This is a genomic window from Bacillus sp. FSL R5-0439, assembly GCF_038008805.1.
Taxonomy (GTDB): Bacteria; Bacillota; Bacilli; order Bacillales; family Bacillaceae; genus Bacillus; species Bacillus safensis.
On the sequence record NZ_JBBOZW010000001.1, the window covers coordinates 2,705,749 to 2,935,056 of the forward strand.

Genomic DNA, 229,308 nt, shown 5'->3' on the forward strand with positions numbered 1-229,308 from the left:
GGGAGTGTCAACGGTATTTATCACACACCAAGCAGCAGATACTACTCTAGAACAAAGAATGTAACCAAAATGTTCTGCTCCGTAGAAGAGGCTGAGCGTGCCGGATACAGGGCACCTAAGCAATAGCGATGTTTAATTAAGATTAAAAAGAACCTCCTGAGCGCCCAATCGGGTTTTCAGGAGGTTCTTTTTTAAATTTCTCTTCTTAAAGCTGATAATACATTCGTTTTTGTTGCCTTACGTGCCGGGTTCAGCCCTGAGATGATCGCTACCCCTGCGCTGATCACTGTTGCTGTAATCACAAGGCTAAGCGGAATATAGGAAAAAGTAATCGAGAATTGATCGCTTGATCCTCCCTCAGACATGGACGACAAAATGGCTGGGATGATTAAATTAACGGCGAAACTAATCAAATATGAGATGATAATACCGATGATTGATCCGATGACTCCAATATAAGCACTTTCCATTAAGAACATTCGCTTGATAATGGATGGATTCGCGCCAATGGCTTTCATAATCCCAATCTCTTGTGTTCGCTCTGTTACCGCCATGGTCATCGTATTGAAAATACCGATGGCAGAAATAATGACTGCAATACATCCGACAAAAATAAGTCCAATTTTGAAGACTGTAAAGAACATAGCCATTCCTTCTAGCTGATTCGTCACAGAGATGACTTGGTAGCCTTCATCTGTTAGTTTATCCGTGAGTGCACCGACATTGTCGAATTTATCTGCATAAACAGAGGTCATTTTCTCGACATTTCCTGCTTCAGGAGACAGGTCGAGTATTTGGCCAAATTCTTTTTCATAAGCATTCGGAATCAGAATTTTATGATCCTCCTGCCACTCCAAATTCGGCTTTTTCAAAACACCTACTACACGGAAATCAAATGTTTTTTCTTTGACGACTTCATTTTCTTCATTTAGTTTTGGCACTTTGATTTGAATCACTTTATTTAAAATATCCTTCGTGTAGCCTTTAGGCTCCTTCGGTGTTTCTTCACCATTTGACGTCTGATTTAATTCTTTTTCATAGGCTTCGCGTTCTTTTTTTGTCCACAGGTGCTGCGCCATATGATACCCAACCACAATTTCGTTCGCTGACGTTGGGACTTTTCCTCGGTCTAGTTCAAGCCCTGCTTCTTTTTCTTCTTTCATATCGGTCAAAGCAGCCTGCGTTTCACTTGAACGGTTATCGAGCTCGACGTTAACCGATGGAATGATCGATGTTCTTGAGACAACAGATTTTACATGATCATATTTCTTTAAATCATCAATCTTGACGTCTCCTTTTTCTTTTCCTAACACTTTAATTTCTGTGATGATTTGCTGCTTCATAATTTCATCTTGAGCTGATTTTTGCAAACCAAAACCGACAGACGCTAAAACGATTAAGAAAGAGCATGCCATTGTCGTCGCAAGAATGGTCATAAACACACGCAATCTATTTTTCTTCATGTTTCTTCTTATGAATTTGACCTGATCTCTAAATTTCAATGGATTGTTCCCCTTTCTTTAATACACCATCGTGAAGCTGGAACGTTGTGTCTGCGATTGAAGCGACTTCATCGTCATGTGTAATGATGACGAATGTAATTCCTTTTTCACGATTGAGCTGCTGGATAAAGGCTAGAATTTCTCCTTCAGTTTCTGAATCGAGACTCCCTGTTGGTTCATCCGCTAAAATAATAGATGGATTTAAAATCAAGGCTCTTGCAATACTCACACGCTGCTGCTGTCCGCCTGACAGCTCATTTGGGTAATGTCCTGCGTGATGTTCAAGACCTACTCGTTTCAGCATTTCTTTTACTTTCTCTTTTCGTTCAGACGGCTTCACACCTTTTAAAGTGAGCGGAAGTTCAACATTCTCATACGTTGTTAAGCTCCCAATCAACTGAAAGCTTTGAAAGATAAAGCCAAAGTGGTCTAAGCGAAAGTCTGCCCATTCTTTTTCATTAAAGCCAGTGACATTGGTGCCATCAATGGTAATTTGTCCACTCGTTGGCGTAATATAACCTGATATTAAGTTCAACAAAGTCGATTTCCCTGAACCACTTCGTCCAACAATACAAGCAATATCGCCTCTTTTAATGGACAGGTCAATCCCTTTTAGTACAGGAATTTCATTTTCCCTGCCTTTTTTACCAATTTTAAATACATGATCTAATGCTTGAATCTGAATCATCTCTACTCCCCTGCTCTCTGTTTATCTTTTTCGATAGATTAAGAAATAACTCGTTAGTGCGCCCACAGCTCCACCGATGAGCATGCCAGCAATATAACCAAATATGGAATTATCTGAAGCAAATCCAAACCACCCAAACCCTAGAACACCGAAGACAATGACCATAATCTGAATCGGTCTATCCATATTTGAGTAAAGGAAGAAGCGGCCATTTCTTTCAATTGGATGTTTTATAAAGCTAATTAAGCCAATTAGATAGAACAGAACCATCATGACAATAGGTATAATGAATTCTTCACCCGTGAACCAATAAGGATAATCGGGTTGGAAAGGGTGCGTTGTAATATAAGTAATTGGAGACATAGGCACTAACAAATACGTGAAGCTCTTATCTACCCAACTACCACTTGTCTTGATGATAATATCTAAATGAAGAAGCGGTAATCCGATCACTAAAAAGGGTAAAGTAGCTGTGCTAAACCCAACAATTGCTTGTGAAATGGAACTTCCAGTTAAAGTACCCGCTGCAAAAAATAAACTATAAAACATCAAGGAGGTGACAAGCGAAATGACATAACCGTTATGAAAACCAGATGTTTCCAACGGATTAAGTCCTAAAATAAGTAAATAGGTAAGAATAAAAGAAACGGCATGAACGACTGCAATGATTCCAGCACCTAAGAAAAACTTTGTGTGATAAATTGCACTTCTGCTAAACGGTAAAGATAAGGTAAAGTCCATGTGCCCTTTATTTCTCTCAAATCCCAGCTGAATGACAGCAAAGAAGAGCCCCATTAACCAAGAAAGGGAGAGGAAAGCATCTGTATTAAAGAAATATGAAAAACGCGGTGAATCGACAATACACTCTGTATCGTTTAGACACGTTTGAAAAGAAGAATATTCCATTAAGAATGCGAAGGGTGTCGCAAGCGTAGCAACGAGCATCACTAAAATGAATGTCAGCTCAGACTGCTTCCACTCCTTATATAATAATTGCCGCTTTACCATCTGCGTTTCCCTCCAAACTTCGCAATGAATACTTCTTCTAAATTCACAGGCAGTTCATGCCATACTTTTGGCTTTAGTGACTTCAAGTACTCTTTAGCCTCCACGTCGGTTTTAAGAACAAGCGCTGTATAGAAAACGCCCGCTTGATCCAAAATCGCAACGCCATTTTTACGAATACTTAAGTTCATATCTTCTTCAAAGGCCATTTGGATTTTGACATAGTCATCCTTTAATTCATCTAAATCCATGACACTTGTGAGTTCATTTCCTTCTAAAAATCCGATTCGATTACACATACGCTCAATGTCTTCTAAACGGTGAGATGTAATGAGAATCGATGTTTCACGTTCTGCCACTTCGTCGATCATGAGCTGAAGCACATCATTTCTTGTCACAGCGTCGATTCCATCAGTCGGCTCATCCAATAAAATGACCGCTGGTTTGATCGCAAAGCTTAAAATGAGCGACAGCTGTTTCTTTAATCCTGTCGACAATTCACGATATTTCACTTTTTCCGGGATCTCATACCGGTTCACAAGCTCATTGGCATATGTCACGTCAAACTTTGGATACAGTTGTTTTAAAAGCTTTACAAGCTGTCCATAATTGTACCTGTCAAAGTAAGGATTTACGACCGGCATATATACAATATTTTGCTTGACTAGCGGGTGGTCTTTCACCAGCACGTCTTTGAAATAAATCTCTCCTTCATCCGGAAGAAGAATTTGCTGTATCAATCGGAGAAGCGTTGTTTTTCCAGAGCCATTCCGCCCTAACAGACCGAAGATCTCACCTTTTCCTATTTTGAAGGAAACGTCACTGAGGACTTGGCGTCCATTTAAAGTTTTTGATACATTTCTGACCTCAATCAACTTGTTTTCCTCCTTTAAGACTTGAGCCGATCTCTTCTAGCCATTCCTTCAGTTGATGAATATCAATACCGGCATAATGAGCTTCTATGATGAGTTGTCTTAACTGTTCTTTCATCTCGAGCACCTTCCCTTCATTCAGCTTTAACTGAGCACCTTCTGTTACATACGTACCACGGCCTCTTAGCGTTTCAATAATCCCTTCCCGTTCAAGTTCTTTATACGCTTTGCTGACGGTGTTTGGGTTGGCAATAATAATGGTGGCGAGCTCTCTGACAGAGGGCAGTTTGTCACCTGGCTTCATCACGCCTTTTAAACATAAAATTTTGAGCTGCTCAATGATTTGTTCATATATTGGCGCAGCGCTTCTTGGATCTATTTGGATCATGATGGCTCCCTCTTTCCTCATTCATGCTTTTGCAGTCCTATCGCTTGTTCATGTCCTTGCATTAAAGGGACCGAATTGGGTATCAAATCTTTTTGAACTTCAAAACCAATGAAAACGAGAACGAAAAAAAATGTACATGCTAACGCAACAGCCAGCACCATCCACTTCAAATTGATTGGCTTTTTTTCTTTTTTCATGGTTGAACACCTTTCTTCACTTTTTAAGTGTCTGTAGTGTATTAGTTGATGTAGTACACTTAATACAATATAGACACTTAATTGAAAAGTCAAGAGACTCTAGAAAAAAATAGGCTGTTTTCGTAAAGATTGTTGCTCTCTTGATTATACTGTTAAAAGGTTGTTACAGTGGGCATTCGGGAGGCGTTTAAGTATGTGGGAAAATGTTTATGAAGAGTTCAGCAATTTAACCAAATCAGAGCAATTAGCCTTGTTTAACGTAATGAAACAAGACTTGTTTCCAGACGAACCAGATAAAATGACAAAACTACTTAAAAGCATTCGTGAAGCCAGATTTGCTTCTGGTTTATGGTTGTACCCAAAATTGCTGAACGCCTTAAAATACACATTTCCGCCGCATTTTATTGGAGACATAAAATCTTGAACGCATCAGGCAGTTTCGGATTTAATCAACTTTAAGGTATCGTTGAAAGTGATGAAACTTTCTTTCGTGAGTCTATGAAGGGGCGAGAAATCACCCATAGAAAAGCCAAAAAGCGTGGAGAAAAGGACGAAAAGAGAGGTATTTCTAACCTTAAAATGCTGTTGTCGTAGCACAAGACCGTAATGGAAGTGTAATTGCAAGGCAGGAACAGATCGTGTTAAAGCAGAAGGGTGAGTATATTCACCCTTCTGCTTTGCTATGCACTGAAACAGCAACAAATTATAAAAAGTTCGCAAAGATAACAGGATTACAACATGAACAGTCAATGAGCGTCAAAAACAGCGTGTAAAGAAGTGGATTTACCACATTTAACACGTTAATAATTTTTCATAATCGCCTGTAAAAGTGGATGGAGCGTTCTCAAGGAGTTGCAACAAAATATTTGGACAACTACCTCTACTGGTTCCGATGGCTTGATAAGGAAAAGAATTTAGCATTTGAAAAACGAGTAGAGCAAAGGCTTGTTTTAGCGTGTCAAAAATCTAATTATAGTACAGTTGAGATGTTGAGAAGTGCAATAATAAAAGACCCCAATATTAAGGTCTCTACAAGGTTTTAATTAGATACTATTACTTGGTTTTTGGACTTGCTTTTGAACAGGATTAGCACCCACCATACTAATAAAAATATATAGCCTATAACTGTATAGATAGACCAAACTGCCCCCTGTTGCAATTGACTAAATAAGTGTTCAAATTCATTCATTCCTTCTACTCTACCAATGCTATTTATCAGGCTAATAATCGGAATTGTAACAGTAAATACAATGGTTAGAATGGACAATCCCCTATGTTTATTTTTCACAACACTGAATATTGCAGTTCCAAATGTTGCTAAGAAAAACAAGTAATATAATGCCCAAAACCAATTAGGAAGGGTCTCCAACATTTTTTCTACCCCCTTGATTAAAGATATTTGCAATTTCTTTATATAACATATTTTAACAGAGTAAAAACCAATTACAAATATATATCCAAAAACAACAATCTTTGCGAAAACATCCAAAAAATAAAACAGACCCTTTAAGAAGGATCTGTTCATCAAACATTATCGTAAGAAATTCCTAATATCATTTGGTTTTGCAAGCTCTGAATTTGAACACGCGCCCTGTCTAACCGTTCTCTTTGCTGGTCATTGGCGACATCTTTTAATTTTTCTAATTCGTTGACCGTATTCTCAAGCATGAGCTGTGCTTTAGAAAATTCTTCCTCATTATAATGTTCCTGTCGTGAGCTCAAATCAAATTGCTCACTTGCAAACTCAAGGGTTTCAGTACTTTTTTGGATAAATTCATCGATCGACTGCCTTGTTGCCATCTTACATTCCCTCCATTTCATCATCGCTCCCGCCTATTTTGCCCATGTAAAGCTTTTTCACTAAAGAAAATGTTGGACAGATTCAATTGTCCTCCTTCGTGATTTTTGTTAAACTTTAAGGATGCCTATTATTACGCAAGGAGGTTACTGACTTGGATCAGCATAACCCTTTTTTATATTCAAACAGCGAAAAACGTTATCACACATGGAACTACCATTTGCGTGAACACTTTGGTCATAAAGTATTTAAAGTAGCCTTAGACGGCGGCTTTGACTGCCCAAACCGTGATGGTACCGTAGCCCACGGCGGCTGTACATTTTGCAGTGCCGCTGGTTCTGGTGATTTTGCAGGAAACCGGGCTGATGATCTCATCACTCAATTTAATGAGATCAAAGACCGGATGCATACAAAATGGAAAGACGGAAAATACATGGCGTATTTTCAGGCGTATACAAACACACACGCGCCGCTTCCTGTCCTAAAAGAAAAATATGAAACCGTCATGAACCTGGATGGTGTCGTAGGTCTATCCATTGCAACAAGACCTGACTGTCTGCCGGATGACGTAGTGGAGTATTTAGCCGAATTAAACGAACGCACTTACCTATGGGTAGAGCTCGGTCTTCAAACGGTACACGAACGGACAGCGATGCTCATTAACCGTGCTCATGATTATGAATGCTACGTTGAAGGTGTAGAAAAGCTGAGAAAACACGGAATTCGTGTCTGCTCGCATATTATCAACGGATTGCCTCTTGAAAACCGGGACATGATGATGGAAACAGCAAAAGCTGTTGCGGATTTAGATGTGCAAGGAATTAAAATTCATTTGCTTCACCTTTTAAAAGGGACCCCAATGGTCAAGCAATATGAAAAAGGAAAGCTTGAGTTTTTAAGCCAGGAGGAATATGTTCAGCTTGTTTGTGATCAGCTGGAGATTCTTCCGCCAGAAATGATTATTCATCGTATTACAGGAGACGGCCCAATTGAATTAATGGTTGGTCCAATGTGGAGTGTAAATAAGTGGGAAGTACTAAATGCCATTAATGCTGAGCTTGAAAGACGTAACAGCTACCAAGGGAAACGTTTCGTCAGATTGGAAGAAGCAGCAAAATGATTTTGAAACGCATGCTTCCTTTTAGTAAAGAGCTGTTAGAACGCGCGTGTCAAAAAGGCGACATCGTCATAGATGCAACAATGGGAAACGGCCACGATACACTCTATTTAGCTGACCTTGTAGGAACTGATGGTCAAGTGTTTGCATTCGACGTGCAAGAGGAAGCCTTGCAGCAGACAAGCAAAAGGCTTGGCGATCAATATCCTTACGTTCACCTGATCCATGATGGACATGAAAAACTGGCGGATCATCTGCCGAAGGATGTTTATGGACATATATCTGGTGCAGTGTTTAACCTTGGGTATCTGCCCGGAGGCGATAAAGCCGTTACCACTCAGGCGCATACAACCATTGAAGCGATTAAACAACTCCTCGAATGGCTCAAACCCGGAGGACTGATCGTCCTTGTGATCTACCATGGACATCCCGAAGGTAAAAGAGAAAAAGAAGTGCTTCTCGACTATTGCAGATCACTGTCTCATGAAGAAGTACAAGTTTTATCATATCAATACATGAATATTCAAAACGACCCGCCTTTTGTGGTCGCCATTGAAAAAAGCTAAAATGATGTGCATTTTAGCTTTTTTCTTTTCAACATGATAGAAAACCTTTGCAGACCTGACACCGAACGCGATGGTTTGTCTACACGCTGAAGCTCAAATCTAATGGATTTGAGCTTTTTTATGATGATTTCATCCAAGGCATTTTCTGATAGGTCCGATAGGCTCTTCCGTTAATATAGAAAAAGAACGATGTTTTCCCGCTTGATTTGATCAGCCTTTTTGCCAGCTTGTTCATCTCTTTTTGGGCTGTCACTTTTTCATCGGACAAATAGACCGCCAGTAATCCTCTGTTAATCAATTTGTGAAAGTTCTCATGCGGAATGCCTTTCAGCTGCTCATCCGCTTTTTCGATAAAATGCTGTAGTCTATCCATCATCTCATGATGAGAATCGTAGTATGAGCAAAAGTTCAGATCTCCCCCAAGCCGGTCCTCTTCTTGATCAATTAAATAATCGAGTAATATGTGCAGACCTTGAATATAAGGGAAATAGCTTTCGTAAATTTGCTTCGCCTGCTTTTCTGTAAAATCGGGCTGCAGCGCATACGCCACAAGACAGAATATCCCTAACGTTGATCCCGCACAAGCTGAAAACTCATACCATTCCATCTTCGGCAAATCTTTTTCATATTGGCGGAACCACGACTCTAGCCTTGGCACTCGCTCATGAGGAACAACGTGCTTATGTACTTGCAGATCACTATAGTAATCACACAGCGTATGTAAATATGGCTGAATGATTGGATAATGCTCAACGCGCGTAAGCACGTCTTGACATGTGCGGACAAGCGCATGTAAGTATCCATGATCCTCTTGATCCTCACGGAATTGATAGTATGGCTTGAGCTCAGCATGAATATCAAGCGCATCTCTCATCGCTTGATGCAGCATATGAAAATCCTTTGGATCAAGTGACGTGCTGCGGTCACATAGGTTATCTAAGTAATCACTGATGGTTTGATATGCCACGATGAATTCAATACACGTTTCTTTCTCTTCACCTGCTAGAAGAGATAAAATACCTCCGCCTTCACAGTGAAACGTTTTACTAGATATGCTCGCTAGTGCCTGCGTTCTCAGTTCTTCATTTTCAATCATTTCTGCATGAGCCCGCCACTTTTTCAGCTCCTGATGAACAAGCGGAAAAATATCTTTATACACCTTTGTCATCAGTGCAAAAGGACGCTCTGGTACTGACAAATCACTCCACCCCCAACTTAAAGCTCGCAATCAAATATATTGATCGGTAAAGGCTCTTGCCGCCTTAAATACATCTTCTCTTTCCGGTTCATTAAAAATTTCGTGATACAGCTCTTCCCATTCACGGTATGATTTATTGGTTGATTCTATGCCATTGAACCATTTGATCACCCTTGTTTTATCGACGATCTTATCATCACCCGCCTGCATTAAAAGGAGCGGGATCGATTTAAAGACATTCGTCGGCTGCATCGCCGCATCGATATTTTTGATCAGCTCTCGATACCAGCGAACCGACACCTTTGTCACGTAAAGAGAATCATTCGAGTCTGCCTCAATGACCGCTTGATTTCGTGTCGCTAGTTCAATCGACAGCCCTGACTCCACTTTAAAAGACGGTGCCAGCACATTTAGACCTTTTGACGCAAAATCCATCAGCTTCTTCGGTTTAAATTGCAGACCTAAACAAGGTGATGATAAAATAAGGCCATTCAACTTCGTATGGGTATACTGCTTCATCCACTCAATTGAAATGAGTCCACCCATACTGTGTCCAAGTAAAAATGTAGGAAGCCTGAATGATTTCGCATGTTCGATCCATTCATCGACTGTATCAATGTATTCTTGAAACGAACGAATGTGGCCTCGCGCACGTGTCGATGTGCCTTGCCCAGGCAAGTCACCCATGACGACGTGATAGCCTGCATTCCGCCACATTTCAATTAACCATTTATATCGGCCGTGATATTCACTCGCACCATGTACTATCACAATTGTACCAACTGGTCTTTCAGCATGCCAAGTCCACAAAGTAAACACCCCACAAATGTTGTATTAAGAAAGGAAGTCGAAAAAGTGATTTATCCATATCATCAGTTTACACCTGAGATTCATGAATCGGTCTTTGTCGCAGATAACGCCACCATTACCGGTGATGTCATAATTGGAGAATGTTCGAGCGTGTGGTTCCAAACTGTCATCAGAGGCGATGTCGCACCTGTGAGAATTGGAAAGAACGTCAACATTCAAGATTTATCGTGCCTGCATCAAAGTCCTGGAAAAACACTTCTTATTGAAGATGGTGCTACCATTGGACACCAAGTCACATTACATAGCTCAATCATTCGAAAAAATGCCCTCATTGGCATGGGGTCCATCATTCTCGATGGTGCGGAGATCGGCGAAGGCGCCTTTATCGGTGCAGGAAGTCTTGTCCCTCAAGGAAAGGTCATCCCAAAAGGATCACTCGCTTTTGGCCGTCCAGCCAAAGTCGTTCGGCTCTTAACAGATGAAGATATTCAAGACATGGACCGAATCCGCAGAGAATATGTAGAAAAAGGACAATACTATCGTTCCCTTTTATCTCGTTAACATCATACGTGTATCTTCACTTTATCATGTTTTTTTCAGGATATTAAGCAATAACTATGAACCGCTTGTTATTTTACCCTTTTCCACCGCTTTCTATCATGACAAAAAAGGTTTTCAGCACAAAGCTGAAAACCTTTTTTCATTAACTGAAGATGACTTCTTTTGGTTGATGATTCAATTGCTCTGGATCAATACTGCGCTCCACATAAATGCTGTGCCAAATCATAAAGATCAGAACGGTCCAAATCTTACGGCTATGATCTGCCTTACCAGCACAATGTTCATTTAATAAATCAAGCACATACGCTTTGTTAATATATTCGTCCGTTTGACTGTTTTTAATGATGTCTTTCGCCCAAGCGTTCATCTCATTTTTCAGCCAATGACGAATTGGAACAGGGAAGCCCAGCTTCTTGCGGTTTAACACGTGATCAGGCACAATGCCTTCTGCTGCTTTACGCAATAAATATTTCGTTGTGCCATCTTTTGTTTTCAGCTCTTCTGGAATTTTAGAAGCCGCTTCAAATACGACCTTATCAAGGAATGGAACACGAAGCTCAAGAGAATTCGCCATTGTCATCTTATCTGCTTTCAATAAGATGTCACCGCGCATCCACGTATGAATATCAACATATTGCATTTTGTTAATATCACTGTAGCCTGCACTTTCCTCGAAGTATGTCTTCGTCACATCACGATATGTAATGTTCGGATCATACTGCTTTAAGAGATTTTTCTTTACTGGCTCTTCAAAGATTTTCGCATTACCGATATAACGCTCCTCTAATGGTGTACAGCCGCGGACGATAAAGCTTTTTCCTTTCATTCCTTCTGGCATTAAGCGCGCCAGACGAAGAAGAAGCTTTTTCAGCATAGATGGAACAGATTCAAATGGTTTAAGAGAAAGCGGCTCACGGTAAATATTATATCCACCGAACAGCTCGTCTGCTCCCTCACCAGAAAGAACAACCGTCACTTGTTTCTTCGCTTCCTTTGCCACGAAGTACAATGGAATCGCCGCCGGATCAGCTAAAGGATCATCTAAATGCCAAACAATTTTTGGAAGCTCATTCATATATTCCTCAGGAGAAATCACAGCGCTGAAGTTTTGTAAGCCCAGCTTATCAGCCGTTTCCTTCGCCACATCAACTTCACTAAAGCCATCCTGCTGGAAACCAACAGAAAACGTCTTCAGCTCAGGATGAAATTCCTTTGCGACAGATACGATGAAAGAAGAATCGATACCACCTGATAGGAATGAACCAACAGGAACATCACTTCTCATGTGAATTTTCACAGAATCATAGATTGCATCGCGGACTTCTTCAATCAGCTTTTGTTCTTGTGTTTGTTCAGGCTTGAATTGAACTTTCCAGTAAGTCTTAAATTCAATCTCCTGTCCTGGGCGTAAAGTAAACTGATGACCAGGCTCAACTTTGTGCACCTTTTGATCAAGTGTATTTGGCTCAGGTACGAACTGGAATGACATGTATTGCTGTAAGGATGTCTCATCAAATAAAATGTTCTCGTTCACTGCCATCAAGCTTTTGCGTTCAGACGCAAAGTACACTTGCTCATCCATTTGTGTAAAATAAAGCGGTTTGATGCCAAAAGGATCTCTTGCGCCATATAATAATTGCGCTTCTTTATCCCAAATTAAAAATGCAAACATGCCGCGAAGCTTTGAAGCCGCTTCTTCTTTATAATGACGGTATGTGGCAAGAAGTACTTCCGTATCTGAATCTGTGCTGAATGAATAGCCTTTTTTCACAAGCTCTTCCTTCAGCTCCACATAGTTATAAATTTCTCCGTTGAAAATAATCCAGTACTTTTCATCTTCATAAGAAAGCGGCTGCTTTCCGTGCTCAACATCTATAATACTTAAACGTCTAAATCCAAATCCTACATGCTCATCATGAAAGTAACCCTCATCATCCGGACCGCGATGAACGATGAGACGATTCATTTGTTTAATTAGCTCTTCCTGTTCAGTAGTTTCGGACAATGGACGGTGATTAAATACACCAACAAACCCACACATATTATTGCCTCCACGTTATGTTATTTCTTAAAAGTAGACCTATAATTAGACAGTATTTTGTCCGATTTTGTTTCACATTTTTTCGCTTTTTGCAGATTTTTTTTTAATCAAAAGGAAAACCGCTTAAAATAAGCGGTTTTCTATGTTGTTATTGTCCCAATGCTTCTTTACGAAGTGTTTCGGCTTTATCCGTTTTTTCCCACGGAAGATCTAAGTCGTGACGGCCGAAATGTCCGTATGCAGCTGTTTGTTTGTAGATCGGACGGCGCAGGTCAAGCATTTTAATAATGCCAGCTGGACGAAGATCAAAGTTTGCACGAACCACTTCAATTAATTTTTCTTCAGAAGCTTTTCCTGTTCCGAATGTATCAATTGAAATCGATACAGGCTGTGCAACACCAATTGCATAAGCAAGCTGTACTTCACAAGAATCTGCAAGGCCGGCAGCTACGATGTTTTTCGCTACGTAACGAGCAGCATAAGCCGCAGAACGGTCAACCTTCGTTGCATCCTTACCTGAGAAAGCACCGCCGCCATGACGAGCATATCCGCCATACGTATCAACGATGATTTTACGTCCAGTTAAACCAGCATCCCCTTGAGGTCCACCGATCACGAAACGGCCAGTTGGGTTAATAAAGTATTTTGTCTGTTCATCAATCAGTTCACTTGGAACGACAGGGCTGATGACATGCTCTTTTAAGTCACTTTGGATTTGTTCAAGCGTCACTTCTGGTGCATGCTGCGTAGAAATAACCACTGTGTCAATACGAACTGGTTTGTTTTGCTCATCATATTCAACTGTGACTTGTGTTTTTCCGTCTGGACGAAGGTATGCAAGTGTCTCATTCTTACGTACTTCTGTTAAACGGCGAGATAATTTATGCGCTAGGGAAATCGGCAGCGGCATGAGCTCTTCGGTTTCGTTGTTGGCAAAACCAAACATCAATCCTTGGTCACCTGCACCAATCGCATCAATTTCTTCTTCAGTCATTGTTCCTTCACGTGCTTCAAGCGCTTTGTCAACACCTTGCGCAATATCAGCAGACTGTTCATCAATTGATGTAAGGACCGCACATGTTTCCGCATCAAAACCATATTTCGCACGTGTGTAGCCAATTTCCTTAATTGTGTCACGCACCGTCTTTGGAATATCGACATAAGTAGACGTTGTAATTTCACCGCTTACTAATACGAGACCGGTTGTAACAGAAGTTTCACAGGCAACACGTGCATTTGGATCTTTCTTTAAAATTTCATCCAAAATGCTGTCTGAAATTTGATCACAGATTTTATCCGGATGTCCTTCTGTCACTGATTCTGAAGTAAATAAACGACGATTTTGACTCATAATGGCTATTTCCTCCTGTACAAGACCACATCATCCCAAGATGAGGCCTCCAATATGATACGGAACTCGTTCCCTCTTATATTTAATAACGTTTATATTAGAGATGTTATTGGCAATTTGTTCATATGATATCCCAAAAATAAAAAAACCATTTCCTTCATTGCGAGGAAAGGGTCTGAGATCGCATGCCTTTCACTCTTATCGCTCAAGGTGTTCTTGTACCTTGCATCAGGTTAGCACCTTGGTTTCTCAGCATGTTCATGCCTTTTTCATAAGAAACCGGTTGCTGGGCTTCATCGGGCCTGTCCCTCCACCAACTCGGGATAAGAGTATCCGTTCAATAAGATATCTTATCTTAAACCCTTGCGTCATGTCAATGCTTCATAAGAATTATCTCCCTCTTTTTTCTCCTCATCATTAGCATCACCAAAAAGCATATTTTCATAGCAGAAATGAAAAAACACACACAAAAATTTTTAAATAGTATAGACTATTATTATTAATGTGTTATACTAATCGAAACAAACAAATTCAACGGTAAAGGAAGGGTTTTTTTATGAACTCAGTGGATTTAAAAGAAGATTTGCAGTCATTGCTCTCATTAGAAAATACGCACCAAAATTTATCTGTTCCGAAACTTGTTGAAAAGATTTTGGCACGTAATGAAGGCGTTTTAACATCAACAGGAGCTGTCCGCGCGACAACTGGAGCCTACACAGGACGTTCACCTAAAGATAAATTTATCGTCAAAGAAGAAAGCTCTGAGCATAAAATCGATTGGGGTCAAGTCAACCAGCCGATCTCCAAAGAAGCATTTGACCGTTTATATACAAAGGTTGTGTCATACTTAAAAGAACGTGATGAACTATTCGTCTTTGAAGGGTTTGCAGGCGCTGATGAAAGATATCGTATGCCGATTACAGTTGTAAACGAATTCGCATGGCACAATCTTTTTGCCAAGCAGCTATTTATCAGACCTGACGGGTCAACACCTTCTTCAAACGAAAAACCTTTCACCATCTTATCTGCACCGCACTTCAAAGCAGATCCTGCAACAGATGGCACAAACTCTGAAACGTTTATCATCGTTTCTTTTGAAAAACGCACGATTCTTATCGGTGGAACAGAATATGCAGGAGAAATGAAAAAGTCCATTTTCTCTGTGATGAACTACTTGCTTCCTGAGCAAGATATTTTATCCATGCACTGCTCAGCAAACGTAGGTCAAGAAGGCGATGTAGCCTTATTCTTTGGACTTTCAGGTACTGGGAAAACGACGCTTTCTGCAAGCGCAAGCCGCAAGCTGATCGGAGACGATGAACACGGCTGGTCTGGCACAGGGGTCTTTAATATCGAGGGCGGATGCTATGCGAAATGTGTGAACTTAAGTGAAGAAAAAGAACCACAGATCTACAAAGCGATCAGCTTCGGATCAGTTCTTGAAAACGTTGTGCTTGATGAAGAAACACGTGAAGCGGATTACGATGATACATTCTTTACTGAAAATACACGCGCTGCTTACCCAATCGAAATGATTGATAACATCGTGAAACCAAGTATCGCAGGACATCCATCTGCCATTGTCTTCTTAACAGCTGATGCGTTTGGCGTCTTACCTCCAATCAGCCGTTTAACAAAAGAACAGGCAATGTACCATTTCTTGAGCGGGTACACAAGTAAATTAGCGGGAACTGAGCGCGGTGTCACATCACCAGAAACGACATTCTCTACGTGCTTCGGTTCACCATTCCTCCCGCTTCCAGCTCACGTCTATGCTGAAATGCTCGGCAAAAAGATCGATGAGCACGGTGCTAAAGTATTCCTTGTGAATACAGGCTGGACTGGCGGAGGCTATGGCACAGGCAAACGAATGAATCTCGCTCATACAAGAGCAATGGTTCAGGCAGCGATTGAAGGTGACCTTGACAATGCTGAAATGATTACTGATGACATCTTCGGATTACACATCCCGCTTCATATTCCTGGTGTACCAGATGAAGTGCTTCAACCTGCTAAAACATGGGATGACCAAAAGGCTTATCAAGAAAAAGCACACTTCCTTGCCAATGAATTTAAAAAGAACTTCCAAAAATTCAGCCACGCGGCAAGTGACATTGAAGCCAAAGGCGGACCACTCGTATAACCAAATGAAAAAAGCTGAGGAGATTCAATCCCTCAGCTTTTTAGTTTGTTGAATGCAATGACACAAGACGGTACGTCACCTTCGTGACATTGTCTGTCAGCTCCAGCTTTTCAACATGTGCTGTCCCAGTTTTTTCTCCGTCTTTCGTTTTGCGCACCTCAAGTGGAATATTTAACGGATAAATGCGGTATCCATCCTTCATGAGTTCAAATACATTTTCTTCAATTCTTGTCTCTTTTCCCTTTGTGACAATCATTGTATTAAATTCAACAGGCATTCCCATAATGAAAATCCCCCTACTTTCTATATTTCGTTATAATGCTTATTTTAACACATTTCCGCTTTTTCGGCTGTGCATCCATGTGGTCAGCCTTCTCACAATTTCTCGATTATGCTGCGGCGGAAAGTAGTGGTTGTATCCGTGGAAATACCATGTCTCCACGGACTTCCCGTGCTGGCGCAGCGCATCTTCTAACAAATACGCATGCTCAATCGATACATTTTGATCTTCTTCTCCGTGGATGATCAGGACAGGTGCTTCAATTTTATCCACATCATTTAAAGGGGTTCTGTTCTCATATGCCTCTGGCACCTTATGCGGCGGACCACCAATCACACGCTTCATCATCCGTCTCATATCCACACGCTCTTCATAAGTAAGTTTCATGTCACTGACGCCTCCCCATGTGACAAAGGAAGCCGCCTCCTGTTTCATTTCTACAGCGGTCCAGATGCCCATAATACCGCCTCGCGAAAAACCAAAGATATGAATGCGATCCTTCTTCACTTTTTTGTGCTGCTTTAACAGCTGAAAGGCAGCAAAAGCATCTTTTCGATCTTCTCCGGCAAAATCTTCGTTCCCTTCGCCTCCTTGGTTTCCCCGGTAAAAGGGAGCAAAGACGACAAAACCCTGCGCGGCAAATTGCACAATCCGGCCAGGTCTGACCATCCCCACATTTTTAATGCCGCCTCGTAAGTACAAAAAGCCGTCGTAGAGACCTTCTCCGGCCGGCTCAGCGAGCAGCCCTTTCATCCGAAGTCCATCTGCCTCATAGGTCACTGTATATAAGTGAATATGCGGATGGGGCGACGGAAACCTTCTTTTTTCCACAATCACTCGATTTCTCTCCTTTTCATCTCTGTTTACGTCCATTGCTTCAGCATCGCTTCTGCGACAAGCTGGCCTGATTTTGTCACCATTGGCGTGCCGCCGCCTGGATGACTTGTTCCCCCAACAAACCAAAGTCCTTCAATGTCCTTTGACTGATTATTGATGCGAAAGAACGCCTGTTTGAACGAGTTTGAAGACATGCCATAAATGGCTCCACGATATGCCCCCGTTTTCTGCTGCAGATCGAGCGGGGTTTGAACCGCTTCATATTCGATCAGCTCATCCAAACCAAAAAGACCTTTGTCCATTAATTTGTTTTTTACATGCTGACGATATGTCTCCTTTAGCATGTCCCAATCTTGCTCTTTTGTCACATAAGGTGCATTGGCCAGTACAAACAGGTTGCTTCTTTCCGGTCCTCCGCTTAAAGCTGGTTCTGAATGACCCGAATAGCATATGTAAAGCGTCGGGTCTTGAGGCAGTTGTTTTTTCTGAAAAATATCCTTGAATTCTTGCTCATAATCCTCAGGGAAAAACACATTGTGATGAGCCAGCTGCTCATAGACTTTAGGTACACCTAATAAAAGAACAAAGCCAGACAACGACGGTTCAATACCAGCCAGTTTTTGATTTAAAAAACGAGGACGGTCTTTTTCATCTATAAGATGACGGTATACAGTCAGCGCATCTGCTCCTGCAATGACTTGATCTGCCTCATACATCTGCTGATCCGTCTCCACTCCTTTGATCCGCCGACCCTTCACATGAATCTTGTTTACTTGTTCATTGAGGTGAATCTGAACGCCTAATTCTTTTGCCAGTGTCTCAAATGCCTCAACTAAACGATACGTACCGCCTTGTATTCCATAAATCCCTTTCTCCCCTTCTAAATATGCCATCATGTTAAAAATAGCCGGCGCTTCGTAGGGAGAAGAGCCGATATAAGTGGCATACCGTCCAAACATCGCCAATGTATGGGGATGACGGAAATATTGACGCAGCAGGCGCTGAACGGATGTGAACGGTTTGACAGCGAGAAGTGCTTTCATCAGCTTTAAATCCGCCTTATCCTTCCAGCTCAATAACAAACGATTTAAAAACTGCTCCTCTGCCTTTTGAAAAAGCGTCTTTGATTCCTGTAAAAATGCGCGGTATTGCTTCGCATCTTCAGGACTGAATGCAGCAATTTGTGACTCCATTTGCTCAATATTCGGCGTAAACTCGACCGTATGGCCATCTGAAAAAATATTTTTGGTCAGCGGAGAAATCGGATAAAAGGTCACATAATCCTCCATCCGTCTATGACAGGCCGTAAACACTTCTTCAAAATATGCCTTCATTGTAATAGTACTCGGTCCTAAATCAAAAGAGTAGCCTTCCTCTTGATGGCGCTGCAATTTCCCGCCTAAAGCCGCTTCTTTTTCTAAAATGGTGACCTGAACCCCGCGTGATTGGAGACGGATCGCGGCTGATAATCCGCCAAGTCCGCCGCCGATGATGATCACTTTTTTCATTCGTACCTTCTCCCTTTCCATTCATACCCTTCTTTTTTCAGACCGATTTTCATAGAAGCAAAGCCAATGGCGATCAAGCTTAATATACTGATCGGCAATATAAAAGCCATCGCAGATGTCCGACCATTTTCAGTATCTATTGCCGCTTTAATCGACACACCCAGCCCATAGCAAAGGATCGCTAAGCATATGCTCAAAACATCCAGCTGAAACAATGCGATCATGAAACAAATGACAGGAACCAAATAAAGGAGGGTGTATAAACAAAAGACACTGCTTAACAAAGCAATGCTTCGATTCACACCTGGGAATAAATTTTTCCGGTAACCTTCCCAAACCTCCTGCCCACTCTCATACATTCTCATATACACAAATGGATGAATGCTTGCAAGTGTGAACGGAAAGCCTTTTTCCTTCACCCGTCTAGCCAAGGCCATATCATCAACTAGTGAATCCTTGATCGCTGCATGCCCGCCAATGTCGTGATAACAATTCTTTTCAATGGCAATAAAACCGCCATGTGCTGCGGCAAAAGCGGGGTTCTTAGATTTTCTTACCCATTTCACTGGCAGATGACAGCCAATGGTAAACATCATCATAGGAACCACAAGATGCTCAAAAAATGTACCTGTTTTCTGTTCTGGAAAACCTGACAGCATGCCCGTTTTTTGCATGCATAACTGCTTGTACACTGATTCAACTGCCCCTTTTTTTAACCGGACATCCGCATCTAAAAATAGCAGCCAGTCAGAAGCAGCAGCTTCCGCGAGCTGAGAACAGGCATATGATTTACCAAGCCAGCCGCGCTTTAATGGTTGACCTGACTGGACACGGATCCACGGATATCTTTCTGCAAAGCGTTCCACCATCGCTCTTGTCTGATCTGTCGAGTGATCATCAAGGACGATGAGCTCTTTCGGGTAAAGACGTTGATCAACGATCGACTGAAGACAGGCTTCGATCCGATTTTCCTCATTTCGCGCTGGAATCAGAATTGATAACGAAATCGGTTCACCCAGCGGAAAGGATGCTGGCTTTAAAACAGGAAGCTGCCTCATATTCCATATGGTGAAAATAAACTGACAGAGCAAGAGTACACTGATCACAGTTAGGAAGACCGCCATGTTTTCACCCACTTTTTAAAGGAATCAAACGCATCACTTGTTGACTGACTTGTCCTTGTCATCTGTCTAAATTCTTGATTGTTTGAAAAATCAGGATCTGCGATGACCTGTGCTTGATGTGCGTTTAACTGCGTTTCAAGCAGATCTCTGAGCAGATGCGTCACGTCCTTGCTTCGAAGTGCCCCGCCAGATACTAAGGTATCTTCCCCAAACAAAGCAGATACTGTCGGCTTTTGAAATTGATTAAATGTATAATGCAAGGTCACAGGCTTCACCACGACTTGCTCAAATTGTCTCACTAAAAATGAAGCCCCGCCCTCTAATTCAAGCGGCCGTATGTCCTGATGCATGATTTTCCCCTGTGGAAAAAGCCATACAGCCCCGCCAGCCTGCATGTTCTTTTTTGCCGTCATTAATGCTTGCTTCACACTTTTCAGATTCTCTTTCTGAACCGGAAAAGCACCAAGCTTACGAAAAAAGGCATATTGCTTCAGCTGCTTCTCTTCCATCATCATATAGTGATCGAGTTCGGACGCTTTTTCTGTTAAAAGAAAGAGGATGAGTCCATCCCACCATGAGCTATGATTGGCGAGATAAAGAACAGGCAGCTTCTCGTATGGGTCCACAGCACCTTTCATCATCACGCAGCGGAAATGTTTATGAAGTAAATACCGCTCAAGATAAAGAGAAAATATACGTCTAAACGATCGGCTTTTGTTGCTTTCTTTCAAATTGAACCCTTCCTTCACACAAAATAACAATGATCAGTGCTAAATAAAAAATAACCTCGAGCCCGCCCTTTAATGCCAGCACACCAAAAAAGAACACCATTGCCTGATAAATACGGCTCGTCCAGCTCAGAGCCTTTTGATCAATCTGAACAAGCGGGAAGAGAAAGGAAAGTCCTGCTCCAATCATACCCCAGCTCACAAAATTCTCAAAAGGAATACCATAAAAACCACCGCCGTCATACCACACCCAAAATTTCCGTTCAGCTGCTACTGGGTCTAATATGAGGTCAAGCAAGACAATCCATATCCCCGTTTCGATCGCTCGTTTCCACTTCGACTGCTGACTAGATAAAAAAAGACTGTTTAAAAATACTCCAACCCATGCAAAAGCAATGGTTAAAGGCACCCCTGCCACTAGAAAACCTAATGCCGGATAATAGTCATAAGCCCCGAAAGGAAACCCGGTTGTGATCCCAATCCATTCAACCGTAAATGTCAGCACGCCGACAATGGCTGCCCGTTTGATCACCATTCCCCATGATTCATAAATATTTCGCCCAATCTCTATCACACAGCAGGCATACAGCACAAGGAAAATGCCATTTGCAAATTGAAGCCATGCTGGCACCTCAAAAAAGACCATTAATATGAGCCCTATCAAATACCACCCAAGAAATACCCAACTCACTCTATACACGAAACCGCCCCTTTATTTCTTCCAAATTCAAGAAAGTATTCATGCTTCTAGTATAAAAAAAAAGACACGTTCTATAAATAAACAATGCGCTTCTTATTTTCATCTAGGCACTCACCAAAAATCCCTTTTGACATACTTTAATTAGTGATCTAGAACAAAGGAGGCGAATTACTCTTGAATCGTTCCATCAAAGTCAGACTGGCATTCATCGTCGTTGTCCTGCTCTTTATTCCATTTGTCGCCTGTAAAAAAGAACAAGAGCAGACCGTACAAGTAGCCGAGGTGACCCATTCGGTTTTTTATGCTCCGCTATATGTTGCCTTATCTGAGGACTTCTTCAAAGAAGAAGGGCTAGAGGTTGAATTAAAAACGACTTGGGGCGGCGATAAAACGATGACAGCTCTCTTATCCGGTGGTACAGATATTGCCCTGACCGGTTCTGAATCCTCTATCTATGTAGAGGCTCAAGACTCAAAAGACTCTGTCATCAACTTTGCACAGCTGACACAAACAGACGGTACATTTCTTGTTTCAAGGGAGAAAGTGAGCGAATTCTCTTGGGATCAATTAAAAGGAAAAGACTTTCTTGGACAGCGGAAAGGCGGCATGCCGCAAATGGTCGGTGAATATGTCCTGAAAAAGGAAGGCATTGATGTAAAAAAGGATCTCCGTATGATTCAAAATATTGATTTTGCCAACATTTCAGGTGCTTTCTCCTCTGGAACTGGCGATTTTGTGCAGTTATTCGAACCGACAGCATCCTTAATTGAAAAAGAAGGCAAAGGGTACATCACCGCCTCCTTTGGAGAGGCTTCCGGAAAGGTGCCTTATACCACCTTCATGGCAAAGAAAAGTTACTTAGAGGAAAACAAAGAGACAGCTGAAGCCTTCACTCGTGCCATTTACAAAGCGCAGAAATGGGTGGAAGCCAAGCAGCCGGAGGAGATTGCCAAAACTATTCAATCTCATTTTCCTGACACAGCACTTGATGTCTTATCAACAGCCATTAAACGCTACAAACAGCAGGAATCCTATGCAACAGACCCCCTTCTGAATGAAGAGGAATGGAACAAATTGCAGGAAATTATGAAGGAGAGCGATGAATTGCCGAAATTTATCCCGTACAAACAACTTGTCGATTCATCCATTGCAAAGAAGGTCACAGAACATAAATAGAATAGGAGGTAGCACATGTCTTTCCTTCAAATTGACCATGTGACCCACACGTACTTCTCTTTAAAAGAAAAAACAACGGCCATACAGCACATCAATATGGAGATAGACCAAGGAGAATTTATTTCATTTATTGGTCCCAGCGGGTGCGGAAAAACCACCCTGCTGTCTATCATTGCAGGAATAACGCCACCCTCTGAAGGCCGAATTTTAATCGAAGGAAAAGAACCGAATCAAAAGGAGCATCAAATCGGCTACATGCTCCAGCAGGATTATTTGTTCCCTTGGAAAACCATCAAGGAAAATATCATTCTCGGGTTGAAAATTACCAAACAAGATTCACATGAAGCCACCTCCGCCGCTCTTGGCTTACTGCCTACGCTTGGCCTTCATGATGTAGAGGAAAAATACCCGAAAGAGCTGTCAGGCGGTATGAGGCAGCGTGCGGCTCTCGCCCGAACGCTTGCAGTGAATCCCGGTCTGCTTTTACTAGACGAACCCTTTTCAGCTCTAGACTACCAAACCAAACTAACATTAGAGGATCTCGTCTTTCATACACTCAAAGACTATCAAAAAACAGCGGTCCTTGTGACACATGACATTGGCGAAGCCATTGCGATGAGTGACCGCATTTTCTTATTCTCTAAGCATCCTGGCTCGATTCAGCGGATTTTTACCGTTCCAGAGGATCTGAGGACTCTTTCTCCTTTTGAAGCAAGACAGACCCAGAGTTTCCAAGAGCTCTTTCAAACGATTTGGAAGGAGCTGAAAACCGTTGAAACACAGTGATCTTTTACATGAAGCCTATCGCAAAAAATACCGAATGGAAAAACGCATGACCAGAATCTATCAGTTCATTATTTTCGCCAGCTTCTTTTCGCTTTGGGAGCTTGCCAGTCATTTTCGTCTCATCGATCCACTGATATTTAGTTCACCATCTGCGGTCTGCCAATTGTTTGTACAAAAAATATCCGATGGGTCTTTAGTGAATCATATGAGTATTACATTATTTGAAACGGTGCTCGGATTTCTACTTGGTACCTTTTGCGGTATTTTGCTTGCTGCCGCCTTATGGTGGTCCACCCGCCTGGCAAACGTTCTTGATCCTTATTTAGTCATTTTAAATGCCATGCCAAAAGTTGCCCTCGCCCCGATTTTAATTGTTGCCCTTGGGCCTGGCATGATCAGCATCGTTGCCATGGGCGCAATCATTAGTGTGATCATTACGACGATCGTCATTTATACAGCCTTTCAAGAGGTCGATGAGAATTATTTAAAGGTGATGAAAACCTTTGGTGCGAAAAAAAGCGTCGTCTTTCGCGAGGTCATTTTGCCAGCTAGTATTCCAACGATGATTTCTGCGATCAAAGTCAATGTCGGCCTTTCTTGGGTTGGGGTTATTGTAGGGGAATTTCTTGTTTCCTCAAAAGGGCTCGGCTACATGATCATTTACGGCTTTCAAGTCTTCAACTTTACACTCGTGTTCTTAAGTCTTTTCATTATTGCCGTGTTTGCGACTATCATGTACCAGCTTGTGGAATGGCTCGAACGCCGTTTTCTTCAAAAATAAAAAAGCACAGGGAATGTCTCCCTGCGCTTTTTTTAACGAATCAAACCGTTTTTTTCTAAATAAGCAAGACTTTGTCTTAACACATCATCTTTCATAATAAAACTGAAATTCTTATTTTTTGCGATGGATCTTGGCAAGTCTGCGAAAAGAACGGGTCCTTTCGTTTCAAAATACGTGTCTTGCTTCACTAGCTTTTCAATATCAGCGAAATAAATATTCTTGACAATGACCTTTTCTCTGCCCAGTACCTGATATTGACCAATATACGTTAATTCACGAACAACAGCACCCGTCTCTTCTTGAATCTCCCGTATAGCGGCTTGGTCTGCTTCTTCATCCGGCTCAACTTTCCCTCCTGGAAACTCATAGCCCCGATCCTCATGTTCAGTGAGCAGCCACTTCCCTTGGTAGCGGCAGATGGCCCAAACATGCTTAGGATGACTTGAAAAAGGCTTCCCCTCAAAAGAGAGCTTGACCGTATTATGATAATAGTCTTTAAATACATGCATGTGAAATCCCTCATATCCTGTCCTTGCTTCTTGTAAAACATCATACCACAGATCACATTTATCTGAAGAATTTTTATCAAAAGTGAAACAAACGAGTGGTTCCAACTCGTCTGTATCTAAAATGAGGTATTGTTGCTAAAACCTTTTTATCATCTCCAACTTCACCCAATTTTAATCATGAAACCTTTTATCCCTATATGACGTAAATGAATCAGTGTTTGTCCTATGACAACGAGGAGGAAATCAGCATGAGTATAAAAAATGGGTCAAAACAAGACGCACCCCATGAGGTGATCAAGAAACACCTTCTGAAAGGGCAAAAGTTAGATTTAACAAAAGACAATCCAGCGGTCGACCAAATTCATATCGGGCTTGGCTGGGACCTGGCCGGTCAGCCAATTGATTTAGATACGCAAGTGTTTCTTTTAAATAAAGAGGACAAACTGTTGTCTCCTAAGCATCTGATCTATTATCACCAGCAGCAAAGCTTAGACGGAGCTGTTCGTCATCTTGGCGATCATCAAGTTGGCGGAGGGTATCGAGACAATGAAATGATTATTATGCAATTAAGCAGAGTCTCACCTGATATTCATAAAATTGTCGTCACAGCCACAATACATGATGCACACGAACGCCAGCATCATTTTGGACAAGTCACTAATGCCTATGTGCGCCTTACTGATCAAATCTCGCAGCAAGAGATTTGTACCTTTCAGTTAACAGAAGATTATTCGTATTGTACATCCATTATATGCGCAGAACTCACGAGAGATCAGGAGGAATGGAAAATCACTGCGACCGGGCAAGGGACTACTCTAGATTTACATGATTTATGCCGCATCTATGGATTCACATCTTGACGCAGGAAAGGAGCCGGCACCCATGGGATTTCATTTCATCACAATAGAAGAACTTACCTTACAAGCAGAAGGCAGCGGAATCTTTTTTGCCAAAAAGGGCGCAATGATTGCCGATCAAGGAAGTTTCCAATACCGCAAGCGATTACTTGGAACGAATAAAGGAAATATGGTCAGCCAAGTATTTAACCATATCAGCAGGAAATTCACAGGTGAAAACCTTGAGATGATGGAAGTGAGTGGACAAGGTACTTGCTATCTGGCTGATTCAAGCGAGCATGTAACAGTGATTAATCTTGAGCCAAGCGGTCCTTGGCAGCACGTAAGTGTAGAAAGTGAAGATTTACTTGCCTTTACTGAGGAATGCCATTACGGTGTCACACCAGTAGGCGTTGGTATTTTATCGCAGAAAGGACTGTTTACATCAAAACTCTCTTATCAAGGGCACGGAGCGCAGGTCGCCATCAAAACGAATGGAAATCCGCTCATTTTAAAAGCCCCCTGCCGCGTAGACCCTGACGCAATTGTCGCTTGGACAGGCAAAGCACCAAAGGTCAAATTAGATGTGAACTGGAAAACTTTCATTGGACAAACATCTGGTGAATCCTATTTATTTGAGTTCCAGGAACAAGATCAAATCGTCATTATCCAGCCATCTGAGCGCACATCTGGCTTACGGGTTGGATTAGATGATAATCGCTACAAGCCTCAGAGCCAAAGCTCCTCTCATGAATTCACCAATTCACAGCAAGAAAATAGAGGCGGCGGGATCACTGATCTGATCGGAGGCATTTTACAACCGCGAAAATAAAGCATGTAGAGATTCTCTACATGCTTTTTCAATTCATCAAACCATTTGTCTCAATAAAGCTCCTTGTCTCTTCATTGCCGAGCTCATAAATCATTGTGTAAATCTCTTTTCTTTTTCTATCCATTTCATCATTTGGACTATCATAATGATATTCAAGAAAAGGAACATGTGCCCGAAAGAAGCCTTTCCAATCTGTCATATACTGTTCATCGAAATAGTCTCTCAGCTGCAAAATTTGATCATCATCTGCTTCTATTTGAAATTGCCAAGCCGCTGCGTCTCTATGCTGCGATATCGATCCATCTTGTACGGATACATAGTAGGTGTGTCTCGCCATCTGAATCATCCTTTTTCCTTTAGTATGACCAGATATGAGGAAATTACGGCTTTTTGCGCAATTTATTTTTCAACATGTCCAATACATCAATAAACAACTGTGGAATGGGAACTCCAAGGGCTCTGGCTGTCGAGACGATTTGGTAAGATTCATAAATAATATAAAAGATGAGCGCTAAATCCTTAATCGTCCCATTTGTCTTCAGCATGACATCAAAGAAATGTGCCATCGATATTAAGGAGACTGTCACGATCTTTCGAACAAACCTTGTAAAAAACCGCTTCATTGTGAGCTGTCCAGTCAAAGATTCTCTTAGGCTTGAACAAATTAATTCAATAGCCATCAACGTCACTAAAATCATCAGTAAATATCCTGCTCCACCAAACAGAAAGCCCATCGCCGACAAACTCACTGTAACCAACGAAAAGATGCCTAAATCCTTGCTCACTTGGCATCAACATCCTTTCAAAGTGGAACTCCTTACCTCAATAGTATATGCAGGATTTTCGCAATAGCTTGGACGACAAAAAATAAAGGCGCTGTTATGTACGCAGGGATACGAATGAGACCAAAAAAGCCGCCCCATGAGGCGGCTTCTCTTTTTTAGACTCTAACATCAATAAATGAAGCATCTGAATCCTTTGGCTGAACAGCTTGAGGCTGCTGCTGCACTTGATCCAGCATCACCATAGCTTGTGCTGTATTCGTAGCAAGCTGTGAATTCAACAAACTAATATTGAGTGTCTTTTGAATGCTCGCTACTTGCTGACTCATCATTCCTGCAATAGAAGACATCTTCTCCCCTCCCTTCTCTTTTCTCTTCGGCTGAAAGCCCTATGATTTCAATGGGCTGTCTGTCCCGATTCCAATAAAAAAAGAATGTCGATCGATATATGACCGACATTCTTTTCCTATACGTGTATTATCCTAAATATGCTTTAAGCATCCAGTTGTGTTTTTCAATGGATTGATGAATCGCAAGCAGCATATCACCTGTTGTTTCATCGCCAACCTCTGCAGCCAGCTCCATTCCTTTCTTTAATTCCTCAGCGATATTGGAGAAATCATCATATAGATTTTTCACCATTTGCTCCGCTGATTCTTTGCCTTCTGCTTCTTGAATGCTGGAAATTTCTAAGCACTCTTTCATTGTCGCAACAGGCTGTCCATTTAAAGCAAGCATACGCTCAGCCAAATCATCAATATATGTAGCTGTTTCTGTATATAGTTCCTCAAATTTCTCATGGAGTGTAAAGAAATCTTTCCCCTTTACATACCAATGATAGTTATGTAATTTCACGTAAAGCACAGTCCAATCAGCTACTTGTTTATTGACAACGTTTAATAAATTTTCAGACATGTTTATTCCTCCTTATGTAATTGCGTTTAGTATGAGAATACCCTTTTCTTATTATACTGAAACCTGCCGTCAATTTCTTCTATTTTGACTGCATGAAATATATGTTAATATGGAAATAAGGAGGGAGTTAGATGCTGTTACTTGGGATTATCAGCTTTATCATTATCTCAATCGTTGTCTTTTTATCATTATGGACGACATCGAAGGCTTATGAATATAAGCATAAAGTCGATTCACCACAAGATACTGAACCAAACCAACGTCCTAATCCAAAATGAAACCGCTTTTAATGATGTGAGGTTTCTTCATCTTCAGAAGATGAACTCTCTTTTTTCACCTCACCTACGTGGATGTTCGTTTTCGGCATATTATGCTGCTGTTTAGCTGTCACATGGACTTGTATGATATAAAGGCCATCTTTTTTGAAGGCTGTGTGCAATTCGTATACACCTTTGTTTTCTTTCTTTGGCTGAATCATCTTGCTGTTATCCTTGTCGCCATCTTTCCACACTTCAAATTGAACATCATCTGCATCATCAACAGGCGTATCACCGTATGTGACAGCTGCTTTTACTATAACGCTTTCATTTTTCTCCACTTGCTCAGGTCCTGTAAGCTTTACTTCTAATAACTCAGGCACTTCCCCTTTTCCGCTGTTTGCTGCAGAGTTTCCACATGCACTTAATAACGTGAGCATCAGAATTATTCCCAACATTTTTCGCATCGTGCGTTTCCCCCTTCTTTTACTGACATGTCCATTTTAACAAATATCCCCTATTTTGACATCAATGATGGAATTCAAATAAAAAACCGGACATCTAAATGTCCGGTTCATCATTCTATTAACCAAATACTTTTAAAAGCTCTTCTTGATCCTGAGAAAGCCAGAAACGCATTAAACGTTTTGCTCCTTCAAGATCATGAAGCTTCGCTTGGCCGCATTGCTCTTCGTTTGCAGCAGGAATTTCAGTTACTTCAACTGCATCCTTGAATGTTGCATCAAGAAGTTCAACGATTTCTTTTGGAGTTGGTGCACCACTGACAACTAAATAGTAGCCTGTCTGGCAGCCCATTGGAGAAATATCAATGATATCAAAATGATCATATTTCTCTGAGTGTGTTCTAATATTAAACGCAAGCAAATGCTCTAATGTATGAATCGTATCAGGTTTCATCGCCTGCTTGTTGGGCTGACAAAAACGAATATCAAATTTATTTACTTCCCCATCTGATCCCACTTTATGAACGCCGCAATGACGAACGTATGGCGCTTTTACAGCATTATGATCAAGTTCAAAGCTTTCAACTGAAGGCATAATCACCACTCCTATAATTGCAATTTCCTATATTATAACATATTTCTCCGACCAGTTTAGTTTATAAAACTTTCCTTCCTTGTCCTTTTTTCTTATACTGTGGAAGACAGACAAGGAGGAACCTCTATGAAACAAATTTTTATCGGCATGATACGCTTTTATCAAAAATGTATTTCCCCTCTTACACCGCCAAGCTGCCGGTTTTATCCAACATGCTCAAACTATGGACTAGAGGCGATCAAAACGCATGGCGCGATCAAGGGCGGCTGGCTCACCATAAAACGGATTTTAAAATGTCATCCGCTTCACCCCGGCGGCATCGATCCTGTTCCGCCTAAAAAGGAAAAGTAACTTACTTTTCTTCATATCCGTTGACAACTAAGTCAAGCTTCCCTGTTCCAGGGTCAATGACAAGCCCATGTACAGGTACATCTGATGGAAGAAGCGGGTGATTTTTCACTACAGACACACTGTCCCTCACGCTCTCTTCAACTGAACTAAAGCTTTTGAGCCACTGTTTAAAATCAATTCCTGAGTATTCCAGTACTTCAATACGCTTTTCTGGAATACCACGCTCAACGGCTTTATTTAAAAGTGTCTGGCTGTCAATTTTGCTCATCCCGCAATCATGATGCCCAATGACATATACCTCGTCAGCATTTAATTCATACACAGCAACTAAAATGCTTCGCATAATACTTCCAAATGGATGAGAAACAAGCGCTCCAGCACTTTTGACAATCTTAATATCGCCATTTTTCATGTTCATTGCACGCGGAAGCAGTTCAACAAGTCTTGTATCCATACACGATAGAATGACAGCTTTTTTCTGTGGAAACTTTGTTGTTGTAAATTCTTCGTATTTCTTTTCTTCAATAAATTGTTGATTATATTCGATGATTTCATCTAAAAGTTTCATACGTTTGTCCATTCCTTTATCTTTTTTTAAAAATAAATATAGCACAATGTAAGAAATTTCGTCACGTTTTGCAGCTTATTTTTTTAGAGGAAACATCTGCTGACGAAAATTTTTTATTTTCCCCTTTTCAAATCGTAATTATTACGATACAATAACTCAGGACATTAAATCGTAATCATTTCTATCTATTAGATTGAGAGGAGACATTTACTACATGAAAAAAATCTTTTTTATTTTAACAGCTGCTTTATTCGCGATCGGCCTTGCCGCGTGCTCAAGCAGTGCGGGCACTAATGCTTCAAAAGGAAAGGCAGACGGGAAACTAATCATTTACACCACGATCTTCCCAATTCAAGATTTCACTGAAAAGATAGGCGGCTCTCACGTTCATGCTCAGAGCGTGTATCCTGCCAATGCAGATGCACACAGTTTTGAACCAAGTTCGAAAACGATGGTTGAAATGGCTGAAGGTGATGCCTTTATCTACAGCGGCACAGGGGCTGAAGCATTCGCAGACAAAACTGCTGCCACATTAAAAGACCAAGGTGTGAAAACAGTCAAAGCAGCCGAAGGCATCAAATTGTTATCGACAAATGAAGAACATGCACATGAAGAAGGCGAAGATCACGATCATGAAGGTGAAGACCACGACCATGACGGGCACGATCACGGAGATAAAGACCCTCATGCATGGTTAGACCCAGTTTATGCGCAGCAAATGGCGAAAAACATTAAAGACACACTCGTCTCATTAGATCCAGATCATAAAAAAGAATACACAAAAAACTATGAAAATCTAAAAAAAGATTTACAATCCCTAGATCAAGAATTCAAAACAACGTTATCTAAAGCCAAACATAAAGAAATTCTTGTTTCCCACGCAGCTTATGGTTATTGGGAAAAGCGCTATGGCATTGAGCAAATCAGCGTTTTAGGATTATCTGCTTCCGAAGAGCCTTCACAAAAGCAGCTCGAAAACATTGTACAAAAAGCGGAAAAGCATCACATTCAATACGTTATTTTTGAAAACAACGTCAGCAGCAAAGTATCAGATACGATCCGCAGTGAAATTGGGGCAAAAAGCTTAACCCTTAAAAATCTAGAATCCATTACTGAAGATGATGCCAAAAATGGCGAAAGCTACGTCAGCTTAATGAAACAAAACTTAAAGACCTTAAACACCGCTTTAAATGATTAATGTTTTGAACCCCGGGCTTTATCAGCCGGGGTTTTTTGCTGTAAAAAAGCACACCGTTATCAGGCGTGCTTTTTTGATTACATTTGATATTTTTTCTTAAACAGCTCGGCTCTTCCGCCTTTTTCTCCGAATTTTTGGCGTCCTGTATAAAAAGGATGCGTATCAGAGCTTGTTTCTACTTTAATGACAGGATACGTTTTCCCATCTTCCCACTCTACTGTCTCATTTGATGTCTTTGTTGATTTACTCAAGAAGCGGTAACCGCTGTTTACGTCCATAAATACAACTTCATGTGAGGTTGGATGAATATCTCTTTTCAATGTCAAAACTCCTTTCGTTATCAAAACGTAATGATTACGTTTTATAATTATATTCTACTCCCTCTTATACAACTTGTCAAAAAACAAGCTTTCTTAGTCAGGAAGAATAATCTAAAAATGGTGGAGAATAATAAGCATCATGAAAAAGAGAAGCGATAAGAAAGGCGGAGAAAAAATTGACTGATCTCGTTTTAGCTAGAAGCCTGTTCGGCACAACCATGGGCTTTCATATTATTTATGCCTCGCTTGGCGTTGGCATCCCGCTAATGATTTTGTTAGCTGAACTCATCTTTCAAAAAACGAAGGACCCGCATTATGCCATCATGGCCAAGCGATGGACAAAAGCACAAGCTGTTCTATTAGGGGTCGCCATCCCAACAGGTACTATTGCTGGTACGCAGCTTGCCCTTTTATGGCCAGGTTTTATGGAGGTTATCGGAAAAGTCATGTCACTGCCATTCCAGATTGAAATCTATGCGTTCTTTATAGAAGCATTATTTATGTCTATTTATGTGTACGCAGCGGATCGCCTATCAAATGCAATGCGCATCATTACGGTTATTTTTATCGTCATTGGTGCAGCTGCATCAGCGATTCTGATTACAAACGTACATGCTTTTGAAGGGACACCTGCTGGCTTTCAGATGGTGAATGGTGAAATCACAAATATCGAGCCTTGGAAGGCCTTTTTCAATCCGAGCTTTGCTGTGACTGCTACACATGTTGTGCTGTCTGCTTTTACAACAGGTGCTTTTGTCATTGCTTCCGTTGCAGCTTTTAAAATGCTCAAAACTAAAAAAAACGAGAAGCTCTATTCATTTCATCGAAAAGCCCTTTTTCTTGGACTCATTGTAGGAGGACTTTTCTCTTTTCTCACAGCCTTAAATGGCCACGAATCTGCTCAGCTTCTGTATGAATATCAGCCTGAAAAGCTGGCTGGAGCTGAAGGTTTATTTGAAACTCAATCACATGCGCCTCTTGCAATAGGTGGTTTTACGGATGCTGATGCGCAGGAAATTAAAGGTGCGATCGAAATTCCTTGGGCGCTTAGTTTTCTTGCAGGAAATAGCTTCGATACGGTGGTCAAAGGGTTAAATGATTTTCCCCGTGACGAGTGGCCGCCTTTATTTATACACACATTATTTAACGGCATGGTCATTATTGGATCGGTGCTCATTCTATTTGCGGTATTGGCACTGCTTTACCGTAAAATTTTAAAACGTGAAAAATTTCCGAAGTGGCTTCTTTTTCTTTACTTATTCGGCGGGCCTCTTAGCCTTTTGGCTATTGAATTTGGCTGGATCTTTGCTTGTACAGGCCGTCAGCCATGGGTCATTTATCGAATGCTCAAAACCTCCGAGGTTGTCACATCATCTGGCTCGATCGGGACACTTTTTATCCTTTTTGCCATTGTCTATCTCATCTTAGGCATAGCAACCGTTATTGTGCTGACGTACTACTTTAGGAAACATACGATTGAAGAAGACCTACGGTTAACAGAATCTTAAAAAGGGAGCGATCTTGATGCAAATGGATGTTACAACTGATGCGCTCATTGCAATCACCATCTTATGGGGATTCGTTTTTATCTATGCAGTGATGGCATCAATGGATTTCGGCGCAGGATTTTGGTCGATGATTTATATGAATAGAGAACAAACAAAGGCAGCTAATATCGCGAATAAGTATCTTTCTCCAACTTGGGAAGTGACAAACGTTTTTATTGTGGCCATCGTTGTCGCATTGTTCAGCCTGTTTCCAGGTGCGACCTTTGTACTTGGTACCGTTTTATTAATACCCGGCAGCATCATCTTATTGCTTCTTGCACTACGAAGCGGGTTTCTCGTGTTTTCTCATTCACTGCCTAAGAAATACCGAAAAGCGGTGACTTATATTTCAGGGATCAGCGGCTTTATCATTCCGTCCATCCTGATCATGGTTCTCCCAATTACCCATGGTGGATTTATCTTTCAGGAGAACAACGTCTACTCTTTAGATCTTGGACTGGTTTTTACAAGTGCAAATGTTTATTCTTTTGTCGGCTTTGCCATCTTCAGTACCCTTTTTCTTTCGTCCTTGCTTTTAGCTGATTTCTCTAATGTAGCTAATGAAGATGAAGCTTACAGCATTTATAGAAGAGGGGCGCTCATTACAGGTCCACTTTCACTCATGATGGCCTTTTTTATCATGCTGACATTACGAAGCGAGGCGAATTGGCTGTTCACAAAAATGATGCAGAACATCCCTATTCTTCTTGTATCTCTCCTAATGTTCCTGCTAGCAGGACTAGCTCTATTTTTACCAAACAGCCGTTTTAAGCATCGGAAAGGGAGACCACGCCTTGCCGTCATTGCGATTACCATTCAATATTTCTTAGCAAGCTATGTGTACGGGCGTGCTCACTTGCCTTACATGGCCTATCCAGATATTACAATTATGTCTGGATTTACAGACCCTGTCACATTTAGGGCATTATTTATCACCTATATTGTAGGTTTTATCATCTTATTTCCTGGGTTCTATTTCTTCTGGAAATTATTTATGAAGGATAAGCGCTATATTCGTCAGGAAGATTAACATGAATGGACGAGCTTCATTTCGGTTACATTATAGATGAAAGACATACTCAAAAGGAGGTCATCTGTATGAGTCAAAAAATCCTTTGTGAAGTCAATAACTGTTCCTATTGGAATACTGGAAACCGCTGTGGTGCAGATGCAATCTATGTCGTCAGCCACACAGGAAATACGGCTGAGAAAAGTGAAGAAACGGATTGTAAAACGTTTAAACCACAAGATCTTTAAGTCTCATTAAAGGAGGCGCTTCAATTTGAAACACGATCGGCTGCTTCAAACGTTTTTTGACGAAATTCATGACGCGGATGAAGCCGCATTCCATCAAGCCGCTCACTCCTTTTTAAACCTTTGGGATTATGAATATGGACATGCAGCAAACATGCCCAATGAAATGCATCAGTATATCGGACAGCTTGCTTATGACAGCGAGCTGGTAGAAGAGTAAGAAAGAGCGGTTCACCGCTCTTTCTTTTTGTTCAGACAGGAAGGAAAAACTTTCCCTCACTATACATCCATTCTATTGGATAAGCAAAAGGTGATTTCTTCGTTTTTATCTCACAAAATCATGTTTTGTAAACACGTCGATTTTATCTGAAAACGAACGGAGCGCTTGGTAATCAACTTCCACGCCCATTCCTGGCGAGCGAGGCACCTCAATAAATCCATTTTCAACCTTAATTTCAGGAAAAATGATATCCTGCTCCCAAAATTTTGACGAAGCTGAAATATCACCGGGAATTGTAAATTGAGGAAGTGAAGCAAGTGCCACGTTCTGCGCGCGGGAAATACCTGTTTCAATCATCCCCCCGCACCATAACGGAATTTTATGCTCCTTACTGAACGTATGAATTTTAAGAGCCTCTGTCAGTCCGCCAACTCGTGAAGGCTTCACATTAATAATTTGACAGCTGCCAAGCTCTACAGCTTTTCTGGCATCATCTAAAGAACAAATACTTTCATCTAAACAAATCGGCGTTTTTAAATGCTTTTGCAAATGGCGATGGTCCACAATATCATCTGCAGCTAGAGGCTGTTCAATCATTAATAAGCGAATATCATCGAGCTGTTTAAGCTTGCTAATATCTTTTAATTCATAAGCAGAGTTTGCATCTGCCATTAATGGCAGATCAGGAAAAGACTCTCTGATCTTTTGAAGAAGTCCAATATCTTGTCCTGGTTTAATTTTCACCTTCACCCGCTGATAGCCTTGATCAACAAATTGCTGAATTTGCTCAAGCATATCGTCAATAGGGCCTAACCCCGCCACAACACCAGATGGTATTCTATCTTTTGTGCCGCCTAATACATCGCGTAAAGACTTATTCTCACGCTTCGCATAAATATCCCAAACAGCCGCTTCAATGCCTGCTTTGGCCATCCTATTGCCTTTAAATTGATACAGACTGTCAGGTATTTCTGAAGGATGTGTAAAGGTGCGTGTCAGCACGTTCGGGATAAAGAAAGCCCTCAGCATATGATAGCAAGTCTCAATTGTTTCTTCTGTATACCACGGAGAAGAAAAAGCAGATACCTCTCCCCATCCAGTCAATCCTGTTTGATCTTTTACTTCAACAATAATAAACTCACGCTCTGAAATGGTTCCAAGACTTGTTGTAAATGGTTGTTTAAGCTTCATCGTGACATGATATAAAATTACTCGTTCAATTTGAATCATTTGAAAACCCCTTTGATCTGAGTCTGTGCCTTTGCAATTTATTCGACGCATTTCTTGGGAGCTCATCCACAAAGTGAAAAGCGGCGGGCCATTTATATTTGGCTAAATGCGACTCACATAAAGCATAGAGCTCATTCTCCGGTATCTTATCATCTGTTACAAGGAAAGCAGCCGGTACCTCTCCCCATCTATCATCATACATACCCGTTACTCCGGCTTCCTTTACATGCGAATGTGTTAGCAGCACCGCTTCAATTTCCGCAGGATAAATATTTTCTCCGCCAGAAATAATCAAATCTGAACGACGGTCAAGCACAAATAAGAACCCTTCCTCATCCACATAGCCTATATCACCCGTTTTCAGCCAGCCCTCATGTAAGGCAGCCGCGGTCGCTTCTTCACGGTAAAGGTATCCTTTCATCACATTTGCACCTTTCACCATAATTTCGCCATGCTCAAAAGGACGACAAATGCGATCACCATCTTGAATTTTCAGCTCACACCCAAAAAGAGGTTTTCCCGCTGACCCAAGCTTCTCTACACTAAATTCAGGCGCAAGCGTCACAATTTGTGAACAGGTTTCCGTCATACCGTACGATTGAAAAACAGGAAAGCCCTTCTCTTTGCTTTCTTGAAGCATCGCATATGGCGCAGGTCCTCCGCCTAATAAAAGACAACGCAAAGAAGACGGACATTCTTCTAGTCTGCTTAATAACCGAGATAACATCGTCTGCACAACAGAAATCATCGTAACACGATGCCGTTCAATAGAACCCTTTACTTCATCAACGTCAAACTTCTGATGAAGCACGACTGTCATTCCATAGATTACAGACTTAAATAAGGCAGATAAACCGCTAATATGAAAAAGAGGCAGGGCAATGAGCCAGCGGTCATCCTCTCTGAGACCCAAATTCAATGCAGAGGAAACAGCACTATGAAAATGATTGCCAAACGTTTGCTCTACACCTTTTGGACGTCCTGTTGTCCCAGATGTATACATGATGGTTGCTGTTTCATTCAAATCAAATTCGCTCTCGATCTTTTTTTCATGGCCTTTCCCTGGTTGAGGTAAAGTTTCCATTGTATAAACGGGTAAATCACCCTTATGATCGCTTGCATAAATAGATTCCGTTAATAACGCCGCTGCTTTTGCATCTTCTAGCTGATAGCGCCTTTCAGCTTTTGTCAGCTTATTATTCAATAGCACGATTTTTAATCCTAATAAAAAACACGCATGTACAAGCATCACCATGTGAGGATGATTGTTCATCAAAAGCGCAACTGTTTCCCCTCTTTTCAATGATGCCTGTGCAAGTCTATTTGAAAGCTCGTCCGCTTCTTGAGCTAATTCGTGAAATGTCCACTCTTTCTCTTGATAAATAAGTGCGACTCGATCTGGTGTTAAATAGGCACGGTGCAGCAGCCAATTAGGTTGCTTCATCATGAGACACCTCCTTTTCGTAAAAGAAAACAGCTTAGTCTGATGCACTAAGCTGTTGTTCATTAATATCATTGAATCAAGGGAAACGCGGGAACTGACCGAAGTCCGGCTTGCGTTTTTCCTTAAAGGAATCGCGTCCTTCTTTTGCTTCATCTGTTGTGTAATAAAGAAGTGTCGCATCTCCTGCAAATTGCTGAATTCCAGCTAATCCATCCGTATCTGCGTTAAATGCAGCCTTCAAGAATCGTAAAGCAGTCGGGCTCTTTTCTAGCATTTCCTCACACCACTTTACTGTTTCCTCTTCAAGCTGATCTAATGGGACAACTGTGTTAACAAGTCCCATATCAAGCGCTTCTTGTGCATTGTATTGACGGCATAAGTACCAAATTTCTCTTGCTTTCTTATGACCTACAATACGTGCAAGGTAGCCTGAACCGTAACCGGCATCAAAGCTGCCTACTTTTGGACCTGTTTGTCCAAAAATCGCATTATCTGCTGCAATTGTCAGATCACATACTATGTGGAGAACGTGTCCGCCTCCGATTGCATAACCTGCAACCATCGCAACAACCGGTTTTGGAATCACACGAATCAAACGCTGTAAGTCTAATACATTTAGACGTGGAATTTGATCGTCTCCTACATAACCGCCATGGCCGCGGACTTTTTGGTCTCCACCAGAACAGAATGCTTTTCCGCCAGCACCTGCAAGTACGATCACACCAACTTCTGAATTATCACGAGCTCGTGAAAATGCATCAATTAATTCACTTACAGTCTTTGGGGTAAACGCGTTATGTACGTGTGGACGATTAATCGTAATCTTTGCGATCCCATTATACGTTTCATATAAAATTTCGTCATACTGACGCTCAGTTTGCCATTCAATAGCCATCAATATTTCCTCCTCTAATCTTGCGCTAAAATAAACTCACTTACTATTTTACCAAAAAAATGTGGTTGTTCCACATGAACTGTATGCCCAGCATGCTCAGCCAAAATGAATTGACTTCCTTTCAGCTCCTGCTGCATACGTTTGCCGATATGGCAGAACTTTTCATCAAGCGTTCCGCAAATGAGCAAAACAGGCAAATGAATATGCTTTAATGCCTTCCAAACAGAGGGCTGTGAACCTGTTCCAATTCCTTCTAAGCTGCGAGCAAGCCCAAGAGGATTCGCTTTGAGTCTTCCCTCTCTCAGTTGAGCCTGCTTTTCCGCTGATAAAGCTTTCTGCGAAGCAAACAAAGGAATGCTCTCCCAAAAATCCACAAACTTCACTAAGCCTTCATGCCTGATTTTTTGGGCGAGCTGATGATCATGCTTCAGTCTTGCCATCCGCTCTTTAAAAGTGCGAAGCCCTGGAGACGTACTCTCAAGGATCAATTTATTGACACGATCTGGATAACGAGTGGCAAATGATAAAGCAATACGCCCTCCCATAGAATATCCGAGAATATTCACTTTGTGAAGCTTTAATTGGTTTAAAATCTCTGCAAGATCTGCCAGCTGCTGAGACATCGCATATCTTCTCACACTTTCTGGCGAGTCCGTACGCCCATGTCCGAGCAAGCTGACCTGAATCAGTCTTGTATTCTCCAAATTAGCATTCAAGAACGTCCAAGACGCTGCACTTCCAGTGAAGCCGTGTAAGCATAATGTGGCATTTGCTGCCGATGGGTTCTGATCCACCACTTCGTACGCAACCCCATCACGCATTCTTATGATGAGAGAAGGCATTCTTTTTTCACTTCTTCCAATATGTCATCCATCATTTGACGATGCTTGTCTACACGGGAATGACGATCTGTTTCAATTTCAATTAAATGAAGCCCAGGTTCATCGATATGCGCCATATACACATCATGCAACTCTTGTTTCGTTGCGGGTTTCGAATAGGTTCCCCCATATAACCTCGATGCATACTCAAAATTCAGTCCTGTCGGCGTTCCAAAGAGCTTTTCATAATACGGTTCATCAGACGCCTGCGGAAGGAAAGAAAAGATACCTCCCCCATCATTGTTTATCAAAACAACTGTCAAAGGAATGTCCATCAGCTTAGCTGCAAGCAGACCGTTCATATCATGGTAAAATGATAAATCTCCAATGACCAAAGTGACAGGCTGCTTCAAAGCTGCATACGTGCCAAGTGCTGTAGACACAACGCCGTCAATGCCATTTGCTCCGCGATTCGCCATCATTCGAAAAGGCTTGGACTGAGTTTCAAAAAATGTATCTACATCACGAATCGGCATACTATTTCCGATAAAAAGGACGCTCTCCTTTGGCAAGAGGTGCTGAAGCTGACGGTACACATTCCCTTCAAAGGACAAATCCTCATCTGAATAGCTGGCTGCATTCGTTCTGAATGAAGAATTAGCATTCTGCCATCGGTTTAAGAAACTTGTCTCTTTACGCTGTACTGCTTGCTTTAATACTGCTTCTACAAAAGCAGCCACATGACTTTCTATAACGTATGAAGCACTTAACCCTGGATCACGGAAACCTCCGGCAGCATCTACAACAATCTGCTTCACTTCCGCATGTTTTTCCAGCCACTTGAATAAAGGCTTAGATACAGGCATCGGTCCAAAACGAATGACCATATCCGGCAATAGATGCTGCTGTAATGCTTCATCTTTTAATAAAGAATCATACGCATCGATAATGAGATCTTCATTTTCATGCCCGTTGCGCAAAAGAGAAAGTGGGTCAGCTAAAATAGGTAAATGCAGGGCTTTCGAAAGGCGTAAAACCGCCTCTTTTTCTTCCTGTGTATGAAGTTCACCAGCCACAATCAATCCCTTTTTGGATTGGTTCATGACGGTTACGATTTCAGACATCACCCGATCATTAGGGAAAGCCTGACCTGATGCTAATACCTTTTTCGTATCCTCTTTTTCTCGCGCGAAAGGATCAATAGACAGATCAGGAAGCAATGGCTCTCTCAGAGGTACATTGACCTGAACAGGCCCCTTTGGCTCCTGCATCGACATGTGATTTGCTCTCGCAGCTGCCGTCTGAACATAACGCAGCATCGTTTGACTGTCCTCCGGCAATGCTAAGTCTGTGAACCATTTAACAAACTTACCGAATAAGAATTGCTGATCAATCGCTTGAGGTGCCCCAACTTCCCTCAATTCGTGCGGCCGATCAGCAGTTAAAACAATAAGAGGTACACGAGAATAATGCGCCTCTACAATGGCTGGGTAAAAGTTAGCAGCTGCCGTACCTGATGTACAAATAAGCAGCACTGGTGATTGACTTGCTTTTGCAAGACCAAGCGCATAAAAAGCAGCAGACCGTTCGTCCACTAAAACATGAACATGGATGTCTTGATGAGCAAGGGCCAGCATCGCAAGCGGAGTTGAACGAGAACCAGGACAGACAACTGCCTCTTTCACACCACCTTGGACGAATTCATCCATCAATCTGCCTATATATGTTGTCATGATGTGATTATTCAATAGGATGACCTCCAAGAGCAGACAGCATTGGTCTTAACTTCACTTGTGTTTCTTCATACTCCTGCTTTGCAAGGGAATCCTCTACAATTCCGCAGCCAGCGAACAAACGAACTCGGTCTTCCTCAATAAGACCTGACCGAATGGCTACAGCAAATTCTCCATTATCCTGAGAATCAATCCAGCCTACGGGCGCTGCATACCAGCCGCGCTTGAGCGGTTCGATTTCACGAATCACTTCAACCGCCATTTCCTTTGGATATCCGCCTAGTGCCGGCGTAGGATGGAGCTGCTCAATTAATGAAAAGAGGGAACAGCTGCTTTTAATTTCTCCCACAATCGGTGTAAACAAATGCTGAATGTTTTTTGTTTTATAAAGACTTGGTTGATTTGGTTTATGCACGTGAAGGCAATTCGCTTCAAATGCTTGCTCAATCATATTGACAACAATTTGATGTTCAATCAAATTCTTCTCATCATGCAGCAGTTCCTCGCCTAATGCGTGATCCTCCGCTTCATCTTTTCCGCGAACAATGGAGCCTGCTAAACAGGAGGAAAAGACCTCTCCGCCGCTTTTTTTCACTAAGCGTTCCGGCGTGGCTCCGACAAATGCTTGTCTTCCCTGTTCAACCGCAAATACATAACTCGTTGTTTGATGCTTTAATAATTCCGCTAATAGTGGAGCGAGTTCAATTTGATTTTTATATTGAAGCAAGACTTCTCTTGCTAAAACAACCTTTTCATATTCATTTGCACGAATGTGGTCTGTCGCTTCTTCGATCGCCTTCATCCATTCCTTCACATCCAGCTCTTCCACATGAACAAGTTCAGCTTGTCCACCAGTCCGTACTGGCAATGTCTCGAAACGAGAGGCTTTTTGTTCTAATTCCTGAATAAGCTGATGAACATTCCCGTCCACCTGCTTCCACTCATTGATCGTAAGAAAACTGCCTTCTTTTGAGACAGTCAGCATGATCGATGGCACAAAAAAATGAGCCTCGCCAAATGCTTCCCAATGACGCGCCTTTTCTTCATACGGATCAAACGAGAATCCTCCAAATAAAAGCGGACCAACAGCCGCTTGCTTTAACTCCTTTTCATCATGAAAATGGAACATGTGCTGCTTGAGCTGTTCCCATTCTTGATGGACTATATCGAATCGTTCCTTGCCTTGCTTAGATGATTTAATGACGGCCGCTCTGCCAAGTCCAGAAAATATCATTTGGCTTTCTGGATCAGACCAAAAAAACCGCTCGCCTAAAAAATCCGCTTCGCCGCTTTGGAAAAAGGCAAGAGGATCCAGATCGTCAACTCTTCTGGAGTAGCTTATCAAAACAGCATGGTTGACGTTATTCGCTTCTTCTAATGTCGCAAGCGCTTCCTGCCGGAAAGTACTTTGCACTGTTGTCACCATGATACATTCCTCCAAAATCCATGAATTACATAAAAAATAAAAACATAATGAAAAAATACATGAACATTCGAATATGTCGAATGACCTGCTTTTCTATTATAAACCTTAATAGATGAACTTAGTAAAGAAAACAGCTTCTAAATCCTCGAATCCTTATTATATCACGCTTTCAAGATTTTTTCGCTCTTGCTTATTGAAACGAGAGCATCTAAAGCAAAATGGCAGGACCGTTCTAAAATCAAGCTTTCCTTCGATATGGCAACGATTAGCAAACATCTTTTTCCCGATTCATCGCATCAATATATTGACACCTTTTTGAACTTTGCTAAACTGGAATTTGGACGTGTACGTATTTTTTTATTTAAAGGAGTATATTTTATGCAGCATCAATCGATATCAGATCAGCTTTCACCAATAAAGCCTGATAAAAACTGGCGAATTTGGTGGAATTTACTACGACCGCATACACTAACAGCGGCATTTATTCCCGTTACTTTAGGAACTGTTTTAGCACTTCCAAGTGGTCAAATACATGTTGGGCTATTTTTAGCCATGCTGTTTGCATCTATGTTTATCCAAATCGCAACAAACATGTTTAATGAGTACTTTGATTATGTTCGCGGGCTGGACAACGAGAAATCTGTCGGCATCGGCGGAGCCATTGTAAGAAACGGTGTGAAGCCAAAGACAGTCCTCAGCCTCGCTTATGCACTATTTGCACTTTCTTTATTACTTGGGGTCTATATTTGCATGATGTCTAGTTGGTGGATTGCATTAATAGGACTTATTTGTATGGCAGCAGGCTATTTCTATACTGGCGGCCCTGTACCAATTGCATATACACCGTTTGGAGAACTTGTTTCAGGTGCTTTTATGGGATTAGGGATCATCCTGATTAGTTTCTATATCCAAACAGGCACACTGACGTCTAAAGCGGTTCTCATTTCACTACCAATTTCTATTTTAGTTGGTGCCATCTTACTGTCGAACAATATCCGTGATTTAGACGGGGATAAGGAAAATGGACGAAAAACACTTGCCATCCTTGCTGGACGTAAAGCTGCAGTGAACATTTTACTTTCCATGTTTTTGGTATCATACGTACTCATTTTTGTTTATATCTTCACAGATATCGTCGGTCTTTGGAGTCTTCTTGTTTTACTCAGTGTGCCAAAAGCCTATACAGCCATTAAAGAGTTTAAGCAAAAAGAAAAACCGATTGAATTAATGAATGCCATGAAATCTACAGCTCAAACCAATACATTTTTTGGTTTTCTGCTGACGATCGCTTTGATCTTACAATACTATATCGCGTAACAAAGAACGCCTGCAGCCGCAGGCGTTTTTTTAATTAGGAATTGCTTCAAATTGGAACTAGTCTTACATACAAAATTGCTCATACTAACAATATGTTTGATATGAAAGGATGATCGCTTTGTTGTCAAAAGACGAATTACATCATTTGAAGCAGCGCCTTCTTGATGAAAAGAAAGAACTTGAAGCCAAAAGCCATGACGATGAACAGAAAGTATCCTTTCCTTACGATTCAGTCGGAGAACTGTCTGCCTATGATAACCACCCGGGCGATCAAGGGACAGAGCTGTTCGAGCGTGGGAAAGATATTGCTTTAAACAGCTTGGAACATGAACATATGTTAGATATCGATGAAGCACTTCAAGCCATTGCAGACGGCTCTTATGGACTTTGCAAGGTCTGTAAGGCCCCTATTCCAAAGGAACGCTTAGAAGCCTTGCCTACTGCCGTCACATGCACAGAGCACTCAAAAGAACAGACCGTTTCACAAAACCGTCCGATTGAAGAGGATTTATTAAGTCCGCCAGCTGGACAATTTGAAAATGAAGAAAGTGCTGCGTACGACGGAGAGGATGCCTACCAAGACGTAGAACGCTACGGAAACTCTGATACCCCGTCTGATATGGAATTCCCACCTTTGACATACGATGATGTGTATACACAATCAGAAGATGAAGATTATGTGGAGGACTACGAAGGATTCGCAGCTGCTGATATTGAAGGAAAAGCAAGCAAGGTGTATCCGAACAAAGCACACGAGGCCTATGAAGAAGCATTAGACGAAGAAGGTGTCATGACGGTATTTGGTGACTTGAAACCGTACGAGGAAGAACCTTATACAGAAGAAAATCATTAGTCCCCTCATATTGGGGGCTTTATGTTTATATCATGTAATGATTGGGAAATCACTTTAAGAGTGAATTTGATTGGAGGAGATTCTTGATGGCTAGAAAAAGTATCATTTGGGCGATTGTCGTCTTCTTTATTACATACGCACTATTCTCTATTGCCGGATTTTTGTTCCCCATCGACAGAGAATGGTATGACGCATTAAATAAACCAGAATGGACACCTGGTGGCGGTGTGATTGGTGCTGTGTGGGCTGTCTTATTTGCACTCATCTCATTGTCCGCAGCGATCATTTATGGAAAATATGGATTCCAAAAAATCACTTTACCATTTTGGATTCTTTTCCTTTTAAATTACGTATTCAATCAAGCCTTTAGTTTTTTTCAATTTACACAAAAGGATTTGTTTGTGGCTACGATCGACTGCCTGCTCGTTGCACTGACAGCACTTGCACTTGTCATCGTCTCACGTAAACTAAGCAAAGTCGTTCCAATTTTACTGATCCCTTATGTCTTATGGGGCTTCTTTGCGACATACTTGTCTTATACGATCTATTCCATGAATATGTAAAAAAAGACCGCCATGATAGCGGTCTTTCGTTTTGAAGAAAACAAAAAAGAGATCTTTGACAAGATCTCTTTTAAAAATGACCCGTACGGGATTCGAACCCGTGTTACCGCCGTGAAAGGGCGGTGTCTTAACCGCTTGACCAACGGGCCAGATCAATGGCGGAGAAGGAGGGATTTGAACCCTCGCGCCGCTTACGCGACCTACACCCTTAGCAGGGGCGCCTCTTCAGCCACTTGAGTACTTCTCCATTTGGCTCCGCAGGTAGGATTCGAACCTACGACCGATCGGTTAACAGCCGATAGCTCTACCACTGAGCTACTGCGGAAGATCATGGTGGGCCTGAGTGGACTCGAACCACCGACCTCACGCTTATCAGGCGTGCGCTCTAACCAGCTGAGCTACAGGCCCATGAACAGATATACAAATGGAGCGGGTGATGGGAATCGAACCCACGACATCAGCTTGGAAGGCTGAGGTTTTACCACTAAACTACACCCGCAAAAATATGTATGGGGCGATTGATGGGAATCGAACCCACGAGTGCCAGAGCCACAATCTGGTGCGTTAACCACTTCGCCACAACCGCCATACTATGAATATTTTTATAAAAGTGGCTCGGGACGGAATCGAACCGCCGACACACGGATTTTCAGTCCGTTGCTCTACCAACTGAGCTACCGAGCCAAGTATTCTTTTGAAAAATGGCGGTCCGGACGGGACTCGAACCCGCGACCTCCTGCGTGACAGGCAGGCATTCTAACCAACTGAACTACCGGACCATTTTGGTTGCGGGGGCAGGATTTGAACCTGCGACCTTCGGGTTATGAGCCCGACGAGCTACCGAACTGCTCCACCCCGCGATGATATGGGTTTTAAAAAAATATGGCGGAGGAAGAGGGATTCGAACCCCCGCGGGCTTTGACACCCCTGTCGGTTTTCAAGACCGATCCCTTCAGCCGGACTTGGGTATTCCTCCGTATAGATGGTGGACCTTGTAGGACTCGAACCTACGACCGGACGGTTATGAGCCGTCTGCTCTAACCAACTGAGCTAAAGGTCCTTTATAGCGGCGGAGGGGATCGAACCCCCGACCTCACGGGTATGAACCGTACGCTCTAGCCAGCTGAGCTACACCGCCATGATCAAAATAATCTTTTAAAAAGTGGAGCCTAGCGGGATCGAACCGCTGACCTCCTGCGTGCAAGGCAGGCGCTCTCCCAGCTGAGCTAAGGCCCCATAAAAGATGGTCGGGAAGACAGGATTCGAACCTGCGACCCCTTGGTCCCAAACCAAGTGCTCTACCAAGCTGAGCTACTTCCCGATCTTAATGGCGCGCCCGAGAGGAGTCGAACCCCTAACCTTTTGATCCGTAGTCAAACGCTCTATCCAATTGAGCTACGGGCGCTTATTTATAATGCCGAGGGCCGGACTTGAACCGGCACGGTAGTCACCTACCGCAGGATTTTAAGTCCTGTGTGTCTGCCAATTCCACCACCCCGGCGTGGATGGTATAAGCGGAAGACGGGATTCGAACCCGCGACCCCCACCTTGGCAAGGTGGTGTTCTACCACTGAACTACTTCCGCATTACAGGATTTCTTTATTTTATTTGGCAATGCGGGTGAAGGGACTTGAACCCCCACGTCATAAAGACACTAGATCCTAAGTCTAGCGCGTCTGCCAATTCCGCCACACCCGCATGAAACATGGTGAGCCATGAAGGACTCGAACCTTCGACCCTCTGATTAAAAGTCAGATGCTCTACCAACTGAGCTAATGGCTCGCTTTAAAAGCGACTTGTCTATCTTACCATATGAAAGTGGTGCCGGCAAGAGGACTTGAACCCCCAACCTACTGATTACAAGTCAGTTGCTCTACCAGTTGAGCTACACCGGCTTTATCTATCCTAACATTATGTAAGAATAAATATGGTGGAGGATGACGGGCTCGAACCGCCGACCCTCTGCTTGTAAGGCAGATGCTCTCCCAGCTGAGCTAATCCTCCACTATGTAAGAATCTCTCGATCCGACAAAGATTATTATATACAGGTTTTAATCATTTGTAAAGGCTATATTAAAAAAATTTTATTTCAATTTTCATTGCGTTATTTTTTAACAAAAGATCGTCATATCACCTATTCATACAGCTGCTGTTCAACGTTCAACAGCTGAACTTTTCTCTCCTCTATATTCTCTTTCAAAACGTTCAATTCCTTCAGAAATATTAGCAGTCTCTCATTTTTATACTTTAATGATATAGGTATCTCTTTAGACGTAAAGCATTTATAGAAGTCGAATAGACTTACACATCTTAAATTTAATTAAAGATATATGGAGTGCCCCTATATAAGCTCATACTCTGTCTCTCTATTGTTTTGTATAGATAAGGTTTTATGCCATGAACATCTTTAGGTTCAAGTGTTTCACATGCTACGCTTGGACATAAGAAGGTGCAACGATCTTTCATCAAACAAATGGAATTAGATAAAGTATGATGCATGAACCTCAATCTGCACAAAAAAGACCAGTTCCAAATGGAACTGGTCCTGATAGAAGCTTGGCGGCGTCCTACTCTCACAGGGGGAAACCCCCAACTACCATCGGCGCTGAAGAGCTTAACTTCCGTGTTCGGTATGGGAACGGGTGTGACCTCTTCGCTATCGCCACCAAACCTGATGGAGAGAATGTTCTCTCAAAACTAGATAACAATGTTCATGCTTCACAAATGAATATAGGTTAAGTCCTCGATCTATTAGTATCTGTCAGCTCCACGTGTCACCACGCTTCCACCTCAGACCTATCAACCTGATCATCTTTCAGGGATCTTACTTCCTTGCGGAATGGGAAATCTCATCTTGAGGGGGGCTTCATGCTTAGATGCTTTCAGCACTTATCCCGTCCGCACATAGCTACCCAGCGATGCCCTTGGCAGAACAACTGGTACACCAGCGGTGCGTCCATCCCGGTCCTCTCGTACTAAGGACAGCTCCTCTCAAATTTCCTGCGCCCGCGACGGATAGGGACCGAACTGTCTCACGACGTTCTGAACCCAGCTCGCGTACCGCTTTAATGGGCGAACAGCCCAACCCTTGGGACCGACTACAGCCCCAGGATGCGATGAGCCGACATCGAGGTGCCAAACCTCCCCGTCGATGTGGACTCTTGGGGGAGATAAGCCTGTTATCCCCGGGGTAGCTTTTATCCGTTGAGCGATGGCCCTTCCATGCGGAACCACCGGATCACTAAGCCCGACTTTCGTCCCTGCTCGACTTGTAGGTCTCGCAGTCAAGCTCCCTTGTGCCTTTACACTCTGCGAATGATTTCCAACCATTCTGAGGGAACCTTTGGGCGCCTCCGTTACATTTTAGGAGGCGACCGCCCCAGTCAAACTGCCCACCTGACACTGTCTCCCTGCCCGATAAGGGCAGCGGGTTAGAAGGTCAATACAGCCAGGGTAGTATCCCACCGATGCCTCCACCGAAGCTAGCGCTCCGGTTTCCAAGGCTCCTACCTATCCTGTACAAGCTGTACCAACATTCAATATCAGGCTGCAGTAAAGCTCCACGGGGTCTTTCCGTCCTGTCGCGGGTAACCTGCATCTTCACAGGTACTATAATTTCACCGAGTCTCTCGTTGAGACAGTGCCCAGATCGTTGCGCCTTTCGTGCGGGTCGGAACTTACCCGACAAGGAATTTCGCTACCTTAGGACCGTTATAGTTACGGCCGCCGTTTACTGGGGCTTCAATTCGCACCTTCGCTTACGCTAAGCGCTCCTCTTAACCTTCCAGCACCGGGCAGGCGTCAGCCCCTATACTTCGCCTTACGGCTTCGCAGAGACCTGTGTTTTTGCTAAACAGTCGCCTGGGCCTATTCACTGCGGCTTCTCGGGGCTTTAACACCCTAAGAAGCACCCCTTCTCCCGAAGTTACGGGGTCATTTTGCCGAGTTCCTTAACGAGAGTTCTCTCGATCACCTTAGGATTCTCTCCTCGCCTACCTGTGTCGGTTTGCGGTACGGGCACCTCTCACCTCGCTAGAGGCTTTTCTTGGCAGTGTGGAATCAGGAACTTCGCTACTAAATTTCGCTCGCCATCACAGCTCAGCCTTTATGGGAAACGGATTTGCCTATTTCCCAGCCTAACTGCTTGGACGCGGATATCCAATACCGCGCTTACCCTATCCTCCTGCGTCCCCCCATTGCTCAAATGGTGAGGAGGTGGTACAGGAATATCAACCTGTTGTCCATCGCCTACGCCTTTCGGCCTCGGCTTAGGTCCCGACTAACCCTGAGCGGACGAGCCTTCCTCAGGAAACCTTAGGCATTCGGTGGACGGGATTCTCACCCGTCTTTCGCTACTCATACCGGCATTCTCACTTCTAAGCGCTCCACCAGTCCTTCCGGTCTGGCTTCACAGCCCTTAGAACGCTCTCCTACCACTGTTCGTAAGAACAGTCCGCAGCTTCGGTGATACGTTTAGCCCCGGTACATTTTCGGCGCAGAGTCACTCGACCAGTGAGCTATTACGCACTCTTTAAATGGTGGCTGCTTCTAAGCCAACATCCTGGTTGTCTAAGCAACTCCACATCCTTTTCCACTTAACGTATACTTTGGGACCTTAGCTGGCGGTCTGGGCTGTTTCCCTTTCGACTACGGATCTTATCACTCGCAGTCTGACTCCCAAGGATAAGTCATCGGCATTCGGAGTTTGACTGAATTCGGTAACCCGGTAGGGGCCCCTAGTCCAATCAGTGCTCTACCTCCGAGACTCTTACCTTGAGGCTAGCCCTAAAGCTATTTCGGAGAGAACCAGCTATCTCCAGGTTCGATTGGCATTTCACCCCTACCCACACCTCATCCCCGCACTTTTCAACGTGCGTGGGTTCGGGCCTCCATTCAGTGTTACCTGAACTTCACCCTGGACATGGGTAGATCACCTGGTTTCGGGTCTACGACCACGTACTCATGCGCCCTATTCAGACTCGCTTTCGCTGCGGCTCCGCATCTTCTGCTTAACCTTGCACGGGATCGTAACTCGCCGGTTCATTCTACAAAAGGCACGCCATCACCCGTTAACGGGCTCTGACTACTTGTAGGCACACGGTTTCAGGATCTATTTCACTCCCCTTCCGGGGTGCTTTTCACCTTTCCCTCACGGTACTGGTTCACTATCGGTCACTAGGGAGTATTTAGCCTTGGGAGATGGTCCTCCCGGATTCCGACGGAATTTCACGTGTTCCGCCGTACTCAGGATCCACTCTGGAGAGAACAACATTTCAGTTACAGGGCTGTTACCTTCTTTGGCGGGCCTTTCCAGACCTCTTCGCTTATATCGTTCCTTTGTAACTCCGTATAGAGTGTCCTACAACCCCAAGAGGCAAGCCTCTTGGTTTGGGCTGTTCCCGTTTCGCTCGCCGCTACTCAGGGAATCGCATTTGCTTTCTCTTCCTCCGGGTACTTAGATGTTTCAGTTCCCCGGGTATGCCTTCTCATACTCTATGTATTCAAGTATGGATACTACTCCATTACGAGCAGTGGGTTTCCCCATTCGGAAATCTCCGGATCAAAGCTTGCTTACAGCTCCCCGAAGCATATCGGTGTTCGTCCCGTCCTTCATCGGCTCCTAGTGCCAAGGCATCCACCGTGCGCCCTTTCTAACTTAACCATTTCTTACTTTAGAAAGAATCACTATGTGTGATGAACTTTGCATTGCATTCAATGTGAATGTATTACTTATTGTTATCTAGTTTTCAAAGAACAATCCTGTCTCGCTAGAGACATGTTTTGAAGGAATGATCCTTCAAAACTAAACAAGACGAAAACGTACGCTGCTCCATATATCCTTAGAAAGGAGGTGATCCAGCCGCACCTTCCGATACGGCTACCTTGTTACGACTTCACCCCAATCATCTGCCCCACCTTCGGCGGCTGGCTCCATAAAGGTTACCTCACCGACTTCGGGTGTTGCAAACTCTCGTGGTGTGACGGGCGGTGTGTACAAGGCCCGGGAACGTATTCACCGCGGCATGCTGATCCGCGATTACTAGCGATTCCAGCTTCACGCAGTCGAGTTGCAGACTGCGATCCGAACTGAGAACAGATTTATGGGATTGGCTAAACCTTGCGGTCTTGCAGCCCTTTGTTCTGTCCATTGTAGCACGTGTGTAGCCCAGGTCATAAGGGGCATGATGATTTGACGTCATCCCCACCTTCCTCCGGTTTGTCACCGGCAGTCACCTTAGAGTGCCCAACTGAATGCTGGCAACTAAGATCAAGGGTTGCGCTCGTTGCGGGACTTAACCCAACATCTCACGACACGAGCTGACGACAACCATGCACCACCTGTCACTCTGTCCCCGAAGGGAAAGCCCTATCTCTAGGGTTGTCAGAGGATGTCAAGACCTGGTAAGGTTCTTCGCGTTGCTTCGAATTAAACCACATGCTCCACCGCTTGTGCGGGCCCCCGTCAATTCCTTTGAGTTTCAGTCTTGCGACCGTACTCCCCAGGCGGAGTGCTTAATGCGTTAGCTGCAGCACTAAGGGGCGGAAACCCCCTAACACTTAGCACTCATCGTTTACGGCGTGGACTACCAGGGTATCTAATCCTGTTCGCTCCCCACGCTTTCGCTCCTCAGCGTCAGTTACAGACCAGAGAGTCGCCTTCGCCACTGGTGTTCCTCCACATCTCTACGCATTTCACCGCTACACGTGGAATTCCACTCTCCTCTTCTGCACTCAAGTTTCCCAGTTTCCAATGACCCTCCCCGGTTGAGCCGGGGGCTTTCACATCAGACTTAAGAAACCGCCTGCGAGCCCTTTACGCCCAATAATTCCGGACAACGCTTGCCACCTACGTATTACCGCGGCTGCTGGCACGTAGTTAGCCGTGGCTTTCTGGTTAGGTACCGTCAAGGTGCGAGCAGTTACTCTCGCACTTGTTCTTCCCTAACAACAGAGCTTTACGATCCGAAAACCTTCATCACTCACGCGGCGTTGCTCCGTCAGACTTTCGTCCATTGCGGAAGATTCCCTACTGCTGCCTCCCGTAGGAGTCTGGGCCGTGTCTCAGTCCCAGTGTGGCCGATCACCCTCTCAGGTCGGCTACGCATCGTCGCCTTGGTGAGCCATTACCCCACCAACTAGCTAATGCGCCGCGGGTCCATCTGTAAGTGACAGCCGAAACCGTCTTTCATCCTTGAACCATGCGGTTCAAGGAACTATCCGGTATTAGCTCCGGTTTCCCGGAGTTATCCCAGTCTTACAGGCAGGTTACCCACGTGTTACTCACCCGTCCGCCGCTAACATCCGGGAGCAAGCTCCCTTCTGTCCGCTCGACTTGCATGTATTAGGCACGCCGCCAGCGTTCGTCCTGAGCCAGGATCAAACTCTCCGAGGTATGCAGGATGCATATCACACATGCGTTGCTACTACACGATGTAGTGAACTTAGCATGTAATCATTTCCTGCCTCGTCAGCGTTTGACTGACTACCTATGAAGTATCATAGGATTTTTTTATAAAAACTCGAATTAACAGGTACGTTTTGTCTTGTTTAGTTTTCAAAGATCATCTTCGCCGTCTCTCAGAGGCGACTTTATTAATATAACATTCTATCAAGATAAAGTCAACAACTTTTTTCTTAATGTTATTTATCAACCGCGCTGTTTCAGCGGCGAATACAAATATAACACCTTTTGAAAGAAGAAACAAGTATTTTTTCTAAATAATTTATTTTTCCTTATCTCTTCCTATATATCGATACAAATGCTGCTCATCTCGGGAATTGTCTATTGTTGATCCTGCAGGTCTTTAGTATATTTATATTAGATTGAAACTAAATAACCGCAGGGGGAGCTTTGTGCTGAGAGTGAACATTCGTTGTTCTGACCCTTTGAACCTGTCAGTTAATACTGAAGTAGGAATGTGGAATCACTTGGATACATATGGTGTATTCAAATCGATATGTTTTTCTATGAATAACATACTCATCCTTACACGGTCTCTCCTTGCTCAATTCATGAAAAAGGAGATTTTTTTATGCAGCAATCAAATCAATTGGTACGACTGATGGAAATCGCGATTATGACTTCACTTGCACTTGTATTAGATTACTTATCAGGTCTCTTTTTAAGAATGCCGAATGGCGGATCTCTTGCTCTGATTATGATTCCCGTTATTCTCATGTCTATTAGATGGGGGATATCTACCGGATTTATCATCGGTGTGTTAATCGCAGGTCTTCAGCTGATGAATAGCCCGATCATCGCTACACCTGTTCAAGGATTCCTCGATTACTTCGTTGCATCTGTTGTTATTTCTTTAAGCGGCTTGTTTTCTGGATTGATCAAAAAAGCCATTCAGGATCAAAAGCGAAAGCAGCAATTTTTCTATATTACCTTAGCTGTTTTTGTTGCTAGTTTCTTCAGGCTGCTGACGTTCTTTATTTCTGGCGTCGTTTTCTTTTCTCAATATGCACCGAAAGGAACACCAGGATGGGTCTACTCTTTAATTTATAACAGCACATATATGGTTCCTTCATTTATTATTTGCAGTATTGTTCTTTGTATACTCATTCCAAGTGCATCCCGTTTGGTTTTTCCTCATCAAAAATAACCGGCTGATGACAGCTGGTTATTTTTTTATGCATAATTTGCTGCTCTATGGAATCTATTAATAATAGAAGATTTCATGCTGGAGGTACGACAATGAGCCCTTACTCCATTATGCTTTGCTGTTATATTCTCAGTCTTGCTTATTTTTTGGCAGGCTTCTATGAAGCTTTAAAAATAGCAGGCGTGAAAGGAAAAGTAGAAGCTTCACCGTTTATTTCTTACATGTTGCTTGCTGTACTTTTCACTTTTTTCTCTCATTATTACTGGAAGCTGACGATTTAATTCGTTTTACATGGTTATTCAATCTAGACAACTCCCATCCATACCCTATTTCATTATGGTTCTCGCCAGCCAGCTCGAACTGGCTGGTAACGACAAAACTAGGTTGAAGCTTTTGATAAAATTGTTTCGCCGAATTCTGTTCAAACACCCATAGCAGCATATTCTGATAACCCTTTTCTATTAAATATTCCACTCCTTTTTCCATTAGAGCAATACCCGCCCCTGATTTCTGTTTCTGTTGGAATAAATAGATGGCATATAGCTCTCCATCATATGTAGAATAGCGTTCGTCACGTTGTTTTCCGAAAGTGGCAAAACCAAATACGCCATCCTCATCTTCTGCGACAAACGTGCCTTCAAGCGATCTTTTTCTCCAGCTCTCTTCCCGATCTTCAATGGTTAAACCATCTAAATACTCCTGCGAAATAATCCCTTGATAAGTCGTCTGCCAGCTTTTCACATGAATCTCGGCGATTTTTGGAATATCTTGATGTACAGCATGTCTCACCTTCATCCGCTCCACTCCTTTTAGCTTTTTCCACCTTATCTTCATTATGATAAATTTCTATTACATAGAATTCAATGACTAGCGTTTTGTCAGCACATCTTTCAATGGTTAAACCTTCTTCTATAAAAAAGTGACACCTTCTGGTGGAAGGTGTCATTTGATTTTATTGTTCTATTTGATGATCAGCTTTTTCGATTTTTCTTGGTTGTTTGATTTCATTTGTTAGTTCTTGAATGCTTTGCTTCACATTGCCTTTGCCAGAAAAATTCTCAATAATTTCTTTCACATCAATTCCAGAGGATGCTTTCAGACTCTCTTGAAGACTAGACATGAGATTTGTGGCATAGCCTGTAACTTTATTGGCACCGCTGCCTTCACCGTTACCGCCTGTATCCACAACAGTAATTTTATCAATGTTAGAAAGTGGTGCAGATACTTGCTTCGCATATTCAGGAAGCATCTTGACAATCATATCAAGGATCGCTGCCTGACCATACTGTTCGAATGCTTCCGCAATTTTCTCTTTCGCTTCGGCTTCTGCAAGTCCTTTTAGTCTAATGACTTCTGCTTCTGTTTCCCCTTTCGCACGATCCGCTTCCGCTTTGGCAAGCCCGTCTATACGAACTTTCTCAGCTTCTGCTTTGGCCATTGCTTCAATGCTATATTTCTTCGCATCTGCTTCTGCGAGACGTTTCGCTTTTTCTGCCGCAGCCGACTGCTCAACAGCATAACGGTCCGCATCTGCTTTCTTTTTCACTTCAGAATCGTATTGACGTTCACGACGCTGAATCTCTTTTTCTTCTAATTCAATTTGTTTCTGACGCTCAATGATTTTGACTTGCATTTCTTGTTCAGTTACGTGCTGACGGTTACGAGCGGTTTCTAAATCGTACGCTTGGTCAGCACTTGCTTTCGCTGTATCCTGTTCACGTCTGAATTCTGCTCTTTTCAGTTCATTAATCTTTTCTGCTTCAGCGATTTCAGTAGCACGCTCAAGCTCAGATTTCTTCGCATCTTTATCTGCTTCGGCACGTTTGATCCGTGTTTCTTTATCTGCTTCAGCTGTTGCAATATCTGCATCGCGTTTTACTTGGGCAATTCTTGGTTTACCTAGAGATTCTAAGTAGCCATTTTTATCACGAACATCTTTGATCGTAAACGAGACAATGACTAGACCCATTTTCGCTAAATCTTGAGAAGCAACGCGTTGTACTTCTTGTGAAAATTTTTCTCTGTTTTTATAAATCTCTTCAACTGTCATTGACCCTAAGATGGAACGGAGGTGACCTTCTAATACTTCTCTCGCTTCGTTTTCACGATCTTCTTTTGTTTTACCTAAAAATTGCTCTGCAGCAGTAGCAATTTCTTCAATCGATCCACCAATTTTTATGATGGCCGTTCCATCCGCCATGACCGGTACACCTTGTTCGGTATAGACTTCAGGGGTTGAAACATCTAGCTTGCTAGATAGTAAGCTGAGCGGCTCTGCTTGTTGAAAGACTGGAAGAACAAAGGTACCGCCGCCTCTTACAATCTTAATCTTGTTTCCACCTTCGTCCACGTGGACATTTTTACTTCCTAGATAACTTCCTGTCACGATTAATGCTTCATCTGGACCTGCTGTCCGATATTTAGAAACAAATACACCAATAAGTGCAATAAGAATGACAAGCACAATTCCAATGATCACTAAAATAGTTGTTCCTGGCATAGCATTCCCTCCTAGATTTCTTCATTTGGTATAACAGATAAGACGCCTTTGTTCACTTCGACAACTAGCACACGGGTTCCATATGGAATCTCCTCTTGGTCGAAGCTGACAGCTGGCTTTGAGATTTTCCCGCTGTTACTGATTAACAGCACTTCTCCAAACCCGTCTTTTGGAACAGATACAATGATCTCCCCAGTTCTTCCTTTTAAATCGGCCTCCGTATAAGAGAGAGATTCTTCAGCAGAGGAAAGCGGGACTAATACAAATACATTCAAACAGGTCACAAGGATCACTGCGAGGATGGCAGATAATAGTGCGCCAAGTCCACTTCCTACAATTGCTGTTTTTTCAGAGATAAACCCTCCAGCCGAGAAAAAGGTAAGAAATGCGAGGATCAATGTTGGTTGAAGGAATGGAACAGGGATCGCTTCAAACCATCCATCAAATACATCGCCGAAAAAGACGAAAACAAGTGTCAGGATTCCTGATATCATCAATATGTATAAATACAGCGTCTGAAGAGGCAGCCCAAACACATCCATCTTCCTCACCCTTTCTTCATGAAATGAACATCTGTTGTTTCATTTAGATCATACTCACCTCCAATGTATTCCTTGTAACAGGTAATACGAACCACTTTTGTAAAGGTTTCATATTTCATCACAATTCTTCAAAGGGATTTTCGGATAGCTCAAGAATGATTGTCATGTACCCTTATGTTAAAATTTGATCTTGAGGTGATGAAGAAAATGAGTTTATTACATGAAGCAAGACAAGAATTGTGGCACGAGCTGCAAGGTTTGAGCGAAGAACAATTGAACCAAAAATTATCTGATGATACTTGGAGTATTCAAGAGGTAGCAGATCATTTAAAGAAAATGGACCTAGTTGCAGCAAAACATCTAGCTGCTGAGGGGAAAAAAGCACCGATCAAAGAATATGAACCAAAGCCGGTGGAAATGGCAGAGGATCGTTCGAAAAAAGCCACTGCGCCTAGTATTGTTGCGCCTGAGCACAAGCATGTGACACCTACACATTTAAAGGATGAGCTCGATACAGCTCGTGAGCAGCTCAATCAAATTTTATCAACATTTACTGAGGAAGATTTCAAACGCGTCATTGCACACCCTGTGTTTAAAGAGCTATCCCTTAAGCAATATCTTGATTTTATCGGCGCACATGAAAAACGCCATATTCATCAAATCAAAGAAATTAAAGAACAACTATAAAACATAAAAAGGACTCCCTTTAGGGAGCCTTTTTTCATTGTTACACTGTTTTAGGTGTTAACTCAAAGCAGCGCGCATAAATCCATTTGTACGCTTTTTCGTTTAGATCTCTTGGGTTTCCAACTGTTTGCGGATCTTTCATCGCTTCTTTAGATAAACGGTCAATCATATCTTTTGATACACCTTGTTCTTCTAATGAAGGAATTTCTAAATCTTCTACTAAATCATACATCCAGTTCACGGCTGCTTTGGCTGCTTCCTCTGTTGTCATTCTGCTTGTATCAACCCCAAACGCTTGCGCAATTCGTGCGAATTTTTCCGGATACCCTTTCCAGTTATATTCCATCACTGGTCCCATCATCGCTGCAACACACTGACCGTGCGCGACAGGAATAATGCCTCCGAGTGTTTGGCTCATCGCATGTGCAGCGCCAGCTGATTCACTTCCATAAGAAAGCCCGGCAAGCATCGCAGCTTGTGCCATTCCATATCTGGCTTCCAAGTCCTCACCATCAGCAAAGGCACGGCGAATATAATGAGCTGCATATTCAATGGCCATGAGTGCTACCGCATCTGTAATCGGCTGAGCAAATTTCATCGTATAGCATTCAATCGCGTGAGCAAGCGCGTCAATTCCAGTCATTGCTGTCACATGAGGCGGCATGGATACATGAAGCTCTGGGTCAATCACTGTAAGATGAGCTGCAATAAGAGGACCACCTGTATTGAATTTGAATTCTCTTTCTTCATCAGTAATGACTGCCCATTGCGTCACTTCTGAACCTGTACCAGCTGTTGTCGGAATAGTGGTTAAAGGCGGGATTCTGTTTTCAAGCGGTTTTTTCCCCTCTGCCGCTTCGTAATCAAGAACTGAGCCTTCATGAGTCGCCTCTACTCCAATTGCCTTGGCTGTATCCATTGAGCTGCCGCCGCCTACTGCGACTAATCCATTACAGCCTTCTTTTTCATATAAAGCAGATCCTTCGTTCACTAGACGGACTGGCGGATTTGGCTCTACTTTATTAAATAGAACAACATCAATTTGCGCTTCTTTTAATGAAGCAATTACGGGGTACACCACGCCCGCTTGATAAATGCCGGGGTCTGTTACAAGCAATACCTTTGAAACGCCGTATGCTTTTACTTCTTCCCCGACATGTTTCACTGCACCAATGCCGTGTTTGATGACAGTCGGAATTTCAAATGTATGGAATTTCTGCATGCTTTCAATTTTCATATTTAGTGTCATATAGAATCTCCTCCAAATGCGTAATTTTTATTTAAACCAATGAACTGCTTCAGGTTTTGTATTTCGATATAAATGCTTCAGCTCGGTATATTCCTCAAGTCCCGTGCGTCCTAATTCACGCCCAATGCCTGATTGCTTGTAGCCACCCCACGGTGCTTGAGCAAAATAAGGATGGAAATCATTGATCCAAACCGTGCCTAATCTTAATTGCCGAGCCACTCTTTCGGCTTTGCTGATATCAGAAGACCACACAGCTCCTGCTAATCCATAAATCGTATCATTTGCCAGCTTGATGACTTCTTCCTCTGTATGGAAGGATTCGACTGTCAGGACAGGTCCAAAGACTTCTTCTTGCACAATCCGCATATCTGACGTGCAGCCTGAGAAAATGGTCGGCAAGTAGAAGAACCCATTTTGCAGCTCCTCTGCGTCAGGTCTTTTTCCACCTGTCTCTAACTTAGCGCCTTCTTCTAAACCGAAGCTGACGTATTTTTCTACTTTTTCTCGATGCTCAGCTGAGATGAGCGGCCCGCTCTGGGTGTCTTCATCAAAGCCGTTGCCTAGCTTGATTTTTTTCGTACGCTTCACCAGTTCTTCTAAAAATTCATCATGAATGGATTCTTCCACCAGCAAACGTGACCCTGCTGAACACACTTGCCCTGCATGGAAAAACACAGCATTCATTGCCTGGTCAACCGCTACGTCTAAATCAGCATCTTGAAACACAATATTTGGATTCTTTCCGCCAAGCTCAAGGGCTATTTTTTTCACATTACCGCTGGCTCCCTGCATAATTTTCTTCCCTGTATCAATACCGCCTGTAAATGAAATCAGATCTACTTGATCATTCACAGCAAGCTCATCTCCAACCGTTGCCCCAGGTCCAAGCACTAGATTTGCAACGCCTGCCGGAACGCCCGCTTCTTCCATGAGTTTAAATACTTTTATCGTGGTGAGTGGTGTGATTTCACTTGGCTTTAGAACGATTGTATTTCCCGCCGCAAGAGCCGGCGCGATTTTCCAGCTTGCTTGAAGCAATGGATAGTTCCAAGGAGTGATTTGTCCGCATACACCGACAGGCTCTCTGATTAATTCACTTTTCGAGTTTGGAATTGGCGATGCAATGATTTCCCCGCCATCTTTATCAGCCAATCCTGCGTAATATTGGAACACGTTTGCAATATCATCCATATCTGCCTTACTTTCCTCTAAAGTTTTGCCTGTATCAAGTGATTCCAATTTGGCTAGTTCATCAAGATCACGTCTAATCAATTCAGCTATCTTAAACACAATATTTCCTCTTTCAAGTCCAGGCATGTTTGCCCATTCCCCTTGATCGAAGGCTTTTCTCGCTGCTTTAATGGCTAGCTGCGCGTCATTTCTAGATCCTTCGCTGACTGTCGCGATCACTTCTTGATTGAACGGATTGATAATATCCCGTGTGTCGCTACTTTTAGCGCCAACCCATTGTCCGTCTATAAATAGTGTTTGACTCATAGAAGGAACCTCCTCTGATTCTTTTTGATAAGTTTGTTAAATAAAAATTTAACGTTTTGAATATAATTAACTTATCATGTTCAAATTTTTCTGTCAAAGGGGAGATATGCTTCATTTATTTTGACTTTTTGTATTCTTTCGTTAACATATAGTCCATAAAGATTTTTTTGAACGGATTGAATTCTCTTAATAGAAAGCAGGGACAAAATGAAAAAGCAGGAACAGCCGCAAGCAGAAGATCGTGTTTTAGCTGCTAAAGATCTAGTCATTGATTCCATAGCTGAAACGATGGATCTCTATGGCATTACACGAAGTGCAGGTATTCTATATGGGACGATGTATTTAAATGAGGAAATGACACTGGATGAAATGCGTGAAGAGCTGCAAATGAGTAAGCCGAGTATGAGTACAGGTGTGAAAAAGCTGCAAGACATGAATATTGTCAAAAAAACGTTTCACCGGGGCCGAAGAAAACACAGCTTTGTTGCTGAAAAAGACTTTTTTAAGTTTTTCACTAACTTTTTTCCGCAAAAATGGGAACGAGAGGTCGAGGTCAATTTAACAGCAATTGAAGAAGCGCAAGAGCAGCTTCAAGAGGTGGCGCATGATGATCAGCTGGAGGAACATGTAAGAGAGGAAGCGCAGCAGCTCATTGAGCAGCTTGAGAGCTCAAAAGCCTATTATGACTGGTTGAGACGATTAGCCCATTCTGTTCATTCTGGCGAAATCTTTGACTATATTCCAATTGAGCAGAAGGAAAAATAGGCGATGTGTTTACGTTTTACAGCTTGAATTTCACAGGAGGATTGATTATAATAAATTATGTCGTCATACCTCGGGGCATTAGCTCAGCTGGGAGAGCGCTACGCTGGCAGCGTAGAGGTCAGCGGTTCGATCCCGCTATGCTCCATACGAAAAACCATTCTTGAGAAATCAAGGATGGTTTTTTTATGTACATATCTCTTATGCTTGTTCTTTGTTTTTTCGTATTCTTAATCAATTTATGATGCGGTATGTAATCACAGAAAGATAAGTTAGGATGAGAATGATTGTATAGGACACAGGAAAATCGCTCGTCATTCCGTGATAAATGAAATAGATGAGTAACGCTGACAGCATGATGATTTGGAACAGTTCTTTTTTCATTTTTCTCTCCTCTCATGATAGTGATTTGGTTGATTATATCACACATGATGTCATTTTTTGTTAGCTATCAGCAAGGAAGCATTTCCTCACTTGCTGATAGCACTTTTTATAGATCGTCACTTCTTCAGCAATTGTTCGATTTTGTTCTTCGTCTTCGGTCCGTAAATTCCGTCTGCCGCTAAGCCGTTCATGAGCTGAAACCGCTTGACTGCATTCGCTGTTTTCGGTCCATAATAGCCGTCAATCCCGTTGTTTTTTGCCCCTTTGTCTGGGTAAAAATAGAGGGATGATAAGGCTTTTTGCACAGCAGTGACTTGAGGGCCTTTTGTTAAGGGCTTGGTTACTTTTAAAATGCCAGATGGCAGGTTTGACGATTTCTGTTTGGAAGCGGGTGCTTTGTGGCTCAAGCTTTCTGCCTGAACTGGTTTTCTTGTGCTTTTGCTGCCGGTATGCGCTGTGGCTATGCCAGCTTTAAACTGATCCCATCGTCCGAGAAGTTTCCTTGGACACTCTTTCCCGCTCCAATGTTTATGAGGCACTACATTTGATAAAGGAATCCCCAAATCTCCTATCAGCTTGCGAATGAGCCATTGGGCATTTTCGACTGCTTGTTCAAAGTTACCGTCTGCATTTTCACAAATTTCAATTCCAATTGACTTCATATTGCCGGTGCCTCTGCCATCCCCTGCATGCCAGCCGTTTTCGTTTAACGGTAAATGCTGATAAATCACCTGATCATCAACAGTGTAATGCCAACTGACACCGGTACTTGAACGTGCAACAAACGCTGCATGACTGGCCGCATTAGCACCTTTTGCACTATTTGACGTATTATGCACTGTAATATAGAGCGGCTTCATCGTGTTTCCTGGTCTGTTGCGATGTTGTTTTGGGATCAATGCTTGAATGATTTTCACCATGTCGTTTCTCCTTCAAGTATTATTTTGTTAGCCCTCTTTGTTTCAGAGCATCTTTTTGTAATTGTCCTTTGTAGGTCACATAATTATTTTTAAACCAAGCGATAACCGCTGTGACCATAGTAAAAATTGTAGAACCTGCCACATAAAGTGCCTCACCTGCGGTTTGTACTTGCTCCTCACTAATCGGCAGCACCGTCTGTCCAAACATGACAAGCGTTTGATTGATCAGAGCAATAAAAAGAAGCACTGTGCGAATCACAGTGCCTTTGTCGAATGTTTTCATGATCTTTCCTCCTATTTTAAATTTCGTTCTATTTTGTCGAGTTTGTCGATCACGACGTCATACTTTTCACTAAACTTTGCTAACACATCATTTTGCGCCTCGATTTGCTCATTGAGCTTGTTTTCTCGTTCCTTTGTTGTGTTTAATACGTAAAACAGCACCCAACAAAACAACACTGCAAACGGTCCTTGTGTCATTAAATATTGAGTCAAATCCATTTCCACTGCACTCACCTACTCCCTCACTTTGCGCGTCTTTAAAGAAGGCAAAATAAAAACGCCTATTCAGCGTTTGTTGGATATTCTTCTTTTGTTATTTCTTTGTATTGTTCCGGCGTAATCTTCTCGAAACGAACAAATTTTGCTACATCTTCATTTTCATAACACTTCCATTGATAGAACAATGAAATACTACGGAACCAATCCAATTAAATGACCCCCTTTTCATTCAGCAACATGATAAGTTCTGATATTGTTTTTGATTGTTCTTCTACTCTCTTTTCTGACTCTGACAGCTGCTGAAGCAGATCAGCATTTTGCTGTTTTAATAGATCAATTTCTGATGGTGGCAGCGGTTTTGGCTGCAAGCTATCAATGTATTCCTGTGTTGCCGACTCATACCATGCTCTTTTCGTTTCATTGTATTTACCTTTGTACAAACCATCTTGAGGTCTTACATCTGTATATCCTTTTGGGATGTCTGCATCCTCTTCAATTTCTATTTCTTCCCCTGGAAGGTAATTGAATTTTTCGTCGTATTTATATATCCAGTTCATTTCATCCCTCCTGTGCCGCCATGAATTTAAAGCCGAAAGTAATAAATTCATTTGGGTTTGTTGAATTGGAGACACTTTGTATATACACATTACCATCAGTATCAATATGTGTTCTGTGTGTTTGTGGTGTTGAACCAGCACCAATACTAGATGCTACCCCTATGAAATGCATTCCCTGTATAGGACGATAACCACTTGGCAATGTAAAAACAGGTACTTCAAAACCGATAGTCCCCCCTGTAATAGAACCAATTAACTCTACCTCTCCAAATGGATTCTTATAAAATTGCACTTTTTGAGTGCCGTATTGTTTCCATCCGTTTATTATTGTTGTCGGGGATTTCCATTCTATTTGCTCTGCGCTGGTTAACAAACGTTCCCATTTTGACCATACGCTATTTACAACTGTTTTTCGCCATGTTCGGCCGAGATTATCAAAAGCAATAATAGAACCGTAGTTTCCTGCACTATTACATACCCAAACCCCTCGTAAAGCAACACCTGGTCCGTTAATAGCTGATGTGTCTGAGGTGAAATGAACAAAACCTTTATAACGAGGTAGTATGTCATGAAAATCAACAGAATTGATTATGTGAAATTTTCCAAAACCATCTGGATTGGTAATAGGAAATGCTTGAATAGCATTTAAATCTTTAACTGTGAGCTGCCTTTCCCATTCAGTCCATGTATAGTCAGTCTTCCTGATTCTATAAAAAGAGTTCAGACCATTGACTGCATCATAGATAGCTTGTAGCAGGGTATTCCCATAACTGATAACAATCATAAACGCCCTTTTGATCTCTTTTGGACCATTTAGACCTGCATTATAAACGAGATACATTCCTGTTTCCGTAATTTCGTTATAGTCGGTGGTCTCACTTGTACCTTTATAAAAGGGTTGACCGTTATCCCTTGTAATTTTATGAAGCTGACTGTTGTTCCATTTATCTTTTTCAGCTGCTGTCGGAATCTGAGTCCAAGTGATAGATAAATGGCTAGAATTATAGTAGAAGTAATATGCATTGCCTGATGTATCTATCGCAAAGCCTGTTCCAATGTTATTTTGTCCCACTGTCTGTATCCCTCTAATAGCGAATTGTGAAGGGCTATCCTCTATTCCACTGGGCGCATAAAATGTACATGTCCCTTTGTCTTTAATTGAGTCATAAATTTTTGTGCCGGCAGGAATATTTAAAAGTTGTACTCCATTATCTCCTGTAATTTTATACAGCTGCGACTCATTCCATTTCTTTTTTTCTACTTCTGAAGAGTGTTGGCTAGAATCATCGATATGAAGAGTTAATTGTTCTGATATACCAGTGTCGTTATAAAGCAATGTTTTCAACATATCGTTGAATAGATCAGCATGAGCTTTATCACTCGTTTCAAAAGAACGAGGAGTTTTTATATCCAATTTGTTCTCTCCTTTGTTTCAATGAGATTGAGAATAATTTATGATTTATTAGTTTTTTAACGCCATCGGAATCACCTTTTTTCCGGCAAAAAAATAAAGCCATTAGGCTTCGTATTTGTCTCCTGTTATGTCTTGATAGTCATCTGCCGAAATCCAGCCAATGCTTACATAAAATGCAATGTCCTCTGGGCCGTAACATTGCCAGTCCCAAAATTGTTTGATATCTGCTACAGTCGGAAACATCATTCTGATTCAGCTCCTTTAAAAATAGCAAATAGCTGCGTTAATTGTTTTGATAACAAAGCATTTTGTTTTTTCAAAAGCTCTATATCATTTGGCGGGAGAGGGGCTGGTTTTAGGCTATCTATATACTCCTGTGTCGCTGATTCATACCATTGTTGTTTTTCCACATCAAAAGCAGCTTTATAAAAAGAAGGATTATTGGGTGGAGCAATTGTTGTGCATTGATCTGGAATGACATAATTACCTTCATCATCCCTTTCGAACACTTCGATAGGTCTGACCAATTCATTTTGATGATTGTATTCATAGGCTTGTATCATCTTTATCACTTCCTTAATTTAATGGGACGACTGTGTCTAAATAGTATCCAGTTACTGCACTGTTATTCACTGCATGTAAACCGGTTAATTTTAGCTCTCCTGTCTTATATATATATAATTTACTATGACCGGTTGTACCCGATACTGGTACTGATACTACTATGCCTTTATCAGGTAATCCATTAATTGGAATTTTACCACAAATAACTTCTCTATTCGCTACTAGATGACCTCTCAACAATAATAAGTTTCCCCATTTAACATATTGAACTGGTCTGTCACCAATAGAAGAACCATTATCTAATGTGACATCTAGCCACTTGACACTTTCAAAATCAGCATCAGTTACTATTTTTTTCCATCCTTTGAAAACACCGTCAGTATGAACAGTACCAAACCAATGAGTGTTGTCATAACTTCTAATGATATGAATAGTCTTTCTACCATTTACAGTTTCTAAGATATCGATATTAAACCAAGAAGAATCATTATCGACAGGCATATTTAAAACATTAGATCCAACAGCAAAGTAAAATCCGGATGGCAGCGTTAAAATATCGGTACCTATTGGCATTGAAAGTCTTAATCCCTTTGAGTTTAATAGGTTATGGTCATTGAGACGTTTCCAACCGCTCCACTCTTGTTGGGTACCTGTTACATCAGTTGTAGAACGGTTAATATAGACATCTCCTGTATTGTTTGCACCGATGACCCAGCCGTAGGTATTTTCACTAAAAACAGACAAAGCCCTCATGGAACTTCTTGTCGGAAGATCTGGATGTGCTTCATGGATGTACCATGAGTGAACTCCAGGCAATTTTATCAATTTATCTAAAATACTAGGATCATCTGCATTAATTCTTTCAAAAGCTTTTCCATCATCAGCAGTGATTTTAGATAATTGTCCCGCATCCCATTTGTTTTTTTCATTTTGAGTCGGCATTTGCACCCAGTTGATTCCAATGTCTTTTACATGATAGGAAAAACAAAATGAGTTGCCTGATGTGTCAATTGCAATTCCTACTCCAATATTATTTTGGCCTACAAATTGAAAGCCTCTTAATGCCGCATTTCCAACAGCAGGAGAATCAACTACTCCAGAACCTCCTGGGGCATAGAATGAGCAAGCACCTAGCGCTTTAATTTCCTCATAGATACTGCCACCAGCAGGGATATTAATCAATTGGGACCCGTTATCATTTGTTAGTTTATATAGCTGTGATTCATTCCATTTCTTCTTTTCTGAACCAGAGACGTGAGGGTTTGTATCTCCCGTATGAAGGTTGAATTGTTCTAATAGTTCCTGATCATTTTCAATCAAAATATTCACTAGATTGTTAAAGAGATCTGCATGAGCCTTATCGCTCGTCCTAAAAGGTTGAGGTGTTTTTATGATCTTTTTCTCCTTTCAAAAAACTATTATTATTTAGACGATGTTATGCATTGAACTTATGTTCTCGTTCCTTTGTTGTATTATGCACATAAAACAGAATCCAGTGGACCTTGTGTCATTAAGTTTTGAACGACAGCTACCTCCGATTTGTTCACACACTTTCAATCCTATCTTAGCTGTGACAAGGTAACATAAGCTCTATTTACCGTAATTGTTCTCCCAGTGTTTTTGGGTGTAATATAAAATGTTAATTTGTCTCCTGCTTTAAACTTTTGTTGAAGGTACAATACACATATACTTGATGAGATAACAGGATTCCAATTACCTAATCGTTGAAATTCTGTACCATTCACATAACATGACAAAATGCTATCTGATCCAACAGGAATGTTATTGCTATTAAGATAAAGCCTAATTAAATACAGACCATTGTTTTTCAGTGTAATTTCAGCGCGCGAACGATTATACTCTCCTAAATCGTCTGATCTTGTATCACCAAAATTCAGTTTTGTTGGAACGTTTTCAACGGCTGATACAGAAGAATTATCGAGATCATACGTATCAACAAAAGAAGTATTATCCATATCCTCCTTTGTTAAAACACGTTTCCAGCCTTGCCACCCCAAATTTAAATCAAGATAGTTTGTATACATGTAATTGTTATAATCTATTGCTATGACCCATCCAAATGTACCTTTTCCATTACTATCTTGAGAAGTAAAATGAAACATACCACGACAAGATCTTATTGTTGGGCTGTTTAATGCTTTACCTGTGGCATAAAATGTACCATGCTTCGGGCCTAAAGAAACAACCTTTTCGAGTAAATCTTCACCATCAGAAACAGATAGAATCACCCCTCCATTATCTGAGGTGATCTTAGATAATTGTCCATCATTCCATTTATTTCTTTCAGCATTTGAAGGGAGCTTTGTCCAGTTAATAGCGGTATCTGCAGCATTATAGTAAAAACTATAAGCATTACCAGCAATATCTACAGCAAAGCCAGTACCAATGTTATCTTGACCTACTGTCTGTAATCCTCTCAATGAAATATTTGCTGGGGAATCTTCTACTCCAGAAGCTGCGTAAAAAGTACACGTTCCTTTCCCTTTTATCGCATCAAAAATCTTAGTATCAGCTGGCACATTAATTAACTGACTTCCATTATCCGCTGTAATCTTATAGCTCTGAGAATCGTTCCATTTCTTCTTTTCTGCTTCAGATGCATGTGGATTTATATCTTTCATATGTTGATTGATTGCTTCTAATAGACCCACATCATTGTCAAGAAAGGCCTCAACCATGTCATTAAATAGATCAGCATGGGCTTTATCAGTTGTTTTAAAAGTGCGTGGTGTCTTAATCTCCATGATCATTCTCCTTTCAAATCTATGCTTGGTTCTATTTCTTTCAGCTGCTCTAAAGTGAGCATCCTTTGCTCATATCCTGCATTTAGATCTTCCATAGAACAATCACCTAATTCAACTGCTTCTTTGACCAATTCAGGTGTCACCCATTGGAAATATAATGCCATGACCCAATAATTCATGTTTCACCCTCTCCTTTACTGAAAAGGATCTCATTTTTTAGCGCTTTTAGTTCGTTTGTTAGAAGATCACATTTGTGTTCAAGTTGTTTCCTCATCAACTTTTCTTTTGCTACTTCTTGCGCTAGATAATCTAGTGGAAGAGGGGGTTGATACCTCAGAATGGTTTGAGATTCCTCCCACCATTTTTTCAACTCTTCTACCGTTGGCTTTGGCACATCTAGATACCACTCATTTATATACGAACCGTCGCCGTCATTTCTTAGTTCAAAATCCTTTTGCGGGTCCGCACTAGGGTATTTATACTTAATGGCTTCATATAAAATCATCAGAACCCTCCTACACTCTCGGGAAATTACGGCCACCTAATTCTGTAATATCGAAATAGTTGTACCAACCTGAATTATCAGATATATAACGATCGGAATTTCCCGCATAGCCTATATACATGTAGATTTCAATGTAATCTCCTTTATTCGCTGGAACATTCGCAGCTCCATATAAACCTATATCAAGTTTTGCTGTTTCAGAGGGTGTGGCAGGGAGATGTCTATAATGAGATATATTTTTATAATTTTTACCATTTAAAAAGATAGACAGCTCAAAGTTTGCATACATTTGAAACGTCTCAATATAAACTCCAGCGTTTACTAGGTACATTCCGTTTTCCGGACAAATAAAACGACTATTTTTTATATCAAAATTATTGTGACTATCTTTGATTTTTCGATTAAAAAGGATTTTTTGTCGCTCAGCATTATTAAGCAGCTGCTTCCCAGTTGTACCAATGTTCGTATGAAGAAAACCAGAGATTTTGTGCCACTCAGTCCACCCAGAAGCGATATACCATTGTCTAAACCAAATACCAGTACTAGTAAAATAACTATTTGTTTCATTACCGTTGCCATAATAATATTGTACAAAACGATACTCATTCATTTTTTCGTTCTTCACAAAACCTAATTTTGTAGGATATCCAGTATCATTGGCTATAGCCATGAACGTAATCCCATTTGGATATTGCTCACCGCTGACTGATGCATCTTGAATGGCATGATCACCTGTTAAGATGAACAAACTTTCATTTGTGATTCCTTCTATCTGTCTACTGAGTGCATGATCGTTCTCTACAAGTGTGTCGACCATCTGGTTAAACAAGTTGGCATGGGCTTTGTCAGTGGTTTCAAACGGTAAAGGTGATTTTATGTCCACTTCATTTTCCCTCCATTAATAAATATCATCAATCTCAAAAACAAATTCAATGTCGCCGTCTTTTTGTTTGTCTGTCATGGTGCGGATGGCGGTGAATTTGCCGTCTTCGTCGACAAGTGCTAGTTCGTTGATCACTTCTCCTGCCAGTTCTCCTTCGGCGATTGTGCAGGTGTAGCGAATTTTTGCTGGTTCCATGAAGGTAAATGAATCAATATTTTTTTGGACTAGTTCCTTTTTAAGTGCTTGTTCGGTACCGTCGAGAGAGATCGGTTTTCCATCCTTCGTTCCCCCATTTCCAAATGCCATTTTGACGACTTTTGTGAGTTTTGTTCCTTCTGCTCTTGCCTTTGCCATTTGTTGACGTGCATACAGTGTTGTTACGGTTAATTGATCAGCCATTGTGATCCTCCTTATAAATCTATTTTTTTAGAAGTTGCTGCTAGCATTTTTGATCCGTCCAGCGGAACAGATCCATCAAGAATCCAGTAATGGTCCTTGATTAGTAAGCTGCCACCCTGCTCAGTTTGGACATGTACTGGCAGGCGGAATGTCATCTTCTTTTTGGTTTGATGCTGAAGCTGATTTTTTGTGCGTAAAGTCAATGCCGCTTCTTGCTTCGTTTCATGTACCGCTCCAGTCATGACATAGTTCATGCGATGTGCTGTTTCTGACTGATGTTGAAGCCGCATTCTCATGTTTAATGAATGTCTAAAACGAGCAGGCACATCCGTTGTACCTCGTGTTCCACTGAGATAAAACGTACCATTTAAGACAAATTCACCATTGAGTAAAATCGGGATATGATCGAAAAAACCCACCCTGCTGCGCAGTGTGAGCCTCACGTGATGATCATTTTTTTCATGTACGTCGGTATGATGAAAAGCCGTGAACGTATAAGCCAAGTGAGCAGGCTTTAACGTTTCAAGAATTTCTACAATATATCTCGTGTTTTGCAGATCATCAAGGTTCACACGTAAGGCGAAGTGATAACGATTGGTTGTGAGACGGATGACAGCACTTGGATTCTTGAGAAAGCGATTCACTGATTTCTCTAATGAAAGATACGTGATTGGCGGAATATTAGACATCATATTGAGTAAGCGTGCCCTGCGCAGTTCAATTGAATCATCTGATTCCCGCTGCACCTTCAGCATCCTTTCCCATCTATTCAATCCCCATGTCGCTGTTAAAGGAAAGAACTGATCCGTTAAGTCGAAAATGGATTCGTCCAATTGCTCAAATTCCGGTGCCTCTGTCTTGAGCAGGTGATCCACTTCATAAATTTCTGTAAAATATGGCGGCAAATAGTTTTTCATTTCATCCTGTTTGCTCAATAACCTTCACCTGCCTAAGACGCGGAATCTCAATGTCCTGTAATACTAAGTTTTTCGACTCGCCATTCAATAACACATCTGCATAATCTGACACACTTTCTGAATGATACAAAATATCATTTAAGGCGGACATTCGAATGGTACTCTTTTCAAATGCGATTGATTTCAACAACGTCTTGACCTTTTCTTCTATTTCTTTCTGAGCTCCTTCAAGGGTCCAGTCCATTTGAAGTTCGACAGCCACTTCTATGTCGATATCCAGCCATTTGGCGCTTTCAACGGTTGCTTTTGAACCGATAGGCGCTTGTCCTTCTCCTTCACCTGGCACTGGGTCGATATATTCCTGTACCCTTTTGACAAGAAGGTCTGATGCAACATCTAGATTGCCATCTGTGATGACGATTTTGACCGTCCCTTCTCCGTTCCAAAGCGGGAACACTTTCGCTCTGCCAACACCAGCTACTTCCTCAGCCCATTTTTTATAATGCGCCCTGTTGGCACTGACAGCCTCTCGCCTCGCACGTATTAAATATCGATCGTATAATGAAGCGTCATCTTCCTCCTCTTGACCAGGTATGACCAGTTCTTTCATCGTAATCGATTCAAGTCCTGGAATTGTATCAAGTGACAGCAGCGGCTGATCTGTTAATTGAACATTGCCTGCTTTACCAGGTGTCTCGCATTCTAGCGTGCCATCCTTCGAATATTGGAAATAAACGTCTTCAATAAAAAAACGTGAGCCAGCTGGAATATTGATATTTTCTGGCTGAATGGCCGCTGACCAAACCGCTTTAGTGGCTGGTTTTCTTTCAATTCCTACTTCAGCAGCCCGCCGATCTAGAAACTCTCCTTGTGCTGTATCTGCAAAGACCAGCTCAAACACTTGATCAAGCCAAATATAGGATTGGGCCAGTTCAGCGGCAGCAGGTGCCAAGGCATTCCAAATCACGCTGTTTTCTCTTTTATCTATATCATCTGGCAGTCTGTCCAGCATTCTTTCCATTAATGCTTCGTACGTCTGTTCCTCAAACATCGCCCTCCATCACCTCCTCTATTTCTAATGTTCCCTCATCTGTGACAATAGCTAATTTGACATGAAACGAGTCATTTTGCTTTGTGACCTCTAACTCTTCAATATGATCAATCCGCTCGTCAACGAGCAGTGCCTCCTCTAGCAGCCTTGGAATCTCCATTTCTTTGTATTCATCCGTGGCTTCTGTATCCGTCAACAGCTCCTGAATTTCAGTGCCAATGTCGTGACTGTAGATAGGATGTGCATACCGCTCTGTCCTAAGTGTCATATAAATAAATTGCCGGATTGCTTCAATACCTGAGATGGTTTCGCCTGTCAGTCTGCCAGTTTCAAAATCTATTCGATACGTCGCCGAGGTTTCAACCTCTTCGTCTTCTTCTACTTCCTCGATTTCTTCCTCTGGTGAAAGTGCCACGTTCATCACCTCCCTTACAATTTGTCGATGATGTAAAAGGACTGTCCTCCTGCCATTGCAAGCACCATAATACTGTCTCCTCTTTTCAGCTCATCATCCTCACCCTTATTTAAGCGCTTCGGCCAAATCAGTAATTCTTCTGGAATGATCAGCTTATGATTTTCATTTAATCGGATGCTCAGCGGGGAAACTGCCGTGACTTCTCCAATGACAAGATCGATTGGAGATTCTGCGTCTACTGCATTCACTGCCAATCGTTTAATCGCTTCACTTAATCTCACGCTTGATCACCCTTTGGCATGGAATTTTTCTCAACAACATCAATGGTCATGGTGTGTTTCACCCCACTGAATTCATGTTTGTCTTGATCGATCCAGTAAGTTTTTTTTACGTTGATTTCAGGAATTTTCAAATAGATTGGGAGACCGCTTTGCAGCTCAGGAATTCCTAGCGCTTGGATGCTTTTGACTTCTTGTTTGACGCCTTTTTTCTCTGCCAGCCGTACTTTGGCTCTCTTTTGCAGCTGCGGCTGGTTAATTTGCCCCGTGACTGTCTCAACATGCTGTAAAATACCGTATTTATTCTGACCGGCTTTATCCTGTTCGATCACCACAATCTCGGATTTACTGCCTTTTTTCTTATTTTTCCCCTGTTCATCAGCAGACGTACGCATCTTAACACGAGTGGCTGTCTCTTCAATCGAGGTGCTGTATTGATAGCTGATGAGATTGACGCCTGATTCAATGACCCATACGTCCTCTGGATCAGGCCAGGCTCTCAGCCCCATCTTGCCTTTAGCAGAATAGATTTGATAGTTTCTTCCCGTCTGCCGCTTCGTTTCTTTCAATGCTTTCAATATCATGTCATACAGGCTCGTATCATTTTTAAAGACTAGTGATTTGATGACATGTCCTGTATTGGCGATTGAGGTCATTGGAATTTGAAAGTCAGCTCCAATCCGCCTTAAGATTTGATCTGCTCTTTGATTTGAAAAAACATAGACATCTTGGTTTTTCACCAAATATTGAAGCATATCGTATGCGGTAAAAGTCATCTTCCCTTCAACAGGTGTCCGGGAAAAAACGATGCCTCTAAAAAGCTCTTTTCCTTTCCATTTAAAAAGAACCGTGTCCCCTTCCGAGACACGGTAATAAGTTTGACTGCCTTGCTTTGTGATAATATTTGCCTGAATTGAGCGAGGGGCTTGATACCTTTGCCCCTGAAGTGTCACACTCTCTGTGACAAGCTCATACATGGTGCCGCTTCTGATGGCAAAAAGCTCGATCAATGCCAGCCCCCCTATTGTGGTATTTTTAACCTTTGTCCAGGGAAAATCCAATGCCCCGGCTGCTTAATATTACGTCTGCTACGTTTAATCATCGCTAACTTATTGGCATTCCAAATACGCCGCCATTTTGTACTGTCGCCATAAAACCTGCCAGAAATGGCCCATAGCGTATCTCCTTTTTTGACGGTGTACATTTTTGGTGGTGTTTTTGAAGGCCGTTTCTTTTTCGTTTGTTTTGCTTTTTTCTTTCGTTTGATTTTCCTAGGCGATGCAGTTTTATATTCCTTTAACTCGATCGTAAATTCACGATCTCCAATATCATATGACCCTTCCTTGTGGGTGAAGCTTTCAATGCTGCACGTCATGTTGATTTTTGTCCCAGTTACAATCAATCGCACGGATTTCTTAGAACGCATCATTCGTTCAATTTTCGCAATTGCATTCTCTGGTGATGGAATGCCTTTATATTCAGCAATCGGCGAATATTTCTTAGGAAATAATGAGGTGAATGATACTTGTTTAGCCGATGGTACGTCAATAAAAGTCAGTTCTCCAAAAGAGGCAACCTTCACTGTTTCATTTTGTACGTTATTTGTGATTTCGAGTTCGGATGGAAGGACAGGGAATCGCAACTTGTCCTTTCCTTGGGAAATCCACAATTGATATACTGATTTACCCATCGATCACGACCCCCTTCGTTCCTGTATGAAGCTCTACTTCCAGTTCATCTACAAGCATTTGTTTAATTTTTTCGACTAGCGATTGCTGATCTTGTCCATTATGGAAATGCTGATCTCCATTGAATTGAATCGTGATTTGTTTATTACCTGACGATGATGTTGTACTACCCGTAGACTGAGCTGAGGTGACCTGATGCATCTGTGCTTCTGGTAAAGGAGCAGATGCATTTGATGGATCATATACTTGCATCCCAAGTGCCTTAGCTGCCTGCGTCAATAAATACCTTCCGCGAATGCCTCTTTCCTCGGGAATAATCCATTCACGTTTGTTTCCTTCACCGACTCTAGCCACCTGCTCTTGAGTAATCAATCCGCCATTTGCGTAGCCTTTATAAGGGCCGCCTCTTCTCATACTTCGTAATCCCGGCGTGTTGAAGACTGTTCCATATCTGCCCTTAATGTAGTTAATGGCTGCTACGGCATTATGAATTGGGTTCCAAATGTCATTCATGCCCTTGCCTTTATTGGCGTTAAACGTCGTTCCAATGGTTTGCATTAAACCTTTAGAAGGTGTTCCCTTTTTGGCATTGGAATCCCATAAGTTGATCGCTCTCGGATTTCCACGTGACTCATGCTGCGCGATGGTCATCAGACCTGGAAGCCAGCTCATAGATGTGCCAGTTGCCATGATGGCCGCCATGAGCCATTGTTTAATATTAAGCCCTGAAGCTCCCATACCGCTGAAGGCACCGATTAATGAACCAGCTTGATTTTCAGCAAACTTTTTCACATCAACTGAGTCGAGCCCTTTGACGACACCAATTGATGCAAATTTCCCAAGACTCATCATGACGCGTGAAGGGGAATGAATGTCTAATTCCTCTCTAAACGCCTGTTCTACTTTCTTCGCCATTTCTTTGGCCGCTTGCGTGACTTCGCTTCCTTTGGAACGCATGCCGTTATTAAAGGCGTCAATCATTCCTGAACCCCAGCTTGGTGATTCTTGTTTTGCTTGCAGGAATGGTTGTTTGATGTGTTGATCTACGTATTGGCTCGTGCCAATTGATGTGGCATTTTGGCCTGCTGCAAAACCACTAACCGTTCCAGAACCCCAAGTTGGTGATGCGGTCATGACTTGTTGGTATGGTGTTTTTACACGACTTTGCAAGAAGCTGGCTGTACCTGTTGGTGTCATCTGCTGACCATTTGCAAAAGCTGAAACCGTTTGTTGACCATACTTTCCTGAGTCTGATGTCAATTGACCAAACGGCTGCTGAATATTCTTTTGTTTCCATTGATCAAGGGAGATTACTTTACGATTTAACCCCTGTTCAAAATCGTTATTAAATTGCTCGCCAATGCTGGAGGCTTGAATGTCCCCCGTCACCGAGACCGATCCGTCTATTGAACCGACAGAAGATGATGCAGCTACTGCTGTAGGAGCTGGAGAGCTTGACACTGAATTTCCTGCCGCTCCGCTTGGTACAACAGACATTCCAAGTTGAGAAGCTGCCTGTGCCAGCAGCATCTTTCCGCGTCCTCGGTTATTTTGAGTTGGAATGACAAATTCGTTACCTGCTTCACCGACCCATGATAAGGTTGGCTGAGTGATATAGCCGCCTGTGGCTTTTTGATCAGGTTTAAAATCCTTTTTCCCTTTTTCTCTACCTTTTTCAAATTTCACAATATGCCTACCAACGAATTTTGCGCCTTCACTTTTGATTAAATCCCATGAATCTCCTAAAATATTTTTACCCCAAGATTGAACATTACTCCACTTTCTTGACCACCAGTCTTTATTAAATAGAGTTGAAGAAATAGTTGCTTTTGCAGTTGACCAAATTGTTTTTGATTGTTCCCATTTACTTTTTGACCAACTTTTTACGTTATCCCACTTCTCCCCCCACCAATCTTTGTTAAAGACCGTTTCACGAACTTTTCTTTTAATCGAATTCCATATGTCGACTGCGCCATCCCATTTTTCTCTGGTCCATTTTTTTACATTATCCCACTTCTCTCCCCACCAATCTCCGTTAAAAACAGTCTCACTAAGTTTACCCTTAATAGAATCCCATATTTCGACTGCACCATCCCATTTTTCTTGAGTCCAGTCCTTTACATTATCCCATTTCTCTCCCCACCAATCTCCGTTAAAAACGGTCTCACTAAGTTTACCCTTAATAGAATCCCATATTTCGACCGCACTATCCCACTTTTCTTGAGTCCAGTCCTTAATAGCATCCCATTTTTCACTCCACCATTCTCCATTAAAGACAGTAGATTCTAAAACTCCTGTAACGTATCCAGCTTGTTCTGCCCACCATTCTGAATTGAACAGTGTATTCGATGCTGTAGTTTTTATATCTTCCCATTTTTCACTTAGGTTCCCTAAAGATGTTTCTGCAGAAGTTTTAACACTCCCCCACTTTTCACTCCACCATTCGCCATTAAATAAAGTGTTTGAAATATCCTCTTTAAGTTTTGAAGTATCAAATATCTCCCCTAATTTTGATCCTCCATAAGTGCCAGCCATGCCTCCAGCAACGCCACCAATTGCAGCTCCTACAAATGGTATTGGAATTAGAGCTTGACCAATTGCAGCTCCACTAACTCCTCCTGCAAGACCTCCAGAGAAACCACCTACTTTTTCCCCAACGTTTTCTTTGGTTGTTCCTATTAAATCTGTTGCACTTAATAAGTTCCCCAATACAGGCACTCTTTTTAATAACTTACTACTTCCTCTACCTATATTTTTTAATGAATCGCCTAAACTACTTAACCCGCCGCTACCTTTCATCAGTCCAGCAAGTCCCGCAACGGAGGCTACGATGCCTGTAGTTTTCTTCAATCCACTAGGGATTTTTTCAAAAATCTTACCTGCATTTGTTTTCAGTTTTCCTAGTCTACCTGGAGGTCTTCTATTTCTTTCAGCTCTAGAAGTGGCGGTAGGATTTGTGGGCTGCCTTTGAGCACGGCCATTTCTATTTCTAGTTCTATTAGAACCACGCCTGCTTAAACCTCGAGCACAACAAGGGCAACAGCTATTACGAAACAAACCTTTTCCTTTTTGTTTATTTGGCTGCGTATTAGGAGTTGGATTTGTTGATGCTTCAGTCGTTTGACTTTGAGCTGAAGAGTTACTGTTGTTCTCGCTTGATGGATTTTTCGGGCCAAGGATCAAATCTAAGCCTTTGTTAAACCATTTATCTAAATACTCCTCAGGATTAATTTTAATCTTCTCACTAATTCGTCCGATCACTTCTTGCTTGTATGCGTCGATTTTCGTTTCAATCCAAGGGAGTGCATTATTATCCCAAAAATTTCTAGGACTCAATTTTTCTTTCAATTTATCTGAGACGTCACCTGCATATTTTTCAATTTCTTTTAATGCCTTATTTCCCAAATTCCCCAACCAGCTCTGTTTGTTTTCATTCGTTTTTGTAGCAGCAGTTGCATTAGGTTGCTTTTTTACTTTCTTCTCTTTCACAACAGACTCTGCCTGATCTCGTTTTTTTAGCTTACTTTTTGCATTGTCTTGAACAGACACTCTGATTTCGTGTTTGGACATCGTCAAGCTTTTGAGTGTCTTTTTGATTCGTTGAATTGCTGCGGTGGCTTGATCAACCATGTTTAATCTCATATAGTACGTTCTGTTGATGAGCTGAAGGATTGATTTTTTGATTGATGATATTTTACCTGATAATTGATCGTTCAATTTAAACGTCATCATCATGGGACTTGTCCCCACTTGTCTCAAACGATCTATGCTGGTTTTAATGACATCCAGTCCCTTTGCTTGAATGGATATGACCATATGATTCGGTAACATATTTAACTGATTTTTTAATGATTTTAGATCACGATAGATTCCCTGATCCAGTGTCATGGAAACAGCTGAAATTTTCCGGAGAGATAAAGTGAGATTTCTCAGCTTCTTTTCATCCATTTCTAGGCTTATTTTCACCGGTTTTCTAAATGGTTTGAGCTGCTTCTCAAACGTTTGAAACCGTTTTTGAATGCGTAATAGCTTTTTCGACACCCGGTCTTCTAATTCAAATCGCGCTGTAAGTTTCGCCATTTACTTACCTCCTTTCTTTGCTTCTTTTTCTAGCATGTCTAGTTTGTAACTGATCAGTCCGAAAAGGAATGCTTTGAATGGTCTTGGTGATTCGTATAAATCAAGGAGTTCAGATGGGGAGTAGTGAAGTTCGTGCATCGCGTAATATAAAAACACGGCTTCTTTATCCCCATCTTTTATTAGTTTTTTGCTGCTTCTTCTAAATCTTCAATTTCATCTTCGAATCCGTTGATTTCGATCGCTTTGTTTAACCAGTTCGCATATTCACCGCCAACTGACAGGACACGTTTTGCTACTTCAACTGGATCTTGTGTGCTGTAGGCTTCTCTTAATTCCTTTGAACGGAAATCTGGGTAAATCGTCGATTCAATTGCAATACGTGCGTAGAAGCGCTGGCTGTCTAAGTCTTTTACACGTCCTCTGCCTTTGACATTTTTGAAGGTTGTGTTTTCTTTTTCCAGTTCATCAATACGTTCAGTTGTAATAGCTTTAAAGACAAAAGGAATGACATTCCCTTTTTTATCAACAAAACGCTTAGAAATCGGTACTTTGACTTCTTCCGCTTCTACTGTTTGTCCTGGCATAAAAAATGAAAGATCAAATGTTTGTTTTTCACTCATGTTTAAAAACTCCCTTTGTTATGTTTTTTTGAATGCAAAAAAGCACATCCATTTTTTGAATGTGCTTTCCAATCTTTTCATGTATAATTTTAATTGTACAATTGAATGGCTTGCTCAAGGGCGTCTGGCTCATCCCCGATAGGAAGGGGGTGATGCATATGTCAACATTTGAAGCGATTTCCCTCATGTTTTTATTCGGGATGTTTATCCTTACTTTGTTGACTTATATAAACAAAAAATAGACTCCCCTTGAGCTTTGGACGGTTGAAGGGGAAGTCTATCCTAGAAACTATCTAAATTGATTAGCCAGCCCCTTTGAGGGCCTCATTGTACATTGCCGGGATGTTAGAGCATCCTGGCTTTTTTATTGTATGCAAATAGCTTTGCATGTAAACATATTTTAATGAATCGAATACAAGACGCTGCCAGACGAAATTTAGACGGCTTCAAGACGGCTGTATTACAACTGCATTATAGCATATTCAGTTTTTAATTTGCTAATTAATTAGCTGATTTCCTCCACTTTTCTTAGAAAGTATTCTTCAGCTTCTCAGGAAGATCAAAGTCTTCAAACGTGAAAGGAACTTCTTCTTCAAGCGCCTCTGAATCAACATCCAATCCAGCGATTTTAGCTGAATCAAAGTTGACATCAAATAATGTCACACGCTCAGTGCCACGGCCTGATGATTTATCGTCAATGACAGCTTGAAGAGTGAAATATGGATCTTCTCCTTTTTTCACGTAATTGAGCATCAATTGAACGAAACGAGATGTAACTTTATAAAAGGTTGCCGTTCCTGTTCCGTTTGCTCCCGTTGTTTTATGACCAGTCATTCGGCGGCCCATGACGTTCACTTCTGATTTGTTTTTCTCCACGTTTGCTTCGAAGGTTTTGATAAATGCAAGCTCCTCACCTTCTAAGAAAAGACGACCTTCTTTACCTGAAATTGTATTTTGCGCTTTAAAAGCCATCTTACTTCACCTCCACATTGAAATAGAATTTTTCTGCTGCATCTACTGGTTGAACCGCTAAATCGATGATAAATCCATCACGATCTTCATTGAGGCCGATCACGATATCTGTTTCTGAGTTAAAGCCTGTAATGCCGCTGCCATCTTGAAGCTGTGTGAGATACTGGGTAATCAGTGTTTTCACAAGCTGCACACCATCATCTGATGCTGGAATGTCATTGCCATTGGCTTTGCGTAATTTAATCAGATTTTTTAATTCGAAAGTTAAATCATTGTTGATCGCATCAAGCACACGAATGATTTTGTTTTTCGCCATTTGCTGGTTCTTTTCAGCTGTGAAGCTTGTCAAAGAGTTAATATCTTTTTCAACACTCACGGTGCGATCTCTCGCATCAAAGGTGAAAATGAACTCCCCTTGTGATAATCGGTATTCTACTTGATCATTGTCAAGGCGTTCTAATGTATCGACTGCTCCTTCGTATTCAACAAAGGTGAGTGACTGATTGAAGTTTGCTCCGGCACTTGCACCTGCGACCCATGCTGTTGTTTGAGCAGGTGTTAGTTCTGTTCCATCTTCGAGTACAACACCGCTTGTCACATTGATGATTCCTTCTTGGTCAGCTGCGTAATTAGCCACAACCCCTTGCACCTTACGTCCTTGCTTATCACGTAAACGCTCGATAAATGAAGCGAAGGTTGCTTTTAATTGCTCACTATTATCGACTGGAAGGGCAATGACATCGAAGTATTCTGTTTCTGCTGCTTCTAGGAAAGCTGTATAATCTGCAACACTTGCCACGCCGTTTTTCCCGCCGCTTAGTGCCACACCAGCTGTGATGACTGCTTCACCTTCACCAGAAAATTGAACGTACTTGTTTTTCACAAGATCTTTGACATCAGTGACAACCTGTTTGTCCACAATATCTGTTCCAAGATAAGTGATAACATCGCGCTTTGTGCTATCAAGTACATTTTCTGCCACTTGTACTGTGATCTCATTTCCTTTTAGGCCGCCATAATTTGCTGTGACCACAAAGTTTTCAGCAATTTCAGCTTTAGCCGGCTCCCCTTCATTTAAGCGGTAAAGCAAGACCGTTTGCGCTTTTTTCTTTGCTTCACGGAAAAGAAGAAGTGACTTATCATCAATGTTAAGTCCAACCTTCTTATTTAAGTCTTCCATATTTGAAACGGAAATAAAGGTTTTTGGTTCTCCCCAGCTCATCACAAGAGGAAGTGCCACCGTACCTCGGTCACCTAAAGTAATTCGCTGCTCTGCTGTTGTTTTAAAATTAAAGTAAATGCCAGGACGCTTTTTCTCTGTACCTGGTGTAAAAGTGCCTCCGTTCATCCTTTAAACCTCCTTGGACAAAAAAGCATCAATGTGCTTTTTTGCTTCTGTTTTTGTAATTGGTTGATCTTTGATATAAAAAAGAGCGCCTTCAAGGATTTCTGGTTTGACCCCAAAAAGATCCTTGCTGTGCTCCTTTAAGGCTTCAAATGAAAAGCCAAATTCTTTTTCTTCGCCGGCTGTTTGAGCGGGCTGTGCATTTTTAGTCTTGCTCACGTTTGATCACCCCATCTGAAAAGTTGATATCTTCAAGGCTTGCCTGTTTGTCCCGGTTGTACCAATAGCTGCTATCCCATGTCAGGACAATCGCTGCTACGCCTTGATCTATCATTCTTGTTTCCACTCTTTTTATGCGGACATAATCATCAAGCACCTCTCCGTCTTCACTCATCATCTGAATGATTTGACGATCAGCAAGCAATGCATCAACGATTGTTTCTGCCGCATCATGTGCTTTTTCTGTATCAATATGAAAGACTTTCACTTGTAGCGAATAAGATTTCATAAAGGTAGAAACCGTATCTGGACCACTGATCACTGTCACAGGCGGCACATAAACAGATGGCACTTGAAAGCGTTCTGGCAAAAGACGATCATACATTGTCACAGGAAAGTGTGTGTAGATATAATGCATGATTGCCCCGACTTCTTGATTCATTCCATCACCTCCCAAAATGTCGATCGAACCAGCTTTGCAGCTTTCGATCCAGCGACTGTTCAAACATTTGCTCATAGAGCATGACAGCATGATCCCAGTAGCCATTGCCTTCAATCCATTGAGAGGCAAGCATCATTCCTGTACTTGCATTCGGATCATATTCAAAGCGGCTGCCAGTCCATCTGCCAGGCACCCATCTTCGCTCTCCACTTGAAGAAGTGGCATGTCCGTCATTGACATAGGAGGCATATTCAAGCTGCGTTCCCACTTCAAGTGTGAGACCGCCTTTTGAAAGGAAAAAAAGATTCTCCTTGTCGCCTTGTGTAAAGGATCTTAGAAGCCGTCCTGTATCAACAGCATTCTCCTTGATTAATTCATCCTGAATGATGTCTAAAAACTGCAGGCCCATGTCCTCCAACCAATCTTGATATTCTGCCTTTAAACCGCCACCACACGCTGTCTGCAGTTGTGAAATCAGCCGGTCAAGTCCATCAATTTTCATAGATTTTCCTTCCTGACTGCCATCACTTCGATGTGATGATTTTTCACTTTTTTAGGCTGCTGTAATTTCAGTGACACGCCATTCCACACCATTTTGTCATGCAAGCGAATATCACTTCCTAAAGGAAAATGGACAAGATAGGATTGATAAATGACTGTATTCGGCTCTTCTTGCACAAGTGACTGGTTTTTTTCTATGACATAACAAGCTAGATCGGTCAGGCTGGGAGCGTCGGGATAGGAAAGTGTCATTTGTAAATCATCAGCTGGAATTCCAAATTTCCCGCGGGCAGACTCCTTATGTTCAAGGTGAAAAAGATCACAGCGATCTGTTAATAGAGATTGATAGCTCATAATGATCTCACCTTTAGTTTGGCACTGCCGGCAGTTAATGTTGGTTCAATGTAATCTACTAGCAAGGCATATACATAGGGTCTGCCTTTCACTTGATCAGCTGCCTTTGCATATGAATAATCGCCCATTTTCTCTGACGTAAAGCCTTTCATCATAGATTCGTCATCATTCAGCATGGCAAAATATTGGGCCATTTTTAATAATGCGATTCTTGCTTTTTCAGGGAGAGGCTGATATTTTTCGCTTGAGAAATCGTGACCTACGATCTGAAATACCGCAGCTTCTGCTTCGATAATATCTGCTGTCAGTCTTTCTACAGATCGATTTTTCACACGATCAAATACAGAATAGGCCTGCAGTTCTTCAGCAGAAATGATCATGGTCTGCCGTCACCTACTCTTTCACTTTCATCACTTTTGCTACAGCATCCTCTTCCTCAAATTTGCTGTCTAGCTTCGCTGTGAGGACAATAATAAATTTACGGCTGCGAATATCTTTTTCTACTTCAATTCGAATATTTCGAGAGAAACCTACGATAATATTTTTAGGATGTGTCAGCAAAATATCTGATACATCTGTTCCCGCTTCGTCATATGGCTGCATATTGGCAAGACCTTTGACCGGCACACCGAATGCAGAAGAAAGTCCGCCTTGAATGGCCGCATCTCCAAGGCCCGTCTGACGGTTTGCTACTTGATCCTTCCATTCAACTTCTAAGCTTGGGGATGTGTAGAAACGGAAATCCTGAGGAACACGTAAATATTTTGACGGCATCGCTTTATAAGCTTGCTTAAACATTTGGCGGCTGATTTCCGCTCCATTTGCATCTACGATATGAGATACTGCTTGTTTTCTCACGCCATCTATTTGAGCTAGAAATGGATCTGCTGAAGTCGTATCGCCATTGACGATGAGCTCTTCAATGTCAACGGCTGCTCGTTCAGCGAGCATTTGCATAATCGTCTGCTGAATGCCGTCTTTCTCAATATTGTTTTCAATGCTGTCGTAGGTCATGTGGATCTCTGCGATAACCTCTTTCGCATTTAGCTGGACAGTGCTTGTCGCTGGGACAACACGGTCTTTCGCATCAAGCGCTTTGCCTTCTTCTGCTGGGCGCAAAATACGCTGGCCAAAGCCGATTTTTTCGATTTTTTGTGAATCACTTTCCATCGGAATGATACGTGCATCATTTAAAACGGTTGGTGTATTTTGCATCATTCTAATGAATGCGTTGGATTGGGTTGCGTTCATGAGACCGCCGGTTTTTAAGCTGGCAAGTGTCATTTCGGCCTTGCGAATCAACTCTTGATTTCTCACACTGTTTCCTCCTTATTTAGGCTTATAGTAAGCCATCCCATATGGGCTTTGTACTGTCGTTTTGTGTATCGTGGATTGTTTGTTTTGACATGCCGCGCGCTTTTTCAAGCATGTGAATCCGCTCTGAAATAGGCAAAAGCTGCTGCTGAAGCACTTGCTCAAGCGCAGCTTTTTCTCTGCTGGCTGATTTCTCTAAAGAAGAAAGCTGATGACGAATTGGTGCTACGGCTTGCTCAAGCACCTTTTGGACAGGTTCTTCTCCAGTTTGATCTGTTTCCTGCTGTTCAGCATGCTGTAAGACGTTTTCGATGGCCATTTTTGCTTTTTCAAGCTCTCGTACTTGCTCCGTCGTCAAAGCGGCGTCTTGTTTTTGTACGGAGGCTGGCCTTTCACCAATCGTTTGAAGCACATCTTCTGTCTTCAAAATCTCCTGCACGATTGGCAGCAATTGCTCAAGCGCTGATCTTACACCCGCCTCATCACCATCACTTGACTGTAAGGTTTCCAGCAGGTGGTCTAAAACGCTCCAAAATTGTTGTGACATGTTTGCACCTTCCTCTTTCAAAAAGAAATTTTTCAGCAAAGAAAAAAGCCCTCTCTCATTCGTGCTTTGAGATAGGAGCTGATCTTGTTCTTCAATTGCTACGATGTCCGCCGTTCCTGCCATTGAATATCCTGTAATGTGGCCTTTCTGAATTTGATCCCAAATCTCTTGAGAAGCCTTTGTTACAAGCACCCAAGATCCTTTTCGAATCAGCTCACCGCCTACTTCAAAATCAGCTGGTGCAATGTATGATTCAACCACTTCTCCAACACCATGTTGAAAATCATGTTGCTTATCAATGTGGCGGGCATCCTTCATAAAACCATGTGCTGCTCTTTCAATTTCTTTGGCAGACATAAAGTCTTGGTGTGCATCAGGTGTATTCGGTTCATACACGACACCATACACAAGGCGATGAGCATCTTCTGCCTTTGTCAGCACACTCACCTCTTTTTGAAAGTCAGGCTGGCTTTTCTTTGCCTTCATCAAAAAGAATTTCTTTTTGTTTGCGGCTCTGTCCACGTAGGAAACATGCGTAATTTTTGCGTTTTTTAATTCTCTTGGCATATGTTCACCCCCTTTCAAAAAAGCGCACGCGCTTCGGTTTATTCTTTCAACTGATCTGGCTCTCGTTGAGGCTGTTGTTCAGCTGATGTCATGCGGCTTTCTAAAGGTCTGTGATAGAGATCCTCCGGCCATTCCTCTAACGTTTTCCCAAGGATACGTCCCGCCAGATCTCGCAAATCGTTTGGTGACACTGCCCCAGCCTGAATAAATGGTGTCAGAACCTTGGCAATCTCTAATGGGTCTCTAAAGTCAGGACCATTTAATAGGAAACGGACATGCCAAATATCAAGATCCGGCAGGAAAAGGGTATTGAGTTTCCCTGTGATGAGGTGCCGTTCAGGCTGAAATACCTGTTCTTCTGTTGTTTTCCGCGCCGTATCGGCTGTCGCTTTGTTATAGTCTTGAGACTCACCTGTATAAATAGGCGGCAGTCGAAAAGCAGAGCGGATTTTGTTTCTTGTTTTTTCATCGTATTCTAAAAAGAGTGCATCTTCTTGCAAGATCTCTGCTAAGGATTTGAAGTTCACTTTGACATTTGAAACATCTTCTTCTCCAGTTAACCCTTTTTCCGTCGGGAGACCTTCGACTTCAAGCAATAGAAACTTATGTGCATGATCAGAGCCTTCAATATCGTCCATATAATCTTGAAGCTGCTGATAGGATGACTCAGACAGCATTCCATTTTCGACAATGATGGCACCAGGTACGTGCCGCCCTTGTTTAAAATAAAGGTAGTTCAGTTCTTCTGCCTTGCGTGCCCCATACATATTGACGATGTTGCCAATCCAGCGGGGAATCCCATACGTTCCACTGCCGATTTTAAAATGAATCACTTCTGTTGCACGCAGCGGCTCTGGGGTGGTGTCATCGTATTTGCCTGTTTCACAATGTAAAATGCGGGGATCACCATACTCCTTGAAGAAGACTTTCTTTTCATTGATCACCTGCACATATTTACGGAATCGCTTCTTTCGATTCATTGTTTTCAATTCGCCGTTTTCTGTATACCGAAACTCGACGTCGACTGGCTCACTCAGCTTGCAAATGCGGATATGGAGCGCATCTAAATACTCGATTCCTGCCGGCTTTCCCTGGCCATCTCGGAGAACTTCTAAAAAACCATTCCCTGTTTTCTCCCGGTCTTCGATGACATAGCCAAGCACCACATCAGCAGACTCATCATAGTTCATGTATTTCGTAAACTCTTCAAGTCTTGTCCATTCCTTCTCTGCTGCCTTCTTTTTTGCCGGTTTCACGCCTTCTGCATTAAAGTCAAAGGCATATTCTACACCAAAACCAAAGCCTAAAATATTGGTCTTATACGCATCAATACATTGCTGAAGAATGGTTGAATATTCTGCCATGCTTTTTAATTCATTGATATTGTAAGGCGGGGGAACAATGTCATCCTTTTCGTAGGAAAATTCATCTGCATACATTTGTTTTGTATGATCAGACATGTTTGCCTTCATAATGGTTGCTTTCAATTGTTTCATTGTATGGACCTCCTCTCTCTGTTTGGACGGACACGCTCCGAGGCAGTCTGTTTCAAATCTGTCACTTCATAATCATCCAGCGCATACCAGATGGCTGATAATGTGTGTGGATCGATTTGAAACTCATCTTCCTCTAGACGTCCATCCTTATCTGCCTTATAGGTTAGTGATTGAAGTTCATAGATGGTATATGGACATGCATCAGAACAAATAATTTTCTTAAACCGTTTGATCTTTTTTGTATACTGTAAACGTGAGCCTTGGAACTTATGTGCCGCCACCATTTGAAAGCCGCGCTGCCGAAAATAGTGAATGGTTTTAGGTTCGGCTGCATCGGCTTTAATCAGTTCTTTTGATTCAATGAACTCTTTCAAGTCAAGGGCTGTTTCATCATCTGTTTTCCCGCGGTCGTAATATTCCCAATAAATATATAAGTACTTTTTTTCATGATCGACAGCTAGCCGAATGAGCGCATTGTATGATTCAACAAATCCAAAATCCATGCCTGCTCGTTTCAGCGGTCTGTCAATCTGCTGAATGGCTTCTAATACATCAGAATGGCTTCTCACCTCAAACTGAGGAAAAACCTTTGTGCCATTGATCCCGAAATATCCCTTCCTCGCAATGCGATAGAGGTCTGGATCATACTCTTTCAGCTCATCCAGCTGCTTCACGTAGCTTTTAGGAAGGAATAGATTATCTTCTGCCGTGGAGTGATGGTAATACGTATCCTTGATAACAACGGTTCGCTTTTTGTATAAGGTTTCATCATCTAAAACAAAACGCTTCAGCTGTTCATCTCGAAAAAAATGTCTATACGTCCAATTATCCTGACCAACAGGATTGGTCGATAACATCATATAAAGCGGTAAGGATGGATGCCTTAGCCTTCCAAGCAGCTCTTTAAATCCTTCATAAGAAACCTCTGAACATTCCTCAATCCAAATGATCGAGATGTTGTTGATTGATTTCAATTTTTCAGGTTTGTCCAGCCCTTTAAATAAGATGCTGCTGCCGTTTCGAAACGTCAGTGCAAGCGGCGAACTTCGGCACTTCACCACATGGTCGATGCCGAGGTCGCTGACGATCTCTTGTAATAAAGAAAAGGTTGATTCGCGGTGCGTATCATACACGTCTCGAATGACAAGTGCTGTCCGCTTTTCTTCCAGCAGCTTTAAGACGAGCTTTAAAGCAATGTGATAGCTTTTAGAGGAGCCATAGCCTCCAACTAAAAATTGAAACTTTTGATTCCAATCGAATAGAAAGTGTTCAAAGTGAGGATTGACTTCTTTTTCAATCAATGGCGTCATGAGTCGTCCTCTTTTCGCTTGATCATGATTTGAAGATCTTCCTCTTTTTCTTCACGCACTGCTTTTTTTGTTTTTTCGATCGTCAGTTCAATTTGTTTCAGCCTTAATCTTCGTTCATCCTTCGCATGTGCGAGCTCTTCAAACTGTTTTATTAAACGCCTGAGTTCACCCATTGCACGGGATTGTGCATTTAGAAACGTCGCATGCCGATCCCATGAAAATTGAAACGAATATTCTTCTGAGGTGATGTCTAGTTCTGGCTGAATGCCTTCTCCTGTTTCTTCTAATGAAGAAGGCATGTATGCCGCCTTTTTCAACTCTTTGATCATGTCCTCTTGATCTGCTACATACATGATTCGCTGCGCCCGAATAATGGCTGCATATTGAATTTGAATTTGATCCCAGATTAAATCAAGCGATGTGCGTCCATCCATTTTCTCCATGATTTCAATCGTTTCATCTGAAAGAAATTGATTGAAGATTGAGTGTGCTTGCTTTGACGAAGTTTTTTGTCTTTGCCATCCGTATCGCCTTTTCCACGATTTGACGGTATGGATCGAGACATTGTAATGATCAGCAATTTGCTGGTACGTCATCCCCTTCATATAATCCTGCTTGGCCTCTATCCGTTTATCTTTCATTTACATTCACCTGCCGCCTCCTTTTAATTCGAATGATTCCCTTTGAAGGAATCATTTGTGTAGGGCTAGCAAACATTCGTTTGGTCTTTCTAACTATAGGTGGCAACTGTAAGACAAGCTTTAGCTGATTTATTTTGGATAGAAAAAACGCCTATTCAGCAGCTCTGAATAGGCGTTCTTGTACTTTTTTGGACATCTTCGTCCGCGCTCTTTCCATATGTTTTTGCACAGTTCCTTTTTTGACATCCAGCATGACCGCAATCTCGCTAAACGATAATCCTTGTGTTGTGTGCATAAAGAATACATCCTTTTCTCGATCTGTTAAAACAGACAAAGCTTCATCAATTCGTTTTTTGTCTCTCTCACTGACTTCTCTTTCTTTCTCTTGAATAAGGGTATATTCATGTGATAAAGCCTCTAACACTTCTGGATTTGCAAGAATGGTTCGCTGATAGACTGAACGTCTGTCTAACCCTCTGCGCGCACCTGGCTCTCTTCCGATTTGTAGCCATTCTACTACGTATTCTAGATCGCTCACCATACTGGCGATCATTTTTTTATCATGCTTGTCTTGAACGGACAGCTGATGTTCTTCTTTTTCTTTAAATGGTTCATATTGTTTTCTAGCATTCTTTAAGGCTCTTTTATATTCAATGAGTAAATCTTGCATATTCGCTCTCTCCCTTTTTTAAGAAAATAAAAAACGGACACCAATCAGGTCCCCTTTTAACAGGGTCTTGATCAGTGTCCGCAGGCTTTCCGTCTTGGACGTATTATGATTTGATGTGTTTAGTCAGTTAGCTGATTTTAAAACCAATCTCGTGATCTACTCTTGCAAAATGACCTTTTGCCGTTTGAATAATGGTTTTTCCATGTTCAGGTACATCCATTTGATAAGCCGTTCCTACATTTCCATCTAACACGATGACTTGAATTTTTCCTTTTTCCATCTCACCGACAAATGTTTGGTTATCTTGAATGAATAGTTGTTTTGGCTCGTTCATATGCTTGTCTCCTTTTTTGGTGATGGCCTCGTGCCACTACCTACCGTATTGATAATGATTTCAACTCTTTCACACATACTATAAAACTGGGAAACTCTTAAATCGACAATCTGCAGAGGGACTTGATCAGCTATAGAATGAAGTGCTTCTTGAATATGCTGTAGACTTGGCTGTAAGATGCTGACGTGTATCGGGCGTATCAACCCTTTTTCTGCGTATGTACGCTTTTTTTGGCAGTCAGCAATGTTAAGCGGCATGTGATCAAATAAACGAATTTCAAGTGATAGTGCGCCTTCTAATTTTTGCGGGCATTGTACTTTTGCAGCTGATCGTATTCTTTTCATCAATGTCTCTTTTGTTAACAAATGTTCATGTTCAATGATTAAATGGATGACCATGTTATGATCTCCCGTCATCCTCTGCCCACTGGCGGATGTCTTGTTCGTTTTTACTCGCTTTGAGCAAGCATTTCAAAAATGTCATGATTTGCTTCCATCGTTTCACGTCGCCCTGATTCCTCCTTTATTGTCATCGACTTAGCTTTCAGGAGGGTCATATATGTCTCTTTCTCTTCTGCTGTGGCAAAAACAAACATCGGTTTCTGTTGAAAAAAGGCGATCCAGCCGCCAGCTTGGTCTAAACAAAGCTGCGCTTCTTTTCTAGCATCAAACATCAGCTGATGTCTCATCTTCTTCAGATCCCTCCAAACTGTCATCAATTTCTGTTTGGTATCCATATCGTTTCATGTCATATGACCAGTAGCTTTTTGGATAACCAAAGTCACTCATCTGTGTCACCATTGGATGTTCAATATTCATTCTGCTCTTCTCTCCTTTTCTAAGAACTGATCTTCTTCTAGAGAATTACTCTTTTTGTGTAACTTCTGACCAAAAAAAAGCTCTTGAACACCGGTATTTAGCAGATCTGCAATATGCTTTGCTATTTCTAAGCTTGGCTTCGTTCTGCCCATCTCTATATTCGCATAGCCGCTTGTGTACTTATAACCTAATTTTTTCGCCATATAGGTTTGTGTTTTTCCTTGCAATATGCGCTCTTCTCGTAAATTTTCAAGTTTCATCTTTCCACCTCTTACTCAATATGTGTAAGTTATATTCATTATGATAATATACACAAAACGAGTAAGTCAACCATATTTTTATTCTTTTTGTGTATTTATTTATCTTTTCCGTGTAATTCATGATAAAATTTACTCATAACATGAAAAAAGGTGTTTCTGATGGATAATTTGACTGGGAAGATTTTAACTGAATTAAGAGAGAAGCATGGATGGAGCAAGTCAACAGTTGCTAAAAAACTCGGATTAAAGGCGATGTCCACTTATGCAAACTGGGAATATGGCTTGAGAAAGCCCGACGGTGAAATGATTGTGAAAATTGCTGAGTTATATGGGGTCTCAACCGATTATCTTCTCACAGGTAAGGACAAAGGCAGACACGATGACGATCTTGCAGACGATCCTGATTTGCAAATTGCGTTTAAAGCCGCCTCAGATTTTTCCGAAGAAGCACGAAGACAAACCATCGATTTTATTAACTACATTAGAGAGAAAGAGAAGCAAAAAGGCCGTCAGCCAAAACAGCGAGACGACCAGTAATCACTCTTTCATCTGCTTTACGTTGCTGGGATGAACCCAGCTTTTTTTATACCTCTTTTTTCCCTTAAAAAAGAAAGAGCATATGAATAAAAAATCATGTGTTTTTTTAAATATATGTCTTTCCCGACATAATATGTGACAATTTTCACCATAATTACTCTTTTTTCACACATTTCAATTGACATATAATTCTATTAATATTAATATATGTATATACCAAAAAAAGGAGTGTTACCGATGAAAAAATTCATGAAAGTCTGTACATTGTCTTTAGCTGCTTTAGGTGCTCTTACGTTCTCCCAAACTGAAGGTGCTCATGCAGCTGCACAGCCAAAAGAACCAGTCATAGCAAAAGCTCCTATTATGAATAAAGTAATTACAGTGAACCGTACGCTTTCTGTAGGTTCTTCAATCGCCGTCTCTCTTCCAGCAAGCCAAATTTCTGTGTCGGGTGCAACGTATGCGATTCAATTAGATCAAACGGCTCCAAACTTCACTTGGATTCGTGCCGTACAACGCGGTTCAGTAACCGTTTCTTACTATAATTCACAAGGCGAGCTTGTCATTAACTATATTACGGTTCGATAAGCAATCTAGCTTTACATATCTGAAGGCGATGACATGGAGTCATCGCCTTTTGATGTTTAAAGTTGGTTTCATTTGATTCGTGATTGCCAACACCTCTCCATTATGTTAACTTTTAATAAAAATAAGTTAACATAATAAGGGAGGCATTAATGATGAAAGAGCAACTGTCTTTATCTTGGGAAGCGATAGCGGAGAAGGCCATGAAAAATGAACCGATTACGGTGCAAGAGGCTTTAGACATTCTTGAAGCTGACGATAGTGAATTGTTACCTATTATGCATGCAGCCTATCAAGTACGATTTCATTTTTTTCAAAAAAAGGTGAAATTAAATATGATTTTCAACGCAAAAAGTGGATATTGCCCTGAGAACTGTGGATATTGTTCACAGTCGATGATTTCAAAAGCACCGGTTGAAAGATATACAATGCTTGATCAAAAAACCATTGTGGCAGGGGCGCGTGAGGCTCTCAAAAGAAAAGCCGGGACTTATTGTATTGTGGCAAGCGGGAGAGCGCCTTCTCATAGGGAATTAGATGAAGTTACAGCAGCAGTAAAGGAAATCACTGAAACGATGCCTTTGAAGGTGTGTGCCTGTCTTGGGTTATTAAATGAAGACAAAGCGAAGCGGCTGAAGGAAGCGGGTGTTCATCGGTATAATCACAATATCAATACACATCACGATCATCATGATCACATTACGACAACTCATACATACGATGACCGCGTGTCGACCATTGAGCAGGTCAAACAGTCTGGCATGTCACCTTGCTCAGGGGTCATTATTGGAATGGGTGAAACCAATCAGCAAATCGTTGAAATGGCTTTTGCGCTTAGAGCACTTGATGCGGATTCAATTCCAGTCAACTTTCTTCATGCCATTGAAGGAACACCGCTTGAGCATCAAGAACGGACACATCCGATCAAAGCATTGAAAGTGCTGGCAATGATGAGATTTGTCAATCCAACAAAGGAAATTCGGGTATCCGGAGGCAGAGAGTTTAATTTACGGACACTCCAGCCACTCGCACTTTATGCGGCAAATTCGATTTTCGTTGGTGATTATTTAACAACAAAAGGCCAGCAAGTTCAAACGGATCATCACATCATTGAAGATTTAGGGTTTGAAATAGAAGAATGTGCGTTATAAAAAAGTCTGCCGATTCACCGGCAGACTTCTAAGATTAGAATCTTTTATGAAAATCGACAGTTCCGCTTCCATCTTCTCGGTCAAAGCTGCCAACAAACGTCCAGTTAATATATCCACCGTCACCATTGTTGACAAACGTACCATCTTCAAATACCCAAATACCAAACGTAATACCGTCATATTCAACACTATCATAGTAGACAACATTGTTCAGACCGCTAAAGTCGTGATCTTGGCTTAAATTTTGGACAACTACGTTGTAGTTTTGACCTGCTTCATAGAACGCACTGTATGCCGCGTTTTTTACGAATCCATCACGATTTTGAGATGATTTTACTGCTTGTTCAATTTTATCGGCAATGGCTACTGGATCAATTGAGACACTTCCATCAACACCTGTTGTTGTAGCAGCTTCAGCCGTTTGACCAAAAGTCGTAAGAGATAGAGGGGCAGCAATCATTGACGTGGCGATGACAGAACCAACAAACATTTTACTTGTTTTTCTCATATTTTCTAACTCCTCCTTTAATTGGTATGTTTATGTACTACCCCTTTCTCTGTCTCTTAAACACTAATTTATGAAAAAAATTCTTATTCTACCAATTAAGAGGGTGTTTTTACTGTTTAATTAGGCGAAATAACAAAAAAACTACTCTTTTATAAAGAGTAGTTTACATATTACATGAACAGGATAAATAAAATCACACCTAGGATAATTCGGTATATCGCAAAAGGCACCAGTTTGATTTTATTGATCAGTTTTAGGAAGAATCGAACAACAAAGAGAGCCACAACAAACGCACTCACAAAGCCGACGATAAAGAATGGCAGCATGTCTGTTGTTAAATATTCAGCATTTTTCACAAGGGTTAACAAGCTTGCTCCCGCCATAATTGGCATCGCCATGATAAATGTAAAGTCTGCCGCAGCACGGTGATTCAAACCAAGAATAACCCCGCCTGCGATCGTCGAACCTGAGCGCGAGAAGCCTGGCCATAATGCCAAACATTGAAACAGTCCAATATAAAGCGCCTGTCTGTACGTCATGTTATCGACAGAGCTTGTTTCTGTTTTCCGTTTATTGATCCAGTCAGCGACAAGCATCAGCACTGCCCCTAAAATCAAACCGACAGCGACCGTTCTGACGTCAAATAAGTATTTATCAATATAATCTTCAAATAAGAATCCTAAAATGACGGCTGGAACAAGTCCAACAGCAATTTGGGCGATGGTCAGCTTATGCCCGCTGCGCTTTTGTTCTTCGGTGATATTTTTCTTTAAGCCCAATAAGTTTAAAATACGATCTTTAAACACGATCATGACAGCTAAAATAGAGCCTAACTGAATCACGACTTTAAATGTATTAGCCGCTTCTGGCGTAATAATTTCCTTTGATTTTAGCCAAAGATCATCGACAATGATCATGTGACCTGTAGATGAAACAGGTGCGTACTCTGTTAATCCTTCGACAATTCCTAAAACCAGTGCCACGAATAAATCCCATAGATTCATGATTTTCTTTCCTTTCAATTCTGATCTTTTGAACACGCCAAACATCTATGTCCACATAAAGACAAGCTTCCTTTATCGAAAGCTCGTCTTTATGATACTATATTTTTTTCAAAAAAAGATTATGACATCAAACCTTTTCTTCTTTATACAAATTGGACCGCATTTTAAACCAATCAAACAGGTGGGTTGTGATAACCTTCAGAACGGCATACGTCGGAATAGCGACAATGATGCCGATGACGCTGAACAATTTACCAGCTGTTAATAGAACAAAAATAATCGTAATTGGGTGAATATGAAGGTTTTTCCCCATCACCTGAGGCGAAATAAATTTACCTTCAATGAGCTGAACCACTGTCCAGACAATAATAAGTTTTAAAAGCATCACTGGTGACGTCACAAGTGCAATCACAATCGCTGGTGTAATCGCAATTGTTGGACCAAGGTAAGGTACTACGCTTGTACATGCCGCAATGATAGCAAGCAGCAGCGCATAGTCAAGTCCAATGATCATATAACCGATTAACAGAAGAACACCGATACAGAAGCTGACAATAATCTGTCCGCGAATATACGAGCTCAGCCGGTGGTTCATTTCGTGAAGCACGATATGTGTATGTTCTCTCATTTTATTTGGAATGAATTTCAAGAAATAGTCAGGCAGCTTTTTGCCGTCTTTTAATAGATAAAACAGAATGAACGGCACCGTCACGATCGAGATGATAACTTCTGTGAGCGCCCCTAAGAATGTTCCTACACCGGTAAAGGTGCTTTCCAAAATCTTCGTCGCTTGACTAGATGCTTTACTTACCAATTCAGACACATTAAAGTTCATCGTTTTTTGCACTTGATTAATAAAGTTACTTCCCGTTAATTGTCTAATTTGTTCTTCTACTGTATCGACGTATTTCGGAAGATTATGAAATAGACTCATGGTTTGAGCTTGTAAAAAAGGAATAATAGACACGATGGTCACTGTAATAATCCCAATAATGACAAGATATAAAAGCAAAATGGAATAGATCCGCTTGATTCTTGCTTTCTCTAACAAGTTGACAATTGGATTTAATAAATAATACACGACCCCCGTTAAAATAATCGGTAAGGCAATGGTTTTGACGAGTACAATGAGCGGTGTGAAAATAAATGATGTTTTCATGAAAACAAGGATATTCAATCCGATTAATAGCAGGACGAGTAAAAAGAGAACAAACTTGTTATCAAGAAAAAATTTTCTAAATCGACTGCTCCACATTTGCATAGAATTCATATCGTTCCTCCAAACACGGGCTATTTTATGAGTAAATTGTACACTACTTGATCATGATATGGTGATCATTGTTTCAGCTTTTTTTCCCATTTTGCAATAGACATCGCCCATATAATGAGAATCGGCTGTCCAATAAGTCTTATCCATAGCAAAGCTTGTTCTGTATTTTCTTGACCTGGAAATGGTATTCCCTCACGTGCAGCAAATAAGTTTGCCGGGAAAATGAGTACAAGATAGACAGCAATGAATTTTGCCGCTGCAATCCTAGAATTCGGCAAAAGCAGCAGCACGGCCAGCAGCCATTCAAGACATGCAGTCACATAGACCATTACATATGGAAATGGCCAGCCTGGCATCATGCGAGCAAAGCCGCCCGGCTCTATTACATGAAAAATACCAGCAACTATGAATAAAAGCGCAAAGGTGTATGTACTTCCTATATGCAGGACGCGCTTCATGTTTCCTCCTCTCCCTTCTATCCTGAGTATTACCCGAAGAAGGAAGAAACTACCCACTTTTCGTACATTTATATCCTTTATGTAAGACGCATCAGCCTATATAAAGGTTTCATCCGCTTTTCAATAAAAAGAATATTCTTTCATACAAACGCTTTCAAAGCATGTATAATCAGAGGAAAGCAGAAGGAGGGAATCACATGATTCGATTTGCTGTCATCGGAACGAACTGGATTACAGATCGGTTCTTACAAGCTGGTGAAGGAATCGCTGACTTTACATGTACAGCCGTCTATTCACGATCCGCTGAAAAAGGACAGGCCTTTGCCGAAAAATACGGGATTGAGACGGTTTTTACGAACTTACAACAAATGGCGGAAAGTGATACGTTCGATGCCGTGTATATTGCGAGTCCAAATGCCCTTCATAAAGAGCAAGCCATGTTGATGATGGAGCATCAAAAGCATGTTTTATGCGAAAAACCATTCGCCTCTCATCGAAAAGAAGTGGAAGAAATGATTGCCGCAGCAAAAAAACATCAAGTGTGTTTGATGGAAGCGATGAAAACGACATTTCTGCCAAACTTTCTGCAAATCAAACAGCACCTTGATCAGCTTGGACCTATCAGGCAAGTGGTCGCGCATTACTGTAAATATTCCTCAAGATACGATGCCTATCGAAACGGCGAGCTTCCAAATGCCTTTAAACCGGAGTTATCCAATGGTTCGTTAATGGATATCGGGGTGTACCTCGTTTACCCAGTCATATCCTTATTTGGTCTGCCGAATCAAATCACCGCGAGAGGCTATAAGCTTTCTTCTGGTGTGGATGGAAATGGTTCAGTCCTTTTACAGTATGACGGGCATCAAGCACTTCTTTTTCATTCTAAAATTTCAACGTCTCATTTATCCGCTGAAATTCAAGGCGAGGATGCCACGATGGTGATTGATCAATTCCACCGGCCTTCACGAATCACGATACATGACCGTGATGGACATCAAACTGACATCTCGCTCAAAGATGATCAGCCAGCTATGTCTTATGAAATCAATCATTTTATTGAGTGTATTCAGCAGGGAATGGGGCAGTCTCCGGTCAATACATTTGCGTTATCTGTTCAAACCATGTCCGTCATGGACGAAGCAAGAAGACAAATGGGCGTGATGTATCCTGCCGACAGACAAAATGTATAGGGCATAAAATGATGAACAAAGGGCGAATTATTTTTGGTTCGCCCTTTGTTTTTTACGTTTCGTGTCAGTCGCTTATTTTGCCGCTAACACATCCGCAAATGCTTTTACATACGGCGGAAGGTCCGGCGGACGTCTGCTGGAGATGAGGTGGCCATCTGTGACGACCGCCTCATCAAACCAATCCGCACCGGCATTTGTCATATCATCTTTAATACCAGGTGTACTTGTCACTTGTCTGCCTTTCAGGATTCCTGCTGAAATCAGCACCCAGCCGGCATGGCAAATCTGCCCGATTGGTTTTGCCTTCGCATCAAATGTACGGACGATGTCTAATACTTCTGGATAACGGCGCAGTTTATCAGGCGCCCATCCGCCAGGGACAAGCACAGCATCATAATCATCAGCTTGAATGGAATAAAAATCTGCATCAGATACCGCCGGCACACCATACTTCCCGATGTACTCATGATTTGCTTTTTCACCTACAAGATGGACAGTCGCCCCTTCTTCTCTTAAACGCAGAACTGGATACCACAGCTCTAAATCTTCAAAATCATCACTGACAAACGCAATGACCTTCTTATCTGATAAACGCATTCTATCTCTCCTCTTCTTTCGATTTCCTCTATTGTACGAGATGTCCTCTTAAAAAGAAAAGCGGTTCCCCTCGAGGAGAACCACTTGACCTTATTCGCTGATCTTGAATTTTTTAATTAAATCGCGTAATTCTTCCGCCATTTGGGAAAGAGTCGTGGATGAAGAACTAATCTCTTCCATCGAAGCAAGCTGTTCTTCTGCTGAAGCTGCGATATCTTGGATGCTTGCTGAACTCTCTCTCGATACATCCGCAATTTCATTCACTGCTTTAGAAATTTGCTCAGATCCTTTCGACAGCTCGCGCACCGTTGTATTCATTTCGTTCATTCTTGCTGCGATTTCCGCTGTTTGCTCATTTATTTGTGAGAAGCTTTCTTTCGTTTGATCTGTAATAGTAAGACCGTTCTTTACTTCTTCATTCACTGCTTTGAACATATTTTGAGATGTTTCAATTTCAGAGACGATTTCATTCACAAGCTTTTCAATCTCTTTTGCTGAATCTGATGATTGAACCGCTAGTTTACGCACTTCTTCCGCAACAACAGAGAAGCCTCTGCCTGACTCGCCTGCGCGTGCTGCTTCAATAGCGGCATTTAGTGCAAGTAAATTCGTTTGATCCGCTATGCCGTTAATCACGCCTAGGATGTTTGTGATATCTTTTGATTTATGCTCTAGTCCGTTAATCACGCCTTCAGCTTCTTTCACTGAATGGTCAATCGTCTTCATTTGGCCGACAGTTCGCTCCACAAGCTGGCCGCCTGTTTCTGCGACTGTTTTTGATTGAACAGATGACGCTGTGATGACATCAGACGTTTCAGCAACTTCGTTCAGTCCTTCATTCATTTGTTTTAAATGAACTGCGCTTTGCTCCACCATTTCGCTTTGATTTTCATTGCCGTTTGAGAATGTTTCAATAGACGATGTAATATGTTCGGTTGCTTTTGTTGTTTGACCTGCACTTGCCGTCAGTTCTTCAGATGATGAAGCGACATTCTCAACAGATGTTTGTACAGCTTGAATGACATCTCTTAGAGACTCACTCATTTCATTAAAGCTTGTGCCAAGCTGTCCAATTTCATCTTTTGAGTGGACATCAATTTTTTCTGTCAAATCTCCCTGACTGATCTTCTTCGAAGAAGAGACAAGAGTGGAAAGTGGTTTTGTAATGGAACGGATGATAAAGAAGATCAGAATCCCGCCAATGATAAGCGCGCCGGCTAAAATGATGGCGGCCATATTAAAAACTGGCTGTGCAGCTTCTTCTACTTCACTGACAAACATCGTCCCGACAATCTTCCAGCCAGTTGCCTTGTTTGTCGTGAACTCCATTTGCTTTTCTTTCCCTTCAAACATATAACTCATAGATCCGTTATCTTGTGAGTACATTTTTTCTAACCATTCACCAGATAATTTCGTTCCTGCTTTTTTCTTTGGATGTGCCACATATGTGCGGTCCGGACTTCCAATAAAGGCATAGCCTTGTTTCCCAATGTTAATGCTATTGGACTCTTTTACTAGATTCGCAATGTCTAGGTTCATCGCGATGACGCCTGATCCATCCTCTAGTTTTTTAGAAATCGTTACCACCAGCGTACCGGTTGATGCCGTTGCATATGGAGCTGAAATAGACAGCTCACCGTTTTTCGCCCAGCCGTCTTTATACCAATCCCGCTCAGTTGCGACATAATCGGCAGGCATTTTTTGATTAGGATATCTTGAAAACACTTTGCCGTCACTTGAAGCGACAAAAATACCTTCTGTGTCATCATTCATACTCATGAACTGCTCAAAGCGTCCTTGAATATCGGTCGTGCCTTTTTGCTTGAGCTTTTTCTCCGTGATCCATTTGCTAAAGAAATCGGCTGCGTCTGTTTTCACTTTTACAACCTTCGTAATATTTTTATCTAGCTGCTCTACATTTTCCTTTGCGCTTTGCATAATTTGATCATTTAAGGAGGTGCTTGCCGTATGATATGAAGAGAATGCCAATACGATGATTGGGCATAAAAGAATAAATAAGAAAGAGAATACGAGCTTTTTTGATATAGATGGCTTTCTGAAATACTGTATGAATTTCATAAAAAAGAAAACTCCTTTTAGTAAGATAGTATATATATCGGAAGTACTACTAGGTTCTTTACTTTTTTAACTTATTAAAGTCTAAATAAGTCCAAATTACCCAATTTATATGCATTGAATGGAAAAACACCTGACGTTTTGGCGTCAGGTGCTTAAGATTGTTGACAAAGGGCTAAAATGTTCTTGATTTTAGCCCTTGTCTTCTTTTCAGTGTGATAGAAAACCTTTGCAGTCCTAGGAAGGACGAGCACAGGAGCGGAGCGAATTTGACATTCGTGAGCACCGGAGCGCAGACCTGACACCGAATGCGAGGGTTTGTCTACACGCTGAAACACCTGACGTTTTGGCGTCAGGTGTTTCGCTACTCTCTTACATTTTAAATTGTTTAATGAGCTCTCTTAGTTCTTCTGCCATCTGAGATAAAGTGGCAGAGGAAGAACTGATCTCTTCCATAGATGCAAGCTGCTCTTCTGCTGAAGCTGCGATATCTTGGAAGCCTGCTGAGCTTTCTCTTGAGAGCTCTTTGATTTGATTCACCGCATGAGAAATATCATTTGAGCCATGTGATAACTCTTTGGCTGATCCGTTCATTTGTTTCATTTGTTCTGTCATTTCTGATGTTTTATCAGTGATTTTCTCAAAGCTCACTTTTGTTTCATCTGTAATGTTTAATCCAGACTGTACTTCCCCTGCTACTTGTTTAAACATTTTCTGCGATTTTTCTATTTCCTCCACAATTTCGTTCGTCAGGCTTTCAATTTCTTTTGAAGAGCTTCCTGATTGCTCTGCCAGCTTGCGGACTTCTTCTGCGACAACAGAGAAGCCTCTGCCAGCTTCACCTGCTCGTGCAGCTTCGATCGCAGCATTTAAAGCAAGGAGATTCGTTTGATCCGCAATACCGTTGATGACCCCCAGAATATTTGTAATATCCTTTGATTTCTGCTCTAAACCTGCAATGACAAGCTCTGCTTCTTTTACTGCCTGCTCAATGGTTTGCATTTGACCTGCTGTTTTTTGAACGAGTTCTCCTCCAGCCTGAGCGGTTTTGCTCGATTCGATCGACGATTCCATCATATGAGAGGTCGTGTCGACCATATGCGATAGGCTGCGATCCATTTCGTTTAACTGAACTGAGCTTTTTTCGATCATATCATTTTGATGTTCAGTGCTGTTTGAGAACTGTTCAATAGAGGATGTGATATGCTCGGTCGCTTGAGCTGTCTGTCCTGCACTTGCCGTTAATTCTTCAGACGAAGCAGCCACATTTTCAATCGAATTTTGAACAGCTTGAATGACTTGTTTCAGCTTTGCTGACATGTCGTTAAAGCTTTGCGCAAGTTTACCTATTTCATCGTGCGTACGAACTTCAATATGCTGGGTCAAATCACCTTGACTGATTTTCTCAGCCGATTCAGAGAGCTCTATCAGTGGCTTTCGAATCGATTTAATAATAAAATAAACCGCGATTCCGCCAATGACAATCGCAGCCGCAAGGATGATCATTGTTAAGTCGAGCACTGGCTGAGCGGCTTTTTTTACTTCATTCACATACATCGTTCCAGCAAGCTTCCAGCCTGTTGCTTCATTTGTGTCAAAAAACATTTGCTTCGGCTGGCCATTGTATTCATATTCAAAGCTGCCTTGTTTTTTATCATACAATTTCGAGATAAAGTCACCAGTCAGCTTTGTCCCAGCCTTATCGGTTTTATGGGCAACATAACGCTGATCTGAGGTGGCGATAAACGCATAGCCTTCTTGGCCAATTTTGATGCTGTTTGTATCTTTTATAACCGTATTTAATCGTACATTTACCCCGATCACACCAGATCCATCTGCTAATTGTTCTGATATTGTGATGAGCAGGTCATCAGATGACTTACTTGTAAAAGGATCTGAAATAATGAGTTTCTTATCTCCCATCGATTGCTGAAACCATGGTTCATTTTTTGCGCTCTTTGCATTATCTTTGTGTATCTCGGAATATTCAGTTAGTTTACCATTTTGATCTGCAACAAATACTTCTACTACATCGTCATCTGTTTCCGATAATTGCTCTAATTTCACTTTGAGTAAATCTTTGTTTTTAGCAGCCAATTCACTCTTTTTGACCGATTTGGATAAGTATGAAACAATGTCAATTTTAGGCTGTATATCTTTATTAATGAGTTCATTTAATTGTTGAACACCATTTGCAGCGCTAGACATAATCTCATCATTGAGAGACTTTGATGCCACTTCATAAGAAAATGCGGCCAATACGAGAATTGGCACTAGGAGAATCGCTAAAAATGCAGTAATTAATTTCTTCGACATCGTAAAGTGCTTAAAAAAGTTGATTTTTTTCATAACTCTACTCCTTTTGATTTATGATTTGTGGTCTTTCTCTTCTATTCTTAGGTAATATGAATTATTTTTCAAGGAATAATGTTCAAAAAAACCAAAAAATAAGTACAATTACCTATTTCTTTTTATTCAATAAATAAAAAGAGCCTCTAGTTGGAGGCTCTTTTCTTCATGTCTATTCAACTTTAAACTTGCTAATTAAATCGCGTAATTCTTCTGCCATCGAAGAGAGTGTGGCAGAGGATGAGCTGATTTCTTCCATTGATGCCAGTTGTTCTTCTGCTGAAGCAGCAATGTCTTGAATATTTGCTGAGCTTTCACGTGATACGTCTGCGATCTCACGAACAGCCTCTGACACATGTGCAGAGCCTTTTGAAAGCTGGACAACGGTTTGATTCATTGTTTGAAGCTGGTTAGAAATTTCTTTTGTCATGTCGAAAATATTGTGGAAGCTTACTTTCGTTTGTTCAGTGAAGCTTAGGCCTGATTGAACTTCTCGATTCACCGCAGTGAATACTTCCTGGGATACGTCGATGTCTTGCACGATTTCATTGATCAAATTCTCAATTTCTTTTGCCGAGTTAGCAGATTGAACCGCAAGTTTTCTTACTTCTTCTGCTACAACGGAGAATCCTCTGCCAGATTCACCAGCTCTTGCTGCCTCAATTGCTGCATTTAGTGCAAGTAAATTCGTTTGATCGGCAATTCCATTGATGACACCGAGAATTTGGGTAATGTTTTTAGATTTATTTTCAAGCGCCCTGATGACGTTCTCTGCTTTTTTCACGGACTGATCAATAACATTCATTTGAGAGGCCGTTTTTTCAACAAGCTGTCCGCCTTCTCCTGCGATATCTGTTGATTTGATCGATGAAGCCGTAATAGACTCAGCTGATTCATTCATATTTTGAAGACCACGGTTCATTTCCTCTAACTCGACTGAGCTCAATTCGACTTTATCATTTTGGCTTTCATTTCCGCTGGAGAATTGTTCAATGGCTAGTGTAATATGCTCAGTTGCTTTACTTGTCTGTCCTGCACTGGCAGTCAGTTCTTCTGATGAAGATGCGACATTTTCGACTGAAGTTTGAACGGCTCCAATGAGGGATCTCAATGAATCAATCATCGTATTAAAGCCTTTACCAACTTGTCCAATTTCGTCATCTGACTGGATCTGAAGCTTATCGCGCAAATCACCATCGCTGACTTTTTTCGAGAAACGGGCAAGATTGGATAATCTTTTTGAAATAGAGCGGACGATAAAGAAAATAAGGGTTCCTGCTACAATGAGTGTGACACTGAATACGATAATGGCAGTATTGAAAACGGGCTTTGCCGCTTCTTCTACTTCAGATACGAGCATCGTTCCACCAATTTTCCAGCCGGTTAATTCATTGGTGACATATGCAACCTTTTTATCTGTTCCTTTGAGGGTATAGCTGCCGCTTCCTTCTTTGTTTTTATAAATAATACTGGCCAGATTTTCATTGACCTGACTTCCTGACTTTTGGGTTGGATCTGCTAAAACCGTTTGATCTTTCTCCATCATGAAAGCATAGCCTTTTTGCCCAATTTTGATTTCTTTTAGTTTTTGGAGCAGGCTGTCAATTTCCATATCAAGACCAATGACACCTGAACCATCTTTCGTTTTTTGGGCAATTGTGATCACCATTTTGCCTGTGGATGCTGCTACATATGGTTTTGTGATGACTTGTTTGCCGTTTTCTGCTTTCAATGCCTCTTGATACCAAGGACGTTCTCTTGGATCGTAGCCATCCGGCATCTTTTGGACTGGGTATTGCATAAACAATCCCTTTTCAGAGCCTGCATAGATCGCAGAAACATCTTTTTCATTAATTTTTCCAAATTGCTGTAATTCTTTAATGGTTGCATTTCTATTTTTTTCTTGAAGATTAGACGCTTTGAGTGAATCTGAGAACAGTGTCACAGCATCTGATTTGTTTCCAATATTCTCATTGATTAAGGTATCAAATGCATTGACCTGACTCATCGCACTGCCCATAATCTGTTTGTCTAGCTCTGTCTTTGATGTAAAAAACGCACTAATTGTCAGTGCCACGGTTGGCAGGATAAGAACTACCAAGAAGGCAATGATTAATTTTTTTGAAATGGATGGTTTTTTGAACCATTGGATCATTTTTCCCATTTTAACTTTCCCCCTTTACTTCTCTAAAGTTAATATCGGATGAAAGGTGTATTTTTAGAGACTGGAAATGACGTTTAAAAATAAAAAAAATACCCAGACAATTCTGGATATTTTTTCATCATTATTTAATTAATTTTAAATTGACTTGTGAGCTCTTTTAGCTCCTCTGCCATGTTGGCAAGTGTTACAGAAGAAGACGTGATTTCTTCCATAGATGCTAGCTGCTCTTCTGCTGAAGCCGCAATGTCCTGAATGTTTGCTGCGCTTTCTCTTGAGACTTGGCGCATCTCCTGCATCGCTTGTGAAACAAGCTTTGAACCGCTCGATAGGTCAATGGCTGTATCGTTTAATTGTGACAGTTTTTTCGACATTCCTTCTGCCGCCTCATAAATGTGCTGGAAGCTTTCTTTAGCTTCTTCTGTCATACCGAGCCCTGCGTTTACTTCTCGATTGACTGCTTTGAACATATCTTGAGATTTAGCAATTTCTAACACAATTTCTTGGATAAGCTTCTCAATTTCTTTCGCTGAATCTGCGGATTGGACAGCTAGTTTTCGCACTTCTTCGGCAACGACGGAGAAGCCGCGTCCTGATTCACCTGCTCTTGCTGCTTCGATTGCTGCATTAAGCGCAAGTAAGTTTGTTTGATCCGCAATGCCGTTAATGACATTTAAAATACTCGTAATATCTTTAGACTTGTATTCTAATTCTTTCATGACCTGTTCTGCTTCTTGTACGGATGTATCAATATGTTTCATTTGGCTCGCTGTGCTTTCAACAATTCGCCCGCCTTGACCAGCCGCCTCTGTTGATTGAAGTGAGACAGCAGCTACTTCAGATGAGGTTTGTGACATATCTTGTAATCCTTCGTTCATTGCCACAAGCTGATTCGTACTAGATTCTACTTTCTCGTTTTGTGCTTCATTTCCATTTGAAAATTGTTCAATCGACATCGTGATATGCTCTGTTGCTTGACTCGTTTGACTGGCACTTGCCGTCAGCTCCTCTGAAGCCGAAGCCACATTGTCGACAGATTGCTGTACAGCACGAATGACGTCACGAAGAGATTCACTCATCTTGCTGAAACTTCTTGTGAGATCTCCTATTTCATCCTTCGATTTCGTTTCGAGGGTTTCTGTTAAATCCCCTTCACTCACTTTTTCTGAGAAATCAACAAGCCTTCTCAGTCCAATTGTGATCGAGCGAACGATGAAGAAGATAGCGACACCACCAAGGATAAATGAAGAAATTAAAAGAATAATGGCAGAATTCCAAACTGGCTGTGCTGCTTCTTCTGTTTCTGAGACAAACATCGTTCCAGCAATTTTCCAACCTGTTAAATCATTTGTTACAAAAACGAGGCGTTTTTGTTCTCCTTTATTCTCATAAGTTGATGTTCCTTCTTTGCCGCTGTAAAGGATAGATGAAATATTTTCTGTGACCTTAGATCCTGATTTTTCTTCTGGATGGGCTACAATTTGTTTGTTTTTATTTGCAATAATTGGATATCCTTCTCGTCCAATTTTAATATCTTTTATTTTATTTACAATGTCTTGCACATCAATATCGATTCCGATGACTCCCGACCCATCCTTCAGTCGCTGAGCAATCGTGACAACCATGCCGTTTGTTTTGGAAGAGCCCTTTCCGTTTGTTGTGGCAGAAATGTATGGATTGGAGACAACAGGCTCACCTTTTTCATCCTGCATCGCTAGTTGATACCAATCACGTGTTGTTGGATCATAGCCTTTTGGTATGTCTACTTTAGGAAACTGAATGAAATCACGATTTTTACTTGCTGCATAAAAACCTACTACATCATCTTCATTGATTTTGCTGTATATCTCAAAATGCTCATACAGTTCGTCCTGGTTTTTCTTTTTAAAGTCTGCAGCAGTAGATGTTTCAGCAAAGAGTTTCACCGCTTTTTCCTTATTCGAAAGCTTTTGCTCGATCATGTCATTCAGTTCATTGACTCTTGCATTTGCTCCGTACATGATTTCATGATCTAGTTCTTCTTTGGCAATCTGATATGAAATCGTACTGAGTGTAATAATGGGCAAGACGAGAACAAGTGTGAATGAAATAATCAATCTTTTAGAAATCGATGGTTTTTCCAACCATTTTATGACACTTTTCATGTTTTTCCTCCTTTTAAACGTTATTTTATATATCGGACGGCTTGATATTATTTTCATGTTTTTCAAATAAAAAGGATGACTTTTTGTTTATTTTCACAAATTGATTCCTTGCCCAAGCACCCTGCATACGCTAATACTAAAGGGGGCGCTTTTCATATGATTATCCTTTCAGGACAGCCAGTGACTAATGAGCAGCTGGCATCGTTTCAGCTAGAAGGACAAAAGCGGATCATTTTGATGCAGTTACAGGCCTCGAATGGTACGTTCCGCTATAGGCAAGCATCTGATTTGTTATTTGAGGTCACTTTAAGATCAAACATTATGAATGCTGCAAGAGATTTGAATAAAAGCGGTGCCTCATTTGCCATCTTTCAAAGATCGCGTGCAAATGATGCGTTTTGGCGTGTATCGGAAGCAGGAGCATTAGAGCTGCGCTATCAAGTGGAGCCATCTAGAGGCATTAAAGACATTTTTGAAAATGGTTCAAAATATGCATTTGAATGTGCAACGGCGATTGTCATTGTGTTTTATATGGGAGTCTTGCAAACAGTAGGAGAGGAGAAGTTTAACCGAAGACTTCGCAGTTTAACACTGTATGACTGGCACTATGATACTTTGTCAATTTATACAGAGCGCGGAAATGATTTTATCTATGGGGATTGTTTATATTTCGAAAATCCAGAGTTTAGCTATCAGCAGTCGCAATGGCGCGGGGAAAATGTGATTTACTTAGGAGAAGATCAATATTACGGTCATGGGCTTGGAATTTTAACAGCAGCAGAAATTATCGACAAACTGAATAAGAGAAGACGGCCAGGTGCAGTTCAATCCGCTTATTTATTACCGCAGACTACCCGGATGGATGTGATTTATCTCAGGCAAATGTTTGGCAGCTAAAAAAAGCCTCTTGTCTATTGGTTATGACAAGGGGCTTTTGTATGCCTTGCGCTTACGATAATTTTGGAGTGTGCCAAGCAACGTGTTCGCAAGGATCTCCATTTCTTCTAAATCTTTTCTTGTGACCGGTGGATCGTGCCTGCTCCACTTCACGTATCGAACAAAATAGTAGTGACGAATGGGCGTAAGGACGGCAGGAGAATGAGGAAAATCATCAAACCAGAATTCAATCTGACCTTTTTTTCGGTAGGAATGTTTTAAGATGTCCATCCTGTCACACCACCCGTCATGATTTTATCTGCGTCAGTTCGTGCATGATGTCTTCAACGGTTAAAATCGAGCGAATACGCCCAACGCCCTGTCCTGCCCACAAAGCCATTTGTTCAGGGTTACCGCCGGCAGCAGCTGCTTTTCGCATCGGTGTTGTCCATACATGCTGAACCGGATAAGGAAGAACCCTATCTTCATGCAGGCTTTCATCCTCCATCCACTGATTCACAATGCCTCTCGCTCTTTTCCCAGAAAAAAGCCTTGTCACCCTTGTTTCACTGCCTTCTGCCTGTAAAATGGCCTTCTTGTATACCTCTGCCGCAGCACTTTCCTGGCTGGCTAAAAACCTTGTGCCGATTTGAACCGCATCTGCTCCAAGCGCCAGCACTGCTTTCACACCTGCTCGGTCCGTGATACCTCCGGCAGCAATCAATGGCACGCGGCAGAGCGGTTTGACATCAGAGATCAGACTGATCAGTCCCAGCAGTGCGTCTCCTTTTGCCCGTAAAAATGTGCCGCGATGCCCCCCTGCTTCACTTCCTTGCAGAACAATAGCATCCATTCCTTTTTCCTCTAAAAGCAGTGCTTCCTCTTTTGTTGTGGCCGTTCCGATTAAAAAGATTCCCTTTTGTTTTAAGCGGTGAATCGTTTGTTCTTTTGGACAGGCAAATGTAAAGGAAACAATCGGAACGTCTTCTTCCAGAAGAATGTTGATTTTTTGTTCAAAATCATCCCACAATTCTTCTTCGCTTGGCATCCTATCTGCTGACGGGCGTGCAGGCAGTCTCTTTTCCCAAAATGCCACATCCTCTTTTTTCACTTCTGGAATTGGCTCTGGTACAAACACATTGACCTGAAACAGGCGAGATGTCAGGTGTTTGACCTGTCTAATCTGCTGTCTTAAATGGTCAGGCTGCACATATCCACTTGCCAGGCTGCCAAGCCCTCCGTATTCCGAAACTGCGGCTGCCAGCTGCGGTGTCACAGCTCCTCCTGCCATTGGCGCTTGGATGATTCCATGTTCAATCTGCAGTAACTTTTTGATATCCCCCATTTACTTCCCCCATCTCTTACTCGTTTGACGATACTTGTACATAAAAATGACGATGTCTCGGCCCGTCAAACTCACAGAAATAGATTCCCTGCCACGTGCCAAGTACAAGATCTCCATCATGAATGAGAACATGCTGAGACGCCCCCATATAACTCGCTTTCATATGCGCTGCCGTATTCCCTTCCATATGGCGGTCCTTTGGATGTTCCCACGGGAAGACTTCATCAAGCCGGCGAAGCATATCCCGTTTCACATCTGGATCCGCATTTTCATTAATGGTAATCCCTGCTGTCGTATGTGGACAATAGACGATGACAGTTCCGTGTTGTATGCCTGTTTCCCTGACATATTGGAGAACCTCGTGTGTGACGTCGATCATGTCATCGCGTCTGTCTGTTTGTACATTGATTTTTTTCATATGAGCTGCCCCTTTTTGACGTTTCTATAAATTCATACCCTTTTTATGTGAAACAAATCTTCTTACCTAAAGTTTACCAAGCAAAAAAACCTCGTCAAGCAGTACGAGGTTTTTAAGAGAAATGAACCTTTTTGACTTCAATGGTTCGAATATGGTGGTCTTCAGCATCAATGATCGTAAATTCACAGCCTTCTGCTTCAATCGTATCTCCAATGTCAAAATCAAATTTATGCGTCATCATCCAGCCTGCAATTGTATCAACATCATCATTCTCAATGGCTAAATCCAATAAATCATTTACTTCATCAATCAATGCTTTCCCATCCATCACATAATGGAAATCACCTTTTTTCACGATGTGAGGTGTTTCATCCTGATCATATTCATCTCGAATCTCTCCGACAATTTCTTCTAATATGTCCTCTACTGTGACAAGTCCCGCTGTACCTCCGTATTCGTCTACGAGCACTGACATATGGATTCGTTCCTTTTGCATCAAAATGAGCAATTCCTGAACAGGGGTGCTTTCAATGACCCGGATCACCGGACGCATTAAGTCTTCAATAGATACATCTTGATTTAGGAAGCTCGCTTTAAATACATCTTTGCTATTGATAACTCCAATCACATGATCTTTGTCCTCTTTAATAACAGGGTAGCGTGTGTACCTTTCGTTCAGCATATAATGGGTCACATCTTCTAAGGTCTGTTCAATCTCTATAGCTGAAATTTCTGTACGTGGGATCATGATCTCTCTCGCCACTCGGTTATCAAATTCAAAGATTTTATTCACATATTTGTACTCAGATTGGTTAATCTCACCCTTCTCATAGCTTTCAGATAAAATGAGTCGCAATTCTTCCTCACTGATCGCCACTTCATGTTCTTTGACAGAATGATAACCAAATAATTTCACGATGCTTCGTGCAGCCCCATTTAATGCTTTAATAAACGGGTACATGACTTTATAGAAAAAGATGAGTGGTTTTGCTGTCACAAGGCTGACGGCCTCTGCCTTTTGAATGGCAATTGTTTTAGGCGCGAGTTCTCCAACAACAACATGTAAAAACGTAATGATCACAAATGCGATGATAAACGAAAGGATGTCAGTTAATGCGGAATGAAGCCCGATTTTTTCAAAAAGCGGATGCAGAAAATGCTCCACCGTCGGCTCACCCAGCCATCCTAAGCCTAAAGCTGTGATGGTAATTCCTAGTTGGCAGGCGGACAAATATTCGTCTAGATTTGATATCAGCTTTTGAACATGAATGGCCCTTTTATCACCGCTTTCAATCAGCTGGTTAATTTTAGAGCCTCTAATTTTCACAATCGCAAATTCAGTGACAACAAAAAATGCTGTCGCAGCAATGAGTAATATGACTAAAAATACGTTTAAAATGTACAAAAAAACCCTTACCTAACACTGGTAAGGGCTCACCTCCTCTGGCATCAATTAATCATTACGGCCATTTAGGAAGATCATTACAAAACGGAGCAATTCAAACAGGGAGACAAGGGCCGCTGCTACATACGTAAGAGCTGCAGCATTTAACACCTTGTTCACGCCTCTTTCTTCACTGCTTCTAATGATTCCTTCTGAAACAATGATATCTTTTGCACGAGAACTTGCATTAAACTCGACAGGCAATGTCACAAGCTGAAAGAATACAGCTGCTGAGAACAAAATGATCCCAAGCCCGATTAAGTTAAGGCTGCTGAGCAAAATTCCACCAAGGAAAAGAAGCGGAGCAACACCAGATGCAAAGTTCACGACAGGAAAGATCTTATGTCTCAAAACAAGCGCACCATAGGATTCCTGATGCTGCAAGGCATGTCCAACCTCGTGTGATGCGACTGAAATGGCCGAAATGGAGTGGCCGTAGTACACAGGTTCAGATAAACGAACCACACGCTGCGTCGGGTCGTAATGATCAGTCAAAGTTCCTCTTACCGGTTCAACGGGCACATCGTATAACCCGTTGCGATCTAAAATATATCGAGCGGTTTCAGCACCTGTTTTCATACTGGATGCTTCCACCTTTGAATACTTTTCAAAATTATTCTTCACTTTAAATTGTGCCCAAAATGATAATCCCAATGCGGCAAATGTTAAAAAATAAAAAAACAGCATGCTCATCAGCTTCCTTTTTATTTTATATATTTATTTACAATTTTAATGACTTTTATGTACCATGTACAGCAAAAAGCACTAGGTCTTTTTCAGGGGAATGACCGCACCAATGAAAAAGAAGAACACACCTAAGCAAGCTGTATAAAAGGTCACTGTACCATAAAGGTCTTGAAAAAAGTGAAGCCATGAAAAATCACTCATAAAATGATTCACAGCATTTAAATCAAACACGAGTAAGATGACAGCTGATGATAAAAAGTGCACACCAATAAAAAGAAGTACGGTCTTTTGAACGAACGACATTCGAATTCCCTCCTTCTTCTCCCTTATTTTAAGATATGGGTTCTATTTCAATACATGACGAAGATGAAAAAATCTTTCCTCAATCGGGCATACTGACATTAGCATTCTCCTGAAAGGAAGAGTCCGATGAAATCAAATCGTATCTTTATCGCTTGGCTAAGGTGGCCGCTTTATCTTCGAATTGCTATTATCATTTGTTTCTTGCTTCTTTTTTTTGGACAATTAATCGTTTTACTAGAACCGAAGCAGTATCATACGATCTTTGATGGGATCTGGTGGGCGCTCATTACAGTCTCTACGGTTGGCTACGGTGATTTTGTGCCGCAAACCATGCCAGGGCAGGTGGCGGGTATGGCACTCATTTTTATCGGAGCCAGCTTTGTCACCGCTTATTTCGCCACACTTGCCGCCGCTGTGTTCAGCAAGCAGCACCATTATGTTGAGGGCAAGGTAGCCTTTAAAGGGAAAGGACACCTGATTATCGTCGGCTGGAATGAGAAGACGAACAAACTACTTCAGTCGTTTCAAACGATTGATCCAGCCATGCCGATTGTGCTGATTGATGACTCCTTGAAAGAGGGGCCTCTTTTGGAAAATGTTCATTTTATTAAAGGACATGGGACCGAAGACGGCACACTCCGTAAAGCCAATATTACCGGTGCAGATGCACTGATGATTACCGCAGATCAGCATGAAAATGAAGTGACAGCCGATATGCAGAGTGTCTTAACCTTACTTGCAGCAAAAGGCTTAAACCCTTCGCTATATTGTTTAATCGAAATCTTAACAGATCGTTACGTGAAAAATGCCGAACGTGCTGGTGCCAACCAAGTCATTCATACCTCTGATGCTGTCAATCATTTAATGGTTGAACATTTTCTAATAAAGGAACAGCTTACGGCGTTAACAAAAAAACGACAAATGACCTTGCATAAAAACGTCACGATCATACCTGTACCAGCTTCATTGGCTGGAGAAACCTTCTTAACAGCGCTCCATCACTTTTTAGAGCATCATGTGATCATCGTTGGCGTACAAAAAAAAGAAGGACCCATGATGAATCCTCCCTTTGGCTATGAGCTTCATCCAGAGGATGAACTGATCAGCCTTTAAAGCAGTGCGTCTTCTAATTCCTTGACGAGCGAAAAGCCAATCTCAGCATAAGCCTTTGATACATCTCCATCTTTCTCTTTTGGTTCTTGGAATTGGTTAAAGGATGCGCCCACATTTCCAACCATCGCATGATCATCTAACTTGTCTTGATATACATGCTTTAAGAGAAATGGATGTCCCATTTTCACCACAACCCCTGGCTGATCCAGCTGGCCTTTCTCGGCTGTAAATGGAACTCTGAGAAAGGTATAGCCATCACGGTTATCAATTTTATAATCAAAATATCCGTGATCATAATCCCAGTTCCCATTAATGACATAACCGAGCGGCTTCATCGTTTCTTCTAAATGGTAAAGTGAAAAGCTTTCACCAGGCAGCCTGGATGGTACATGAATCATACGAAACCCTCCTTTTTTATTAGGGTTCGTTAAAGAGAGGAATTCATACATTTCCTCTCGCGATTTGTACATTGTTTGTAAACGCGGCATCAAATAAGCTTTGATTGGTTGATTGATTCGTCTCGTTATCGCTGCCGGAACCTGCTGTTTCCTTCGTAGCACTCTTAGAACAAATGCGTCCGACATTGCCAAAGTTCACGATTGCCTGGCCAGAAATATCATGAATATAGACATGATTCGTCCTCATTTTTCACCCTCCTCCATTTATTATTCTATGTACAGAACATAGGAAAGCTTGCACAGGAACCTGAAGAAAACAAAAAAGGCACACCTTTATGAAAAGGTGTGCTTTTTCGCCTTATGATTGTTTTAAACGGCTTTCAAGCTCTGCTTTTTTCTCTTCGAAGCCCGGTTTGCCTAGTAAAGCAAACATATTCACTTTATAAGCTTCTACTCCAGGCTGATCGAATGGATTGACGCCTAGTAAATATCCAGACATCGCACATGCTTTCTCAAAGAAGTACACAAGGTATCCGAATGTATAAGCATCCATCTCAGGAATTGTCACGATAAGGTTCGGTACTTTTCCATCTGTATGGGCAAGCATCGTTCCTTCAAATGCTTTTTTATTGACGAAATCAACCGTTTTTCCTGCTAGATAGTTCAAGCCATCAAGGTCTTGTTCTTCTGCTTCAATCACAAGCTCATGTCGAGGCTTGTCTACATTGACGATTGTTTCGAACAAGTCTCTTCTTCCTTCTTGAACATATTGGCCAAGTGAATGAAGATCTGTTGAGAAGTTAGCAGATGAAGGATAGATTCCTTTTTCATCTTTGCCTTCACTTTCACCGAATAATTGCTTCCACCATTCTGCGAAATATTGCAGGCCTGGCTCATAGTTAATCAGCATTTCGATCGTTCTGCCTTTATTGTAAAGGACATTGCGGACGACAGCATATTGGTAAGCCGCATTTTCAGAAAGCTCAGATGAAGCGAAGTCTTCGCTTGCTTTTGCCGCACCTTCCATCATCTGATCAATGTCTGCACCGCTCACAGCGATTGGCAAAAGACCGACTGCTGTTAATACAGAATAGCGTCCACCAACATCATCAGGGATGATAAATGATTCGTAGCCTTCTTCAGTTGCTAATGTTTTCAGTGCACCGCGTGCCTTGTCAGTTGTCGCATAAATACGTTTTTTCGCTTCTTCAGCACCGTATTTTTCAATGAGGAGCTTTTTAAAGATGCGGAACGCAATGGCTGGCTCTGTTGTTGTACCAGATTTTGAAATCACATTAATGGAGAAATCTGCATCTTCCAATAGATCCATCACATCTGTTAAATAAGAAGAACTGATGTTATTTCCAATAAAAATGATTTGTGGTGTCTTGCGCTTGCCTTTTGGCAAAGTGTTATAGAAAGAATGGTTCAAAAACTCAATCGCCGCACGTGCACCTAGATATGACCCGCCGATTCCGACAACAAGCAGGACGTCAGAGTCAGACTTAATTTTATCTGCACTTTTTTTAATGCGGGCAAATTCTTCGCGGTCATATTGCTTCGGCAAGTCCACCCAGCCTAAATAGTCACTGCCTGCACCCGTTTGTTCATGAATATTATGATGGGCCACCTTCACAAAATCTTTTAAATATGTAAGCTCATGTTCTTGAAAGAAAGGTAACGCTTTCGAGTAGTCAAATTGAATATGTGTCATCGCTTGTAAGCCCTCCATTACGTTAGTTCTGTCCCTTTCACTTTAGCGGAACTAGCTTTTGAAATCAAGTGATCGTCACTTGCATAACAAAAAGCCGCTTCTCATTCGGAGAAGCGGCAATCTGAATTATAAAGAAGCTTTCAAAATCGATAGAATGTCATCACGGTTAAGTTTCATAAAGTTTCCAAAACCACCATATTCCATTTCTTTTGCTGCAATGTCAGCAATTTTGTCCAGCTGATCCTCACCAATGTCATAATCAGCTAAACGGCTTGGTGCACCAAGGCTTGTCCAGAACGCTGACAGTTTGTCGATTCCTTCTAATGCGATGTCACGATCTGACTTTCCTTCTGTTTCGATATCAAACATGTTCAGCATAAGGTTTTTAAAGCGTTCGACATTATGATCGAGTGTGTGGCGCATCCAGTTTGGGAAGAGGATAGCAAGCCCGCCTGCATGCGGAATGTCATAGACAGCCGATACAGCATGCTCAATCGTATGGGACGCCCAGTCGCCAAAGTAACCCATTTGCAGCGTGCCATTTAAAGCAATTGTTCCTGCATAAAGAATGGTTTCACGATGCTCATAGTTTTGTAAGTCCTCCAGCAGTTTTGGTGCTGTCTCGATGACCGTTTGAAGAACAGCAAAACACATCCGATCCTGTAAAGGCGTGTTTTTTACATTATGGAAGTATTGCTCAAAAACGTGGCTCATCATATCGACCATACCATACACTGTCTGGTTTTCTGGCACAGAATACGTATGCTCAGGGTCTAGAATCGAAAAAGCAGGGTGAGTGACTGAGCTGCCCCACACATATTTTTCATTCGTTTCCCAGTTTGTGATGACAGAGTCCGGGTTCATTTCTGAACCAGTTGCCGCAAGTGTCAGCACTGTGCCAAACGGCAAAGCTTTTTGAGCGGTTGTTTTCTTTGAAATAATATCCCACACATCACCGTCATACTCTGCTCCGGCTGCAATTGCTTTTGTACAGTCGATCACACTCCCGCCGCCAACGGCTAATAAGAAATCAATGTTCTCTTTTTGGCAGATATCGATTCCCTTTTTCACTGTTGTGAGGCGCGGGTTTGGTTCAACGCCAGACAGCTCAAACACTTCGGCATCTGCTTCATTTAACGCACGGATGACATTGTCATAAAGACCATTTTTCTTAATGCTGCCGCCGCCATATACAAGTAACACTCGTTTTCCATAACGAGCGAGTTCGCTTTTGAGTCCTTCTAGTTGTCCTTTTCCAAACATCAATTTTGTTGGATTGTAGTAAATAAAATTCTCCATCTGTTGAAACATCTCCTTACAACGAATATATCCAAAAACATGAAAGACTACTGTAACATATGTACACGATGAACTCAAAAAAAGATAACTGCCCGCAAGCAGCTATCTTTTGTTGTTCAATTATAAAGAAGCGTTCAGAATGGCTAAAACATCTTCTTTGTTTAGCTTTTTAAATTGACCAAATTCACCGCGTGCCATTGCACGGTCTGCAATTAAATCAATTTTCTCATCGTTGATATCATAATCCGCTAAACGGCTTGGCGCACCAAGACTTGTCCAGAAAGCTGACAGCTTGTCGATTCCTTCTAAGCCGACTTCTTCATCTGTTTTGCCCGCAGGATCTACATCAAATACACGCACCGCTAATTGTTTAAAACGGCCTGGGTTTTCTTGAATGACATGTTTCATCCAGTTCGGGAACAAGATCGCAAGTCCGCCTGCATGAGGAATATCATAGACAGCAGATACTGCGTGCTCAATGTTATGAGATGCCCAGTCACCACGTGCCCCCATTGAAAGCATTCCATTAAGCGCAATTGTGCCAGTGAATAAAATGGTTTCACGCAGCTCGTAGTTCTCTAAATCATTGATCAACTTCGGTGCCGTTTCAATGACAGTGCGAAGAAGTCCTTCACACATACGATCTTGATAAGGTGTATTTTCTGTGTGATGGAAATATTGTTCGAACACATGTGACATCATGTCAACCATGCCATAAATCGTATGGTTTTTAGGCACAGTGAATGTGTTGACTGGATCCAGAATAGAGAATTTCGGGAAAACTGCTGGACTTCCCCAGCCATACTTCTCATTTGTTTCCCAGTTTGTGATAACTGATCCAGAGTTCATTTCAGAGCCTGTTGCGGCAAGTGTCAACACAGTACCGAACGGAATAGCTTCCATAGGAACGTGCTTACGTGTCACGATATCCCAAGCATCTCCATCGTACTTCGCACCAGCTGCGATGGCTTTTGTCGCATCAATGACACTGCCGCCGCCAACTGCCAAAATAAAATCAATATCGTTCTCTTTGCAAAGCTCGACCCCTTTTCTTACTGTTGTTAAGCGCGGGTTTGGCTCTACGCCAGCAAGTTCAGTGATGGCAGCTCCTGATTCTTTTAGAATACTGACAACTTGGTCATAAAGGCCGTTTCGTTTAATACTGCCTCCACCATATACAAGTAATACGTTTTTTCCGTAGTGTTTGAGTTCATCTGAAAGGGCTGATACTTCTCCCTTTCCAAAAATTAATTTCGTTGGGTTCCAATAAGTAAATCGATCCATGTGATCTCCTCCTCGCGCTACATTATGCGCCTCATTCATTCCAAAAGTAAAGTAATTTGCTTTCATCCATTTTCTTACGCATAGTTTGGCTAAAAATCTGCAAAATATAAATGTATTGATGCTGTAGCGAAAGGAGGAATCACGATGAGTGCTATTCAGCGTATTGCCCTCGTGCTCACGATTATCGGTGCTATTAACTGGGGACTAATCGGCTTTTTTCAATTTGACTTAGTAGCAGCGATCTTTGGCGGACAAGGTTCTGCATTATCACGTATTATTTATGGTCTTGTTGGAATTGCAGGTCTTGTCAACCTTGGTCTGTTGTTCAAGCCAAGCGAAGAAGCTGTTCGCCGTGACGAGCCGAATCCAGAGGTTCGTTAAATAAAAGGACATAAAAAAGGCTGCCTACATGAGGCAGCCTAAGGCACCGTTTGAAGCGGTGCTTTTTATTATTTCTTAATAAGGTCTTTACGGTTTGATTGCTCAATCCACTCTTCAAGTTTATCTTTAAGCGTATTGAAACCTTGTGGTGCAGCAGCTTCTTCTTTCACTTGCTGTGGTCTTTGTTTCTTTGGTTTGCTTTCTTTTCTTTCAGGTGCTTCTTGTGTCGCACGGATAGAAAGGCTGATTTTACCTGCATTTTCATCAACAGAAAGAACTTTTACTTGTACTTCGTCACCAATTGAAAGGTGCTCATTGATGTCTTTTACAAAGCCATGTGTTACTTCAGAAATATGCACAAGTCCTTGAGTTTCTTCATCTAATGCAACAAACGCACCATACGCTTGTAATCCTGTTACTTTACCAGTGTAAACACTGCCTACTTCAAACTTTGTCGCCATGATAACAACTCCTAAATAAATGTTTTAATATTCGTTTATACGCAATTAAAAACTATATCACAGAACGGGCAGTTACGCAAAATATTTTTTATATGGGTTTAGATTAGATTAAAAGGGGGAATACCTGAAAACAAGAATGCTTTCTAGTATTCCCCCCTAATTTGTGAGGCATGAGTCCATTTGGATTGATGCCTTTTTTTATTTTAAGATGGCTGATGCTTCTTCCTTCACTTGTCGAGCCTGCAAAAAGCGCTGAATTCTTGAAAGTGATTCCTGAAGATGATCAAGTGATGAAGCATATGAACAGCGAATATGACCCTCACCGCTCGGTCCGAATACATTCCCAGGAACAACAGCGACTTTTTCACTTAGGAGCAGCTCCTCAGCAAATTGTTCTGATGTCATGCCTGTGCTTTTAATCGATGGGAACGCGTAAAACGCTCCGTTTGGCTGATGGCATGTGAGTCCTAGTTCATTCAGGGAGCCGACAAACAAATTACGGCGTCTTCTATAGCTTTTCTTCATTTTCTCTACATCTTCAAGCCCATTTTTTAATGCTTCTTCTGCCGCATATTGTGCCATCGCCGGCGCGCACATCATAGAATATTGATGTATTTTCAGCATGGCATCGCGCAGTACAGGTGGTGCTGCCACATATCCTAAGCGCCAGCCCGTCATGGCAAACCCTTTAGAAAAGCCTGAAATCAAGATCGTTCTTTCTTTCATATCCTGAATAGCCGCCACGCTTGTAAAAGCTTCATCGTATGTCAGCTCTGCATAAATCTCATCCGTAATAATGAGCAGGTCATGCTCTTTCGCAAATTGAGCAATATCTTCAAGCTCTTCCTTTGAATAAACAGACCCCGTTGGATTTGATGGCGAGCAAAGCAAAATGGCTTTTGTCTTCGGCGTCAGCTTTGTGCGAAGATCAGCAGAATCCGCTTTGAAATCTTTTTCAGCGGATGTACTTAAATAGACAGGCACTCCGCCTGCTAGTGTCGTAAGCGCCCCGTATGCTACGAAACAAGGCTCTGGAATGATCACTTCATCTCCGCTGTTTAAAATCGCACGAAAGGCCAAATCAAGTGCCTGGCTTCCGCCAACTGTGATAATGAGTTCTTCTTCTGGACTGTAGTCAATGTGAAACCGCTTATATAAATAGTGGCTCAGTTCTTTTCGCAAAGAGATTAAACCTGCATTCGCCGTATAGGAGGTCAGTCCTTGTTCTAATGACATAATACTTGCTTCTCTGACATTCCAAGCTGTCACAAAATCCGGCTCACCGACACCAAGGGAGATAACCCCTTCCATTGTGGCAGCCAAATCAAAGAATTTCCGAATACCTGACGGCTGAATGCTTTGTACCGTTTCAGATAAATAAGACTTTTTCATTTAAGGAGACACCACGATTCTTTTGTCATCGTCTCCTGTTTCAAACACTTTCCCATCATGTTTATATCTTTTCAAAATAAAGTGGGTAGTTGTTGAAACAACGGAATCAAGTGTCGATAATTTTTCAGATACGAAGCGGGCAATATCAGACATTGATCTTCCGCGGATCACAACGGAAAGATCATAAACACCTGACATGAGATAGACAGACTCCACTTCCTGAAACCGATAAATCCGTTCAGCAATTTCATCAAATCCGACGCCTCTTTTTGGTGTCACTTTTACATCAATCATTGCTGTAACGCCTTCATGGCCATCCACTTTTCGCCAGTCAATCATAGTTGAATAATCAATAATAACTTTTTGATCTTCAAGTTTTTGAATGATGGCTTCGGCTTCTTCTGTTGTCACGCCTGCCATTTTTGCTATTGTATTTAAATCGGCGCGGCTGTTTTCATCTAAAATCTCTAATATTTCAGTTTCTTTTTCTGTTAGTTTCATTTGATTTCACACCTCAGATTATAAAAGCTAGTTTTAAAAAATCTTCTGAACATTATAGCACGTTTTTCCCATTATGCTAAGCAGGGAAAAGATTCTAATGATAGCTTAAAATCCACTTTTTAGGGTACAATACAGTCACCTAACAGAGAGAGTATCAAGTATCGGAGTGAAGAATGTGGACATTGTTCAGCCAGCTTATATGAAAAGTACATTCGGTTTAGACATCTATTACGAGCACTATCCAAATGAGGGCAAGAAGACATTGATCTTAATTCACGGTCTCTTCTCTTCTACCTTCAGCTATCGAAAACTCATTCCGCTTCTAAAGCAGGACTTCAATTTAATTGCGATAGATCTGCCGCCATTTGGACAGTCCGAGAAGTCGAATACGTTTATTTACAGCTATCGCAACATGGGAAAAATTATTATTGAGCTAGCTGGTTATTTACAGATTCAGCATGCGATTCTAGTAGGCCATTCAATGGGAGGACAGATTGCCTTATACGCTGCCACTGAGCGGCCGGACCTATTTGAAAAGGCGGTTCTTTTATGCAGCTCTGGATATTTGAATAAGTCAAAAAGATCACTTGTTTACAGCACATATATTCCTTATTTTTATCTGTATCTAAAAAGAAAGCTTTTAAAGCAGGGCATTATGAAAAATTTAACTGCCGTTGTGCATGATCACTCCATCATTGATCAAGAGATGGTCGACGGATATTTAAAACCGTTTTCAGATGATCAAATCTTTCGGGGAATATTTCGTTTGATTCGGCACCGGGAAGGAGATTTAACCTCGGACGTTTTAAAGAAAATGGAAACACCCGTGCTGCTTATTTGGGGCGAGGAAGATCGAATCGTTCCCATTCAAATAGGCGAAAGACTGCACAAAGATCTGCCGAATTCGACCTTACATGCATTAAAAAAAACCGGGCACCTCATTCCTGAGGAAAATCCGGTCTTTGTGTCTGATCAAATCGGACATTTCAGCCTGTCTTAGCGTGAACAGGAGCTGCTGTCTCGCAAGACAAAAAGCTGATTTGCTATATGCTGACAGCTCTCTATCGGAAGAAGCTGTTCAAATGAGTGATGGTAGATGGCTTGAATCTCTTTTGCTAAAGATAACGGGTCTTCTGCGTCGTATAATGCACTGATGACGTCAGCAGGCTCCGTTTCATAAAAATCCTCTCCATAATGAAAAGGGTCCCATGCCTTAATGAATTGAATCATCTCTTCTACAGCTTGACTATCTTTCATCGGTATCACCGCTTATAATAAATTTTGTGATGTTTATTTTAGCACAACCAAGAATGGTTGAAAAACAGCTAGAGGTGGGTTTCATGAATTTCGACGAACAGATCATACGTAAAGGTTCAAAATCAGTGAAATGGGATCAAGCAGAGTCTTTGTTCCTGACAACAGATGCCCTCCCGATGTGGGTGGCCGATATGGATTTTAAAGCGCCGCAGGTCGTCCTTGATGCATTGAAAGAGCGATTAGACCATGGTGTATTTGGCTATGCATTTCAAGATCAGGATACGCAGCAGGCAGTAGCTGGATGGCTCAAAAGAAGACACGGATGGACCATTCAGACAGAAGCGGTCACTTTTACACCAGGCATCGTAACGGCACTTAGTTTTGCTGTTCAAGCCTTTACAGCACCGCATGACGAAGTAGTTATACAGTCACCAGTGTATACACCTTTTTATCAAATGATTGAGCGAAATGGACGTACAGTCTCAACCAATCCTTTAAAAATAGAAAACAACCGTTATATGATGGATTTTGATGATTTAGAGAAAAAACTGAGCAGACCACAAGCAAAGCTCATGTTCCTATGTCACCCGCATAATCCGTCTGGAAGAGCGTGGTCAAAAGAGGAATTAAAGCGAGTTGGAGACCTCTGTGTGAAGCATGGAGTCACAGTCGTTTCAGATGAGATTCATTCTGATTTGATGCTTTACGGGAAGCAGCATGTGCCCTTTGCCAGCCTTTCTGACGACATTGCACATATTACAGTAACGTGTATTGCGCCGAGTAAAACCTTTAATCTAGCGGGGCTCCAGGCATCTGCTATTATCATTTCAGATGAAGAAAAAAGAACCCTTTTCACCAATGAATTGCAAAGAAACGGACTGTCCAAACTGAATGCATTTGCGATTCCAGCGATGGAAGCAGCATACCGCCACGGGGATGAGTGGCTTGATGCCCTTGTTCTTTATCTCGAAGGCAATATGAAGATGGCGATGGACTATATTGACGAAAATCTTCCAAATATGCGTTATATGAAACCAGATGCTTCTTATTTATTGTGGCTGGACATTCGGGATTATCAATTCAGTCAAGCGGAATTAAAGCGGAATCTGCTAAAGAAAGGGAAAGTGATCCTAGAGCTTGGCCACGTGTACGGACACGAAGGAGACGGCTTTATTCGGATGAATCTCGGCTGTCCTGCTTCAACAGTCAAAGAAGGACTGAAACGTCTTCATCAAGCGTTCACGCTATCAGCTGAATAAGATCTATACGGTAGAAAGAACATCCTAACGGGTGTTCTTTTTAAAGAAAAAAACCCTCCTTTTATCATATCTACTTTGTACATGAAATGATATAATGAGAGGAATTACTATTATTTACGAGGAGAGCATTTAAATGGAAATGTTCAAGGATTTTCTGCTCCATGTATCTTTTATTCTATTTCCAATCTTTTTATATCATGCGCTATGGCTAAGCCGGACCCCTGCTCATTTCCCAAAAACGAATAAACTGCTCATCACAGTATTCGCATCCATCTCTTCAGCACTATGTATTATGTATCCAGTTGGTTCGATTTTAGATTTGCAGACTGGGCTTCAATCCATTCCCCTTGTACTTGCTATTTTATACGGAGGATACATGGCGGGGAGCGTTGCCATCTTGATAAGCATCATTGTCAAATTCGTGATGTATGGCTCTTTCTTATGGATTGGACTCATTGTTGTCCCAATTTACTTTTTCATCCCGTTCCTGTTCTACCGAAAATGGCATCAATATTCGAAGCCAAATAAGCTTTTTTACGGAGTGCTTATCGGTTTATCCAAAGGATTCTTTATTTACATTGGACTGCTTGCGGTCAGCTTACTGGAATACAGCCCAGCTTTTATTATGCAGCAAAAGCTCCTTGAGTTATTTTTCTCAACTCTTTACTACATATTCTTTCTTGTGCTCAGTATCTATTCCATTGAATTCGTTAAAGAAAATGCGGAAATGAGAACACAGCTTGTCCAGTCAGAAAAACTGACCATTGTAAGTGAACTTGCTGCAAGTGTCGCCCATGAAGTACGCAATCCGCTGACAGTTGTGAGAGGATTTATTCAATTGCTCTTTTCGAGTGATCATACAAAAGAGCCGCCTGCCAATAAAGATTATAAAAATCTTGTTCTATCCGAATTAGACCGGGCGCAGGACATTATCACGAGTTATCTTGACATCGCAAAACAAAACTATTATCAAATTGAATCACTCAATCTATCTAAATTACTTGAGGAATGTGCATCACTGATGACATCCTATGCGAATTTTAAATCGGTCACGATTCATCAATCCATTGAACCTGACTTATACATTCAAGGTGACGTAACGAAGATCAAGCAAGTCATGATTAATTTAATCAAAAATGCGATAGAAGCAGCTCCCGAACATGAAGGAAAGGTTGAACTTTTTGCTTCGAAAGAAAATCATAAAATCTGCCTTTATTTCGTTGATAATGGTGTAGGTATGACAGAAAGCCAAATGAAAAAGCTTGGCGAACCGTATTACACCTTGAAAAACAAAGGGACAGGGCTTGGGCTGACAGTGACTTTTTCAATTATTGAAAATCACCATGGAACCATACGTTTCAAAAGCTCGCTGCAGTCTGGAACAACCGTCACCGTAAAATTTCCTGAAGATACAAGAAGAAAATGATTAATCCATTTTTTTTGTTCTTTTTTCATCTATCCGCTCCTGCTTCTTAGACGCACGCACGATGAGACGAAAACAAATAAACGCAGCAATAAAGAACATCACCGTGGTGATCGCCGCCGGGATGTACTCCCTTTTATCTTCAGGAAAATATAGTAGAAAAAGTACGATGAATGACATCTCGCCATTCCCCCTTTTGCTCGTTTACTTCACTATATTGGCTAAAAGAAATGAAATACCTTCCTATGAGAAGGAAATGGAGGAATTTCACATGACAGACATTCAAATTGGACAAGTTGTGAAAGGTTTTTATAAAACAGGTGTATACGTTGGGGAAGTGACAGCAGTGAAACCATCGACCTATCTCGTTCAAGTAAAAGCCATTCTGACACATCCCACTCAAGGCGACCTGCATCATCCGAAAGAAGCAGACGTGCCTTTTTTCCAGGAGAGGCGGGCTTTGGCCTATAGAGAACAGACCAATATCCCTCATCATATGGTGAAACCTTTTGATGGCGATATACCTGATTATGAAGAGTCACTGAAAGAAGCTGTAGATAAATTGAAACAAGCACTCCATGCGGATGATTCCAAATGGGCTGAAAAATCAAGAGCGTGCCTATCTTCTCTTGAGAAAGATTATTTTCCAGAAGACGTCCGCTAATCAGCCGAATCAAAAAAATGTGAGAAATCGATCAGCTCACCAATTTTGGTCGTTTGCGGATTTTCCACATAGGCTCTGTCTTTTTCAAAAAGGGTTAACAGCTGATAAGTCGTCATGGCATCATCGAGTGCTTTATGATGCTTACCAGCTCCTTCACTGCCATATTCCTTTGCCGCTTTTCGAAGCCCTGTCAGTGTGCGGTCACCAAAAAAGGTTTTATATTCAAAGGCAAGATCCCTCAGTTTCCCCTTAAAAGGAAAGCTAATATGATTAAGCATACAATTTTGCTTCAATACCTTCATGTCCATGTTGCCCCACGTAATAATCTCACAATTCTCTCCCCCATCAAGTGACACGAGCTTCTCGATAAACACCTCAAATGAAATCCCGCTCTCTACATCCTCCTGCGTAATTCCGAGGAATGATTTACAGCGCTTCGTCAGCTTTGGGAACTTTTTCGGTTTGACGTAGCTGGAGAATGTGTCTATGATCGTTTCATCTGCTGCTTTCACTACCCCAGCTTCAATAATTTCAGGAAAAAAGTTTTGTGGATGATATTTTCCATCAGGCATCGTAAATTCAAAATCGACCACAAGCACCGTCTTCTGTTCCACCAGTTTCACCTCACTTTTTCGTCAGTTTTCATTCTCATACCATTATATTAAGGTGGACCTTGAAATCACTTCATTTTCGTGAAAATAATGCAGATTCACTACGCCCAACCTATTCATCTGATGAAAGATCGTTTATTTTCCTTTATAATTATTAAGGAACACGAAATAAATAAAGAAGGTGGTCTCTATCACAAACAGGAAGAAAAACTTGTACATCATGTGGTTTGTGAACTTTTTTGTATCTGCGAGCATTACAATGATCGTCCCTTTTTTATCACTTTACATAGAATCTCTTGATAGCAGCTATTCAAATGAATTTGTTCAAAGATGGAGCGGCTATGTCTTTGGGGTCACGTTTTTAACGGCCTTCCTGATCTCTCCAATTTGGGGGCGGATTGGCGACCGGCATGGCTATAAAAAGATATTATTAATTAACGGTATTGGCATCGCCACAAGTATTCTATTAATGGGGCTTGTGCACACCGTGTATCAGCTATTCGCATTAAGGCTCTTCATGGGGCTTGTCACAGGCTTTATCTCGACTTCCATGGCACTGATTTCTGCACAGACCGAAAAGGCAACTGCCGGTAAAACCCTTGGAACGATGCAGATGAGTAATGTCGCCGGAGGATTGTTTGGTCCATTAATGGGCGGATTCATGGCAGACAGCGTCGGATTTATTTATACGTTTTTCCTCACAGCGGCTGTCATTTATGTGTCAGCTATTGTGATTATCTTCGGAGTGAAGGAACAGCCGATCCGGTCAAAAGAAGCAAAGCGTGTTTCTTACTCACGGAAGGATGTACTCTTTCACATTTTCAAACAGCCTTTACTTATAGTCACGATGCTTTTAACGTTTATTACACAAGTAGGGAACTTTAGCATTCAGCCGCTTTTGGCTTTATACATTCATGATTTACATGGTCCTGTCAATCTCGCTTTTTATGCGGGGCTTGCATTTTCTGCAACTGGACTTGGCAATTTGCTGTTTACGCGAAAATGGGGAGATCTCGGAGATCGAATTGGTCATGACAAGGTGCTGCTTGCCCTTCTCATCCTCTCCTCTATTTTATTCATCCCGCAAGCGATGGCGGATTCGTACGTGATGTTAGTCATTTTCCGTTTCCTATACGGCATGGCACTTGGCGGCATTATTCCGTGTACGACGGCGTATATTCGGATCAAAGCACCTACTTCTATGCAAGGGGAAGTGCTCGGATACAATGTCAGCTTCCGCTTTCTTGGGAATGTCGTCGGTCCGGTAATCGGCGGCATTGTGGCGAGTCATTACGGGATTCCAGCTGTCTTTTATGTCACTGCCGGCATTTTTCTGTTTGGCGCTTTATTTTTATGGGTGGTCCGCTCGCATGCGAAGACAAAGGAAAGGAGTGTCTGATCATCTTCAGACACTCTTTTTTTCTTTCAGAAAAGCCTTATTCACTAGACTTCACGCCCATTCTTTTCTAAAAATAACCTTCTCGTATTCGCAAAAGAATGGTACGATATGGCTAGAAAATTGAAGAAAGTGAGTGACCTCATGTTTCGTGCAATCATTGGTTGGTTATTACTTGCTGCCCTCATCCCATTATTTGCTCTGACTTTTTATCTATCAAAGGAAGAAGCTGCAAGTGTAAAGCCTGTTAACGAAGTGCTTGATCAAAAAATCAAGCTGGAAAAGATAGATTTTTCCCAAAACAGTTATATGTATGACCGGGATGGTTCTCTCATCTCCGAGATCGTCTCAAACGATGAGAACCGAGTGTTCGTGAAATACGATAAAATTCCTGAACCTGTGAAGGAGCTGTTCCTCCGATCAGAGGACCGCAACTTCTATGACCATAAAGGCATTGACTTTATGGGGGTGGTTCGTGCCCTTGCTGCAAACGTCAAAAACCATGGCATCAGCCAAGGAGCGAGTACGATCACACAGCAGCTGTCCCGTAACTTATATTTAAGCCATGAACGTTCGTTCAGCCGAAAGTTTACAGAGCTGCTCTATTCCTATGAACTTGAGCGGAAATTCTCGAAAGATGAAATTCTCGAAAGCTATTTAAATACGATTTATTTCAGTAATGGTGTTTACGGTGTCGGTTCTGCGGCTAATTACTATTTTGATAAGCCGCTTAGTTCTTTAACACTCGCACAAATGGCATTTATCTCTGCTATTCCAAACAACCCAACACTGTATGACCCATTAAAACAGTTCAAGCACACAAAGAAACGCCAAGAACGACTGCTTGGTATTTTGAAGAAAGATGGCGTCATCACCAAAAAGCAATACAAAAAAGCCGTCAAAGAAAAAATCAGTCTATCCTTAAGTGAAAAGAAAAACCTTTACCCTGACTATGTGACATATGCCAATGAAGAGTTTACCGATCTTGTGTCTGATCAGGAGGGCTTTACAAAACGATTGAAGAAGGCCAAAACGGCTGAAGCAAAAAAGGCAATTCAAAAAGAATTATCTGAAAAGGTCAGTGCTCTGCTCCAGGATGGCGTGAAGATTTATACGGCGCTTGACCCTTCCTTACAGCAAAGAGCTGTCTATCAGCTCAATGCTCAATTGCCTTACCAAGGGGTCGAAGGTGGATCAGCCGTCATTAATCATGAAACGCATCAAATTGTTGCACTTGCTGGCGGGAAAAATTATAAGAAATTTGATTTTAACTATGCTTATCAAGCGCAAAGACAGCCTGGTTCTGCGATTAAGCCGCTTTTAGACTATGCGCCTTATATTGATCAAACCGGTGCAACGGCTTCAAGCACTATCAGTGCCGGCAAGTTTTGCAGCAGCGGATACTGCCCGCAGAACTATAATCATAAAACGTATGGAACAGTCACACTTGAAACAGCCTTTAAAAATTCTTACAATACCCCTGCGATCCGAATGCTGGATACAGTAGGTGTCAAAAAAGGCTTCAGCTATTTAGAGAAGTTCTCATTCGAGCATATCGTAGCAGATGATTACCGCCTTCCTTCTGCACTTGGCGGATTTACGAAAGGCTTCTCACCGCTAGAAATAACAGATGCGTACACCGTTTTTGGCAACCAAGGAGCCTACACACAAAGTCATTCGATCACAAAAGTGACAGACTTAAACGGCAAGACCCTTTACAAGTGGAAAGAGTCGCCAAAGCAAGTATATTCTCAGCGGACAAATGAAACGATGCGTAAGCTGCTTTCCTCCGTTGTAAAAAGTGGAACAGGGAAAAAAGCGAATTTCAATGCCCCTTATATCGGTGGTAAAACAGGGACATCCAATGACTACAAAGATATTTGGTTTGTGGGACTGACAGATCAGTACACAATGGGTGTCTGGGTCGGAAGAGATAGAGGAACGGTTGAATCGATTTATCGTTCAAGCCCGCACTTACGTATTTGGAAAAATACGATGCAATACGCCAGATAAACAGGAGGTTTGATTGCGATGCATTCAACACATCCATCCCATTTAATTTTATTTGACGGTGTCTGCAACGTGTGCAGCGGCGCTGTTCAATTTGTGATTAAGCGCGATCCGAAAGAACGGATGATGTTCGCTTCATTACAATCAGATACAGGACAACGTATCTTAAAGGAAAACGGTTTGCCTTTAGAAGAGTTCAATTCATTCATTTATATTGAAAAAGGGACCCTTTATACGAAGTCAACAGGCATCTTAAAAGCCGCGCGGCATTTAAAAGGGATCTACAGATGGAGCTTTTTACTCCTTGCCATACCTCGCCCAATCCGTGATTGGTTTTATGAGCTGATTGCAAAAAATCGCTACAAATGGTTTGGTCAAAAAACATCTTGTATGATGCCTACACCAGATATTCAAAAGCGGTTTCTTTCATAAAAAAAAGCATCCTCCAATGATAGGAGGATGCTTTCTTTGTCTGCTTACGAAGGCAGACTTGCCATCACACTGTTATAAAGCTTAATAAATAAGTACAAAATACCGATCAAAAACGTCGCCCAAAACAGCAGAATAAACATCATAAATCCAATCAAATTCAGCATATTAAGCGATTGATAAATGCGAACCACAACCCAGATAAAATAGACAAGACTTGCTAATGCAAAAAGTCCGACTAGCAGAATGAGCTGCTGCGTCAACAGAAATGCAAGCAAGCTGGCAAATAAATAAACAACGGATGCAATCCGAATTTTTTTTAAGTTCTCCCCTTCAGGGTCCTTAGCGAAAAAGAGTAACGCCAGCTCTAATACCGTATCTGCAATCAGTTTTAAGGCAGATAAGATCATAAAATAAACAAGTGCAAAAGCGGCAAAAAGAGCAAGACGGATGCCCTGTTCTGAGAAAAATTCCAGCATTCCTTTTAAAATACCTGCTTGAGTCAAGAAATCAGTTGTGATACCTACTGTAAAAATCGAAAAAGCAGAGCTGAATAGTAAGATTGAAATCAGCGGAAAATATCCAGTCAAATATGTATTTTTCATAAATAGTTCCTTTCTCATAAGCTCACATTTATTATGGCTCACTTAAAACGGATTGACAAGATGCTTTCAAAGTAAACTGACAGCAAAATCAAATTTATGATTTTGCACGTACATTCCTTCACAAACTTACATTTTCCCGTTAAAGTATTACTGTTACGAAAAAATGTTAGGGGTATACTCGTGAAAAAAACTTTAAGACTGCAAACACGGCTGACGATCTTTGTGTGTATCGTTGTCCTGATCTCCCTTTGTATCACATTCTTTACGATATGGTCGGAAACAGCCAAGAACATTCATCAGCAGGAGCGTGACATTGCTCTCTCTACTGCCAAAATGGTCGCAGAGGCACCGATCACAGCACAATCATTAGAAGATCATTCATATTCAGCATTACGAAAATATACAACAAATGTTCAACAAATCACCAAAACCGAATTCGTTGTCGTCATGGATATGAAAGGTATCCGCAAAACACACCCGAATCCGCAGAAGATTGGGAAACGGTTTGCTGGCGGTGATGAAAAAGCAGCATTACAGGGAAAAGAACATATTAGTACGGCTTCTGGAACACTCGGCAGATCCATGCGTGCTTTTGTTCCTGTTTATGATCAAAATGGTAAGCAGCTCGGGGCTGTGGCCGTAGGGATTACGTTAAAGGAAATTGACTTGATTATTCATCAAAGCTTACTTCCACTCTACTTCGTCACATCACTCAGCCTCCTATCTGGCATCATCGGGGCACTCATTGTGGCAAGAAAAGTGAAGAAGATTATGTTTGGACTTGAGCCGGATGAGATTGCCACATTGCTAAAAGAACGAAGTGCCATGCTAGAATCAACAAAAGAAGGGATTCTTGCCGTCGATCAGCACGGTAAAATTAAGCTGGCCAATGCAGAGGCAAAACGACTCTTTCATAATATGGGCATTATGGTTGATCCTAGAGAACAAGATGTTCAAACTCTCCTCCCTTCAAGCGGCTTAAAACAGGTCATTGAAACACGCAAGCCGCTGCTTGATCGTGACGTGAGAATGAATGGACTGGAGCTCGTTTTTAATGAAGTACCAATTACAGTAAATGATGAGATTGTCGGGGCCATCGCCACCTTCCGTGACAAAACAGAAGTCAAACACCTGGCTGAGCAGCTTAGCGGGGTCAAAATGTATGCGAATGCCCTCCGTGCCCAGTCACATGAATTTATGAACAAGCTTCATGTCATTTTAGGTTTGGTCCAGCTCAAAAACTACGATGACCTTGGCACTTACATCAAAGATATTGCCATTTATCAGCAAACGGAAACAAATGAAATCATCAACCATGTGAAAAACTCTGTTTTAGCAGGATTTTTACTAGGAAAACAAAGCTATATCAGGGAACAAGGCGCTTCCTTAGAGGTTATTTGCAGCACACAAGTGCCAAATACGGAGGACCCAGCAGTGACGCATGACCTCATTACCGTGATTGGCAACCTGTTAAATAATGCCCTCGATGCGGTTTCACATACTGAGACGAAAAACATCTCGATCTCCTTCAGATACGTTCAGGAACAGCTTCACATTGAAATCACGGACACAGGTGTTGGTCTCACAAAAGAAGAACAAGACATCATGTTTGATCAAGGCTTTTCAACTAAAGGAGAAGACCGAGGTTTCGGACTCTACTTCGTTGACCAAAGCATCAAGAAATTGAATGGACATATGATTGTCACGAGTGAAAAAGGAGAAGGAACGACCTTTAGTCTCCGCATTCCGTATAAACAAAAGGAGGATTCACATGATTAATGTGTTAATAGTAGAAGATGATCCAATGGTTGGGGAGCTGAACAAACGCTACCTGACCCAAATCGATGGCTTTGAGTTAAAGGGGATTGCCACCTCTTTTCAGCAGGCGCTTGAAGTGTTAAAAACAGAAGTCATTCACCTCGTACTGCTCGATATTTATATGCCAGGTCAAAATGGGCTGGCATTACTAACAGAAATTCGCCAGCAAAATCATGCCGTTGATGTCATTGTCATTTCGGCTGCAAATGAAGTGGACGTTGTTCAGCAAACGATGCGAAACGGAGCGGTTGATTATTTAATCAAACCTTTTGAGTTCGAACGATTCCAATCAGCACTGGCAGAGTATAAACGGAAACACGCCCTGTATCAATCCATGAACAGCATTTCGCAAAATGATTTAGACGCGAAGCTTTTTCATAAAAAAGCAGAGGCGGAAAAAGTCCTCCTGCCAAAAGGCCTGACCAAAAGCACACTCAAACTCATATGGACAAGCATTCAATCATTTGGTCAGCAGGCTTTCACGACCGAAGACCTAGCCAATCATACAGAAATCTCTCAAGTCTCCATTAGAAAATATTTGAAATTCCTTGAGGACATCGAAGTGGTGGATGTTGAAATGGCTTATGGGACAATTGGACGTCCTGTTTTCCAATATAAACTGAACACGAGCAATATGAATTTGATTCAGCAATATCTTTAAACTGTTACATCTGACCTTCACGAAAGGCCAGATGTTTTTTTATGGCATACGATGTAACAAACCCCTTGATATCAGTGATTCTACTGTAATAGAGCACATCACAAAAGCGGCATTATATCATATTTCAGCAGATAAAAAGACATCAAATAAAGCCATTTAACATTTTTTTAAAAATAAAACAAATTTCTATTTATTTATTCGATGGGAAATGATAAATTATGATTGATTAGTTCAACGAGATATAAGTCTGATGTCTTACATCTTCTCTCCTGTCCTCCATAAGTTTCATGAGAAAGCAGGATAAAATACCCTCTTTAGGGTGAGAAGAAGATAGATCGGTCTTTTTTCGCGAGACTTTTCTGAAACTTTTAAATTTTATAGGGGGTTATGTTTTGAAGAAGCGCAAAATTGGACTAGCATTGTCCTTAGTCGTAGCAGCAGGAACCATCCTTGGAGCATGCGGCAACTCTGGCTCAAACAGCGGTGAAAGCAAAAAAGATAAAGATCAATTCACTGTTGCAATGGTAACTGATGTCGGTGGTGTCGATGACAAATCGTTTAACCAATCAGCTTGGGAAGGTTTACAAGCATTTGGGAAAGACAACAATCTAAAAAAAGGTAAAAACGGCTTTGATTACTTACAATCTAAATCAGATGCTGACTATACAACAAACTTAAACACACTTGCTCGTGAGAAATTCGATCTCATTTACGGAATTGGTTTCTTAATGGAAGATGCTATATCTGAAATTGCGGATCAACGTAAGAAAAACCACTTTGCTATCGTTGATGCAGTCGTGAAAAAAGACAACGTGGCCAGCATCGTGTTTAACGAAAACGAAGGATCATTCCTTGTGGGTGTTGCGGCTGCTCTTACAACAAAATCAAACAAAATTGGTTTTGTCGGCGGCGTTGATTCTGAATTAGTCAGAAAATTCGAAGTCGGTTTCCGTGCAGGTGTTGAAGCTGCTAACCCGAAAGCAAAAGTTGAAGTGAAATATGCTGGTGCATTCGATAAGGCTGACATCGGTAAAGCAACAGCTGAAAGCATGTACAAATCTGGCGTCGACATCATCTATCATGCTGCTGGCGGCACTGGAACTGGTGTCTTCACAGAAGCGAAAAACCTGAAAAAAGCGGATCCTAACCGTAAAGTTTGGGTCATCGGTGTAGATAAAGACCAGTATGACGAAGGAAAAGTACCTGGAACAAAACAAAGTGTCACTCTTACTTCTATGGTTAAGAAAGTAGACACAGCGGTACAAGACTTAACAACGAAAGCAAAAGATGGTAAGTTCCCTGGCGGCGAAGTGATCACATACGGTCTGAAAGAAGGCGCTCTTGACATCTCTCCATCTAAGGAAAACCTTGATAAAGATGTATTAAAGAAAGTGGAAGAATGGAAACAAAAAATCATCAAGGGCGAAATCAAAATTCCTGCAACACGTGATGAATTAAAAGATTTTAAAGCTTAATTTGAGCATCGGGATAAGCGCGCCTTATCCCCTTGCCTCTCCTTTACCTCCTCTTTATTCGTAAAAGGTGGTAAAAGAAAAGCTGCAGCCTCGTTTTGCAGCTTTTCTTTTGCTAGTTTTTATCTTCATCAGCACCCTAAAAAAGGAGCGGTTAAACCTGTGGATTATGTCATTGAAATGTTGAATATACGCAAAGAATTCCCTGGCATTGTAGCAAACGACAACATTACGCTGCAGCTAAAAAAGGGCGAAATTCATGCGCTGCTTGGTGAAAACGGCGCTGGAAAATCAACGCTCATGAACGTGCTTTTCGGACTGTACCAGCCTGAAAAAGGTGAAATCAAGGTACACGGAAAACCCGTGACCATCTCTAGTCCAAATGATGCTAGTGATTTAGGCATCGGAATGGTGCATCAGCACTTTATGCTTGTCGATACCTTCACTGTCGCTGAAAACATCATTTTAGGTAAAGAGCCAAAGAAGTTTGGAAAGATTGACAAAGAGCAAGCCATACAGCAAGTACAAGAACTTTCTGACCGCTATGGTTTGAAAATAGATCCTGCCGCAAAAGTATCTGACATCTCTGTCGGTATGCAGCAACGTGCAGAAATCTTAAAAACACTTTACCGCGGCGCTGACATTTTGATCTTCGACGAACCAACGGCCGTTTTAACACCTCAAGAAATCAAAGAACTCATACAAATCATGAAAAACTTAATCAATGAAGGCAAATCCATTATTTTAATCACCCATAAGCTGAAAGAAATTATGGATGCCTGTCATCGCGTGACCATTATCCGAAAAGGTCAAGGTATTCGTACACTTGATGTGGAAAGCACAAATAAAGACGAACTTGCAAGCCTCATGGTTGGTCGTGAAGTGTCATTTAAAACAGACAAAAAAGCTGCTTCTCCTGCTGAGGAAGTTCTTCAAATTCAAGACCTCACAGTAAAAGACGCCAGAGGAATTGAAGCGGTCAAACAGTTAAACCTCTCAGTAAAGGCTGGCGAAATTGTTGGAATTGCTGGGGTAGACGGCAATGGCCAGTCTGAATTAATTGAAGCCATTACCGGTCTAAAAAAATCAGAATCTGGCACGATCATGCTAAACGGGAAAGCCATTCAAAATCTCCCGCCTCGTAAAGTGACCGAATCTGGGATTGGACATATTCCTCAGGACCGTCATAAACATGGACTTGTACTCGATTTTTCAATTGGAGAAAACATTTCCTTACAAACGTATTATCAGCGTCCTTATTCAAAATTCGGCTTATTGAATATGAAGAATATTTATCAAAAGGCAAAACGAATCATTGCGGAGTATGACGTCAGAACACCGAGTGAATATACAGAAGCGCGCGCCCTGTCAGGCGGTAACCAGCAAAAAGCCATTATCGGCCGTGAAGTGGACCGCAATCCTGATTTATTAATTGCCGCTCAGCCGACACGAGGACTTGATGTTGGTGCGATTGAATTTGTTCATAAACGTCTCATTGAGCAAAGAGACTCTGGCAAAGCCGTTTTGCTCATCTCCTTTGAGCTTGATGAAATTATCAATGTTAGTGATAAGATCGCTGTCATTTTCGAAGGCAGCATTGTGGCCATTGTTGATCCAAAAGAAACAACAGAGCAAGAGCTTGGCCTATTAATGGCTGGAAGTACGCAACAGGAAGTGGGGAAAGAAGCAAATGTCTAATCGCTTAACAAATCTGCTGATTCCGCTTATAGCCATTGTACTTGGTCTTTTGGTTGGGGCCATTATTATGCTGGCAAGCGGTTATAGTGTCATCGAAGGCTATGGCGCCCTTTGGAATGGCGTTTTCGGTGAAACCTATTATATGGGAGAAACCATCAGGCAAGTGACACCTTATATTTTATCAGGTCTTGCTGTTGCCTTTGCATTTCGGACAGGCCTGTTTAATATCGGTGTCGAAGGTCAAATGCTTGTTGGCTGGGTAGCTGCTGTATGGATTGGAACAACTGTCCATGCACCTATGTATATTCATCTGCCGCTTGCACTCATCACCGCAGCTGCTGCAGGTGCTTTATGGGGCTTTATTCCCGGATTTTTAAAAGCTCGTTTTTATGTGCATGAGGTCATTGTCACCATCATGATGAACTACATTGCCCTTCATGTCACAAACTATTTAATCTCAAATGTCTTAACAGATAATAAAGATAAAACAGATAAAATCGATGCCACTGCCTCTCTTCGCTCTGGATTTTTTGAGCAGATCACTGATTTCTCCCGGATGCATAACGGTATTTTTGTTGCCATTATTGCGGCGGTCGTGATGTGGGTCATTATTCAAAAAACTTCTAAAGGGTTTGAGTTACGGGCTGTTGGAATGAATCAGCAGGCATCACAATATGCTGGCATGAACGTTCGCCGCAATATCATTTATGCGATGCTCATTTCAGGTGCTTTTGCAGGTCTTGCAGGCGCTATGGAAGGTCTTGGTACATTTGAATATGCCTCTATTAAAGGCTCGTTTACTGGCGTAGGTTTTGATGGAATTGCTGTCGCTTTATTAGGTGGAAATACGGCTGTTGGTGTTGTCCTTGCTGCATTATTGCTTGGTGGATTGAAGGTCGGTGCATTAAATATGCCGCTTGAATCAGGCGTACCGACTGAGGTTGTTGATATTGTCATTGCGATCATCATTCTTTTCGTCGCCTCAAGCTATATTATTCGTCTTGTGATTCAACAAATGAAGAAAAAGGGGGGAAAATAAGTGGGATTTCTGCAAATACTTGAAATCATCGTCCCAGCTACACTTGTTTATGCTGCACCACTTATTTTAACCGCTCTTGGAGGCGTCTTTTCAGAAAGATCAGGTGTTGTCAATATCGGTCTTGAAGGTTTGATGGTCGTCGGAGCATTTTCCAGTATTATCTTTAACTTATTTTTTGCTGATACGTTTGGAGCCTTGACCCCGTGGCTTGGGCTTCTCGTTGGAATGGCCGTTGGCGGATTGTTCTCACTGATTCATGCAGTCGCGACCATTACCTTCCGAGCTGATCAAACGGTCAGTGGTGTGGCCATTAACATGCTGGCACTTGGCGCTACATTGTTTGTCGTAAAACTGATTTACGGAAAAGCACAAACTGATAAAATTACAGAACCTTTCTATAAAGGAGATATTCCCCTTTTAAGTGACATTCCGATCATTGGTGATATTTTCTTTAAAGATGTTTATTATACGTCCATACTTGCTTTAGCCCTTGCGGTGGTTGCATGGTTTGTTTTATTTAAAATGCCATTTGGTCTTCGTCTTCGTGCAGTTGGAGAGCATCCAATGGCAGCAGATACAATGGGAATCAAAGTGTACCGGATGCGTTATATCGCTGTCTTCATTAGTGGACTGTTTGGCGGTCTTGGCGGGGCTGTTTATGCCTCAACGATCGCGCTTGATTTCTCCCATGCCACCATTACTGGACAAGGCTTTATCGCACTAGCTGCGCTTGTATTCGGTAAATGGCATCCATTCGGCGCAATGGGAGCTGCTTTATTCTTTGGATTTGCTCAAAGTTTAAGCATCATTGGTTCTCTCCTGCCGCTGTTCCAAGATATACCGAATGTGTATATGCTCATAGCACCATATGTGCTCACCATTTTAGCACTTACTGGCTTCATCGGACGTGCCGATGCACCGAAAGCACTTGGTACACCTTATTTAAAAGGAAAACGATAAATACGATGTATGATCAATCCCCTGAAGGACAAACTACCTTCAGGGGATTTTTGTATGATAAAAAACTCAAAAACTCCTGTTTATTTTACTTTTATTACACTTATTTTAGTTTAATAAATAGATGAGTGTCACAGAATCTTCTACAATTGAGACAAATAGCATTTGGGGGTGTTTATGTGGCTAATGCACAACAATTGAAATCGATTACAGACGATTCTGACAATAATAAAAGCGTTTTCCGTAAGATCATGTCTTGGAAAATTGGTGTTATTGATCTACCTGTGTATTTAGTACTTGCAGCGATTATTTTAACTGCCGCTTATTTTAATAAAATTCCAGCAAATATGCTTGGTGGTTTCGCTGTTATTATGATTTTGGGGATTTTCCTTGGAGATGTAGGACAACGTATTCCAATCTTAAAAGATATTGGTGGACCGGCGATTCTTTCTTTATTCGTACCATCGTTCCTGGTCTTTTTTAATGTTCTAAATCCGAACTCATTGGAAGCGGTTACGTCTCTGATGAAAACGTCGAACTTCCTTTACTTCTATATTTCTGCTCTTGTAGTAGGAAGTATTCTTGGCATGCAGCGAACTGTTTTAGTACAAGGCCTTATTCGTATGTTTGTCCCTCTAGTTGCAGGTACAATTGCAGCTGTGAGTGCTGGTATCCTTGTTGGCCTTTTAGTTGGTTACACACCGCATCATTCATTCTTCTTTATTATTGTACCGATTATTGCCGGTGGTGTTGGAGAAGGGATTTTGCCATTATCTATCGCTTATTCACAAATTCTTGGTGTATCAGCAGAGTCATTAATTTCTCAATTAATTCCTGCGGCTGTCATTGGGAACGTCATTGCCATTATCTGTGCTGGCGCAATGAAGAAGCTTGGTGAGAAACGTCCTGAACTGAATGGGAATGGCCGTCTTGTGAAATCTAAAGAAGCAAACGAAATTTTCGAACAGCCAGATATGGATGCAAAAGTTGATTTCGGGTTAATGGGTGCTGGTGTACTCGTTGCTTGTACAACCTTCATCTTTGGTGGTTTGTTAGAAAGCTTTGTTCATATTCCAGGTCCAATCTTAATGATTGTTCTTGCTGCTTTAATCAAATACTTAAACGTGATGCCTCAGCATCTTCAAAATGGCTCACAGCAGTTCTACAAGTTTGTATCAAGAAGTTTTACATGGCCGCTAATGGTTGGTCTTGGTATTCTATACATTCCACTTGATGATGTAGCAACTGTCATCTCAATTCCATTCGTATGCGTATGTATCGCTGTTGTACTCGCAATGGTTGGTTCTGGTTACTTCGTTGGAAAACTAATGAACATGTATCCAGTCGAATCTGCTATTGTCACTGGCTGTCACAGTGGACTTGGCGGTACTGGTGATGTTGCCATTCTTTCAGCTTCTGGAAGAATGGGTCTTATGCCTTTCGCACAAGTATCTACACGACTTGGCGGAGCAGCAACTGTTATCTGTGCAACGATCTTACTCAGAATGTTTAGTTAAACTACCACACATAAAAAGCATGAGCTCTCACATGGGCCCATGCTTTTTTTATATTTCTTTTCTCCTATAGGATCTCTTATTCATCAGCTAATACAATTCGTAAATATTCCCTGGGCTGAAAAGGATACAGCTTGGTTTCTTGATAGCTCATGTGAAGAAGATGCTCAGAAAATAGCGGCCATTCACTCCCGGCCTGCCACCTTTTTTGATCATTTCGGTCAATCAAGAATGCTCCTCCTAAAATCGTGCAGAATAGGCTTAAGCTGATGGCGATCTTTCGTTTCATTTGATCAGCTCCTTTAAGAAAAGCATGTACGAAAAACAAAACAATATACAATGAGTGTCATTTTTGATAAAATTATTTTTGTGGTCAAAAGAACCTAAAACAAATATAGTTTGCTTGAAATCGTTTCAAACCAATGCACTATGGCTGTATTTACGCTATAATTTTAATTACCAGTTCTTTAGAACGTGAATTTATATTGATCAAAGGAGGTTCATTTTCTTGCAGCTTATTCACTTCGCCATCCTATCACCTTTTTTACTCGCTTTTGTTGTACCTTTCCTTTACAAATATGTGAAGCGTATACATACAGGATGGTTTGTTCTCATCTTGCCGATTCTTTTATTTACCTATTTCATCCAAATGTTACATATCACTTCGAATGGACGAACGCTTTTCTCACAGGCTGAATGGATTCCATCTTTAGGGATGAATTTCACTGTGTATGTCGATGGTCTCAGCCTGTTATTTGCTTTATTAATTACAGGTATCGGCGCACTTGTGGTGCTGTACAGTATTTTCTACTTATCAAAGGAAAAAGAACAGCTTGGCTCTTTCTACACGTATTTGCTCATGTTTATGACCGCGATGCTGGGTGTCGTTCTTTCTGACAACATGGTGGTTCTATACTTGTTTTGGGAGTTAACGAGTATCTCTTCCTTCCTCTTAATTGGGTATTGGTATAAGCGGGAGCGCTCTAGGTATGGGGCAACGAAATCACTGCTTATTACTGTTTTTGGCGGATTAGCTATGCTTGGTGGCTTCATCCTCATTTACCTGATTACTGATTCATTCAGTATTCGTGAAGCAGTCAATCAGCTTCAGCTCATTATGGCATCACCTTACTTTATCCCTGCCATGATCCTAATCTTATTAGGTGCCTTTACGAAATCAGCGCAGTTCCCATTCTATATCTGGCTGCCTGATGCAATGGAAGCACCGACCCCTGTGAGCAGTTATCTGCATTCTGCTACGATGGTGAAAGCCGGTATTTATCTTGTTGCCCGCTTCAGTCCAATCTTTGCTATATCAGAGGTATGGTTCTGGACCATTTCCATCGTTGGACTTGTCACATTATTCTGGGGATCATTCCACGCCGTCCGGCAAAACGATTTGAAAGCCATTCTGGCCTATTCGACAGTGAGTCAGCTCGGCATGATTATGCTCATGCTTGGCGTCGGCGCAGCTGCGATTCATGAAAACAATCCTGCCTTTTTTGGCGCAGCCATTCTTGCAGCTATTTTTCACCTCATTAACCATGCTACGTTTAAAGGAAGTCTCTTTATGGCAGCTGGTATTATCGATCATGAAACAGGAACTCGTGACATTCGAAAATTAGGCGGATTAATGACGATCATGCCGATTACCTTCACAATTACGTTAATCGGTACATTTTCAATGGCCGGATTACCGCCATTTAACGGTTTCTTAAGTAAAGAGCTATTTTTCACAAGTATGATACGAATTTCTGACATCAGTTTTACGGACGTTTCAACATGGGGTGCTATCATCCCAGCACTTGCTTGGCTCGCTAGTGTCTTTACGTTCATTTATAGTATGATGCTCCTCTTTAAAACTTTTAGAGGCCGTCTGAATATAGACCAATTGGAGAAAAAACCGCATGAAGCACCGATCGGCATGCTCATTCCGCCAATCATTCTCGCTGCACTTGTGGTCACCTTCTTCTTTTTCCCTAATATTCTTGCCTATTCTGTCATCGAACCCGCAATTGCGGCGATCATTCCTGAAGCGATTGAAACAGGAAGCCGTTTTTCTGTGAAGATTGAAGCATGGCATGGCTTCCAGCCAGAGCTCTATATGACAATAGGTGTTGTTGTACTCGGCACAATCGGCTACTTGACGCTTTCAAAATGGCGTCCAATGTACAACATCTTTAAGGAAAAATGGTCATTTAACGCTTTATACGACCGCTCTCTTATCGGTTTGGAAAAAGGGTCATACCGCCTGACCAACAGTTATATGACTGGTTTTCTTCGTGACTATCTTGTCTATGTGTTTGGGTTCATGATTATCGTCATTGGCGGCGTCATGTTTTATCAGCAGGCCTTTTCATTTCAAACAGATCAGGCTGCCTCAATTGGCACGTATGAGGTGATTCTTTCACTTGTGATGGTGGCGGCGACGATTGCAACAGTCTTCGCAAGCTCACGATTAACAGCTATTATTGCTCTAGGTGTCATGGGCTACACGCTGTCATTATTCTTCGTGATTTTCAGAGCACCTGACCTTGCGCTGACGCAGCTGATTATTGAAACGATTTCTGTCGCACTGTTTTTGCTTTGCTTCTATCATTTGCCGAAGCTGAGCTTAAAGCAAAAAACGAGAAGATTCAAAATGACCAATTTCATCATTTCATTAGGTGTTGGGGTTGTTGTCACTTGTCTAGCTTTCGCTTCCACAAGTCAGCAGTCACTTGACACTATCTCAACTTACTTTATTGAAAACAGCTACAAACTTGCTGGCGGTGACAATATTGTCAATGTCATTCTTGTCGATTTCAGGGGCTTTGATACCCTTTTTGAAATCACTGTGCTCGCCATTGCGGCACTTGGTATTTATGGGTTATTAAAAACACAAGCAAAACGGAAGAGAGGTGTGCGGCGATGAGAAAGATTGATACGAATGATATGCTTTTGCAAGTCACAACAAAAATCACAGCATTCATCATCTTGCTCTTCTCCCTTCACCTATTTCTTGCGGGGCATAACAATCCTGGCGGCGGATTCATCGGCGGCCTGATGAGTTCTGCGGCTGTCGTTCTTCTGCTTTTAGCCTATGATCTGAAAACAGTAAGACGCATTTTACCCTTTGACTTTATTTATGTAGCTGGAGCCGGTTTGCTCGTTGCGATCCTGACAGGTATGGGATCCTTTCTATTCGGTGCACCTTTTCTATCACATGCATTTGATTATTTCCAATTACCGTTTTTAGGAAAAACAGAACTGGCAACAGCCGTCCTGTTTGATATCGGTGTGTATTTGGTCGTTGTTGGTGTCACCATGACCATTATTCAAATGATTGGAGAGAAGGAATAATGGAATTTCTAATGTCTATTATCGTCGGAATTATTTTTATGGCGGCGACCTATTTGATGCTGTCAAAAAGCCTTCTGCGGGTCATCGTCGGTACTGCTGTTTTGAGTCACGGCGTCCACTTGCTTCTTTTAACAATGGGCGGCTTAAAAAAGGGAGCGCCTCCCGTTCTAAAAGAGGGGCTCACATCCTATGTAGATCCATTGCCGCAAGCATTAATTTTAACAGCCATTGTCATTGCTTTTGGTGTGACATCCTTATTACTTGTCATGGCCTTCCGAGCCTTCCAAGAGCTGCGAACAGATGACATGGATCAAATGAGAGGAAATGATCAGCATGAATAATCTCGTGATCCTGCCTATTTTAATTCCATTACTAGCTGCTACACTATTGATCTTTATGAATAAAAACATCATGCTGTCAAGAGTTTTTAGTGTCTTGGCATCTCTCTCAGCCATTATATGTAATGCATATTTGGTTCAAACGATTTTCACAAATGGGATACAAACCCTTTATTTAGGCGGCTGGAAAGCGCCATTTGGGATTGCCCTTGTGGCCGATCAATTTGCTGCACTCCTTGTGCTGACCGCTTCCGTTGTCGGGCTTGTGACAGTCCTCTTCTCCTTTCAAACGATTGGGAAAGAAAGAGAGCGGCTCTTCTATTATTCTGGTGTGCAGTTTTTGTTAGCTGGCGTGAGCGGAGCCTTTTTAACGGGAGATATATTCAACCTGTTTGTCTTCTTTGAATTACTGCTGATGGCATCTTATATGCTCATTGTATTAGGCGGGTCAAAGCCTCAGCTTCGTGAATCACTCAAATATATTGTGTTTAATATCATCTCGTCGGCATTATTTATTGTCGGAGTTGCCTGTTTATATGCAGTGACGGGTACGCTCAATATGGCTGATTTAAGTGTGAAAATAGCTGAATCAGGGCAAACAGGGTTAATCACTGTTATTTCCATCCTGTTCCTCATTGTATTCGGCTTAAAAGCTGGGATCTTCCCGCTTTATTTCTGGCTGCCAGGATCGTATCATGCGCCGCCAGCAGCGATTTCAGCTCTTTTTGGGGCTTTGCTCACAAAGGTTGGCTTATATGCGATTGCCAGAGTCTTTACATTAATTTTTATACATGATACAGGCTTCACCCATACACTCATGGCGTGGCTTGCCGCACTGACGGTGATATTCGGTGTGATTGGCTCAATCGCCTATTCTGATGTGCAGAAGATCGTGATTTATAACATTGTCACAGCAGTTGGGGTCATTTTGTTTGGATTTGCAGCCAACACACCTGCATCACTCCAAGGAGCCATTTATTATCTCATTCACGACATGGTGATCAAAGGGGCTTTATTTATGCTGGCAGGTGCCCTCTTTGTGTACGCTGGCACAAACCAACTGAAAAAAATGGGCGGACTGATTCAATCCCAGCCTCTATTAGGATGGATGTTTTTCATATCGGCTTTATCGCTTGCAGGAATTCCGCCGCTGAGTGGCTTTGTTGGAAAACTAAAAATTGTGGAAGGTGGATTTTCTGCTGGACACATGACGTTTTCTATCCTGGTCTTACTGTCCAGTCTCCTTGTCCTCTACTCTATTATGAAGATTTTCATGTCCGCATTTTGGGGCGAGGAACAGGATATGCGAAGAAGAAAGCCGTCAATTAAAGGAATGGTGTATCCTGGCGTACTGCTTGTCGTCTTATCGCTTGCCATTGGGTTAGGGACAGAGTTCATTGCCCCTTATATCAATCAAGCAGCGGAAATGCTCTCTACACCAGAAAAATATATTCAAGCTGTGCTGAAGGAGTAGATGAACATGGCCTTTCAAATATTATTAAACGCTCTCCTCGCCTTTACATGGATGTTTATGAATGATACATACAGAGCTGCAGACTTTGTATCAGGGTTTGCATTAGGGATGATCGCCATTTTTATGCTGCGGCGATTTTTCCCGCAGCGTTTTTACGGCTATGCCCTTTATGCGATTTTCAAGCTTATCATCATTTTTATTCGCGAGCTGCTTCTTGCCAATTTAAGTGTATTAAAGACCGTATTATCTCCAAAGCTCACGATTAAACCCGGAATTTTCGCCTTTCGTACGGATTTGAAAACAGATTGGGAAATCACCATACTGGCCAATATGATTACATTGACACCAGGTACACTAGTGATTGATATTTCCGACGATCGTTCCATTTTATACATTCATGCGATGGATATTGAAGATGCTGAAAAAGCCATTCACGATATCCGGGTTTCATTTGAGAAAGCGATTCAGGAGGTGAGCGGTAAGTAATGGAACTCATTTTGCAAATTTCACTTGGCATTCTTGCGCTGTCTACCTTGCTTTTTGTGATACGAGTGATCAAAGGTCCCTCTATTCCTGATCGTGTGAGTGCGCTTGATGCGATAGGAATCAATTTAATTGGGATGACAGCCATCGTTTCAATTTTACTGAAAACCACTGCATTCTTTGAGATTATTTTACTGCTCGGTATCCTTGCCTTTATCGGTACTGTCGCTTTTTCCAAATTTCTTGAGAAAGGGGAAGTGATTGAAAATGATCGTCATCGCTAAAGCCATCGTCATTTTCTTTATCCTGCTAGGCGCTATCCTCTGTTTGATTTCAGCTATTGGTGTCCTTCGACTGCCGGATGTTTACACACGTATGCATGCTGCATCAAAAGCATCGACACTTGGCGTTGTTCTGATTTTAGTAGGTGTGTTTTTTCATGAATGGTTTCTTGCAGGCGTTATTTCTGCAAAAATCCTTCTCGGCATCGTATTCATCTTCCTGACAGCACCAGTCGGCGCACACTTAATCGGAAGAGCCGCCTACAATACTGGTGTTAAGCTCGATAAACGCAGTGTACAAGATGATTATGGCGGTTTCCGTAACTTTGTAATTAAACGAAAAGAAGATTCTTATTTATAAAAAGCGAAAAAAGAATGGCCTGATATGTTGGGCCATTCTTTTTTTATCGCTCAACGTGCATATAAAAAAAGCTTCCGCTGCACCGGGAGCTTTTTTATATGCGATCAATGACAGCAAGTGTGCATCTGGACGTACAGATGTGCCGGTCTCGATCATCTTTTATATCGATTTGAAATACCATTGTACGCCGTCCTATATGCACAGGAACAGCTGTCGCTGTCACAACTCCATCGCGTACAGATTTTAAATGATTGGCATTAATTTCAATACCTGAGCAAACTTGCTGCGTTAAGTCTAAATGAGCCGCAGCCCCCATGCTCGCCACTGTTTCTGCTAGAGCAGCAGATGCTCCTCCATGCAGCAGTCCAAATGGCTGTTTTGTTCTGTGATCGACTGGCATTGTTGCAACGCATCGTGATTCATTGCACTCTACAATCTCAATGCCTAGTGCCTCAAGCAGTGTATTTGATCCGCTCACATTCATTAAGGCCCTCTCCCTTCACACGTTTACAGCACACTTTCAGACTTGGCAATTAACACCGCTTCTGTACGAGATCCAACATTCAGCTTATTAAAGATGGATGTCAAACTGTACTCAATTGACCGTTTGCTCAAATGAAGCACATCGGCAATCTCCTGGTTCGTGTATCCTTTTTCCACTTCTCTAAGGATCAAACACTCCCGTTCCGTTAAGAGATCGTGGTCAGTCTGCTGCGCTTGTTCTGGCTTTTCTTGCTGCTGTGAAATCAATTTCTTTAAATAGGACAGCTGAATGACAACTTCTCCTTGCAATGTCCGGTGTATGTATTCAATAATTTTGTCTTTCGTCTCTGTTTTACTAATTGCACCGTGTAATCCAGCCCGAATAGCCTCTTCAAAATAATCATCTACTTCATACCCTGTATAAATGATAATTTTCACTTGATGGTTGGTTTCTAAAATTTGTTTCGCTATGTCCATTCCATTGATATCCCCGAGATTTAAATCCATTAAAATCACATCATAGATGGAAAAGTCATGCGTCTTTAAAAAGGCGGCTTCTGCATCAGGACTTAAACAATCGACTGATAGCTGCTGGTCTGATTCTAATATGCTTTTTGTCCCTTCCATGACAGCCGGATGATCATCAATGACCAATATCTTCTTCATGTCTTCCTCCCTTTAAATCACTCACTTCCATTTTATATAAAAGACTTGGCTGATGCCAAGTCTTAATCCTTAATAAATGGTTACAATTCCATTTCAATTTTCACCTTAAGCCCTTTCCCCGGGGCTGTGTGAATTTGAAGCTTTCCATTTAATGCTTTGACTCGTTCTCTAATTCCCGAAAGCCCCATGCTCATTGTGTGCTGATCAAGATGACTTGCATCAAAACCGACTCCATCATCCTCATAGTGAAGAACAACCTGATCTTTAATACAAATCAGCATCACTAACACTTGAGTGGCTTTAGAGTGCTTCAGGGCGTTGGATAACAACTCCTGAACAATTCGGTAAATATTCAGCTGTGAATCAATATCAATGTCCAATTCTTTATCAAAGCGTGTCGTATTCAGCCTAATATGAAACGGTGCTTCCTCCTGAATTTGAGAAGTCAGCTTCGATATCGCCTTTACTAAACCTAAATCATACAGCAGCTGAGGCCGAAGCTCATGACACGTTTCTCTCGTCGTTTGAATCACTTTGGACATTTGATCATTCCATGAGATAAGCGAATTTTCAATAGATGTCGGGCATTGGTTATTTTGGAAATTCGTTAAAAACATTTCCGACTGCCTTTTTAGTGATATCAAGTCCTGCAGCACGGAATCATGAAGATCTCTCGCTAAATCTGAACGCTGCTTTTCTTCCATAGCAAACATGATTTTCTTCAGCCAGGCAGGATTGGCCTCGCGCTGTTTCAAATCGTCAAGATGCTCCATCAACTCTTCGATCTTGACGACATTTTCTAAACTGACACTTGTATAAAAGGCCAATGTTTTCAGCCAAGAAATCTCATCACGCGACAATTTCGGTGTCCGTAAATTAGATAAACAGCAAATCACAAAAGAGTGACCGCCCCGCTCACCAATTTTCATCATGAATCCTTTATCAAGCGCAATGATTTTTCCAACTTCACCTAAAATATCTTGAAATTGATCCACATACTCTTTCCATAGCTGGCTTTCTTCTATTGATTCATCAATTTCAACAATTTGTCCATCTGCCTTCACTTCAAGCACAAAGGCTTTGTTCACAACAAGTACTTCTAAGATGGTGTATTTTAAATGATACAATACTTGATGGAGTGATGACGCCTCACGAATGAGCTGTGTAAATTTAAATACACTATCCTGATAATTATGCTTCTCTGAAAAACGCTTCAATCGAAAACGGAAATCTAGAATTTCTTTGAAATAAAAAACAGCCAGCATGAGAGTATAAGTGATTAATGCGAGCTTCAGTGTGTACTTCAAATCTTCTGGTTTTTGCAGAATGTAAAACGTGACTACAACGAAAATGGTTGGTGTAATGGCTAGAAAGCCATAGTATCTCAGTCTACTAATTAGAAAATCCATATTGTAAAGTTTGTTCGTCATAAATTGGTACACGAGTGAAAAAGGAATTAACAAAACGATAGACGTCAGGATAAAAGGATCAATCAAATACTTATCAAAAAATACATAGGGAATAACGAAAAATAAAATAAATGGACTGAACGACAAAACATTTATAATAGCAAAAAACTTTAAAACTGAACCATGTGCTGTTTTTTTATATCTCTTCATGCCTCTGACTATTAAATAAAGTGCTACTAAAACTGTTCCGAAAAAAAACAGCAAACTGATGCTTGGAACATATTTTCTCAATTCAGATGACACCGAAACTCCACTATGTACTGCAAGATTAAAAATAGGTATTAAGTATAAGCACCTGATTAGTTTTGGGTTCGTTAAGTGCACATCAAATTCTTTGAAGTATTGATAGATAAAATGAATATATAAGATGGATACACTCGATAAACACAATAAGAGAACATAATGGCTAAATCTATCACCAATTCCTGAAGTACCTGCACTCAGATATCCAACACAAATTGACAATAAGAATAAAATTAATAAAAATGCAGATTTTCGTTGCGGCTCTTTGTTGATTTTAATAATAAAAAAGATACAGAATAAGCATATTGAATATAGAAGAAGAGGGATTAAATAGATAAATAAGCTTTCTCGACCAATCAATGTTTTATTTTTAAGTGATATAATTTGGTTTCCTCTTTGAATATCAATTCTTTGTACATTTCTAAGCTTACCATTAATCATATGATCTTGAATTAAATTAGATTGTCCGTTTATTTTTAAAATAATATCTCCTTCTTTTAACCCTGACGAATAAGCTAAAGAAAGATATTCAACGTCAACAACTTCCGTTTGACCATTTTCATTCTTTTCTACACGTGCACCATTAAAAATATCAAATACATAGATATATGAAATATAGATCACAAATAAAAAAGACAAAAACACAAGAAATGTGGACAATTTTGTATAGGTAAGCTTCATGTTTAAAACATCCTTAAGAAAAGATCATTAAATAATCATACAGGTTGGATCTTAAAATTAATACTCCCAGATGTATTTCGCACTCATGTATCCTTTTTCTACACCTTTTATAATGGCTGCGGTTGTTTGTGCATCTGCATGAATTAAACTTGCATTTCCAGATTTCAATTCATCGATCACAACTGGGTTCTTCATTAGATGTGCAATGATATTTTGAATGTTCAATCATTGCCCTCCTTTGTCATAAATGCATATAATTGTTCCTTCTTCGTTTTAGGTAAATCAAGTTGTTCAATTCCTCGCTTCATTTTTAACAGCATAATCTCTCTCATCGATACCATGTACTGAGTCAAACCAGCTTCAAGTAATTTCTGCTTCAGTTGAAACGGCTTTTGCTCTGACTCATCCAGCCGGTTAGAAAAGAAGGAAAGAAGCTCTTGACTGGCATCGTTAAAACGTCTTTGTAAATAACTGAATGCCAGCGTTTGTTTTTTTTGAAAATCTCCGTTTGATTTTGAAAATAACGCAAAAAAATCGTTACTGATCTGTTCAGCAACACCATAATATATCGAATAAGATTCCACAGTGGCGTTTATTTTTCCTGTCGCTAAATAAACACCCAGTACGCTAGAAAGAGCTGTTAAAGAACCTGATTTTCTCCTTAAAACCTCTACACACTCTTCTTCTGTTCCATGCAAATGACGCAAATCCTCGTGCTGCCCTTCCATTGACATTTTGATGAAATGGAACAATTTCTCTATTAGTTGAGAATTATTTTCACATATTGATGTGATGAATTGGATACTCACCGTATACAAATACGTAGATGCATTGATGGCCACTCCTTGGTCGACGTTCATCCAAGGATACGAATCATTGTCCTGATCTTCAATATCATCTAATATATCGGCAGATAAAATGAGAAGTTCAATCCCTGCTGCCAGTTTTGAAATCGCTTGCTTGTCTTGTCCGCCAAATGCCTCATAATGCTGGTAAGCCAATTGACCAAGAGGAAATTCTTTTTTTCTATCTGTAAATTTCAGAAGCAGCTTTTGTAAATCATTCTGCCTGACTGCATGTTGAATAAAATCAGACATATTCTGCTTGATTTTTGTATTCTCTAGATAGTTTAGCATACTCGATCTTGTACCTCACCCTTTCGTCTTTTATTTTACTAAAAAGACATGAGCAAATGTCCACTGACATCGCTATTTAACAATTATATAATAATATATCCTTTTTTTGTATGTATTTGGATAAAAAAAAAGACTTGATGATTATCAAGTCTTTAAGAAATTTTCACATATTCATATTTGTCGTATTGATCAATGCTTTTGTTAATGTTATGAAGAGAAGCCGTTGTTTCTCTGATTTCGTTTTCAAGTTTCCATAATAATTGTTTAAGCTCTTCGATTTCATACTTTTCCATCGATTCCACTCTCCTTTTTTGGAAGATCAATGTATTTGTGTATGGTGATTGGGTCATAAGTATTTGATCTGTTACTAACAGTGTAAATGTAATTGAGTATTTTTTCACCGAAAAGTATGCACAAAACGTGTGCGCGATACCGCAAAATTCAATAGGTCTTTTTTCATCATTTTCTGACTTTTCAAATCATACTTTTATCTCAATTTCAAAGGAATTGCGTCATTTTTGCGACAGGAATAGGCATCATTCGTCACACTTCCCTCCCAACAGAACGTACGATCCCCTCTATATCTTCGGTTTTGCGTGTCATAGGTCAGACGACAGACGCTATTGTGGACACCGCAATTTTTTGGCGACATTCACCGAAATTGACCGCAAAAGTACCTATTTTTATGCTGGAATTACAAAGATAGAAAGATCATTTTGATTCTTTATTCTGATTTTCTACATACATTTAGAACAGATATCCGTCCAATTTCACGCCAATGAGAGAAGAGGTGACCATGTGTTTTACTATGTACCTTATCCTGCTTTGCAGGTTCCCGCAATGAGCAACGCATACCCGCCGCGCACGCCAATGACTTTTCCTCCAGTTGATGCCCACTCATTTCAACGAGCCGCAAAGGAATCAGCCCGTCTCGTTGCTGATGCTTCACTCATCACGCAGCAAATTTCCAGCTCTCTTCCGTTTGCGCAGCGCATCATGGAGGCTGCTGAGCGATCTGATTCGACAAGTGTCATCCGAATGCTGAAGCAAATCGGGGTAAAAAGCGGTATTGATATCCGCTTTAGTCCAGAAGGCATTCGAATCTACTTGTCTCTTGCCTCCAGCAGACTTTTCCTTCTTTTACAGTGGGCATGACAAAGAAAAAGCCGCTCTCACACGAGCGGCTTTTCTTAAGATTCAAACATTTTATGGCACCATTCAATGGCTTCTATATAACAGCCATAGGCTTCCTGTTTCGGGAGATTTCCATCAAACATTTCATCATCCCATTCGTTTCGTTCAATACGTTTGGCCACACCTAGCACAAAAGAATAATCATTTTCATAGCCAAGCAGTGCCTCGCCAACTTCATCAGAAAGCGGCAGCTCCTTCACAAGTTCTGTGATATCTGCCCTGACAAGTGTATCAATGAGAGAAAACATGCCTGTCAGCATATAAGAGGCAGGGTGCTCTCGTTCAGTCCGATAAGCAATCAGTTCACACGTTTTGGCACGAATGAATGACATTTTGATAATTTCTTTTTGGCTTGAGTTAGCTTGGACATTCAGTTCTTTAAATGAAAGGATAAAGATCCAGCGCCGAATTTCATTAAATCCAAGCAGGATAATCGCCTGCCGGATACTCTTAATTTGATATAGACGTCTCATGCCGCCTGAATTCAGCATTTTTAATAATTGATATGATAGCGAAAGGTCACTTTCAATAAAATGGGTCACGGTCTGGATATTCGGCTGGTCCTTGCTTAACTCATTTAAAAGCTGATGGTACGCATGGAAGCTGGTCGATAATGCTCGTCCTGATATCACATGCGGCTCACTAAAGAAATACCCTTGAAACAGGTGAAAACCCGCTTCTAGCGCTTCTTCATATTCTCTTCTCGTTTCTACTTTTTCTGCTAGAAATCGAAGGCGATACTTTTTATACGTATTCAGAATAGCTCTTCGTTCTTGCGTTGTTGTTTTCAGAAAGTCAATTTTTAAAATATCAATGCAATAGAGGAGTTCCTCAAGCAGCTTGTCACTATAATGTGTTCCGTTTAGGAAGAAATCATCGAGTGCAATCGTATATCCCCATTTTTTTAACTGCTTACATCTCATAATAAGTGCCGGGGTAATCGGTACATTTTCTAATATCTCGATCACAAGCTGATGCGGATCAAAATAGGTGAGCAGATCAGATGAAAGCAAGCTTTCGGTGAAATTAATGTAGCATCGTTTTCCTTCTGTCAGTGTTTCGATGCCGATATTTAGAAAACTGTTGATAATGAGGTCCGTTGTCGCTTGATCACCGTCTTCAGCGCTATATGTATTGGTTTCACTATCTCTATAAAGCAGCTCATATGATACGACTTGTTCTTTTCTGTTAAAAATAGGCTGTCTCGCAACAAACACCCTCAACTGCTCCAATCCTCCTTTATGCCATGACAAACAAGATGTGCTTTCAGTATACCAAATGATTGCGCTTTTAGTTCATTTTCAATCGGTCAAAATTAAAAAAAGAGACCATCTGGCTTGATGATCTCCCTTTCTTCTAATCATTCGCTTTCATAAAGCTCTTTTTTGATTTTATTTTTCACATCATGGATAAACTGCATTTTATTATCCCAGCATTTTTGACTCAAATCGACTGGATATTCTTCTGGTTTGCTGATTCGTTTGTATTCCTCCCAGAAGAGTCCAAGACTGTCCTGCACGTAGGCTTGAATCGTTTGAATATCTGGATTGTCATAGACAAGTTTACCTTGTTCAAAAATCGGTACGTGAAGATCTTTCGCCACAAAGTTTGTCACGAATTTACTAATAAATGTATGCACGGGATGGAACATTTTTAGTTTATCCTCACTATGAACATCTTCCTCTTCAAGCGCAATGTAGTCACCTTCAGAATGATGATTCAATTGATTGATAATGCGGTACACCCGTTTACGGCCAGGTGTTGTCACTTTCTCTGGGTTGGATGAAATTTTGATGGTATCATTCATTTTACCGTTTTCTTCAATGGACACCAGCTTATACACTGCACCGAGAGCTGGCTGATCGAATGCTGTGATCAGTTTTGTCCCAACACCCCACACATCAATTTTGGCGCCCTGTGCCTTTAAATTCATAATGGTGTGTTCATCAAGATCGCTTGATGCAATGACTTTTGCATCATGGAATCCTGCTTCATCCAGCATTGTTCTAGCTTTTTTAGACAAGTATGCAAGGTCCCCGCTATCAAGTCTGACACCGATGAAGTTGATTTTGTCTCCAAATTCTTTCGCTACCTTAATCGCATTCGGAATACCTGATCTGACAGTATCATACGTATCGACTAAAAAGACACAGTCTGTATGTGTTTCAGCATATTTTTTAAATGCTGTATATTCATCGCGGTATGCTTGTACAAGTGCGTGAGCATGTGTTCCTGATACAGGGATGTTAAAGCGTTTCCCAGCACGAACATTACTTGTTGCCTGGAAGCCGCCGATGAGTGCCGCTCTTGCTCCCCACATCGCCGCATCCATTTCATGTGCCCGTCTTGTTCCGAATTCTAATGCTGTCTCATCTTCAATGATTCCTTTAATCCGAGCCGCTTTTGTTGCAATCAGCGTCTGGAAATTCACGATATTAAGCAATGCTGTTTCAATTAACTGGGCTTCAACAAGCGTTGCCTCGATGCGCATAATCGGTTCATTCGCAAAGACAATTTCCCCTTCTCGCATTGAATGAAGTGTACCTGTAAAGGACAATCCGCTTAAATAGTCAATGAAATCGCTTTTATAACCAAGTTCATCTTTTAAATACGCGAGATCGCTTTCAGTGAAGGAAAAGTCCGATAAATATTCAATCGCTTTCTCTAAGCCAGCAAATACAGCGAAGCCATTGTCAAATGGAAGCTTTCTAAAGAAGAGTTCAAAGACTGCCTTCTTCTCATGTATGCCGTCTCTCCAATACGTTTCTGCCATGTTAATTTGATAAAGATCTGTATGTAGTGATAAACTGTCGTCATTAAACCGATGCTCCAACTTCCATTCTCCTTCCCTTACTTAACCACTTTCGCACCAAGCGACTGCTCAAAGTGAGAAAGTGCCCACTCGTGCCCCGCTTCATTAAAACTCGCCACAGCATTTTGGTGAATCACAAGTTCAAAGCCTTTATTGTACGCATCAACAGCTGTATGAAGTACACAAATATCGGTACATACGCCGGCTAAGTGAAGTTCCGTGATGCCGCGCTCGCGCAGTTTCATTTCTAATTGAGTGCCTGCAAAAGCAGAGTATCTTGTTTTTTCCATATAGTAGACATGTTTTAAATGTTTTGACGTGTGAAATAGTGAACTTAGTTGTCCATAAAGTTCAATACCCTCTGTTCCGCGAATATTATGGGGCGGAAATAACTTTGTCTCTGGATGATAAGGGTCCTCTTCTTCATGATGATCGACAGCAAAGACGACAAAGTGGCCTTCATCAATAAATGAAGAAGTGATCTCTGTGATCTTAGACTCAATCGCCTGTCCAGGCTTTCCGCATGTCAGTTTTCCATCGTCTGCAACAAAATCAACTGTATAATCAATACAAATCAACGCTTTGCCCATCCGCATCTCTCCCATATGCTCTTTTGAATCATTATAGCTTATTCATTTCACTAGGGAAACCTATTCAACAGATTCGTGAGAAAAAGCTTTTTGAAACAGCTCATCTTTTAGATAGATGTGCTCTTGATTGACCGCACTTGGCATCTCTATGACAAGACCAAATGGAGAGTGCGCTTCATGATGATTCACCACTTTAAACGAACATCCAGCGGCATTTGCCATTTTGACATATTGAGAATAGGAAGCATAGGACAATTCACCATTTAAAAGAACTGTGGCCTGGCGATTGGCCTTCAATACTTGCTCCACCTCATGATACGGTTTATTTCTTGATACCTGTCCCTTTGTCAGGGCGAGAAGCGCTCGTTCCCTTAATGAACCAAGAAACATCCTTCGTTCATCGGGTTTTGTTTCAGCATGTCCAAATATCCCCTGCTGCAAATAAAAGTCTACGGATTCTTCTTTCATCGCTGTTTTCACTCCTGGTTTCTAAATTTACATTTCTGTGACCCAGTGCACAATCTTGAGTGCGAGGTCACGGGCTTCGTCTGTTTCTACTCTTTCCATTAAAGATTGTTCAAGCGTATGGATGAGCTGCTCTTTTTCGTCCTCATACGCAATGGAAATACTCCATTCAATGTCAGGTACGGCTACAAGCGTTTTATATTCTTTTTTATTTTCATGTAAATATACATTGTAGGTCTTTGGTTGTCCGCTTGTGATGTGTGCTTTTCTAATTTTCATTTGACTCTGTTCACACCTCTTTTTTTTCTTACATCCATATCCATTGTACCATAAAAAAAGACAGCTTCTGAAAAGGAATTCCCTTTCAAAGCTGGCTACGCATTAAAGCTTTTTTGCTGGCTGATCAGGTCTATATCCCACACAAAAGTGACATTTGGACTGTTAAAAAATTGGACAAGATCTCCTGCATTATAAGTCCCTGAACCACCGGCAGAGTGATCGACACTTTTTGGCGAAATGGCAAAAACATCACCGAAATGTGCTGCCCCATTTCCGTACACACGATCAATATGAATAGGCCCAACAATCGCTGGCATCTTTCCACCACCTTTTCTTTCCTCATCATATGCCCAGCCTAAAAATACGTGTATGAAAAATAAAAAAGACAGCTGATCTGTAATCATCAGCTGTCTTTCTATGCGTTAAATGATTGAGGCTGGCCAAACAATGTGAAGTCCCAAAGCATTGTCGCATTCGGATCACTTGTAAGTGACATATAATCACCTGAATTAAAGGCTCCCGCTCCGCCAGTAGAGTGGTCTACAGCCAAAGGGGCAATGGCCAGGACATCACCGAAAGTAGCTGCACCGTTTCCTCCTAATGACTCGATATGAATAGGTCCAACGATTGCAGGCATCAGAATCTCCCCCTATCTGCTTATCTCAATCATCTTATGCAAAAAGGGAAAAGGTGTGCATCTGTCCTAGACGTTTAAATGCTGTTCCTTACGAGATCGCTGACGCAGCTGCACCAATCTGACAATATTCAAGGTGATGGCTTTGAGCAGTGCATAAACAGGAACCGCAAAGATCATACCAAGGATCCCGCCAAAGCTTCCTGCCCCAATTAATAAAAGGATAATGGTCAAAGGATGTGTGTTGAGGCGTTTCCCAATAATCAATGGAGAAATAACATTTCCATCAATTTGCTGAACGACAAGAATGACAATGACTGTCACCACCGCTTTTCCAGGCGAATCAAGAAACGCAATAAGCACAGCTGGTGCCGCGCCAAGATATGGCCCAAGGTAAGGAATCACATTTGTGACCGCAATGATAATACCGAGAATGAGCGCATATTTCACACCAATTAATAAGTACCCGATAAAACAAGCCACTCCAACAAATAAACAGACAACAATCTGCCCTTGTATGTAAGCCGCAAGCGTATCGTTTAATTCTTTAAAGATTTTCAATCCTTCTTTACGGTAAGGCATTGGCAAAAATTGAACAAGCTTGTCCGGAAACTTATGTCCGTCTTTCAACATATAAAACAAAATGAACGGAACTGTGATTACAGCTAAAGCAATATTGGCAATCACGCCAAACACAGCAGACATACTTGAAGCAATATTTTCCGGCAAATCTTTTAATGTCGAAACAATTGTCTGTTCAAACTTCGAGACGGAGACATAATCTTGGTTCATCATCCAAGTAAATGTTTTAGAATGCGAGAAGTCATTCATAAATTTCTGCATATCCGTCACATAACCAGGGAAGCTTTTGACAAGTCCACCGACCTGCGTGACAATAATCGGTCCCGCAGCATTCACAATGAACGTGATGAGTCCGATGAACAAAAGATAAATGATCAGGATAGCCAGTGTCCTAGGAATTTTCTTGGACAAAAATCGAACAATTGGATTAAAGATGAAAAAGAGAATTCCAGCCAGTAAGATGGGAACAAACAAGGTTGAAGCAAATAAAATAATCGGCTGAAATAAAAACGAAACCTTTGTTGATACATAAACAATGAGTAAAACAAGTAATATTTGGAATGTCCAGAAATGAACTTTAGATTTTAACAAAGATGCTCCTCCTGTTACGTATTGATCTTATTAAAAAACTACTATTCAACCCACCTTCTGTCAACTGCTTCTTGTTTTAGAACCTTATTTTTTGTAAAAAAAAGAACAATTGGTATATCATGCACTTTTTCCAGATATACATTCTGTAAGCATGAAAAAAGCAGACACCTTTGCGTCTGCTTGCTACACTCTTTCACTGTGATCAGGCATCACCGATACAATTTGCTGGATCCGCACATAAAAAACTGATTTCGCCCCCGCCTCAATGACAATATGATCCGGCATGACTTCTTTTAATTTTCCACGCACCGTATCTTTCACTGTTTGAACAATTAATCTCATACCGATTACTTTCTGCAATGTTTGATAAACATATGGATCAACTAATGAAACAAGCTGTGGACTTCCTTGTTGTGCCATCCTACCTGCCCCTTTACTTGTGTATTTACCCACAGCGTATGCAATGACCCATGTGAATGTCACTCAGGGCAAACCTACAACATAAATACCATATTTTAACATTTTATGTTATTTTACATCTTTTGGAAGTATAATAGATTGGTGCTGCCAACAACTTAAATCATTTGAAGAGGTGAATGATCTTGAAAAAACTCATCTGTCTCGCTGCTGTCATGCTCTTTTTTTCCTTTGCAAGTTATGCGTATGCAGGATCAATTGGAGATGAACCTGGGACACCGGGGAAGTGGTTTAAAGGAGAAGCGCCAGTTCAAAAAGACGAGTCAAAACCGCCACTTGTTTTTGTTCACGGCATTAACAGCTCCTCCTCCACATGGTTCGACCGAAACGACATGGCAAAGCAAGCTGTTCTGAACGGATACGAAAGCGCATTCATAGATTTGTATCCAGATCAGGATACGAAAAAGAATGGCAAACTATTAGCAGAAAAGCTAAAAGAAATCTATGATGTGTTCGGTCGAAAACTCATTGTGATTGGTCATAGTAAAGGCGGGGTGGATACACAGTCCGCACTCGTGTATCACAATGCCCATCCATATGTAGAGAAGGTCATCACACTTGGCTCCCCTCATTACGGGACGCCGCTTGCAGATTTAGCGTATAGCAAGGGCGGAAGCTGGCTCGCGGAAATTCTTGGACAAAAAAGCGATGCGCTCTATTCTTTGCAAACGGGGCTCATGGCGGCTTTTCGAAGTGAAACCGACAAGCTGGAGAAGTTTCCTCAAAAATACATCACTTATTCGGGATCGGAATGGGGCACATTTGGCGGGGTGCTGTACTTAGGCGGCATGTATTTAAAGAGCTTTGGTGCAAACGATGGCGCCGTCACGGTAAGCAGCACAAGACTATCATATGCAAACAATATTTTAACAGGGAAATGGGATCACAACTCCATTAAAAACGGCACAAGCATGTTCCCTGTGTTCCAGCATCAGCTGCTGGCAAATGCCGCAAGCACTGGAAGTGAAAATATAGAGAGCCCGAACTCTACTGAGCTGAATACAGATGTTTATGTGAAAGGCGGAGAAAGTGAAAAGGATAAAACAGAAGCGTTCTATGTAGAGGAAGGAACGAATGGCTTATCGATTCAGTGGTTAAATGAAAGGCAGGAGGCGCGGCCGGAAATCATCGCCCCAAATGGAGACGTCTTAACAAATCTGAAGACATCGGAAGCATCTTTCCCATATGAAGGCGCATTTTCGCACCATGTGCAAATCAATAAACCCGTTCCTGGAAAATGGACAATTCGATCAAATTCAGAAAAAATGACTCCTTATTTGCTGCTCGTATCCTTTGATTCACCACTAAATGAAGAAATCAAAGCAGAAGCAGCGAAATCAGGGGATGATGCATCAACCCATTCAAGCGGTCTGATTAAACGATTAAGCAAGAAAGTAGAAACCTTTTACTTTAAGGATGCCCAAAAAGATCATCCTCTCAAAACAACTGCTTCATCAGCTGTTCAATTGAAAAAAGAAGGTGCTTATTCTGTCACGGTTCATTACACTGGACTCACTGCATCAGGTACATCAGCATTTAACCGTACCGTTATTCGCACATTGTATGTCGATCAGCATGGAAATATTCATGGTGACATTCCATACTAAACAGAGCGTTTCATGGGCTGAAGTGCCTGTTGCACTTTCTGATCCAATTCCGTGATTTTTTTCATTGCAAGTGATTCGTCTATTTGTCTGTAATGGTGATGCCCGCCAGGCTCTTCATCCATTTCATCTGCTTTCTTAACGATTTGCTGGAGTGTGTCCTTATGAAGGTCGCCCTCTGGCAAATATGAATCCGTATGAAGCAGAATTGCAAGCGCAATATCTTTGGCTGCCTTTGGTTCCTCACCGAGGCGTATGAGCAGTTTGTGAGCACGCTCTGCACCTTTAATGGCATGAATATCATTCCGTCTATATGTCTCGTAATCCCATTCTCCGCCAGCTGTATACCATTCATAGTGGCCGATGTCATGCAAGAGGGCTGCTTTCACAGCGAGATCTGGATTAATCCCAGCCTGCACCGCCAGTTTGAATGCGTGATAAGCACAAGCAATCGCATGGGCTTTACCTGAACGATTTAAATATTTTTGAGCGACTGGATGGGTGTAAACATCCATTAATGTAACCTTTCTCATGGAAACCCCTCCTTATCTATATTTTTAGCATCCTAACATATTCTGAAAAGAAACTCAAATGTTCTGTTATATTTTCTATGAGTCTCAAAAATAGCTTATGTCAAATGAGCTGTTTTTGCTTGTACAATACGAAAAAAGCAGTCGTTATGACTGCTTTTTCACATACTCACGTGCATCGTAGACACATCCGCCAGTTGGATCATCTCCTAAAAGATCGAGCAAAATACCTGCGACTTCATCTGGACTCTTCAGTGTGCCTGTTTCATATAATTGCTGAAAACGGTCTATTTGTTCAAAGTCTTGTTTTGATGACTTCCGAATTTCCCCCTGCATATCTGTATCAATCGTGCCGGGTGAAAAGGAAAACGTGTTGATCGGATGCGCCTCGTCCTGCTGTTCCTCATGAAAAGTCCTCATAAACATATCGAGTCCTGCCTTTGAACTGCAATACGCACTCCAGCCTTTGTATGGGTTTTTCGCCGCTCCAGAAGAGAGATGAACGATCGTTTTCTTTCCGTTAAAAGATTGAGTCTGTTTGGCAAACACATGGCTCAGCAAAACAGGAATGACAAGATTCAACTTGTAATGCTGATGAAGCGTATCCTGTCCGCCTTGTCCAACGCGTTTGATAGGTGTAACCATTCCTGCGTTATTGACGAATAAGATGTCATCAGCATCTACCAGAGTTTGCGGCATGAGACTATGTTGAAGCCATTTGGCCGCTGCTTCTTCATCCGTCAGATCGACCTGAGTATGTGTGAGCTTTGGATGGGATATCGGCGATGCACTTCTTGCTGCTGTGTACACATGATCCCCGCGTGAAAGCAGCCTGTTCACAAGTGCTAGGCCAAAACCTTTTGATCCGCCTGTAACGATTGAAATTCGAATGACAATCTCCTCCCTTGATATCACTATTTTACGTAGTGAAACGGTGGGACATCAAGCAATCTGCATAAAGAAAAGCCTGCCTCTTTTAAAAGAGACAGACTATTTCTTTTCAGCCTTCGCATTCACCTTTGGAATCAGGATAATCATCACGACGAGACCAAGGGCTATCAAGAAACCAAAGATAATCGGAAGCAGTGCTGATGTCTGCTTCTCATGTTCATCCTCAGAAGGTGCTGATACAGCCGAATCACTAAAAGAGATATTCTTCTCTTTCATCATGTGAGCTGGTGTTTTGGGTGGGTTCTCTTTTAGATCACTGAAAAGCTGCGGAGAAAGAGATCCACCCGGGGCTTTAGGCGGTTCAGCAAAATGAATGTCTGTTTTGACCTTTGACGTTGTTTTACTTTGTTCATATTTCGTTTGATCCCTCAATATACTCGAGTTAATATTGAGCTCCTTTTCCTGATATTCATTCGGCTTGACATTCGTATCCGTATCTTCACCAGCAGCAAAAGCGGCAGGGATGAGCAGAAAAAGGGAAACGGCAGCGAGTGCCGCCCCTTTCACGAATAGATTAAGCTTCATGAGTCACATCACGTTCCTCTGTTTTATCTTTCCATAGCTTTTTCACAAGCGGTACGACCATGAAAAGGACAGTTAAAATCACTAACCCTATGACGCCCATTCCAAAGGTGTCTCCATTTCCATATTGGATCGACAGGTACACGTCTGTCACTGGATTGGTAAAGTGGAAATTCGGCATCACCAAATCAATTAACGGTGCGACAAAGAAGAAAATAAGCGCCGTTGCTGCCATCCATCCGGCAATGGAACCGAAAAGGAAGGCCGTGCGAATAAAGGCAGAGCACGCCACTAATAACAAAATGGTGAAGATCGACCATTGAATGGCTTGATCATCTGCAAGTTTGTAAATGTTCAGTCCAAACAAACTGATCATGAGTCCGACTAATAGATTCAAGATGCCAAACAGTGCACCTTTGACCAGCATCGGAGCTGACGCATAATACGAGCTGAAAAAGCCAATTAACAAACTGCTGATCATCACAATGACCAAAATGACGACCGGCGGTACAGTCTGCGTTTTTTCTTCCGGCACATCGCCGCTGATTTTCAGCGGATTGGCTAAATGGTTATACACATAGTTGCTGTTGCCTTGATCACTTAATGTATTTCCTAAAATACCCTTTAAATCTTGCTGAACAAGTTTTGTAGAGTCGACATTCTTGCTCCAGTTTTCATTCAGCGTATCTGCTTTTTCTTGTACTGTTGTGACACTCTCTTCAATGTTATTCGTATAATCCGCCACCCCTTTTTGGCGGTCGGTTAACGAACTCATATTTTCAGAAAGACGAAGCACTTCCTGACCAATTGAATCCTGTGCACTGACAACAATTGAACTGCCTGCAAGGTCTGCTGTATATACCGCATCTCCTTGATCAGCCATTTGCTCAGCTACATTGTCCGCACTTTCAGCAATTGTCTGTAATTCCTGTTCCATGCTTGCCTGCTGAGTCGTGATGTACTCTGCATAACCATCTGAAAACTTCTGCATCTCATCAATAAAAGTAGACACATCATCGTTTGATGTCAGCATCTGGTTTTTGAGCTTATCCCAGTTTTCTGTTTCTTCTTTTTTGATGGAGAGGATGGATTGGATTTCTTCTCCTTTAGTGTCATATAGAGAAGAGTTATTAGATGGTTGATAGACATTTGCAATCATCAGCTCTAGCTGAGAGAGTTGATTTGAATAGTCCATTAATTTTTTAGTTCTTGTTGATTTCGTTTCAAATTTTTTCTCAAAAAGATTATCGCTAAAGACATTACTAATCGGTGAATTTCTGCGCTTCAGCTCTTTTACTTTGCTGACAATGGATGATTCCTGATTTTTGATTTCATTTGGAATGACATTATATCGATCTTGTAACGATAGAATCATCTTTTCAAGTTTATCTACTTTTTTCGTCAGACTCTCAAGCTCTTTACTCATTTGACTCACTTTATCTTTCAATTCGTCATTATGAGCAGCAGCTTTTTCTTGAATTTTCTCTTTCACTTCATCTAAGCGAGTTGAGAGTGCTTTTAGGTCATCCTGCGATGAATTCTTACTACTGGTATCTGGCTGAGCAGGATTTTCACCGCTTTCACCTTGTTCCCCATCTTCAGTCGAAGGCGGTGTTTCCGGTTCTCCTAATTGATCCGCAAGCTCATTCATCTCTATTGAAATTTGTGAGAGTTCATTTGTTTCTTCATCTAAGTTAATCCCAATCTCTTCTGGGTTTTCATTATCTTGGTCTGATGGCCCGTCATCATCAGAATCAACTGGCGGTTCCGACTCGTCCATTAACTCTTGCCTTTTTGCTAATAGCTTTGTCTGCAGGGCTGATATTTTATTTCGATAATCTTCTAAGTAACGCTCTTCATACTTTTTAATCAGTTCTTCCTGAGACGTCTTCACAAGTTCCGTTAATCCCGTTGATTGCTTAGGAATAGCCTCTTCTCTCGACTTTTGAACAGATTGGATAGCGCTGTCAGTTGTTTTCAGCTGACTTTGTACCCCGTTGATGTCTGTTTTGAGTCCGCCCATTTGATCACTAAAGCTGCGGGCATTTTGGTTTTGAATGTCAGCGAGCTGCTTAAGCCCTTGCTGAATTTGCTTTTGGTTTGTTGATTGCGCTTTGATCAAGAGATCCTTTTGTTTGTCTTGATACTGCTGGTATTGATCGACTACTTTCACAAAGTCCTTTAACTGGTTCTTTGCTTCTTCTGTTGTACTCAAGCCGTCTTTATATTGTTTCTGTGAATCGGCCATTGCATTTTTTAATTCTTCTATTTGTTTCTTCTGCTGCTGTACGGCATCTGATAATTTGTTCGAGTTCGGTTTATAGAAGTTGTACATCGTATTTTGGAATTCGACTTCTTTGCCGACAATATGCTCAAACTCTTCTCTCACATTGCCAATTTCCTGTGATACAAAACTCCAGTATAGCGTTGACATCTGTTCATTCATTTTCTTTTGCGCATTTTCCAGCTCTCTTTGCACTTTCTCTTTATTGACTGCATTGAGCTGATCTTGAATCGAAAATTGAATGGATGCCTTTTCCGGATGGTCTTTATCATAGCTCAGCACATTTTTAGAGAAGTCAGACGGAATATAAAGGACAGCGTCATACTTTCTGTTTTTCAGTCCATTTTCCGCCGCGCTGCGATTCACTACAGTCCATGTATAATCAGGACGCTCTGACAATGCTGCCACAACATCCTGTCCGAAACGAGCCGTGTTTTCACTTTCACTCGCCCCCATATCCTCATTGACCACCGCAATATTTCGTGTGGCATTCTTCTTCTGTTTTGCCGGATCATCTCCAATCAGGTGGAAAAATAAAACCGGCAGCACAAGAATTAATATCATGGTGGATATGATTTTGATGGAGCTTTTTTGCTGCTCTGTCATTGAACACTCTTCCTTTCTACCGCACATAAAGGAACCTGGATTTTCTTCTCTTTCCCGTTTTCAACCAAATAGCCGAAGCCTGGCTGAATGTCTGGTTCTTGTCTTGCATACGGAAGCGGTATGATGTTTTGCTCTGATTTTTTCATGAGTAACATGGCATGACGAACTTGTTTGATTTCGTTTGTGAGTGCATCATAACCCTTACTGAACTCGGTATGATTCCCTGATGCAATCAGGCTGAAGCCTAAGTGCGCATATGACTTCATGAAATCAGCCAATTGATCTTGAAGACGCGGATCGATCGTCTGCTGAAAACGCGTAATGCCATCAATCACAAGCACAATTTGAGGAAATGACAGCTGATCGGTCTCCCCTCGGCGTACAGCTTCGACATACATCTCTTCCCGCACCTTGAATAAGCGGTCCATTTCTTCTGCCCATTCCGTGATATCATCCTTTGTTTCAAGGTAATCAATGTTCTCTTCTTTTGCATAATGGGATAGACCTCGATCAATCGAATCAAAGACAGCCAGTTTTTCAGGCTTTGCCACTAAAAGCTGATCAAGCATTAGCTTTGTCACATTTGTTTTCCCGCGCTGCGTTTGACCGATGATGAGGCAATGTTTATTCTTTTTCAAGTCAAAATAAACAGGTGCCACAGATTCCTCATCTAATCCGACTGGAATGTCATAAGGCGGTTTTTGTTCATCTAAACGACTCTCAAGCTCCCAAACTGTCAGCTTATCAGGAAGCATCGGCACAGGCTTTGGTTTTTCGGCTGCTTCAAAGCGGTCATGAAGAAGCTGTATCTCTTGTTTCAGATGCTCAAACAATTCTAGATCGTTCTCTCCTTCAACTGGCAGAAACATTTGCGCAAAATAAAGCTCTTCTTTGTTGATAATCACTCGTCCTGGGATCGGCTCTAAACTGAATTTCGGTCTGCCAATAATCGAGTACGCCTCTCCTTGATCCATTAAGTAATGGACAATCTTAGTTTTCAGATTGTTCATCAGCGATTGACGCACTGCATTTACCCGAGTAGCTGTAATCAAGAAGTATATACCTAGTGATTGTCCGTCACGGCTCAGCTGAATAAATTCAGATTCGAGATCATGCATTTCGTCTTTGACAATGTCAAAGTTATCAATCACGATAAAAATGAACGGAAGCTTTTTCTCATTTAAGGCATTGTACATTTTGATATGACTCATTTCTTGCTGTCTGAATAACCGCTTGCGATATTCAACCTCTTCCCGCAGACGCTTCATTGATTTTTGAATCTTTCTCATCTGATCCATTAAGAAATAATCCGCCGTATGTGGCAGTTTGGCTAACGGAAGCAATGTTCCGTTTCCGAAATCATAAATATATGCGTGCCATTCTTCAGGTGAATACCTCTCCGCAAAGCTCATCAATAGTGTTGTAGCAGCAAGTGATTTGCCGTAGCCGGAGGAACCAAAGATGCCAATGTTCCCATCTTCCATCATTTGATAAGAAAGTGGATGCTGGCTTTGCTGATCTGGTTCATCGACAAGCGCAAAATGGAAGACATGCTCTTCACTCGACGCATACCGTGTTTTTGGAATCCGCTCTTCAAGCGGTGGAAGCCATGGACTTGGCAGCTTCTCAATTCCAAGCTCTTGCTGCATACGTTCAATTTCATCCACAACAGCAGAAATTTCCGTCACTGTCTCTTTTTTCACTGCTGGCTCTGTGCTTACTCCTGATAACGGAATAAGACCAGTATCAGTCACAATGGCAATATCATCTTCTGACCCGTAGCCATCTTCCATATATGGTGCACCGCTCCAAGCTGATTGGAACAATTCATAAATTTCATTATTGCCCACTTGTAAATAGCCGCGGCCTGTGACGGTAATGGACGCTGCATCACTATTTTTCAAAATTTCCTTACTGTCTGACGCATCTTGCACTTTGAGTGCGACCTTAAAGCGGGAGTTACTCCAAATCTGGTCATCAATGACCCCGCCTGGCTTTTGGGTAGCTAAGATAAGATGGACCCCGAGGCTTCGGCCGATACGTGCAGCACTGACAAGCTCCCTAATAAAGTCTGGCTCTTCACTTTTTAATTCAGCAAACTCATCAGAGATTAAGAACAAGTGAGGCATTGCCTGCTCAGCCTTTTTCTCCTTATAGAGCTTCGTATAATCATTGATGTGATTCACATGATAATGATCAAACAGCCGCTGTCTTTTCTTCAATTCACTTTTAATTGAGGCAAGCGCTCTTTCACTAAAGTTCTTACTGCCTTCAATATTGGTGATCGTTCCAAGTAAATGAGGAATATTTCGGAACGGCTGCGCCATTCCGCCTCCTTTGTAGTCAATCAACAGGAAAGCAACTTCGTGCGGGTGAAAATGTACAGCGAGCGATAAAATATACGTCTGTAAAAATTCACTTTTCCCTGATCCCGTTGTTCCCGCCAATAGTCCGTGCGGGCCGTGTGCTTTTTCATGCAAGTTCAGATCGACAATGTCGTTTTTCCCTTTATAACCGATTGGCACTGATAATGATTTGGCCGTTTCTGAAGTCAGCCATTTTTCACGAATGCCAATGTCATCTACCTGTTTGGCATGGAAAAGATCAAGGAATGAGACCGTCTCAGGAATCGAATTGGTCATACCGACTTGATGATCTAATGTTCTCAGGGTTCTGGCAAACAGTTCATTGTCCCCGCGCTGATGTGTATCAAGCTGAAACGGAATTCTTACTGCCTTCTTGTGCTGAATGAGAATATCTCCTTCTTCTTCGTTAATATAACGGACAAGCGTCGAAATATTTTCAGCTAAACTTTCCTTTGTTTCTGCTGCAAAGATGATGGAAATGCCAAGATCTGTCCGGCTGCCTTCTAAGTATTCTAAAATCACATGCTCGGCAATGAGCTCATGATTTGTCACGATGAACACAAAATGAGGCGTAAAGATTTTCTTCTCTTTTTCTTCTTCTAAATCACGCTCACGTAAAATTTCATAGATTGAGGACAACAGCTGATCGCGTGTTTGTTCGTTGTAAATAAACCCTTTGCCATATGTATGAGGCAGCTGGAAGTGCGGAAGCCATTTCATCCATTCCCAGTTCTCATACTCCTGCTCATGAAAGATAAAGACAAATCTCAAATCGTGATAGCTGTGCGAGAAAGCAAGCTGCCCGACAAGCTGATGAAGCTCATTTTTCACAATCGCAGGCTTCCCAATTAATCCTGTTGGACCATCCGCAAGACCGAATGTAATCGGGACATTCTTCACTTCACGATATACTTTTTGCATGTGCTGCGTTTGTTCCATTAAGTCATCAACATCCCGGTTGGCCATATCGCCGCCGCTCATCGATAATTCATAGCTTGATGGAACTGCGCCCGTTCCAAGACGCAGATGCAAGAAGTCGTCACTCACAAGCGTCTTTTCCCAAATGCGGCCGCTGATTTCTGATGTTAAATATTTCATTTGTTCAAATGACGGATAATGATACGTCAAAATATATTGCTGGCGGTCATACAGCTCCTGCAGCTCTTTCCGCTTATTTTCTAAATAAAGAGAATAGACTCGCTGCCGCTTCTCTTCTCGTCTTTTGCGCTGTGATTTTTCTTTAAAGTATTGAACGGACGATGTAATTAACGTCATGATAAACATCGCCATCGACACGACAATAAAGATTCCGCGCGGCTGGATAAGGGCGACAATCCCCATCACAAGGAGCATGACAAGCGGCGGAAGGACAACAAGCCAAAGCCCTCTGCTGTTATTTTCACTCTCCTGCGAAGGAAAGCTAAAGGATACCCGGTCATCTGGTAAATCATAAATCAAACGCGGTGTACGTCTGTATGAAGGGTATTTTTGTTTTGTTTCTGTGCTTGGCGGTCTTGTTTTTTCCAAGCGTGTTTGAAAAGGTTCGTAAGCTGTCACCTGTAATAAATCATCATCTATAAATGTCACCGTCAGAAAGTTCCAGAACAGCTCATCTCCGGCATAAACCTTCTCTGGACCGTTGATTTTCTTTCCGTTCACGTAAATCGTCTCGTCCTGAGGCATGACATACCATGTTCCTTCGATTTTCTCTAAAGTGAACTGGCTGGCATCTTGAAACATGGAATGAGCTTGTTCTTTCCACACATCGACCTCATCTTTCTCATCACGTGAAAAAGATAGCTCAACTCTATTTCCTAGGTAATAAATATGCTGATCATGATGTGCATCCATTAAAATAAATGTGAGTGAACCAAGCTGATATGGTTCATGTGGAAGTAATTTGCCTTTCTTCTCATTCCCCTGATAAATAGTAAAACCATCATTCGGTTCATCAGGAGATAAACGAATTGTCCCTTCATCAAATGAAAGTGAAGGGATTGTCACCGTATGCTCTATTTCAGGTCCAATCAGAGCTTCTCGATTGAACTGCTCATCTAAACGGACGGTTTGATAATCCTCCTCATAAAAAACCCAAAGAAGACTCAAACGCTCCACCTCCTCATCGGACAGCACCAACTGTCAGTTGTATCGAAAGAATTATTTTTTCTCATCTTTTTTTGTCTGAGAGGTTTTCTTTTTCGCTTCAGATTCTTTCTCTTTTTTCTCTTGATCGGCTTTTGACTGCTCTTTTTGTTCAGCTGTTTCATCTGTTTGGCTTGCGCCCGAGGAGTCACTTGTGCTTGTCTCGGTTGTTTCTTTTTCTTCATATTTCGCCATTTCTTTAATGATTGGATCTAGTTGTTTTTGTTTTTCATCAGCAGAAAGGCTGTCATCGTTTTGAATTTCATTGCGGTAGGCGACGAGTGCCGTGAATATGTACCTGTCGTCTCCAAGCACCCGTGCAATATCAAGTGCTTCCTTGCTATTGCCTTGTCCAATATGAATCCAGAATAGGAAGTATTGCGGATCTGTCTGTAATGTGTACGTTTCTGTGATTTCTTTTTTATGCTGATCAAGTAAGAGGCTGCCTTGATTCGTTTGTACATACGAAATGGCCAGTTCATATTGAAGAGAGACTGGCATTTTATTGGCTGGATATTTCTCTAACGTATCCACCACTTGACTGTACTGCTTGTTGAGATAATATTTGTTTGCCTCGACGTATGCTTCTTGTTTTGGCATGGCAAAAAAGAAGGTGTAAATGGTGTACACCAATGCAGGGATTAATAGGACAAGCAGACCTAGTCCGATGTATCGCTCAATCTTCCATTTCTTTTTAGGGATGGTTAATAGCGTTTTTTCTTTCGTATCGATTGCTTTGATCTTTTGCTCAATCAAAGCTGACAATTCTTCCAGCGACTTCGTTTCACTAATTTCTTTTGCCAGCTCAGATAATTTCAACGTTTCATTGTAAGCCACATATTCTTGAAATTGATATTCATGGTCAACCACTCGAAGAACGACGGCCTTGACCTCTTTTAACAGGCGATGTTCATCAGTTTCATATGGCGGGATGCTTTCTTTGACTCCATAATGCAAAAATGCAGGAGCTAAGCCTTGATGAAAAACAATGTTTTCAGGAGAAACAATAGGATGCAGCCGTTTCACGTCGTGTTTAAGAACTGCATCGACAAGCTGGTACGAAAAAATCCATTTGCTTTTTTCATCCTTTGCATGGATGAAACGAAATTCCTGATAGGCAGGAGGCGGTTGAATAGAAATGATGACCTCATCTTCAGTTAATTGAATCTCTTTCTGAAATGAAGGGTTGATGTCTTTGATCGGTGCCGCTTCTAAACCGTCTAAGAGTTTAATTGTCTCTTTTTGAAAAATAAAGGTATAGGTGCCTCCCTCTTTTTTCATGACTGCTTCTAATTGTTCTTCTAAATAGGAACTCTTTTTATCTGCCATTTACAAAAGTCCTTTCATAGTATTTCCAGCCTGTCTCCTGTGGTAATCCCGCAGTCTGACAGCTTATATTCGCCTGAAAACACAGCTTTCTTATTGACTACTCGCACCCATCCGCCTTCCCGCTTTGGAAGCGAGATTTGTTTTGCCTGCCAGGCGATATGGATGACTTGTTTAATATGTAAATAATTTGATAGTCTCAAATCAAACACACTGCCATCATAATTTTTTAAGTCGATGGTAATATCGATATACACAAATTTCCACCTCACAAAATAGAAAGAGCGCCGGCATCCATTGACAGACTCGGCGCTGTTTCTGCTTTTCACACTTAGAAAGGAAATCCCCTTGATTAGCCGCGGATTTGGCTTGCGATGTCTTGGTCAGTGCTTTCAAGTGTATTTGCCGTTTGATCAAGCTGATTGCTGACATCTGTTAATAGATCAGACATTTTGATAAATGAAGGCTTAAGCTGTTCGTATTGATCAGCAAATGCTTCACTAGAAGCACCTTCCCACATTCCTTTTAAATCAGAGATCATTCTATTTAGACGATCAACTTGGTTTAACACTTCTTGACTTTCAACACCATATTGCTTAGCGGTCGCTCTTAGTTCTTCTGGGGTTACGCGAATAATTCCTGACATATTCCTCATTACCTCCCGTGCATAGCCGCCATATAATGGGCTAATCCACTTATTTTTTGACGTTATTATTATAAAAACAGAAATGATACACAGTCAAACAAATCTGTTTTTATTTTACAAAATGAGTCTATAGAATTACTGGTTTTTCGCTTTTTATCTAGTATTTAACAGTTTTTTGGTCATATATTCTTAATAAGTATCCACCGACTTCGGTGGACCTTTCCGCCTATTGATTTTTTACTACGTTATTATTGTACTATTTCTTTTTCATCGTGCTTCAACATCCACTTGCTTGCTTCTCACAACTTTTTGTTTTTTTAAGTTTATGGCAGTTTTTTGTTGATTTACGTACCTCATTCTCTTCATAATGTAAGTACGTGAAATATTCGAAAAAGCAGGGGTTTTTTATGACAAAAAAGACAGATCCGTTTAAGTATAGTCTTGATCGTTTAGAGGATGTGGCAGACCAAATAAGTGATGTGCTCAATTGCCCTATTACTATAGAAGATACTCATCATCGATTATTGGCATATAGTACACACAATGATTTTACTGATCCCGCCAGAACTTCAACCATTATCTCCCGCCGGGTACCGGAAAAAGTCATCAATCGGCTTTGGAAGGACGGCATCATTCCTACACTCCTTAAAACAGACGAACCGCTTCGTGTCCCTCAAATTGCAGAGGTGGGTTTATCTAGCAGGGTCGCCATATCCATCTGGAAGGATAAAGAAGTGCTCGGATTTATTTGGGCGATTGAATCTACGCAGCCATTTTCAGAAGAAGAAATGGACCTTCTCAAAATGGCAGCACATGCCGTGAAAAACAAATTACTCAATTTACAAATTCGAAAAACGAAAACAGAGGAACGCAATCAGGAGCTTTTCTGGAAAATGCTCACGGGTCATATTCATGAAAAGGATGAGATGCTTGACCTTTTTTTAAGACTTGGCATCAGATGTCCAGACACATATGCCATCATCATCTTCCGTCTTCGTGACGAACTCACAGAGGAGACAGAAAAAAAGCTGTCCTATCTGCTTGAAACAACACAGCAAGTACAGGTATTGTTAACGACTGTTGATTTTCACGAATTCATTATTCTTGTCTCACCAAAAACAGAACATCCACTTCAAGATATTAAACAATTCACAAGCGGCATGCTGCAGCAGCTTGCGGACCGGTATCATATTCAGCATGTTCAGGCAGCAATTGGAGGAATTTACGATAACATATCTCAAATTCAGCCTTCCTATAAAGAAGCACTGGCTGTATTAAAAACGAAAGAACGCTTTCCAGTTGAAACAGAACGTTTAAACAGCTTTTCTGAACTAGGCATTTATCAATACCTTGATGTGCTTGCTGAGAAGCGAAAGGGCTCTTCTTACTCCAGTTACTCTTTATCGAAGCTGGAGGATTACGACCTGAGGCATCATTCCAACCTCGTCGAAACACTTGAACGGTTTATTGACTGTGACAGCAATGCCAATATTGCCGCAAAGCAATTAAATATCCACATCAATACCTTAAATTATCGATTAAAACGGATTACAGACATCGCAGAAATTGATTTAAAAAACATGAATGAGAAAATGACCATATACCTTGATATGAAGCTAAAAAACGTCCATTTGTGAAATTTCACAAAGAGGCGTTTTTTTATTTTTTATTTCAACCGAAGAATTTTCTAAACTTTCAGGATACACTAGACATACAATATCAATAGATAAGCATAGGAGGAATAAACATGATCATCGGCATTCCGAAAGAAATTAAGAACAATGAAAACCGAGTGGCATTAACACCAGGAGCAGCTTCTCAATTGCTTTCAGCTGGACATCAGATTTTAATTGAAACAAACGCTGGTTTTGGAAGCGGATTCACTGATGACGATTATGTATCTGTTGGTGCAGAGATTCTTGATCAGGCGAAAGATGTATGGGCATCTTCTGATATGATCATGAAAGTAAAAGAACCATTACCTGAGGAATATCCTTATTTCAGAGAAGGACTCATCTTATTTACGTACCTGCATCTAGCCGCAGAGCCCTCCTTGGCTGAAGCATTAAAACAAAAAGGCGTTACAGCCATTGCTTATGAAACCGTAACGGACGGAAAATCACTCCCTCTTCTCACACCTATGTCTGAAGTAGCAGGCAGAATGGCCGCTCAAATTGGTGCACAATTTTTAGAAAAGCCAAAAGGCGGAAAGGGTATTTTACTTGCAGGTGTACCAGGGGTATCAAGAGGAAAGGTCACCATTATTGGCGGCGGAGTTGTTGGAACAAACGCAGCGAAAATGGCAATCGGACTTGGCGCAGATGTCACCCTGATTGATGTAAATGCAGAACGCCTGCGTCAGCTGGACGACCAATTTGGCCATCAAATGAAAACGTTAATGTCCAACCCTGTCAACATTGCAGATTCAGTCAGTGAAGCAGATCTTCTCATTTGTGCTGTGCTGATTCCTGGTGCCAAAGCACCGACACTTGTGACAGAAGAAATGGTGAAACAAATGAAACCTGGTTCTGTCATTGTAGATGTAGCGATTGATCAAGGCGGCATTGTCGAAACCATTGATCATATCACAACCCATGACCAACCTACTTATGAAAAACACGGCATATTGCATTATGCTGTCGCCAACATGCCAGGTGCGGTTCCGCGGACATCAACTGTTGCGTTAACGAATGTCACTGTTCCATATGCACTGCAAATTGCGAATAAAGGCGCTGCAAAAGCTATTAGAGAAAACAAAGCCATCGCAGAAGGTGTCAATGTCATGAACGGACATATCACGTACGAAGCGGTTGCTCGTGATCTCGGCTATGATTACGTACCTGTCAGCAAAGCCATCGATGCCACTTTTATGACCGAAGCTTAATCTACTCCCCGCCCTCTTGATGGGCGGGTTTTATTGTTAACCTTAAATAAAAACAAGTTGACAAAATTTCTTCTTCCCCTTAATCTATTTGTACAGATAAGACAGGGGGAAACATCATGCAAAAGAAGACACGAACTGCTGACTTTGTGCTAGTCGGAATGTTTGCTGCACTCATGGCTATCGGGGCCAATATTACATCCATTGTGCCGTTTTTACAGGTCGGCGGAATTCCACTTACGATGCAGCCGTTTTTTTGTGTGCTTGCCGGTCTCTTACTCGGCAGACGGCTCGGGGCATTAGCTATGATTGTCTATGCCTTGATTGGAATTGCTGGTGCACCAGTATTTGCTCAGTTCTCTGCGGGCTTTGGGGTCATTTTAGGCAAAAGCGGCGGCTTTGTATTATCATACATCCCTGCTGCCTGGCTTGCCGGATTCATTCTGGAAAAAAGAAAAAACCCTGGCTTTGGTCGCTTTTTGCTTGCAGCCATTGCTGGTACGACCGTGATGTATGTGATTGGAACGACCTATACATACCTCGCATTAAATGTATGGCTCAATGCACCGATTTCCTATCAAACCACATGGTTCTTTATGATCTGGTTTATGGTAAAAGACTACGCATTGACTATATTACTTGCGATGCTGGCACCTAAAATTTATCGCTCTGTATCCAAAGCCACATCCTTTCGAAAACAAGAAGCTGTATCATAGAAAAAAGAGCCTGTCATCATTCAGGCTCTTTTTTCATCATTACTCAGCGTATTGATCTATGATTTGTTCTAGCATTCCTTCAAGCACTTCTACATTTTCAAGATCTGATGGACTGAAGCGGTAGCGCGCAAGCTGTTCTCCTTCATTATACATCTCTTCGAGCCATCCTCTCAGGCCTCTTGCTCTGCGGTCGACTTCAAAAACAATGTCTAAGCCGCCTTCATCTATCAGAAAAATCAGCTCTAGCTCATCAAGCATATAGCGATAGTAGTCTGATGTCGGAATGAACTCGAATTCTTGGACGAATGGCAGGCGCCGCTGAAAGTAAGGTGCTTGCTCACAGTCTGCTTCATTTAGGTGGAAGCCAAGATTTCTAGTGGCCTCCAGTACATTTCTCACCCAAGGGTGTGCTTCAACGAAAATGCGGTCATAGTCAGATTTATCGATTCCGCCTTGGATATCAAGGTCTGTCATTACTGCAATTTCTACTTTTCCGATCGTCATCGGGGTATCGATAGGAAGAATAAATGAAAACGGAAATTCATGCTTTTCTCCAGGCTGGATGGTAAAAGAATCCGTCACCCGTAAAGTAAAGATATTCGCATATTTTCTTTGCTCTTCATCATCTTTCACAATCACATACTGTGTTTGAATCTTGACATTGATATAGCGGATGTCCTGAGCAATTTTCCCGCCCTTTACATGGACAGTTCCCTTTACTTCTTGTCCTGGATAATAAGCGTTTTTCTCCAAAATGGTATCTACTTTCGCTGCACCAATCCCAGCACTTGCCGCTAGCTTTTTAAAAAATGACATATCCCATCTTCCCCTTTTCATTTTTATCAGCATATATACGTAAGATAGAGGAAGAAAGATTCATTTAATTCATACTTTTGTCCTAATTATTTTTTCATCTGCGAACAACAAAAAAGCTTATAGAAAAAACATCATCGTTTTCTCTACAAGCTTTTCATTTTACAGAATAATCGCCGCCAGCCAGCCGAACAGAACAAGCGGAATATTATAATAGATAAAAGTCGGGACACAAGTTCCCCAAATGTGGTGATGCTGTCCATCCATATTCAATCCAGATGTTGGTCCAAGCGTACTGTCACTTGCAGGTGAACCTGCATCTCCAACAGCCGCAGCAGAGCCAATAATGGCAATGGTGGCCATTGGACTAAATCCTAAGTGTAAGCAAAGTGGAACAAAGATGGTTGTAATAATCGGAATCGTTGCAAATGATGATCCGATCCCCATTGTCACAAGCAGGCCGACAAGCAGCATTAAAATCGCTGCAAGGCTCTGGCTGTTGCCGATAAATTGGGAAGATGCTTTGACAAGAGATTCAATGTCTCCTGTTTTTGTTAAAACGTTGGCAAACCCAGCGGCAACAAGCATAACAAAACCGATAAATGCCATCATATTCATTCCAGATGTAATGAGTTCATCTGCTTCATCGCGTTTCATCATTCCAGTCACAAACAAGACAAGCAGTCCTGCGAGTGCACCGAAGATCATTCCTTCCACACCAAGGCTTTGCGATAGATAAAGCTGGACAATCAACGAAACGAGAATAGCAAGACCGGCAAAGAATAAGCTTTTTTTCGTATAAGCCGATTTCTCTACATCTGTAATTTCACGATTCTCATATTCCTTCGGCTTTCGATAGACAAAAATGGAAACAATCAAGCCAAGAACCATTCCTGCTACAGGAATCAGCATCGCATACGGAATATCTGCAAGGTTTACGGTCAGACCCGCTTCCTTCATATTGTCACGAAGCATTCCGTGGAAAATCTGTCCAAAACCGACTGGAAGTAATATATATGGTGCAGTGAGTCCGAAGGTAATGACACACGCTAGCAGTCTGCGGTCAATCTGAAGCTCGTTAAACACCTTTAATAACGGCGGAATTAAGACTGGGATAAAGGCAATGTGAACAGGAACGACGTTCTGTGAAAAACAGGACACGATCAAAATGACAAGAACGATGAGCACTTTTGATAGTGTTTTCCGTCTTGAATCCCCTTCTTTTCCTAGAAGCTTCACTGCTCCTTCAACCATAGCATCTGGTAGACCTGTTTTCGTCAGTGCCGCAGCAAATGCCCCTAATAACGCATAACTAATCGCCACGGTTGCATTTCCTCCGAGTCCGTCCGTAAAGGCGTTCACTGTTCCTCCCAAGCCTAATCCACCTGCAAGTCCGCCAGCTAAAGCGCCTATTGCCAGCGCAATCACGACATTGACCCGCAGCAAGCTTAATATCAACATTAAAACAACCGCTAAAACAACTGCATTCATGGTGAAACCCCCGAAATCCTTTAGTTTACTAATGTAGTAGATAATTAAAGTACCAACGTATGTTACCATAGAAAAAAAACTTCGTCAAATGGCGTATGTCCTACATAAAAAAAGCTCTGCCATCCGGCAGAGCCCTATCCTTTATTTTGTTCCTTCAAATCGTTCCACAAATGTAGCAAGTGATCTTACCATCACACCTGTTGCCCCTGTTGGCCCAAAGCATGAAGGTTTTTCTGTTGTTGCAGTTCCTGCAATATCTAAGTGAACCCAAGGCGTATCCTCTGCGAATTCACCAATGAAAGCCCCTGCCATGATCGCATGACCATCACGGCCTGGTGAGTTATTGAGGTCAGCCATTTTGCTGTTTCGAACTCGTTTCTTATCTTTTTCCGTGATTGGCAGCTGCCAAATCATTTCACCGCATTCTTCTGATGCTTCTTTAAACTGAGCGTACAACTTATCGTTATTAGTCATCACACCTGTTGTCTCATTTCCAAGCGCCACAATGACACCGCCTGTTAATGTTGCCACGTCTATAAGGATAGAGGCACCGTGCTGCTTCGCATATGTCACCCCATCTGCTAAAACAAGACGGCCTTCTGCATCTGTATTGAGCACTTCGATTGTTTTACCGCTTAGTGACACAATGACGTCATCCGGCTTCATAGCGTCTGCGGAAATCATATTATCCGTTGAGGCGATGACCGCAATGACATTTTGCTCTGGGCGAAGTTCTCCGATGATTTCCATTGCGCCTAGAACAGAGGCTGAGCCGCCCATATCTGTTTTCATGCCAACCATACTCGCTCTTGGCTTTAAAGAGTAGCCGCCGGTATCATACGTGATGCCTTTACCAACAAGGCCGATGACGTCTGTCCATTCTTCCTTGCCTTGGTATTTCAGCACGATGAGTTTTGGCGGTTCTGTTGAGCCTCTATTGACGGCTAAAATACCGCCCATTCCGAGCTCTTCCATTTGTTCTTTATCTAAAATTTCAATCTCAAATTCATATTTATATGCAAGCTCTGCCGCATACGAAGCGAGATCAGAGGATGTGAGCATGTTCGGCGGCATATTCACAAGGGTACGGGCCGAATTGACTGACTGTCCGTATACTTCCCCGACTTTCAGACTCGCTTGAATTTCAGCTTGATCATGCTCCGTCGTTGCATAAACAAACTCGATAAAGCGATCTGGTTCATTTGTTTTATGTTTAAAATCCTGTAATTCATATGTAGCTAAAAGGCAGCTTTCAGAAAGGGCATGGGCTGCATCTTGAGCAGGCAGATCCTTTCCAACAAACGTATCCAGCAAGACAGAAACCGCTTGCTTTTTATCTTGATGAAGCTTTTTAAATAAATGGGCAAACACTTCTTTTGCCTCTTCAAACGTGTAATCTGATTCCTTCCCAAGCCCGACAAAATAAATGCGTTTGATGCCTGTTTCAGGGGATGGGAAAAACTTCGAAAGCTGATTTCGTTTGGATGAAATATCGCCTTCTTTTAATAATTCAGTGATTCTTCCTTCAAGTAATTCATCCATTTCTTTTGCTTTTCCTGATAATTGGCTCTTTTGAAAAAGTCCGATCGCCAGTGTATCTTTATGCTGCAATTCATTTGTCGAGAAAAACATATTTATCACACGCTCCTTAATGAACTCCATTTTTCACATTGGAACTTCTATTATATCAAAATTTGCGTGCCTATACGATCATTGCCAGTCTGTCTTTACTTGATGAACATTTATATTTTCACACGTGGAAGGGCATCATGAAAAAGCACCGAAAACCTAAGCAGCCTGTCCGTGTTCTCCTCGTTCCACATCTAGTTTCTTTAATGTTATAATGAACATGGACTTGGCAGCATTTTTTACTGCTATCATTTTTTCATCATACTAGGATTTTTAGTTCATCATTTCGCACGATATTTTTTCTTAAAGAGAGGATGTTTCTTGTTCATGAGCGTACTGACGAATTTTCCGCTGCTTGCCAGCCTAGCAGCCATCTTTTTTGCACAATTTGTAAAAGTACCGATTCAATTTATTATTTCTAGACGACTAGATTGGTCGCTCATTACAAGCACAGGCGGAATGCCAAGTTCACACTCCGCAGCAGTAACAGCACTCTCCACAGCAGTGGCTTTAGAGCACGGGCTAGATACATCTATCTTTGCCATTTCCGCCATCTTTGCCATTATTACTATGTTTGATGCGACAGGCGTTCGCAGACAGGCAGGAGAACAGGCGACTGTTCTCAACAAGCTCGTAACAGATTTTAACCGATTTGTTTCCGAAGCAAAGAATTTCCCAAATGCGGAAGAAAAAGAAAAGCAAAAGAAATTAAAAGAGCTTCTTGGTCATAAGCCGATTGAAGTCTTCTTCGGCGGTTTAACAGGGATCTTGCTGACACTCATCTTAGATTATTACTTCATGTAGAAGCGAAAAAGCTTTGGACCTTAAATGGCCCAAAGCTTTTTTATTCTTTATTGGCTTGAAACTGCTGACGGAATACTTGCATCGATTCTGCTTCATTGAGCTGATTTAAGTCTTTTTCCGTTAACGTCCCTTCACCCTTTTTGATGATATACACATCGAGCACTTTTTTACCCCATTCTCTATACACATCATCAACGGTTTCATAGTATAAATCAAGCTTATGACCTTTAATCGCTTTCCCGGTATCTGCAACGACACCGTAGCCATAGTTTGGGATAAACAGCACCGTTCCAATCGGAAAAACGGATGGGTCGGCTGCCACTGTTGAATATAAATCACGTTTCACTTTGACGCCTGAATATGTAATGCCATATGCATGATGTTCCTTCGTTTTGCCTGTTGATTCCACACCTGCTGTATAGCCGGTTGCCACAACCTTCTGCTTCGGGTAATCGTTCCAATTAAACGCCTCTTCGAGAGAAACAGATCGCATGTCTTCACTTTTGAGTGCCATCGTTTCCCTTTTTGGCTGCTGAAAAAAAGAAGATACTTGCTTGCCCGCATCGGTCTCTTTCACCCACGCAGCTAAATCACTTGGTTCGACTCCAGATATGCCCGTAAAGCTTGTCAAAAGTGCAATCATGAATAGCGCTGTCATGAACAATCGTTTCATCCATGTTTTCATCTCTATTTGTCACTCCTCTACCCATCTATTTGTTTCCAAACAAAATGGAAACTATGCAAAGGAGAAACAAAAAAACCCACTTGCGTGTCCACAAGTGAGTTAAAACATTTGATACCCTCTTTTTCGAAGTGCATTAATGACAAAACCTGATGCGATCGCACCAATCAGGCCGCTTAATAAGATGATGATATCTGCCGCAGCGAGTGAGACGATCCGGTCTCCTATTCCTGAAAAAGCAGTGCCAGGCTCTCTTACATAAGCGATCATCTTTTGATTGTTAATAATGAAAAGGCATACAATTGGATATAAAATAGCCATAATCCATGACATTCTCAGCAGCATATTGAGCAAAAAACCAATGCCAAAGAATAACACGAAAAATAAAATAACTGAAATGATAACGACTGGTAAACTGATCACTTCATCTCCACCCCCAAATATCCCATCATTAGTTTAACTTGGAAATAGAGATGAAGTCAATCAATGGAAAAAGCAGAACGATTAACGCTTCTTTCCTGTCCCTTTACATTCCTCACACGTTTCAGATCCGCCGAGCAATAGCTGAAAATACCCTTTTCCTGAACAATATTGACAGGCTGATGTTTTTTCCTTTGTTTGTGCATTCATATTGCTCACTCCTTAATCTAAATTTTCTGATAATTCATCATAACATATTTTTCTGTCCAGTACCAAGTGAGAAAATATTCCGTCAAACATGAAAAAACGTGTACCACAGGGATACACGTTTTTGTCTATATCGGTTTAGAAGAACTTGAATTTTCCTTTTTTCAGAACAAGTCCTGGTCCGCCAACCATGAATAATGAACGGTTGTCGATGATTTTTTTCATTGCAGAAGCTTTTGTTCCTTGAAGTTTTTTACCAAACGCAACACCTACAGCGTCGTGTTCACCAAGAGAAGCAACTGTTCCTTTGATGTCTGGCTTAAAGCTTTCAAGAGAACCGCCTTTTACTAGTGCTGCAAGGTTTTTCGCTACTGTTTCACCTTGCTGCATAGCGATTTGTGCAGTTGGTGGGTATGGACGGTTGATTTCTTCATTGATAATCAATGAACAGTCACCAATGATGAAGACATCATCATTTTCTGGTACACGAAGATCTGGAGAAACTTTTACGCGGCCGCGCATGTTTTCAAAACCAGCTTCTTCAACGATTGGGTTACCGCGTACACCTGCAGCCCAAACAACAGTTGCAGCTTTGATTTCTTCTGTATCATCGTCTTTTCCAACAATGATACCTTCAGGCGTACATTCTTTGATCGCTGTACCGATTTTGAACTCAACACCTTTACCTTGAAGGTAGTTCATCGCATAGTCGATCAATTCTGGATCGAATCCAGGAAGAGCTGTTGGCGCAGCTTCTACACAAATGATACGCACGTCTTTTTGATCAATGTCATACTCTTTGCAAAGCTCAGGCACACGGTTTCCAAGCTCACCAAGGAACTCAATACCTGTGAATCCAGCGCCTCCGACAACGATCGTCAAACGCTCTGGACGTTTTTCAGCATCCGTATTATACGTAGCAAATTGAAGCTCGATGTGCTCACGAAGCTGACGAGCAGAGTTGATGTTAGAGATTGAGAATGCGTATTCTTTCAGTCCTGCAATACCAAATGTTTCAGGAACAGCACCAAGTGCAACAACAAGGTAATCATAAGAAAGTTCGCCATCTGATGTCACAACTTTCTTCGCTTCCTTATCAATGCTTTCAACTGTTGCTTGTACAAAGTTGACACGGGAACTGTTAATCACATCTTTGATTTGATAACGACAGCGGTCATGATGAAGTGTACCTGCACTTGCTTCATGTAACCATGTTGTTTCGTAATGATAATTATGCTTGTTCACAAGAGTAATATCCGCATCATTTGTGCCAAGCTGTTTTGTTAATCTTGTTACAGTCATTAATCCGCCATAACCTGCACCTAATACAACGATTTTCGGTTTATTCACTGGAATCACATCCACCTTTTTTAAATTTGCTGTAAAACGGATAAAGAATTACATATCGTTATTCTCAACCGCTTTGCGGCATTTTATGAAATTTAAACAAAAAATAAGTATGTGAAAATCTGAACTTTCACCTACATAAAACGAAAGCATTTGACCGTATCCGACAAAAATTCATAAAAAATTAATATTTAGTTCCCTTAACAATAATAGCGAGTTCTGCTCCAATTTTCAAGGCTTTAAACTGAAAATCCTTATGATAAACGGTCTTTCTCACTTTTTCCTCCTTTTCAAAGCTTCAGCATCAAAAAACGACAAGTTTTTCAAAACAAGTCAAACGACGATATGTGGTATGATATGATATAGTGATAACAATTTTCATTTGGGAGGATTAAAGGAATGCAAGAAGATTCTAAGGTATATGACATTACCGTTATCGGGGGCGGCCCAGTTGGATTGTTTACTGCGTTTTACGGAGGCATGAGACAGGCAAGTGTGAAAATCATTGAAAGCCTTCCTCAGCTCGGCGGTCAACTATCCGCTCTTTACCCTGAAAAATATATTTATGATGTGGCTGGTTTCCCAAAAATCCGCGCACAAGAATTAGTTGATAACTTAAAGGAACAAATGGATAAATTTGATCAAACCATTTGCTTAGAGCAGGCAGTTGAAACAGTTGAAAAGCAAGCAGATGGGATCTTTAAACTTGTCACAAATCAAGAGGTTCATTACTCTAAAACGATCATCATCACAGCTGGTAACGGTGCATTTCAACCGAGAAAGCTTGAATTGGATACAGCAGAATCATTTGAAGGAAGCAATCTGCACTACTTCATTAATGACCTGAACCAATTTGCCGGCAGACGCGTGGCCGTTCTTGGCGGCGGAGACTCTGCGGTGGATTGGGCACTTATGCTTGAACCAATCGCAAAAGAAGTATCCATCATTCACCGCCGCGATAAATTCCGCGCACATGAGCACAGTGTAGAAAACCTGCACAACTCGAAAGTCAATGTGCTGACTCCATTTGTGCCAACTGAGCTCATTGGTGAAGACCGCATTGAACAGATCGTGCTAGAAGAAGTCAAAGGCGACAAAAAACAAGTGCTTGATGTGGACGATGTGATCGTCAACTTCGGTTTCGTTTCCTCCCTTGGACCAATCAAACAATGGGGCCTTGAAATCGAAAAGAACTCCATCGTAGTGAAATCTACAATGGAAACAAACATCGAAGGCTTCTATGCGGCAGGAGATATCTGCACGTATGAAGGAAAAGTCAAATTGATTGCAAGCGGATTTGGTGAAGCACCAACTGCTGTCAACAATGCGAAAGCCTACATGGACCCGAAAGCCCGTGTACAGCCTCTCCATTCCACAAGCTTATTTGAAAACAAATAAGAACGGATCAAAAAAGGAGTTCCCACTCGCGGAACTCCTTTTTCGTTTATTTAAAAACCCCAATATAGGCATTTGCCATTCCAAGTACCATTGCAGCAAGCAGCACCACAACAATCCCTGCCACAACCAAAATCACCCGATCCTTCACACGTTCCTTTTTCGGAAGCGGCTTCTCAATCCCGCAAGCTGGACACGTTTTGGAACGATACGGAATCAGTTCATGACAGTTCCTGCAATTGATTTGTTCACTCAAACCTCAGCAACCTCTTTTCTCACTACAGTTTATGTTTGGTTTTCATGATACTCTTTTCGAGTGGAAATAGCCAGTTGTTCGGGCCAGCTGTAACAAAATTGAGCGATTTTCGAAAAAAACACAAACAAGATCAACAATGATATAAATTTTTAAAAAGATGATTGACCCTAACGCAACGTCATATTTTATAGTGGATATCAAGAGAGGTGAATTGAAATGAAAGTGAAAGAAGTAGCTGAATTATTTGGTATTAGCATTCGTACACTTCATCATTACGACAAGATTGGTTTATTGACTCCAAGTGAAGTCACAGATAATCGTTATCGGCTCTATTCAGAAGAAAACCTTGAAACATTACAGCAAATACTATTTTTCAGGGAACTTGGATTTCCATTGAAGGAAATCCAAAAGATGATGCACAATTCTTCATTTAATAAGAAAGAAGCATTTATGCTACAAAGAAAAATGTTAATAGAGAAACGAGATAATCTCAATAAAATGATCGGAAATATTGATAAGACGCTACAACATTTAACGGGAGAAACTCAATACACATATAAAGAGAGGTTTGAGAATATGAATATGAAATTTAGTCAATATGAAGAAGAAGCTCGTCACCGTTGGGGAAATCAAGCTGTTGATGAAGTCAGCTCAAAACTAAATCATTTGTCTAAAGATGAACAAATTGAATTATCTGATAGCTGGGATAGCATATTGAATAAACTAGCCTCTCTTCGCAGCCATTCCCCTAAATCCAAAGAGGTGCAAATCGTCATCAAACAATGGTACGACTTTTTAAACGAAAACTTTCGTTATTACTCTCTTGATGCTTTTTACGGTTTAGGCCAACTCTATATTCAAGATGAACGTTTCACAAAGAATATAGATCGTTATGGTGAGGGCTTGGCATCATTTATGAGCGAAGCGATGAAAGTCTTTACTACTCTTCATAAAAGAGGGAACAGCTTTGAAAATGATGATTGAGAATACAATCGATTAATACGAAACGTTATTCTCAACGAAACACAACAAAGAACATTTTTTCCGACACACCATGATGAAACCTTTTGAAAAGATGTGAAAGATGAACAGAGGAAATACTAAGAAACTGCGAGCTTTTTTCTAATTAAATATCTTTATAAAGAGGACGTGCTGAGTGATTGAAGTCATGTCCTTTTTTTGCATCTTTAAAAACAACACAAAAAACCTCCTCAAGAAAATGATTAATATGAGGAGGTCTTCATTATACAAATGGTTTTACAGAATGAATCGCTTTAACTCTTAACACTCTTCAGGCGTACCGGTATTCGTTGCTGTTCTGAAAGAAGAACCGCACCCGCATGATGCGATGGCGTTTGGATTGTCAATCGTGAAACCGCCGCCCATTAGTGATTGTTTGAAATCAATGATGGTTCCGTTCATGATATCAAGGCTTTCGGAGTCGACAAGGACATTGATGCCGTGCTGCTCGAACTGCGTGTCTTTCTCTGAGACTTCATGGTCAAAGCCCATGCCGTACGAAAGACCGCTGCAGCCGCCGCCTTTTACGCCCACTCGCAGGAACGCATTTTCTTCTTCATGTTCTTTCATCATATCTTTAATCTGCAGTGCAGCAGCTTCTGTAATGGTTACTGGTGTACTCATGATCATCCCTCCTTTTGACTGGATGTTTCTTTTTCAATTATAAACATGATGATGCCTTTTCTCAAATAAATGGTTTAGAGATAAAATATCCCGTCACAAATGGTCTCCGCAGGTCCTGTCATAAGCACGTGGTCATTGTCTTTCCAGCGAATGATGAGGTCTCCGCCTGCTAAATGAACTGTCATGTCTGTTTCTTTTTTCGCCTGCCCATTCACAATTGTGGATACAGCCGCAGCACAAGCCCCTGTTCCGCAGGCCTGTGTAATGCCTGAGCCTCTTTCCCACACACGAAAATGCAGTTCGGTTTCACTGACAACTTCGACAAATTCTACATTGACGCCTTCTGGGAACATGTCATGTTTTTCGATGATCGGTCCAAGTGTATGAAGAGGCGCTTTTTCAATGTCTTCTAAATAAAAAACGATGTGCGGATTTCCCATTGAAACGGCTGTTCCATTTAAATTCGCAGTGCCGAAATCAAGCGGCTCATTAATTGTTGTGCTGGCCGGTTCACCAAGCATCGGCATCGCTTCTTTTTCAAAACGTGGTTTTCCCATATCTACTGTGACTAGCTGAACATGACCATCCTGAGCGTGAACGGTAGCTTCAACGAGTCCTGACAATGTCTCAATCTGGAACGTTGTGTCCGTCACAATTTCATGCTCATACACATACTTTGCAACGCAGCGCAGCCCGTTACCACAGTTTTTGCCCTCTGATCCATCATTGTTGAAAATGCGCATCTTCACAGGTGCAACATCTGATGGGCAAATCAGGATCATCCCGTCAGAACCGATTCCTGTATAAACAGAAGAAACGCGGATCGCTATCTCTGATAACTGCTCTTCTGGAAGCTGTTCCTTCATCTGATTAACGTAAATATAATTATTTCCTAATCCGTGCATTTTCGTGAATTGAAATGATGTCATGAGCTTCCTCCAAAAATGTTGTTTCTTTATAGTATAAAAGGAGTCGATTCAGGAGACAATCTTATCATCCCCCGTTTTTCATACATAGAAGCTCTTTGCTGCCATGGCAAAGGGCTTTTATTATGCATATGCCTCTTTTTCTCTCGTGTGATGCTTCATATTGATGATATTTTATTAGCATAACATATTGGATGCGCTTTCTATTCATTCTCCTTAAAAATGGAAGGTGGAAGAGTGAAAAAAATGCACCTCATGACCTATGTGGTGCATTTAAAACATGTCGTTTTCCTCTATAAAAGCATAAATACGCTCGACTAGCTGCTCTGCATTTTCTCCTGAAACAAATTCTCCATTCACAAGTGCAAATGGGGAGTCCATACATTTGCCGCAATAGCTTAAACAGCCGTATTCCATTACGTCTAGGTTTGGGTCTTTTTCAAGCTTCTCTTTTGCTTCTTGAGACCCTTGTGCAAGATTACTTACACAAAATTCGATCAGTGGAAACACTGTGCTTCACCTCACATTGCCTTACCATCCTACCGAAATTCCTTGTATTAGTCAAAATATGAGCTTCATCTGTATCGTTACGCCTATTCCTCGTAAAATGTTTTACTATTTAGGACTAACTGATGAATATGTAGGTTATTTTGAAACAATTATTGTGGTTTCACAGTAAATTCGATATAATTTTATTTGGTATTTTAACTTAAAGTTTTTTAGTATAAGTGTTTTTCAATGTCTACGGGGAAAAGGAGAATCGTCATGAAAAATTTAGTCTTGATCGGCGGAGGTTACGGGAATATGCGGGTTCTCCACCGCTTATTGCCAAATCAATTACCTGATGATGTCACTATCACATTAATTGATCGAAATCCTTACCACTGTTTAAAAACAGAATATTATGCACTTGCTGCTGGAACGATCTCTGATCATCACATTCGAGTATCTTTTCCAGAGCATCCGAAGCTGGATATTCAATACGGGGAAGTAGAAAAAATTGATATTGAAAACAAACAGATCTTATTCAGCGACCGTGAACCGATTCCGTATGATGATACGGTGATTGGACTCGGCTGTGAGGACAAGTATCATAATGTCCCTGGTGCAAAAGAACATACATACAGCATTCAAACCATTGATCAGTCAAGACATGCGTATAACAAATTAAACAATTTGAGCGCAGGTGCAACGGTTGGCATCGTCGGTGCTGGACTTAGCGGGGTAGAGCTGGCCAGTGAACTAAGAGAAAGCCGTGCTGATTTAAACATTATTCTTTTTGACCGCGGAGAGTTGATTCTATCAAGCTTCCCAAAAAGATTAAGTTTGTATGTGCAAAAGTGGTTTGAAGAAAATGACGTAAAGATCATTAACTGTGCCAATATTACAAAGGTTGAAGAAGGTGTCGTTTACAACCATGATGACGCGATTGAAGCAGATGTCATCGTATGGACAGCAGGAATACAGCCAAGCAAAGTGGTACGAGAGATGGATGTTGAAAAAGACGCACAAGGCCGCGTCGTATTAACTCCTCATCATAATCTTCCAGGGGATGAGCATGTATATGTCGTAGGTGACTGCGCAAGTCTGCCTCATGCCCCAAGTGCACAGCTTGCTGAGGCGCAGGCAGAACAAATTGTCCAATCTCTGCAAAAACGCTGGAAAAATGAGCCGCTTCCTGAGGCTTATCCACAGTTTAAGCTAAAAGGTGTTTTAGGTTCTTTAGGGAAAAAAGCCGGCTTTGGCTTAGTGGCTGATCGTCCACTTGTTGGTCGGGTGCCAAGACTCCTGAAATCTGGACTCCTTTGGATGTACAAGCATCACAACGGCTAAAATCATGTGAATTTTTTCTCAAAGCTCCTTCGTGACGAGGGAGCTTTTTTCTATGAAACGGCATGTGCCGATGAGTTGGTCCATTTGATCGGAGCAAGGGCAAGAATGCAGTCTTTACGAAAAGTTCTCATCGTCTTCTTCGATAAACAATACGCTTGGATAAGCTGATCCGTTTGACGGTGTACAATGATTTTTCTCTTTGTGCACTCTCCGTTTTTCTTCATATAAATCATCTCAATCGGTACTTGCTGATGAAGAGATTGTTTCAGTAAATAATTCATGATGCTCACGCTCCTTTCATTTCATTATAAACGAACAAATGTTCTTTTTCAATACAAAAAAGGAACGTTTGTTCGTTTTATTCTTCAAAAAAAGAACAGCTTATTCACTGCTCTCCTTGTACCCGTATTTCTCCATTTCTTGATAAATGTCTTTTAATTTCGGATTGCCCTCTCCAACGATTTGATCCTCTACTAAGACAAGTGGATAAAAGAATTCATCATCAAGAATTCGTTCAGACAATTCCTTTTGTTGTTCGTTTTCTGGCGGGTGCTCAATATCAATATATGTGATGCGAAATGGCTGATTCGGATATTTTCGTTTTAATGCTGCATCTAACCATTCAAATGTATCTTTTGAAGAAGGCAGATTCACACAGCTAGCGCACAGTACATCTCTTCCATATACATAAAGATCGACAGTTTTGTTCATTTGACAAGCCCCCTATTCTTTCTTCATTTTAGCTGAATTTTCTGGATGAAAAAAGTCAAAATCACTTTTTGTTTCAAGATGAGATTGTGCTATAATGAGAAGGAAACTTTGAAACCAATCAATAGATTTTTATCGTCCAGATGAATATAATGGTGATATGTTGTGAAAGGAGCGATTATATCTAATGACTGAAGTCGAAATGAAAGACCAAGTACAGGAAGTACTGGACAAACTTCGTCCATTTCTATTACGTGATGGTGGAGACTGTGAGCTTGTAGACATTGAAGATGGCATTGTGAAATTACGTCTTCTTGGTGCATGCGGCAGCTGCCCAAGTTCAACCATTACATTGAAAGCCGGTATTGAGCGCGCATTATTAGAAGAAGTGCCTGGCGTTGTAGAAGTTGAACAGGTTTTCTAATTCATATATGACATGAAAACGACCCAATTAGGGTCGTTTTTTTCATGATTGACAAAGGCTTTAGCCCTTTGTCTTCTTTTCAGCATGATAAGAAAAGGACGAGTACTGGCGCGGAGCGAATTTTCTATTCGTGAGCACCAGCACGCAGGACTGACACCGAATGCGAGGGTTTGTCAGCACGCTGAAGGGTCGTTTTTTATTAGGCTAGCTTTTCTCTAAACCATTCCTTTATAAAGGTCAGTCTTTGAATACGCTGCCCCGGGTGGCCGTTTCTGGATAAATCATGAGATGCCTTCGGGAATTTGACCAATCTTGTATCTTTCCCAAGCTCCTTCAATGCCACAAAAAGCTGTTCTGCTTGATCAACTGGGCAGCGATAATCTTCATCGCTGTGCAGGATGAGAAGCGGCGTATTCATCTGCTTCACATATTTTAGCGGAGAACGATCCCATAGCTTATCGACAGAATCATAAATATCCCCATCAATCTGCCACCTTGTAAAGAAATAACCGATATCACTAATGCCATAAAAGCTAATCCAGTTTGAAATGGAGCGCTGTGTGACAGCTGCGCGGAAGCGGTCGGTCTGACCGACAATCCAGTTGGTCATAAAACCGCCATAGCTCCCGCCAGTCACGCCGAGTCTTGTTTCATCAAGGAAATCATAGGCTTTGAGCACATGATCAACAGCCTGCATAACATCGTCATAATCAACGTCACCATAACTTCCTCTCACACGGTCGGTAAACATCTGTCCGTATCCATGACTTCCGTGCGGATTGATATACACGATGGCATAGCCTTCAGAAGTAAGCATTTGAAATTCATGAAAATACGTATAACCATACATCGCATGCGGTCCGCCATGAACCTCTAGAATGAGTGGATATTTCTCCCCCTCTTCCATCTTGGAAGGCTTCATAAACCAGCCATGCACCTCGTCGCCATCTTTTGACTGAAAAGAAAATGGTTCAGGTTCGGATACGACATACTCCTTTAGAAAATCATGATGCTCAAACGTGATTTGTTTTAGTTCTGTCTCCCCTAATGTCAGCTCATACAGCTCACTTGGTGAAACAGGTGAAAGCTGGCTGAGCAGCAGTTTGGTTTCATCTGGATGAAGGCTGAAATTGGTGATATGTTCCGCCTCTAGTCGAACTGGATAGGCTAAACCTTCTATAGAGAAATAATAAATCCCTGTACTACCTTGATCAGAAACAAGCGTATAAAATCCTTGGCTGTCTTTTGTCCACTGTGGAACCTGATAGGCCTCTCCCATCACGCTATCTCCTGCCATACAGTTTCCAACATACATATCGAGCATTTCTGACAGCTGAACCGCCTTGTCTTCTTTCAGATCATACAGCCATAATGATGGGAAGGTGGCATTTTGAAATTCACGCTCATGTCCAATATACAAAAGACTCTCTCCATTTGGAGAAAAAGATACGGTGGAATAAGCGCCGTTTGCTTGTGTGATCTTTTTTGTCTGACCATCTTCTAATGACAGAAGACACACGTCACTTATGTAAGGTATCTGTGGATTTAATTGAATAAAGGCAAGCCATTTTCCACACGGGGAAACGGTATGATTCATATGATGAACCTGCTCGCTCGTGACAGGCTCTACCTCTCCTGAACGGATATCCACTTTCACGATCTGTGTGACACGCCCATCTAGAAAGCCTCTTCCATCTGCTTTATAGGTCAAATCATCATATACCGCTGGAGCAAATTCATCTTGCTCTTCCTTTTTTTCATCATGAACAGATTCTGATTGTTTCAATGACACAGCCGCATAAATGAATGCTCCGTCGGGAGAAAAGACAGGGTGAGATACTCCGTATGGAATCTTCGTTAAAGTACGTACGCCGCCTCCTTCGCTCTTTATGAGTGCGAGCTGAGGGACTTCCTTTGGCTTTTGCAAAATAAAAGCAAGCTGCCTGCCGTCCTTTGACCAAACTGGCTGATGATGCTTTCCATCCTCAAATGTCCATTGTGCCAGCTCCTCTGTCTCTTCATCTCGAACCCATAAGTGGATGTTGTAATCGTCCTTTTTCTCATTCACAGTGACTTTTGTAAAGACTGCCTTTTTTCCATCTGGTGAATAAACCGGATGAGAAACGGAAACAATCTTCGTTAAATCTTCTGCCGTCATCAATTTCTTCATGAATGTATCTCCCCCTTATATGCATAAAAAATAGTTCGATCCTCTAAATAATAATCCCTGCTTCTTCCCATAAAAACAAGCATAAAAAAGAACGTGCAGATTCACAGCACGTTCTCAGATTGCTGAAAAAGGGCTAAAATGATCTTTATTTTAGCTCTTTTTCTTCTTTTCAGCGTGATTGAAAACCCTTGAAGTCTAGGAAGAACGAGCACTGGCGCGGAGCGAATTGAACATTCGTGAGCACCAGCGCGCAGGACTGACAAAGAATGCGAGGGTTTGTCTACACGCTGGGAACGTGCAGATTCACAGCACGTTCTTTACTTGATTAACAGGATAATGCTGCACGACAACACCTTCTACAGGTACCGTCAGCAAGTCGACTTCGCAATGCGGGAAGTTTTGGGCAAGCTGTTCTTTCAGTGCTTCTCCCTTCCCTTTTTCCACTAATGTGAGGATCGTCGGTCCAGCACCGCTCAAAGCCGTTCCATACGCTCCTTTGAGCGAAGCGACATGCTCTACCTTCGACAGCTCTGGAACGAGCATTGTGCGGTAAGGCTGATGAAATAAATCCTTATTCATCATTTCTCCAACAAGCGGCCAGTTTTGTGTCATTAAGGCGGCAACAAGTACGTTGCTTACAGCACTCGCACTAACAGCATGCTTATAGGAAAAATCCTCTGGCAGGACATCACGGGCATCCTTTGTGAGCACTTCATAAAAAGGAATCACCACGACGACATCTACATCCACATGCTGCACTTTAACGGCATGGGTTTTGTCTTCTTCATGAAGACCAATCAGTAAACCACCGAATAAAGAGGCACCCGCATTATCTGGATGACCTTCTACCTCACTTGCATAAAAGAGCTTCTGATCATCTGTCATGTTTAATTCAAGAAGCTGATTGGCGAGTTCAATGGCGGCCACGATGGCAGCAGCACTGCTGCCAAGCCCCCGTGCCAATGGAATATCACTCCACACTTTGACATGAACAGGCGGGAGTGTTTTTCCAAAGTCATCTGCGACCTTTTTGGCTGTTTGATAAATCAGGTTGTCGGTGCCTGATGGAATCCCAGACACGACATCTGTTTCTGCTTCAAACAGCCAGCTATCATGGTCATAGACCGATAGCTTTAAATAGCGGCTGAGTGCCATTCCAACTGAATCAAAGCCTGGTCCTAAATTGGCAGTGCTTCCCGGTACTGTGATTGAAAAAAGCATGGAGGCTTCACTCATACGCGTGCGGCCTTTTCTAAGTGTTCAAGAATTTGATCTTCATCTGCATCGAGTGTAACCGGCTTGATTTGTGAAATATCAATAGCCGCATTTGGATCTTTCAGTCCGTTACCTGTTAGTACCGCAACAACTTTACTGCCTGGCTTGATTTCACCAGATTTCACCTGCTTTAACACGCCCGCAATCGATGCACATGAGCCCGGTTCTGCAAACACACCTTCTTCACGTGCAATCAATTGATACGCATGAAGAATTTCCTCATCAGTCACTTCATCAATCTTTCCGTTTGATTCATCTGCGGCTGCCACAGCTTGTTTCCAGCTCGCTGGATTTCCGATACGGATAGCTGTTGCCACTGTTTCTGGCTGCTCAATCACTTCATTTCGAACGATTGCCGCTGCACCTTCTGCTTCAAAACCACGCATGACAGGCAGTCCAGTTCCTTTTTTCTCATGATATTCCTTGAAGCCTTTCCAGTAGGCTGTGATGTTCCCGGCATTTCCAACAGGAATCGCTAGTACATCCGGGGCTGAGCCTAGCTGCTCACAGATTTCAAATGCTGCTGTCTTTTGTCCTTCAATTCGATAAGGATTGACCGAGTTAACAAGAGCAATCGGCGCTTTTTCACAGATGCTGCGGACGATTTTCAGTGCATCATCAAAGTTGCCGTCAATGGCAATGATCTCTGCTCCGTACATGACAGCCTGTGCAAGCTTACCGAAGGCAATTTTCCCGTCTGGAATGATGACAATACATTTCATATCAGCACGGGCTGCATATGCCGCTGCTGCTGCAGAGGTATTCCCTGTTGAAGCGCACATGATTGTATCATTGCCTTCTTCTTTAGCCTTTGCAACGGCCATGACCATTCCTCGATCCTTGAAAGAACCTGTTGGATTCACGCCTTCTGTTTTCACATGAAGCTCAATTCCCAGCTTTTCTGAAAGCTTGGCGAGATGGATCAGCGGTGTATTCCCTTCATTTAATGTTAGTTTAGGTGTAGATTCGTTTACTGGTAAGAATTCTTGAAATTCTTCAATGAGTCCATTCCATTTCATCAGCTTAAACCGTTCCCTTCTACTCGGTACGTGCTCTTCACTTGAACCACCACGTCGAGGTCGTTTAATTTTTGCAGGATATTTGAGAAATCTTCTTCTGAGGTCTGATGTGTAATAATCACAATTTCAGCCAGCTCATCGTGTCCTTTCACAGGAAGCTGAAGGATCTTTTCAAAGCTGATGCCTCTTTCAGAAAAAATAGATGTAATGCGGGAGAATGCCCCGACTTGATCTCTGACATGAATTCTTAAGAATTGCTGAGCAAATACTTCTGATGATGATTTGATCTTCTTTTCAAACTGCGGTGCGATAAATCCGCTTCCGTTCACGCCAAGGCGCATGTTTTTCATTACTGCGACTAAGTCTGATACAACAGCTGTTGCCGTTGGCAGACTTCCTGCTCCAGGTCCGTAAAACATCGTTTCTCCTACAGCACTTCCGTAGACATACACCGCATTAAATTCATTGTTAACGGATGATAATGGATGATGATCAGGAAGTAAGGTTGGCTGAACGCTGACCTCTACTTTCTCTCCGTCCCGCTGAGCAATTCCAATCAGCTTCATTGTATAGCCAAACCGCTTACTGAAATTAATATCCTCATCAGAGATATCTGAAATACCTTTCACCTTGACGTCCTCTAAATCTACATTCATGGAAAAGCCGAGTCTTGCAAGAATCGCCATTTTCCTTGCTGCATCCAGTCCTTCTACATCAGCTGTTGGATCTGCTTCTGCAAAGCCAAGATCCTGTGCTTCTTTTAAGACATCCTCATATGCACTTTTATCGACATTCATTTTCGTTAAAATAAAATTCGTTGTACCGTTCACAATCCCCATCATCTTGGTGATTCGGTCAGAGGCCAATCCTTCCTCCAGCGTACGTAAAATCGGAATTCCTCCGGCAACACTTGCTTCATAATAAAGATCACAGCCATTTTCTTTCGCTACATGTAAAAGCTCCGTACCGTAAAGTGCCATTAAATCTTTATTCGCTGTAATGACATGCTTCTTCTCATTCAACGCATCTATTAAATATTGTTTTGTCTCTTCAATGCCGCCCATCACTTCAATGATGACGTCGACCTCTGGATCTCTAATCACATCGTATACTTCAGTTGTGAAGACCTCTCTTGCGACATCCACATCTCTTTTTTTATCGGGATTGCTCACAAGCACTTTTTGTATTAATACCGGACAGCCGATTTGGTGCATTAATTTATCCTGATGATCTTGAATAATTTTTACGACACCGCTCCCCACTGTTCCTAATCCTAATAGCCCAACTCGAATTGCCTTCACCTGAAATTCCACCTTTCTCCATAAATGTCCTCTCTAAAAAGACATTTGTTAACCTTACACAGACATTCAATGTACACACATTATAAAGGGGTATCCTCATTTTGACAAGGTAATAAAATAAGAGATTGTCAGAATGAAACCGCTTAACAGCTATTTATATCAAGATTCTATATTTTCAAAATATTTTTGTCAGAAAAGCTCCCGAACACCGGGAAGCTTTATATTATGAACGAACCGGCGTTTTGGCTGGCTCGTCTTGTAAGACAAGCGCAATATTCTCTGCACATAAACGCATCATCGTTTTTCTCGTTTCGACACTAGCACTTCCAATATGAGGGAGGACCGTGACGTTAGGTAATGTCGTTAATGGATGAGATGGACTGACAGGCTCTTGTCTAAATACATCTAGACCTGCGCCGGCAATTTTTCCTGTCGTGACAGCCTCGTATAAAGCATCCTCATCCACTGTCTGTCCTCTTGATACGTTAATGAAATAAGCAGAGTTCTTCATCAGATCAAATGCTTGTTCATTAAACATGTCTTTCGTTTCCGGGGTTAACGGCGTCAGACAGACGATGAAATCAGACTGTTTGAGCAGTTCCTCAAAATCCGCATATGTCACACCAAGCTGCGCTTCTGCCTCGGGTTTTCTGGAACGATTATGATAAAGGACATTCATATTAAAGCCTTTGGCCCGCTTGGCAAGTGCTGTTCCAATGCTGCCCATTCCGACAATCCCGAGCGTTTTGTGATGAACATCCGCACCGGCAAGAAGAAGCGGCCCCCAGCCTGTCCAATTTCCATCCTTAATCCAATCACTCGCCTCGACAATGCGTCTAGCTGACGCCATCAGAAGGGCAAAGGCTAAATCAGCCGTCGATTCTGTTAAGACGTCTGGTGTATGACATACAGTGATTCCGCGCTTTTTGGCTGCTTCAACATCAATATTGTCATAGCCAACAGCAAGGTTTGCGACCACCTTGATATTCGGAGCCTTTGATAAGAGGGGCTCATCTATTTGATCTGACAGCATGGTGAGAAGCGCATCCGCTTTAGCTGCTTGTGTTTCTAGCTCTTCTCTTGGACACGGCTCATCCTCGCTCGGCCACATCTCAACATGAGCGACTTCTTTTAATGGTGTAAGTGATGCTTCATCAAGCTTTCTTGTGATATAGACATAAGGTTTCGTCAAGAAGAACACTCCTTTAATCGATTTCTTTAAGCATATCGAAAAACGCCTCAAGAGAAAAGAGACGTTTCGTCTGTTCACTGAAACTTCAAATCAGCTGCAGGCTGAATCCAGCCAATAGCCGGAATGGGGCTCCCACCGCTTCGCATGGCGCTCATTTCTTGAAAAACCTTTAGAAAGTATTCATAGCGATTGGCATCATTTAAAACGTAATCTAACCGCTCTTCATAATATGCTTTTTCATTTTCTCCCGACATGTAGTAGCCTTCCACAATTTCAAAATAATGAAGCGGGAACAGCAGACGGCTGTATAATAAACGCTTTGAAAAGGAGGAAAGAGGTGTCACCTGTTCATATTGCTGAAGAAAGGAAAAGCCTTCTTCCACTAAATCTTCCTTATGCTGGACAAAGGTTTCTCTTAAATATTCTGCAATATCACGGGTTGGATGATCAAAGACCCAATCCACAGGTATACGAATCGGCTGCTCATGCGGCCATGTCATACGTGAAAAGCGCTGGTGACAGACAGTGCCTGAGTCACCTTCTTTCGGTTCATCATCAAGCTCAGTATCGACTAAATATTGAATGGCATTCTCCGTTAATCCAAGATAATACGGAAACGATTCAATGAATTTTTGTTCAAACCGTTCCAGCGGTTTTTGATGCATTTGCTGCATCCAAAAGCCTTCAAGCTGATCTAATCGTTTTGCCCATAATTCCTTCCAGGCACCGACACGTTTTGTTTCGGATACTTCATATGGAAAGCCTCTTCCCCTAACATGAAAGGCGGCCAGCTCTGACGCTTGCTGAAACGAGCGGCTTGAGATCGGAGGCGCTGCTTTTAATAAGGCGTACTGCTCCTTCCCATGAGTAAAGGTGGGCTTTTCTTCATTTGTTAATTCAAACACAGCGACGTATGGGTCTCCAGCATTCAGTAAATACTGACTGATATGATACATCTCTGCGAGTTCTTCTTCTCGCAAATGAGACACAGGAACAATGAGGAAGAGAGCCTCCGCCGTTTGAAAGCTCTGATAACTGCCATATGGCATAAACTGACGAACATCAATACCAAATGTGTGATAAATGGTTTCTTTCATGTTTTCACCTGCGTTCCTATGATCAATCTCTTATCATATCGTAGTCGCAGGTTGAGGGATTTATGAATACTATTTACTATCCGAAGCTTTTTACACGTTGTGGACAAATTAAGAGGATTGGGTGAGGAATACATGCCGCATCATCATGAGATGAACGAAGTAGAAAAAACAGCAAGACGCCGTTTACAAGAACGAGGCGTAACCATTCAAGATATAGCAGACCTTGTCTACTTTTTACAGGAAAAATATCATCCTGGCTTAGACATGACAGAGTGCATCCACAATGTGGAGCGTGTCATCGCAAAACGTGAAGTCCAAAATGCGATTTTAACGGGCGTTGAACTAGACGTACTCGCCGAGCAAAAGAAGCTGACTGAGCCGCTTCAATCAATACTTGAAACGGACGAAAGCCTGTATGGCGTTGATGAAATTTTATCCTTTGCTATCGTCAATATATATGGTTCGATCGGCTTTACGAATTACGGATATATCGATAAAGAAAAACCGGGAATTCTCGGAAAACTCAACGATAAATCCACAGGCGAATGCCACACCTTTTTAGATGACATCGTCGGCGCTATTGCTGCTGCCGCATCAAGCAGGCTGGCACATAGTGCGAAAAATGCGGAATAAAGAAAAAGAGGACGCGCGCGTAACGCTTGTCCTCTTTTTTTATGATAATCGCTCAATCCACTCGGATAATGAATCAATGACATAGGTTGGCTGCTTTTCATACTGCTGAAGCAGCTCTTTTGTTGTCACACCTGTATGGACGAGTAATGTGTCCATGCCTGCATTCATTCCTGCCATAATATCCGTATCATAGTTATCACCCACCATGAGCGTCTCAGACACATCTGTTCCAAGCACACGCATCGCTTGTTCCATAATAATGGATTCTGGCTTTCCGATAAATGTCGGCTGAACTGTTGTCGTCACAGTCAGTACAGATGTTAACGAGCCATTCCCTGGCAAAAGCCCTCTTTCTGTTGGGATGGCAATATCTCCATTTGTTGAAACAAATTGTGCGCCTTGACGGATGGCAATCGCACCTACTGCTAATTTTTCATATGTAATGCCCCGATCAATTCCAACAACAACAAAATCTGCGTCTTCCTGACCAAACGTCAGCCCTTTTTCTTCAATCGCCTGCTTGATTCCTTCTTCACCGATTACGTAAACTGACGCATCTTTCTTTTGCTCAGCAATATAATTGGCCGTCGCCATACTTGTTGTAAAAACTTGATCTTCTGTGGCTGGAATATCGAAGGAAACTAGTTTTTCCGCTACCTGCTTTGGCGTGCGTGATGAGTTATTCGTGACAAACAAGTAAGGGATGTTCAACTCATTTAACTTCTGAACAAATTGACCTGCTTCTTCGATCTTTTCTGTTCCTTTATACATTGTCCCGTCTAAATCAATTAAATAGCCTTTGTATTTCATGATGCTCACAACTCCAATGGTTTATTTAAACGCTGATACTGGGCCAAGCTCCTGCTCCAAGTAGGTACGGATGCGGCTTGGAAAGACCTCTAGCGCCTGCTCTACTTCGCTGATCACCTGCAATAAGTCATGATGATCCACTTCCTGATATTGCTGCACAAGTGTTTTGCGGGATGAGACAAGCTTTTTCAACTGACTGCCTTCACCTTCTGGTACGACCTTTTCATCAACAAGGATATCCATGATGTCATCATAGCTTCCTGGATCACGCATAATAAAGCCATCAATCATGTCATTTCCAGTATCAAGAATACATTCGACGAGCAAATGAACAATTCGTTCCAGCGCTTTTTTTTCTAGAGGACTTGTCCATGTTTGATGACTCTGCATCAACTCATATTGCTCCTCGAAAAAACGTAATGTCTCTTCAATCTTTTTTCTGTCTACGAAATACATTATGACGCTCCCCTTTGCGTTATTTTCTGATTCGTTTTAAGACAAAATAGGCACAGCCAAAATTACAGTATTCATAAATGTATTCATCGAGTGTGCTGATTTTAGTATCAAATGTGGCCTTTTGGTTTTGGTCATCAAAGAACCCTTTCAGCCTGAGCTGATTATAGCCCCAGTCCCCCACAATATAATCATACTTATTTAAAATATCTGAGTACCTTGCTTTAAACGCTTCTTCATTAAAGCCGTCTTTGATATCTCTTACAAGATCAAAGGTAGCATTCTGAATGACGATCATCTTCTCACCTCTTTTTAAACGATCCATCTTTAATGATAATTCATTGGAAGAACTCCATCAATTGCTAAAGCATGTTTTTTCCGATTTAGCCGAAGCTAAAGGAAAAAGGAGGTCACATTTATGAAGAAACAACTGACAGCCGCGATTCTCCTCAGCATGCTTTTAGGCGGGTGCGGCTTTCAATCAGGTATGAACCGGCAAGTGGATGAAGATTCTTCAAGTAAAACCATCCGTCTGTCGGATCGTCATGAAGGAAATAATTCCAACATGCCAGAAGCAGACACAAACAAAGCAGGATATGTTCGTTATCAGCGCCAGCAAGTAACGGATCAGAAAGAAAGAACCCCTGCTTTAAATCGTGAGCATCTTGCCCACGTGATTACAAGTTTAACGGTGCAGCTGCCAAACATCAAAGATGCTGCGACACTTGTGACAGATGAGGATGCACTCATCGTGTATCGAACAGGAAACAAAAACCGTGATGAATCTGCCGATCAAGTAAAGAAAACGGCGGTTTCTGTTCTCCCTCGTTATTATCATGTATACGTCTCTGATAATCCAGAGCACTTTCAATCCATTGCCAATTTTTCACGTCTTCAAACCAATTCACGTGATTTTGACCAGATTTTAACTAAAACAATTCAGCAAATGAAGTACTCCCCTCAAGGTGGAGATATTTCAACGAAAGAAGATGCAAATGGGATGACGAATTCCGACCGTACGATGAGAAGAAACGCCCCTTATGGCCAAAATTAATATGAGAAAAAACGCCAGAGAGCTCTGGCGTTTTCTTTGTTATGCTTGCGCCTGACGCTTTTTAGACGCTTCGTTTACTTGTTCATCTGCATGGTAGGAAGAGCGCACAAGCGGCCCAGCTTCACAGTGGCTAAAGCCTTTTGACATCGCAATTTCCTTCAGCTCTGCAAACTCATCCGGATGATAGTATTTTTGAACTTTCAAATGCTTTTTCGAAGGCTGTAAGTACTGACCAATCGCCATAATATCCACGTTATTGGCAAGAAGATCATCCATGACTTCAATGATTTCTTCCTTCGTTTCACCGAGTCCAATCATAATGCTTGATTTTGTTGGAATGTCGGGCTGCATTTCTTTTGCACGACGCAAGAATTCTAATGAACGATCATATGTAGCACGCGCACGAACTCTTGGCGTTAATCTGCGCACTGTTTCAATGTTGTGATTTAAAATGTCAGGACGAGTGTCCATTAACGTCTTCAAGTTATCATAATTACCGCCCATGTCTGAAGGGAGAACTTCAATTGTCGTGAATGGGCTTTTTCTTCTAATCGCACGAACGGTTTCAGCGAATACACCTGCTCCGCCATCCTTTTGATCATCCCTTGCAACCGCTGTGATGACAGCATGCTTTAAGTTCATTAATGCTACTGAATCTGCCACGCGTTCTGGCTCTTGTAGGTCAAGCTCAGTTGGAAGTCCAGTTTTCACCGCACAGAAACGGCATGCGCGCGTACAAACAGATCCAAGGATCATAAATGTAGCGGTTCTTCTCACTGCCCAGCATTCATGAATATTCGGACATTTTGCTTCCTCACAAACGGTATGCAGGTTGTTTTCCCGCATCATTTTCTTCAAACCGGTATAGTTTTCATTCGTATTCAGCTTAATTTTAAGCCAGTCCGGTTTTCTTACGTGCTCTTCCTTCTTTGCCAATTCCATCATCTCCATATGAATTCGTTAAAGGTGCATCTACAAAAATCTTCCTGCTATATACGATGGATGCAGCCAAGAAGCTGCAAAAAATTGAATCCTCGGCCTAAAGCCTTTTCTTTAGACACTTTAACATAGTACAGATTGAACAACAAGGGAATGAGCTGCAAAAATACCCAAAAGCCTCCTAAAAAAACCGAAGAAAATTACTAACATTTTCTTCTTATGAAATAGAGTGATCTAACCACACTAAACGGTAGAAGACGATGCTCGATGAAAGGAGATGGACGTTTGTGAAAGTGGTTTTAGCCATCATGATTGCTCTTTCAATGCTCCCTTTACCTGTTCATGCAGAAGGGACCGGCAAACAGCCAGATGAATTGAAGCAGAGAATGGCCCTATATGAAAAAGTCTCCATCACAACACAGGTTCCATGGTATGTACTTGCTGCAGTTGATCAGTATGAACACAATATTCGAAAAAGCAGAAGAGATTTACCGAAACAAAAAGGCGTCATTGGCATCTACATTCCCCGGGAAATGTGGATTGGACCAGAAAACCCGAATAAACAGGATACCTCTCCTTTAAGCATTAAAGTGTTTGATGGAATTGGGCTTGATGGGAATGGGGATGGCAAAGCAAGCAGCGATGACGATGAGGATGTATTATTCACGTTTGCTCAATACTTGCTTCACTACGGCAGCAGCATTGATCAATTAAAAATTGGCTTATGGGACTATTATGGACGTGATCAAACCGTTGGAATCATTTCATCTTTTATGAAGCTATATAAGCACTACGGCCATCTTGATCTTGGAAAGCATGCTTTTCCTCTACCAGTTGGAGCTGACTACAGCTACCGAAGTACATGGGGAGATGCGAGAGGATTTGGAGGAAGAAGAATTCATGAGGGAACCGATTTATTTGCCCATTATGGACTTCCCGTTCGTGCGACATCGTATGGCGTGATTGAAATGAAAGGATGGAACCGCTTTGGCGGCTGGCGGATAGGCATTCGAGATATTCATAATCATTATCATTACTTCGCTCACTTAAATGGCTTTGCGAAAGGACTTAAGACAGGTCAAATAGTTGAACCAGGTCAGGTGATTGGATCTGTCGGAAGCTCCGGTTACGGCCCTCCAGGCACCGCAGGAAAATTTCCGCCGCATCTTCACTATGGCATGTACAAAGACAACGGCAGAACGGAATGGTCATTTGACCCATACCCTCATTTGAGGGCGTGGGAAAGAGCTGAACGGAAACGAAAATCGTAAAAAAACAGCCCAATCATTGTTGGGCTGTTATTCCTTTTTCTCCTTTTTCTCTGGGAGAACAATTGGTGGAGCACCTGAATTTGTTCCGCTGCCATTATAATAATCTGGTACGTCTCCTTGAACGGCTTGTATGGAGACAGGAACAGAGTTTTTGACTACGATTGTTTCAGAAGCAAATGGGATAATGACTCTTACCTTAACCTCGATCAGAACACTAATATCAATCAAGGCATTGTTGATGCCATAAGGCTTAATGTTTTTCTCAACGTCCGTGTGCGGATCACCAATCACACTAAAGCGTACAGGTACTTTTGGTCCGAGGTTGGCGATGAGTGCATTTCCGGATGCCTGACCGAGCGGAATGTTATATATAATGCCGTCATGTCCATCTGCTTGATCCTTTAACGCTTCTTTTGCCTCTTTTTGAAAGTTCCCCTTTTCAATGTCCTCTAAATTTTTCTGAAGATGACGTGATAGGTCAGCCATGGCTTTCGATGTTGCTTGCGCATTAAAATCGATGGTCGTCACTTTTCCGTTCTCACTTGTATTCATGACCACCATATCCTTCATATTCTCCTGATCGTCTGCAAAGTCTTGAACTGAATATTGTATGAGGTGATTGGCAATGCGCTCTGTTTCTAGTTCAGCAATGTGAATAAGGGTTGGTTTAATGGATCGGTTGATAAAAAATAAACTAATCACGGTTGAAAGCACAAAGAATACGATGGCAAGCAGCATGACGTAACGAAATGGCAAAGGGCCCTTCTTGTAGGGGCGATAACGGCGGTTCATTCTCAATAAAAAATCCCCCCTTCTCCATTACATGTGTATGCAGACAGGCGGGGGGATAGGAATCATCTCTCTATTTTATTTCACCATTTTTAATAATGCATCTCTTCCAATTGTTCCAGCAGAGATACCCAGTGCTTCTGCGGCGTATGTCACAGATTCTAAAGGAGCATCGAGCAATTGCTCAATGGTTCTTACCCCAACTGCTCTTCCTGCAATAATTCCTCTATCTGCAAGCTTTTCATTCAAGAGCCCGACATCAAGTGCACCGCACATGATATACCCGTGTTCATTTGTTACTGCCATGAAATTTGTCTTCGGCAGTTTGACGGTGACCGCTGTAAAGGAATGGCCATCAATTGTAATAGGTGTTAAATTCACCAAATCCCTTCACTCCTCTCATCACAATCTATGTGAAAAGAGGGCGCGTGTTGTTAGGCTGAAGCGGATTTCATGTGGCTTCCTTCAAGCGCCATGTCAGAACATCACGTAGAAATTCAGGCATGAAATATTCAATGTGATCGTGATCACGGATATGAGGAAAAAGAGAGCCTAATGTATACATATCGACTGTGCCAACTGTATAGGAGGCGTCTTTTTTGATCAATTGACCATGTACAAAGACATCCTTCACCCGTTTGGCCTCGCCTTCTTCTAACGTATAGCTGAGTCCGCTATATAGCATTTTCCCCATCAGCTCACCTCTAAAGCCGAAGCCTTTAATGCGCAGCTGTTCCATTTTTTCTTCACAGCCCCGCCGAACCGTTTCGATGAGCTGTTGACCGGTAAGCGTCACCCGAATGGGATTAATAGGATGCGGACATATCCGGTGGATTTCTTCTCTTGTGACGATCCCTGCCTCTAATGAATCAAGCACCATACCCGCATTCATCATGCCAATATCTGCCTCGCCCCAATCTTTAATGGCATCTGTTAAGAGCTGCGGAAGCGGAGATTCGTCGAACCACTTCGTTTCTAGCTTCGACTCAATTGTTGTGACTTTTTCCTGCATGAGTGCTTTCGCTCTTCTTTCTGCCTGCTGTAAGGTGGTGATGGCTTCATCTGATTCACTGATGAGCTGATCCACTGACTGCACTGTCGCCTTTTTCTCTATCAGCTCTTTGCGTGCTGTATCGATTGTCAGCTCGACGCAGCCAATATAATGCCCATACTTTTCAGCGCATGCAAGAAGCACCCCATTGTCCATTTCACCTTGTTCTAACAGATGATGCGTGTGCGAGCCTAGGATGATGTCGATTTCAGGGAAGTCACGGGCGACCTCTCGATCATGGATAATACCGAGATGGGATAAGAGCACAATGACATCTGCCTGTCCCTTCACTTCCTGCAACATGTCCCGTATGCTGTCAAATGGATCAGTAATGTTCCAGCCCAGCTTTTCATAAACAGGTGTATACGCAATGGTCACGCCTAAGAGACATATTCTCAGTCCGTTTTCCATTGTGATCATATGATAGGGCTTTGCCCATGATGGCCTTTTGCCTTTCTCAAATAGATTAGACAGGACCACAGGAAATTGTGCATTCTCATATAGGTGATCCAGCTGATCATGAGGCAGCGTAATGCCTTCATTATTCCCGATCGTAACTCCATCATAGCCAAGCTGATTGAGGAGCTTGACATTTACCTTTCCATAATCAGCTTCGGATACGAGGTTCACTCGATCCATATGGTCGCCAATATCAAACAAGAGCATCTGATCGTGAACTTGACGCTTTTCTTCAATATAAGCTGCAATTTTTGGCCAGTTCTCAAAGTGGCTGTGCAAGTCGTTTGTATGATATAACCATAGCTTCTGCAGCATGTTGATCTCTCCCTCAAGTTGTCACTGACCGTCTCATTCAGGTTGAAAGCTTCAGTCAGCTCTCGGTTAACTAAATAAATCTAACTGCTTCGGAGACAGGCTTGAATACGTGATATCCAGCAAATCAATCATCTGCTGTCCATTTGCCGCTGCATCTCCGCCGGAGTTATTATTAAACACGACATAGACATCTTTCGATTGCTGATGCAGGATGTCGAGATTCTTTTTCCACTCTTTTAATTCAGCTTCATTATATAAATATAAGTATCTCACTTCACGCCAATTCTCATGGTCTGCCGGGTGAAGCCAGCCCTGTTTATTCCTCCCGTGAAATCGGACCAATGTTTTATCACGGTGTGTAGCTTGTATGACTGGCGGAATGGAGCCTTCTCCGACTTGCGGTTCATCACAGACGGAATGAATCCATCCTTCCTTTTCCATAAAGGATAAAGTCTGCTCATAAAATTCCTCTGAAAACCATGTACGGTTTCGGAATTCGAGAGCACAAGGAATATCACCCATCTTCTCCTTACACCATCTTAAATAGTGGACGTGCTCTTTTTTGCAATCAAACCAAGGTGGAAATTGAAAGAGCACCATGGCGAGTTTCCCTTCACGAATGAGCGGAGTCAGCGAAAGAATAAATGCATCAAACATGTCCTCCTTCGAAGCAAACGGAATCTCCCCCCTTTGATGTCCAGTCATCCCTTGGTATGCTTTCACAACAAACTGAAAGTCATCCGGAGTATCCTTTATCCATTTTTCATGATTACGCTCAGGCTGAACCGCATAAAAGCTGGCATCTAGTTCCACAATGGGAAACGTTGATGCGTAGTGAAACAGCTTTTGCGCGCTGCCAATTTTCGGCGGATAAAGACTGTCATGATCTCCCCAGCCAGTTAATCCGATATAAATCATGTTTCTCACCTCTTGCCACTCTCATGTATAGACGGCTTCCTCACATCAAAGCCTTTGTTCCTTGTGATACCCATATTTCTGAAAGAAATTCTTCTGTCTACAACATATCATATTTGCTCGTAATTCTGAATGAAGATGACTGGCGGCACGTGATTTTATCCTGACGCTCTGTTTGTTTGTCATATTAATTAACAACTTTCTATCTAAAATGATTTTAGCTGATAACATAAAATGCATATCAGAGATGTTGACAGTGATTGTCCATTTTTTTATTCATCTTCACCAATAAAGGAGATTGAGTGGATATGAACATAGACGATAACCAGTTTGACATATTACAAAAAATAGCCAGAAATATTCACGAGCCTGTCTATTTGTTTAACCAGTATGGACGTATACTGTATACCTCGAACTCCATGATGACGAGCCCAGAATGGATGCACATTCTCCCCTTTTTTCGAAGCAGGACAACTCAGTCTTTTTCGATGATACATGCTAAACAAACCTTTTCCATCTTTCCGATTGATTTAAACGAACAAACATGTGATTACCTGGTCATCCTTTCTTTCATTCACCCGCAGAATAAAGCATTGCATGGGATGATTGCAAAAGCAGTGAACGAAATGTCGATTGCTCGTATGAGACAATATGCCGCCCTGCAAATGGCCAAGCGTGCTAGAAATGAGGGTTTTCGCAGATGGATAGAGAGGGCATCGTCTTCCCAGCATGATCATTTACATTTCGCTCAATCGTTTGGATTAAGCGCCGAATGCCGCTATCTATGTATGATCTGTCAGCTTGACCAGCGTAGTGATACCACATGTTTTATGAAGCAGCAAATGGTTTTAGATCATGTGATTGATCTGCTCGAAAGCGCACTTCTAAACTGCCCATTTCCTGCCTTTCTGTTTGTCAAAGGTGATATGGGTGTTGTATTGATGGAGGAGACTGGCAGTTGGCCGGAGGTTAGCGGCAGTCTCATCTCTTTTTTAAAACAATTGCAGCTGCTTGTTAAACTGCAATTGAATCACACCATTTCTTTTGGGGTGAGTTTGACCGCCTGCCTAATCCACCATCTGTCTGAGGGCTACAATGAAGCATTAGAGGCTCTTCAAACCGGACATCTCTCATCGCGAACTGATTATATTCAATTCTATCAGGCGAAGGATGTACCAGATTTACTAAGGCTTATTCCAAGAAAGGATATGATCACGTTTCACCAGCTGCACCTACACCCGTTATCTGAACCATCACAAGTCGATCAAAGTCTTCTTCACACCTTGTCTGTCTATTTAGAAACCCATTGCCACATTTCAGAAACAGCCAAACGATTGTCTATTCATCGCAACACGGTCATTTATCGCCTTGAGAAGTGTGAAGAATTGCTTCGAATCAGCTTAAAAGATCCTGACGCAACATTGCGGCTGCGCTTAGCCTTCCGTATTCAAAGGTTTCTCACATCCCATCCTGATTGAATTTTTTCTTCCGAAGCTTCATATAGTTTGGAAGAGAAAAATGAGTCTCGAGGAGGGATGACAAATGGATGATGAGCTCCGTCACATCCCGCAGCCCATTCGAAAGGATGGCGCGGGTGCCACCGACTTAGGCCCGCGTGATGTCCTTCGAGATATAGAGAACCCAGATATGCTCGTTCCCCCTAAAACCGATGCCGGAACCATTCCTAATTTGAAATTTTCATTTTCTGATACACACATGCATTTGAATCACGGCGGCTGGTCGAGGGAAATTACGAAGCGGGAGCTGCCTGTTTCAACAACGATTGCAGGTGTCAACATGCGGCTCACACGCGGAGGTGTTCGTGAGCTTCATTGGCATAAACAGGCGGAATGGGCGTATATGATTTTAGGCAAAGCCCGCATCACATCTGTAGATGAAGAAGGGCGAAATATGATCGCTGATATAGAAGAAGGTGATTTGTGGTATTTTCCACCTGGTATCCCGCACTCCATCCAAGGACTTGAGGATGGATGTGAGTTCCTTCTTGTATTTGATGATGGCGATTTTTCTGAATTTGATACATTCACGATCACAGACTGGTTTGCCCATACACCAAAAGAGATTCTATCCGCCAATTTTGGTGTTCCTAAGAAATTGTTTGACCGTATTCCGAATAAGCAGCGCTATATGTTTCAAGGCTCACCGCCGGCATCTTTAGAAAGCCAAATGGTATCTGATCCATACGGGAGCATTAAGCCGCCATTTACGCACCAGCTTCTTCGTCAAAAGCCGCTAACGACCTCAGGCGGAACCGTCCGAATTGTCGACTCACAGAATTTCCCGATTTCAAAAACGATTGCCGCTGCACTTGTCGAAGTAAAACCTGGCGGCATGAGAGAAATGCACTGGCACCCTAATAATGATGAGTGGCAATACTATTTAACCGGCACGGCCAAAATGACGGTCTTTGGAGCAGGAGGTACTGCCCGCACCTTTAATTACAGAGCAGGTGATGTTGGATATGTTCCTTTTGGTATGGGGCATTACATCCAAAATATCGGCCAAACGAGCCTTTGGTTTTTAGAAATTTTTAAAAGTGACCGATTTGCAGATATTTCGTTGAATCAGTGGATGGCCTTAACTCCGCCTCAATTAGTGAAAGAGCATTTACACGTAGATGATGCAATGATTCGTGCGCTTCATAAAGAAAAATCACCTGTCGTGAAATATGAGAGATGATGCGATTTTATTGATAAAAAACCGATCATTTTTTAGATGATCGGTTTTATCATGGTTAACTCTTATCGATACCAAGCTTTTGCTAAATTGTTTTTAAAGTTACTGTCCTTGAATGGTACGTTGGCACTACCAAAGTCTGTTGTATTCAATGCATGTCTTGCTGCCGGCGTTAGATCATCCCAGCCAATTAAAGGCTGCATCCCTTTACCGCTCACATTGCCGCTTACATCCAGCTCGTGGTTCAATGGCCAATTGCTATCATAACCAACCAAAGGATTTGTTCCTAAAATACTTGCGGCACTCGGTGCTGCTTTCTTATATTGCCCATGACCTGAGTAAGCAATCGATTGAACACGCGGGCTCGCTACAGCTGGGTTGTCAATCCAAACGACAATGGATTCCCAGTCATGACGATGACCAAAGCCCGGTGAAGGATTATCTTTTGGGAAATACCAAGCATACATAATTGCCCAGCTGCCATTGTACCAATCTGAACGTGAATATACTTGACCGATATTACTGCTGCATCCACCATTATGTGAACCGCTCGTTTTTAACCCTCTGCTTGTGTTTCCAGTAGCATCTACAGCTGGGAATGGTACACATCCATGCCATACTTTCAAATAAGGCTGAAATTTTTTCGCTGCTTTTTGTGTAACAGTTGTTGGATTGACTTCTCTAAAACCAACTACCTTGTCATGATCAATTTCTGCCGCATGAACTGCTGATGGCACTGCTGTACTAAACATGGTGACGATAAAAAATATAATGGCAAACATAAACTTCTTCATTTTCTATCCCCTTTTCTCTTGATTATCTCAGTTACCTCATGCTGTCGAGATTGATGTTACCATTGTGGAAAAAGCCAATCAATCACTTTTTACACAAAATGTATGTTTTAGTATTTTATTAACAAGGTTTTATTAATCTCAAAGACCTAAATTTATGGATTTCATCTCAGTAAAAGGTGTAAATATTGATAAACTATACTATTCATTTAGATAAAATATAAAACATATACTATTTCTAATTGGAATTTTTCTAGATGTATTTCATTCAATAAAAAAAGATTGTAGATCAACTACAATCTTCCTTGCGCTGCATGAGCATGCTGCACTTTTTTCCCCCACACGATGGATGCAGCGAAACTGACGCAAAGCACCAGTGTTCCAAACATAAAAGGAAACTCAATATTCACATCAAATAATATACCAGCAAGACTCGGTCCGACGATATTGGCAAGGCTCATAAAGGATGTATTGAGACCGCCTGCCACCCCTTGCTGATTGCCTGCCATCTTGGACAGCAATGTATTGAGGGCTGGACGGACAAATGACGTAGCCGATAAAAATAAAATCGAACCTGTAAAGATCAACCAAAAGGACGGCGCAAAACGGCAGGCGATCAGCATGAAAGCCGCACCTAACAGCGCATAACGCACGACTCTCATCTCTCCAAATCGTTTCACACAGGCATTCACTAACGCACCTTGGACAAGCACCCCAGCGAGACCCGCAACCGTAATCACAAACGCAATATCCTTCGGTGAAAATCCGTGTTTTTGGTCTACATATAAGCCGAAAATCGATTCAAAGTGAATGATCCCGAAATTGAGGACAAAGGCCAATATAAACAAAAAGCCGTACGATGTCTTTAGGGCCTCGATCATTTGTACAAAAGGATTGAAATGAATGTCCTTGTTGAGCCGCGCCTCTTCCTGCTTTTCCTTTGTTAATGTTTCAGGTAAGAATAGGATGGATAACAAAGTAGAAAGGGCGGCAAAGGAACCGGCAATGAGAAATGGAAAAGCGATCCCGTACTCAACCAAATAGCCGCCTACGCCCGGCCCAATGACAAAACCTAGTGTCATCGCTGCACTGAATAGACCCATTCCTTTCCCTCGGTCCTTTTCACTTGTGATATCAGCGATGTATGCAAACATGGCCGGCATGAGCAAAGCCCCGGCAGCACCGCCTAAAAAGCGAGACACAAACAGCATCCAAAGCTGATCAGCAAAAGCAAAAATAAACTGAGCAATCGTAAAGCCGGCAATCCCGGCAATGATCAATTTTCTTCGTCCAAATCGATCGGTCAGTGCGCCGGCGATCGGCGATAAAGCGAATTGTGTGAGGCCTGTTGCAGCGACAAGAAAACCGAGTGTTTTTCCTGTTGCGCCAAAGGCTTCGATGTAACTCGGCATAACAGGTACAATGAGGCCAAAGCCAAGCATGGCAATAAAAATATTGAGCATCAAAATGTATAATCTGCCCATCTTCTTCATACAAAAAACCTCTTTCTGCAAAATAAATGAAAATGATGACAAAAAGGATGAGAACTTCTCCAGTATAGCGATAACCTTATCTATAAGTCTAGTTTTTCAAAAATTAGCGTTCTTTTCCAAATAAAAAAATACCCGCCAGTGGCGAGTATGTTGGAGCTCGTTATTCAGCTTGTTCATAGATAGAAAGAGCCGCCTGAAGCCCTGCTCCGCAATGGATAGATGCACCGTGTTTGATGAGAATCGCTTCCAGCCCCGCTAACACAAACAGCACATTTTCCTTTCGGCAGCTGTAGCCCATTGTCCCAATTCTCCATATACGGCCGGCAAGCGGACCAAAGGAGCTTGCAATCTCAATTCCAAAATGATGAAGCAGGTCGAAACGGACCGCTTCTCCGTCAATACCCTTTGGAATGACAACACAGGTCACAACCGGCATTTTACAATCTGGATCACCAAACAATTCAAGCCCCATCGCTTCAAGACCTTTCATCAAGGCTTTTTCATGATACGCGTGTCTTTGAAAACGTTCAGATAGCCCTTCTTCCAGCACAAGACGAACCCCTTCTCGCAGTGCATAGAGCATCGTTGTCGCTTCTGTATGATGATTTAATCGTCTTGGGCTCCAATAATCCTGAAGCTGGCTTAAATCAAAATAATTGCTTTTGATTGGAGAAATATCGATCTGTTTTTGTAATTCATCCTGTGTCGCAATCCCTTTTTCTACTTTCTTTCTCGATTCAATGACAGCTGCGACTCGGTCATTATATGTAATAGGTGACATGCCTGATGGTACAGATAAACATTTCTGCGTGCCGCCAATCGCCGCATCTATTTTCCATTCGTCCACTTTTACCTCGACACCGCCAATGGTTGCCACAGCGTCTACAATGAACAGTGCATCAAGAACCCGGCATGCTTCACCAATTTGCTTGAGCGGCTGCAATCGTCCGGTGGATGTTTCACCATGAACCATGGCAACGATTTTAGGCTTGACCTGCTTTATTTCTTGGATGATGTCGGCAGGATCAAAAACCGTCCCCCATTCACATTCCATAGTATGTACTTCAGCACCGTAGCGCTGCCCTATTTCAATGAGCAAGTGACCGAAGCGTCCAAAGACAGGCACAAGCATCGAATCTCCCGGCTCAATCACACTGGCGAGCACAGCTTCAAGCCCTGAACGGGACGTACCGTCAATTGGATAAGCCCATTTGTTTTCTGTTTGAAAAAGTGACCGCAATAAGGTCATTGTTTCGTTCATTATGTGTGTAAATGCTGGATCAAATTGACCAAGAATAGGGGTGCTCATCACACGGAGCACTCTCGGGTCTACTTCTACGGGCCCCGGTGTCATTATCGTTCTCGAAGGTGTTTGCAGTTCTTTCACGTTATCCATCCTCTCCCTTGCTGTCCATCCTTATAAGCCCACTTATACAGGAATGCTCCTAAAATAGCAATCTCTTTTCCTACGAACTCATTACATAAAATTTACGAGAAATCCATTTATTTCTTCATCACAATATGATAGAAATAAAGAGAATACATTCCCTATCAAGGAGGAAATCGAATGAAAAGAACTTTATTTGGAACTGTGGCCGCCGGAATCATGATATTCGGCACATTCGCCGCCCCGCTGCCTCCAGCTGCAAACGCTCAAGGTTTCAATCTGAATGAACCTAGTCAAACGATCACCTTTTCCCCGTTACAGCTTCAAAACGAAACATCTGCACAACAAACGCAAACTGCCGCCACAAGTCAAATCGATTCCTATTACCAATCTGCTACTGGCAAATCAGGACCCACTCTTAAAAAAGCTTTACACGATATCATTGATGATCATACGCAGCTATCCTACAGCCAGGTTTGGGATGCATTAAAGAAAACAGATGAAGACCCCAATAACCCAAACAATGTGCTGCTGCTTTATAGTGGTGCCTCCCGCTCAAAGCAAGCGAATGGCGGGAATGTCGGCCAGTGGAACAGAGAGCATGTCTGGGCCAAGTCTCATGGCAATTTTGGGACAAGCCAGGGGCCTGGGACAGATCTCCACCACCTTCGTGCGACAGATGTGCAAACGAACAGCACACGTGGAAATTTAGATTTTGATACAGGCGGTAATGAATACAAAGGGGCGCCGGGCAATTTCTACGATAGCGACTCCTTCGAACCTCACAGCCGGGTCAAAGGAGATGTTGCGAGAATGCTCTTTTATATGGCGGTTCGCTACGAAGGTGATGACCGCTTTCCAGATTTAGAATTAAATGACAAAGTGAATAATGGAAGCTCGCCTCTTCACGGCAAAATGTCTGTGCTTCTCAAATGGCACAAGCAGGACCCAGTCGATCAAATCGAACGGAACCGCAATGAGATCATATATCAAACGTATCAGCACAACCGCAATCCTTTTATTGATCATCCTGAATGGGCAAGTGGGATTTGGGAATAAAAAAAGGCACTGCTATGCTACGAGCAAGCAGTGCCTTTCTTTTGTTCAAGAGGACAAACAAGACAATAATCAAGACTCTCTGATTTTTTCTCAAGCTTATAATACATACAGCAGGTTTTCCGGTTGGATGTTTCAAGTAAGCTGTCGTCTAGGTTTAAACTGTGCTGAAATGGATTTTGCTGAGCTCCAAATACATCACCAGCCGCCTGCTTCAGGAACAGATAATCCTCCCGCACGCGCTGCTTCACCGCAGGTTCTTCCGCTTCCCGCATCATGCTTCGATAAAGAGAGTTGATTCGAACCGCTACATTTTCCCATAAAATACGAGAAGAGAGTTTTGATGTGCGGTTCAGCACGTCTAAAATAGGTGTGACACACTCCGTAAACAGCGCACGTACGACCTTCTCTCTCCACTCATGCCGATCTCCTTCTAGTGGAACAAACGAACACGCCGCCTCATCCACTTCAATTTTCCGATCCTCTCTAAATGCACATGCTGCTGGTGAAAACTGATAGACACCGTCATACAGCGTCATCAAATATAAAGAGGAACTGACGGCTAAATAGGCATACCGCTTTGAAAACATAGAAGCTGCTACCGCAAGATTGGGTGCATGCATCGCTTTCTTTTCAGCTTCTAATAAACGTATGACGGCTTCTTCTGAAAAAAGCGCAGCAAGTGTGCGATCAGATGTCATTGGTCCATTTGTGATGTGTACCCCGAAATCAAGTAATTCTCTCTCAACCCACTCTGGCCTCATATCAAAACCCCCTTCTTCTGTTTATCGATTGCGCTGTTGATATAACAAATAAATAAAGAACGGTGCACCAATAGCTGCCGTAAATACACCTGCTGGGACATCTAACGGTAGAAATGCGGTTCTAGCCACAAGATCAGCCAGCATCACGAGAATACTTCCAACAAGCGCAGATGCTGGGACAAGTGCTATGAATGAACGTCCAATGATCATCCGTGCAACGTGCGGCGCCATGAGTCCAACAAATTCAATGCCGCCTGCAAATGCGACTGCAACACCAGCCAATGTCACACTCATCAGGAGAAAGAATAATCGTTTCGCCTGCACTTTTACCCCGAGACCTGTTGCAAGATCATCTCCAAGTTCTTTTACATTCATCGTTCTTGCTAACACCATGACAATCGGTAAAATAATCATCACCCAAGGAAGCATCGCCGTGACGTCTTTCATCGTAGAACCATATAAGCTGCCCGTCAGCCAGATATATGACTTTGTCGTTGTCATCGTATCACTAAGAACAAGCGTAAACGTCACACATGCCTTCATAATGGCAGAAATCCCAATTCCCATTAGGACAAGTGTGATCGGTTTGACCCCTTTTTTCCATGACAGCAAATAGATTAGGCACGATACCGCAAAAGCACCGGCAATCGCCCATAAGGATTGATAAGCAATAGGCACAGTGCCCATCCAAAAGACGATGAACATAATCGCACCAAACGAAGCACCACTCGTAATCCCAATGATGTCAGGAGATGCCAGCGGGTTGCGGATCAATCCTTGCAAAATAAGCCCTGATACCGCAAGGGAGGCTCCGACTAAGACAGCCAGCAGCGTTCGTGGAATCCTCAGCGTATTTAACACAAAGGAATTGCCCTCTCCCTGACCGATTAAATGAAGCAGCACATCCACCGGCTGAATGAACCGGCTTCCCATACTGAGACTGAGAATAAATAAACCAAAGGCAATGGCCGTCAATAAAAGTAAAATCAAAAATGTTCGCTTTGAAAATTGAAATGAAATGCGCCCGCCTTTAGAACGCACTGTATATGTTTTAGCCACCTGTCTTCAACCCCTTGCGCACGAGATAAACAAATAGAGGCGCTCCTGCTACCGCCGTCATGACACCAATCGGCACTTCCTGCGGCATGATCAGAAAACGAGCCGCCAGATCCGCGGCAAGTAAAAGCGACGCCCCCACAACGGCACAATACGGCAGTACCCAGCGGTGGTCAGGTCCGACAAGCTTTTTCACAATATGCGGCACAAGAAAACCAACAAAACCAATTGAACCGGCAACAGCGACCGAACCACCTGCTAAAAAGACGACGAGTACACCCATCGTGATTTTCAGCAGCAGTGTACGCTGGCCAAGTCCTTTGGCAATATCATCTCCTGACAAAAGAACATTAATAGAACGTCCTAGAAGCAGCGCCACAATCGTCGCACCTAAAATATAAGGCAAAACAGGGATTAACATATCAATGCTTCTTCCAGACACTGAACCCGCCATCCAGAACAAAATACTTTGAATCGACTGCTCATTCACGATTAAAAGACCTTGTGTAAAAGACGCAAACAGTGCAGATATCGCCGCTCCTGCAAGGACAATTTTGACCGGCGTCAATCCATCTCTTCCAATGGAACCCAATAGAAAAACGAGCATCCCTGCAATCGCTGCGCCTAGAAAGGCTGTCCACATATAGCCTGTTAACGACTCTGTTGAAAAGAAAACAATCGAAATCACGATAAAAAAGAGTCCACCTGCATTAATTCCTAATAAATCAGGCGCCGCAAGCGGATTTCTCGTCAATGCCTGCATGAGTGCACCTGAAATCGCCAGGCTAGATCCAACGACCGTTGCGATTAAAGCTCTTGATAATCTGGATGTCATGACAATGACACTGTTTGGATCCGATTCATCAAATTGAAGAAAAGCATGGATGGTGGCTTTGAGGGAAATTGAGGTTTGCCCAAGGGAAATACTGAGCATAAAAAAGACCAACATCAACACAATGAATCCAGCAAAAAGCAGTGCCTTGCTTGAATCCTTTTTTAATAAACTTCTCATCTAATTCCCGCTTTCAATCTGTTATGGAAAAAAGGAGAAAATGGTATGTTCACATTTTCTCCTCTGTTATGACTTATTTATCAATTCCTAGACGATCGTAAATATCATCAAGCATCATGTTTGCAGCGATAATACCGCCGCCCATGTTCCAAGTGATTTCATCTACTTTATGCACTTGTTTCGCTTTCACTGCGTCAAGCTGCTTCCATAAAGGATGACTCGTCCACTCTTTATATGCTTTCTCAACCGCCTTATCTTGATCATCCATGAAGTAATAGATCACATCTGCATCCATTTGCGGAATGCTCTCTTTGTCTGTCAGTGTAATAATGTCTTGCTTTTTATCTTTGACATTCTTAGGTCCTTCAAAGCCTAGCTCTGTTAAAATCGACCCTGCGAAACCAGTTTGATAGATTCTAGCATGGTCTGCACGGAAGTTGACCACAGACACACTCATTGGCCAGTTTTTGATGTCTTTTTTCGCTTTTTCTTTGAAGTCAGCGACACGGTCATCCCACTTCGTCAGCAATTCTTTTGATTTGTCTTCCTGATTTAACGCTTCACCCATCAACTTCACTGTATCTTTAAAGGTGAACACTGTTTCTGTTGCAACAGTTGGAGCGATCTCTTGCAACTGATCAAAAATTTGCTCGTGGCGGATTTTTGATGCAATGATCAAATCAGGATTGAGCTTTTCAATTTCCTCTAAATTTGGCTGTGTTTCCTGCCCAACAATTTTAACATCCTTTAAGTCATCTCTTAAATATTTATACGTAGGTGCTTCAAGCCATGATTCAACAACACCCACTGGTTTAATGCCCATAGCGACTGCTGCATCCGTTGCTCCTTGGTACAGCGTCACAATACGCTTTGGTTTATCCTTAATATTGTCAGTTGAACCGATAGCGCTTTCAACAGTCCTTGTTTTCTCTTTATTACCTGACTTGCCGTCACTGCTATTGCTGCCGCAAGCTGCAAGTAAAACGATGGAGAGCACAACTAATAGCGACCAAAAAGATTTTTTGAACATGTACCTCACCTATCCATTCTATATGTAGTCATATCGTTTGATAACGATTCTCATTATCACATTATGATTTTATCATAGAAAAGGATGGTGTCAATGTAAATTTTTAATAAAATGGGAGAGTATTGACTAGTTGTTCTTATGAAATAGGATGATTCCACATTTGGATCGTCCTGCCAATCTGTTTTCCCGCTTCTAATAAAATCGACAAATGGGTATGTCCCTCCAGCACTTGATAGACTGATTGTTTTTTGATTGGTTCTTTCGGCAGCTCATGATAGGGAAGAAATGTCTCGACGTCATACAGCTCATCCTTGCTGCCTACAAACATGCCATACGGCCGATCCATCTTCGCAAATTGTTTTTTAGGTGCAGATGGGGTTAAGGCAAGAGATAAATTGACGGTGATAGCCGTCAACAGAAGCGGATCCTGCTCAATTGCCCATGCAGGATAACGAAAACGAACCGCTTCAGAATGACTCATCAGACTCCCTTTTGTCATCGCAGACAGAATGAACTTCCATACTTGAACGGTGGCAAAAGGAATTTGATCAGCCCTTGCAGTACCTGACTTATAGCCAAATTCAGGTGCGATGAAAAAGTAACCGTCTACTTCTCTTTTTTTTGGCCAAGACAAGTAGTTAAGCAGCAGGCCCGCTCCCGAAGAATGACCACAAAGGTAGATGGCACCTTTATGATCCTGTTTAATGGCATCCACAACCTGCGACATATCTTGCCATACATCCGTGACACTAGGTGTATCCCCTTTTTTTCCTTGTGAATGGCCATGGCCTCTTAGATCAAGTAAAAATACATTTACGTGAAAATCATGTTGCAGTGTGTAAGCGATATGCTCATAACCAGCCAAACTATGAGCACCACCGCCATGAATCAAGATCACATTGGCCTGCGTGTTCTTTTCTGATAAAAATGGATAATACGCAAGGCTTGTACCATCATGTGATGAAATGAATTGTCTTTCTGGAATATGTACAGGGGCTGCCTGCTGCATACTTGTAAACGAGAATGCTTCTGTCTTGGTGTGTGTCAATTGATTTCGCTCCTTTAGCCAGAAATGAGAATGACTAAACCGAATTAGTCATCCTCCTCTGCATCCTATTCATTCATATCTTGCAGAGGGAAGGCCTTACTTTTTCTAAAGCATACCATAAGAACATGTCAATGAAGTCGGTGCTTTGTCAAACGCCTTTCATCATACTGTACATCTCTTTATGAATGCACAAAAGACGAACGTCCATCGTTCGTCTTCTTTCCTTACTTCACTTCCTCATGCTCTTGAGCAGCATCTCTTTTGCTCGCGATATAGAGTGCACAGGTCATAGCAAGAATGGCCAGCGCCCACCAGAAGGTCGATACCGCCTCTTCATGATCAATGATAATTAAACGGATGACTGCTGTGATCCCTATATAAATAAAATAGCGAAGCGGAAAATGAAAGTTGGATTTAAAGTATTTAATAATTAAGGCAATAAACTCAAAGTACATAAAGAAGATCAGCAGTTCCCCAAGCATTCCATAATAGCTTTCTCCTTTATTGAACAGTGTCTTATAAACAAATTGGACAATGTACCATGTTTCACTGATTAAGAGAACACTTAAAGCGATGGCCAAAAAGAACAGACAGATATTGAGAAGGCCTTGTAAGAGATCAGGTATCTTTTGGAAGTTGTTGAATCGTTTCATTGAGTTGTCTCTCCATTCCAGTATATTCATTTGTTTTCTACATTTTGATGTTCCAAAATCGCAGCACGATGTAGTAAACATCGTTCCTTTCTATACTTTCAAACTGCCCGTGCATGCGGGACATCATTCGTTTGATGCTTCGTTCACCAAGTCCAGTACTTTCCTGCGTGTCATTTGTCTCGTTTATCGCATTGCTGATATGGATCTCAAAGATTTCTTGATCGGATAAAAACGTGAGGTTGATATCCTTTTTAGGATCTGCGTATTTCCTTAAATTGGACATCACATTATCAAATACTCGGCCAAGCAGCTCGACATTCACATTGATATAGCTGTCAGGCAGCTCTCCTAAAAGATGAACCTTAAAGTTCTCTTGATGCAGAATGGCCACTTGATCTGACAGGAGATCGTAAATCACCTCTTTGACTGCAACGGTCTCAAGCTCAGATTCATGTTCTTTATCCAGCAGAAAATAGGCAAACAGATTGTCAGACAGATTTTTTAATTGCAGTGCTTTCCCGTAGGCACTCGCTATATATTGATCTTTTTGGGTATCCGCTCCAGTCTCTTCTTTTTTCGCAAACTCCAGATTCATCATCAACGACGTCAGCGGTGTCCTCATATCATGGGACATTTCGGTGACCAAGCTGCGGCTCTCTTCTTGCAGGTCATCAATGGCTTGAAGCTTGTCCAAAAAGGCTTTTCGCAGATCCTCAATACTTTTGGCAATCATCGCTAATTCATCATGCCCTTTTACCGTCATCTCATAGTCCAGCTCTCCGCCTTCAAGAATGTGAATCTCTTGATGAATCGTTTGCAGGTAGCGCAGACTTTTGCGAATGCCAAGAAGAACTATGAGGAGAAATATAAGCGTCGCCCCGAGCAGCTCGAGTGTAAAGGCAAGATCGTGGTAACGAGATGAATAGAAACCATCCACCATGACGCGGCCATTACCGTCGCTAAACTGAACCCGATACGAATGGTGTTCAGCGTACTGGGTCATCCTTTCTTTTCCGTACGCCGATTCATCGGCAGCGGAATAAATAGAGTCATATTGCAGCACTTGATCCTTGAAAATGGTCAAATTAATGTAATTCTCTTTTTTCACCCACTCACCAAACGCTTTTCGATCCGTTGAAGACAGCTCATTCTCAGACACGTAGCGGCTGAATTTTTGTATATACTTGGCTGACTCCTGCTCGTAATACTCGTCTGAACTCAAATATCCATCGATCAAATCATTGGTGATCTTTTGCAGTGTCAAAAAGACAATACCACTTACGATTGCAGCCGCCAAAATCAACAGTGCCAGCTTTTTGGCCAGTGTATATTTACGATGTGGATGTGCCAAATCGATATCCTCTTCCCCATTCAGTTTTGATATATTCAGGACGTGCAGGATCATCTTCAATTTTGGCACGAAGCTTTCGAATATGCACCATCACCGTATTATTGGAACAATAGAAATAGGGCTGCCCCCACACGCTTTCATAAATATTTTGAGCAGAAAATATTTTGTTTCGCCTGCTCATGAGCAGCTTTAACATCCGATATTCTAGATCAGACAGCTTAATTTGCTGGTTTTCTTTCCATACTTCATTAAATTCTTCACTTACCTTCAGCTTGCCCCCAACAAGAAAGGTCTCTTCCTGCTCCTTTTTTTCCTGATAGACGGTATACCTGCGTAATTGTGCAATGACTCTAGCATGAAGCTCCTCTTCTGAGAAGGGCTTTGTCATATAATCATCCCCACCGGCAAGTAATCCTTCAGTTTTATCGAATGTGCTCGACTTGGCTGTCAGAAATAGAATCGGAACGTTAGATGAGGCTCTTATGTGCTGGCACGTTTCGATGCCTGAGAGCCCAGGCATCATCACATCTAAAATCACCAAATCGAGCGAATCATCCACAAACTTCAATGCTTGCTCGCCATTCATCGCTCTTAGCACCTCATATCCTGCACGTGAAAGGGATTCCTGCAGAAGGTCACCAATATCCTGATCATCTTCTACGACTAATATTCGATGGGTCATGTCTCTCACCTCATGTAATGTGATGCTCTTTCTTTTATGTCTTTACTATATATCATCTAGCTATGTGAAAAGATACAGCATAAACCTTAACAGTTTATGAAGTTGAGCATACGCCATCAATTTGTCACATTTATTTTCAAAAAATTGGATCTTCATAAATTGTTAAGAATTGAGCCGTATATTGATTCATTGTAAGGATCAATGAATTGATCCGAATGACATTTATCATAACAAGAAAAGGAGCATGGATATGAATGCAAACAAAGTAGCACACGGACAACCGATGAGTCTGCGAGAAAGGGTTCATTTCTTGGACATCGTACGAGGATTCGCCTTAATGGGGATTATTCTAGTCAATTACTTTTTGATCGTGGATTCGGCCAAGGGATTTGACATGCAGTCAAATGATGTCTTTCACAATGTGGTGAATTGGTTTGCCTCGGGGAAATTCATTACACTGTTTTCCTTTCTATTCGGGGTTGGTTTTATGATTTTTATGGACCGAGCTGCTCAGAAGGTAGACAGTCCGAACAAGCTGTTTGCCCGCAGATTAACCATTCTCTTAGGATTTGGCCTTCTGCATTTGACCTTTGTTTGGATTGGTGACATTTTGGCCTATTATGCAGTCGCTGGCTTTTTATTGCTTTTCTTTTACAAACGCACAGCCAAAACCATCCTATACTGGCTCATCACACTCTTTGTGATTCAATTGCTCACACCTTTTTTTACGATGCTGTTCAATACCATGGACACAACATCATCAGGCAAGCCGGATTTTGCTGATTTCGAGCTGACCAGCCACAACAGTATGACTTATTTAACATCAATTAGTGATCGGTGGACAGACATGGTCACAATGGCTTCCAGTTCTTTTTCCACCGTCTATTCTATGTTCTTCATGTTTTTACTTGGTGTGTATTTTGTGAAAATGGAGTTTTTCAAAAACATGGAGGCGAAAAAAGCGATTTGGAATCGCATTTGGATCATTTTCACAATCGCATTTCTGATTACACAGAGCAGCACGATCATAGCAGCGGTCAATCCTTTTGAAAGTACGCTCTGGGTGAACATTGCCACTGCTCTGGAACAAAACGGGGGATTCACTGGCAGTATGTTTTATATGAGTACACTTGCGATGCTGTTTCTGCACGTTCCTCAGCTGCGAGGTGCTTTGATGGTCTTTACCAAAGTCGGACGCATGTCACTGACCTGTTATTTGTTTCACTCCATCATTGGCACAATGCTATTTCTGAAATATGGAGCCGGACTTGCCAATCATCTTCAGCCAGCTGGCACGTTCATGATTGGGCTGGGGGTTTATGTCTTCCTAGTGCTCTTCAGTACACTATGGTTAAAGCGGTTTAAATATGGTCCGATGGAGTTTATTTGGCGTCAGCTGACATATGGGAAGGTTGATGATAAATCGAAAACAAGCACAATGCATGTGGCGAAGTAACTGACATCATAGTAGTTAAAAAGAGTGAGAAAAGGCGAACTTTAGTGGTTCGCCTTTTCTGTAGTATATTGGTTTTTTGTGATTCAATACTGGTCAATCACTTCTCTCAATTGATTCAAATAACTTTCTTTCAATTCATCTGGGTATTCAATTTTCACATGTTTCCCAAATGACATCAAATAGTGTGTCATATACGATAATTCTTCTTGATTGTACCCACCCACAATATAAGGAATATGATCAATGATCTCCAATCTCATATTTGGGTAATGATGCTTCAAAAACTTTTCTTTTCCTTGTTCCGTTAATCGACATTTAAATGAGATATCATGATAAGTTTTTTCATATTCGAGCTGCAGTTCTTTTAATTCTTCCTTTGTAAATGTATCTCTGATTTCTTCTTCAATCATCATGTCCTTCATAAAGTCACATCTATAGATACCCCACTTTTTATTTTGAACATCATATGCTTGAGTAAACCAAATGCCATTTCGATAAAACAACTCAAGAAATTGCAGCCTGATCCATTTATTTTCATATTGAGTGTACGTCATCTTCACTATTTGATCTTCCATCATTGCCTGTAAAATCAATTCCAAATGATTTTGTTCACTAACTGGTGCGACATTATAGTAATGAATCACATCCAAAGTCTCCGTAATCATTTGCTTTCTCTCATCAGACATTGTGGCAAACAGCTTTTGCCGAATTTGTGAGTAGGATTTTTTAAATGGTGTTGCTGACACCAGGTCTAGCGCTTTAAGAGCGAAAAAAATAGCTTGGACTTCTTCTATATTGAAATAAATAGGAACCAATGGAGATTGATTAACCAATCGATATCCTCCGTGTCTGCCATTTTCAACGTAAAAAGCTAAGCCCATTGACTCTAGCTCTTCTATATCCCTTAAAGCCGTCCTTTTAGAAATGCCAAATTCGGATTGTAACTCCTTTAACTGAAAAGAGTGTTTATCACTTAAAAAAATAAGTTCTTGGTTTAATCGTTCTGATTTTTTCATTTGTTTCCCTCTTAAAAAGGTGACTTCTTTTGTCACCTTTATCATTTATACTCAGCTTATCAAAAGAAAAGGAGCATGTACATGCAAACATTAATCATTAACGCGCACCCAGATTTCACTCATCGAGAAAGTTATTCAAACAAACTGCAAACACTATTTTTAACACAATTTAAAGAAAGGTTTCCTCATGAAGAACCAACCATTTTACATTTATATGGAACTGAAATCCCTCGTATCGAAAAAGAACAGCTGCTAGGAATTTGGGATAAGCAAGCATCCAAACAAGCATTAACGGCTGCCGAGGAAAAAATCGCCGCTGCTTCATCTGCTTTATTGGCTCAATTCAAAGCACATCATCGAATTGTGATCGTGTCACCTGTTCATAATTTCAATGTGACTTCACGAATGAAAGATTATATAGATAATATCTTTATTGCGAGAGAAACGTTCAAATATACAGAAAGTGGTTCTGTTGGTCTGATGACTGACGATTATCGTGTACTTTTACTTCAAGCAAGCGGCTCAATTTTCACAAATAACGATCGATATACACCTCTGGAATTTTCACATCATTACCTAAAAGAAATATTCCAAAACTTGATGGGCTTTCAACAATTTCATATTGTCCGAGCACAAGGAACAGCGATTTTAGAGCAAGATGCCATCTTACAATCCGCATCTGATGATATGACGAAAACCTTAGAGGAGTTTTATGCACCTAGTTAACTTCTATTTAATCAAAAAGACCCAAAACGAAAAATCGTGCATTTTTTGATAAAAATCACCTTTTTCGTTTTAGGGTGCTATAAAATCTTTCAGTTGATGTACATCGGCGAGACCCCAAGCACTGCGACTTCATTTCAATTACGACATACTTTATTTATGCCACATTCTCAACTGCTAGTAAGACTATTATTTATAACCAATACTGCCGTTTCACGCGGATGGCTAAGAGGAAAATGATGGCCATACGGAACTAAATCAACCTTACCAAGATGCGATGGAGCAGAATAGCCTTTGTCATACTCCCCCCAAATCATGTGAAGATTATGCTTTGTTGCTTCATTGAAATCACCGTGATCGTTTTTCAATAGTAAATGGCTAAGCTGAACCGTCGTATTTAAAATTCTAGGAGAAGTAAAGCTGTTTCTGATTTTTTCAATATAATGTTCAGGGATGCTCTCCGTCCTTTCAAACAAACCATTACTTAATAAATAACGCTCTATCATTTTAGAAGTTGCTAATTTTAATGTCCATTTGTTCATCCATTGTGGAACATTTAGCGATTTAGCATTTTCTTTAGCAACAGGCGGCTGAAGTAAAGTGATTGAATACTTCTTATCTATGTACCCTTGTCCCAATGCTTCAAGTAAGATAAATGCACCGAATGAATGACCAATGAGATGTGCACCATTTGTCGCTTTCTCAAATAACTTTTTCACTACATTCAAGTAGATATCTAGAAGGTTTTTCTCTCGTTTAAAAGGAGATCGTCCCAAGCCAGGAAGATCCAAGATCCATACAGGTTGACCCGTTTTTTCATGAAGCTCTTGCGCTAAAGGAAATAAATCCTCTCCATCACTCAATAAACCATGTAATAAAATAAACGGTTTCCCTTCTCCTTGTAATTGGTAAAGGGTGTTGTTATCGCATAATGTTCGCTCAAATACATGATAATGCTCACCATGTTGATCCATCATTCGATAATCCAGATCAGCTACTACGGCAGGGATAAAGTTCATGACACTCGTCTTCTTAAACCAATCCCCTCCCATTATGTTTTTCACTGAAGCATTTGAAAATGTTCGTTTAGTCATAAAATTGAGTCCATCAGAAGGAATGTTTGTTATTTTACTTACTCCACTTTTCATTATTGTTTTCATAAGCGGCATTGGGACAGAGATTTTGGGTGCCCTCATATTCATACTTTCCGACATCACACTTAATAATTCAGCAATGTTCGGATCGTTCTCTTTGTCTTCAACAAGTGTATATGTTTGAATAGCCGGCTGTTCGATCCTGAGAACCTGCACAATAAATTTTGCAAACTCATCGTTTGAAATCAGTGGCAGCCTATATCCCTTACCTCCAGGAATCACCGGCATGAGCCCTCTTCGTATACTCGTCACAAGCAAACCTAATCCTGCTATCTGCTCTGTACTCCCTGTTTTACTACTGCCGACTATAGTTGGCGGATTAATGACAGACAGCGGATAACCTAGTGCTGTGGCCTGTTGACGGATATAAAGGTCTGCTAAAAATTTTGTTCTCTCATATGGATTTTTGATTTTCAAATAATTGTTTCCTTCTTTAAACACATCAATGGCAATCCTGCTATTTTCATCATCAAAGGGACTCATATAACCGACAACATGAATAAAATGCTGCAAGCCCTTCAATTGATGAATACTTTTAGCTAATTCACCAATATATTTGGCGCCATTTAAAAAGACGGAAGCTGCCTCGTTACTTGTCGCTTGAATATCCATGGGGCCTCCTGCGTGAATCAGCACATCCGTTTTCAACACCATCTCCATATCTTTAGCACTTAGACCTAAATCTACTTTCGTTAAATCACCTTCAATAAAGTGCATCACTTCCTGTTTTAAAATGCCTCTTTCTTGAAAAATACGTGTTGCTTTACTTTTCGACCTCACTAAAAGAAGAATGTTCACATCCTCTTTGGCTAATTCTTCGACTAATTGCTTTCCAATAAAGCCTGTTCCACCTGTTAAAAATACTGTTTTCATATAAAGTCTCCTTTTTAGTACTACTTAGTACTAATTTGATGTAAAAAAAATGCTTCTTTATCGAAGCAAGTTAAATAAATGATCTGCTGTTTTTGTGATGACAGTGGCATCCTTCAATGTTTCTGAAATAAATAACGCTCCTTCAAGATTTGTAATAAAAAGTGATGCCACCTCATCAATATGAATCGTATTTCGGAATTCCCCGCTCTCTACACCTTGTTTCAGTAATAGAGAAACTTTCTTTTGTAATCCTGTGAAAAAAAGACCTATTTTTTCTTTTATTTGCGTGGCCTGTGCAGGACTTTGAATATAAAGAGTAATAAATGGACAGCCGCCCTTATACTCTCTCGACTGAACGCCTTGTGATAATTGCTTTAAAAACAGTTGGATACGATCTTCAACTGAAAATTGGGTCTGAGAAATTACGTCGTCTATTGCAGCTTGATACATGTCAATCCAATAATCAACGACCCCTGCTAATAATTCCTCCTTATTAGAAAAGTGATAATACACATTAGACTTTGACACTTTGCTTACACGTACCAATTCATCCATACTTGTATAAGCAAACCCTTTTTCTAAAAATAATGTTGCAGCTACTTCAAGCACACGTTTTTGATTCATTAATTTTACTTTTGTCATAATTAGAACTATACAGTACTAATTTAAATGTTGCAAGTATTTATGTTCATTTAGAAATAAGTTTGATTCCACAGAAAAATATGATGGCTTTAATGATGATGATATTGGAGGGATGGATCTGACTTCACGAACTAAATACATCTGTCGTTTCATCATGAATGTGAATAAGAGCCATTTGTTGAGGATGAACACTGTATATCTCTCCACATTCACATAAAAAAACACAACGCCATGAAGGCTTAATTAACAAGTGGTATCACTCGAAATTAAATGCCTTCAAAAAGCGTTGTGCATCAATATTCTTTATTAACCAATAGAGCCTTCCATTTCAAACTTAATCAAACGGTTCATTTCAACGGCGTATTCCATTGGCAGTTCTTTTGTGAATGGCTCGATGAAGCCCATGACGATCATTTCTGTTGCTTCTTCTTCAGAAATTCCGCGGCTCATCAAGTAGAATAGCTGTTCTTCTGATACTTTCGATACCTTCGCTTCGTGCTCTAATGAAATGTTGTCGTTTAAGATTTCATTGTAAGGGATCGTATCAGATGTTGATTTGTTATCCATGATGAGTGTGTCACACTCGATGTTTGAGCGTGCACCTTCTGCTTTGCGTCCGAAGTGAACGATTCCGCGGTACGTTACTTTACCGCCTTGTTTCGAAATTGATTTTGATACGATCGTTGAAGATGTGTTTGGTGCAAGGTGAATCATTTTCGCACCTGCATCTTGGTGCTGACCTTTACCTGCAAGGGCAATACTTAATGTCATACCACGAGCGCCTTCACCTTTTAGGATGACTGCTGGGTATTTCATTGTCAGCTTAGAACCGATGTTTCCATCAATCCATTCCATTGTTGCATTCTCTTCACAAATCGTACGTTTTGTCACAAGGTTGAAGACGTTGTTTGCCCAGTTTTGAATCGTTGTATAACGGCAGTAGCCGCCTTTTTTGACGATGATTTCAACAACCGCACTGTGAAGTGAGTTTGTTGTGTAAACTGGAGCCGTACAGCCTTCTACGTAATGCACATGTGCGCCTTCGTCAACGATGATCAGTGTACGCTCAAACTGACCCATGTTTTCAGAGTTGATACGGAAGTATGCTTGAAGTGGAGTATCTACTTTTACGCCTTTTGGTACGTAGATAAATGACCCACCAGACCATACAGCCGAGTTAAGCGCAGCAAATTTGTTGTCAGTCGGAGGAATGACTTTTGCCCAGTGCTCACGGAAGATGTCTTCGTTCTCTTTTAATGCGCTGTCTGTATCTTTAAACACAATTCCTAGATCTTCAAGATCTTGTTTCATGTTGTGATACACAACTTCAGATTCATACTGAGCAGATACACCTGCTAAATATTTTTGCTCTGCTTCTGGGATACCAAGCTTATCAAAGGTTTGTTTGATTTCTTCTGGTACTTCATCCCAAGAACGCTCAGAGCGCTCTGATGGCTTTACGTAGTACGTAATTTCATCAAAGTTTAATGCATTTAAATCTCCGCCCCATTGTGGCATCGGCATGTTGTAAAAGTGCTCAAGAGATTTCAAACGGAAGTCGAGCATCCACTGAGGCTCTTCTTTCATACGAGAAATTTCTTCAACGATCTCTTTTGTCAGTCCGCGCTCTGAACGGAAAATGGAAACGTCTTTATCAGAAAAGCCGTATTTATATTCACCAACATCTGGCATTTTTTTAGCCATCCATTTTCACTCCAATCTTATGATTTGCCGTTATCTTCGGCAGATGCGCCTTTTTCAAGCGCCTTCCAGGATAATGTTGCACATTTGATGCGGGCTGGGAATTTTGCCACTCCCTGCAGCGCTTCAATGTCACCAAGATCAATGGAATCGTCGTATTCTTTTCCTTGCATCATATCGGAGAAAATCCGAGACATTTTCAAAGCAGTTTCAATATCTTTCCCTTTAATCGCCTGCGTCATCATTGAGGCAGATGCCATCGAAATCGAGCATCCTTCTCCTTCAAATTTCGCATCAGTGACTTTTTCGTCTTCAATTTTCATCGTAAGACGAATACGGTCACCACACGTTGGGTTGTTCATATCGACGACAATGCTGTCGTTTAACACACCTTTGTTTCTCGGATTTTTATAATGATCCATAATCACTTGTCTGTACAGTGTGTCTAAGTTTACATTAAAAGACATTCGTAAAATACTCCTTTGTCTTACGGAGCGCTGCAATGAGTAGATCAATCTCTTCTTCTGTATTATACAGGTAGAAGCTTGCTCTTGCAGTCGCTGATACACCAAGCCATTTCATAAGCGGCTGTGCACAGTGGTGTCCAGCACGAATGGCGACACCTTCCGTATCTAGAACAGTTGACGCATCATGCGGATGGACGTCGTCTAAGTTAAATGTCACAAGCCCAGCTCGGTGCTGCGGTCCATAAACAGTCGCACCGTCAAGCTCCTTAAAGCGCTCAAGCGCGTAAGTCGCAAGCTGATGCTCGTAACGGCTGACTTCCTCCATACCAATGTCATTTAAGAAGTCAATTGCTTTTCCTAGTCCAACTGCTCCAGCAATAATCGGTGTTCCCGCTTCAAATTTCCACGGCAGCTCTTTCCATGTGGAATCATATAGATCCACAAAGTCGATCATTTCACCGCCAAACTCAGCAGGCTCCATATTATTCAACAGGTCCTTCTTCCCGTAAAGCACACCGATGCCAGTCGGTCCACACATTTTATGCCCAGAGAATGCGAAAAAGTCACAATCTAGATCCTGAACATCAATTTGCATGTGCGGAGTGCTTTGTGCACCGTCGACGACAATGATTGCCCCATGTTCGTGGGCAATTTTG

244 protein-coding genes, 22 tRNA genes, 3 rRNA genes, 5 pseudogenes and 2 riboswitches (2 of these 276 cut by a window edge) are annotated in these 229,308 nt (G+C 41.6%); of the genes and pseudogenes, 72 read left to right on the forward strand and 202 right to left on the reverse strand.

What is annotated here, in order from left to right; genetic code table 11:
* A protein-coding gene (locus tag NST59_RS13850) for a sunset domain-containing protein (RefSeq protein ID WP_039180808.1) crosses the window boundary here: on the forward strand, positions 1 to 126 show its 3' portion. The gene continues 573 nt to the left of window position 1, outside the view; 126 of the gene's 699 nt are visible here — the last part of the coding sequence; the start codon falls outside the window, past its left edge; its stop codon occupies positions 124 to 126.
* Positions 127 to 191: 65 nt separating this feature from the next.
* Here NST59_RS13850 and NST59_RS13855 read toward each other — a convergent pair whose 3' ends face one another.
* The 6 genes from NST59_RS13855 to NST59_RS13880 are packed head-to-tail and all read right to left on the reverse strand — an operon-like array spanning position 192 to position 4,652.
* Complete coding sequence (locus NST59_RS13855) at positions 192 to 1,502, reverse strand: ABC transporter permease (protein WP_144516148.1); 1,311 nt, start codon at positions 1,500 to 1,502, stop codon at positions 192 to 194.
* Positions 1,492 to 2,190, reverse strand: a complete 699-nt coding sequence (locus NST59_RS13860; protein ID WP_039180816.1) for an ABC transporter ATP-binding protein — start codon at positions 2,188 to 2,190, stop codon at positions 1,492 to 1,494. The genes NST59_RS13855 and NST59_RS13860 overlap by 11 nt, the downstream gene beginning before the upstream one ends.
* Before the next feature lie 21 nt (positions 2,191 to 2,211).
* The gene (locus NST59_RS13865) at positions 2,212 to 3,198 is read right to left on the reverse strand and encodes an ABC transporter permease subunit (protein WP_058838197.1); all 987 of its coding nucleotides are present in this window, start codon (positions 3,196 to 3,198) and stop codon (positions 2,212 to 2,214) included.
* Positions 3,192 to 4,070 carry an ATP-binding cassette domain-containing protein gene (locus NST59_RS13870; RefSeq protein WP_039180822.1) on the reverse strand — a complete coding sequence of 293 codons (879 nt, stop codon included), beginning with the start codon at positions 4,068 to 4,070 and terminating at the stop codon, positions 3,192 to 3,194. The genes NST59_RS13865 and NST59_RS13870 overlap by 7 nt, the downstream gene beginning before the upstream one ends.
* Complete coding sequence (locus NST59_RS13875; RefSeq protein WP_019743690.1) at positions 4,063 to 4,455, reverse strand: GntR family transcriptional regulator; 393 nt, start codon at positions 4,453 to 4,455, stop codon at positions 4,063 to 4,065. The genes NST59_RS13870 and NST59_RS13875 overlap by 8 nt, the downstream gene beginning before the upstream one ends.
* Positions 4,456 to 4,472: 17 nt before the next feature.
* The gene (locus NST59_RS13880) at positions 4,473 to 4,652 is read right to left on the reverse strand and encodes a hypothetical protein (protein ID WP_039180825.1); all 180 of its coding nucleotides are present in this window, start codon (positions 4,650 to 4,652) and stop codon (positions 4,473 to 4,475) included.
* A 193-nt stretch (positions 4,653 to 4,845) separates the two neighbouring features.
* On the opposite strand from NST59_RS13880, the pseudogene NST59_RS13885 reads away from it, so the two are divergent.
* Positions 4,846 to 5,695 (forward strand): annotated as a pseudogene (locus NST59_RS13885) (IS1595 family transposase).
* On the opposite strand, the gene NST59_RS13890 reads toward NST59_RS13885, so the two are convergent.
* Positions 5,692 to 6,024 carry a hypothetical protein gene (locus NST59_RS13890; RefSeq protein ID WP_039183270.1) on the reverse strand — a complete coding sequence of 111 codons (333 nt, stop codon included), beginning with the start codon at positions 6,022 to 6,024 and terminating at the stop codon, positions 5,692 to 5,694. The pseudogene NST59_RS13885 and the gene NST59_RS13890 sit on opposite strands and share 4 nt — an antisense overlap.
* A gap of 152 nt (positions 6,025 to 6,176) precedes the next feature.
* On the reverse strand, positions 6,177 to 6,452 hold the full coding sequence (locus NST59_RS13895) for a YtzC family protein (RefSeq protein WP_039180834.1): 276 nt from the start codon (positions 6,450 to 6,452) through the stop codon (positions 6,177 to 6,179).
* 152 nt (positions 6,453 to 6,604) lie between these two features.
* Between NST59_RS13895 and NST59_RS13900 the strand changes: the two genes are divergently transcribed.
* Positions 6,605 to 7,570: a TIGR01212 family radical SAM protein gene (locus NST59_RS13900; protein WP_017358356.1), complete on the forward strand. Its 966-nt coding sequence runs from the start codon at positions 6,605 to 6,607 to the stop codon at positions 7,568 to 7,570.
* Positions 7,567 to 8,133 carry a tRNA (mnm(5)s(2)U34)-methyltransferase gene (locus tag NST59_RS13905; RefSeq protein WP_039180837.1) on the forward strand — a complete coding sequence of 189 codons (567 nt, stop codon included), beginning with the start codon at positions 7,567 to 7,569 and terminating at the stop codon, positions 8,131 to 8,133. Before NST59_RS13900 ends, NST59_RS13905 begins: the two co-directional genes overlap by 4 nt.
* A 118-nt stretch (positions 8,134 to 8,251) precedes the next feature.
* On the opposite strand, the gene NST59_RS13910 is transcribed toward NST59_RS13905, so the two are convergent.
* Together NST59_RS13910 and NST59_RS13915 are read right to left on the reverse strand one after the other, a co-directional pair.
* Entirely contained in the window at positions 8,252 to 9,331 is a 1,080-nt protein-coding gene (locus tag NST59_RS13910) for a tetraprenyl-beta-curcumene synthase family protein (RefSeq protein WP_039180839.1), read from the reverse strand.
* Between the two features lie 30 nt (positions 9,332 to 9,361).
* Positions 9,362 to 10,141, reverse strand: a complete 780-nt coding sequence (locus NST59_RS13915; RefSeq protein WP_024424906.1) for an alpha/beta hydrolase — start codon at positions 10,139 to 10,141, stop codon at positions 9,362 to 9,364.
* A gap of 45 nt (positions 10,142 to 10,186) precedes the next feature.
* On the opposite strand from NST59_RS13915, the gene NST59_RS13920 reads away from it, so the two are divergent.
* The gene (locus NST59_RS13920) at positions 10,187 to 10,702 is read left to right on the forward strand and encodes a gamma carbonic anhydrase (protein WP_151284035.1); all 516 of its coding nucleotides are present in this window, start codon (positions 10,187 to 10,189) and stop codon (positions 10,700 to 10,702) included.
* Between the two features lie 142 nt (positions 10,703 to 10,844).
* Here the strand turns inward: NST59_RS13920 and asnB are convergent, their stop codons facing one another.
* Positions 10,845 to 12,743 carry an asparagine synthase (glutamine-hydrolyzing) gene (asnB, locus tag NST59_RS13925; RefSeq protein ID WP_039180844.1) on the reverse strand — a complete coding sequence of 633 codons (1,899 nt, stop codon included), beginning with the start codon at positions 12,741 to 12,743 and terminating at the stop codon, positions 10,845 to 10,847.
* Between the two features lie 148 nt (positions 12,744 to 12,891).
* A complete protein-coding gene (gene metK, locus NST59_RS13930) occupies positions 12,892 to 14,094 on the reverse strand; it encodes a methionine adenosyltransferase (protein WP_039180847.1) in 1,203 nt (400 codons plus the stop codon).
* Positions 14,095 to 14,289: 195 nt separating this feature from the next.
* Positions 14,290 to 14,424, reverse strand: a riboswitch (SAM riboswitch).
* Positions 14,425 to 14,650: 226 nt separating this feature from the next.
* On the opposite strand from metK, the gene pckA reads away from it, so the two are divergent.
* A complete protein-coding gene (gene pckA / locus NST59_RS13935; protein WP_039180849.1) occupies positions 14,651 to 16,237 on the forward strand; it encodes a phosphoenolpyruvate carboxykinase (ATP) in 1,587 nt (528 codons plus the stop codon).
* A gap of 40 nt (positions 16,238 to 16,277) precedes the next feature.
* On the opposite strand, the gene NST59_RS13940 is transcribed toward pckA, so the two are convergent.
* Genes NST59_RS13940 through NST59_RS13965 form a run of 6 tightly spaced genes read right to left on the reverse strand, consistent with a single transcriptional unit; the run spans position 16,278 to position 21,414 of the window.
* The gene (locus NST59_RS13940) at positions 16,278 to 16,520 is read right to left on the reverse strand and encodes a DUF2584 domain-containing protein (protein ID WP_025092385.1); all 243 of its coding nucleotides are present in this window, start codon (positions 16,518 to 16,520) and stop codon (positions 16,278 to 16,280) included.
* Positions 16,521 to 16,559: 39 nt separating this feature from the next.
* Entirely contained in the window at positions 16,560 to 17,354 is a 795-nt protein-coding gene (locus NST59_RS13945; protein ID WP_064497790.1) for an alpha/beta hydrolase family protein, read from the reverse strand.
* 26 nt (positions 17,355 to 17,380) lie between these two features.
* A complete protein-coding gene (locus tag NST59_RS13950; RefSeq protein WP_341040769.1) occupies positions 17,381 to 18,862 on the reverse strand; it encodes a phytoene desaturase family protein in 1,482 nt (493 codons plus the stop codon).
* Positions 18,859 to 19,986: a glycosyltransferase gene (locus NST59_RS13955; protein WP_144494645.1), complete on the reverse strand. Its 1,128-nt coding sequence runs from the start codon at positions 19,984 to 19,986 to the stop codon at positions 18,859 to 18,861. Before NST59_RS13955 ends, NST59_RS13950 begins: the two co-directional genes overlap by 4 nt.
* A complete protein-coding gene (locus NST59_RS13960; protein WP_144516158.1) occupies positions 19,971 to 20,717 on the reverse strand; it encodes a lysophospholipid acyltransferase family protein in 747 nt (248 codons plus the stop codon). The genes NST59_RS13955 and NST59_RS13960 overlap by 16 nt, the downstream gene beginning before the upstream one ends.
* Complete coding sequence (locus NST59_RS13965; RefSeq protein WP_064497786.1) at positions 20,686 to 21,414, reverse strand: carotenoid biosynthesis protein; 729 nt, start codon at positions 21,412 to 21,414, stop codon at positions 20,686 to 20,688. The genes NST59_RS13960 and NST59_RS13965 overlap by 32 nt, the downstream gene beginning before the upstream one ends.
* Before the next feature lie 174 nt (positions 21,415 to 21,588).
* Between NST59_RS13965 and NST59_RS13970 the strand changes: the two genes are divergently transcribed.
* Genes NST59_RS13970 through NST59_RS13980 form a run of 3 tightly spaced genes read left to right on the forward strand, consistent with a single transcriptional unit; the run spans position 21,589 to position 24,157 of the window.
* On the forward strand, positions 21,589 to 22,590 hold the full coding sequence (locus NST59_RS13970) for an ABC transporter substrate-binding protein (RefSeq protein WP_228280382.1): 1,002 nt from the start codon (positions 21,589 to 21,591) through the stop codon (positions 22,588 to 22,590).
* Between the two features lie 15 nt (positions 22,591 to 22,605).
* Complete coding sequence (locus NST59_RS13975; RefSeq protein WP_341040778.1) at positions 22,606 to 23,376, forward strand: ABC transporter ATP-binding protein; 771 nt, start codon at positions 22,606 to 22,608, stop codon at positions 23,374 to 23,376.
* Positions 23,377 to 23,410: 34 nt separating this feature from the next.
* Positions 23,411 to 24,157, forward strand: coding sequence for an ABC transporter permease (locus tag NST59_RS13980; RefSeq protein WP_369810477.1), 747 nt, complete (start codon positions 23,411 to 23,413; stop codon positions 24,155 to 24,157).
* A 32-nt stretch (positions 24,158 to 24,189) separates the two neighbouring features.
* On the opposite strand, the gene ytkD is transcribed toward NST59_RS13980, so the two are convergent.
* Complete coding sequence (gene ytkD / locus NST59_RS13985; protein ID WP_039180876.1) at positions 24,190 to 24,666, reverse strand: RNA deprotection pyrophosphohydrolase; 477 nt, start codon at positions 24,664 to 24,666, stop codon at positions 24,190 to 24,192.
* A gap of 248 nt (positions 24,667 to 24,914) precedes the next feature.
* Here ytkD and NST59_RS13990 point away from each other — a divergent pair, with 248 nt between their 5' ends.
* Both NST59_RS13990 and NST59_RS13995 read left to right on the forward strand, forming a co-directional pair.
* Complete coding sequence (locus tag NST59_RS13990; protein WP_058838183.1) at positions 24,915 to 25,526, forward strand: TerD family protein; 612 nt, start codon at positions 24,915 to 24,917, stop codon at positions 25,524 to 25,526.
* A 22-nt stretch (positions 25,527 to 25,548) separates the two neighbouring features.
* On the forward strand, positions 25,549 to 26,334 hold the full coding sequence (locus NST59_RS13995; protein WP_039180879.1) for an AIM24 family protein: 786 nt from the start codon (positions 25,549 to 25,551) through the stop codon (positions 26,332 to 26,334).
* A 28-nt stretch (positions 26,335 to 26,362) separates the two neighbouring features.
* On the opposite strand, the gene NST59_RS14000 is transcribed toward NST59_RS13995, so the two are convergent.
* The 4 genes from NST59_RS14000 to NST59_RS14015 form a co-directional block, all read right to left on the reverse strand.
* Positions 26,363 to 26,671, reverse strand: a complete 309-nt coding sequence (locus NST59_RS14000; RefSeq protein ID WP_024425787.1) for a hypothetical protein — start codon at positions 26,669 to 26,671, stop codon at positions 26,363 to 26,365.
* Positions 26,672 to 26,714: 43 nt separating this feature from the next.
* Positions 26,715 to 27,119, reverse strand: a complete 405-nt coding sequence (locus tag NST59_RS14005; RefSeq protein ID WP_058838182.1) for a phage holin family protein — start codon at positions 27,117 to 27,119, stop codon at positions 26,715 to 26,717.
* Positions 27,120 to 27,274: 155 nt separating this feature from the next.
* Entirely contained in the window at positions 27,275 to 27,466 is a 192-nt protein-coding gene (locus tag NST59_RS14010; RefSeq protein ID WP_024424925.1) for a hypothetical protein, read from the reverse strand.
* A gap of 127 nt (positions 27,467 to 27,593) precedes the next feature.
* Positions 27,594 to 28,031 (reverse strand): Dps family protein, encoded by a 438-nt coding sequence (locus NST59_RS14015; RefSeq protein ID WP_039180885.1) that lies wholly within the window; start codon positions 28,029 to 28,031, stop codon positions 27,594 to 27,596.
* 131 nt (positions 28,032 to 28,162) lie between these two features.
* On the opposite strand from NST59_RS14015, the gene ytzI reads away from it, so the two are divergent.
* Complete coding sequence (gene ytzI, locus NST59_RS14020; RefSeq protein WP_059375225.1) at positions 28,163 to 28,309, forward strand: YtzI protein; 147 nt, start codon at positions 28,163 to 28,165, stop codon at positions 28,307 to 28,309.
* A gap of 8 nt (positions 28,310 to 28,317) precedes the next feature.
* Here the strand turns inward: ytzI and NST59_RS14025 are convergent, their stop codons facing one another.
* Positions 28,318 to 28,755 carry a FixH family protein gene (locus NST59_RS14025; protein ID WP_126681436.1) on the reverse strand — a complete coding sequence of 146 codons (438 nt, stop codon included), beginning with the start codon at positions 28,753 to 28,755 and terminating at the stop codon, positions 28,318 to 28,320.
* 118 nt (positions 28,756 to 28,873) lie between these two features.
* Positions 28,874 to 29,347 (reverse strand): S-ribosylhomocysteine lyase, encoded by a 474-nt coding sequence (locus NST59_RS14030; RefSeq protein WP_003217624.1) that lies wholly within the window; start codon positions 29,345 to 29,347, stop codon positions 28,874 to 28,876.
* Between the two features lie 126 nt (positions 29,348 to 29,473).
* Here NST59_RS14030 and yidD point away from each other — a divergent pair, with 126 nt between their 5' ends.
* Positions 29,474 to 29,698 (forward strand): membrane protein insertion efficiency factor YidD, encoded by a 225-nt coding sequence (yidD, locus tag NST59_RS14035; RefSeq protein ID WP_041107381.1) that lies wholly within the window; start codon positions 29,474 to 29,476, stop codon positions 29,696 to 29,698.
* Between the two features lies 1 nt (position 29,699).
* Here the strand turns inward: yidD and NST59_RS14040 are convergent, their stop codons facing one another.
* Entirely contained in the window at positions 29,700 to 30,266 is a 567-nt protein-coding gene (locus NST59_RS14040; protein ID WP_064497904.1) for a beta-class carbonic anhydrase, read from the reverse strand.
* A gap of 214 nt (positions 30,267 to 30,480) precedes the next feature.
* On the opposite strand from NST59_RS14040, the gene NST59_RS14045 reads away from it, so the two are divergent.
* Positions 30,481 to 31,464: a metal ABC transporter solute-binding protein, Zn/Mn family gene (locus NST59_RS14045; RefSeq protein ID WP_047203536.1), complete on the forward strand. Its 984-nt coding sequence runs from the start codon at positions 30,481 to 30,483 to the stop codon at positions 31,462 to 31,464.
* A gap of 77 nt (positions 31,465 to 31,541) precedes the next feature.
* Here NST59_RS14045 and NST59_RS14050 read toward each other — a convergent pair whose 3' ends face one another.
* Positions 31,542 to 31,784, reverse strand: a complete 243-nt coding sequence (locus NST59_RS14050) for a type B 50S ribosomal protein L31 (RefSeq protein WP_034665302.1) — start codon at positions 31,782 to 31,784, stop codon at positions 31,542 to 31,544.
* A 176-nt stretch (positions 31,785 to 31,960) separates the two neighbouring features.
* Between NST59_RS14050 and NST59_RS14055 the strand changes: the two genes are divergently transcribed.
* The 4 genes from NST59_RS14055 (at position 31,961) to NST59_RS14070 (ending at position 34,805) form a co-directional block, all read left to right on the forward strand.
* Positions 31,961 to 33,292, forward strand: a complete 1,332-nt coding sequence (locus tag NST59_RS14055) for a cytochrome ubiquinol oxidase subunit I (protein ID WP_073978701.1) — start codon at positions 31,961 to 31,963, stop codon at positions 33,290 to 33,292.
* Positions 33,293 to 33,314: 22 nt separating this feature from the next.
* Positions 33,315 to 34,361 carry a cytochrome d ubiquinol oxidase subunit II gene (locus NST59_RS14060; protein ID WP_169510868.1) on the forward strand — a complete coding sequence of 349 codons (1,047 nt, stop codon included), beginning with the start codon at positions 33,315 to 33,317 and terminating at the stop codon, positions 34,359 to 34,361.
* Between the two features lie 68 nt (positions 34,362 to 34,429).
* A complete protein-coding gene (locus tag NST59_RS14065; protein ID WP_008342921.1) occupies positions 34,430 to 34,588 on the forward strand; it encodes a DUF1540 domain-containing protein in 159 nt (52 codons plus the stop codon).
* 25 nt (positions 34,589 to 34,613) lie between these two features.
* Positions 34,614 to 34,805 (forward strand): hypothetical protein, encoded by a 192-nt coding sequence (locus tag NST59_RS14070; protein WP_041086813.1) that lies wholly within the window; start codon positions 34,614 to 34,616, stop codon positions 34,803 to 34,805.
* A gap of 105 nt (positions 34,806 to 34,910) precedes the next feature.
* Here the strand turns inward: NST59_RS14070 and menC are convergent, their stop codons facing one another.
* From menC to NST59_RS14100, 6 genes are all read right to left on the reverse strand, one after another.
* Positions 34,911 to 36,035, reverse strand: coding sequence for an o-succinylbenzoate synthase (gene menC / locus NST59_RS14075; protein ID WP_039180908.1), 1,125 nt, complete (start codon positions 36,033 to 36,035; stop codon positions 34,911 to 34,913).
* Positions 36,022 to 37,482, reverse strand: a complete 1,461-nt coding sequence (locus tag NST59_RS14080) for an o-succinylbenzoate--CoA ligase (protein WP_341040781.1) — start codon at positions 37,480 to 37,482, stop codon at positions 36,022 to 36,024. Before NST59_RS14080 ends, menC begins: the two co-directional genes overlap by 14 nt.
* A gap of 73 nt (positions 37,483 to 37,555) precedes the next feature.
* Positions 37,556 to 38,374, reverse strand: a complete 819-nt coding sequence (menB, locus tag NST59_RS14085; RefSeq protein ID WP_039180914.1) for a 1,4-dihydroxy-2-naphthoyl-CoA synthase — start codon at positions 38,372 to 38,374, stop codon at positions 37,556 to 37,558.
* 14 nt (positions 38,375 to 38,388) lie between these two features.
* Complete coding sequence (menH, locus tag NST59_RS14090) at positions 38,389 to 39,216, reverse strand: 2-succinyl-6-hydroxy-2,4-cyclohexadiene-1-carboxylate synthase (RefSeq protein WP_126681434.1); 828 nt, start codon at positions 39,214 to 39,216, stop codon at positions 38,389 to 38,391.
* On the reverse strand, positions 39,198 to 40,943 hold the full coding sequence (menD, locus tag NST59_RS14095; RefSeq protein ID WP_341040782.1) for a 2-succinyl-5-enolpyruvyl-6-hydroxy-3-cyclohexene-1-carboxylic-acid synthase: 1,746 nt from the start codon (positions 40,941 to 40,943) through the stop codon (positions 39,198 to 39,200). Before menD ends, menH begins: the two co-directional genes overlap by 19 nt.
* Positions 40,936 to 42,354 (reverse strand): isochorismate synthase, encoded by a 1,419-nt coding sequence (locus NST59_RS14100; protein WP_341040783.1) that lies wholly within the window; start codon positions 42,352 to 42,354, stop codon positions 40,936 to 40,938. The genes menD and NST59_RS14100 overlap by 8 nt, the downstream gene beginning before the upstream one ends.
* A 378-nt stretch (positions 42,355 to 42,732) precedes the next feature.
* On the opposite strand from NST59_RS14100, the gene NST59_RS14105 reads away from it, so the two are divergent.
* From NST59_RS14105 to NST59_RS14115, 3 genes are all read left to right on the forward strand, one after another.
* Entirely contained in the window at positions 42,733 to 43,671 is a 939-nt protein-coding gene (locus NST59_RS14105; RefSeq protein WP_039183276.1) for a 1,4-dihydroxy-2-naphthoate polyprenyltransferase, read from the forward strand.
* A gap of 118 nt (positions 43,672 to 43,789) precedes the next feature.
* Positions 43,790 to 44,524, forward strand: coding sequence for a TraR/DksA C4-type zinc finger protein (locus tag NST59_RS14110; RefSeq protein ID WP_058838175.1), 735 nt, complete (start codon positions 43,790 to 43,792; stop codon positions 44,522 to 44,524).
* An 86-nt stretch (positions 44,525 to 44,610) separates the two neighbouring features.
* Positions 44,611 to 45,087: a TspO/MBR family protein gene (locus NST59_RS14115; protein ID WP_024424942.1), complete on the forward strand. Its 477-nt coding sequence runs from the start codon at positions 44,611 to 44,613 to the stop codon at positions 45,085 to 45,087.
* A gap of 77 nt (positions 45,088 to 45,164) precedes the next feature.
* Here NST59_RS14115 and NST59_RS14120 read toward each other — a convergent pair.
* From NST59_RS14120 to NST59_RS14235, 24 genes are all read right to left on the reverse strand, one after another.
* Positions 45,165 to 45,236, reverse strand: a tRNA-Glu gene (locus NST59_RS14120).
* A 7-nt stretch (positions 45,237 to 45,243) separates the two neighbouring features.
* Positions 45,244 to 45,334: transfer RNA gene (locus NST59_RS14125), tRNA-Ser, on the reverse strand.
* 3 nt (positions 45,335 to 45,337) lie between these two features.
* Positions 45,338 to 45,412, reverse strand: a tRNA-Asn gene (locus tag NST59_RS14130).
* Positions 45,413 to 45,418: 6 nt separating this feature from the next.
* Positions 45,419 to 45,495, reverse strand: a tRNA-Ile gene (locus tag NST59_RS14135).
* A 17-nt stretch (positions 45,496 to 45,512) separates the two neighbouring features.
* Positions 45,513 to 45,586, reverse strand: a tRNA-Gly gene (locus tag NST59_RS14140).
* 11 nt (positions 45,587 to 45,597) lie between these two features.
* Positions 45,598 to 45,673: transfer RNA gene (locus tag NST59_RS14145), tRNA-His, on the reverse strand.
* Between the two features lie 25 nt (positions 45,674 to 45,698).
* Positions 45,699 to 45,771 (reverse strand) — tRNA-Phe (locus tag NST59_RS14150).
* An 18-nt stretch (positions 45,772 to 45,789) separates the two neighbouring features.
* Positions 45,790 to 45,866, reverse strand: a tRNA-Asp gene (locus NST59_RS14155).
* Positions 45,867 to 45,870: 4 nt separating this feature from the next.
* A tRNA-Met gene (locus NST59_RS14160) sits at positions 45,871 to 45,947 on the reverse strand.
* A 23-nt stretch (positions 45,948 to 45,970) separates the two neighbouring features.
* Positions 45,971 to 46,063, reverse strand: a tRNA-Ser gene (locus NST59_RS14165).
* 7 nt (positions 46,064 to 46,070) lie between these two features.
* Positions 46,071 to 46,147 (reverse strand) — tRNA-Ile (locus tag NST59_RS14170).
* 4 nt (positions 46,148 to 46,151) lie between these two features.
* Positions 46,152 to 46,225: transfer RNA gene (locus NST59_RS14175), tRNA-Met, on the reverse strand.
* Between the two features lie 25 nt (positions 46,226 to 46,250).
* Positions 46,251 to 46,323, reverse strand: a tRNA-Ala gene (locus tag NST59_RS14180).
* A gap of 8 nt (positions 46,324 to 46,331) precedes the next feature.
* A tRNA-Pro gene (locus NST59_RS14185) sits at positions 46,332 to 46,408 on the reverse strand.
* 7 nt (positions 46,409 to 46,415) lie between these two features.
* Positions 46,416 to 46,492: transfer RNA gene (locus tag NST59_RS14190), tRNA-Arg, on the reverse strand.
* A 10-nt stretch (positions 46,493 to 46,502) separates the two neighbouring features.
* Positions 46,503 to 46,588, reverse strand: a tRNA-Leu gene (locus NST59_RS14195).
* Positions 46,589 to 46,600: 12 nt separating this feature from the next.
* A tRNA-Gly gene (locus tag NST59_RS14200) sits at positions 46,601 to 46,672 on the reverse strand.
* A gap of 30 nt (positions 46,673 to 46,702) precedes the next feature.
* A tRNA-Leu gene (locus NST59_RS14205) sits at positions 46,703 to 46,785 on the reverse strand.
* An 8-nt stretch (positions 46,786 to 46,793) separates the two neighbouring features.
* A tRNA-Lys gene (locus NST59_RS14210) sits at positions 46,794 to 46,869 on the reverse strand.
* Between the two features lie 37 nt (positions 46,870 to 46,906).
* Positions 46,907 to 46,982: transfer RNA gene (locus tag NST59_RS14215), tRNA-Thr, on the reverse strand.
* Between the two features lie 33 nt (positions 46,983 to 47,015).
* Positions 47,016 to 47,091 (reverse strand) — tRNA-Val (locus NST59_RS14220).
* Between the two features lie 550 nt (positions 47,092 to 47,641).
* Positions 47,642 to 47,757 (reverse strand): 5S ribosomal RNA (rrf, locus tag NST59_RS14225).
* A gap of 61 nt (positions 47,758 to 47,818) precedes the next feature.
* Positions 47,819 to 50,749, reverse strand: a 23S ribosomal RNA gene (locus tag NST59_RS14230).
* A 182-nt stretch (positions 50,750 to 50,931) separates the two neighbouring features.
* Positions 50,932 to 52,480: ribosomal RNA gene (locus tag NST59_RS14235) — 16S ribosomal RNA — on the reverse strand.
* Together the 16S, 23S and 5S rRNA genes form the textbook arrangement of a ribosomal RNA operon.
* A gap of 440 nt (positions 52,481 to 52,920) precedes the next feature.
* A riboswitch (TPP riboswitch) is annotated at positions 52,921 to 53,022 on the forward strand.
* 98 nt (positions 53,023 to 53,120) lie between these two features.
* Here NST59_RS14235 and thiT point away from each other — a divergent pair.
* Positions 53,121 to 53,696: an energy-coupled thiamine transporter ThiT gene (thiT, locus tag NST59_RS14240; protein WP_039180928.1), complete on the forward strand. Its 576-nt coding sequence runs from the start codon at positions 53,121 to 53,123 to the stop codon at positions 53,694 to 53,696.
* A 240-nt stretch (positions 53,697 to 53,936) separates the two neighbouring features.
* On the opposite strand, the gene NST59_RS14245 is transcribed toward thiT, so the two are convergent.
* The 3 genes from NST59_RS14245 to NST59_RS14255 form a co-directional block, all read right to left on the reverse strand.
* Entirely contained in the window at positions 53,937 to 54,491 is a 555-nt protein-coding gene (locus NST59_RS14245) for a GNAT family N-acetyltransferase (RefSeq protein WP_047204081.1), read from the reverse strand.
* A 157-nt stretch (positions 54,492 to 54,648) separates the two neighbouring features.
* The gene (locus NST59_RS14250; protein WP_047204080.1) at positions 54,649 to 56,196 is read right to left on the reverse strand and encodes a flotillin family protein; all 1,548 of its coding nucleotides are present in this window, start codon (positions 56,194 to 56,196) and stop codon (positions 54,649 to 54,651) included.
* A gap of 11 nt (positions 56,197 to 56,207) precedes the next feature.
* Entirely contained in the window at positions 56,208 to 56,738 is a 531-nt protein-coding gene (locus NST59_RS14255; RefSeq protein WP_047204079.1) for a hypothetical protein, read from the reverse strand.
* 207 nt (positions 56,739 to 56,945) lie between these two features.
* Between NST59_RS14255 and NST59_RS14260 the strand changes: the two genes are divergently transcribed.
* A complete protein-coding gene (locus tag NST59_RS14260) occupies positions 56,946 to 57,425 on the forward strand; it encodes a DinB family protein (RefSeq protein WP_180272435.1) in 480 nt (159 codons plus the stop codon).
* Between the two features lie 40 nt (positions 57,426 to 57,465).
* Here the strand turns inward: NST59_RS14260 and NST59_RS14265 are convergent, their stop codons facing one another.
* Complete coding sequence (locus tag NST59_RS14265; protein WP_327842200.1) at positions 57,466 to 58,674, reverse strand: iron-containing alcohol dehydrogenase; 1,209 nt, start codon at positions 58,672 to 58,674, stop codon at positions 57,466 to 57,468.
* Positions 58,675 to 58,701: 27 nt separating this feature from the next.
* On the reverse strand, positions 58,702 to 60,171 hold the full coding sequence (betB, locus tag NST59_RS14270; RefSeq protein ID WP_058838032.1) for a betaine-aldehyde dehydrogenase: 1,470 nt from the start codon (positions 60,169 to 60,171) through the stop codon (positions 58,702 to 58,704).
* A 207-nt stretch (positions 60,172 to 60,378) separates the two neighbouring features.
* Here betB and cudC point away from each other — a divergent pair, with 207 nt between their 5' ends.
* Positions 60,379 to 60,936 carry a choline uptake/conversion transcriptional regulator CudC gene (gene cudC / locus NST59_RS14275; RefSeq protein WP_341040785.1) on the forward strand — a complete coding sequence of 186 codons (558 nt, stop codon included), beginning with the start codon at positions 60,379 to 60,381 and terminating at the stop codon, positions 60,934 to 60,936.
* A 72-nt stretch (positions 60,937 to 61,008) separates the two neighbouring features.
* Positions 61,009 to 61,081: transfer RNA gene (locus NST59_RS14280), tRNA-Ala, on the forward strand.
* Between the two features lie 86 nt (positions 61,082 to 61,167).
* Here the strand turns inward: NST59_RS14280 and NST59_RS14285 are convergent.
* The 24 genes from NST59_RS14285 to NST59_RS14400 all read right to left on the reverse strand — a co-directional run bounded on the left by NST59_RS14285 (position 61,168) and on the right by NST59_RS14400 (position 78,874).
* Entirely contained in the window at positions 61,168 to 61,317 is a 150-nt protein-coding gene (locus NST59_RS14285) for a hypothetical protein (protein ID WP_185847156.1), read from the reverse strand.
* A 116-nt stretch (positions 61,318 to 61,433) separates the two neighbouring features.
* Positions 61,434 to 62,237, reverse strand: a complete 804-nt coding sequence (locus tag NST59_RS14290; protein ID WP_144490218.1) for a peptidoglycan recognition protein family protein — start codon at positions 62,235 to 62,237, stop codon at positions 61,434 to 61,436.
* A 19-nt stretch (positions 62,238 to 62,256) separates the two neighbouring features.
* Positions 62,257 to 62,520: a phage holin gene (locus tag NST59_RS14295; protein WP_019743388.1), complete on the reverse strand. Its 264-nt coding sequence runs from the start codon at positions 62,518 to 62,520 to the stop codon at positions 62,257 to 62,259.
* A gap of 11 nt (positions 62,521 to 62,531) precedes the next feature.
* The gene (locus NST59_RS14300; RefSeq protein ID WP_008344062.1) at positions 62,532 to 62,744 is read right to left on the reverse strand and encodes a BhlA/UviB family holin-like peptide; all 213 of its coding nucleotides are present in this window, start codon (positions 62,742 to 62,744) and stop codon (positions 62,532 to 62,534) included.
* Between the two features lie 56 nt (positions 62,745 to 62,800).
* Positions 62,801 to 62,947 carry an XkdX family protein gene (locus tag NST59_RS14305; protein ID WP_008361668.1) on the reverse strand — a complete coding sequence of 49 codons (147 nt, stop codon included), beginning with the start codon at positions 62,945 to 62,947 and terminating at the stop codon, positions 62,801 to 62,803.
* Entirely contained in the window at positions 62,948 to 63,295 is a 348-nt protein-coding gene (locus NST59_RS14310) for a hypothetical protein (protein WP_058838035.1), read from the reverse strand. It lies immediately after the preceding gene.
* Between the two features lies 1 nt (position 63,296).
* Positions 63,297 to 64,709: a hypothetical protein gene (locus NST59_RS14315; RefSeq protein WP_144490216.1), complete on the reverse strand. Its 1,413-nt coding sequence runs from the start codon at positions 64,707 to 64,709 to the stop codon at positions 63,297 to 63,299.
* Positions 64,710 to 64,811: 102 nt separating this feature from the next.
* Positions 64,812 to 64,955: an XkdX family protein gene (locus tag NST59_RS14320; protein ID WP_034624530.1), complete on the reverse strand. Its 144-nt coding sequence runs from the start codon at positions 64,953 to 64,955 to the stop codon at positions 64,812 to 64,814.
* Positions 64,952 to 65,272: a hypothetical protein gene (locus NST59_RS14325; RefSeq protein ID WP_126682237.1), complete on the reverse strand. Its 321-nt coding sequence runs from the start codon at positions 65,270 to 65,272 to the stop codon at positions 64,952 to 64,954. Before NST59_RS14325 ends, NST59_RS14320 begins: the two co-directional genes overlap by 4 nt.
* Before the next feature lie 13 nt (positions 65,273 to 65,285).
* On the reverse strand, positions 65,286 to 66,602 hold the full coding sequence (locus NST59_RS14330; protein WP_247543660.1) for a hypothetical protein: 1,317 nt from the start codon (positions 66,600 to 66,602) through the stop codon (positions 65,286 to 65,288).
* A 230-nt stretch (positions 66,603 to 66,832) separates the two neighbouring features.
* Positions 66,833 to 68,038: a hypothetical protein gene (locus NST59_RS14335; protein WP_126682239.1), complete on the reverse strand. Its 1,206-nt coding sequence runs from the start codon at positions 68,036 to 68,038 to the stop codon at positions 66,833 to 66,835.
* Between the two features lie 2 nt (positions 68,039 to 68,040).
* A complete protein-coding gene (locus NST59_RS14340; protein ID WP_073979164.1) occupies positions 68,041 to 68,217 on the reverse strand; it encodes a phage portal protein in 177 nt (58 codons plus the stop codon).
* Positions 68,214 to 68,543 (reverse strand): XkdW family protein, encoded by a 330-nt coding sequence (locus tag NST59_RS14345; protein ID WP_126682240.1) that lies wholly within the window; start codon positions 68,541 to 68,543, stop codon positions 68,214 to 68,216. The genes NST59_RS14340 and NST59_RS14345 overlap by 4 nt, the downstream gene beginning before the upstream one ends.
* A gap of 10 nt (positions 68,544 to 68,553) precedes the next feature.
* Complete coding sequence (locus NST59_RS14350; protein WP_144490211.1) at positions 68,554 to 69,426, reverse strand: hypothetical protein; 873 nt, start codon at positions 69,424 to 69,426, stop codon at positions 68,554 to 68,556.
* 15 nt (positions 69,427 to 69,441) lie between these two features.
* The gene (locus NST59_RS14355; protein WP_047203992.1) at positions 69,442 to 69,825 is read right to left on the reverse strand and encodes a phage tail-collar fiber domain-containing protein; all 384 of its coding nucleotides are present in this window, start codon (positions 69,823 to 69,825) and stop codon (positions 69,442 to 69,444) included.
* Between the two features lie 11 nt (positions 69,826 to 69,836).
* Complete coding sequence (locus NST59_RS14360) at positions 69,837 to 70,760, reverse strand: YmfQ family protein (protein ID WP_064498124.1); 924 nt, start codon at positions 70,758 to 70,760, stop codon at positions 69,837 to 69,839.
* The gene (locus tag NST59_RS14365) at positions 70,744 to 71,793 is read right to left on the reverse strand and encodes a baseplate J/gp47 family protein (protein ID WP_144490209.1); all 1,050 of its coding nucleotides are present in this window, start codon (positions 71,791 to 71,793) and stop codon (positions 70,744 to 70,746) included. Before NST59_RS14365 ends, NST59_RS14360 begins: the two co-directional genes overlap by 17 nt.
* The gene (locus tag NST59_RS14370; protein ID WP_144490207.1) at positions 71,786 to 72,208 is read right to left on the reverse strand and encodes a DUF2634 domain-containing protein; all 423 of its coding nucleotides are present in this window, start codon (positions 72,206 to 72,208) and stop codon (positions 71,786 to 71,788) included. Before NST59_RS14370 ends, NST59_RS14365 begins: the two co-directional genes overlap by 8 nt.
* A 14-nt stretch (positions 72,209 to 72,222) precedes the next feature.
* Entirely contained in the window at positions 72,223 to 72,489 is a 267-nt protein-coding gene (locus NST59_RS14375; RefSeq protein WP_024423253.1) for a DUF2577 family protein, read from the reverse strand.
* A complete protein-coding gene (locus tag NST59_RS14380) occupies positions 72,486 to 73,496 on the reverse strand; it encodes an XkdQ/YqbQ family protein (RefSeq protein ID WP_041085439.1) in 1,011 nt (336 codons plus the stop codon). The genes NST59_RS14375 and NST59_RS14380 overlap by 4 nt, the downstream gene beginning before the upstream one ends.
* 11 nt (positions 73,497 to 73,507) lie before the next feature.
* The gene (locus NST59_RS14385; protein ID WP_058838044.1) at positions 73,508 to 74,176 is read right to left on the reverse strand and encodes a LysM peptidoglycan-binding domain-containing protein; all 669 of its coding nucleotides are present in this window, start codon (positions 74,174 to 74,176) and stop codon (positions 73,508 to 73,510) included.
* Positions 74,169 to 78,254, reverse strand: coding sequence for a transglycosylase SLT domain-containing protein (locus tag NST59_RS14390; RefSeq protein WP_144490205.1), 4,086 nt, complete (start codon positions 78,252 to 78,254; stop codon positions 74,169 to 74,171). Before NST59_RS14390 ends, NST59_RS14385 begins: the two co-directional genes overlap by 8 nt.
* The gene (locus tag NST59_RS14395) at positions 78,255 to 78,392 is read right to left on the reverse strand and encodes a hypothetical protein (protein WP_095285871.1); all 138 of its coding nucleotides are present in this window, start codon (positions 78,390 to 78,392) and stop codon (positions 78,255 to 78,257) included. It lies immediately after the preceding gene.
* 41 nt (positions 78,393 to 78,433) lie between these two features.
* On the reverse strand, positions 78,434 to 78,874 hold the full coding sequence (locus tag NST59_RS14400) for a phage tail assembly chaperone (RefSeq protein WP_012011040.1): 441 nt from the start codon (positions 78,872 to 78,874) through the stop codon (positions 78,434 to 78,436).
* Positions 78,875 to 79,059: 185 nt separating this feature from the next.
* On the opposite strand from NST59_RS14400, the gene NST59_RS14405 reads away from it, so the two are divergent.
* Positions 79,060 to 79,116 carry a putative holin-like toxin gene (locus tag NST59_RS14405; RefSeq protein ID WP_231730857.1) on the forward strand — a complete coding sequence of 19 codons (57 nt, stop codon included), beginning with the start codon at positions 79,060 to 79,062 and terminating at the stop codon, positions 79,114 to 79,116.
* 286 nt (positions 79,117 to 79,402) lie between these two features.
* Here the strand turns inward: NST59_RS14405 and NST59_RS14410 are convergent, their stop codons facing one another.
* The 18 genes from NST59_RS14410 to NST59_RS14495 form a co-directional block, all read right to left on the reverse strand.
* Positions 79,403 to 79,846, reverse strand: coding sequence for a phage tail tube protein (locus NST59_RS14410; protein WP_024423257.1), 444 nt, complete (start codon positions 79,844 to 79,846; stop codon positions 79,403 to 79,405).
* Between the two features lies 1 nt (position 79,847).
* Positions 79,848 to 81,194 carry a phage tail sheath family protein gene (locus NST59_RS14415; protein ID WP_039180985.1) on the reverse strand — a complete coding sequence of 449 codons (1,347 nt, stop codon included), beginning with the start codon at positions 81,192 to 81,194 and terminating at the stop codon, positions 79,848 to 79,850.
* A 3-nt stretch (positions 81,195 to 81,197) separates the two neighbouring features.
* On the reverse strand, positions 81,198 to 81,410 hold the full coding sequence (locus NST59_RS14420; protein ID WP_039180988.1) for a hypothetical protein: 213 nt from the start codon (positions 81,408 to 81,410) through the stop codon (positions 81,198 to 81,200).
* On the reverse strand, positions 81,397 to 81,852 hold the full coding sequence (locus tag NST59_RS14425) for a phage tail terminator family protein (RefSeq protein WP_039180991.1): 456 nt from the start codon (positions 81,850 to 81,852) through the stop codon (positions 81,397 to 81,399). Before NST59_RS14425 ends, NST59_RS14420 begins: the two co-directional genes overlap by 14 nt.
* A gap of 4 nt (positions 81,853 to 81,856) precedes the next feature.
* Entirely contained in the window at positions 81,857 to 82,354 is a 498-nt protein-coding gene (locus NST59_RS14430; protein ID WP_064498119.1) for an HK97 gp10 family phage protein, read from the reverse strand.
* Positions 82,351 to 82,707, reverse strand: a complete 357-nt coding sequence (locus tag NST59_RS14435) for a YqbH/XkdH family protein (RefSeq protein WP_039180997.1) — start codon at positions 82,705 to 82,707, stop codon at positions 82,351 to 82,353. Before NST59_RS14435 ends, NST59_RS14430 begins: the two co-directional genes overlap by 4 nt.
* Positions 82,704 to 83,087: a protein YqbG gene (gene yqbG / locus NST59_RS14440; RefSeq protein ID WP_039181000.1), complete on the reverse strand. Its 384-nt coding sequence runs from the start codon at positions 83,085 to 83,087 to the stop codon at positions 82,704 to 82,706. The genes NST59_RS14435 and yqbG overlap by 4 nt, the downstream gene beginning before the upstream one ends.
* A 13-nt stretch (positions 83,088 to 83,100) precedes the next feature.
* Positions 83,101 to 84,024, reverse strand: a complete 924-nt coding sequence (locus NST59_RS14445) for a phage major capsid protein (RefSeq protein WP_144490201.1) — start codon at positions 84,022 to 84,024, stop codon at positions 83,101 to 83,103.
* A 22-nt stretch (positions 84,025 to 84,046) separates the two neighbouring features.
* On the reverse strand, positions 84,047 to 85,135 hold the full coding sequence (locus NST59_RS14450) for an XkdF-like putative serine protease domain-containing protein (protein ID WP_058838048.1): 1,089 nt from the start codon (positions 85,133 to 85,135) through the stop codon (positions 84,047 to 84,049).
* Between the two features lie 38 nt (positions 85,136 to 85,173).
* Entirely contained in the window at positions 85,174 to 86,631 is a 1,458-nt protein-coding gene (locus NST59_RS14455) for a phage portal protein (protein ID WP_039181005.1), read from the reverse strand.
* Positions 86,628 to 87,929: a PBSX family phage terminase large subunit gene (locus NST59_RS14460; RefSeq protein ID WP_180272438.1), complete on the reverse strand. Its 1,302-nt coding sequence runs from the start codon at positions 87,927 to 87,929 to the stop codon at positions 86,628 to 86,630. The genes NST59_RS14455 and NST59_RS14460 overlap by 4 nt, the downstream gene beginning before the upstream one ends.
* 8 nt (positions 87,930 to 87,937) lie before the next feature.
* On the reverse strand, positions 87,938 to 88,582 hold the full coding sequence (terS, locus tag NST59_RS14465) for a phage terminase small subunit (RefSeq protein ID WP_024423266.1): 645 nt from the start codon (positions 88,580 to 88,582) through the stop codon (positions 87,938 to 87,940).
* 151 nt (positions 88,583 to 88,733) lie between these two features.
* Positions 88,734 to 89,252 carry a sigma-70 family RNA polymerase sigma factor gene (locus NST59_RS14470; protein WP_039181011.1) on the reverse strand — a complete coding sequence of 173 codons (519 nt, stop codon included), beginning with the start codon at positions 89,250 to 89,252 and terminating at the stop codon, positions 88,734 to 88,736.
* A 127-nt stretch (positions 89,253 to 89,379) separates the two neighbouring features.
* Entirely contained in the window at positions 89,380 to 89,532 is a 153-nt protein-coding gene (locus tag NST59_RS14475; RefSeq protein WP_371412189.1) for an XtrA/YqaO family protein, read from the reverse strand.
* 50 nt (positions 89,533 to 89,582) lie between these two features.
* Positions 89,583 to 89,984 carry a hypothetical protein gene (locus NST59_RS14480; protein WP_059375845.1) on the reverse strand — a complete coding sequence of 134 codons (402 nt, stop codon included), beginning with the start codon at positions 89,982 to 89,984 and terminating at the stop codon, positions 89,583 to 89,585.
* Positions 89,985 to 90,034: 50 nt separating this feature from the next.
* Positions 90,035 to 90,274: a hypothetical protein gene (locus tag NST59_RS14485; protein ID WP_099663602.1), complete on the reverse strand. Its 240-nt coding sequence runs from the start codon at positions 90,272 to 90,274 to the stop codon at positions 90,035 to 90,037.
* Positions 90,252 to 90,404 carry a hypothetical protein gene (locus NST59_RS14490; protein WP_175297167.1) on the reverse strand — a complete coding sequence of 51 codons (153 nt, stop codon included), beginning with the start codon at positions 90,402 to 90,404 and terminating at the stop codon, positions 90,252 to 90,254. Before NST59_RS14490 ends, NST59_RS14485 begins: the two co-directional genes overlap by 23 nt.
* Positions 90,401 to 90,664, reverse strand: a complete 264-nt coding sequence (locus NST59_RS14495) for a helix-turn-helix transcriptional regulator (RefSeq protein WP_058838052.1) — start codon at positions 90,662 to 90,664, stop codon at positions 90,401 to 90,403. Before NST59_RS14495 ends, NST59_RS14490 begins: the two co-directional genes overlap by 4 nt.
* Before the next feature lie 159 nt (positions 90,665 to 90,823).
* Here NST59_RS14495 and NST59_RS14500 point away from each other — a divergent pair, with 159 nt between their 5' ends.
* The 3 genes from NST59_RS14500 (at position 90,824) to bioB (ending at position 92,937) form a co-directional block, all read left to right on the forward strand.
* On the forward strand, positions 90,824 to 91,201 hold the full coding sequence (locus NST59_RS14500) for a helix-turn-helix domain-containing protein (protein ID WP_059375849.1): 378 nt from the start codon (positions 90,824 to 90,826) through the stop codon (positions 91,199 to 91,201).
* Positions 91,202 to 91,438: 237 nt separating this feature from the next.
* Positions 91,439 to 91,789 (forward strand): hypothetical protein, encoded by a 351-nt coding sequence (locus tag NST59_RS14505; RefSeq protein WP_039181025.1) that lies wholly within the window; start codon positions 91,439 to 91,441, stop codon positions 91,787 to 91,789.
* Between the two features lie 152 nt (positions 91,790 to 91,941).
* Positions 91,942 to 92,937, forward strand: a complete 996-nt coding sequence (bioB, locus tag NST59_RS14510; protein ID WP_144490197.1) for a biotin synthase BioB — start codon at positions 91,942 to 91,944, stop codon at positions 92,935 to 92,937.
* 34 nt (positions 92,938 to 92,971) lie between these two features.
* Here bioB and NST59_RS14515 read toward each other — a convergent pair whose 3' ends face one another.
* The 4 genes from NST59_RS14515 to NST59_RS14530 form a co-directional block, all read right to left on the reverse strand.
* A complete protein-coding gene (locus NST59_RS14515) occupies positions 92,972 to 93,445 on the reverse strand; it encodes a hypothetical protein (RefSeq protein WP_024423274.1) in 474 nt (157 codons plus the stop codon).
* A gap of 170 nt (positions 93,446 to 93,615) precedes the next feature.
* Positions 93,616 to 94,449: an undecaprenyl-diphosphate phosphatase gene (locus NST59_RS14520; protein ID WP_039183288.1), complete on the reverse strand. Its 834-nt coding sequence runs from the start codon at positions 94,447 to 94,449 to the stop codon at positions 93,616 to 93,618.
* Positions 94,450 to 94,576: 127 nt separating this feature from the next.
* Positions 94,577 to 95,719 (reverse strand): AI-2E family transporter, encoded by a 1,143-nt coding sequence (locus NST59_RS14525; protein ID WP_039181030.1) that lies wholly within the window; start codon positions 95,717 to 95,719, stop codon positions 94,577 to 94,579.
* Between the two features lie 65 nt (positions 95,720 to 95,784).
* The gene (locus tag NST59_RS14530; RefSeq protein WP_064498114.1) at positions 95,785 to 96,177 is read right to left on the reverse strand and encodes a DoxX family protein; all 393 of its coding nucleotides are present in this window, start codon (positions 96,175 to 96,177) and stop codon (positions 95,785 to 95,787) included.
* Positions 96,178 to 96,374: 197 nt separating this feature from the next.
* On the opposite strand from NST59_RS14530, the gene NST59_RS14535 reads away from it, so the two are divergent.
* Positions 96,375 to 97,367, forward strand: coding sequence for a Gfo/Idh/MocA family protein (locus NST59_RS14535; RefSeq protein ID WP_144490195.1), 993 nt, complete (start codon positions 96,375 to 96,377; stop codon positions 97,365 to 97,367).
* 72 nt (positions 97,368 to 97,439) lie between these two features.
* Here the strand turns inward: NST59_RS14535 and NST59_RS14540 are convergent, their stop codons facing one another.
* The 8 genes and pseudogenes from NST59_RS14540 to NST59_RS19200 form a co-directional block, all read right to left on the reverse strand.
* Positions 97,440 to 97,964 carry a type 1 glutamine amidotransferase domain-containing protein gene (locus NST59_RS14540; protein WP_024423278.1) on the reverse strand — a complete coding sequence of 175 codons (525 nt, stop codon included), beginning with the start codon at positions 97,962 to 97,964 and terminating at the stop codon, positions 97,440 to 97,442.
* Positions 97,965 to 98,054: 90 nt separating this feature from the next.
* Complete coding sequence (gene tlpB, locus NST59_RS14545) at positions 98,055 to 100,043, reverse strand: methyl-accepting chemotaxis protein TlpB (RefSeq protein ID WP_064498112.1); 1,989 nt, start codon at positions 100,041 to 100,043, stop codon at positions 98,055 to 98,057.
* Positions 100,044 to 100,412: 369 nt separating this feature from the next.
* Complete coding sequence (locus NST59_RS19175) at positions 100,413 to 101,360, reverse strand: methyl-accepting chemotaxis protein (protein WP_369880186.1); 948 nt, start codon at positions 101,358 to 101,360, stop codon at positions 100,413 to 100,415.
* A pseudogene (locus NST59_RS19180) lies at positions 101,352 to 102,389 on the reverse strand (HAMP domain-containing protein); the annotation flags it as partial. The pseudogene NST59_RS19180 and the gene NST59_RS19175, both read right to left, overlap by 9 nt.
* Before the next feature lie 172 nt (positions 102,390 to 102,561).
* Complete coding sequence (locus NST59_RS19185; protein ID WP_369880188.1) at positions 102,562 to 103,512, reverse strand: methyl-accepting chemotaxis protein; 951 nt, start codon at positions 103,510 to 103,512, stop codon at positions 102,562 to 102,564.
* A pseudogene (locus NST59_RS19190) lies at positions 103,507 to 104,553 on the reverse strand (HAMP domain-containing protein); the annotation flags it as partial. The pseudogene NST59_RS19190 and the gene NST59_RS19185, both read right to left, overlap by 6 nt.
* A gap of 125 nt (positions 104,554 to 104,678) precedes the next feature.
* Entirely contained in the window at positions 104,679 to 105,629 is a 951-nt protein-coding gene (locus NST59_RS19195) for a methyl-accepting chemotaxis protein (protein ID WP_369880190.1), read from the reverse strand.
* Positions 105,621 to 106,751, reverse strand: a pseudogene (locus NST59_RS19200) (cache domain-containing protein); the annotation flags it as partial. The pseudogene NST59_RS19200 and the gene NST59_RS19195, both read right to left, overlap by 9 nt.
* Positions 106,752 to 106,850: 99 nt before the next feature.
* Between NST59_RS19200 and NST59_RS14565 the strand changes: the two are divergent.
* Positions 106,851 to 107,591, forward strand: a complete 741-nt coding sequence (locus tag NST59_RS14565; protein ID WP_039181052.1) for a protein-glutamine gamma-glutamyltransferase — start codon at positions 106,851 to 106,853, stop codon at positions 107,589 to 107,591.
* A 21-nt stretch (positions 107,592 to 107,612) separates the two neighbouring features.
* Here the strand turns inward: NST59_RS14565 and NST59_RS14570 are convergent, their stop codons facing one another.
* The 6 genes from NST59_RS14570 to NST59_RS14595 all read right to left on the reverse strand — a co-directional run bounded on the left by NST59_RS14570 (position 107,613) and on the right by NST59_RS14595 (position 111,767).
* A complete protein-coding gene (locus NST59_RS14570) occupies positions 107,613 to 107,861 on the reverse strand; it encodes a hypothetical protein (RefSeq protein WP_039181054.1) in 249 nt (82 codons plus the stop codon).
* A gap of 16 nt (positions 107,862 to 107,877) precedes the next feature.
* Positions 107,878 to 108,915, reverse strand: coding sequence for a nitronate monooxygenase (locus NST59_RS14575; protein WP_039181057.1), 1,038 nt, complete (start codon positions 108,913 to 108,915; stop codon positions 107,878 to 107,880).
* 16 nt (positions 108,916 to 108,931) lie between these two features.
* Positions 108,932 to 109,333, reverse strand: a complete 402-nt coding sequence (locus tag NST59_RS14580) for a secondary thiamine-phosphate synthase enzyme YjbQ (RefSeq protein WP_144491478.1) — start codon at positions 109,331 to 109,333, stop codon at positions 108,932 to 108,934.
* A 112-nt stretch (positions 109,334 to 109,445) separates the two neighbouring features.
* Positions 109,446 to 110,738, reverse strand: coding sequence for a hemolysin family protein (locus NST59_RS14585; protein ID WP_024423287.1), 1,293 nt, complete (start codon positions 110,736 to 110,738; stop codon positions 109,446 to 109,448).
* Positions 110,739 to 110,786: 48 nt separating this feature from the next.
* Positions 110,787 to 111,461 carry a zinc metallopeptidase gene (locus NST59_RS14590; RefSeq protein ID WP_024423288.1) on the reverse strand — a complete coding sequence of 225 codons (675 nt, stop codon included), beginning with the start codon at positions 111,459 to 111,461 and terminating at the stop codon, positions 110,787 to 110,789.
* Positions 111,462 to 111,542: 81 nt separating this feature from the next.
* Positions 111,543 to 111,767, reverse strand: a complete 225-nt coding sequence (locus NST59_RS14595) for a hypothetical protein (RefSeq protein WP_059375867.1) — start codon at positions 111,765 to 111,767, stop codon at positions 111,543 to 111,545.
* A 126-nt stretch (positions 111,768 to 111,893) separates the two neighbouring features.
* Between NST59_RS14595 and NST59_RS14600 the strand changes: the two genes are divergently transcribed.
* Positions 111,894 to 112,880 carry a potassium channel family protein gene (locus NST59_RS14600; protein ID WP_212042193.1) on the forward strand — a complete coding sequence of 329 codons (987 nt, stop codon included), beginning with the start codon at positions 111,894 to 111,896 and terminating at the stop codon, positions 112,878 to 112,880.
* On the opposite strand, the gene NST59_RS14605 is transcribed toward NST59_RS14600, so the two are convergent.
* From NST59_RS14605 to NST59_RS14625, 5 genes are all read right to left on the reverse strand, one after another.
* The gene (locus NST59_RS14605; RefSeq protein ID WP_024423291.1) at positions 112,877 to 113,278 is read right to left on the reverse strand and encodes a YugN-like family protein; all 402 of its coding nucleotides are present in this window, start codon (positions 113,276 to 113,278) and stop codon (positions 112,877 to 112,879) included. The two genes, NST59_RS14600 and NST59_RS14605, sit on opposite strands and share 4 nt — an antisense overlap.
* A 43-nt stretch (positions 113,279 to 113,321) precedes the next feature.
* A complete protein-coding gene (locus tag NST59_RS14610) occupies positions 113,322 to 113,525 on the reverse strand; it encodes a spore germination protein (RefSeq protein ID WP_231730856.1) in 204 nt (67 codons plus the stop codon).
* Between the two features lie 111 nt (positions 113,526 to 113,636).
* Positions 113,637 to 114,992 carry a glucose-6-phosphate isomerase gene (locus NST59_RS14615; protein WP_024423293.1) on the reverse strand — a complete coding sequence of 452 codons (1,356 nt, stop codon included), beginning with the start codon at positions 114,990 to 114,992 and terminating at the stop codon, positions 113,637 to 113,639.
* Positions 114,993 to 115,118: 126 nt separating this feature from the next.
* The gene (locus tag NST59_RS14620) at positions 115,119 to 116,291 is read right to left on the reverse strand and encodes an iron-containing alcohol dehydrogenase (protein ID WP_047203925.1); all 1,173 of its coding nucleotides are present in this window, start codon (positions 116,289 to 116,291) and stop codon (positions 115,119 to 115,121) included.
* A 120-nt stretch (positions 116,292 to 116,411) separates the two neighbouring features.
* On the reverse strand, positions 116,412 to 117,575 hold the full coding sequence (locus NST59_RS14625) for an iron-containing alcohol dehydrogenase (protein ID WP_034282535.1): 1,164 nt from the start codon (positions 117,573 to 117,575) through the stop codon (positions 116,412 to 116,414).
* Positions 117,576 to 117,719: 144 nt separating this feature from the next.
* Between NST59_RS14625 and NST59_RS14630 the strand changes: the two genes are divergently transcribed.
* The gene (locus NST59_RS14630) at positions 117,720 to 117,956 is read left to right on the forward strand and encodes a DUF378 domain-containing protein (RefSeq protein ID WP_003212952.1); all 237 of its coding nucleotides are present in this window, start codon (positions 117,720 to 117,722) and stop codon (positions 117,954 to 117,956) included.
* 68 nt (positions 117,957 to 118,024) lie between these two features.
* Here the strand turns inward: NST59_RS14630 and yugI are convergent, their stop codons facing one another.
* From yugI to NST59_RS14645, 3 genes are all read right to left on the reverse strand, one after another.
* Positions 118,025 to 118,417, reverse strand: a complete 393-nt coding sequence (yugI, locus tag NST59_RS14635; protein WP_008345795.1) for a S1 domain-containing post-transcriptional regulator GSP13 — start codon at positions 118,415 to 118,417, stop codon at positions 118,025 to 118,027.
* Positions 118,418 to 118,615: 198 nt separating this feature from the next.
* Complete coding sequence (locus NST59_RS14640) at positions 118,616 to 119,809, reverse strand: aminotransferase (protein ID WP_039181074.1); 1,194 nt, start codon at positions 119,807 to 119,809, stop codon at positions 118,616 to 118,618.
* Complete coding sequence (locus NST59_RS14645) at positions 119,810 to 120,310, reverse strand: Lrp/AsnC family transcriptional regulator (protein WP_003213765.1); 501 nt, start codon at positions 120,308 to 120,310, stop codon at positions 119,810 to 119,812.
* A gap of 175 nt (positions 120,311 to 120,485) precedes the next feature.
* Here NST59_RS14645 and NST59_RS14650 point away from each other — a divergent pair, with 175 nt between their 5' ends.
* On the forward strand, positions 120,486 to 121,310 hold the full coding sequence (locus tag NST59_RS14650) for an alpha/beta fold hydrolase (RefSeq protein ID WP_024425926.1): 825 nt from the start codon (positions 120,486 to 120,488) through the stop codon (positions 121,308 to 121,310).
* Here NST59_RS14650 and NST59_RS14655 read toward each other — a convergent pair.
* Positions 121,307 to 121,567 carry a YugE family protein gene (locus tag NST59_RS14655; protein ID WP_039181076.1) on the reverse strand — a complete coding sequence of 87 codons (261 nt, stop codon included), beginning with the start codon at positions 121,565 to 121,567 and terminating at the stop codon, positions 121,307 to 121,309. The two genes, NST59_RS14650 and NST59_RS14655, sit on opposite strands and share 4 nt — an antisense overlap.
* Before the next feature lie 83 nt (positions 121,568 to 121,650).
* Here NST59_RS14655 and NST59_RS14660 point away from each other — a divergent pair, with 83 nt between their 5' ends.
* Entirely contained in the window at positions 121,651 to 122,826 is a 1,176-nt protein-coding gene (locus NST59_RS14660) for a MalY/PatB family protein (protein WP_341040790.1), read from the forward strand.
* Positions 122,827 to 122,959: 133 nt separating this feature from the next.
* The gene (locus tag NST59_RS14665) at positions 122,960 to 124,252 is read left to right on the forward strand and encodes a sensor histidine kinase (RefSeq protein ID WP_047203298.1); all 1,293 of its coding nucleotides are present in this window, start codon (positions 122,960 to 122,962) and stop codon (positions 124,250 to 124,252) included.
* On the opposite strand, the gene NST59_RS14670 is transcribed toward NST59_RS14665, so the two are convergent.
* Positions 124,253 to 124,429, reverse strand: a complete 177-nt coding sequence (locus tag NST59_RS14670) for a hypothetical protein (protein ID WP_180272437.1) — start codon at positions 124,427 to 124,429, stop codon at positions 124,253 to 124,255.
* A 91-nt stretch (positions 124,430 to 124,520) separates the two neighbouring features.
* Here NST59_RS14670 and NST59_RS14675 point away from each other — a divergent pair, with 91 nt between their 5' ends.
* Positions 124,521 to 124,913, forward strand: a complete 393-nt coding sequence (locus tag NST59_RS14675) for a kinase-associated lipoprotein B (RefSeq protein ID WP_058838072.1) — start codon at positions 124,521 to 124,523, stop codon at positions 124,911 to 124,913.
* Here the strand turns inward: NST59_RS14675 and kapD are convergent.
* A complete protein-coding gene (gene kapD / locus NST59_RS14680; protein ID WP_099663613.1) occupies positions 124,910 to 125,527 on the reverse strand; it encodes a 3'-5' exonuclease KapD in 618 nt (205 codons plus the stop codon). The genes NST59_RS14675 and kapD overlap by 4 nt on opposite strands.
* A 217-nt stretch (positions 125,528 to 125,744) precedes the next feature.
* Between kapD and NST59_RS14685 the strand changes: the two genes are divergently transcribed.
* The 3 genes from NST59_RS14685 to NST59_RS14695 all read left to right on the forward strand — a co-directional run bounded on the left by NST59_RS14685 (position 125,745) and on the right by NST59_RS14695 (position 129,362).
* Entirely contained in the window at positions 125,745 to 126,923 is a 1,179-nt protein-coding gene (locus NST59_RS14685; RefSeq protein ID WP_313902631.1) for an MFS transporter, read from the forward strand.
* 108 nt (positions 126,924 to 127,031) lie between these two features.
* Positions 127,032 to 128,933, forward strand: a complete 1,902-nt coding sequence (locus NST59_RS14690; RefSeq protein ID WP_047203301.1) for a transglycosylase domain-containing protein — start codon at positions 127,032 to 127,034, stop codon at positions 128,931 to 128,933.
* An 18-nt stretch (positions 128,934 to 128,951) separates the two neighbouring features.
* A complete protein-coding gene (locus NST59_RS14695; protein WP_268474728.1) occupies positions 128,952 to 129,362 on the forward strand; it encodes a thiol-disulfide oxidoreductase DCC family protein in 411 nt (136 codons plus the stop codon).
* A gap of 44 nt (positions 129,363 to 129,406) precedes the next feature.
* Here the strand turns inward: NST59_RS14695 and NST59_RS14700 are convergent, their stop codons facing one another.
* On the reverse strand, positions 129,407 to 129,964 hold the full coding sequence (locus NST59_RS14700) for a YufK family protein (RefSeq protein ID WP_039181089.1): 558 nt from the start codon (positions 129,962 to 129,964) through the stop codon (positions 129,407 to 129,409).
* 180 nt (positions 129,965 to 130,144) lie between these two features.
* On the opposite strand from NST59_RS14700, the gene malK reads away from it, so the two are divergent.
* From malK to NST59_RS14735, 7 genes are all read left to right on the forward strand, one after another.
* Entirely contained in the window at positions 130,145 to 131,743 is a 1,599-nt protein-coding gene (gene malK / locus NST59_RS14705; RefSeq protein WP_064498103.1) for a malate sensor histidine kinase MalK, read from the forward strand.
* The gene (locus NST59_RS14710) at positions 131,736 to 132,443 is read left to right on the forward strand and encodes a response regulator (RefSeq protein WP_024423307.1); all 708 of its coding nucleotides are present in this window, start codon (positions 131,736 to 131,738) and stop codon (positions 132,441 to 132,443) included. Before malK ends, NST59_RS14710 begins: the two co-directional genes overlap by 8 nt.
* Before the next feature lie 392 nt (positions 132,444 to 132,835).
* The gene (locus NST59_RS14715; protein WP_039181096.1) at positions 132,836 to 133,918 is read left to right on the forward strand and encodes a BMP family lipoprotein; all 1,083 of its coding nucleotides are present in this window, start codon (positions 132,836 to 132,838) and stop codon (positions 133,916 to 133,918) included.
* A gap of 159 nt (positions 133,919 to 134,077) precedes the next feature.
* Positions 134,078 to 135,613 (forward strand): ABC transporter ATP-binding protein, encoded by a 1,536-nt coding sequence (locus NST59_RS14720; RefSeq protein ID WP_039181099.1) that lies wholly within the window; start codon positions 134,078 to 134,080, stop codon positions 135,611 to 135,613.
* Positions 135,606 to 136,652, forward strand: coding sequence for an ABC transporter permease (locus NST59_RS14725; protein WP_039181102.1), 1,047 nt, complete (start codon positions 135,606 to 135,608; stop codon positions 136,650 to 136,652). Before NST59_RS14720 ends, NST59_RS14725 begins: the two co-directional genes overlap by 8 nt.
* Positions 136,653 to 137,612, forward strand: a complete 960-nt coding sequence (locus NST59_RS14730; protein ID WP_024423311.1) for an ABC transporter permease — start codon at positions 136,653 to 136,655, stop codon at positions 137,610 to 137,612. It begins immediately after the preceding gene.
* Positions 137,613 to 137,788: 176 nt separating this feature from the next.
* Positions 137,789 to 139,126, forward strand: coding sequence for a 2-hydroxycarboxylate transporter family protein (locus NST59_RS14735; RefSeq protein WP_047203307.1), 1,338 nt, complete (start codon positions 137,789 to 137,791; stop codon positions 139,124 to 139,126).
* Positions 139,127 to 139,202: 76 nt separating this feature from the next.
* Here the strand turns inward: NST59_RS14735 and NST59_RS14740 are convergent, their stop codons facing one another.
* A complete protein-coding gene (locus NST59_RS14740) occupies positions 139,203 to 139,412 on the reverse strand; it encodes a hypothetical protein (RefSeq protein ID WP_024423313.1) in 210 nt (69 codons plus the stop codon).
* A 219-nt stretch (positions 139,413 to 139,631) separates the two neighbouring features.
* On the opposite strand from NST59_RS14740, the gene NST59_RS14745 reads away from it, so the two are divergent.
* From NST59_RS14745 to mnhG, 7 genes are read left to right on the forward strand one after another with little or no spacing between them, the layout of a single operon-like run.
* Positions 139,632 to 142,037 carry a Na+/H+ antiporter subunit A gene (locus NST59_RS14745; protein ID WP_144490170.1) on the forward strand — a complete coding sequence of 802 codons (2,406 nt, stop codon included), beginning with the start codon at positions 139,632 to 139,634 and terminating at the stop codon, positions 142,035 to 142,037.
* Entirely contained in the window at positions 142,034 to 142,465 is a 432-nt protein-coding gene (locus tag NST59_RS14750) for a Na(+)/H(+) antiporter subunit B (RefSeq protein WP_039181111.1), read from the forward strand. Before NST59_RS14745 ends, NST59_RS14750 begins: the two co-directional genes overlap by 4 nt.
* Positions 142,465 to 142,806, forward strand: coding sequence for a Na(+)/H(+) antiporter subunit C (locus NST59_RS14755; protein ID WP_024423316.1), 342 nt, complete (start codon positions 142,465 to 142,467; stop codon positions 142,804 to 142,806). Before NST59_RS14750 ends, NST59_RS14755 begins: the two co-directional genes overlap by 1 nt.
* Positions 142,799 to 144,277, forward strand: coding sequence for a Na+/H+ antiporter subunit D (locus NST59_RS14760; protein WP_024425940.1), 1,479 nt, complete (start codon positions 142,799 to 142,801; stop codon positions 144,275 to 144,277). Before NST59_RS14755 ends, NST59_RS14760 begins: the two co-directional genes overlap by 8 nt.
* A gap of 6 nt (positions 144,278 to 144,283) precedes the next feature.
* Positions 144,284 to 144,763 (forward strand): Na+/H+ antiporter subunit E, encoded by a 480-nt coding sequence (locus NST59_RS14765; RefSeq protein WP_024425941.1) that lies wholly within the window; start codon positions 144,284 to 144,286, stop codon positions 144,761 to 144,763.
* Complete coding sequence (locus tag NST59_RS14770) at positions 144,763 to 145,044, forward strand: Na(+)/H(+) antiporter subunit F1 (RefSeq protein ID WP_039181117.1); 282 nt, start codon at positions 144,763 to 144,765, stop codon at positions 145,042 to 145,044. Before NST59_RS14765 ends, NST59_RS14770 begins: the two co-directional genes overlap by 1 nt.
* The gene (gene mnhG, locus NST59_RS14775; protein WP_024423320.1) at positions 145,028 to 145,402 is read left to right on the forward strand and encodes a monovalent cation/H(+) antiporter subunit G; all 375 of its coding nucleotides are present in this window, start codon (positions 145,028 to 145,030) and stop codon (positions 145,400 to 145,402) included. Before NST59_RS14770 ends, mnhG begins: the two co-directional genes overlap by 17 nt.
* A 94-nt stretch (positions 145,403 to 145,496) precedes the next feature.
* Here mnhG and NST59_RS14780 read toward each other — a convergent pair whose 3' ends face one another.
* The 6 genes from NST59_RS14780 to degQ all read right to left on the reverse strand — a co-directional run bounded on the left by NST59_RS14780 (position 145,497) and on the right by degQ (position 150,373).
* Positions 145,497 to 145,886 carry a hotdog fold thioesterase gene (locus NST59_RS14780; protein ID WP_047203310.1) on the reverse strand — a complete coding sequence of 130 codons (390 nt, stop codon included), beginning with the start codon at positions 145,884 to 145,886 and terminating at the stop codon, positions 145,497 to 145,499.
* Between the two features lie 23 nt (positions 145,887 to 145,909).
* The gene (locus NST59_RS14785) at positions 145,910 to 146,551 is read right to left on the reverse strand and encodes a response regulator transcription factor (RefSeq protein WP_024423322.1); all 642 of its coding nucleotides are present in this window, start codon (positions 146,549 to 146,551) and stop codon (positions 145,910 to 145,912) included.
* A gap of 80 nt (positions 146,552 to 146,631) precedes the next feature.
* Positions 146,632 to 148,944 carry an ATP-binding protein gene (locus NST59_RS14790; protein WP_047203311.1) on the reverse strand — a complete coding sequence of 771 codons (2,313 nt, stop codon included), beginning with the start codon at positions 148,942 to 148,944 and terminating at the stop codon, positions 146,632 to 146,634.
* 57 nt (positions 148,945 to 149,001) lie between these two features.
* Entirely contained in the window at positions 149,002 to 149,169 is a 168-nt protein-coding gene (locus NST59_RS14795) for a competence pheromone ComX (RefSeq protein ID WP_080696376.1), read from the reverse strand.
* Positions 149,166 to 150,080 (reverse strand): polyprenyl synthetase family protein, encoded by a 915-nt coding sequence (locus NST59_RS14800; protein WP_126682268.1) that lies wholly within the window; start codon positions 150,078 to 150,080, stop codon positions 149,166 to 149,168. Before NST59_RS14800 ends, NST59_RS14795 begins: the two co-directional genes overlap by 4 nt.
* A 152-nt stretch (positions 150,081 to 150,232) precedes the next feature.
* Positions 150,233 to 150,373 (reverse strand): degradation enzyme regulation protein DegQ, encoded by a 141-nt coding sequence (gene degQ / locus NST59_RS14805; RefSeq protein WP_003213123.1) that lies wholly within the window; start codon positions 150,371 to 150,373, stop codon positions 150,233 to 150,235.
* A gap of 505 nt (positions 150,374 to 150,878) precedes the next feature.
* Between degQ and NST59_RS14810 the strand changes: the two genes are divergently transcribed.
* Entirely contained in the window at positions 150,879 to 151,235 is a 357-nt protein-coding gene (locus NST59_RS14810) for a hypothetical protein (protein WP_052773115.1), read from the forward strand.
* Between the two features lie 35 nt (positions 151,236 to 151,270).
* Here NST59_RS14810 and NST59_RS14815 read toward each other — a convergent pair whose 3' ends face one another.
* The 9 genes from NST59_RS14815 to NST59_RS14855 all read right to left on the reverse strand — a co-directional run bounded on the left by NST59_RS14815 (position 151,271) and on the right by NST59_RS14855 (position 157,647).
* Positions 151,271 to 152,497, reverse strand: a complete 1,227-nt coding sequence (locus NST59_RS14815; protein ID WP_047203313.1) for an EAL and HDOD domain-containing protein — start codon at positions 152,495 to 152,497, stop codon at positions 151,271 to 151,273.
* Between the two features lie 137 nt (positions 152,498 to 152,634).
* Positions 152,635 to 154,107, reverse strand: coding sequence for a nicotinate phosphoribosyltransferase (locus tag NST59_RS14820; protein WP_024423327.1), 1,473 nt, complete (start codon positions 154,105 to 154,107; stop codon positions 152,635 to 152,637).
* 17 nt (positions 154,108 to 154,124) lie between these two features.
* Positions 154,125 to 154,676 (reverse strand): cysteine hydrolase family protein, encoded by a 552-nt coding sequence (locus NST59_RS14825; protein WP_024425949.1) that lies wholly within the window; start codon positions 154,674 to 154,676, stop codon positions 154,125 to 154,127.
* 60 nt (positions 154,677 to 154,736) lie between these two features.
* The gene (locus NST59_RS14830; RefSeq protein ID WP_126682270.1) at positions 154,737 to 155,144 is read right to left on the reverse strand and encodes a YueI family protein; all 408 of its coding nucleotides are present in this window, start codon (positions 155,142 to 155,144) and stop codon (positions 154,737 to 154,739) included.
* A gap of 27 nt (positions 155,145 to 155,171) precedes the next feature.
* Positions 155,172 to 155,420, reverse strand: coding sequence for a YueH family protein (locus tag NST59_RS14835; protein ID WP_024423330.1), 249 nt, complete (start codon positions 155,418 to 155,420; stop codon positions 155,172 to 155,174).
* A gap of 95 nt (positions 155,421 to 155,515) precedes the next feature.
* Positions 155,516 to 155,737 (reverse strand): spore germination protein, encoded by a 222-nt coding sequence (locus tag NST59_RS14840; RefSeq protein WP_107163176.1) that lies wholly within the window; start codon positions 155,735 to 155,737, stop codon positions 155,516 to 155,518.
* Positions 155,738 to 155,835: 98 nt separating this feature from the next.
* Positions 155,836 to 156,057 (reverse strand): spore germination protein, encoded by a 222-nt coding sequence (locus NST59_RS14845; RefSeq protein WP_003213446.1) that lies wholly within the window; start codon positions 156,055 to 156,057, stop codon positions 155,836 to 155,838.
* A gap of 66 nt (positions 156,058 to 156,123) precedes the next feature.
* Positions 156,124 to 157,227, reverse strand: a complete 1,104-nt coding sequence (locus NST59_RS14850) for an AI-2E family transporter (RefSeq protein ID WP_041088455.1) — start codon at positions 157,225 to 157,227, stop codon at positions 156,124 to 156,126.
* Positions 157,228 to 157,410: 183 nt separating this feature from the next.
* On the reverse strand, positions 157,411 to 157,647 hold the full coding sequence (locus NST59_RS14855; RefSeq protein WP_024423334.1) for a YuzF family protein: 237 nt from the start codon (positions 157,645 to 157,647) through the stop codon (positions 157,411 to 157,413).
* A 176-nt stretch (positions 157,648 to 157,823) separates the two neighbouring features.
* On the opposite strand from NST59_RS14855, the gene NST59_RS14860 reads away from it, so the two are divergent.
* Positions 157,824 to 159,311, forward strand: coding sequence for an esterase/lipase family protein (locus NST59_RS14860; protein ID WP_235354773.1), 1,488 nt, complete (start codon positions 157,824 to 157,826; stop codon positions 159,309 to 159,311).
* On the opposite strand, the gene NST59_RS14865 is transcribed toward NST59_RS14860, so the two are convergent.
* The 8 genes from NST59_RS14865 to NST59_RS14900 form a co-directional block, all read right to left on the reverse strand.
* Positions 159,308 to 159,841 (reverse strand): HD domain-containing protein, encoded by a 534-nt coding sequence (locus NST59_RS14865; protein WP_024423336.1) that lies wholly within the window; start codon positions 159,839 to 159,841, stop codon positions 159,308 to 159,310. The genes NST59_RS14860 and NST59_RS14865 overlap by 4 nt on opposite strands.
* A 144-nt stretch (positions 159,842 to 159,985) precedes the next feature.
* Positions 159,986 to 160,729, reverse strand: a complete 744-nt coding sequence (locus NST59_RS14870; protein WP_341041026.1) for a (S)-benzoin forming benzil reductase — start codon at positions 160,727 to 160,729, stop codon at positions 159,986 to 159,988.
* A 99-nt stretch (positions 160,730 to 160,828) separates the two neighbouring features.
* Entirely contained in the window at positions 160,829 to 161,314 is a 486-nt protein-coding gene (essA, locus tag NST59_RS14875) for a type VII secretion protein EssA (RefSeq protein WP_341040791.1), read from the reverse strand.
* Positions 161,304 to 164,201 carry a type VII secretion protein EsaA gene (esaA, locus tag NST59_RS14880; protein ID WP_341040792.1) on the reverse strand — a complete coding sequence of 966 codons (2,898 nt, stop codon included), beginning with the start codon at positions 164,199 to 164,201 and terminating at the stop codon, positions 161,304 to 161,306. Before esaA ends, essA begins: the two co-directional genes overlap by 11 nt.
* The gene (gene essC, locus NST59_RS14885) at positions 164,198 to 168,673 is read right to left on the reverse strand and encodes a type VII secretion protein EssC (RefSeq protein WP_341040794.1); all 4,476 of its coding nucleotides are present in this window, start codon (positions 168,671 to 168,673) and stop codon (positions 164,198 to 164,200) included. Before essC ends, esaA begins: the two co-directional genes overlap by 4 nt.
* A 51-nt stretch (positions 168,674 to 168,724) precedes the next feature.
* Positions 168,725 to 170,038 carry a type VII secretion protein EssB gene (gene essB / locus NST59_RS14890; RefSeq protein ID WP_268465242.1) on the reverse strand — a complete coding sequence of 438 codons (1,314 nt, stop codon included), beginning with the start codon at positions 170,036 to 170,038 and terminating at the stop codon, positions 168,725 to 168,727.
* A gap of 14 nt (positions 170,039 to 170,052) precedes the next feature.
* Positions 170,053 to 170,292, reverse strand: a complete 240-nt coding sequence (locus tag NST59_RS14895; RefSeq protein ID WP_003213579.1) for an EsaB/YukD family protein — start codon at positions 170,290 to 170,292, stop codon at positions 170,053 to 170,055.
* 95 nt (positions 170,293 to 170,387) lie between these two features.
* The gene (locus tag NST59_RS14900; RefSeq protein WP_003213769.1) at positions 170,388 to 170,681 is read right to left on the reverse strand and encodes a WXG100 family type VII secretion target; all 294 of its coding nucleotides are present in this window, start codon (positions 170,679 to 170,681) and stop codon (positions 170,388 to 170,390) included.
* Between the two features lie 407 nt (positions 170,682 to 171,088).
* On the opposite strand from NST59_RS14900, the gene NST59_RS14905 reads away from it, so the two are divergent.
* From NST59_RS14905 to NST59_RS14915, 3 genes are all read left to right on the forward strand, one after another.
* On the forward strand, positions 171,089 to 172,318 hold the full coding sequence (locus NST59_RS14905; protein ID WP_039181162.1) for a PucR family transcriptional regulator: 1,230 nt from the start codon (positions 171,089 to 171,091) through the stop codon (positions 172,316 to 172,318).
* A 110-nt stretch (positions 172,319 to 172,428) separates the two neighbouring features.
* Positions 172,429 to 173,565, forward strand: a complete 1,137-nt coding sequence (gene ald / locus NST59_RS14910; protein ID WP_064498094.1) for an alanine dehydrogenase — start codon at positions 172,429 to 172,431, stop codon at positions 173,563 to 173,565.
* Between the two features lie 116 nt (positions 173,566 to 173,681).
* On the forward strand, positions 173,682 to 174,278 hold the full coding sequence (locus NST59_RS14915) for a biotin transporter BioY (protein WP_341040795.1): 597 nt from the start codon (positions 173,682 to 173,684) through the stop codon (positions 174,276 to 174,278).
* Between the two features lie 39 nt (positions 174,279 to 174,317).
* On the opposite strand, the gene NST59_RS14920 is transcribed toward NST59_RS14915, so the two are convergent.
* The 3 genes from NST59_RS14920 to NST59_RS14930 form a co-directional block, all read right to left on the reverse strand.
* Positions 174,318 to 175,094: a sporulation protein gene (locus NST59_RS14920; RefSeq protein ID WP_129192967.1), complete on the reverse strand. Its 777-nt coding sequence runs from the start codon at positions 175,092 to 175,094 to the stop codon at positions 174,318 to 174,320.
* Positions 175,095 to 175,253: 159 nt separating this feature from the next.
* A complete protein-coding gene (locus NST59_RS14925; RefSeq protein ID WP_341040796.1) occupies positions 175,254 to 176,582 on the reverse strand; it encodes a Na+/H+ antiporter family protein in 1,329 nt (442 codons plus the stop codon).
* A gap of 141 nt (positions 176,583 to 176,723) precedes the next feature.
* A complete protein-coding gene (locus tag NST59_RS14930; protein ID WP_341040797.1) occupies positions 176,724 to 178,214 on the reverse strand; it encodes a leucyl aminopeptidase in 1,491 nt (496 codons plus the stop codon).
* Between the two features lie 324 nt (positions 178,215 to 178,538).
* Between NST59_RS14930 and NST59_RS14935 the strand changes: the two genes are divergently transcribed.
* The gene (locus NST59_RS14935; protein ID WP_024423347.1) at positions 178,539 to 179,015 is read left to right on the forward strand and encodes a divergent PAP2 family protein; all 477 of its coding nucleotides are present in this window, start codon (positions 178,539 to 178,541) and stop codon (positions 179,013 to 179,015) included.
* Positions 179,016 to 179,055: 40 nt separating this feature from the next.
* Here NST59_RS14935 and NST59_RS14940 read toward each other — a convergent pair whose 3' ends face one another.
* From NST59_RS14940 to NST59_RS14955, 4 genes are all read right to left on the reverse strand, one after another.
* Positions 179,056 to 179,700, reverse strand: a complete 645-nt coding sequence (locus NST59_RS14940) for a 3D domain-containing protein (RefSeq protein ID WP_039181168.1) — start codon at positions 179,698 to 179,700, stop codon at positions 179,056 to 179,058.
* Positions 179,701 to 179,799: 99 nt separating this feature from the next.
* On the reverse strand, positions 179,800 to 180,120 hold the full coding sequence (locus tag NST59_RS14945) for a YuiB family protein (protein WP_039181171.1): 321 nt from the start codon (positions 180,118 to 180,120) through the stop codon (positions 179,800 to 179,802).
* Positions 180,121 to 180,201: 81 nt separating this feature from the next.
* On the reverse strand, positions 180,202 to 180,327 hold the full coding sequence (locus NST59_RS14950; RefSeq protein ID WP_158333015.1) for a YuiA family protein: 126 nt from the start codon (positions 180,325 to 180,327) through the stop codon (positions 180,202 to 180,204).
* Between the two features lie 135 nt (positions 180,328 to 180,462).
* A complete protein-coding gene (locus tag NST59_RS14955; protein ID WP_024423350.1) occupies positions 180,463 to 181,680 on the reverse strand; it encodes an NAD(P)/FAD-dependent oxidoreductase in 1,218 nt (405 codons plus the stop codon).
* A gap of 390 nt (positions 181,681 to 182,070) precedes the next feature.
* On the opposite strand from NST59_RS14955, the gene yumC reads away from it, so the two are divergent.
* Positions 182,071 to 183,069 carry a ferredoxin--NADP reductase 2 gene (yumC, locus tag NST59_RS14960; RefSeq protein WP_039181175.1) on the forward strand — a complete coding sequence of 333 codons (999 nt, stop codon included), beginning with the start codon at positions 182,071 to 182,073 and terminating at the stop codon, positions 183,067 to 183,069.
* A 46-nt stretch (positions 183,070 to 183,115) separates the two neighbouring features.
* On the opposite strand, the gene NST59_RS14965 is transcribed toward yumC, so the two are convergent.
* Positions 183,116 to 183,322 carry a hypothetical protein gene (locus NST59_RS14965; RefSeq protein ID WP_012011136.1) on the reverse strand — a complete coding sequence of 69 codons (207 nt, stop codon included), beginning with the start codon at positions 183,320 to 183,322 and terminating at the stop codon, positions 183,116 to 183,118.
* 216 nt (positions 183,323 to 183,538) lie between these two features.
* Between NST59_RS14965 and NST59_RS14970 the strand changes: the two genes are divergently transcribed.
* The gene (locus tag NST59_RS14970) at positions 183,539 to 184,306 is read left to right on the forward strand and encodes a MerR family transcriptional regulator (RefSeq protein WP_180272439.1); all 768 of its coding nucleotides are present in this window, start codon (positions 183,539 to 183,541) and stop codon (positions 184,304 to 184,306) included.
* 297 nt (positions 184,307 to 184,603) lie between these two features.
* On the opposite strand, the gene NST59_RS14975 is transcribed toward NST59_RS14970, so the two are convergent.
* From NST59_RS14975 to NST59_RS14985, 3 genes are all read right to left on the reverse strand, one after another.
* Positions 184,604 to 184,966, reverse strand: coding sequence for a HesB/IscA family protein (locus NST59_RS14975; RefSeq protein ID WP_024423354.1), 363 nt, complete (start codon positions 184,964 to 184,966; stop codon positions 184,604 to 184,606).
* 74 nt (positions 184,967 to 185,040) lie between these two features.
* Positions 185,041 to 185,895 (reverse strand): diaminopimelate epimerase, encoded by an 855-nt coding sequence (gene dapF / locus NST59_RS14980; protein ID WP_341040798.1) that lies wholly within the window; start codon positions 185,893 to 185,895, stop codon positions 185,041 to 185,043.
* 270 nt (positions 185,896 to 186,165) lie between these two features.
* The gene (locus NST59_RS14985; protein ID WP_008346813.1) at positions 186,166 to 186,402 is read right to left on the reverse strand and encodes a YuzB family protein; all 237 of its coding nucleotides are present in this window, start codon (positions 186,400 to 186,402) and stop codon (positions 186,166 to 186,168) included.
* 255 nt (positions 186,403 to 186,657) lie between these two features.
* On the opposite strand from NST59_RS14985, the gene NST59_RS14990 reads away from it, so the two are divergent.
* Complete coding sequence (locus tag NST59_RS14990) at positions 186,658 to 187,725, forward strand: NAD(P)/FAD-dependent oxidoreductase (protein WP_034282611.1); 1,068 nt, start codon at positions 186,658 to 186,660, stop codon at positions 187,723 to 187,725.
* A 50-nt stretch (positions 187,726 to 187,775) separates the two neighbouring features.
* On the opposite strand, the gene NST59_RS14995 is transcribed toward NST59_RS14990, so the two are convergent.
* Both NST59_RS14995 and NST59_RS15000 read right to left on the reverse strand, forming a co-directional pair.
* Positions 187,776 to 188,006: a hypothetical protein gene (locus tag NST59_RS14995; protein WP_039181181.1), complete on the reverse strand. Its 231-nt coding sequence runs from the start codon at positions 188,004 to 188,006 to the stop codon at positions 187,776 to 187,778.
* 100 nt (positions 188,007 to 188,106) lie between these two features.
* On the reverse strand, positions 188,107 to 188,436 hold the full coding sequence (locus NST59_RS15000; RefSeq protein WP_034282615.1) for a YuzD family protein: 330 nt from the start codon (positions 188,434 to 188,436) through the stop codon (positions 188,107 to 188,109).
* Positions 188,437 to 188,557: 121 nt separating this feature from the next.
* Between NST59_RS15000 and NST59_RS15005 the strand changes: the two are divergent.
* A pseudogene (locus NST59_RS15005) lies at positions 188,558 to 188,857 on the forward strand (NifU family protein).
* 199 nt (positions 188,858 to 189,056) lie between these two features.
* Here the strand turns inward: NST59_RS15005 and NST59_RS15010 are convergent.
* The 6 genes from NST59_RS15010 to yutH form a co-directional block, all read right to left on the reverse strand.
* Positions 189,057 to 191,027 (reverse strand): S9 family peptidase, encoded by a 1,971-nt coding sequence (locus tag NST59_RS15010; protein ID WP_144490164.1) that lies wholly within the window; start codon positions 191,025 to 191,027, stop codon positions 189,057 to 189,059.
* A gap of 303 nt (positions 191,028 to 191,330) precedes the next feature.
* A complete protein-coding gene (gene thrB / locus NST59_RS15015) occupies positions 191,331 to 192,263 on the reverse strand; it encodes a homoserine kinase (RefSeq protein WP_039181185.1) in 933 nt (310 codons plus the stop codon).
* On the reverse strand, positions 192,260 to 193,321 hold the full coding sequence (gene thrC / locus NST59_RS15020; protein WP_341040799.1) for a threonine synthase: 1,062 nt from the start codon (positions 193,319 to 193,321) through the stop codon (positions 192,260 to 192,262). Before thrC ends, thrB begins: the two co-directional genes overlap by 4 nt.
* Entirely contained in the window at positions 193,321 to 194,622 is a 1,302-nt protein-coding gene (locus tag NST59_RS15025) for a homoserine dehydrogenase (RefSeq protein WP_047202460.1), read from the reverse strand. The genes thrC and NST59_RS15025 overlap by 1 nt, the downstream gene beginning before the upstream one ends.
* 223 nt (positions 194,623 to 194,845) lie before the next feature.
* A complete protein-coding gene (locus NST59_RS15030; protein WP_341040800.1) occupies positions 194,846 to 195,814 on the reverse strand; it encodes a 2-hydroxyacid dehydrogenase in 969 nt (322 codons plus the stop codon).
* 74 nt (positions 195,815 to 195,888) lie between these two features.
* The gene (gene yutH, locus NST59_RS15035; RefSeq protein WP_058838102.1) at positions 195,889 to 196,911 is read right to left on the reverse strand and encodes a spore coat putative kinase YutH; all 1,023 of its coding nucleotides are present in this window, start codon (positions 196,909 to 196,911) and stop codon (positions 195,889 to 195,891) included.
* Positions 196,912 to 197,043: 132 nt separating this feature from the next.
* On the opposite strand from yutH, the gene NST59_RS15040 reads away from it, so the two are divergent.
* Complete coding sequence (locus NST59_RS15040; protein WP_047202457.1) at positions 197,044 to 197,544, forward strand: phosphatidylglycerophosphatase A family protein; 501 nt, start codon at positions 197,044 to 197,046, stop codon at positions 197,542 to 197,544.
* Between the two features lie 39 nt (positions 197,545 to 197,583).
* Here NST59_RS15040 and NST59_RS15045 read toward each other — a convergent pair whose 3' ends face one another.
* From NST59_RS15045 to NST59_RS15055, 3 genes are read right to left on the reverse strand one after another with little or no spacing between them, the layout of a single operon-like run.
* Positions 197,584 to 198,357 (reverse strand): TIGR01457 family HAD-type hydrolase, encoded by a 774-nt coding sequence (locus NST59_RS15045; RefSeq protein WP_228280214.1) that lies wholly within the window; start codon positions 198,355 to 198,357, stop codon positions 197,584 to 197,586.
* An 18-nt stretch (positions 198,358 to 198,375) separates the two neighbouring features.
* Positions 198,376 to 198,810, reverse strand: a complete 435-nt coding sequence (locus NST59_RS15050; protein ID WP_039181197.1) for a DUF86 domain-containing protein — start codon at positions 198,808 to 198,810, stop codon at positions 198,376 to 198,378.
* Positions 198,811 to 198,829: 19 nt separating this feature from the next.
* Positions 198,830 to 199,105: a YutD family protein gene (locus NST59_RS15055; protein ID WP_039181199.1), complete on the reverse strand. Its 276-nt coding sequence runs from the start codon at positions 199,103 to 199,105 to the stop codon at positions 198,830 to 198,832.
* Positions 199,106 to 199,225: 120 nt separating this feature from the next.
* Here NST59_RS15055 and NST59_RS15060 point away from each other — a divergent pair, with 120 nt between their 5' ends.
* On the forward strand, positions 199,226 to 199,861 hold the full coding sequence (locus NST59_RS15060) for a YhcN/YlaJ family sporulation lipoprotein (protein ID WP_058838103.1): 636 nt from the start codon (positions 199,226 to 199,228) through the stop codon (positions 199,859 to 199,861).
* Positions 199,862 to 199,900: 39 nt separating this feature from the next.
* Here the strand turns inward: NST59_RS15060 and lipA are convergent, their stop codons facing one another.
* A complete protein-coding gene (lipA, locus tag NST59_RS15065; RefSeq protein ID WP_008360456.1) occupies positions 199,901 to 200,797 on the reverse strand; it encodes a lipoyl synthase in 897 nt (298 codons plus the stop codon).
* Positions 200,798 to 201,123: 326 nt separating this feature from the next.
* Between lipA and NST59_RS15070 the strand changes: the two genes are divergently transcribed.
* Entirely contained in the window at positions 201,124 to 202,071 is a 948-nt protein-coding gene (locus tag NST59_RS15070) for a M23 family metallopeptidase (RefSeq protein WP_228280212.1), read from the forward strand.
* Between the two features lie 27 nt (positions 202,072 to 202,098).
* Here the strand turns inward: NST59_RS15070 and yunB are convergent, their stop codons facing one another.
* The 4 genes from yunB to NST59_RS15090 form a co-directional block, all read right to left on the reverse strand.
* Positions 202,099 to 202,869, reverse strand: a complete 771-nt coding sequence (gene yunB / locus NST59_RS15075) for a sporulation protein YunB (protein ID WP_082672222.1) — start codon at positions 202,867 to 202,869, stop codon at positions 202,099 to 202,101.
* 69 nt (positions 202,870 to 202,938) lie between these two features.
* Positions 202,939 to 203,244 carry a YunC family protein gene (locus tag NST59_RS15080; protein WP_024425980.1) on the reverse strand — a complete coding sequence of 102 codons (306 nt, stop codon included), beginning with the start codon at positions 203,242 to 203,244 and terminating at the stop codon, positions 202,939 to 202,941.
* 67 nt (positions 203,245 to 203,311) lie between these two features.
* Complete coding sequence (locus NST59_RS15085) at positions 203,312 to 204,685, reverse strand: bifunctional metallophosphatase/5'-nucleotidase (RefSeq protein ID WP_341040801.1); 1,374 nt, start codon at positions 204,683 to 204,685, stop codon at positions 203,312 to 203,314.
* A 66-nt stretch (positions 204,686 to 204,751) separates the two neighbouring features.
* Positions 204,752 to 205,603, reverse strand: a complete 852-nt coding sequence (locus NST59_RS15090; protein ID WP_064498081.1) for a DUF72 domain-containing protein — start codon at positions 205,601 to 205,603, stop codon at positions 204,752 to 204,754.
* Between the two features lie 305 nt (positions 205,604 to 205,908).
* Here NST59_RS15090 and NST59_RS15095 point away from each other — a divergent pair, with 305 nt between their 5' ends.
* Together NST59_RS15095 and NST59_RS15100 are read left to right on the forward strand one after the other, a co-directional pair.
* The gene (locus tag NST59_RS15095; protein ID WP_126682282.1) at positions 205,909 to 207,078 is read left to right on the forward strand and encodes a PucR family transcriptional regulator; all 1,170 of its coding nucleotides are present in this window, start codon (positions 205,909 to 205,911) and stop codon (positions 207,076 to 207,078) included.
* Between the two features lie 64 nt (positions 207,079 to 207,142).
* The gene (locus NST59_RS15100) at positions 207,143 to 208,300 is read left to right on the forward strand and encodes an oxalate decarboxylase family bicupin (protein ID WP_064498079.1); all 1,158 of its coding nucleotides are present in this window, start codon (positions 207,143 to 207,145) and stop codon (positions 208,298 to 208,300) included.
* Between the two features lie 62 nt (positions 208,301 to 208,362).
* On the opposite strand, the gene NST59_RS15105 is transcribed toward NST59_RS15100, so the two are convergent.
* The 3 genes from NST59_RS15105 to NST59_RS15115 all read right to left on the reverse strand — a co-directional run bounded on the left by NST59_RS15105 (position 208,363) and on the right by NST59_RS15115 (position 211,977).
* Positions 208,363 to 209,091, reverse strand: coding sequence for an NPP1 family protein (locus NST59_RS15105; RefSeq protein ID WP_247543691.1), 729 nt, complete (start codon positions 209,089 to 209,091; stop codon positions 208,363 to 208,365).
* Between the two features lie 290 nt (positions 209,092 to 209,381).
* On the reverse strand, positions 209,382 to 210,581 hold the full coding sequence (locus tag NST59_RS15110; protein ID WP_126682283.1) for an MFS transporter: 1,200 nt from the start codon (positions 210,579 to 210,581) through the stop codon (positions 209,382 to 209,384).
* A 160-nt stretch (positions 210,582 to 210,741) separates the two neighbouring features.
* Positions 210,742 to 211,977 (reverse strand): pyridoxal-phosphate-dependent aminotransferase family protein, encoded by a 1,236-nt coding sequence (locus NST59_RS15115; RefSeq protein ID WP_126682284.1) that lies wholly within the window; start codon positions 211,975 to 211,977, stop codon positions 210,742 to 210,744.
* A gap of 171 nt (positions 211,978 to 212,148) precedes the next feature.
* On the opposite strand from NST59_RS15115, the gene NST59_RS15120 reads away from it, so the two are divergent.
* Positions 212,149 to 213,027, forward strand: a complete 879-nt coding sequence (locus NST59_RS15120) for an endonuclease I family protein (protein WP_126682285.1) — start codon at positions 212,149 to 212,151, stop codon at positions 213,025 to 213,027.
* Between the two features lie 17 nt (positions 213,028 to 213,044).
* On the opposite strand, the gene NST59_RS15125 is transcribed toward NST59_RS15120, so the two are convergent.
* The 8 genes from NST59_RS15125 to NST59_RS15160 all read right to left on the reverse strand — a co-directional run bounded on the left by NST59_RS15125 (position 213,045) and on the right by NST59_RS15160 (position 220,620).
* Positions 213,045 to 213,788 carry an IucA/IucC family C-terminal-domain containing protein gene (locus NST59_RS15125; protein ID WP_341040802.1) on the reverse strand — a complete coding sequence of 248 codons (744 nt, stop codon included), beginning with the start codon at positions 213,786 to 213,788 and terminating at the stop codon, positions 213,045 to 213,047.
* 21 nt (positions 213,789 to 213,809) lie between these two features.
* Entirely contained in the window at positions 213,810 to 214,847 is a 1,038-nt protein-coding gene (locus tag NST59_RS15130) for a FecCD family ABC transporter permease (protein ID WP_039181233.1), read from the reverse strand.
* A complete protein-coding gene (locus NST59_RS15135) occupies positions 214,840 to 215,856 on the reverse strand; it encodes a FecCD family ABC transporter permease (RefSeq protein ID WP_034282660.1) in 1,017 nt (338 codons plus the stop codon). The genes NST59_RS15130 and NST59_RS15135 overlap by 8 nt, the downstream gene beginning before the upstream one ends.
* A 73-nt stretch (positions 215,857 to 215,929) precedes the next feature.
* Positions 215,930 to 216,886 carry an ABC transporter substrate-binding protein gene (locus NST59_RS15140; RefSeq protein WP_338592608.1) on the reverse strand — a complete coding sequence of 319 codons (957 nt, stop codon included), beginning with the start codon at positions 216,884 to 216,886 and terminating at the stop codon, positions 215,930 to 215,932.
* Between the two features lie 136 nt (positions 216,887 to 217,022).
* Complete coding sequence (locus tag NST59_RS15145) at positions 217,023 to 217,934, reverse strand: alpha/beta hydrolase (RefSeq protein ID WP_341040803.1); 912 nt, start codon at positions 217,932 to 217,934, stop codon at positions 217,023 to 217,025.
* 224 nt (positions 217,935 to 218,158) lie between these two features.
* Positions 218,159 to 218,587, reverse strand: a complete 429-nt coding sequence (gene psiE / locus NST59_RS15150) for a phosphate-starvation-inducible protein PsiE (protein WP_341040804.1) — start codon at positions 218,585 to 218,587, stop codon at positions 218,159 to 218,161.
* Positions 218,588 to 218,624: 37 nt separating this feature from the next.
* Positions 218,625 to 219,938 carry a HAMP domain-containing sensor histidine kinase gene (locus tag NST59_RS15155; RefSeq protein ID WP_327842169.1) on the reverse strand — a complete coding sequence of 438 codons (1,314 nt, stop codon included), beginning with the start codon at positions 219,936 to 219,938 and terminating at the stop codon, positions 218,625 to 218,627.
* Positions 219,919 to 220,620 (reverse strand): response regulator transcription factor, encoded by a 702-nt coding sequence (locus NST59_RS15160; RefSeq protein ID WP_341040805.1) that lies wholly within the window; start codon positions 220,618 to 220,620, stop codon positions 219,919 to 219,921. Before NST59_RS15160 ends, NST59_RS15155 begins: the two co-directional genes overlap by 20 nt.
* A gap of 250 nt (positions 220,621 to 220,870) precedes the next feature.
* Here NST59_RS15160 and NST59_RS15165 point away from each other — a divergent pair, with 250 nt between their 5' ends.
* The gene (locus NST59_RS15165; protein WP_341040806.1) at positions 220,871 to 222,076 is read left to right on the forward strand and encodes a DUF418 domain-containing protein; all 1,206 of its coding nucleotides are present in this window, start codon (positions 220,871 to 220,873) and stop codon (positions 222,074 to 222,076) included.
* An 83-nt stretch (positions 222,077 to 222,159) separates the two neighbouring features.
* Here the strand turns inward: NST59_RS15165 and NST59_RS15170 are convergent, their stop codons facing one another.
* Positions 222,160 to 223,092, reverse strand: a complete 933-nt coding sequence (locus NST59_RS15170) for a helix-turn-helix transcriptional regulator (RefSeq protein ID WP_228280172.1) — start codon at positions 223,090 to 223,092, stop codon at positions 222,160 to 222,162.
* An 81-nt stretch (positions 223,093 to 223,173) separates the two neighbouring features.
* Here NST59_RS15170 and NST59_RS15175 point away from each other — a divergent pair, with 81 nt between their 5' ends.
* Positions 223,174 to 223,818 (forward strand): FMN-dependent NADH-azoreductase, encoded by a 645-nt coding sequence (locus NST59_RS15175; protein WP_126682292.1) that lies wholly within the window; start codon positions 223,174 to 223,176, stop codon positions 223,816 to 223,818.
* Positions 223,819 to 223,985: 167 nt separating this feature from the next.
* Here NST59_RS15175 and NST59_RS15180 read toward each other — a convergent pair whose 3' ends face one another.
* The 5 genes from NST59_RS15180 to NST59_RS15200 all read right to left on the reverse strand — a co-directional run.
* Positions 223,986 to 225,842 (reverse strand): alpha/beta fold hydrolase, encoded by a 1,857-nt coding sequence (locus NST59_RS15180; protein ID WP_106025627.1) that lies wholly within the window; start codon positions 225,840 to 225,842, stop codon positions 223,986 to 223,988.
* Between the two features lie 57 nt (positions 225,843 to 225,899).
* Positions 225,900 to 226,466: a TetR/AcrR family transcriptional regulator gene (locus NST59_RS15185; protein WP_058838126.1), complete on the reverse strand. Its 567-nt coding sequence runs from the start codon at positions 226,464 to 226,466 to the stop codon at positions 225,900 to 225,902.
* Between the two features lie 324 nt (positions 226,467 to 226,790).
* On the reverse strand, positions 226,791 to 228,188 hold the full coding sequence (gene sufB, locus NST59_RS15190; RefSeq protein ID WP_017368012.1) for a Fe-S cluster assembly protein SufB: 1,398 nt from the start codon (positions 228,186 to 228,188) through the stop codon (positions 226,791 to 226,793).
* A 17-nt stretch (positions 228,189 to 228,205) separates the two neighbouring features.
* Positions 228,206 to 228,652, reverse strand: a complete 447-nt coding sequence (sufU, locus tag NST59_RS15195) for a Fe-S cluster assembly sulfur transfer protein SufU (protein WP_039181277.1) — start codon at positions 228,650 to 228,652, stop codon at positions 228,206 to 228,208.
* On the reverse strand, positions 228,642 to 229,308 hold the 3' portion of the coding sequence (locus tag NST59_RS15200) for a cysteine desulfurase (protein WP_058838127.1). The gene runs 554 nt beyond the window's last position; the window shows 667 of its 1,221 coding nt (coding positions 555–1,221); the start codon falls outside the window, past its right edge; it ends in the stop codon at positions 228,642 to 228,644. Before NST59_RS15200 ends, sufU begins: the two co-directional genes overlap by 11 nt.

Bases quoted from the DNA above. Each gene is read 5' to 3' on its own strand.
- NST59_RS15185 (WP_058838126.1), bottom strand. From the start codon at position 226,466: ATGAATCAAAAACGTGTGCTTGAAGTAGCTGCAACATTATTTTTAGAA.
- NST59_RS14865 (WP_024423336.1), bottom strand. From the start codon at position 159,841: ATGAGAAAGGTTACATTAATGGATGTTTACACCCATCCAGTCGCTCAA.
- NST59_RS14740 (WP_024423313.1), bottom strand. From the start codon at position 139,412: ATGAAACGAAAGATCGCCATCAGCTTAAGCCTATTCTGCACGATTTTA.
- NST59_RS14570 (WP_039181054.1), bottom strand. From the start codon at position 107,861: ATGGACATCTTAAAACATTCCTACCGAAAAAAAGGTCAGATTGAATTC.
- NST59_RS14600 (WP_212042193.1), top strand. From the start codon at position 111,894: ATGAAATCAAATCGTATCTTTATCGCTTGGCTAAGGTGGCCGCTTTAT.
- NST59_RS15085 (WP_341040801.1), bottom strand. From the start codon at position 204,685: ATGCTGCAGAAGCTATGGTTATATCATACAAACGACTTGCACAGCCAC.
- NST59_RS13990 (WP_058838183.1), top strand. From the start codon at position 24,915: ATGAGTATAAAAAATGGGTCAAAACAAGACGCACCCCATGAGGTGATC.
- NST59_RS14830 (WP_126682270.1), bottom strand. From the start codon at position 155,144: ATGAAAGAAGAATCCGTAGACTTTTATTTGCAGCAGGGGATATTTGGA.
- thiT (WP_039180928.1), top strand. From the start codon at position 53,121: ATGCAGCAATCAAATCAATTGGTACGACTGATGGAAATCGCGATTATG.
- NST59_RS13940 (WP_025092385.1), bottom strand. From the start codon at position 16,520: ATGGGAATGCCTGTTGAATTTAATACAATGATTGTCACAAAGGGAAAA.
- NST59_RS14475 (WP_371412189.1), bottom strand. From the start codon at position 89,532: ATGGAAAAAGGAAAAATTCAAGTCATCGTGTTAGATGGAAATGTAGGA.
- NST59_RS19195 (WP_369880190.1), bottom strand. From the start codon at position 105,629: ATGAGTGAATCTCTTCGTGACGTCATTCGTGCTGTACAGCAATCTGTC.
- NST59_RS14535 (WP_144490195.1), top strand. From the start codon at position 96,375: ATGATTCGATTTGCTGTCATCGGAACGAACTGGATTACAGATCGGTTC.
- NST59_RS15070 (WP_228280212.1), top strand. From the start codon at position 201,124: ATGCTCCCTTTACCTGTTCATGCAGAAGGGACCGGCAAACAGCCAGAT.
- NST59_RS14015 (WP_039180885.1), bottom strand. From the start codon at position 28,031: ATGTCTGAAAATTTATTAAACGTTGTCAATAAACAAGTAGCTGATTGG.
- NST59_RS15105 (WP_247543691.1), bottom strand. From the start codon at position 209,091: ATGAAGAAGTTTATGTTTGCCATTATATTTTTTATCGTCACCATGTTT.
- NST59_RS14695 (WP_268474728.1), top strand. From the start codon at position 128,952: ATGCATTCAACACATCCATCCCATTTAATTTTATTTGACGGTGTCTGC.
- NST59_RS14430 (WP_064498119.1), bottom strand. From the start codon at position 82,354: ATGAAAATTGATGGACTTGACCGGCTGATTTCACAACTGCAGACAGCG.
- NST59_RS14800 (WP_126682268.1), bottom strand. From the start codon at position 150,080: ATGCTAAACTATCTAGAGAATACAAAAATCAAGCAGAATATGTCTGAT.
- NST59_RS14930 (WP_341040797.1), bottom strand. From the start codon at position 178,214: ATGTTTTTCTCGACAAATGAATTGCAGCATAAAGATACACTGGCGATC.
- NST59_RS15125 (WP_341040802.1), bottom strand. From the start codon at position 213,788: ATGAGGCCAGAGTGGGTTGAGAGAGAATTACTTGATTTCGGGGTACAC.
- NST59_RS15140 (WP_338592608.1), bottom strand. From the start codon at position 216,886: ATGTTCAAAAAATCTTTTTGGTCGCTATTAGTTGTGCTCTCCATCGTT.
- NST59_RS14995 (WP_039181181.1), bottom strand. From the start codon at position 188,006: ATGAATTATTTACTGAAACAATCTCTTCATCAGCAAGTACCGATTGAG.
- NST59_RS15090 (WP_064498081.1), bottom strand. From the start codon at position 205,603: ATGATTTATATCGGATTAACTGGCTGGGGAGATCATGACAGTCTTTAT.
- NST59_RS15000 (WP_034282615.1), bottom strand. From the start codon at position 188,436: ATGAACAAAACTGTCGATCTTTATGTATATGGAAGAGATGTACTGTGC.
- NST59_RS14660 (WP_341040790.1), top strand. From the start codon at position 121,651: ATGAATTTCGACGAACAGATCATACGTAAAGGTTCAAAATCAGTGAAA.
- NST59_RS14900 (WP_003213769.1), bottom strand. From the start codon at position 170,681: ATGTCAGGAATTATTCGCGTAACCCCAGAAGAACTAAGAGCGACCGCT.
- NST59_RS14990 (WP_034282611.1), top strand. From the start codon at position 186,658: ATGAAAAATTTAGTCTTGATCGGCGGAGGTTACGGGAATATGCGGGTT.
- ald (WP_064498094.1), top strand. From the start codon at position 172,429: ATGATCATCGGCATTCCGAAAGAAATTAAGAACAATGAAAACCGAGTG.
- NST59_RS14255 (WP_047204079.1), bottom strand. From the start codon at position 56,738: ATGGATGTGTTTGGGCTGCCTCTTCAGACGCTGTATTTATACATATTG.
- essB (WP_268465242.1), bottom strand. From the start codon at position 170,038: ATGGCAGATAAAAAGAGTTCCTATTTAGAAGAACAATTAGAAGCAGTC.
- dapF (WP_341040798.1), bottom strand. From the start codon at position 185,895: ATGACATCATTTCAATTCACGAAAATGCACGGATTAGGAAATAATTAT.
- NST59_RS14495 (WP_058838052.1), bottom strand. From the start codon at position 90,664: ATGAAACTTGAAAATTTACGAGAAGAGCGCATATTGCAAGGAAAAACA.
- essA (WP_341040791.1), bottom strand. From the start codon at position 161,314: ATGAAGCTTAATCTATTCGTGAAAGGGGCGGCACTCGCTGCCGTTTCC.
- NST59_RS14425 (WP_039180991.1), bottom strand. From the start codon at position 81,852: ATGAATCAAGAAGTCGGGGCAATCATGCATTATATCTACACACACTTT.
- NST59_RS14920 (WP_129192967.1), bottom strand. From the start codon at position 175,094: ATGTCATTTTTTAAAAAGCTAGCGGCAAGTGCTGGGATTGGTGCAGCG.
- NST59_RS14665 (WP_047203298.1), top strand. From the start codon at position 122,960: ATGGAAATGTTCAAGGATTTTCTGCTCCATGTATCTTTTATTCTATTT.
- NST59_RS14325 (WP_126682237.1), bottom strand. From the start codon at position 65,272: ATGATACAAGCCTATGAATACAATCATCAAAATGAATTGGTCAGACCT.
- sufB (WP_017368012.1), bottom strand. From the start codon at position 228,188: ATGGCTAAAAAAATGCCAGATGTTGGTGAATATAAATACGGCTTTTCT.
- NST59_RS14520 (WP_039183288.1), bottom strand. From the start codon at position 94,449: ATGAATCTATGGGATTTATTCGTGGCACTGGTTTTAGGAATTGTCGAA.
- sufU (WP_039181277.1), bottom strand. From the start codon at position 228,652: ATGTCTTTTAATGTAAACTTAGACACACTGTACAGACAAGTGATTATG.
- NST59_RS14610 (WP_231730856.1), bottom strand. From the start codon at position 113,525: ATGAGGACGAATCATGTCTATATTCATGATATTTCTGGCCAGGCAATC.
- NST59_RS14595 (WP_059375867.1), bottom strand. From the start codon at position 111,767: ATGTCGTTCGTTCAAAAGACCGTACTTCTTTTTATTGGTGTGCACTTT.
- NST59_RS14615 (WP_024423293.1), bottom strand. From the start codon at position 114,992: ATGACACATATTCAATTTGACTACTCGAAAGCGTTACCTTTCTTTCAA.
- NST59_RS14765 (WP_024425941.1), top strand. From the start codon at position 144,284: ATGGCCTTTCAAATATTATTAAACGCTCTCCTCGCCTTTACATGGATG.
- NST59_RS13895 (WP_039180834.1), bottom strand. From the start codon at position 6,452: ATGGCAACAAGGCAGTCGATCGATGAATTTATCCAAAAAAGTACTGAA.
- NST59_RS14385 (WP_058838044.1), bottom strand. From the start codon at position 74,176: ATGGGTAAATCAGTATATCAATTGTGGATTTCCCAAGGAAAGGACAAG.
- NST59_RS14485 (WP_099663602.1), bottom strand. From the start codon at position 90,274: ATGAGACATCAGCTGATGTTTGATGCTAGAAAAGAAGCGCAGCTTTGT.
- betB (WP_058838032.1), bottom strand. From the start codon at position 60,171: ATGAGTCAAACACTATTTATAGACGGACAATGGGTTGGCGCTAAAAGT.
- esaA (WP_341040792.1), bottom strand. From the start codon at position 164,201: ATGACAGAGCAGCAAAAAAGCTCCATCAAAATCATATCCACCATGATA.
- tlpB (WP_064498112.1), bottom strand. From the start codon at position 100,043: ATGAAATTCATACAGTATTTCAGAAAGCCATCTATATCAAAAAAGCTC.
- NST59_RS14750 (WP_039181111.1), top strand. From the start codon at position 142,034: ATGAGAAAGATTGATACGAATGATATGCTTTTGCAAGTCACAACAAAA.
- yumC (WP_039181175.1), top strand. From the start codon at position 182,071: ATGCAAGAAGATTCTAAGGTATATGACATTACCGTTATCGGGGGCGGC.
- NST59_RS14400 (WP_012011040.1), bottom strand. From the start codon at position 78,874: ATGAGTGAAAAACAAACATTTGATCTTTCATTTTTTATGCCAGGACAA.
- NST59_RS14655 (WP_039181076.1), bottom strand. From the start codon at position 121,567: ATGAAAGATAGTCAAGCTGTAGAAGAGATGATTCAATTCATTAAGGCA.
- NST59_RS13950 (WP_341040769.1), bottom strand. From the start codon at position 18,862: ATGAAAAAAGTGATCATCATCGGCGGCGGACTTGGCGGATTATCAGCC.
- NST59_RS14435 (WP_039180997.1), bottom strand. From the start codon at position 82,707: ATGAGCTATCAATCTCTATTAACAGATCGCTGTGATCTTTTTCACCTT.
- bioB (WP_144490197.1), top strand. From the start codon at position 91,942: ATGAAAGAGCAACTGTCTTTATCTTGGGAAGCGATAGCGGAGAAGGCC.
- NST59_RS14905 (WP_039181162.1), top strand. From the start codon at position 171,089: ATGACAAAAAAGACAGATCCGTTTAAGTATAGTCTTGATCGTTTAGAG.
- NST59_RS14845 (WP_003213446.1), bottom strand. From the start codon at position 156,057: ATGCCTGCAATCGTTGGACCTATTCATATCGAGTCATTAGGAGGAAAC.
- NST59_RS15060 (WP_058838103.1), top strand. From the start codon at position 199,226: ATGAAGAAACAACTGACAGCCGCGATTCTCCTCAGCATGCTTTTAGGC.
- NST59_RS15010 (WP_144490164.1), bottom strand. From the start codon at position 191,027: ATGAAGAAATTGATGACGGCAGAAGATTTAACGAAGATTGTTTCCGTT.
- NST59_RS14410 (WP_024423257.1), bottom strand. From the start codon at position 79,846: ATGGCTTTTAAAGCGCAAAATACAATTTCAGGTAAAGAAGGTCGTCTT.
- NST59_RS14395 (WP_095285871.1), bottom strand. From the start codon at position 78,392: ATGCACGAACTTCACTACTCCCCATCTGAACTCCTTGATTTATACGAA.
- yutH (WP_058838102.1), bottom strand. From the start codon at position 196,911: ATGAAAGAAACCATTTATCACACATTTGGTATTGATGTTCGTCAGTTT.
- NST59_RS14010 (WP_024424925.1), bottom strand. From the start codon at position 27,466: ATGTCTTCTATTGCAGGAATGATGAGTCAGCAAGTAGCGAGCATTCAA.
- asnB (WP_039180844.1), bottom strand. From the start codon at position 12,743: ATGTGTGGGTTTGTTGGTGTATTTAATCACCGTCCATTGTCCGAAACT.
- NST59_RS14345 (WP_126682240.1), bottom strand. From the start codon at position 68,543: ATGATTTTATATGAAGCCATTAAGTATAAATACCCTAGTGCGGACCCG.
- NST59_RS14755 (WP_024423316.1), top strand. From the start codon at position 142,465: ATGGAATTTCTAATGTCTATTATCGTCGGAATTATTTTTATGGCGGCG.
- NST59_RS14835 (WP_024423330.1), bottom strand. From the start codon at position 155,420: ATGAAAATTAGAAAAGCACACATCACAAGCGGACAACCAAAGACCTAC.
- NST59_RS14290 (WP_144490218.1), bottom strand. From the start codon at position 62,237: ATGGTGAAAATCATTCAAGCATTGATCCCAAAACAACATCGCAACAGA.
- NST59_RS19175 (WP_369880186.1), bottom strand. From the start codon at position 101,360: ATGTCAGCAAAGCTGAAACAAGTCATTCAAGCTGTTCAAAATTCGATT.
- NST59_RS14670 (WP_180272437.1), bottom strand. From the start codon at position 124,429: ATGTCATTCATCGTACTTTTTCTACTATATTTTCCTGAAGATAAAAGG.
- menB (WP_039180914.1), bottom strand. From the start codon at position 38,374: ATGGCTATTGAATGGCAAACTGAGCGTCAGTATGACGAAATTTTATAT.
- menC (WP_039180908.1), bottom strand. From the start codon at position 36,035: ATGATTCAAATTGAACGAGTAATTTTATATCATGTCACGATGAAGCTT.
- NST59_RS14030 (WP_003217624.1), bottom strand. From the start codon at position 29,347: ATGCCTTCAGTTGAAAGCTTTGAACTTGATCATAATGCTGTAAAAGCG.
- NST59_RS14825 (WP_024425949.1), bottom strand. From the start codon at position 154,676: ATGGGCAAAGCGTTGATTTGTATTGATTATACAGTTGATTTTGTTGCA.
- menH (WP_126681434.1), bottom strand. From the start codon at position 39,216: ATGCCTTCTCTCATCATAAGAATGCGTGATGGGGTTGCGTACGAAGTG.
- NST59_RS14065 (WP_008342921.1), top strand. From the start codon at position 34,430: ATGAGTCAAAAAATCCTTTGTGAAGTCAATAACTGTTCCTATTGGAAT.
- NST59_RS14915 (WP_341040795.1), top strand. From the start codon at position 173,682: ATGCAAAAGAAGACACGAACTGCTGACTTTGTGCTAGTCGGAATGTTT.
- NST59_RS15135 (WP_034282660.1), bottom strand. From the start codon at position 215,856: ATGAGAAGTTTATTAAAAAAGGATTCAAGCAAGGCACTGCTTTTTGCT.
- NST59_RS14115 (WP_024424942.1), top strand. From the start codon at position 44,611: ATGGCTAGAAAAAGTATCATTTGGGCGATTGTCGTCTTCTTTATTACA.
- NST59_RS14950 (WP_158333015.1), bottom strand. From the start codon at position 180,327: ATGAATGCACAAACAAAGGAAAAAACATCAGCCTGTCAATATTGTTCA.
- NST59_RS13890 (WP_039183270.1), bottom strand. From the start codon at position 6,024: ATGTTGGAGACCCTTCCTAATTGGTTTTGGGCATTATATTACTTGTTT.
- NST59_RS14790 (WP_047203311.1), bottom strand. From the start codon at position 148,944: ATGAAGCTTACCTATACAAAATTGTCCACATTTCTTGTGTTTTTGTCT.
- NST59_RS14250 (WP_047204080.1), bottom strand. From the start codon at position 56,196: ATGCCAGGAACAACTATTTTAGTGATCATTGGAATTGTGCTTGTCATT.
- NST59_RS15160 (WP_341040805.1), bottom strand. From the start codon at position 220,620: ATGACCCATCGAATATTAGTCGTAGAAGATGATCAGGATATTGGTGAC.
- yqbG (WP_039181000.1), bottom strand. From the start codon at position 83,087: ATGATCATTTCTGCTGAAGAACTGCAGGCCTATTCTGTATTTGATCGT.
- cudC (WP_341040785.1), top strand. From the start codon at position 60,379: ATGAAAAAGCAGGAACAGCCGCAAGCAGAAGATCGTGTTTTAGCTGCT.
- NST59_RS14310 (WP_058838035.1), bottom strand. From the start codon at position 63,295: ATGAACTGGATATATAAATACGACGAAAAATTCAATTACCTTCCAGGG.
- NST59_RS14525 (WP_039181030.1), bottom strand. From the start codon at position 95,719: ATGAATTCTATGCAAATGTGGAGCAGTCGATTTAGAAAATTTTTTCTT.
- NST59_RS15050 (WP_039181197.1), bottom strand. From the start codon at position 198,810: ATGTATTTCGTAGACAGAAAAAAGATTGAAGAGACATTACGTTTTTTC.
- NST59_RS14840 (WP_107163176.1), bottom strand. From the start codon at position 155,737: ATGCCAGCGATTGTTGGGCCTATTCATATTGATCGTGTGTACGGAAAT.
- NST59_RS14530 (WP_064498114.1), bottom strand. From the start codon at position 96,177: ATGAAGCGCGTCCTGCATATAGGAAGTACATACACCTTTGCGCTTTTA.
- thrC (WP_341040799.1), bottom strand. From the start codon at position 193,321: ATGAAATGGAATGGACTCATTGAAGAATTTCAAGAATTCTTACCAGTA.
- terS (WP_024423266.1), bottom strand. From the start codon at position 88,582: ATGAAAGATAAACGGATAGAGGCCAAGCAGGATTATATGAAGGGGATG.
- NST59_RS13905 (WP_039180837.1), top strand. From the start codon at position 7,567: ATGATTTTGAAACGCATGCTTCCTTTTAGTAAAGAGCTGTTAGAACGC.
- NST59_RS14500 (WP_059375849.1), top strand. From the start codon at position 90,824: ATGGATAATTTGACTGGGAAGATTTTAACTGAATTAAGAGAGAAGCAT.
- NST59_RS14105 (WP_039183276.1), top strand. From the start codon at position 42,733: ATGCAGCATCAATCGATATCAGATCAGCTTTCACCAATAAAGCCTGAT.
- NST59_RS13860 (WP_039180816.1), bottom strand. From the start codon at position 2,190: ATGATTCAGATTCAAGCATTAGATCATGTATTTAAAATTGGTAAAAAA.
- NST59_RS13880 (WP_039180825.1), bottom strand. From the start codon at position 4,652: ATGAAAAAAGAAAAAAAGCCAATCAATTTGAAGTGGATGGTGCTGGCT.
- NST59_RS14685 (WP_313902631.1), top strand. From the start codon at position 125,745: ATGTGGTTTGTGAACTTTTTTGTATCTGCGAGCATTACAATGATCGTC.
- NST59_RS14285 (WP_185847156.1), bottom strand. From the start codon at position 61,317: ATGAAAAAAGAACTGTTCCAAATCATCATGCTGTCAGCGTTACTCATC.
- NST59_RS19185 (WP_369880188.1), bottom strand. From the start codon at position 103,512: ATGATTGATTCATTGAGATCCCTCATTGGAGCCGTTCAAACTTCAGTC.
- NST59_RS15175 (WP_126682292.1), top strand. From the start codon at position 223,174: ATGCAAACATTAATCATTAACGCGCACCCAGATTTCACTCATCGAGAA.
- NST59_RS14100 (WP_341040783.1), bottom strand. From the start codon at position 42,354: ATGGTGACAACAGTGCAAAGTACTTTCCGGCAGGAAGCGCTTGCGACA.
- NST59_RS14515 (WP_024423274.1), bottom strand. From the start codon at position 93,445: ATGAGAAAAACAAGTAAAATGTTTGTTGGTTCTGTCATCGCCACGTCA.
- NST59_RS14470 (WP_039181011.1), bottom strand. From the start codon at position 89,252: ATGCAAGATTTACTCATTGAATATAAAAGAGCCTTAAAGAATGCTAGA.
- NST59_RS14505 (WP_039181025.1), top strand. From the start codon at position 91,439: ATGAAAAAATTCATGAAAGTCTGTACATTGTCTTTAGCTGCTTTAGGT.
- NST59_RS14045 (WP_047203536.1), top strand. From the start codon at position 30,481: ATGAAAAAAATCTTTTTTATTTTAACAGCTGCTTTATTCGCGATCGGC.
- mnhG (WP_024423320.1), top strand. From the start codon at position 145,028: ATGATCGTCATCGCTAAAGCCATCGTCATTTTCTTTATCCTGCTAGGC.
- NST59_RS14490 (WP_175297167.1), bottom strand. From the start codon at position 90,404: ATGAATATTGAACATCCAATGGTGACACAGATGAGTGACTTTGGTTAT.
- NST59_RS15040 (WP_047202457.1), top strand. From the start codon at position 197,044: ATGCCGCATCATCATGAGATGAACGAAGTAGAAAAAACAGCAAGACGC.
- NST59_RS13875 (WP_019743690.1), bottom strand. From the start codon at position 4,455: ATGATCCAAATAGATCCAAGAAGCGCTGCGCCAATATATGAACAAATC.
- NST59_RS14970 (WP_180272439.1), top strand. From the start codon at position 183,539: ATGAAAGTGAAAGAAGTAGCTGAATTATTTGGTATTAGCATTCGTACA.
- NST59_RS14040 (WP_064497904.1), bottom strand. From the start codon at position 30,266: ATGAAACTTTTAGATGAAATCATCGAATATAATCAACAATTTATTGAA.
- NST59_RS15100 (WP_064498079.1), top strand. From the start codon at position 207,143: ATGGATGATGAGCTCCGTCACATCCCGCAGCCCATTCGAAAGGATGGC.
- NST59_RS15120 (WP_126682285.1), top strand. From the start codon at position 212,149: ATGAAAAGAACTTTATTTGGAACTGTGGCCGCCGGAATCATGATATTC.
- NST59_RS14355 (WP_047203992.1), bottom strand. From the start codon at position 69,825: ATGGCTGATCAATTAACCGTAACAACACTGTATGCACGTCAACAAATG.
- NST59_RS14575 (WP_039181057.1), bottom strand. From the start codon at position 108,915: ATGGGGGATATCAAAAAGTTACTGCAGATTGAACATGGAATCATCCAA.
- NST59_RS14540 (WP_024423278.1), bottom strand. From the start codon at position 97,964: ATGCGTTTATCAGATAAGAAGGTCATTGCGTTTGTCAGTGATGATTTT.
- NST59_RS14760 (WP_024425940.1), top strand. From the start codon at position 142,799: ATGAATAATCTCGTGATCCTGCCTATTTTAATTCCATTACTAGCTGCT.
- NST59_RS14700 (WP_039181089.1), bottom strand. From the start codon at position 129,964: ATGAAAAATACATATTTGACTGGATATTTTCCGCTGATTTCAATCTTA.
- NST59_RS14630 (WP_003212952.1), top strand. From the start codon at position 117,720: ATGAGTGCTATTCAGCGTATTGCCCTCGTGCTCACGATTATCGGTGCT.
- NST59_RS14925 (WP_341040796.1), bottom strand. From the start codon at position 176,582: ATGAATGCAGTTGTTTTAGCGGTTGTTTTAATGTTGATATTAAGCTTG.
- psiE (WP_341040804.1), bottom strand. From the start codon at position 218,587: ATGAAACGATTCAACAACTTCCAAAAGATACCTGATCTCTTACAAGGC.
- degQ (WP_003213123.1), bottom strand. From the start codon at position 150,373: ATGGAAAAGTATGAAATCGAAGAGCTTAAACAATTATTATGGAAACTT.
- NST59_RS14940 (WP_039181168.1), bottom strand. From the start codon at position 179,700: ATGAAAACATGGATGAAACGATTGTTCATGACAGCGCTATTCATGATT.
- NST59_RS15095 (WP_126682282.1), top strand. From the start codon at position 205,909: ATGAACATAGACGATAACCAGTTTGACATATTACAAAAAATAGCCAGA.
- NST59_RS15180 (WP_106025627.1), bottom strand. From the start codon at position 225,842: ATGAAAACAGTATTTTTAACAGGTGGAACAGGCTTTATTGGAAAGCAA.
- yugI (WP_008345795.1), bottom strand. From the start codon at position 118,417: ATGGCGACAAAGTTTGAAGTAGGCAGTGTTTACACTGGTAAAGTAACA.
- NST59_RS14855 (WP_024423334.1), bottom strand. From the start codon at position 157,647: ATGGCACAACAAGGAAGTCCACAGCTTGTTTCATTAGTTGATCCATAT.
- NST59_RS15170 (WP_228280172.1), bottom strand. From the start codon at position 223,092: ATGAAAAAATCAGAACGATTAAACCAAGAACTTATTTTTTTAAGTGAT.
- NST59_RS13995 (WP_039180879.1), top strand. From the start codon at position 25,549: ATGGGATTTCATTTCATCACAATAGAAGAACTTACCTTACAAGCAGAA.
- NST59_RS14645 (WP_003213765.1), bottom strand. From the start codon at position 120,310: ATGAAACTAACAGAAAAAGAAACTGAAATATTAGAGATTTTAGATGAA.
- NST59_RS14605 (WP_024423291.1), bottom strand. From the start codon at position 113,278: ATGATTCATGTACCATCCAGGCTGCCTGGTGAAAGCTTTTCACTTTAC.
- NST59_RS14080 (WP_341040781.1), bottom strand. From the start codon at position 37,482: ATGATGAAGCAACCTAATTGGCTGCTGCACCGTGCCTATTTAACACCA.
- NST59_RS14390 (WP_144490205.1), bottom strand. From the start codon at position 78,254: ATGGCGAAACTTACAGCGCGATTTGAATTAGAAGACCGGGTGTCGAAA.
- pckA (WP_039180849.1), top strand. From the start codon at position 14,651: ATGAACTCAGTGGATTTAAAAGAAGATTTGCAGTCATTGCTCTCATTA.
- NST59_RS14860 (WP_235354773.1), top strand. From the start codon at position 157,824: ATGATCTTGAAAAAACTCATCTGTCTCGCTGCTGTCATGCTCTTTTTT.
- NST59_RS14365 (WP_144490209.1), bottom strand. From the start codon at position 71,793: ATGTTTGAGGAACAGACGTACGAAGCATTAATGGAAAGAATGCTGGAC.
- NST59_RS15110 (WP_126682283.1), bottom strand. From the start codon at position 210,581: ATGAAGAAGATGGGCAGATTATACATTTTGATGCTCAATATTTTTATT.
- NST59_RS14725 (WP_039181102.1), top strand. From the start codon at position 135,606: ATGTCTAATCGCTTAACAAATCTGCTGATTCCGCTTATAGCCATTGTA.
- NST59_RS14975 (WP_024423354.1), bottom strand. From the start codon at position 184,966: ATGAGTACACCAGTAACCATTACAGAAGCTGCTGCACTGCAGATTAAA.
- NST59_RS14785 (WP_024423322.1), bottom strand. From the start codon at position 146,551: ATGAAGAAGATATTGGTCATTGATGATCATCCGGCTGTCATGGAAGGG.
- NST59_RS13955 (WP_144494645.1), bottom strand. From the start codon at position 19,986: ATGGCGGTCTTCCTAACTGTGATCAGTGTACTCTTGCTCTGTCAGTTT.
- NST59_RS15055 (WP_039181199.1), bottom strand. From the start codon at position 199,105: ATGATCGTCATTCAGAATGCTACCTTTGATCTTGTAAGAGATATCAAA.
- NST59_RS14455 (WP_039181005.1), bottom strand. From the start codon at position 86,631: ATGAAACAATTGAAAGCAACCATTATGAAGGCAAACATGTCTGATCAT.
- NST59_RS14340 (WP_073979164.1), bottom strand. From the start codon at position 68,217: ATGAATTATTGGGTCATGGCATTATATTTCCAATGGGTGACACCTGAA.
- NST59_RS15115 (WP_126682284.1), bottom strand. From the start codon at position 211,977: ATGGATAACGTGAAAGAACTGCAAACACCTTCGAGAACGATAATGACA.
- NST59_RS14625 (WP_034282535.1), bottom strand. From the start codon at position 117,575: ATGGATCGATTTACTTATTGGAACCCAACGAAATTAATTTTTGGAAAG.
- NST59_RS14690 (WP_047203301.1), top strand. From the start codon at position 127,032: ATGGCTAGAAAATTGAAGAAAGTGAGTGACCTCATGTTTCGTGCAATC.
- NST59_RS14450 (WP_058838048.1), bottom strand. From the start codon at position 85,135: ATGCCAAGAGAATTAAAAAACGCAAAAATTACGCATGTTTCCTACGTG.
- NST59_RS14710 (WP_024423307.1), top strand. From the start codon at position 131,736: ATGATTAATGTGTTAATAGTAGAAGATGATCCAATGGTTGGGGAGCTG.
- NST59_RS14320 (WP_034624530.1), bottom strand. From the start codon at position 64,955: ATGATGTTTCCGACTGTAGCAGATATCAAACAATTTTGGGACTGGCAA.
- NST59_RS14770 (WP_039181117.1), top strand. From the start codon at position 144,763: ATGGAACTCATTTTGCAAATTTCACTTGGCATTCTTGCGCTGTCTACC.
- ytzI (WP_059375225.1), top strand. From the start codon at position 28,163: ATGCTGTTACTTGGGATTATCAGCTTTATCATTATCTCAATCGTTGTC.
- NST59_RS14620 (WP_047203925.1), bottom strand. From the start codon at position 116,291: ATGGAGAATTTTATTTACTACAATCCAACAAAATTGATGTTTGGAAAA.
- NST59_RS14060 (WP_169510868.1), top strand. From the start codon at position 33,315: ATGGATGTTACAACTGATGCGCTCATTGCAATCACCATCTTATGGGGA.
- NST59_RS13980 (WP_369810477.1), top strand. From the start codon at position 23,411: ATGGAAAAACGCATGACCAGAATCTATCAGTTCATTATTTTCGCCAGC.
- NST59_RS14675 (WP_058838072.1), top strand. From the start codon at position 124,521: ATGACAGACATTCAAATTGGACAAGTTGTGAAAGGTTTTTATAAAACA.
- metK (WP_039180847.1), bottom strand. From the start codon at position 14,094: ATGAGTCAAAATCGTCGTTTATTTACTTCAGAATCAGTGACAGAAGGA.
- yidD (WP_041107381.1), top strand. From the start codon at position 29,474: ATGAAACAAATTTTTATCGGCATGATACGCTTTTATCAAAAATGTATT.
- ytkD (WP_039180876.1), bottom strand. From the start codon at position 24,666: ATGCATGTATTTAAAGACTATTATCATAATACGGTCAAGCTCTCTTTT.
- NST59_RS14580 (WP_144491478.1), bottom strand. From the start codon at position 109,333: ATGAAAAAAATCAATGTACAAACAGACAGACGCGATGACATGATCGAC.
- NST59_RS13975 (WP_341040778.1), top strand. From the start codon at position 22,606: ATGTCTTTCCTTCAAATTGACCATGTGACCCACACGTACTTCTCTTTA.
- NST59_RS14265 (WP_327842200.1), bottom strand. From the start codon at position 58,674: ATGACACTAAATATGAAAATTGAAAGCATGCAGAAATTCCATACATTT.
- thrB (WP_039181185.1), bottom strand. From the start codon at position 192,263: ATGAGTGAAGCCTCCATGCTTTTTTCAATCACAGTACCGGGAAGCACT.
- NST59_RS14935 (WP_024423347.1), top strand. From the start codon at position 178,539: ATGAGCGTACTGACGAATTTTCCGCTGCTTGCCAGCCTAGCAGCCATC.
- NST59_RS14565 (WP_039181052.1), top strand. From the start codon at position 106,851: ATGATTATCCTTTCAGGACAGCCAGTGACTAATGAGCAGCTGGCATCG.
- NST59_RS14245 (WP_047204081.1), bottom strand. From the start codon at position 54,491: ATGAAGGTGAGACATGCTGTACATCAAGATATTCCAAAAATCGCCGAG.
- NST59_RS14000 (WP_024425787.1), bottom strand. From the start codon at position 26,671: ATGGCGAGACACACCTACTATGTATCCGTACAAGATGGATCGATATCG.
- NST59_RS14640 (WP_039181074.1), bottom strand. From the start codon at position 119,809: ATGAAAAAGTCTTATTTATCTGAAACGGTACAAAGCATTCAGCCGTCA.
- NST59_RS14260 (WP_180272435.1), top strand. From the start codon at position 56,946: ATGAGTTTATTACATGAAGCAAGACAAGAATTGTGGCACGAGCTGCAA.
- NST59_RS15165 (WP_341040806.1), top strand. From the start codon at position 220,871: ATGAATGCAAACAAAGTAGCACACGGACAACCGATGAGTCTGCGAGAA.
- NST59_RS14480 (WP_059375845.1), bottom strand. From the start codon at position 89,984: ATGGTCATCCATTTAATCATTGAACATGAACATTTGTTAACAAAAGAG.
- NST59_RS14335 (WP_126682239.1), bottom strand. From the start codon at position 68,038: ATGGAGATTAAGACACCACGCACTTTTAAAACAACTGATAAAGCCCAT.
- NST59_RS14780 (WP_047203310.1), bottom strand. From the start codon at position 145,886: ATGAATGTGAGCGGATCAAATACACTGCTTGAGGCACTAGGCATTGAG.
- NST59_RS14025 (WP_126681436.1), bottom strand. From the start codon at position 28,755: ATGCGAAAAATGTTGGGAATAATTCTGATGCTCACGTTATTAAGTGCA.
- NST59_RS14415 (WP_039180985.1), bottom strand. From the start codon at position 81,194: ATGAACGGAGGCACTTTTACACCAGGTACAGAGAAAAAGCGTCCTGGC.
- NST59_RS13865 (WP_058838197.1), bottom strand. From the start codon at position 3,198: ATGGTAAAGCGGCAATTATTATATAAGGAGTGGAAGCAGTCTGAGCTG.
- NST59_RS14295 (WP_019743388.1), bottom strand. From the start codon at position 62,520: ATGAAAACATTCGACAAAGGCACTGTGATTCGCACAGTGCTTCTTTTT.